The 227,601-nt window shown below is 60.7% G+C and carries 205 protein-coding genes and 3 pseudogenes (2 of these 208 only partly in view); 117 read left to right on the top strand and 91 right to left on the bottom strand.

Annotated elements, in window-relative coordinates; all coding sequences use genetic code 11:
* Both PFZ56_RS27140 and PFZ56_RS27135 read right to left on the bottom strand, forming a co-directional pair.
* Positions 1-160, bottom strand: the 5' end (the start) of a protein-coding gene (locus PFZ56_RS27140; RefSeq protein WP_102880502.1) for a hypothetical protein. The gene continues 161 nt to the left of window position 1, outside the view; only the first 160 of its 321 coding nucleotides appear in the window; it begins with the start codon at positions 158-160; its stop codon lies beyond the left edge, outside the window.
* A 129-nt stretch (positions 161-289) separates the two neighbouring features.
* Positions 290-880 carry a cysteine hydrolase family protein gene (locus PFZ56_RS27135; protein WP_016962781.1) on the bottom strand — a complete coding sequence of 197 codons (591 nt, stop codon included), beginning with the start codon at positions 878-880 and terminating at the stop codon, positions 290-292.
* Positions 881-1,120: 240 nt separating this feature from the next.
* Here PFZ56_RS27135 and prmB point away from each other — a divergent pair, with 240 nt between their 5' ends.
* Positions 1,121-2,029: a 50S ribosomal protein L3 N(5)-glutamine methyltransferase gene (gene prmB / locus PFZ56_RS27130; RefSeq protein ID WP_170001887.1), complete on the top strand. Its 909-nt coding sequence runs from the start codon at positions 1,121-1,123 to the stop codon at positions 2,027-2,029.
* A 52-nt stretch (positions 2,030-2,081) separates the two neighbouring features.
* On the opposite strand, the gene PFZ56_RS27125 is transcribed toward prmB, so the two are convergent.
* On the bottom strand, positions 2,082-2,873 hold the full coding sequence (locus PFZ56_RS27125) for a hypothetical protein (RefSeq protein ID WP_170001885.1): 792 nt from the start codon (positions 2,871-2,873) through the stop codon (positions 2,082-2,084).
* A gap of 98 nt (positions 2,874-2,971) precedes the next feature.
* On the bottom strand, positions 2,972-3,925 hold the full coding sequence (locus PFZ56_RS27120; protein WP_262379377.1) for an alpha/beta hydrolase: 954 nt from the start codon (positions 3,923-3,925) through the stop codon (positions 2,972-2,974).
* A gap of 142 nt (positions 3,926-4,067) precedes the next feature.
* Here PFZ56_RS27120 and aroC point away from each other — a divergent pair, with 142 nt between their 5' ends.
* From aroC to PFZ56_RS27105, 3 genes are read left to right on the top strand one after another with little or no spacing between them, the layout of a single operon-like run.
* Positions 4,068-5,159, top strand: a complete 1,092-nt coding sequence (aroC, locus tag PFZ56_RS27115; RefSeq protein ID WP_170001883.1) for a chorismate synthase — start codon at positions 4,068-4,070, stop codon at positions 5,157-5,159.
* Positions 5,160-5,187: 28 nt separating this feature from the next.
* A complete protein-coding gene (locus tag PFZ56_RS27110) occupies positions 5,188-6,345 on the top strand; it encodes an MFS transporter (RefSeq protein ID WP_162884078.1) in 1,158 nt (385 codons plus the stop codon).
* A complete protein-coding gene (locus tag PFZ56_RS27105; RefSeq protein WP_170001881.1) occupies positions 6,342-6,887 on the top strand; it encodes an acireductone dioxygenase in 546 nt (181 codons plus the stop codon). The genes PFZ56_RS27110 and PFZ56_RS27105 overlap by 4 nt, the downstream gene beginning before the upstream one ends.
* A 71-nt stretch (positions 6,888-6,958) precedes the next feature.
* Here PFZ56_RS27105 and PFZ56_RS27100 read toward each other — a convergent pair whose 3' ends face one another.
* On the bottom strand, positions 6,959-7,237 hold the full coding sequence (locus tag PFZ56_RS27100; protein ID WP_019093389.1) for a DUF3509 domain-containing protein: 279 nt from the start codon (positions 7,235-7,237) through the stop codon (positions 6,959-6,961).
* 678 nt (positions 7,238-7,915) lie between these two features.
* Here PFZ56_RS27100 and PFZ56_RS27095 point away from each other — a divergent pair.
* From PFZ56_RS27095 to PFZ56_RS27055, 9 genes are all read left to right on the top strand, one after another.
* A complete protein-coding gene (locus tag PFZ56_RS27095) occupies positions 7,916-9,754 on the top strand; it encodes a long-chain-acyl-CoA synthetase (RefSeq protein ID WP_170001879.1) in 1,839 nt (612 codons plus the stop codon).
* Between the two features lie 97 nt (positions 9,755-9,851).
* Positions 9,852-10,370, top strand: a complete 519-nt coding sequence (locus PFZ56_RS27090) for an ankyrin repeat domain-containing protein (RefSeq protein WP_102880496.1) — start codon at positions 9,852-9,854, stop codon at positions 10,368-10,370.
* Between the two features lie 115 nt (positions 10,371-10,485).
* Positions 10,486-11,016: a hypothetical protein gene (locus PFZ56_RS27085; protein ID WP_102860820.1), complete on the top strand. Its 531-nt coding sequence runs from the start codon at positions 10,486-10,488 to the stop codon at positions 11,014-11,016.
* Between the two features lie 84 nt (positions 11,017-11,100).
* The gene (locus PFZ56_RS27080) at positions 11,101-11,292 is read left to right on the top strand and encodes a PLDc N-terminal domain-containing protein (protein ID WP_102860821.1); all 192 of its coding nucleotides are present in this window, start codon (positions 11,101-11,103) and stop codon (positions 11,290-11,292) included.
* Between the two features lie 339 nt (positions 11,293-11,631).
* Positions 11,632-13,719, top strand: coding sequence for an LTA synthase family protein (locus PFZ56_RS27075; RefSeq protein WP_102880495.1), 2,088 nt, complete (start codon positions 11,632-11,634; stop codon positions 13,717-13,719).
* A 355-nt stretch (positions 13,720-14,074) separates the two neighbouring features.
* Positions 14,075-14,599, top strand: a complete 525-nt coding sequence (locus PFZ56_RS27070) for a fimbrial protein (RefSeq protein ID WP_170001877.1) — start codon at positions 14,075-14,077, stop codon at positions 14,597-14,599.
* 55 nt (positions 14,600-14,654) lie between these two features.
* Positions 14,655-15,392, top strand: a complete 738-nt coding sequence (locus PFZ56_RS27065) for a fimbria/pilus periplasmic chaperone (protein WP_170001875.1) — start codon at positions 14,655-14,657, stop codon at positions 15,390-15,392.
* 233 nt (positions 15,393-15,625) lie between these two features.
* Positions 15,626-18,118: a fimbria/pilus outer membrane usher protein gene (locus PFZ56_RS27060; RefSeq protein ID WP_262379375.1), complete on the top strand. Its 2,493-nt coding sequence runs from the start codon at positions 15,626-15,628 to the stop codon at positions 18,116-18,118.
* A gap of 7 nt (positions 18,119-18,125) precedes the next feature.
* On the top strand, positions 18,126-19,085 hold the full coding sequence (locus PFZ56_RS27055) for a fimbrial protein (protein ID WP_170001871.1): 960 nt from the start codon (positions 18,126-18,128) through the stop codon (positions 19,083-19,085).
* 86 nt (positions 19,086-19,171) lie between these two features.
* Here PFZ56_RS27055 and PFZ56_RS27050 read toward each other — a convergent pair whose 3' ends face one another.
* Positions 19,172-19,324, bottom strand: a complete 153-nt coding sequence (locus PFZ56_RS27050; RefSeq protein ID WP_007945780.1) for a DUF3309 family protein — start codon at positions 19,322-19,324, stop codon at positions 19,172-19,174.
* 307 nt (positions 19,325-19,631) lie between these two features.
* Here PFZ56_RS27050 and PFZ56_RS27045 point away from each other — a divergent pair, with 307 nt between their 5' ends.
* On the top strand, positions 19,632-20,447 hold the full coding sequence (locus PFZ56_RS27045) for an SDR family oxidoreductase (protein ID WP_016964116.1): 816 nt from the start codon (positions 19,632-19,634) through the stop codon (positions 20,445-20,447).
* A 64-nt stretch (positions 20,448-20,511) separates the two neighbouring features.
* Positions 20,512-20,844: a YnfA family protein gene (locus PFZ56_RS27040; RefSeq protein WP_016964115.1), complete on the top strand. Its 333-nt coding sequence runs from the start codon at positions 20,512-20,514 to the stop codon at positions 20,842-20,844.
* A 35-nt stretch (positions 20,845-20,879) separates the two neighbouring features.
* Here the strand turns inward: PFZ56_RS27040 and PFZ56_RS27035 are convergent, their stop codons facing one another.
* The 5 genes from PFZ56_RS27035 to mnmC all read right to left on the bottom strand — a co-directional run bounded on the left by PFZ56_RS27035 (position 20,880) and on the right by mnmC (position 28,203).
* Entirely contained in the window at positions 20,880-21,107 is a 228-nt protein-coding gene (locus PFZ56_RS27035; protein ID WP_025127101.1) for a YheU family protein, read from the bottom strand.
* 85 nt (positions 21,108-21,192) lie between these two features.
* The gene (locus PFZ56_RS27030; protein WP_102880490.1) at positions 21,193-22,377 is read right to left on the bottom strand and encodes an osmoprotectant NAGGN system M42 family peptidase; all 1,185 of its coding nucleotides are present in this window, start codon (positions 22,375-22,377) and stop codon (positions 21,193-21,195) included.
* A gap of 125 nt (positions 22,378-22,502) precedes the next feature.
* Positions 22,503-24,248: an N-acetylglutaminylglutamine synthetase gene (gene ngg, locus PFZ56_RS27025; RefSeq protein ID WP_110594624.1), complete on the bottom strand. Its 1,746-nt coding sequence runs from the start codon at positions 24,246-24,248 to the stop codon at positions 22,503-22,505.
* 3 nt (positions 24,249-24,251) lie between these two features.
* Positions 24,252-26,024, bottom strand: coding sequence for an N-acetylglutaminylglutamine amidotransferase (locus PFZ56_RS27020; RefSeq protein ID WP_170001867.1), 1,773 nt, complete (start codon positions 26,022-26,024; stop codon positions 24,252-24,254).
* A gap of 202 nt (positions 26,025-26,226) precedes the next feature.
* Positions 26,227-28,203 (bottom strand): bifunctional tRNA (5-methylaminomethyl-2-thiouridine)(34)-methyltransferase MnmD/FAD-dependent 5-carboxymethylaminomethyl-2-thiouridine(34) oxidoreductase MnmC, encoded by a 1,977-nt coding sequence (mnmC, locus tag PFZ56_RS27015; RefSeq protein ID WP_170001865.1) that lies wholly within the window; start codon positions 28,201-28,203, stop codon positions 26,227-26,229.
* Positions 28,204-28,351: 148 nt separating this feature from the next.
* Between mnmC and pap the strand changes: the two genes are divergently transcribed.
* The 3 genes from pap (at position 28,352) to PFZ56_RS27000 (ending at position 32,285) form a co-directional block, all read left to right on the top strand.
* On the top strand, positions 28,352-29,875 hold the full coding sequence (pap, locus tag PFZ56_RS27010; RefSeq protein WP_102880486.1) for a polyphosphate:AMP phosphotransferase: 1,524 nt from the start codon (positions 28,352-28,354) through the stop codon (positions 29,873-29,875).
* 103 nt (positions 29,876-29,978) lie between these two features.
* On the top strand, positions 29,979-31,163 hold the full coding sequence (locus PFZ56_RS27005) for a thiolase family protein (protein WP_110594616.1): 1,185 nt from the start codon (positions 29,979-29,981) through the stop codon (positions 31,161-31,163).
* A gap of 162 nt (positions 31,164-31,325) precedes the next feature.
* Positions 31,326-32,285, top strand: coding sequence for a DMT family transporter (locus tag PFZ56_RS27000; protein WP_300242911.1), 960 nt, complete (start codon positions 31,326-31,328; stop codon positions 32,283-32,285).
* Between the two features lie 72 nt (positions 32,286-32,357).
* On the opposite strand, the gene PFZ56_RS26995 is transcribed toward PFZ56_RS27000, so the two are convergent.
* A complete protein-coding gene (locus tag PFZ56_RS26995) occupies positions 32,358-33,752 on the bottom strand; it encodes a class II fumarate hydratase (protein ID WP_102860835.1) in 1,395 nt (464 codons plus the stop codon).
* 193 nt (positions 33,753-33,945) lie between these two features.
* Between PFZ56_RS26995 and PFZ56_RS26990 the strand changes: the two genes are divergently transcribed.
* The 7 genes from PFZ56_RS26990 to PFZ56_RS26960 all read left to right on the top strand — a co-directional run bounded on the left by PFZ56_RS26990 (position 33,946) and on the right by PFZ56_RS26960 (position 41,768).
* Positions 33,946-34,461, top strand: a complete 516-nt coding sequence (locus PFZ56_RS26990; protein ID WP_102860836.1) for a DUF2059 domain-containing protein — start codon at positions 33,946-33,948, stop codon at positions 34,459-34,461.
* A 12-nt stretch (positions 34,462-34,473) separates the two neighbouring features.
* On the top strand, positions 34,474-34,773 hold the full coding sequence (locus tag PFZ56_RS26985) for a BolA family transcriptional regulator (RefSeq protein ID WP_102860837.1): 300 nt from the start codon (positions 34,474-34,476) through the stop codon (positions 34,771-34,773).
* Positions 34,774-34,877: 104 nt separating this feature from the next.
* A complete protein-coding gene (locus PFZ56_RS26980; protein WP_102880484.1) occupies positions 34,878-35,819 on the top strand; it encodes a rhodanese-related sulfurtransferase in 942 nt (313 codons plus the stop codon).
* A 36-nt stretch (positions 35,820-35,855) separates the two neighbouring features.
* A complete protein-coding gene (locus tag PFZ56_RS26975; protein WP_170003873.1) occupies positions 35,856-36,458 on the top strand; it encodes a DsbA family protein in 603 nt (200 codons plus the stop codon).
* Positions 36,451-38,271 (top strand): ABC transporter ATP-binding protein, encoded by a 1,821-nt coding sequence (locus tag PFZ56_RS26970; protein WP_170003869.1) that lies wholly within the window; start codon positions 36,451-36,453, stop codon positions 38,269-38,271. The genes PFZ56_RS26975 and PFZ56_RS26970 overlap by 8 nt, the downstream gene beginning before the upstream one ends.
* Positions 38,272-38,478: 207 nt before the next feature.
* Positions 38,479-40,938, top strand: coding sequence for an EAL domain-containing protein (locus PFZ56_RS26965; RefSeq protein WP_102860841.1), 2,460 nt, complete (start codon positions 38,479-38,481; stop codon positions 40,936-40,938).
* A 77-nt stretch (positions 40,939-41,015) separates the two neighbouring features.
* Entirely contained in the window at positions 41,016-41,768 is a 753-nt protein-coding gene (locus PFZ56_RS26960; protein WP_222933806.1) for a TenA family transcriptional regulator, read from the top strand.
* A 100-nt stretch (positions 41,769-41,868) separates the two neighbouring features.
* Here the strand turns inward: PFZ56_RS26960 and PFZ56_RS26955 are convergent, their stop codons facing one another.
* The 5 genes from PFZ56_RS26955 to PFZ56_RS26935 form a co-directional block, all read right to left on the bottom strand.
* Positions 41,869-42,795 carry a GGDEF domain-containing protein gene (locus PFZ56_RS26955; protein ID WP_170003867.1) on the bottom strand — a complete coding sequence of 309 codons (927 nt, stop codon included), beginning with the start codon at positions 42,793-42,795 and terminating at the stop codon, positions 41,869-41,871.
* Between the two features lie 368 nt (positions 42,796-43,163).
* Positions 43,164-43,904: a YciK family oxidoreductase gene (locus tag PFZ56_RS26950; protein WP_102880480.1), complete on the bottom strand. Its 741-nt coding sequence runs from the start codon at positions 43,902-43,904 to the stop codon at positions 43,164-43,166.
* Between the two features lie 57 nt (positions 43,905-43,961).
* Positions 43,962-44,633 (bottom strand): N-acetylmuramic acid 6-phosphate phosphatase MupP, encoded by a 672-nt coding sequence (mupP, locus tag PFZ56_RS26945; protein WP_102880479.1) that lies wholly within the window; start codon positions 44,631-44,633, stop codon positions 43,962-43,964.
* Between the two features lie 3 nt (positions 44,634-44,636).
* Entirely contained in the window at positions 44,637-45,335 is a 699-nt protein-coding gene (ubiG, locus tag PFZ56_RS26940) for a bifunctional 2-polyprenyl-6-hydroxyphenol methylase/3-demethylubiquinol 3-O-methyltransferase UbiG (protein ID WP_016964097.1), read from the bottom strand.
* 62 nt (positions 45,336-45,397) lie between these two features.
* The gene (locus tag PFZ56_RS26935; RefSeq protein ID WP_170003865.1) at positions 45,398-46,729 is read right to left on the bottom strand and encodes a TRZ/ATZ family hydrolase; all 1,332 of its coding nucleotides are present in this window, start codon (positions 46,727-46,729) and stop codon (positions 45,398-45,400) included.
* Positions 46,730-46,837: 108 nt separating this feature from the next.
* Here PFZ56_RS26935 and mtnA point away from each other — a divergent pair, with 108 nt between their 5' ends.
* The 23 genes and pseudogenes from mtnA to PFZ56_RS26820 form a co-directional block, all read left to right on the top strand.
* Positions 46,838-47,914, top strand: coding sequence for an S-methyl-5-thioribose-1-phosphate isomerase (gene mtnA / locus PFZ56_RS26930; RefSeq protein WP_170003863.1), 1,077 nt, complete (start codon positions 46,838-46,840; stop codon positions 47,912-47,914).
* Positions 47,915-48,267: 353 nt separating this feature from the next.
* Positions 48,268-50,952, top strand: a complete 2,685-nt coding sequence (gene gyrA, locus PFZ56_RS26925; protein WP_170003861.1) for a DNA gyrase subunit A — start codon at positions 48,268-48,270, stop codon at positions 50,950-50,952.
* Between the two features lie 64 nt (positions 50,953-51,016).
* A complete protein-coding gene (gene serC / locus PFZ56_RS26920; protein WP_102880987.1) occupies positions 51,017-52,102 on the top strand; it encodes a 3-phosphoserine/phosphohydroxythreonine transaminase in 1,086 nt (361 codons plus the stop codon).
* Positions 52,102-53,196, top strand: a complete 1,095-nt coding sequence (pheA, locus tag PFZ56_RS26915; RefSeq protein WP_016964092.1) for a prephenate dehydratase — start codon at positions 52,102-52,104, stop codon at positions 53,194-53,196. Before serC ends, pheA begins: the two co-directional genes overlap by 1 nt.
* A gap of 10 nt (positions 53,197-53,206) precedes the next feature.
* A complete protein-coding gene (hisC, locus tag PFZ56_RS26910) occupies positions 53,207-54,319 on the top strand; it encodes a histidinol-phosphate transaminase (protein ID WP_110653110.1) in 1,113 nt (370 codons plus the stop codon).
* A gap of 28 nt (positions 54,320-54,347) precedes the next feature.
* Entirely contained in the window at positions 54,348-56,555 is a 2,208-nt protein-coding gene (locus PFZ56_RS26905) for a bifunctional prephenate dehydrogenase/3-phosphoshikimate 1-carboxyvinyltransferase (protein ID WP_170003871.1), read from the top strand.
* Positions 56,552-57,241, top strand: coding sequence for a (d)CMP kinase (gene cmk, locus PFZ56_RS26900; RefSeq protein ID WP_011062580.1), 690 nt, complete (start codon positions 56,552-56,554; stop codon positions 57,239-57,241). The genes PFZ56_RS26905 and cmk overlap by 4 nt, the downstream gene beginning before the upstream one ends.
* Positions 57,242-57,362: 121 nt before the next feature.
* Complete coding sequence (gene rpsA, locus PFZ56_RS26895) at positions 57,363-59,057, top strand: 30S ribosomal protein S1 (RefSeq protein ID WP_007931318.1); 1,695 nt, start codon at positions 57,363-57,365, stop codon at positions 59,055-59,057.
* Between the two features lie 198 nt (positions 59,058-59,255).
* Positions 59,256-59,537 (top strand): hypothetical protein, encoded by a 282-nt coding sequence (locus PFZ56_RS26890; protein ID WP_170003859.1) that lies wholly within the window; start codon positions 59,256-59,258, stop codon positions 59,535-59,537.
* 146 nt (positions 59,538-59,683) lie between these two features.
* Positions 59,684-59,974: an integration host factor subunit beta gene (ihfB, locus tag PFZ56_RS26885; protein WP_102860853.1), complete on the top strand. Its 291-nt coding sequence runs from the start codon at positions 59,684-59,686 to the stop codon at positions 59,972-59,974.
* Between the two features lie 591 nt (positions 59,975-60,565).
* A complete protein-coding gene (gene gmd, locus PFZ56_RS26880) occupies positions 60,566-61,690 on the top strand; it encodes a GDP-mannose 4,6-dehydratase (RefSeq protein WP_102860854.1) in 1,125 nt (374 codons plus the stop codon).
* A 1-nt stretch (position 61,691) separates the two neighbouring features.
* Positions 61,692-62,669, top strand: coding sequence for a GDP-L-fucose synthase (locus PFZ56_RS26875; RefSeq protein WP_102880473.1), 978 nt, complete (start codon positions 61,692-61,694; stop codon positions 62,667-62,669).
* A 130-nt stretch (positions 62,670-62,799) separates the two neighbouring features.
* Positions 62,800-63,291, top strand: coding sequence for a DapH/DapD/GlmU-related protein (locus tag PFZ56_RS26870; protein ID WP_102880472.1), 492 nt, complete (start codon positions 62,800-62,802; stop codon positions 63,289-63,291).
* Positions 63,288-64,478, top strand: coding sequence for a glycosyltransferase (locus tag PFZ56_RS26865; protein WP_170003857.1), 1,191 nt, complete (start codon positions 63,288-63,290; stop codon positions 64,476-64,478). Before PFZ56_RS26870 ends, PFZ56_RS26865 begins: the two co-directional genes overlap by 4 nt.
* Entirely contained in the window at positions 64,475-65,629 is a 1,155-nt protein-coding gene (locus tag PFZ56_RS26860; protein ID WP_170003855.1) for a glycosyltransferase family 4 protein, read from the top strand. The genes PFZ56_RS26865 and PFZ56_RS26860 overlap by 4 nt, the downstream gene beginning before the upstream one ends.
* 6 nt (positions 65,630-65,635) lie before the next feature.
* A complete protein-coding gene (locus PFZ56_RS26855) occupies positions 65,636-66,721 on the top strand; it encodes a glycosyltransferase (protein WP_170003853.1) in 1,086 nt (361 codons plus the stop codon).
* Positions 66,722-66,760: 39 nt separating this feature from the next.
* Positions 66,761-68,170, top strand: a complete 1,410-nt coding sequence (locus PFZ56_RS26850; RefSeq protein ID WP_102880468.1) for a mannose-1-phosphate guanylyltransferase/mannose-6-phosphate isomerase — start codon at positions 66,761-66,763, stop codon at positions 68,168-68,170.
* Between the two features lie 9 nt (positions 68,171-68,179).
* Positions 68,180-68,947, top strand: coding sequence for a glycosyltransferase family 2 protein (locus PFZ56_RS26845; protein ID WP_102880467.1), 768 nt, complete (start codon positions 68,180-68,182; stop codon positions 68,945-68,947).
* Positions 68,947-69,891, top strand: coding sequence for an SDR family oxidoreductase (locus PFZ56_RS26840; RefSeq protein ID WP_102880466.1), 945 nt, complete (start codon positions 68,947-68,949; stop codon positions 69,889-69,891). Before PFZ56_RS26845 ends, PFZ56_RS26840 begins: the two co-directional genes overlap by 1 nt.
* A 416-nt stretch (positions 69,892-70,307) precedes the next feature.
* Positions 70,308-71,324 (top strand): glycosyltransferase family 4 protein, encoded by a 1,017-nt coding sequence (locus tag PFZ56_RS26835; protein WP_102880465.1) that lies wholly within the window; start codon positions 70,308-70,310, stop codon positions 71,322-71,324.
* 84 nt (positions 71,325-71,408) lie between these two features.
* Complete coding sequence (locus PFZ56_RS26830) at positions 71,409-73,403, top strand: nucleoside-diphosphate sugar epimerase/dehydratase (RefSeq protein WP_170003851.1); 1,995 nt, start codon at positions 71,409-71,411, stop codon at positions 73,401-73,403.
* Positions 73,404-73,514: 111 nt separating this feature from the next.
* Positions 73,515-73,844 (top strand): helix-hairpin-helix domain-containing protein, encoded by a 330-nt coding sequence (locus PFZ56_RS26825; RefSeq protein WP_102860865.1) that lies wholly within the window; start codon positions 73,515-73,517, stop codon positions 73,842-73,844.
* 172 nt (positions 73,845-74,016) lie between these two features.
* Positions 74,017-74,457 (top strand): annotated as a pseudogene (locus tag PFZ56_RS26820) (SDR family NAD(P)-dependent oxidoreductase); the annotation flags it as partial.
* Positions 74,458-74,480: 23 nt separating this feature from the next.
* On the opposite strand, the gene PFZ56_RS26815 reads toward PFZ56_RS26820, so the two are convergent.
* A complete protein-coding gene (locus PFZ56_RS26815; protein WP_102880462.1) occupies positions 74,481-75,041 on the bottom strand; it encodes a TetR/AcrR family transcriptional regulator in 561 nt (186 codons plus the stop codon).
* A gap of 192 nt (positions 75,042-75,233) precedes the next feature.
* Between PFZ56_RS26815 and PFZ56_RS26810 the strand changes: the two genes are divergently transcribed.
* Positions 75,234-75,887, top strand: a complete 654-nt coding sequence (locus PFZ56_RS26810) for a GntR family transcriptional regulator (RefSeq protein WP_170003847.1) — start codon at positions 75,234-75,236, stop codon at positions 75,885-75,887.
* A gap of 15 nt (positions 75,888-75,902) precedes the next feature.
* Positions 75,903-76,754 carry a DUF1989 domain-containing protein gene (locus tag PFZ56_RS26805; RefSeq protein WP_102880460.1) on the top strand — a complete coding sequence of 284 codons (852 nt, stop codon included), beginning with the start codon at positions 75,903-75,905 and terminating at the stop codon, positions 76,752-76,754.
* Positions 76,755-76,799: 45 nt separating this feature from the next.
* Here PFZ56_RS26805 and PFZ56_RS26800 read toward each other — a convergent pair whose 3' ends face one another.
* Positions 76,800-76,967 (bottom strand): DUF2897 family protein, encoded by a 168-nt coding sequence (locus tag PFZ56_RS26800; RefSeq protein ID WP_020796133.1) that lies wholly within the window; start codon positions 76,965-76,967, stop codon positions 76,800-76,802.
* 132 nt (positions 76,968-77,099) lie between these two features.
* Complete coding sequence (gene eat, locus PFZ56_RS26795) at positions 77,100-78,464, bottom strand: ethanolamine permease (protein ID WP_170003845.1); 1,365 nt, start codon at positions 78,462-78,464, stop codon at positions 77,100-77,102.
* A gap of 343 nt (positions 78,465-78,807) precedes the next feature.
* Between eat and kdpF the strand changes: the two genes are divergently transcribed.
* The 6 genes from kdpF to PFZ56_RS26765 all read left to right on the top strand — a co-directional run bounded on the left by kdpF (position 78,808) and on the right by PFZ56_RS26765 (position 86,805).
* Positions 78,808-78,897, top strand: coding sequence for a K(+)-transporting ATPase subunit F (kdpF, locus tag PFZ56_RS26790; RefSeq protein WP_016964080.1), 90 nt, complete (start codon positions 78,808-78,810; stop codon positions 78,895-78,897).
* An 11-nt stretch (positions 78,898-78,908) separates the two neighbouring features.
* A complete protein-coding gene (gene kdpA / locus PFZ56_RS26785) occupies positions 78,909-80,603 on the top strand; it encodes a potassium-transporting ATPase subunit KdpA (RefSeq protein ID WP_110653119.1) in 1,695 nt (564 codons plus the stop codon).
* Between the two features lie 10 nt (positions 80,604-80,613).
* Positions 80,614-82,698 (top strand): potassium-transporting ATPase subunit KdpB, encoded by a 2,085-nt coding sequence (kdpB, locus tag PFZ56_RS26780; RefSeq protein ID WP_102880457.1) that lies wholly within the window; start codon positions 80,614-80,616, stop codon positions 82,696-82,698.
* Positions 82,699-82,734: 36 nt separating this feature from the next.
* Positions 82,735-83,280, top strand: a complete 546-nt coding sequence (kdpC, locus tag PFZ56_RS26775) for a potassium-transporting ATPase subunit KdpC (protein ID WP_102880456.1) — start codon at positions 82,735-82,737, stop codon at positions 83,278-83,280.
* Positions 83,281-83,354: 74 nt separating this feature from the next.
* On the top strand, positions 83,355-86,006 hold the full coding sequence (locus PFZ56_RS26770) for a sensor histidine kinase KdpD (protein WP_102880455.1): 2,652 nt from the start codon (positions 83,355-83,357) through the stop codon (positions 86,004-86,006).
* Positions 86,007-86,109: 103 nt separating this feature from the next.
* Positions 86,110-86,805, top strand: coding sequence for a response regulator (locus PFZ56_RS26765; RefSeq protein ID WP_102860873.1), 696 nt, complete (start codon positions 86,110-86,112; stop codon positions 86,803-86,805).
* A gap of 29 nt (positions 86,806-86,834) precedes the next feature.
* On the opposite strand, the gene PFZ56_RS26760 is transcribed toward PFZ56_RS26765, so the two are convergent.
* Positions 86,835-87,869, bottom strand: a complete 1,035-nt coding sequence (locus PFZ56_RS26760; protein WP_102880454.1) for a patatin-like phospholipase family protein — start codon at positions 87,867-87,869, stop codon at positions 86,835-86,837.
* Positions 87,870-88,090: 221 nt separating this feature from the next.
* On the opposite strand from PFZ56_RS26760, the gene PFZ56_RS26755 reads away from it, so the two are divergent.
* From PFZ56_RS26755 to PFZ56_RS26745, 3 genes are all read left to right on the top strand, one after another.
* Positions 88,091-88,369 carry a hypothetical protein gene (locus PFZ56_RS26755; RefSeq protein ID WP_110653121.1) on the top strand — a complete coding sequence of 93 codons (279 nt, stop codon included), beginning with the start codon at positions 88,091-88,093 and terminating at the stop codon, positions 88,367-88,369.
* A gap of 143 nt (positions 88,370-88,512) precedes the next feature.
* On the top strand, positions 88,513-89,280 hold the full coding sequence (locus tag PFZ56_RS26750) for a CHAD domain-containing protein (protein ID WP_170003841.1): 768 nt from the start codon (positions 88,513-88,515) through the stop codon (positions 89,278-89,280).
* A 110-nt stretch (positions 89,281-89,390) separates the two neighbouring features.
* Positions 89,391-90,188, top strand: coding sequence for an acyl-CoA thioesterase II (locus tag PFZ56_RS26745; RefSeq protein WP_170003839.1), 798 nt, complete (start codon positions 89,391-89,393; stop codon positions 90,186-90,188).
* 4 nt (positions 90,189-90,192) lie between these two features.
* Here PFZ56_RS26745 and PFZ56_RS26740 read toward each other — a convergent pair whose 3' ends face one another.
* The 3 genes from PFZ56_RS26740 to PFZ56_RS26730 all read right to left on the bottom strand — a co-directional run bounded on the left by PFZ56_RS26740 (position 90,193) and on the right by PFZ56_RS26730 (position 93,073).
* Complete coding sequence (locus PFZ56_RS26740) at positions 90,193-90,555, bottom strand: terminase (RefSeq protein WP_170003837.1); 363 nt, start codon at positions 90,553-90,555, stop codon at positions 90,193-90,195.
* 144 nt (positions 90,556-90,699) lie between these two features.
* Positions 90,700-92,181, bottom strand: a complete 1,482-nt coding sequence (locus tag PFZ56_RS26735) for a methyl-accepting chemotaxis protein (RefSeq protein WP_102880451.1) — start codon at positions 92,179-92,181, stop codon at positions 90,700-90,702.
* A gap of 85 nt (positions 92,182-92,266) precedes the next feature.
* Positions 92,267-93,073, bottom strand: a complete 807-nt coding sequence (locus tag PFZ56_RS26730) for a TatD family hydrolase (RefSeq protein ID WP_170002762.1) — start codon at positions 93,071-93,073, stop codon at positions 92,267-92,269.
* 235 nt (positions 93,074-93,308) lie between these two features.
* Here PFZ56_RS26730 and PFZ56_RS26725 point away from each other — a divergent pair, with 235 nt between their 5' ends.
* From PFZ56_RS26725 to PFZ56_RS26715, 3 genes are all read left to right on the top strand, one after another.
* The gene (locus PFZ56_RS26725) at positions 93,309-94,730 is read left to right on the top strand and encodes a transglycosylase SLT domain-containing protein (RefSeq protein WP_170002760.1); all 1,422 of its coding nucleotides are present in this window, start codon (positions 93,309-93,311) and stop codon (positions 94,728-94,730) included.
* Positions 94,731-94,832: 102 nt separating this feature from the next.
* The gene (locus PFZ56_RS26720; RefSeq protein ID WP_102860881.1) at positions 94,833-95,267 is read left to right on the top strand and encodes a DoxX family protein; all 435 of its coding nucleotides are present in this window, start codon (positions 94,833-94,835) and stop codon (positions 95,265-95,267) included.
* A gap of 298 nt (positions 95,268-95,565) precedes the next feature.
* On the top strand, positions 95,566-95,874 hold the full coding sequence (locus tag PFZ56_RS26715) for a hypothetical protein (protein WP_102860882.1): 309 nt from the start codon (positions 95,566-95,568) through the stop codon (positions 95,872-95,874).
* Positions 95,875-96,018: 144 nt separating this feature from the next.
* Here the strand turns inward: PFZ56_RS26715 and PFZ56_RS26710 are convergent, their stop codons facing one another.
* Positions 96,019-96,648 (bottom strand): response regulator transcription factor, encoded by a 630-nt coding sequence (locus PFZ56_RS26710; RefSeq protein ID WP_102860883.1) that lies wholly within the window; start codon positions 96,646-96,648, stop codon positions 96,019-96,021.
* A 301-nt stretch (positions 96,649-96,949) separates the two neighbouring features.
* On the opposite strand from PFZ56_RS26710, the gene greB reads away from it, so the two are divergent.
* On the top strand, positions 96,950-97,423 hold the full coding sequence (greB, locus tag PFZ56_RS26705; RefSeq protein WP_102860884.1) for a transcription elongation factor GreB: 474 nt from the start codon (positions 96,950-96,952) through the stop codon (positions 97,421-97,423).
* Between the two features lie 33 nt (positions 97,424-97,456).
* On the opposite strand, the gene PFZ56_RS26700 is transcribed toward greB, so the two are convergent.
* Entirely contained in the window at positions 97,457-99,961 is a 2,505-nt protein-coding gene (locus PFZ56_RS26700) for an ABC transporter permease (protein ID WP_170002758.1), read from the bottom strand.
* Positions 99,961-100,644 (bottom strand): ABC transporter ATP-binding protein, encoded by a 684-nt coding sequence (locus tag PFZ56_RS26695; protein WP_102860886.1) that lies wholly within the window; start codon positions 100,642-100,644, stop codon positions 99,961-99,963. Before PFZ56_RS26695 ends, PFZ56_RS26700 begins: the two co-directional genes overlap by 1 nt.
* A gap of 10 nt (positions 100,645-100,654) precedes the next feature.
* Here PFZ56_RS26695 and PFZ56_RS26690 point away from each other — a divergent pair, with 10 nt between their 5' ends.
* The 3 genes from PFZ56_RS26690 (at position 100,655) to PFZ56_RS26680 (ending at position 102,719) form a co-directional block, all read left to right on the top strand.
* Complete coding sequence (locus PFZ56_RS26690; protein ID WP_102860887.1) at positions 100,655-101,260, top strand: arylesterase; 606 nt, start codon at positions 100,655-100,657, stop codon at positions 101,258-101,260.
* 56 nt (positions 101,261-101,316) lie between these two features.
* The gene (locus tag PFZ56_RS26685) at positions 101,317-101,610 is read left to right on the top strand and encodes a hypothetical protein (RefSeq protein ID WP_007931378.1); all 294 of its coding nucleotides are present in this window, start codon (positions 101,317-101,319) and stop codon (positions 101,608-101,610) included.
* 134 nt (positions 101,611-101,744) lie between these two features.
* Positions 101,745-102,719, top strand: coding sequence for a L,D-transpeptidase family protein (locus PFZ56_RS26680; protein ID WP_110594578.1), 975 nt, complete (start codon positions 101,745-101,747; stop codon positions 102,717-102,719).
* A 127-nt stretch (positions 102,720-102,846) separates the two neighbouring features.
* Here the strand turns inward: PFZ56_RS26680 and oprI are convergent, their stop codons facing one another.
* A complete protein-coding gene (gene oprI, locus PFZ56_RS26675) occupies positions 102,847-103,098 on the bottom strand; it encodes an outer membrane lipoprotei OprI (RefSeq protein WP_003448337.1) in 252 nt (83 codons plus the stop codon).
* 634 nt (positions 103,099-103,732) lie between these two features.
* Between oprI and PFZ56_RS26670 the strand changes: the two genes are divergently transcribed.
* Complete coding sequence (locus PFZ56_RS26670; protein WP_011062548.1) at positions 103,733-104,014, top strand: GNAT family N-acetyltransferase; 282 nt, start codon at positions 103,733-103,735, stop codon at positions 104,012-104,014.
* A 59-nt stretch (positions 104,015-104,073) separates the two neighbouring features.
* Here PFZ56_RS26670 and PFZ56_RS26665 read toward each other — a convergent pair whose 3' ends face one another.
* Both PFZ56_RS26665 and PFZ56_RS26660 read right to left on the bottom strand, forming a co-directional pair.
* Positions 104,074-105,150 (bottom strand): 3-deoxy-7-phosphoheptulonate synthase, encoded by a 1,077-nt coding sequence (locus PFZ56_RS26665; protein ID WP_016967428.1) that lies wholly within the window; start codon positions 105,148-105,150, stop codon positions 104,074-104,076.
* Between the two features lie 140 nt (positions 105,151-105,290).
* A complete protein-coding gene (locus tag PFZ56_RS26660; RefSeq protein ID WP_102860889.1) occupies positions 105,291-105,725 on the bottom strand; it encodes a PilZ domain-containing protein in 435 nt (144 codons plus the stop codon).
* Between PFZ56_RS26660 and PFZ56_RS26655 the strand changes: the two genes are divergently transcribed.
* The 5 genes from PFZ56_RS26655 to cysB all read left to right on the top strand — a co-directional run bounded on the left by PFZ56_RS26655 (position 105,724) and on the right by cysB (position 109,679).
* Positions 105,724-106,110, top strand: a complete 387-nt coding sequence (locus PFZ56_RS26655) for a thioredoxin (protein ID WP_102880446.1) — start codon at positions 105,724-105,726, stop codon at positions 106,108-106,110. The two genes, PFZ56_RS26660 and PFZ56_RS26655, sit on opposite strands and share 2 nt — an antisense overlap.
* A complete protein-coding gene (locus tag PFZ56_RS26650; RefSeq protein WP_102880445.1) occupies positions 106,110-107,066 on the top strand; it encodes a putative 2-dehydropantoate 2-reductase in 957 nt (318 codons plus the stop codon). Before PFZ56_RS26655 ends, PFZ56_RS26650 begins: the two co-directional genes overlap by 1 nt.
* Positions 107,067-107,091: 25 nt before the next feature.
* Complete coding sequence (locus PFZ56_RS26645; protein ID WP_102860892.1) at positions 107,092-107,997, top strand: 5'-nucleotidase; 906 nt, start codon at positions 107,092-107,094, stop codon at positions 107,995-107,997.
* A 95-nt stretch (positions 107,998-108,092) separates the two neighbouring features.
* The gene (locus PFZ56_RS26640) at positions 108,093-108,593 is read left to right on the top strand and encodes a universal stress protein (RefSeq protein ID WP_102860893.1); all 501 of its coding nucleotides are present in this window, start codon (positions 108,093-108,095) and stop codon (positions 108,591-108,593) included.
* Positions 108,594-108,704: 111 nt separating this feature from the next.
* The gene (cysB, locus tag PFZ56_RS26635) at positions 108,705-109,679 is read left to right on the top strand and encodes an HTH-type transcriptional regulator CysB (RefSeq protein WP_102860894.1); all 975 of its coding nucleotides are present in this window, start codon (positions 108,705-108,707) and stop codon (positions 109,677-109,679) included.
* Between the two features lie 6 nt (positions 109,680-109,685).
* Here the strand turns inward: cysB and PFZ56_RS26630 are convergent, their stop codons facing one another.
* Complete coding sequence (locus PFZ56_RS26630; protein ID WP_170002756.1) at positions 109,686-110,168, bottom strand: GreA/GreB family elongation factor; 483 nt, start codon at positions 110,166-110,168, stop codon at positions 109,686-109,688.
* Between the two features lie 2 nt (positions 110,169-110,170).
* Positions 110,171-110,566 carry a hypothetical protein gene (locus PFZ56_RS26625; RefSeq protein WP_102880443.1) on the bottom strand — a complete coding sequence of 132 codons (396 nt, stop codon included), beginning with the start codon at positions 110,564-110,566 and terminating at the stop codon, positions 110,171-110,173.
* 124 nt (positions 110,567-110,690) lie between these two features.
* On the opposite strand from PFZ56_RS26625, the gene earP reads away from it, so the two are divergent.
* On the top strand, positions 110,691-111,824 hold the full coding sequence (gene earP / locus PFZ56_RS26620; RefSeq protein WP_170002754.1) for an elongation factor P maturation arginine rhamnosyltransferase EarP: 1,134 nt from the start codon (positions 110,691-110,693) through the stop codon (positions 111,822-111,824).
* Positions 111,825-111,872: 48 nt separating this feature from the next.
* Positions 111,873-112,445: an elongation factor P gene (locus PFZ56_RS26615; protein ID WP_007931398.1), complete on the top strand. Its 573-nt coding sequence runs from the start codon at positions 111,873-111,875 to the stop codon at positions 112,443-112,445.
* Between the two features lie 71 nt (positions 112,446-112,516).
* Here PFZ56_RS26615 and PFZ56_RS26610 read toward each other — a convergent pair whose 3' ends face one another.
* The 3 genes from PFZ56_RS26610 to PFZ56_RS26600 form a co-directional block, all read right to left on the bottom strand.
* Entirely contained in the window at positions 112,517-112,936 is a 420-nt protein-coding gene (locus PFZ56_RS26610; protein WP_102880441.1) for an organic hydroperoxide resistance protein, read from the bottom strand.
* Between the two features lie 219 nt (positions 112,937-113,155).
* Entirely contained in the window at positions 113,156-113,617 is a 462-nt protein-coding gene (locus tag PFZ56_RS26605) for a MarR family winged helix-turn-helix transcriptional regulator (RefSeq protein ID WP_102880440.1), read from the bottom strand.
* A gap of 75 nt (positions 113,618-113,692) precedes the next feature.
* Entirely contained in the window at positions 113,693-114,643 is a 951-nt protein-coding gene (locus PFZ56_RS26600) for a LysR family transcriptional regulator (RefSeq protein ID WP_102860900.1), read from the bottom strand.
* 105 nt (positions 114,644-114,748) lie between these two features.
* Between PFZ56_RS26600 and PFZ56_RS26595 the strand changes: the two genes are divergently transcribed.
* Positions 114,749-115,498 carry a sulfite exporter TauE/SafE family protein gene (locus tag PFZ56_RS26595; RefSeq protein WP_170002752.1) on the top strand — a complete coding sequence of 250 codons (750 nt, stop codon included), beginning with the start codon at positions 114,749-114,751 and terminating at the stop codon, positions 115,496-115,498.
* Here the strand turns inward: PFZ56_RS26595 and PFZ56_RS26590 are convergent.
* Positions 115,488-116,342 (bottom strand): LysR substrate-binding domain-containing protein, encoded by an 855-nt coding sequence (locus tag PFZ56_RS26590; RefSeq protein WP_102880437.1) that lies wholly within the window; start codon positions 116,340-116,342, stop codon positions 115,488-115,490. The genes PFZ56_RS26595 and PFZ56_RS26590 overlap by 11 nt on opposite strands.
* Positions 116,343-116,439: 97 nt before the next feature.
* Between PFZ56_RS26590 and PFZ56_RS26585 the strand changes: the two genes are divergently transcribed.
* Positions 116,440-116,661, top strand: a complete 222-nt coding sequence (locus PFZ56_RS26585) for a DUF1127 domain-containing protein (RefSeq protein ID WP_102861006.1) — start codon at positions 116,440-116,442, stop codon at positions 116,659-116,661.
* A 65-nt stretch (positions 116,662-116,726) separates the two neighbouring features.
* Entirely contained in the window at positions 116,727-117,941 is a 1,215-nt protein-coding gene (locus PFZ56_RS26580; RefSeq protein ID WP_170002750.1) for a winged helix-turn-helix domain-containing protein, read from the top strand.
* Positions 117,942-118,008: 67 nt separating this feature from the next.
* On the opposite strand, the gene PFZ56_RS26575 is transcribed toward PFZ56_RS26580, so the two are convergent.
* The gene (locus PFZ56_RS26575; RefSeq protein WP_102860904.1) at positions 118,009-119,355 is read right to left on the bottom strand and encodes a class II 3-deoxy-7-phosphoheptulonate synthase; all 1,347 of its coding nucleotides are present in this window, start codon (positions 119,353-119,355) and stop codon (positions 118,009-118,011) included.
* 160 nt (positions 119,356-119,515) lie between these two features.
* Here PFZ56_RS26575 and PFZ56_RS26570 point away from each other — a divergent pair, with 160 nt between their 5' ends.
* On the top strand, positions 119,516-120,271 hold the full coding sequence (locus tag PFZ56_RS26570; protein WP_102860905.1) for a spermidine synthase: 756 nt from the start codon (positions 119,516-119,518) through the stop codon (positions 120,269-120,271).
* 52 nt (positions 120,272-120,323) lie between these two features.
* On the opposite strand, the gene PFZ56_RS26565 is transcribed toward PFZ56_RS26570, so the two are convergent.
* Together PFZ56_RS26565 and PFZ56_RS26560 are read right to left on the bottom strand one after the other, a co-directional pair.
* On the bottom strand, positions 120,324-121,115 hold the full coding sequence (locus PFZ56_RS26565; RefSeq protein WP_102860906.1) for a crotonase/enoyl-CoA hydratase family protein: 792 nt from the start codon (positions 121,113-121,115) through the stop codon (positions 120,324-120,326).
* 96 nt (positions 121,116-121,211) lie between these two features.
* Entirely contained in the window at positions 121,212-121,427 is a 216-nt protein-coding gene (locus PFZ56_RS26560) for a hypothetical protein (RefSeq protein ID WP_162884077.1), read from the bottom strand.
* A 76-nt stretch (positions 121,428-121,503) separates the two neighbouring features.
* Between PFZ56_RS26560 and PFZ56_RS26555 the strand changes: the two are divergent.
* Positions 121,504-123,211 (top strand): annotated as a pseudogene (locus PFZ56_RS26555) (DEAD/DEAH box helicase).
* Positions 123,212-123,349: 138 nt separating this feature from the next.
* Here the strand turns inward: PFZ56_RS26555 and PFZ56_RS26550 are convergent.
* Positions 123,350-124,117, bottom strand: a complete 768-nt coding sequence (locus tag PFZ56_RS26550) for a class III extradiol ring-cleavage dioxygenase (protein ID WP_102880434.1) — start codon at positions 124,115-124,117, stop codon at positions 123,350-123,352.
* Between the two features lie 101 nt (positions 124,118-124,218).
* Between PFZ56_RS26550 and PFZ56_RS26545 the strand changes: the two genes are divergently transcribed.
* The gene (locus tag PFZ56_RS26545; RefSeq protein WP_170002748.1) at positions 124,219-124,884 is read left to right on the top strand and encodes a thiopurine S-methyltransferase; all 666 of its coding nucleotides are present in this window, start codon (positions 124,219-124,221) and stop codon (positions 124,882-124,884) included.
* Positions 124,885-124,952: 68 nt separating this feature from the next.
* Here PFZ56_RS26545 and htpX read toward each other — a convergent pair whose 3' ends face one another.
* Complete coding sequence (htpX, locus tag PFZ56_RS26540; protein ID WP_102880432.1) at positions 124,953-125,840, bottom strand: protease HtpX; 888 nt, start codon at positions 125,838-125,840, stop codon at positions 124,953-124,955.
* A gap of 304 nt (positions 125,841-126,144) precedes the next feature.
* Positions 126,145-127,356 (bottom strand): pyridoxal phosphate-dependent aminotransferase, encoded by a 1,212-nt coding sequence (locus tag PFZ56_RS26535; RefSeq protein ID WP_016965070.1) that lies wholly within the window; start codon positions 127,354-127,356, stop codon positions 126,145-126,147.
* Positions 127,357-127,579: 223 nt separating this feature from the next.
* Here PFZ56_RS26535 and msrB point away from each other — a divergent pair, with 223 nt between their 5' ends.
* The 3 genes from msrB (at position 127,580) to PFZ56_RS26520 (ending at position 129,019) form a co-directional block, all read left to right on the top strand.
* Positions 127,580-127,972, top strand: coding sequence for a peptide-methionine (R)-S-oxide reductase MsrB (gene msrB, locus PFZ56_RS26530; protein ID WP_102880431.1), 393 nt, complete (start codon positions 127,580-127,582; stop codon positions 127,970-127,972).
* A gap of 103 nt (positions 127,973-128,075) precedes the next feature.
* On the top strand, positions 128,076-128,561 hold the full coding sequence (locus tag PFZ56_RS26525) for a glutathione peroxidase (protein ID WP_110594560.1): 486 nt from the start codon (positions 128,076-128,078) through the stop codon (positions 128,559-128,561).
* The gene (locus PFZ56_RS26520) at positions 128,558-129,019 is read left to right on the top strand and encodes a MarR family winged helix-turn-helix transcriptional regulator (protein WP_102860911.1); all 462 of its coding nucleotides are present in this window, start codon (positions 128,558-128,560) and stop codon (positions 129,017-129,019) included. The genes PFZ56_RS26525 and PFZ56_RS26520 overlap by 4 nt, the downstream gene beginning before the upstream one ends.
* Here PFZ56_RS26520 and PFZ56_RS26515 read toward each other — a convergent pair.
* Entirely contained in the window at positions 129,003-131,324 is a 2,322-nt protein-coding gene (locus PFZ56_RS26515) for a response regulator (protein ID WP_170002746.1), read from the bottom strand. The genes PFZ56_RS26520 and PFZ56_RS26515 overlap by 17 nt on opposite strands.
* A 165-nt stretch (positions 131,325-131,489) precedes the next feature.
* Between PFZ56_RS26515 and PFZ56_RS26510 the strand changes: the two genes are divergently transcribed.
* Together PFZ56_RS26510 and PFZ56_RS26505 are read left to right on the top strand one after the other, a co-directional pair.
* Positions 131,490-132,380: an ATP-binding protein gene (locus PFZ56_RS26510; protein WP_110653134.1), complete on the top strand. Its 891-nt coding sequence runs from the start codon at positions 131,490-131,492 to the stop codon at positions 132,378-132,380.
* Complete coding sequence (locus PFZ56_RS26505) at positions 132,377-132,859, top strand: GAF domain-containing protein (RefSeq protein WP_016965076.1); 483 nt, start codon at positions 132,377-132,379, stop codon at positions 132,857-132,859. The genes PFZ56_RS26510 and PFZ56_RS26505 overlap by 4 nt, the downstream gene beginning before the upstream one ends.
* A gap of 6 nt (positions 132,860-132,865) precedes the next feature.
* Here PFZ56_RS26505 and PFZ56_RS26500 read toward each other — a convergent pair whose 3' ends face one another.
* From PFZ56_RS26500 to PFZ56_RS26455, 10 genes are all read right to left on the bottom strand, one after another.
* A complete protein-coding gene (locus PFZ56_RS26500; RefSeq protein ID WP_170002744.1) occupies positions 132,866-135,814 on the bottom strand; it encodes an HD domain-containing phosphohydrolase in 2,949 nt (982 codons plus the stop codon).
* A gap of 185 nt (positions 135,815-135,999) precedes the next feature.
* Positions 136,000-137,724 carry a response regulator gene (locus PFZ56_RS26495; RefSeq protein WP_170002742.1) on the bottom strand — a complete coding sequence of 575 codons (1,725 nt, stop codon included), beginning with the start codon at positions 137,722-137,724 and terminating at the stop codon, positions 136,000-136,002.
* A gap of 43 nt (positions 137,725-137,767) precedes the next feature.
* Positions 137,768-138,394 (bottom strand): response regulator transcription factor, encoded by a 627-nt coding sequence (locus tag PFZ56_RS26490; RefSeq protein WP_102860916.1) that lies wholly within the window; start codon positions 138,392-138,394, stop codon positions 137,768-137,770.
* Positions 138,395-138,644: 250 nt separating this feature from the next.
* On the bottom strand, positions 138,645-143,603 hold the full coding sequence (locus PFZ56_RS26485) for a hemagglutinin repeat-containing protein (protein ID WP_394304519.1): 4,959 nt from the start codon (positions 143,601-143,603) through the stop codon (positions 138,645-138,647).
* Positions 143,604-143,704: 101 nt separating this feature from the next.
* Positions 143,705-145,429 (bottom strand): ShlB/FhaC/HecB family hemolysin secretion/activation protein, encoded by a 1,725-nt coding sequence (locus PFZ56_RS26480; RefSeq protein ID WP_110653138.1) that lies wholly within the window; start codon positions 145,427-145,429, stop codon positions 143,705-143,707.
* Between the two features lie 765 nt (positions 145,430-146,194).
* On the bottom strand, positions 146,195-147,526 hold the full coding sequence (locus PFZ56_RS26475) for a deoxyguanosinetriphosphate triphosphohydrolase (protein ID WP_102860919.1): 1,332 nt from the start codon (positions 147,524-147,526) through the stop codon (positions 146,195-146,197).
* Positions 147,527-147,791: 265 nt separating this feature from the next.
* Positions 147,792-148,955, bottom strand: coding sequence for an EAL domain-containing protein (locus tag PFZ56_RS26470; RefSeq protein ID WP_102880423.1), 1,164 nt, complete (start codon positions 148,953-148,955; stop codon positions 147,792-147,794).
* Positions 148,956-149,166: 211 nt separating this feature from the next.
* The gene (locus PFZ56_RS26465) at positions 149,167-149,508 is read right to left on the bottom strand and encodes a hypothetical protein (protein WP_102860921.1); all 342 of its coding nucleotides are present in this window, start codon (positions 149,506-149,508) and stop codon (positions 149,167-149,169) included.
* Positions 149,505-149,894 (bottom strand): phage holin family protein, encoded by a 390-nt coding sequence (locus tag PFZ56_RS26460; RefSeq protein WP_102860922.1) that lies wholly within the window; start codon positions 149,892-149,894, stop codon positions 149,505-149,507. The genes PFZ56_RS26465 and PFZ56_RS26460 overlap by 4 nt, the downstream gene beginning before the upstream one ends.
* A 1-nt stretch (position 149,895) precedes the next feature.
* Positions 149,896-150,210, bottom strand: coding sequence for a YqjD family protein (locus tag PFZ56_RS26455; RefSeq protein ID WP_011062506.1), 315 nt, complete (start codon positions 150,208-150,210; stop codon positions 149,896-149,898).
* 332 nt (positions 150,211-150,542) lie between these two features.
* Between PFZ56_RS26455 and PFZ56_RS26450 the strand changes: the two genes are divergently transcribed.
* Positions 150,543-151,751, top strand: a complete 1,209-nt coding sequence (locus tag PFZ56_RS26450; protein WP_170002736.1) for an ammonium transporter — start codon at positions 150,543-150,545, stop codon at positions 151,749-151,751.
* Positions 151,752-151,801: 50 nt separating this feature from the next.
* Here PFZ56_RS26450 and PFZ56_RS26445 read toward each other — a convergent pair whose 3' ends face one another.
* A complete protein-coding gene (locus PFZ56_RS26445) occupies positions 151,802-153,757 on the bottom strand; it encodes a monovalent cation:proton antiporter family protein (protein WP_110653139.1) in 1,956 nt (651 codons plus the stop codon).
* 300 nt (positions 153,758-154,057) lie between these two features.
* Between PFZ56_RS26445 and PFZ56_RS26440 the strand changes: the two genes are divergently transcribed.
* From PFZ56_RS26440 to PFZ56_RS26425, 4 genes are all read left to right on the top strand, one after another.
* Positions 154,058-154,294, top strand: coding sequence for a glutaredoxin family protein (locus PFZ56_RS26440; RefSeq protein ID WP_102860924.1), 237 nt, complete (start codon positions 154,058-154,060; stop codon positions 154,292-154,294).
* A 111-nt stretch (positions 154,295-154,405) separates the two neighbouring features.
* Complete coding sequence (locus tag PFZ56_RS26435; protein ID WP_102860925.1) at positions 154,406-154,852, top strand: S24 family peptidase; 447 nt, start codon at positions 154,406-154,408, stop codon at positions 154,850-154,852.
* A 40-nt stretch (positions 154,853-154,892) separates the two neighbouring features.
* Positions 154,893-155,213, top strand: a complete 321-nt coding sequence (locus tag PFZ56_RS26430) for a transcriptional regulator (protein WP_102880421.1) — start codon at positions 154,893-154,895, stop codon at positions 155,211-155,213.
* Positions 155,214-155,291: 78 nt separating this feature from the next.
* Complete coding sequence (locus tag PFZ56_RS26425) at positions 155,292-156,182, top strand: pseudouridine synthase (protein WP_170002734.1); 891 nt, start codon at positions 155,292-155,294, stop codon at positions 156,180-156,182.
* A gap of 72 nt (positions 156,183-156,254) precedes the next feature.
* Here PFZ56_RS26425 and PFZ56_RS26420 read toward each other — a convergent pair whose 3' ends face one another.
* A complete protein-coding gene (locus PFZ56_RS26420) occupies positions 156,255-156,476 on the bottom strand; it encodes a YgdI/YgdR family lipoprotein (protein WP_102880419.1) in 222 nt (73 codons plus the stop codon).
* Positions 156,477-156,760: 284 nt separating this feature from the next.
* Here PFZ56_RS26420 and moaB point away from each other — a divergent pair, with 284 nt between their 5' ends.
* The gene (moaB, locus tag PFZ56_RS26415; RefSeq protein WP_170002732.1) at positions 156,761-157,300 is read left to right on the top strand and encodes a molybdenum cofactor biosynthesis protein B; all 540 of its coding nucleotides are present in this window, start codon (positions 156,761-156,763) and stop codon (positions 157,298-157,300) included.
* Positions 157,284-158,510 (top strand): gephyrin-like molybdotransferase Glp, encoded by a 1,227-nt coding sequence (gene glp, locus PFZ56_RS26410; RefSeq protein ID WP_170002730.1) that lies wholly within the window; start codon positions 157,284-157,286, stop codon positions 158,508-158,510. Before moaB ends, glp begins: the two co-directional genes overlap by 17 nt.
* A 54-nt stretch (positions 158,511-158,564) precedes the next feature.
* Here the strand turns inward: glp and PFZ56_RS26405 are convergent, their stop codons facing one another.
* The 3 genes and pseudogenes from PFZ56_RS26405 to PFZ56_RS26395 form a co-directional block, all read right to left on the bottom strand.
* Positions 158,565-158,819, bottom strand: coding sequence for a hypothetical protein (locus PFZ56_RS26405; protein ID WP_110594540.1), 255 nt, complete (start codon positions 158,817-158,819; stop codon positions 158,565-158,567).
* Between the two features lie 245 nt (positions 158,820-159,064).
* Positions 159,065-159,767, bottom strand: a pseudogene (locus tag PFZ56_RS26400) (cupin domain-containing protein); the annotation flags it as partial.
* Between the two features lie 115 nt (positions 159,768-159,882).
* Positions 159,883-160,068 (bottom strand): sugar transferase, encoded by a 186-nt coding sequence (locus PFZ56_RS26395; protein WP_170002728.1) that lies wholly within the window; start codon positions 160,066-160,068, stop codon positions 159,883-159,885.
* Between the two features lie 209 nt (positions 160,069-160,277).
* Here PFZ56_RS26395 and yegS point away from each other — a divergent pair, with 209 nt between their 5' ends.
* On the top strand, positions 160,278-161,177 hold the full coding sequence (yegS, locus tag PFZ56_RS26390; protein ID WP_123394204.1) for a lipid kinase YegS: 900 nt from the start codon (positions 160,278-160,280) through the stop codon (positions 161,175-161,177).
* 1 nt (position 161,178) lies between these two features.
* Here yegS and PFZ56_RS26385 read toward each other — a convergent pair whose 3' ends face one another.
* From PFZ56_RS26385 to PFZ56_RS26375, 3 genes are all read right to left on the bottom strand, one after another.
* The gene (locus PFZ56_RS26385) at positions 161,179-161,838 is read right to left on the bottom strand and encodes a response regulator transcription factor (protein WP_102880415.1); all 660 of its coding nucleotides are present in this window, start codon (positions 161,836-161,838) and stop codon (positions 161,179-161,181) included.
* Positions 161,835-162,728, bottom strand: coding sequence for a sensor histidine kinase (locus tag PFZ56_RS26380; protein WP_102880414.1), 894 nt, complete (start codon positions 162,726-162,728; stop codon positions 161,835-161,837). The genes PFZ56_RS26385 and PFZ56_RS26380 overlap by 4 nt, the downstream gene beginning before the upstream one ends.
* A 534-nt stretch (positions 162,729-163,262) precedes the next feature.
* The gene (locus PFZ56_RS26375; protein ID WP_102860936.1) at positions 163,263-163,700 is read right to left on the bottom strand and encodes a hypothetical protein; all 438 of its coding nucleotides are present in this window, start codon (positions 163,698-163,700) and stop codon (positions 163,263-163,265) included.
* 563 nt (positions 163,701-164,263) lie between these two features.
* On the opposite strand from PFZ56_RS26375, the gene PFZ56_RS26370 reads away from it, so the two are divergent.
* Both PFZ56_RS26370 and PFZ56_RS26365 read left to right on the top strand, forming a co-directional pair.
* A complete protein-coding gene (locus tag PFZ56_RS26370) occupies positions 164,264-165,199 on the top strand; it encodes a chemotaxis protein CheV (RefSeq protein ID WP_102860937.1) in 936 nt (311 codons plus the stop codon).
* 94 nt (positions 165,200-165,293) lie between these two features.
* Positions 165,294-166,097: an MOSC domain-containing protein gene (locus PFZ56_RS26365; RefSeq protein ID WP_102880413.1), complete on the top strand. Its 804-nt coding sequence runs from the start codon at positions 165,294-165,296 to the stop codon at positions 166,095-166,097.
* Between the two features lie 81 nt (positions 166,098-166,178).
* On the opposite strand, the gene PFZ56_RS26360 is transcribed toward PFZ56_RS26365, so the two are convergent.
* The 8 genes from PFZ56_RS26360 to PFZ56_RS26325 all read right to left on the bottom strand — a co-directional run bounded on the left by PFZ56_RS26360 (position 166,179) and on the right by PFZ56_RS26325 (position 175,466).
* The gene (locus tag PFZ56_RS26360; RefSeq protein WP_102860939.1) at positions 166,179-166,463 is read right to left on the bottom strand and encodes a pyrimidine/purine nucleoside phosphorylase; all 285 of its coding nucleotides are present in this window, start codon (positions 166,461-166,463) and stop codon (positions 166,179-166,181) included.
* 74 nt (positions 166,464-166,537) lie between these two features.
* Complete coding sequence (locus PFZ56_RS26355) at positions 166,538-167,077, bottom strand: exonuclease domain-containing protein (RefSeq protein ID WP_102860940.1); 540 nt, start codon at positions 167,075-167,077, stop codon at positions 166,538-166,540.
* 62 nt (positions 167,078-167,139) lie between these two features.
* Positions 167,140-169,125 carry an acetyl/propionyl/methylcrotonyl-CoA carboxylase subunit alpha gene (locus PFZ56_RS26350; protein ID WP_170002726.1) on the bottom strand — a complete coding sequence of 662 codons (1,986 nt, stop codon included), beginning with the start codon at positions 169,123-169,125 and terminating at the stop codon, positions 167,140-167,142.
* Positions 169,126-169,182: 57 nt separating this feature from the next.
* Positions 169,183-169,980 carry an enoyl-CoA hydratase/isomerase family protein gene (locus PFZ56_RS26345; RefSeq protein WP_170002724.1) on the bottom strand — a complete coding sequence of 266 codons (798 nt, stop codon included), beginning with the start codon at positions 169,978-169,980 and terminating at the stop codon, positions 169,183-169,185.
* Positions 169,977-171,134, bottom strand: a complete 1,158-nt coding sequence (atuD, locus tag PFZ56_RS26340) for a citronellyl-CoA dehydrogenase (protein ID WP_110594536.1) — start codon at positions 171,132-171,134, stop codon at positions 169,977-169,979. The genes PFZ56_RS26345 and atuD overlap by 4 nt, the downstream gene beginning before the upstream one ends.
* Before the next feature lie 41 nt (positions 171,135-171,175).
* Complete coding sequence (gene atuC, locus PFZ56_RS26335; RefSeq protein ID WP_170002722.1) at positions 171,176-172,792, bottom strand: geranyl-CoA carboxylase subunit beta; 1,617 nt, start codon at positions 172,790-172,792, stop codon at positions 171,176-171,178.
* Positions 172,793-172,795: 3 nt separating this feature from the next.
* Positions 172,796-173,665, bottom strand: a complete 870-nt coding sequence (locus PFZ56_RS26330; protein ID WP_102880407.1) for an SDR family oxidoreductase — start codon at positions 173,663-173,665, stop codon at positions 172,796-172,798.
* Between the two features lie 10 nt (positions 173,666-173,675).
* Entirely contained in the window at positions 173,676-175,466 is a 1,791-nt protein-coding gene (locus PFZ56_RS26325; protein WP_170002720.1) for an acyclic terpene utilization AtuA family protein, read from the bottom strand.
* 178 nt (positions 175,467-175,644) lie between these two features.
* Here PFZ56_RS26325 and PFZ56_RS26320 point away from each other — a divergent pair, with 178 nt between their 5' ends.
* The 3 genes from PFZ56_RS26320 (at position 175,645) to PFZ56_RS26310 (ending at position 177,608) form a co-directional block, all read left to right on the top strand.
* The gene (locus PFZ56_RS26320; protein WP_102880406.1) at positions 175,645-176,268 is read left to right on the top strand and encodes a TetR/AcrR family transcriptional regulator; all 624 of its coding nucleotides are present in this window, start codon (positions 175,645-175,647) and stop codon (positions 176,266-176,268) included.
* A 96-nt stretch (positions 176,269-176,364) separates the two neighbouring features.
* Positions 176,365-177,159, top strand: coding sequence for an ABC transporter substrate-binding protein (locus tag PFZ56_RS26315; protein WP_102880405.1), 795 nt, complete (start codon positions 176,365-176,367; stop codon positions 177,157-177,159).
* A 95-nt stretch (positions 177,160-177,254) separates the two neighbouring features.
* Positions 177,255-177,608, top strand: coding sequence for a pyoverdine biosynthesis protein (locus PFZ56_RS26310; RefSeq protein WP_110594528.1), 354 nt, complete (start codon positions 177,255-177,257; stop codon positions 177,606-177,608).
* Positions 177,609-177,648: 40 nt separating this feature from the next.
* Here PFZ56_RS26310 and PFZ56_RS26305 read toward each other — a convergent pair whose 3' ends face one another.
* A complete protein-coding gene (locus PFZ56_RS26305) occupies positions 177,649-178,197 on the bottom strand; it encodes an RNA polymerase factor sigma-70 (RefSeq protein WP_011062465.1) in 549 nt (182 codons plus the stop codon).
* A gap of 374 nt (positions 178,198-178,571) precedes the next feature.
* Here PFZ56_RS26305 and PFZ56_RS26300 point away from each other — a divergent pair, with 374 nt between their 5' ends.
* The 6 genes from PFZ56_RS26300 to PFZ56_RS26275 all read left to right on the top strand — a co-directional run bounded on the left by PFZ56_RS26300 (position 178,572) and on the right by PFZ56_RS26275 (position 196,283).
* Positions 178,572-191,588: a non-ribosomal peptide synthetase gene (locus PFZ56_RS26300; protein ID WP_170002719.1), complete on the top strand. Its 13,017-nt coding sequence runs from the start codon at positions 178,572-178,574 to the stop codon at positions 191,586-191,588.
* Positions 191,589-191,798: 210 nt separating this feature from the next.
* On the top strand, positions 191,799-192,137 hold the full coding sequence (locus PFZ56_RS26295) for a GRAM domain-containing protein (protein ID WP_102880402.1): 339 nt from the start codon (positions 191,799-191,801) through the stop codon (positions 192,135-192,137).
* A gap of 90 nt (positions 192,138-192,227) precedes the next feature.
* Entirely contained in the window at positions 192,228-193,265 is a 1,038-nt protein-coding gene (locus tag PFZ56_RS26290; RefSeq protein WP_170002717.1) for a hypothetical protein, read from the top strand.
* A gap of 119 nt (positions 193,266-193,384) precedes the next feature.
* Positions 193,385-194,434 carry a hypothetical protein gene (locus PFZ56_RS26285; protein ID WP_170002715.1) on the top strand — a complete coding sequence of 350 codons (1,050 nt, stop codon included), beginning with the start codon at positions 193,385-193,387 and terminating at the stop codon, positions 194,432-194,434.
* A gap of 571 nt (positions 194,435-195,005) precedes the next feature.
* Positions 195,006-195,362 (top strand): DUF6124 family protein, encoded by a 357-nt coding sequence (locus tag PFZ56_RS26280; RefSeq protein WP_110653154.1) that lies wholly within the window; start codon positions 195,006-195,008, stop codon positions 195,360-195,362.
* Positions 195,363-195,470: 108 nt separating this feature from the next.
* The gene (locus PFZ56_RS26275; RefSeq protein WP_110597214.1) at positions 195,471-196,283 is read left to right on the top strand and encodes an alpha/beta fold hydrolase; all 813 of its coding nucleotides are present in this window, start codon (positions 195,471-195,473) and stop codon (positions 196,281-196,283) included.
* Between the two features lie 208 nt (positions 196,284-196,491).
* On the opposite strand, the gene dsbG is transcribed toward PFZ56_RS26275, so the two are convergent.
* From dsbG to dsbD, 3 genes are read right to left on the bottom strand one after another with little or no spacing between them, the layout of a single operon-like run.
* On the bottom strand, positions 196,492-197,259 hold the full coding sequence (gene dsbG, locus PFZ56_RS26270) for a thiol:disulfide interchange protein DsbG (protein ID WP_102880396.1): 768 nt from the start codon (positions 197,257-197,259) through the stop codon (positions 196,492-196,494).
* Positions 197,235-198,098 (bottom strand): TlpA disulfide reductase family protein, encoded by an 864-nt coding sequence (locus PFZ56_RS26265; RefSeq protein WP_102880395.1) that lies wholly within the window; start codon positions 198,096-198,098, stop codon positions 197,235-197,237. Before PFZ56_RS26265 ends, dsbG begins: the two co-directional genes overlap by 25 nt.
* Entirely contained in the window at positions 198,098-199,846 is a 1,749-nt protein-coding gene (dsbD, locus tag PFZ56_RS26260) for a protein-disulfide reductase DsbD (RefSeq protein ID WP_123394231.1), read from the bottom strand. Before dsbD ends, PFZ56_RS26265 begins: the two co-directional genes overlap by 1 nt.
* 154 nt (positions 199,847-200,000) lie before the next feature.
* On the opposite strand from dsbD, the gene PFZ56_RS26255 reads away from it, so the two are divergent.
* From PFZ56_RS26255 to PFZ56_RS26240, 4 genes are all read left to right on the top strand, one after another.
* Positions 200,001-200,678: a response regulator gene (locus tag PFZ56_RS26255; protein WP_102880393.1), complete on the top strand. Its 678-nt coding sequence runs from the start codon at positions 200,001-200,003 to the stop codon at positions 200,676-200,678.
* Entirely contained in the window at positions 200,679-202,004 is a 1,326-nt protein-coding gene (locus PFZ56_RS26250; protein WP_102880392.1) for an ATP-binding protein, read from the top strand.
* Between the two features lie 328 nt (positions 202,005-202,332).
* Positions 202,333-203,745 carry an aspartate aminotransferase family protein gene (locus tag PFZ56_RS26245; RefSeq protein ID WP_102880391.1) on the top strand — a complete coding sequence of 471 codons (1,413 nt, stop codon included), beginning with the start codon at positions 202,333-202,335 and terminating at the stop codon, positions 203,743-203,745.
* Positions 203,746-203,827: 82 nt separating this feature from the next.
* On the top strand, positions 203,828-204,052 hold the full coding sequence (locus tag PFZ56_RS26240; protein ID WP_016965112.1) for an MbtH family protein: 225 nt from the start codon (positions 203,828-203,830) through the stop codon (positions 204,050-204,052).
* Between the two features lie 422 nt (positions 204,053-204,474).
* Here PFZ56_RS26240 and PFZ56_RS26235 read toward each other — a convergent pair whose 3' ends face one another.
* The 10 genes from PFZ56_RS26235 to PFZ56_RS26190 form a co-directional block, all read right to left on the bottom strand.
* Positions 204,475-205,302 (bottom strand): bifunctional 2-polyprenyl-6-hydroxyphenol methylase/3-demethylubiquinol 3-O-methyltransferase UbiG, encoded by an 828-nt coding sequence (locus PFZ56_RS26235; protein WP_170002713.1) that lies wholly within the window; start codon positions 205,300-205,302, stop codon positions 204,475-204,477.
* Positions 205,303-205,533: 231 nt separating this feature from the next.
* Positions 205,534-206,517 (bottom strand): metal ABC transporter solute-binding protein, Zn/Mn family, encoded by a 984-nt coding sequence (locus PFZ56_RS26230; RefSeq protein WP_170002711.1) that lies wholly within the window; start codon positions 206,515-206,517, stop codon positions 205,534-205,536.
* Positions 206,518-207,417, bottom strand: a complete 900-nt coding sequence (locus tag PFZ56_RS26225) for a metal ABC transporter permease (protein ID WP_011062450.1) — start codon at positions 207,415-207,417, stop codon at positions 206,518-206,520.
* Positions 207,417-208,160 (bottom strand): metal ABC transporter ATP-binding protein, encoded by a 744-nt coding sequence (locus tag PFZ56_RS26220; RefSeq protein WP_170002709.1) that lies wholly within the window; start codon positions 208,158-208,160, stop codon positions 207,417-207,419. The genes PFZ56_RS26225 and PFZ56_RS26220 overlap by 1 nt, the downstream gene beginning before the upstream one ends.
* The gene (locus tag PFZ56_RS26215; protein WP_102880387.1) at positions 208,157-209,086 is read right to left on the bottom strand and encodes a metal ABC transporter substrate-binding protein; all 930 of its coding nucleotides are present in this window, start codon (positions 209,084-209,086) and stop codon (positions 208,157-208,159) included. The genes PFZ56_RS26220 and PFZ56_RS26215 overlap by 4 nt, the downstream gene beginning before the upstream one ends.
* Before the next feature lie 35 nt (positions 209,087-209,121).
* On the bottom strand, positions 209,122-209,694 hold the full coding sequence (locus PFZ56_RS26210) for a DUF6162 family protein (RefSeq protein WP_102880386.1): 573 nt from the start codon (positions 209,692-209,694) through the stop codon (positions 209,122-209,124).
* Positions 209,691-210,029: a hypothetical protein gene (locus tag PFZ56_RS26205; protein WP_102880385.1), complete on the bottom strand. Its 339-nt coding sequence runs from the start codon at positions 210,027-210,029 to the stop codon at positions 209,691-209,693. Before PFZ56_RS26205 ends, PFZ56_RS26210 begins: the two co-directional genes overlap by 4 nt.
* Positions 210,029-210,568, bottom strand: coding sequence for a thiamine pyrophosphate-binding protein (locus PFZ56_RS26200; RefSeq protein ID WP_102880384.1), 540 nt, complete (start codon positions 210,566-210,568; stop codon positions 210,029-210,031). Before PFZ56_RS26200 ends, PFZ56_RS26205 begins: the two co-directional genes overlap by 1 nt.
* Positions 210,565-211,788 (bottom strand): PepSY domain-containing protein, encoded by a 1,224-nt coding sequence (locus tag PFZ56_RS26195; protein WP_102880383.1) that lies wholly within the window; start codon positions 211,786-211,788, stop codon positions 210,565-210,567. The genes PFZ56_RS26200 and PFZ56_RS26195 overlap by 4 nt, the downstream gene beginning before the upstream one ends.
* Before the next feature lie 298 nt (positions 211,789-212,086).
* Positions 212,087-212,554, bottom strand: a complete 468-nt coding sequence (locus tag PFZ56_RS26190) for a VOC family protein (RefSeq protein WP_110597223.1) — start codon at positions 212,552-212,554, stop codon at positions 212,087-212,089.
* Between the two features lie 282 nt (positions 212,555-212,836).
* Here PFZ56_RS26190 and PFZ56_RS26185 point away from each other — a divergent pair, with 282 nt between their 5' ends.
* The 3 genes from PFZ56_RS26185 (at position 212,837) to PFZ56_RS26175 (ending at position 215,589) form a co-directional block, all read left to right on the top strand.
* Positions 212,837-214,060 carry an SfnB family sulfur acquisition oxidoreductase gene (locus tag PFZ56_RS26185; RefSeq protein WP_170002707.1) on the top strand — a complete coding sequence of 408 codons (1,224 nt, stop codon included), beginning with the start codon at positions 212,837-212,839 and terminating at the stop codon, positions 214,058-214,060.
* A 4-nt stretch (positions 214,061-214,064) separates the two neighbouring features.
* Positions 214,065-214,730: a methionine ABC transporter permease gene (locus tag PFZ56_RS26180; RefSeq protein WP_110597225.1), complete on the top strand. Its 666-nt coding sequence runs from the start codon at positions 214,065-214,067 to the stop codon at positions 214,728-214,730.
* Positions 214,731-214,818: 88 nt separating this feature from the next.
* Positions 214,819-215,589: a MetQ/NlpA family ABC transporter substrate-binding protein gene (locus PFZ56_RS26175; protein ID WP_102880379.1), complete on the top strand. Its 771-nt coding sequence runs from the start codon at positions 214,819-214,821 to the stop codon at positions 215,587-215,589.
* 96 nt (positions 215,590-215,685) lie between these two features.
* On the opposite strand, the gene soxR is transcribed toward PFZ56_RS26175, so the two are convergent.
* A complete protein-coding gene (gene soxR, locus PFZ56_RS26170; RefSeq protein WP_123394240.1) occupies positions 215,686-216,153 on the bottom strand; it encodes a redox-sensitive transcriptional activator SoxR in 468 nt (155 codons plus the stop codon).
* A gap of 108 nt (positions 216,154-216,261) precedes the next feature.
* Here soxR and PFZ56_RS26165 point away from each other — a divergent pair, with 108 nt between their 5' ends.
* Positions 216,262-216,624 carry an antibiotic biosynthesis monooxygenase gene (locus tag PFZ56_RS26165; protein ID WP_102880376.1) on the top strand — a complete coding sequence of 121 codons (363 nt, stop codon included), beginning with the start codon at positions 216,262-216,264 and terminating at the stop codon, positions 216,622-216,624.
* On the opposite strand, the gene PFZ56_RS26160 is transcribed toward PFZ56_RS26165, so the two are convergent.
* The 4 genes from PFZ56_RS26160 to msuE all read right to left on the bottom strand — a co-directional run bounded on the left by PFZ56_RS26160 (position 216,621) and on the right by msuE (position 220,780).
* Positions 216,621-217,721: a sigma-54-dependent Fis family transcriptional regulator gene (locus PFZ56_RS26160; RefSeq protein WP_170002703.1), complete on the bottom strand. Its 1,101-nt coding sequence runs from the start codon at positions 217,719-217,721 to the stop codon at positions 216,621-216,623. The genes PFZ56_RS26165 and PFZ56_RS26160 overlap by 4 nt on opposite strands.
* Before the next feature lie 24 nt (positions 217,722-217,745).
* Positions 217,746-218,933, bottom strand: a complete 1,188-nt coding sequence (locus tag PFZ56_RS26155) for an acyl-CoA dehydrogenase family protein (protein WP_170002701.1) — start codon at positions 218,931-218,933, stop codon at positions 217,746-217,748.
* 134 nt (positions 218,934-219,067) lie between these two features.
* Entirely contained in the window at positions 219,068-220,207 is a 1,140-nt protein-coding gene (gene ssuD / locus PFZ56_RS26150; protein WP_102880373.1) for an FMNH2-dependent alkanesulfonate monooxygenase, read from the bottom strand.
* A gap of 9 nt (positions 220,208-220,216) precedes the next feature.
* Positions 220,217-220,780: an FMN reductase gene (gene msuE, locus PFZ56_RS26145; protein WP_102860977.1), complete on the bottom strand. Its 564-nt coding sequence runs from the start codon at positions 220,778-220,780 to the stop codon at positions 220,217-220,219.
* Between the two features lie 399 nt (positions 220,781-221,179).
* On the opposite strand from msuE, the gene PFZ56_RS26140 reads away from it, so the two are divergent.
* The 4 genes from PFZ56_RS26140 to PFZ56_RS26125 all read left to right on the top strand — a co-directional run bounded on the left by PFZ56_RS26140 (position 221,180) and on the right by PFZ56_RS26125 (position 225,402).
* Positions 221,180-221,440, top strand: coding sequence for a hypothetical protein (locus tag PFZ56_RS26140; RefSeq protein ID WP_102880371.1), 261 nt, complete (start codon positions 221,180-221,182; stop codon positions 221,438-221,440).
* Positions 221,441-221,543: 103 nt separating this feature from the next.
* A complete protein-coding gene (locus PFZ56_RS26135; protein ID WP_102860979.1) occupies positions 221,544-222,158 on the top strand; it encodes a LysE family translocator in 615 nt (204 codons plus the stop codon).
* Positions 222,159-222,368: 210 nt separating this feature from the next.
* Positions 222,369-223,538, top strand: a complete 1,170-nt coding sequence (locus tag PFZ56_RS26130; protein WP_170002699.1) for a cysteine desulfurase family protein — start codon at positions 222,369-222,371, stop codon at positions 223,536-223,538.
* Positions 223,539-223,593: 55 nt separating this feature from the next.
* The gene (locus tag PFZ56_RS26125) at positions 223,594-225,402 is read left to right on the top strand and encodes an aminopeptidase P family protein (protein ID WP_110597231.1); all 1,809 of its coding nucleotides are present in this window, start codon (positions 223,594-223,596) and stop codon (positions 225,400-225,402) included.
* 71 nt (positions 225,403-225,473) lie between these two features.
* On the opposite strand, the gene PFZ56_RS26120 is transcribed toward PFZ56_RS26125, so the two are convergent.
* Together PFZ56_RS26120 and PFZ56_RS26115 are read right to left on the bottom strand one after the other, a co-directional pair.
* A complete protein-coding gene (locus PFZ56_RS26120; RefSeq protein ID WP_170002697.1) occupies positions 225,474-226,067 on the bottom strand; it encodes a 2-hydroxychromene-2-carboxylate isomerase in 594 nt (197 codons plus the stop codon).
* Positions 226,068-226,102: 35 nt separating this feature from the next.
* Complete coding sequence (locus tag PFZ56_RS26115) at positions 226,103-226,843, bottom strand: SDR family oxidoreductase (protein ID WP_170002695.1); 741 nt, start codon at positions 226,841-226,843, stop codon at positions 226,103-226,105.
* Positions 226,844-226,935: 92 nt separating this feature from the next.
* Here PFZ56_RS26115 and PFZ56_RS26110 point away from each other — a divergent pair, with 92 nt between their 5' ends.
* Entirely contained in the window at positions 226,936-227,505 is a 570-nt protein-coding gene (locus tag PFZ56_RS26110; RefSeq protein WP_102880367.1) for a TetR/AcrR family transcriptional regulator, read from the top strand.
* 9 nt (positions 227,506-227,514) lie between these two features.
* On the opposite strand, the gene PFZ56_RS26105 is transcribed toward PFZ56_RS26110, so the two are convergent.
* Positions 227,515-227,601 carry the final stretch of a hypothetical protein gene (locus PFZ56_RS26105; RefSeq protein WP_102880366.1) on the bottom strand. 195 nt of this gene lie beyond the right edge of the window, so the window shows 87 of its 282 coding nt (coding positions 196-282); the start codon falls outside the window, past its right edge; its stop codon occupies positions 227,515-227,517.

Raw genomic sequence — 227,601 nt, 5'->3', positions numbered from 1 at the left:
GCGCCGGAGCGCGTCCCAGCAGGCTTGCGGTCCCGGCCAGGGCCAGCAGCACGCCGAAGGTCGCCAGCAATGCAGAGAATCCAGCCCCCAGGCGCAGGCGCCAGTTTCGCGGGCTTTTGGGCCGCAATCGGCGTGCGTCAAAACCATCGGATATCTTCATTCCGACCTTCCTCAATGGGTATCGGCCCTTCGACCGGGAGTTGACCGGGTGGTTCCTGAGGCTAAGGCAATTGCTGCAAATGCGAGGCGTTTATGGATGAGCGGCCCGCCAGCCGCTCACCAAGGCTGGTCAGATCAGGCTTGCGGTCTGGGCGAGAGTGGCAAAGTTGTCGGCCATGATCGCCATTTCAGTCTGCTGAACATGCTCGGCGCTGAGAATGCCGCCCTTGTAGGGCAGGTCACGGGTGGCACAGGCGTCCTCCACCAGGGTGCAACGGAATCCCAGGTTCTTCGCTGCTCGCACGGTGGTGCTGACGCTGGAGTGGCTCATGAAACCGGCGACGATCAGGTCCAGGGAGCCCAGATCCTGCAGGCGCTTTTCCAGTTCGGTGCCGTGGAAGGCACTGGGCAGCAGCTTGCCGATGATGGTCTCGTCGCCTTGGGGCTCAAGGCCGGGGATGAATTCGCCGCGCTCGCCCTGAGGGTCGAACAGGCCGCCGACAGTGCCAAGATGGCGCACATGCACAATGGGCCGGCCGGCAGCCCGGGCTGCGGCCAGCAGTTGGCCGATGTTGGCCACTGCCTTGTCCATGCCGGACAGGGCCAGGGGGCCGCTGAGGTACTCTTTCTGGGCGTCGATGATCACAAGGGTCGCGTGGCTCAAATTGGCCGCTGCATAACCACGACCGCTGAGTTGAAACATCGTCTTTGGAACGGACATTCTGGGGCTCCTGTGAGTGGGGCTTTTGCGACATTGTCCTCTGGCGGAGCGCTTCTGTGAATCGCTACTAACGTAAGGTGCGCCGTTGTTGGCCTGCAGCCTTGTCAAGAGGGGCAAGGTATTTGGCTTGCCGGGCAAAAAGCGGTCGGTCGGGCGATTGTACGGCGGTGGTTTTTCATTCGTCGTCGGCAGGCGCTTTGGCTGTTAGAATTGCCGGTCGTTTTTTCAGGAGTCTGTCCCGTGATCACTTCCCGCCTTCGCACCTTGCGTGACCATATCCGCTGGGCTGTCAGCCGCTTTCATGGGGAGGATCTGTTCTTCGGCCATGGTACCGACAACGCCTGGGACGAGGCCCGCCAATTGGTGCTCGGAGCCTTGCATCTGCCCTGGGAAATCGCCGACAGCTACCTGGACTGCGCGTTGGAAGACGACGAGTTGGTCCACCTTCAGCACCTGCTCAAGCGCCGAATCGAAGAACGCGTGCCCACAGCCTATCTGTTGGGCGAGGCCTGGTTCTGCGGCATGTCGTTCATCGTTGACGAGCGTGTGCTGATTCCCCGCTCGCCCATCGGCGAGTTGATCGAGAAACGCTTCGAACCCTGGCTGGGCACTGAGCCTGCGCGGATTCTCGATCTGTGCACCGGCTCCGGTTGCATCGGCATCGCCTGTGCCTATGAGTTCCGCGAGGCCGAAGTGGTGCTGGCCGACCTGTCCTTCGAAGCCCTGGAAGTGGCCAACCAGAACATTGAGCGCCACGGTGTCGATGAGCGGGTGTTCACCGTTCAGGGCGATGGTTTCGATGGCTTGCCGGGGCAGCGCTTCGACCTGATCGTTTCCAACCCGCCTTATGTCGATGCCGAAGATTTTGCCGACATGCCGGACGAGTACCAGCATGAGCCCGAGCTGGGCCTGGCCTGTGGCGATGATGGTCTGAATCTGGTGCGGCGCATGCTGGCCCAGGCCGCTGATCACCTGACCGAGAAAGGCTTGCTGATTGTCGAAGTGGGCAATAGCCAGGTGCACGTCGAGGCGCTGTACCCCGAAGTCGACTTCGCCTGGCTGGACTTCGAACACGGCGGTCACGGGGTGTTCATGCTCACTGCGGAGCAGTGCCGCGAGCATCAGGCGCTGTTCGCCGCCCGCACCTGAGCCATGTGCCGGCCCGCGCAAGGCGGGCCTTGATCCCTGAAGAGGTCGCGACTCAGCGGTGAGTCGCAATCCAGATCAGCAGCCCCGCCTGGAAGACCGCGAAGGCCACCAGGCAGGTGATGGTGAAGCGCAGACCGGTGTCTTCACGTTTGTACTTGGTGACTTTCTCTTCCTGCTTGCGCAGTTTGACTTCCAGCTCCTCCAGGTTCTGCTCGGCCTGCTGGAGCATCTGTGCGGCTTCCAGTATCTCCACGAACTGCAGTTTCTCGGTGTTCCACTGGCTTAGCAGCTCGCCCACTTGAACATCCTTGACGCTGCCCTTGAGATGCTGGGCATCGGCATACACCACGTCGAAGCCCTGGGTACGCAGCACATGATCGCGGCGCAGGCGAGTGTCCTCATTGAGGGCGTCCTTGTTAGCGAGCTCGAAGCCGTCGACCCGGTAGTGCGGCCACTTCTTCTGCGCCCACTGCGCGGCCTGGGCCAGCAGGAAGCGTCCGATGCCACGGTTCAGTGGTTCGATCTGCAGCCCGCCTTCGGGCTCGAAGTGCACCCGGTGGGTGTCGTGCTCGACCCAGACATCCAGGTGATTCTGTTCCTTGCGCACCCGCTGGCCGGGCAGGCTGATGGTCATGCGCAGCAGGCTGTGCTCTTTGTTGTTGCGTTCGGCATAACCGAACTCGACAAAACGCAAAGGGCGCCCGCCGGTGACGCGATCGGTCTGCAGGGGCGCCAGGCGCAGCATCTTGTGATGTTCAGCCTGGACGTCCGCCCACGGCAACGGCGCCGCTTCCGGTACGGCGGCTTCCTGCTCGGTGGCGGGTGAATTCGAGGTATCAGTCATAACGGCAAGTCCTGTCCAATCGCTGCGCGCCGACAGCAATCGAACGGCCGGCAAAGGCTTATCGGCCGTTTTTTTCAGGACTGGAGGGTAAAAACAGCCTAACGGGTGTGAAGTCCGTCAATAAAACTGATGATGGATCGGCCCAGTTCCGCCGCCAGGGGCAATTGCGGGTCCTTGTAGGACGCCAATTGGCGCTTGAGATCGTTGGGTACGATACGCAGCACATGGTTCATGCCGTCGATCAAGGTCAGTTGAGCATCCGGTTTTGCCGCCTTGAGCACCCGGGCGTCGTCGACGCTGACCTGGATATCGTTGCTGCCCTGAATGATCAGCGCCGGCATTTTCAGGCGGGCGAAAGCGGCGGCCGGGTCCTCGCGGAACAGGGTGATCAGATAGGGTTGCACGCTGGGGCGGAAGATCACTTGCAAGGCCGGTGGCACATCGTTGTCAACCTGACCAGCCCTGAGGCTGTCCAGCAGTTCATTGCTGCGCACCATCAGCGCCGGTGGCAGGCGATAACTCAGTTGCTGGCGCAGCACCTGATCCACGGGGCGGGCGGTGCCGGAGATGGAAATCACGCCGGCGGCGTCCAGTTGGGGGGCGGCGAGGCTGGCGATCAGCGCGCCCTCGCTATGGCCCAGCACGATCAGTTGGCCCAGGCGCGGGTCGGCCTTGAGCTGCTTGCCCCAGGCCACGGCGTCGGCCACATAGGCGTCGAGGGTCAGGTTGCGTTCATCCGGGGTCGCCGCGAGGCTGGCCGCCACACCGCGCTTGTCGTAGCGCACGCTGGCGATGTTGTGCTTGGCCAGCACCCAGGCCAGGCGCTTGAGGCTATCGTTGCGCCCGCCGTCGGGGTTGTTGCCGTCGCGGTCGGTGGGGCCGGAGCCTGAGATGATCAGCACCACCGGCACCGGCTGCGCAGATTTGGGCAGCAGCATCGAGCCATACAGCTCGCCGTGGCCGGTGTCCAGGCTTACGGGGCGTTGCAGGACGGCCGCGTTGACCAGGCCGGTGAACAGGGAAAGGCTCAAGAGAAGGACTCGCAGCATCATCACGCCATCATGGATAAGGTGCCGGTTGGACTCGGGCAGGGGCAGAAGGTTCGAGGATGAACTAGTTGGGTAGCCTGCGTATACTTGCGCCCTTCAGTAATCCTGATTGAGTTATTTCGGCTGATTTCACGGAGCTCCCCGCATGTCCGGCAATACCTACGGCAAGCTGTTCACTGTCACCACCGCGGGCGAAAGCCATGGTCCGGCGTTGGTCGCCATTGTCGACGGCTGCCCGCCGGGCCTCGAGCTGTCCCTGGAAGACCTGCAGCGTGACCTGGACCGGCGCAAGCCCGGCACCAGCCGTCACACCACCCAGCGCCAGGAACCCGATGAAGTCGAGATCCTTTCCGGGGTGTTCGAGGGCAAGACCACGGGCTGTTCCATTGGCCTGTTGATCCGCAATACCGACCAGAAGTCCAAGGACTACTCGGCGATCAAGGATCTGTTCCGTCCGGCTCACGCCGATTACACCTACCACCACAAGTACGGCATTCGTGATTACCGTGGCGGCGGTCGCAGCTCGGCGCGGGAAACCGCCATGCGCGTGGCGGCCGGGGCCATCGCCAAGAAATACCTGGCCAGCCAGGGCATCGTGGTGCGCGGTTACATGAGTCAGCTGGGCCCGATCGAGATTCCTTTCAAGACCTGGGATTCGGTGGAGGACAACGCATTCTTCAGCCCCGATCCGGATAAGGTTCCGGAGCTTGAAGCCTACATGGACCAATTGCGCCGGGATCAGGACTCCGTAGGAGCGAAGATCACCGTGGTCGCCGAAGGCGTGATGCCGGGCCTGGGCGAGCCGATCTTCGACCGGCTGGATGCCGAGCTGGCTCATGCGTTGATGAGCATCAATGCGGTCAAGGGCGTGGAAATCGGCGCCGGTTTCGCCAGCGTCGTCCAGCGCGGCACCGAACACCGTGACGAACTGACCCCGCAAGGTTTCCTCAGCAATAACGCTGGCGGAATTCTTGGCGGGATCTCCTCGGGGCAGCCGATCGTTGCCCACCTGGCCCTCAAACCGACGTCCAGCATCACCACGCCAGGTCGCTCCATCGACGTTGATGGCAATCCGCTGGACGTGATCACCAAGGGCCGTCACGACCCTTGCGTGGGCATTCGTGCTACTCCCATTGCCGAAGCCATGATGGCCATCGTGCTGCTGGATCACCTGCTGCGTCACCGCGGCCAGAATGCCGACGTGCGCGTCAGCACGCCGGTACTGGGCCAGCTGTAATGGCGGCTCTGCCAGTCGCTACGGTCTGATGACCGTGGCGGCGCTGCCGTACTGGCGGCTTTCCAGTTTCTACCTGTTCTATTTCGCCCTGCTGGGGTCGACGGCACCGTTTCTGGCGCTGTATTTCGATCACCTGGGGTTTTCCAGCGCGCGGATCGGCGAGCTGGTGGCCATTCCCATGCTCATGCGCTGCGTGGCGCCCAACCTTTGGGGCTGGCTGGGGGACTACACTGGCCGGCGCCTGGCGATCGTGCGTTGTGGCGCCATCTGCACCCTGATCTGTTTCTCGCTGATCTTCGTCAGCAAGAGCTACGCCTGGCTGGCGATGGTCATGGCCCTGCACGCATTTTTCTGGCACGCAGTCCTGCCGCAGTTTGAGGTGATCACCCTGGCGCACTTGCAGGGACAGACCTCACGCTACAGTCAGATCCGTCTTTGGGGTTCCATCGGTTTTATTCTTACCGTGGTGGCTTTGGGGCGCCTGTTCGAGTGGCTGAGCCTGGATATCTATCCGGCGGCACTGGTGGCGATCATGGGCGGCATTGTGCTCAGCAGCCTGTGGGTGCCCAACGCCCAGCCTGTGGTGCAGGGGCCGCGGTTGGCCGGGGAGGGCTTTATCAAGCAACTGCGCGGCCCCGGGGTGCTGGCCTTCTACCTGTGTGTGGCCCTGATGCAGATGAGCCACGGTCCTTACTACACCTTCCTGACTCTGCACCTGGAGCACCTGGGCTATACCCGTGGCCTGATCGGCATGCTCTGGGCTCTGGGTGTGGTGGCTGAGGTGCTGATGTTCCTGGCCATGAGCCGGATTCTGGCGCGATTTTCCGTGCGCCGGGTGTTGCTGGCGAGTTTTCTCTTGGCGGCTTTGCGCTGGGTGCTGCTGGGCAGCCTGGCGGAGCATCTCGGGGCACTGTTGTTGGCGCAGGTGCTGCATGCGGCAACCTTCGGCAGCTTTCACGCCGCGGCCATCCATTTTGTCCAACGCAGTTTTGGTGCTCGCCAGCAGGGCCAGGGCCAGGCGTTGTACGCCGCCCTGGCGGGAACCGGAGGTGCCTTGGGCGCCCTGTATTCCGGCTACAGCTGGAACGCCCTGGGCGCCACATTGACCTTTAGTATTGCTAGCGTCGCCGCCCTGGCCGCAGCCGTTATCATTGCCACCCGCATGCAAGAGGAGTTGCCGTCATGAGCAGCCTGTCCGTCTACCACGTATCCAGCCCGGACCTGCCGAACAAGGTTCTGACCCACTTTGACGATATCGCTGCGACCTTGGCCGAACAGGGGATTGGCTTTGAGCGTTGGCCAGCCTCGACGCGGATCGAGCCGGGGGCCAGCCAGGAAGAGGTGATTGCGGCCTATCAGGAGCAGATCGATCGGCTGACGACCGAGCAGGGTGATGTCAGCGTGGATGTGATCAGCCTCAACCGTGACCATCCACAAAGAGCCGAGCTGCGTGCCAGCTTTCTCGACGAGCATCGCCATGACGAGGATGAAGTGCGGTTATTCGTCGCCGGACGTGGACTGCTAAATCTGCACATCGACGACTACGTCTATGCCGTTCTTTGCGAAAGAAACGACCTGATTTCGCTGCCAGCGGGCACTGCCCATTGGTTCGATATGGGGGAGGAGCCGCACCTGGTAGCCATCCGCCTGTTCAGCAATCCCCAAGGCTGGTCGGCCAGCCTGACCGGCGACGCTATCGCCAGCCAGTTCCCACGCCTGGACGATTGAGCGGCAAGATCAACGTCAACGGGCCGGTCCCACGCAAGGTGGGCCGGCCCGAGCAGGAAACCGAAGGTGGCTTACGCGGAGTGGTAAGTCGGCAAGGCAAAGCGGTTCTGGCTTTGCAGCATGGAAATCTGCGGCAGCTCACTGGCCTGTTCGGCCAAGTCACGACGAATTGCACTGATGACCCAGGACAGCTGGTCGGCGGCATGCAGCTGCGCGTAGGAAATCGAACGCTTGAACTGTTTGCCTTCGCTGTTACGCAGGGTGAGCAGGATGCCACCGTCAGGACGGGGTTGAGTGGTCACTTCGAAGTTGGAGAACAGGGAAGAAAACTTTTCTTGGATCAGGCTCATGTCTATCAGCTCCGTTAGCTCTTGAAGGGCAAGCGTGGAGTGATAGGTGCAGCGATTGTGCCAGTATTGTTTTTTTATAAAATCCTTATAAATCAATAACTTATAATTTCTAGGAAATTTCAATCTCGTGCAAATTGCATGAATGGCCATCGTGCATCCTGCATTTTGCAGGTTGGCGGCGATTAGCCGTGGGCGTGGCTTCAGCGTTATGACCGCTGGCCCGGAGAGAAAATTCAATCGTTTATGGACGGGGCTGGAGGGCCCTGGAGATAACCGGCGGGGAGATACAAAAGTTTGCAAAAACTCCGTGTACAGGCCCGCGACGGCTGACGTATTTTCCAGCCTGTCACGCCGTTTCAATGCTGCCTCGGCGACCCGGCCGAACAGGTTTGAAAGGTGTTTCTGCGACATGGAATGTGTTGCGGCGCGATCCAGCGATCCTGCCCGACGAATAATAAGAAACAGGACGCCCTCCATGAACGGTCCCACTGCATTATTGCCGGTGCTGTCAGCAGCGCTGCACTTGCCCTGCCTTTATCCCTTTGCGGGTGATCCCCGCAGTCTTCGCTTGCCGGTTGCCGAACCCTGGGTCGCCAACCCCGGTTGAGCCTTGCGCTGGCTGTTGCCAACGCCCGGCCTGGCCCGGGCACAGACCTTTGCTGTCGAACCGGAGCAACCATGAACAAGTACAAGAGCGACATGATCACCTGGGGCATGATGCTGCGAAAGGTGCCGTCCATTGCCAAGGCGCTACCTCGGGTGGTGCGAGGCATGAGGGCAGGGAACATCGACAACCCTGACCAACCCTGTGGGCTGGGCTGGAGTTTCGAGCAGGCCACCCTGCGCAATCCCCAGGGGCCGGCCCTGTTGTATGGCGATCGGGTACTCAGTTACTCCCAGGTCAACCAATGGGCCAACCGCATCGCTGCTTACCTGCGGGAGCAGGGCATCGGCAAGGGCGATGTACTGGCGATTTTCATCGAGAATCGCCCTGAGCTGCTGGTCACGGTGCTGGCGGTGGCCAAGCTTGGCGGGATCTGCGCGATGCTCAATACCGCGCAGACCCAAAGCGTGCTGGCACACAGTCTGGAACTGGTGAAGCCGGTGGGCATCATGGTTGGTGGTGAGTTGCTGGCGGCTTTTTCCGCAGTGCGCGATCAAGTGGGTATCGATCCGGCTCGCACCTGGTTCGTGGCCGATCAGGACACCTTCGTCGACCCTGGACCGACTCCGGACGGCCTGGTCAACCTGATGGCCGAGAGCGCCGCTTATCCAGCGGACAATCTGCTGCAGACCCAGCGCATCTTCTTCAACGACCCTTGCTTCTACATCTATACGTCCGGCACCACGGGCCTGCCCAAGGCGGGGATTTTCAAGCATGGGCGCTGGATGCGCACCTCTGCCGGCTTCGGCACCATCGCCCTGGATATGCAGCCCGGCGACGTGGTGTATTGCACCTTGCCGCTGTACCACGCCACCGGGCTGTGCGTCTGCTGGGGCTCGGCCATCACCGGCGCCTCGGGGTTCGCCATTCGCCGCAAGTTCAGCGCCAGTCAGTTCTGGGACGATGCGCGTCGGTTCAAGGCGACGACCGTGGGCTATGTCGGTGAATTGTGTCGCTACCTGATCGATCAGCCCAGCACTGCCCGGGATACCGAGCATGGCGTGTTGAAGATGATCGGCAATGGCCTGCGTCCGGGAGTCTGGAGCGAGTTCAAGCAGCGTTTCGGCGTCGGTCATGTCTGTGAGCTGTACGCGGCCAGCGACGGCAATATCGGCTTCAGCAATATCCTCAACTTCGACAACACCGTGGGTTTTTCCCTGATCCCCTGGGCATTGGTGGAGTACGCCCACGACACCGGGGCGCCATTGCGCAACAGCCAGGGCTTCATGCAGAAGGTCGCCAAGGGCGGTCAGGGCCTGCTGTTGGCGAAGATCGACGACAAGGCGCCGCTGGATGGCTACACCGATCCGGAAAAGAACCTCAAGGTGATCCTCAAGGATGTGTTCGAGAAGGGCGATTGTTACTTCAACACCGGTGACTTGCTGCGCGACATCGGTTTTGGCCATGTGCAGTTCGTTGATCGGCTGGGGGACACCTATCGTTGGAAGGGCGAGAACGTCTCCACCACCGAGGTGGAGAACATTCTCCTGGGGCACCCGCAAGTGGCCGAGGTGGTGGCCTATGGCGTCGAAATCCACAACACCAACGGCCGTGCCGGGATGGTGGCCATTACCCCGGCGGAGTCGCTGGCGACCCTGGATTTCAGTGAGTTGCTGCAATATGCCAGACAGCAGCTTCCGGCTTACGCGGTGCCGCTGTTTCTGCGGATCAAGGTGAAAATGGACACCACTGGCACCTTCAAATATCAGAAGAGCCGACTCAAGGAGCAGGCGTTCGACCTCGAACGGGTCGGCGACGATCCGGTCTATGCCTGGCTTCCCGGGTCGGATACCTATGTGCAACTGACCCCGCAGATTTTTGCCGATATCCAGGGCGGGCGTCTGCGTTATTGATTCTGCCTATGGCGGCTCTTGGGAAAAAAGGGATGACAGGCTGCGGCCGGCTTGGGGAAACTAGCGCCTTTCCGATTTGCCGAACCTGGAGTTTCCGATGACCGACAAAAGCCGCCAGATGACTGAAGAAGAGGCCGCCCAGTTTGTCGAACAGGTATTCAACGTGGCCCGTCAGGGTGACGCACAGATGCTCGACAAGCTGGCGGCCAGTGGCCTGCCGGTCAACCTGCGCAACCACAAGGGTGACACCTTGCTGATGCTGGCCGCCTATCACGGGCATGTGGACGCCGTGCAAGTGCTGCTCAAGCACCAGGCCGATCCCGAGATCCGCAACGACAATGGCCAGAGCCCGATCGCCGGCGCCGCCTTCAAGGGCGACCTGGCGGTGGTCAAGGCCCTGGTGGAAGGCGGAGCTCAAGTGGAAGGTTCGTCCTTTGACGGGCGTACCGCGCTGATGATGGCAGCGATGTTCAACCGCACGGAAATCGTCACCTACCTGATCAGCCAGGGCGCCGATCCCAAGGCTCGCGACAGCAATGGTGTCAGTGCCCTGGAAGCCGCCAAGACCATGGGCGCGCAGGACACTGCCGCACAGCTGGAAAAACTCCTGGCCTGAGCCGTCAAGGTCCGAGGGGGCGAGGGCCCCAGGCCCGCGTCACAGGCGTAGGTCTGGGGGCGCACTTTAGGCTATCCTTCGCGCCCTCGAATTTCCTTGTCTTCAGGATGTCCCCATGAAAACCGCCCTTATCGAACTCATCAGCAAAATCAGCTCCGGGTGCATGGGCGATGCCGAGATCCAGCAGATCGCCGACGAAGCGGCCCAGGCCTACGCCGATCCCCAGGCGTTCCTGGCGGCCAATCCGGACATCAACTACGACGACAGCTTCCCCATTCCCCTGGGCGAGTGGGTGGTGGTCGGCAGCCTGCCGGAGACTGTGCTGTTTCAGGCCGACACTTATGTCGATCTGTTCGCACAGATCGTCGCGTCTTTCGGCAAGGACGTGCCTTTCAACATCAAGCCCAAGCAGTTGGCGAAGATCGAAGCCTTGACGGCCTTGAACCGCATCCAGATCCAGATGGGCAGCATGAACCCGGAAAACGGCGGCTATGTGCTGATGAATTTCAGCCAGTTGCTGGATGACGAACTGCAGATGGTGCTGGTCTACGGCAATGACCTGCCGCGAGTGCTGGAGCTGTGTGCCGAAGTCGGTATCGCCGCAGCGCCGGCCCTGGAAGCGCTGAAGATTGCCGTGCACGTCTGAATCCGCCATAGCGGTGGAATAAAACGGAACCCTGATTCAGCGCGACTATCCTAAAGAGGCACACCTTCATTTGGGAGCGACACCATGGGTTCCACCTTCAATGGCCTGGTTGGCCTGATCATTCTGGCCCTGGATATCTGGGCCATCATCAACGTGCTGAAAAGCAGCGCTGAAACCGGGATGAAGATTGTCTGGGTGTTGTTGATCATCTTCCTTCCCGTACTTGGGTTGATCATCTGGGCCATTGCCGGTCCCCGAGGTAATGTCAGGCTCTGAACCAGTACACGTGACGAACAGCCCCGGCATCATGGCCGGCGATGGAAAAAAAGGGCCGCCAGGCCCTTTTTTGTGTGACTAAACATGCGTTGAACGAAATTTTCACAAGGCCTCAAAGACAATTCGCCGGCGTTTTTCCCCTGGTGCGAAGCCCGGCAATCTGTTGTTCCAGAGCCGTAGGAGCTGGGCTTGTGGGGAGCGCCCACTAATCAATGGCAATGCCTTCAGTGATCGTGCAACATCTGCGCACCGCGTAATCCCCGTCGCCCTGGCGACAAAAAGAGGGCAGAACGCCACTTTTTCTCTGCAACTTAAACTTCCAATGGGTCCTAAAACCACATGGCAAACTCGGATGCCCTGAGTCAGCAGCGATCCTCGAATCGCCTGCTGCAACCGACCGTCAAATCCCATCTGGCCTACACGCTGCTGTGCGCGCTGGTCATGATGGTGATGTTTTCTTTGTTGCGCGTCGCGCTGTTGATCTACAACCGCGAGATGATTCTCGACACCCCGGCTTCGACCTTCCTCGAAGCGTTTGCCAATGGGCTGCGTTTTGACCTGCGGCTGGTGGTCTACCTCAGCGTACCGTTGGTGCTGGCCATGCTCAGTGCCCGGGCCATGGCGGCTCGCGGGCTGCTGCGCTTGTGGCTGACGGTGACCTCCAGCATTGCCTTGTTCCTTGGCCTGATGGAGATGGATTTCTACCGTGAGTTCCACCAGCGTCTCAACGGTCTGGTCTTCCAGTATGTGAAGGAGGACCCGAAAACCGTGATGAGCATGCTCTGGTACGGTTTCCCTGTGGTTCGCTACCTGCTGGCCTGGGTCGTGGGAGCCTGGATCCTCAGCCTGGCGTTCAAGTGGGCCGACCGTGCCACTCGGCCTCGCGGTCCGTTCAGCGGTGGCAATGTCGGCGCACGCCAGGTTGCGCCCTGGTATGCACGTATTGCGGTATTCGTGGTCTGCCTGCTGATCTGTGTGGTGGCGGCTCGTGGCACCCTGCGCCAGGGTCCGCCGATGCGTTGGGGGGATGTCTACACCACCGAATCGAACTTCGCCAACCAGCTGGGCCTCAACGGCACCCTGCAGTTGATGGCGGCAGCCAAGGATCGCTTCTCCGAAGACCGCACCAATATCTGGAAGGCGAGCTTGCCTCAGCCGTTGGCTCAACAGACCGTACGCGACATGCTGCTGGTGCCGAACGACAAACTGGTGGATGCGGACATCGCCGCCGTGCGCCGTAATTACACGCCGGATGCGGACAAGACCCTGCCGATCAAGAACGTCGTGGTGATCCTGATGGAAAGCTTCGCCGGGCATTCGGTGGGCGCGCTGGGACGTCCTGGGGAGATCACTCCCTACTTCGACAAACTGTCGAAACAAGGCCTGCTGTTCGACCGCTTCTTCTCCAATGGCACCCATACCCACCAGGGCATGTTCGCCACCATGGCCTGCTTCCCCAACCTGCCAGGCTTTGAATACCTGATGCAGACCCCGGAAGGCAGCCACAAACTGTCTGGCCTGCCGCAGTTGCTGAGCGCCCGCCAGTATGACGATGTGTATGTCTACAACGGTGATTTTGCCTGGGACAACCAGTCGGGGTTCTTCAGCAACCAGGGCATGACCAACTTCATTGGTCGCAATGACTTCGTCAATCCGGTGTTCTCCGACCCGACCTGGGGTGTGTCCGACCAGGACATGTTCAACCGTGGCCTGGAAGAGTTGAAGGCCCGTGAAGGCAAGGGGCCGTTCTACGCCCTGCTGCAGACCCTGTCCAACCACACCCCGTACGCATTGCCGACGCCATTGCCAGTGGAGAAGGTCACCGACCGCGGTAGCCTCAATGAGCACCTGACCGCCATGCGCTACTCCGACTGGGCGTTGGGCCAGTTCTTCGAGAAGGCGAGCAAGGAGCCGTACTTCAAGGAGACGCTGTTCGTCGTGGTCGGCGATCACGGTTTCGGCAACGAGCAACAGATCACCGAAATGGACCTGGGTCGTTTCAACGTGCCGATGCTGATGATTGCACCCGGTATCCAGGAGAAGTTCGGCCAGCGCGACCACACCGTGGGCACGCAGATCGATATCGTGCCCACCATCATGGGCCGCCTCGGTGGTGATGTGTTGCACCAGTGCTGGGGGCGTGACCTGCTCAACCTGCCCGAAGGCGACAAGGGTTTTGGCGTGGTCAAACCGTCGGGCAGCGATCAGACCGTGGCGCTGCTGACGGCGGATCGGGTGCTGGTGTTGCCCAAGGAAATGCCGCCCAGACTGTACAAGTACGAACTGGGTGCAACCCCTGGCGGCGAGCTGATTTCCGGAGCCGCCGATGAGGCGCAACTCAAACAGAAGCTGGAGTCGTTCCTGCAGACTGCGACCAAGAGTCTGATCGACAACACGGCCGGCGTGGTCAACGGCAAGCCGGATTGACAGCTGCACTTGCCGGCCCCTTGCAGAGGGCTGGCAGGATCTGAGTCATAAGGAAAACACCCCTGATGGGGTGTTTTTTTTTGCCTGTCGATAGGTCAATCCATTGCGCCTTCTTGAGGTATTTCCTGGTTTTCTTAGGAAAAGTTGCTTGGCGAATAGTCTGTTTCTTGCCTGGTAATGGGAGCTTTCTCGGGTTTTAGGATTCATCTGATGTTAGCCAATACAACAAACGGTGATGATCGCATCCGCTTCGGCCCGGACGGATACGTACAGCACTCCAGATCTGGCACGCAGCATTGATTATTAAATGATGTTATGGGTAGTACGCCATGATGATGGTTAAAGGGAGAGTTAAATGAAAAAGTTTCGTTTGGCGGCGGGTGTTGTATCAGCTCTATTCTTCGCGGCAAACAGTGCTTTTGCATATGATGTGCTGTTGAAGTTTGAGGGGAAGGTCGTACCCACAACATGTCAAGTGGACGGGCTTAATGAAGTTGCAATGAATCCCGTTAGTACCGAGGCTCTTAAAGAACCTGGTAGTTACGCAGGTGAAAAAGTTATTCTTATTAACGTGTCGGGGTGTGATGGCACTAAGTTGAAAGGAATGCTTAGTCCTGATTTTTCCCAAGTGCACCATATAACAGGCGCCCTTAAAAATAGTGTTCCCGGTGGTTCCACGGCTATGATTCAACTGCTTGATCATCAAAGTAATCCTATTGATCTATTGACCTGGCCTGCTACTAACCCCTCTTTTGAGCCTGTGTCTGTAAATGAAACTGCTGCGCAATTCGTATTAGCTGCTCGGTACTTGGCAGGTGATGTCCCGGTGACAGCAGGTGATGTTAAAGCCGAACTAACCTTTGACCTTGTTTACGAGTGAAATCAAAGCCTTGAAGCCCGAGCTTCAAGGCTTAATCCTGTGAGCGATAGAGCCCATGTTTTGTTGTTTCGTTTCACGTCTGATTACCGGTATCGCCATTTTGTTGTGCTCTCTATTCGTCCAGGCCAGCGTGGTGGTTGATGCCACGCGAATTGTTTATCCAGCCAAGGAGCGTGAGGTTTCTCTCAGGCTGAGCAATAAGGGGCAACAAGCAGCTTTGGTGCAGACCTGGATCGACGATGGCCGCGTCGATGCCAAACCGGATGAGGTCGATACACCTTTCATAGTAATGCCGCCGATGGTACGGATTGATCCCGATAAGGGGCAGTCGCTGCGGATTGCCTTCGTACCGTCAACTAATTTGCCCAAGGATCGTGAGTCGGTGTTCTGGCTCAATGTGTTGGATGTGCCACCACTGGCGAGTGCGCAGGTCGGCAATCACATGCAACTGGCGTTTCGTACGCGTCTGAAGCTGTTTTTCCGTCCTGCGAATCTTCCGGGAAGCGCCACTGAAAGCGCGGAGAAACTGCGCTGGAATTTATCCAGATCTGGTAAGAACACTGTCTTGCAGGTGCACAATGATGGAGCCTTTCATGTGTCTTTTAACTCGGTTGAGTTAAAGCTTAAAAATGGTCGTGTTCTAACAGTGAAAAGTCATATGGTTGCGCCAAAATCTTCTGCTGATTTTGTTTTTGAACAATCACCAAACACCTCGGATTTCGACGTGGGTGTGATGTACGAATGGATCAACGATTTTGGAGCAAATATGCGCGTTGAGGCCAAGCTGCAATAATAAAGTACTCCAGAAAAGTTCTTGGTTTTATCCCTTGCTTAATTTTCGTGCTGAGGCATTTGCCTCGGTATTTTCGTCATTGACCTATCGTACTGGCTGTTCGGGCAGGTTAGATGAGTGCTTTGTCAAAAGTTTTTTTGTTAGTTGTGATTTGCGTACTTGCTTGCTCTAGAAAGTGTTTGGTTGTGCGTGATGGTTTTATTCTGGGAAGCATGATGCTGATCGGATCATGGATGGTCATTGACATCAGCGCGGCTGACGAGCCTATTCGTTTCAATCCGGCATTTTTTGGCAACAGCCGTGGAGAAACGCTTGACCTGTCCATCTATGAACAAGGCAATCCGCTGACGCCTGGTACCTATCGCCTTGACCTGTATCTCAACCAGAACCGCGTTGGGACTGAAGAAATCCTCCTCAGGACCTCGGCCGATGGCTCTAAGGTCGAGCCTTGTCTGCCACCGGCTTTGCTGGAGCAGCTTGGCGTTGATTTCACCCGACTGCCCGAGGATCAGGCCGCCCTGGCTCGGGCGGCCGAGTGCCTGGGGCCCGATGAAATCGTGCCTCAGGGGCGTCTGGAAGTGGACATGGCCGACTTGCGTGCCGATCTTTCCATTCCTCAGTTGTACCTGAGCCGGACCAAGCGCGGTTATGTGTCTCCCAAAGAGTGGGATGCGGGGGTCAATGCAGGCTTTCTCGGCTATAGCAACAACCTGTCCGAGAACCGTAGCAACGGACAACGCAGTCGTCAGTTCTATAGCGGCCTGAACACGGGGCTGAACCTCGGCCAGTGGCGCCTGCGACACAATGGCTCCTATCGCTACGATGGCCAGGCAAGTTCCGGTCGGAGCAGTCAGTACAACGCCTTGAGTAGCTATGTGCAGCGCGATATCACTGCGGCCCAGGCCCAGTTGACCCTGGGGGAGTTCTATACCCCCGGCAATCTGTTCGACAGTTTTTCCTTTACCGGCATACAACTGAGCAGCGATGAGCGCATGTTGCCTGATTCGATGCGCGGGTTTGCGCCTGTGGTGCGTGGCGTCGCCGATACCACCGCCAAGGTCAGCGTGCGCCAGGGGCAGAATCTGTTGTATGAAACCACGGTGTCTCCCGGGCCATTTGCCATTGACGATCTGAACAGCGCCGGTTACGCCGGTGACCTCAATGTCACCATCACCGAGGCAGATGGGCGGACCAGAAGTTTTGTGGTGCCTTATGCCTCGATGGCCCAGCTGCTGCGTCCCGGCAGCTCGCGCTTCAGCTTGAGCGCCGGACGCTACCGCGATGACAGCCTTGATAGGCTGCCCGGTTTTGTCCAGGGAACCTATCAGCACGGCTTGTCCAACCTGTGGACCGCTTATGGCGGCAGTCTCCTGGCTCAGGACTATCAAGCCTGGCAGGGAGGGGCGGCCTTGAGCACTGCTTTGGGAGCGGTGGCGATGGACCTGACCCATTCCCAGGCTTCAGGCTTGAGCGATGCGCCTGCAGGTGGCCGCGCGCAACTGAGCGGCCGCAGCCTGCGCTTGTCCTACAACAAATTGATTGAAACCACCTCCACTAACTTCAGCGTGGCGGCCTACCGTTTTTCCAGTGAGGGCTATCTGAACTTCGACGATTACGCTCGCTTGCAGGACAGCCCGTCGCAAAACCTGTCGTTCAAGCAACGCAGTCGGCTGCAGTTGAGCCTGAGCCAGCCGATAGGCGAACGCCTGGGGCAACTGAACTTTTCCGGTTTGGCGCAAAACTACTGGAATCGCGATCAGGGACGGGATCTGAGCTATCAGGTGGGTTACTCCAACAGCTTCAACTGGGGGAGCTTCAGTTTCAGCGCCAGTCGCACCCGCAGCGGTGGCGGCAACATGGACAATCAGTATCTGCTGAGTATCAGCTTGCCCCTGGGGCGCAGCCGGTATTCACCCTATCTGAACTCGTCCATCAGTTACGACGGCAGGGGCAACCACGGCGTCAATACCTCCTTGAGTGGCAATCTCGGCGACAGCGGCCAGGTCGGTTACAGCCTCTACGGTTCACGTGACCGTTATGAGGGGCAGGGCACCAGCAACTATGGCGCAAACCTGCGTTATGACGCGGCCCATGCCAATTACAGCCTGGGCGCCAGCCGCGGAGAGAACTATCAGCAAGCCAACTTTGCCATGCAAGGCACTCTGGTCGCGCACCCGGGAGGTATTAACGCAACTTCGGGTCAGGGCGAAACCATGGCCGTGCTCGAAGCCGCCGGGGCCAAGGGGGCTCAGGTGCTCAGTAACGCGACTACTCGAATCGCTGATAACGGCTATGCGGTGGTGACGGGGTTGACGCCTTATCGACGCAACGACATGGCCCTGGACCCCAAAGGCACGTCCCGGGATGTCGAGCTGGAGATGACCTCGCAGCAGGTCGCTCCGCGCGCGGGCGCTGTGGTCATGTTGCGTTATCCGACCGTGGTGGGGCGGGCGATGCTGCTCAAACTGGTGCGCGACGATGGCGAGATGATCCCCCTGGGGGCGCAAGTCCTGGGGCCTGCGGGTGAAGTGTTGACTCAGGTCGGGCAGGGCGGCCGAGCCTTTGTCCGCGGGCTGGAAGGTCAGGGCCAGTTGTTGATTCAGTGGGGAGCAGGGCAGAGCTGCCTCGCGTCGTATCGCATGCCCAGCGATCCCTCCCAGAACGACGAGTACTACCAGCAATTGGAGTTGCCCTGCCATACGGGCAGCCGAATCTCAAACAGGTAGGTAATGGATGAACATCAACGTCCTGCTAAACAACCGATGGTCCTTGGTCGCGTGGTTTCTGTTGACGGCTCTGCACGGCAATCAGGTGTGGGCCAACACATGCACCGGAAATCCACTGTCGACACACTTCACCAGTGCCGACTTCGCCATGCTCAAGCCTCCTCGTGACATTCCGGTGGGCAGCACTATTCTGGTGAAGGAAATAAACCAGGGCATAACAACCATGACCTGTAGTGGCAATGGGCTTTGGTTTGACTATGGCTTTGTCGGGGGGGCGACCAAGACCGCCTACGAGCATGTCTATGAGACCGGAGTACCGGGTATTGGCATGCGGATTCTCTGGTACCACGAGGGTGATGTGTACATGGAGTGGCCCAGGTTTGAGCGTCGACTAAACCCCGGTACCTATTCACCACCGCACAAGTTCAAGTTGGAACTGGTAAAGACTGGCCCCATCAGCTCGGGGAAGTTCCTCGATCACAAGATCAGGAATTATTACCACAACCAATTGAGCAATGAGATTTTATTCAATGGCGTGACGTACAACGCTCAACGCAGTGGCTGTGCGGTCGCCCGCCCGGTGCAAACGGTCACTTTGCCTACCGTCCCGCTGAGTAAACTCTTGTCCATTCAAGGCCCGGTAGGCCAGACGACGTTCTCGATCGATCTCAAGTGTGACAAAGGCGTGAAGGTGGCCTATCGCATGGACGCCATCAGCATCGGGAGCATTCTGAGGAATAGCGAGGGGCCAGGCATGGCCAGGGGCGTGGGGGTGGTCCTTGCCCAAGGCGATGCGAGCAGCAAGCTCATACAAAAGCTCGCGACCCGGACAGAGTTCAAGACCACGCCAACCAGTGTTGATGATGAAGCCCTGAGCATCCCGTTCACCGCCTTTTATGTAAATTACGTTACGCCGACTGCTGGTTATGTAGCAATCAACGCCACGGTCACCTTCATGTATGAATAGATAGGCGCTTTCTATTTGCATGTGAACTGTGCAAGCGCCCTCTCAGGCAGGGCGCTGTTTGGCACACGATTTAACTCTTGGCTGATTCAAATCCTGCCCAGCAGCAGTAACACCAAGAGCACCACCAGCACGACACCGATGATTCCCGAAGGGCCATAACCCCAACTTCTGGAGTGGGGGAATACCGGCAGGCCGCCAATCAGCAGCAAAATCAGAATAACGATCAGAATGGTGCCCATGGTGGTTTCCTTAAATTGAAGAGTGTTGAACAACGCGGTTGTTCAAAGACAACTTGGCTTCATGAATAAAGCCAGGCGCTTAATAAATCCGACTCTGCGCCTATCGAGAAAATTCCAAACTTTTTAATGCAATGCGCTACTTGGGTTATTTCCTTTACGTCTGTCACGGGTTGCGCTGCGCTGGCGCGCCAGCGTTCACCCGGCCAGCGGTTTGCCCGGGGCATTCAGCACCCTGATGGTGCGTGGGTGGCGCAGGGGCCTTCGCTACACTGCGGCCCATCTTCCCCGGAACAACAAGGCAACTCTTATGCAAAATCGCATGATGATCACTGGCGCCGGCTCCGGCCTGGGTCGCGAAATCGCTTTGCGCTGGGCCCGCGATGGCTGGCGGCTGGCCTTGTCCGATGTCAGCGAGGCGGGCCTGCAGGAAACCCTGAAGCTGGTACGCGCCGCCGGTGGCGACGGTTTCGTGCAGCGTTGCGATGTGCGTGATTACAGCCAGTTGACCGCCTTCGCCCAGGCTTGCGAAGTGAAGTTCGGCGGCATCGACATCATCGTCAACAACGCTGGCGTGGCGTCCGGCGGGTTCTTCAGCGAGCTGTCCCTGGAGGATTGGGACTGGCAGATCGCGATCAACCTGATGGGCGTGGTCAAGGGCTGCAAGGCCTTTCTGCCGCTGCTGGAACAGAGCAAGGGCAAGATCATCAACATCGCCTCCATGGCCGCCTTGATGCAGGGCCCGGCCATGAGCAACTACAACGTGGCCAAGGCCGGAGTGGTGGCGCTGTCCGAGAGCCTGCTGGTCGAGCTGGCGCAGCAGGAAATCGGCGTGCACGTGGTCTGCCCGTCATTCTTTCAGACCAACCTGCTGGACTCCTTCCGTGGTCCGACCCCGGCGATGAAGGCCCAGGTGGGCAAATTGCTGGAAAGCTCGCCGATTACCGCCGCCCAGATTGCTGATTACATCCACACCCAGGTCAACGCCGGCCAGTTCATGATCCTGCCCCACGAGCAGGGGCGCATGGCCTGGGCCCTGAAGCAGAAAAACCCTCAGGCGCTGTACGACGAAATGACCCTGATGGCGGACAAGATGCGCGCCAAGGCCAAACAAGGGGCCCACTGAGCTTGCTCCACCGCCATGGCCTCGTTAGGGTTGCCGGCACCTGGCAATCCTGACGAGACCTTGCATGCTCAATTACCTGTGGTTCTTCCTCGCCGCGCTGTTTGAAATCGCCGGCTGCTATGCCTTCTGGATGTGGCTGCGCCAGGGCAAGAGCGCCTTGTGGGTGATTCCCGCCCTGATCAGCCTGACCCTGTTCGCCCTGTTGCTGACCAAAGTCGAAGCCACTTATGCCGGGCGCGCCTACGCCGCCTACGGTGGCATCTATATTGTTGCGTCCATTGGCTGGCTGGCGGTGGTGGAGCGGGTGCGGCCCCTGGGCTCGGACTGGCTGGGGCTGGCACTGTGTGTGATCGGGGCCAGTGTGATTCTGTTCGGCCCGCGCTTTTCCAACGGTTGAGCATCCCGGCCCAAAGGTTTGGGCCGGTCCAGGCATCAGTCGAACAGCTCTTTGGGCACGTCGTGCTTGAGCATCAACTGGCACTGTTCGCTGTCCGGATCGAAAACGATCACCGCCTGGCCCTTGCTCAGGGCCTGACGAACCCGCAGCACGCGGGTTTCCAGAGGCGTCTCATCGCCGTTGTCGGTGCCCTCGCGGGTGACGAAGTCTTCGATCAGACGGGTCAGGGTGTCGACTTCAAGTTGGTCGTGGGGAATCAGCATGGGGGCCTCCGAAAAACAATCCCGGATGCTACTGCGCCCGGGGGCGTGCCGCCAGTTGTAGCGCGCACAAACCCCGGGTCGCGGTTCAGGACTTGTTGCCCACCAAGCTGTCCACCGAGGGCACCCGAGTGTCGCTCTCCATCTGTGTGTCGTGTTCCAGCTGATGACTGAAGCGGTCCAGGGAGCCCTGGGCCGGCTGTGCATCGCTGGCGAACACCGGCGGGCTGAGGATATAGGCGCTGAGCAAGCGGCTGAGTGCCGCCAGACTGTCGATATGGGTGCGCTCGTAGCCGTGGGTGGCGTCGCAACCAAAGGCCAGCAAGGCGGTGCGGATGTCATGGCCGGCGGTGACTGCCGAGTGGGCGTCGCTGAAGTAGTAGCGGAACAGGTCGCGGCGCACCGGCAGTTCGTGCTCGGCGGCCAGACGCAGTAGGTGCCGGGACAGGTGATAGTCGTAAGGGCCGCCGGAGTCCTGCATGGCCACGCTCACCGCATGCTCGCTGGAGTGCTGGCCCGGTGCGACCGGAGCAATGTCGATGCCGACGAATTCACTGACATCCCAGGGCAGGGCCGCCGCCGCACCGCTGCCGGTTTCCTCGGTGATGGTGAACAGCGGGTGGCAGTCGATCATCAAGCTTTCACCGCTGTCGACAATGGCCTTGAGCGCCGCCAGCAAGGCGGCGACGCCGGCCTTGTCATCCAGGTGCCGGGCGCTGATGTGGCCGCTTTCGGTGAACTCCGGCAACGGGTCGAAGGCGACAAAGTCGCCCACGCCTATGCCTAAGGATTCGCAGTCGGCGCGGGTGGTGCAGTAGGCGTCCAGGCGCAGTTCGATGTGGTCCCAACTGATGGGCAACTCGTCCACCGCGGTGTTGAAGGCGTGGCCGGAGGCCATCAGCGGCAGCACGCTGCCGCGCAGCACGCCGTTGTCGGTGAACAGGCTGACCCGGCTGCCTTCGGCAAAGCGGCTGGACCAGCAGCCCACCGGGGCCAGGGTCAGGCGGCCGTTGTCCTTCACTGCACGGACGCTGGCGCCGATGGTGTCCAGGTGCGCCGAGACGGCCCGGTCGGGGCTGTTCTTCTGGCCCTTGAGGGTGGCGCGGATGGTGCCGCGCCGGGTCAGTTCGAAGGGGATGCCCAGTTCTTCCAGGCGTTCGGCGACGTAGCGCACGATGGTGTCGGTAAAGCCGGTGGGGCTGGGAATAGCGAGCATTTCCAGGAGGACTTTCTGCAGGTAGGCGAGGTCCGGTTGGGGAATCGGGCGGGTCATGGAAACTCCTGATGAAAAAAGGCCATCGATGGTTTCGATGAGGGCATGGATGGAGAGCCTGGGGGCGCCTTCGCTGGCGAGCCAGCTCCTACCAATGGGGCAGGAGTCGGCTGGCCGGCGAAGGATCAAGGCGCCGGTTGGCTGTGGGGAAACAGCAGATCGATAAAACGCTCGGCGGTGGGCTGCGGTTCGTGGTTGGCCAACCCGGCGCGTTCGTTGGCTTCGATGAACACGTAGTCCGGCTGGTCTGCTGCCGGCACCAACAGGTCCAGGCCGACCACCGGAATGTCCAGGGCCCGGGCCGCGCGGATGGCGGCGTCGGCCAGGGTCGGATGGAGAAGGCCGGTGACGTCTTCCAGGGTGCCGCCGGTGTGCAGGTTGGCGGTACGCCGGACGAACAGCCGCTCGCCGGCCGGCAGCACACTGTTGTAGTCGTAACCGGCGGCATGCAGGGTGCGTTGGGTTTCCGCGTCCAGGGGGATCTTGCTTTCGCCGCCGGTGGCCGCCTGGCGTCGGCGGCTGCGGGCCTCGATCAAGGCGCCAATGGAATGCCGACCGTCGCCGATGATCTCGGCGGGACGGCGGATGGCCGCGGCCACCACTTCAAAGCCGATCACCAGGATGCGCAGGTCCAGCCCTTCGTGGAAGCTTTCCAGCAACACTCGGCTGTCAAAGCGGCGGGCCTGGTCGATGGCGCACTGCACCTCTTCAATCGTGCTCAGGTCCACGGCCACGCCTTGTCCCTGTTCTCCGTCCAACGGCTTGACCACCACCCGCTGGTGCTCGTCGAGAAACTCCAGGTTGTCGTCGGCGTTGCCTGCCAATTGCTGGGCGGGCAGGTTCAGGCCGGCACCCTTGAGCACCTTGTGAGTCAGGCTCTTGTCCTGGCACAGGCTCATGCTGATGGCGCTGGTCAGGTCGCTCAGGGATTCCCGGCAACGCACCCGGCGGCCGCCGTGGCTCAGGGTGAACAGCCCGGCGTCGGCGTCGTCCACTTGCACATCGATGCCGCGGCGATGGGCCTCCTCGACGATGATCCGCGCATAAGGATTGAAGTCCGCCTGGGGGCCGGGGCCGAGGAACAGCGGCTGGTTGATGCCGTTCTTGCGCTTGATGGCGAAGGTCGACAGGGTGCGAAAGCCCAGCTTGGCGTAGAGGTTCTTGGCCTGGCGATTGTCGTGCAGCACCGACAGGTCGAGGTAGCTCAGGCCGCGGCTCATGAAGTGTTCGATCAGGTGCCGCACCAGCACTTCGCCCACACCCGGACGGCTGCAATCGGGGTCCACCGCCAGGCACCAGAGGCTGCTGCCGTGTTCCGGGTCCTGGTAGGCCTTGTGGTGGTTCAGGCCCATGACGCTACCGATCACCGCGCCGCTGTCTTCGTCCTCGGCCAGCCAGTACACCGGACCGCCCTGATGGCGCGGAGTCAGCAGCTTCGGATCAATGGGCAGCATCGCCCGGGCCTGATACAGCTGATTGATGGCCTGCCAGTCCGATTCGCTCTGGGCCCGACGGATACGGAAGCCGCGAAACACCCGGGTGGCCTGGCGATAGTCGCTGAACCACAGACGCAGGGTGTCGGAAGGGTCAAGGAACAGTTGCGCCGGTTCCAGCCCGAGCACCTGTTGCGGCGCCGCCACATACAGAGCGATGTCGCGCTCGCCGGGACGCTCGTTGAGCAACTCCTCGGCGAGGCGGGTGGGGTTGGGAAAGGTATGGCCGATCAGCAGTCGGCCCCAGCCGCAATGCACGGCGATGGGTTCATTGCCGGGTTCGCTGCCGTCTTCGGCAAAGCGCGCTTGCAGACGTTCATAGGACGGCGCCTGGCCGCGCAGCAGGCGTTGGCTGTAAGCCGTGGCGTGAGCTTTCATCGATCAGATTCCTTGTTCGCTGAGCCACAGGTTCAAGGCCGCCAGTTGCCACAGCTTGGAGCCGCGCAGGGGCGTCAGTTGGCCCTGGGGATCGGTCAGCAGGCGATCAAGCATGGCCGGGTTGAACAGGCCGCGATCCTGGCTCGGGTCCAGCAGCAGTTCACGCACCCAGTTCAGGGTGTCGCCCTGCAGATGCTTGAGGCCCGGCACCGGGAAGTAGCCTTTCTTGCGGTCGATCACCTCGCTGGGGATCACCCGCCGCGCCGCTTCCTTGAGCACCTGCTTGCCGCCGTCCGGCAGCTTGAAACGCGCCGGCACCCGGGCCGACAGCTCCACCAGGCGGTAGTCGAGGAACGGCGTCCGTGCCTCCAGGCCCCAGGCCATGGTCATGTTGTCCACCCGTTTGACCGGGTCATCCACCAGCATCACTGTGCTGTCCAGGCGCAGGGCCTTATCCACAGGCGCATCGGCGCCAGGCTGGGCGAAATGCTCACGGACGAATTCACCGGCGGCGTCGTGTGCGGTCAGCCATTGCGGCTGCACGGTGGCCGCGTAGTCGTCGTAGCTGCGGTCGAAGAAGGCCGCGCGGTAGGCGGCATAAGGGTCGCTGGCGCCGTCCACTTGTGGGTACCAGTGGTAGCCGGCGAACAGTTCGTCGGCGCCTTGGCCGCTTTGCACCACCTTGCAGTGCTTGGCCACTTCTCGGGACAACAAATAGAAGGCGATGCAATCGTGGCTGACCATCGGCTCGCTCATGGCGCGGAACGCCGCCGGCAACTGTTCGATGATCTCGCGCTCGTCGATGCGCAACTGGTGATGCCGGGTGCCGTAGTGGCGGGCAATCAGGTCCGAGTACTGGAACTCGTCGCCGCGTTCGCCGCCAGCATCCTCGAAGCCGATGGAGAAGGTCGACAGGTCGTCGACCCCGACTTCCCGCAGCAGGCCTACCAGCAGGCTGGAATCGACACCGCCGGACAGCAGCACGCCGACATCCACCGCCGCCCGTTGCCGGATGGCCACCGCCTCGCGGGTGCTCTCGAGCACTCGGTCAGTCCAGTCTTCCAGCGTCAGCTGGGCTTCGTCGGCACGGGGGCCGTAGGGCAGGGACCACCAGGTCTGCTGTTCGCTGCGGCCGTCGGCCTCGATGCGCATCCAGGTGGCCGGTGGCAGTTTTTCGATGCCCGCCAGCAAGGTGCGCGGCGCCGGGACCACAGCGTGGAAGTTCAGGTAGTGGTTGAGCGCCACCGGGTCGAGGATCGGCTTGATATCGCCGCCCTTGAGCAAGGCCGGCAGGGCCGAGGCGAAGCGCAGCCGCTGGCCGCTGCGCGACAGGTACAAAGGCTTGACCCCGAGGCGGTCGCGGGCGATGAACAGGCGCTGGGTATCGCGCTCCCAGATAGCGAAGGCGAACATGCCGTTGAGCTTGGGCAGCAGGTCGGCGCCCCAGGCGTGGTAGCCCTTGAGCAGCACTTCGGTGTCACCGCCGGAATGGAAGGCGTAGCCCTGGGCTTCCAGTTCGGCGCGCAATTCGGGGAAGTTGTAGATCGCGCCGTTGAAGGCCAGGGACAGCCCCAGCTGGTTGTCGATCATGGGCTGCGCCGAGCCGTCCGACAGGTCCATGATTTTCAGCCGCCGATGGCCGAGGGCGATCGGGCCCTGGCTGTGAAAGCCCCAGGCGTCGGGGCCACGAGGGGCCAGGTGATGAGTGATTCGTTCAACCGCTGCCAGGTCGGCAGGTTGATGATCAAAGCGTAATTCGCCAGCTAATCCGCACATAAGTCCTTACCGGTTTTTCCGTTGGGGAGAGTCAATCCGCAGTCGCCAAAAGGGCGGCTACCTGGAAACTGACCTGTGCATAACTCGGGAGTTTTAGATCGATCGGTTATAAGTCGACGGGTGGTAATGGGGGCGGGAGGTGATTTTGAGCGCTGTCCAATGGCCATTGGCGGCCTTCAGGAATGAAGACCGCCGCAGAGGATCAGGCCTTGCCGCGAATCAGGCGACGCAGGGCGAAGCGGTTTGGATGACAGGCCTCGGCCACGCTCCTGGGCAGTGGCAGCGGTTCGTTTTCCAGCCAGGCGGCCAGCAGTTCGCCGGACAGCGGCGCGGTGATCAGCCCGCGAGAACCATGACCGCTGTTGATGTACAGGCCGTCGAGCCAGGGGCAGGGCAGGTCCGGCACCTGACGTGCGTCCTTGCCCAAGGCGGCGTAGGTCTCGGTAAAGGCTGCCGGGTCCGCCAGAGGACCGACGATGGGCAGGTAGTCCGGGCTGGTACAGCGGAAGGCTGCGCGGCCTTGCAGGCGGTCCAGGGGCAACTGTTCGGCGTTCAGGCGTTGCAGCAGGTCGCTGGAAATTTCCCGCAGCATCGCAAGGTTACCGGCATGTTCGGCAGTGGTCGGCGTCAGGTCCTGGCTCTTGAAGTCGAAGCTGGCGCCCAGGGTGTGCTCGCCCAGTCGCGGCGGAGCGACGTAACCCTCGGCGCAGACCACGGTGGCCAGGCTCTGGCTTTGCGCGGTCTGTGGCAGGCGGGTGATCTGCCCGCGAATACGTTTGAGGGGCAATTCGGCGCTGGCCGGGAAGCGTTTGATTTCGGCGGCACCGGCAAGGATCACCACCGCTGCGCTGGCCAGCATCCGTTCGCCGTCCCAGGCTTGCCATTGCTGGTCGACCCGGCGTAACTCCAGCACGTCCTGATGAGTCAGGACTCGGATCTGCGGATGCTTGGCCTGCCACTGGCACAGGGCGGGCGGATGCACCCAGCCACCTTCGGGATAGAACAGGCCGCCGTGGTCCAGGCCGATGCCGGCCAGGGCCTGGGCCTCTGGCTGATCCAGCAGCCGCAGCAGGTCGGTGGGGAAGGCCGCGGCCAACTGCGCCTGGCGTTCGGCCTCCTTGGGATTGAACGCCAGTTGCAGCACCCCGCAGGCGTCCCAGTCCTGGCCGCGTTGCAGGTGTTCCAGTTGGCGTCGGGTGTAGCCGAAGCCACTGAGGATCATCTGCGACAGTGCCGTGCCATGGGCTGAAAGCTTGAGGTAAAGCACCCCTTGCGGATTGCCCGATGCTTCCTGGGCCAGCTGTTCATGGCGCTCCAGTAGTTGCACCTGCCAGCCGCGGGCAGCGAGGCTGGCGGCGCTGGCGCAACCGGCCAGCCCGCCGCCGATCACCAGCGCGGTTTTGGCCTGGACCGGCGGGCGGGCGAACCAAGGCTTGGCTCGGGCTGGCGGCGGCGTGTCTTCCGGCCAGCCGAGGAAGTCGCCGCGCAGCACTTCCCATTTGCGACCGATGCCCGGAGTGCGCTTCATCTTGAAGCCCGCCGCGTTCAATAGGCGACGTACCCAGCCGGTGCTGGTGAAGGTGCTGAGGGTGGAGCCCGGCGCCGCCAGGCGCGCCAGTTCGGCGAACAGTTCCGGGGTCCACATGTCGGGGTTCTTTGCCGGGGCGAAGCCGTCGAGAAACCAGGCGTCGATCTGCGCGTCCAGTTGCGGCAACTGCTCCAGGGCGTCGCCGATCAGCAGGGTCAGGGTGACCCGGCCATCGTCCAGCACGATGCGCTGGAAGCCAGCGTGCACGGCGACGTAGTGCTTGAGCAGCTGCTGGCTCAGGTCCGCCAGTTCCGGCCACAGGGCCAGGGCCCGTTGCAGGTCGGCCGGACTCAGGGGGTACTTTTCCACGCTGACGAAATGCAGCCGGGCAGTGGCCGGCGCCTGCTCCTGGAACAACTGCCAGGCGCAGAGAAAATTCAGCCCGGTGCCGAAGCCGGTTTCACCGATGACAAATTTTTCGCCTGCCTCGAGCGCGGCAAAGCGCTCCCGCAGACGGTTCTGTTCGATGAACACATGGCGGGTTTCATCCAGGCCCGAGTCGCTGGAGAAGTACACATCATCGAAGACCCGCGAGCGCGGGCGTCCTTGGTCGTCCCAGTCGAGCTGGGCGTGGGGCAGTTCAGGTGTCATGTTCGGCTCGTTTGGCGCAAGGCGGCCATTCTAGCCGATCACCGACCCGGTGCCTGATCCACGGCAAGCCGCGGCGGGTTCAGGGATTTGTTTTCCTTGGCGCAGGTCCATCCGCTAGTCTTGGACAATTCTTGGAAGGGAGCCACCCATGTTCGAATCCGCTGAAATCGGTCACGCCATCGACAAAGAAACCTACGATGCCGAGGTGCCGGCCCTGCGCGAGGCCTTGCTCGAAGCCCAGTTCGAGCTACGCCAGAAGGCCAAGTTTCCAGTGATAGTGCTGATCAATGGTGTCGAGGGCGCGGGCAAGGGCGAGACGGTCAAGCTGCTCAACGAATGGATGGACCCGCGGCTGATCGAGGTGCGCACCTTCGACCAGCAGACCGACGAGGAACTGTCCCGGCCACCGGCCTGGCGTTACTGGCGGATGCTTCCGGCCAAGGGGCGCATGGGGGTGTTTTTCGGCAACTGGTACAGCCAGATGCTCCAGGGGCGGGTGCATGGCGAGATCAAGGACCCGCGCCTGGACCAGGCAATCAATGGCGCCGAACGCCTGGAAAAGATGCTCTGCGATGAAGGCGCGCTGATCTTCAAGTTCTGGTTTCACCTGTCCAAGAAACAGATGAAGGACCGCCTCAAGTCCTTGCAGGATGACCCGCTGCACAGCTGGCGCATCAGCCCGCTGGACTGGCAGCAGTCGCAAACCTACGACAAGTTCGTCAAGTACGGCGAGCGGGTGTTGCGCCGCACCAGTCGTGACTACGCGCCCTGGCATGTGATCGAGGGCGTCGATCCGCATTACCGCAGCCTCACTGTGGGCCGGATTCTGTTGGAAGGATTGCAGAATGCCTTGAGCCGTCAGCCATTGAAGTCGACCCAGGTCAACGCCGCGCCGTTGCCGACAGCGGTGGATCAACTGAGTCTGCTGGACAGCCTGGACATGACCCAGCACCTGGACAAGGACGACTACGAGGAACAGTTGATTACCGAGCAGGCGCGTCTGGCCGGTTTGCTGCGGGACAAACGCATGCGCAAGCATGCCCTGGTGGCAGTGTTCGAAGGCAACGACGCGGCCGGCAAGGGCGGCGCCATTCGCCGCGTCGCGGCGGCGCTCGACCCGCGCCAGTACAGCATCGTGCCGATTGCCGCGCCCACTGAAGATGAGCGGGCGCAGCCTTACCTCTGGCGTTTCTGGCGGCATATTCCGGCGCGCGGCAAGTTCACCATCTTCGACCGTTCCTGGTACGGCCGGGTGCTGGTGGAGCGGGTCGAGGGCTTCTGTCAGCCCACTGACTGGCTGCGGGCCTACAGCGAGATCAACGACTTCGAAGAGCAGTTGGCCGATGCCCGGGTGATCGTGGTGAAGTTCTGGCTGGCCATCGACAAGGACACCCAACTGGAGCGCTTCCAGGCACGAGAGGCGATTCCCTTCAAGCGCTTCAAGATCACCGAGGACGATTGGCGCAACCGCGACAAGTGGGGTGACTATCGCGCCGCTGTCGGCGACATGGTGGACCGGACCAGCACCGAAGTGGCGCCCTGGACGCTGGTGGAGGCCAACGACAAGCGCTGGGCACGGGTCAAGGTCCTGCGCACCATCAACCGGGCCCTGGAGACCGCGTTCGAGCGTTCCGACAAGCACGACAAGAAACAGAAGAAGGACAAGAAGTAGACCGATGGTCGCGCATACGCCCAGTGAATGATTGTCGCGGTGGGCGAGGAGGGGGATCTATGCTCGATGCTCTTTCCTGCCGCCAACAACAGTGAGGTGCGTCATGCGTGAAGTGGTGATCGTCGACAGCGTACGGACTGGCCTGGCCAAGTCCTTTCGCGGCAAGTTCAACCAGACCCGTCCGGATGACATGGCCGCTCACTGCGTCAATGCGCTGCTCGCCCGCAACGGCATCGACCCGGCCAGTGTCGAGGACTGCATCGTCGGCGCCGGCTCCAATGAAGGCGCCCAGGGTTTCAATATCGGTCGCAACGTTGCCGTGCTCTCGGCTCTGGGCACTGGCACCGCGGGCATGACCCTCAACCGGTTCTGTTCTTCAGGCCTGCAGGCGATCGCCATCGCCGCCAACCAGATCGCCTCCGGCTGCAGCGACATCATCGTCGCCGGTGGCGTCGAGTCCATCAGCCTGACCATGAAGAGCGTCAATACCGACAACCTGATCAACCCGCTGCTCAAGGAGCAGGTGCCGGGCATCTACTTCCCCATGGGCCAGACCGCCGAAGTGGTCGCCCGGCGCTACAACGTCAGCCGCGAGGCCCAGGACCTCTACTCCCTGCAAAGCCAGCAACGTACCGCCCAGGCCCAGGCTGATGGCCTGTTCAGCGACGAGATCGTGCCGATGACGGTCAAGTACAAGGTCGAGGACAAGAACACCGGACAGGTGCAGATGGTTGACGGTGTGGTGGATCGTGACGACTGCAACCGCCCCGACACCACTCTGGAGAATCTCGCGGCGCTCAAGCCGGTGTTTGCCGAGGATGGTTCGGTCACCGCGGGCAACTCTTCGCAGCTGTCCGATGGTGCCTCGATGACCCTGGTGATGAGCCTGGAGCGGGCCCTGGCCCTGGGACTCAAGCCCAAGGCGTTCTTCCGCGGCTTTACCGTGGCCGGCTGCGAGCCTGATGAAATGGGTATCGGCCCGGTGTTCTCGGTGCCCAAGCTGCTCAAGGCCAAGGGGCTGACGGTGGATGACATCGACCTGTGGGAACTCAATGAGGCCTTTGCGTCTCAGTGCCTGTATGCCCGCGACCGGCTGGAGATCGATAACGCCAAGTACAACGTCAATGGTGGCTCGATTGCCATTGGCCATCCGTTTGGCATGACCGGTTCCCGTCAGGTGGGGCATCTGGTGCGTGAGTTGCAGCGGCGCAAGCTGCGGTATGGCATCGTCACCATGTGCGTGGGGGGCGGCATGGGCGCCACCGGGTTGTTTGAGGCAGTCCGTTAGCTTTGTAGTGCATCACCGACCAAGCCGGCCCCTATGGGGGACGGCTTGTGCTGTTTACGACCGGCACAATCGTGTTTGCGCTTTGCTGCCAACTGTCTCTGTGTCGGCCCCTGGCCCGGGCCTAGAATGTGGACCTTGCTCGTCAGGCTTTGTGGGGTTCGCATGCATGTCTCGTCCGGTCGTTGGGTTTATGGCTTGTTCCTCGCCTTATTGACCGCGTTGTTGTGGGGCATCCTGCCCATCAAGCTCAAGCAAGTGCTGCTGGTGATGGACCCGGTGACCGTGACCTGGTTTCGCCTGCTGGTGTCCGGCGGCTGTCTGTTTTTCTATCTGGCGGCGGTGGGGCGTTTGCCGCGCTGGCGCGCGCTCGGTCCCAAGGGTGTGTGGCTGGTGCCGATTTCGGTCTTGGGGCTGGTGGGCAACTATGTGTTGTACCTGATGGGCCTGAACCTGCTGAGCCCGGGCACGGCGCAACTGGTGGTGCAGATGGGCCCGATCCTGTTGCTGATCGCCAGTGTCTTTGTGTTCAAGGAGCGCTTCAGTCTGGGGCAGGGCCTGGGACTGCTGGTGCTGTTGCTCGGTTTCGGGCTGTTCTTCAATCAGCGCCTGACCGAGCTGCTGACCTCCCTGAGTGACTACACCGCTGGAGTTCTGACCATTCTCGCGGCTTCGGCGGTCTGGACTTTTTATGCCCTGGGCCAGAAGCAATTGTTGAGCGTGTGGAATTCCTTGCAGGTGATGATGGTGATCTACCTGTTCTGTGCCTTGCTTCTGACGCCTTGGGCGCATCCGCTGGAAGCCTTGGAACTGAGCCCGTTGCAGGGCTGGCTGTTGTTGGCCTGTTGCCTGAATACCCTGATCGCCTATGGCGCCTTTGCCGAAGCCCTGGCCCATTGGGAGGCGTCGCGGGTCAGTGCGACCCTGGCGATCACGCCCCTGGTGACCTTTGTCGCGGTGGCCTGGGCGGCCTGGCTCTGGCCAGAGTATGTGCACGCCGAACAGATCAATGGCCTGGGTTATGGCGGGGCGCTGCTGGTGGTACTGGGGTCGGCCTTGACGGCGTTGGGGCCGTCGCTGATGGCGGGGTTGCGCGCCCGACGGCAGCGGATCGCTGCGGGGTGAGTTTCGCTGGCAAGCCAGCTCCTACAGAAGGGTGGCGGTAGGAGCTGGCTTGCCAGCGAAAAAGACGCTGCGCTAACCCTGTTTTCCAGCCTCCAGCATGTTTTCCGGTCGCACCCAGGCATCGAACTGCTCATCCGTCAGGTACCCCAAGGCCAACGCCGCTTCCCTGAGGGTCAGGTTCTCGGCATAGGCCTTCTTGGCGATTTCGGCGGACTTGTCGTAGCCGATGTGGGGATTGAGCGCGGTCACCAGCATCAGGCCTCGTTCCAGGTGCTCGGCCATCTGCTGGGGATCGGGCTCCAGCCCGGCGATGCAGTGCTGCTGGAAGTTGCTGCAGCCATCGGCCAGCAGGCGGATCGATTGCAGCAGGTTGTGAATGATCACCGGCTTGAATACGTTCAGTTGCAGATGGCCCTGGCTGGCGGCAAAGCCGATTGCCACGTCGTTGCCCATCACCTGGCAAGCCAGCATCGATAGGGCTTCGCATTGGGTTGGGTTGACCTTGCCGGGCATGATCGAGCTACCCGGTTCGTTGGCCGGCAGCTTGACCTCCGCCAGTCCCGCCCGCGGGCCAGAGCCCAGCAGGCGCAGGTCGTTGGCGATTTTCATCAGGCACACGGCGAGGGTTTTCAGCGCGCCGGACAGTGTGGTCAGCGGCTCGTGGCCGGCCAGGGCGGCGAATTTGTTGGGGGCGGTGACGAAGGGCAGGCCGGAAAGGGCGGCCAGTTCGGCGGCGATGGCTTCACCAAAACCGTGGGGCGAGTTCAATCCGGTGCCCACGGCGGTACCGCCTTGGGCCAGCTCGCACACCGCAGGCAAGGCGCTGCGGATGGCTCGTTCGGCGTATCCGAGTTGGGCGATAAAGGCAGAGATTTCCTGGCCAAAGGTGATCGGGGTGGCATCCATCATGTGGGTGCGGCCGGTTTTCACCAGCTTCATGTGCCGGGCCGACAGCTCGGCCAGGCCACCGGACAGTTCGCTGATCGCTGGCAGCAACTGGAACTGCACGGCCTGGGCTGCTGCGATGTGCATGGCGGTCGGGAAGCAGTCGTTGGAGCTTTGCGAGCGGTTGACGTGATCGTTGGGGTGTACCGGGGACTTGCCGCCGCGCGGGTTGCCCGCCAGTTCGTTGGCCCGGCCGGCCAGCACCTCATTGACGTTCATGTTGCTCTGGGTGCCGCTGCCGGTCTGCCACACCACCAGGGGAAACTGGTCGTCATGCTCGCCGGCCAGCACTTCGTCGGCGGCCTGTTCGATCAGCCGGGCAATGTCGGCGGGCAGGTCGCCGTTGCGATTGTTGACTCGGGCGGCGGCTTTCTTGATCAGGGCCAGGGCATGCAGCACGGATAGAGGCATGCGCTCGTTGCCGATGGCGAAATTGACCAGCGAACGTTGGGTCTGTGCGCCCCAATAGGCTTGTTCCGGGACTTCAACCTGGCCCAGGCTGTCGGTTTCGATTCGATTCATCGTGGCATTCCTCCAAGTCTGACTGGCCAGTTTAGGCCCTGATCTGCGGCTCGGGTTCCGTGGAAGGGGTTTTCCGCCCGCCGCCCGGGCAAAACCAGGGGGCGCCAGGGGGTGGGGTTGAGGGACGCGGATTAATAGGCGCAGAATGGGCGCCCTTGGGGTTCTACCTCGCTTGCTAGATAAAGGAAACTCGATGACCCGTTTTCGTGCCATCTGTACCGCGGTTGTTCTGGTGTGTGCCAGCGGCCAGGTTCTTGCCGATACCGCCAGCCACAACGCCAGTGCCGAGGCCTTCCTGACCCTGGCCCATGCGGACAAGCTCGGTACGCCGGTGTACATGCAAGTCCAGCAAATGTTTGCCCAGCGTTTTGAGCAGACCAAAGCCCCGGAATCCAAACGCGCCCTGCTGGAAACCTACCAGGCCAAGGCCAACGCGGCCCTGGACCAGGCCATTGGCTGGAACAAGCTGAAGCCGGACATGGTCAAGCTCTACACCAGCAATTTCAGCGAGTCCGAGCTCAAGGAGCTGGTAGCGTTCTACCGGTCGCCACTGGGCAAGAAAGTCCTGGAAAAAATGCCTCAGCTGACTCAGCAATCGGCGCAGATGACCCAGGCCAAGCTGGAAAGCGCGGTACCGGTGGTGAACAAGCTGCTGGCCGACATGACCGCCGAGCTCGAGCCTAAGGCTGCTCCGGCGAAGAAGAAGTAAGCGGAGCCTGCAATGACCATGCAACAACGTATCGAAACGGCGCTCGGGGCCTTGCAGCCCGAGCACCTGCAAGTGCTGGATGAAAGCCACATGCACAGCCGTGGCCTGGAAACTCACTTCAAGGCGGTACTGGTCAGCGAGCAGTTCGCCGGCCTCAACAGCGTCAAGCGTCATCAGAAGGTCTACGCCACCCTGGGTGAGCTGATGGGCCAGTTCCATGCGTTGGCGCTGCACACTTACACACCCGAGGAATGGTCGAAGATCGGTGTGGCTCCGGCTTCGCCGACCTGCGCCGGAGGCAGTAAGCATTAATCGCGGTTTTTTTGATAGAATCCGCAACGCGCCGCTTATGCCGGCGCGTTTTTTTTTGCATCCGGTTCACCCTTTACGAGGGTAGCCACCTGGAGAGATTTCCCATGACACAACCCATTGTCGTGGCGGCACTGTACAAGTTCGTCACCCTCGAAGATTACGTCAGCCTGCGCGAGCCCCTGCTGCAGGCCATGCTCGACAACGGCATCAAGGGCACCCTGCTGATCGCCGAAGAAGGCATCAATGGCACGGTATCTGGCAGTCGTGAAGGCATCGACGGGCTGCTGGCCTGGCTGAAGAACGATCCACGCATGGTGGATATCGATCACAAAGAGTCGTATTGCGACGAGCAGCCGTTCTATCGCACCAAGGTCAAGCTCAAGAAAGAGATCGTCACCCTGGGTGTGCCCGGCGTGGACCCCAACAAGAAGGTCGGGACTTACGTCGAGCCTCAGGACTGGAACGCCCTGATCAGCGATCCCGAAGTGCTGCTGATCGACACCCGTAACGACTACGAAGTGTCCATCGGCACTTTCGAAGGCGCCATCGACCCCAAGACCACCAGCTTCCGCGAGTTTCCGGACTACATCAAAGCCCACTTCGACCCGAGCAAGCACAAGAAAGTGGCGATGTTCTGCACCGGTGGCATCCGTTGCGAGAAGGCGTCGAGCTACATGCTCAGTGAAGGCTTCGACGAGGTGTTCCACCTCAAGGGCGGGATCCTCAAGTACCTCGAAGAGGTACCGCAGCAAGAGAGCAAATGGCAGGGCGACTGTTTTGTATTCGATAACCGGGTCACTGTGCGCCACGACCTGAGCGAAGGCGACTACGATCAATGTCATGCCTGCCGTACTCCGGTGAGCGTCGAGGATCGGGCTTCCGAGCACTATGTGCCGGGCATCAGTTGCCCTCATTGCTGGGACAAGCTGAGCGAGAAGACTCGCCGCAGCGCCATCGATCGGCAGAAACAGATTGAGTTGGCCAAGGCCCGCAACCTGCCGCACCCGATTGGTTACAACTACAAGCAATCACCTTCCGAGGCTTGAGCCATGTCTGCCCGCCTGCTCTATGTGATGGACCCGATGTGTTCATGGTGCTGGGGCTTTGCGCCCGTGGCCCAGGCCCTGGCGGAGCAGGCCCAGGCCGCCGGAGTCGAGTTGCATCTGGTGGTGGGCGGCTTGCGCACCGGCAGCGGGGCGGCACTGGAGCCCAATACCCGGCGCTACATCCTTGAACACTGGCAGGCGGTGCATCAGGCCACCGGCCAGCCGTTCACCTTCGAGGGTGCCTTGCCCGATGGCTTTGTCTATGACACCGAGCCGGCTTGTCGCGCCATCGTCACTGCTCGCAGCCTGGCTCCGGACTGTGCCTGGAAACTGTTGGGGTTGATCCAGCGGGCGTTCTATGTCGAAGGCCGCGATGTCACCCTGGCCAGTGTGCTGGTGGAGTTGGCGGAGCAGGCCGGGGTTCCGCGGATCGAGTTCGCCGAAGCCTTCGATCGCGCCGAGCAGCATGCCGCCACGGCGGCGGATTTCACTTGGGTCCAGGACCTGGGGATTGCCGGATTTCCCACCTTGCTGGCGGAACGCAACGGCCAGTTGGCCTTGCTGACCAACGGCTATCAGCCGCTGAGCGAGTTGTCGCCGTTGCTGGGACGCTGGTTGGAGCGCGCCGCCTGTGCCTGATTCAGTCGATTCAAGCACCACCGGTAAAACCGTAGATCGTTTGAGCTGGGGGGAAATCCGTCGCCTGGCCCTGCAACATAGAAAGTCGCTGTGGATTGCCAATGGGGTGGCCGTGCTGGCGACCCTGTGCAGTGTGCCGATTCCGCTGTTGCTGCCGTTGCTGGTGGACGAGGTGCTGCTGGGCCATGGCGATGGCGCATTGCAAGTGATGAACCGCCTATTGCCCGATGGTTGGCAAACTGCGGCGGGCTATATCGGGTTGATGCTGTTGATCACCCTGATCCTGCGTTGCTCCGCCCTGGTGTTCAACGTGGTCCAGGCGCGGCTGTTTGCTGGTTTGGCCAAGGACATCGTCTATCGGATCCGTGTGCGCCTGATCGAACGGCTCAAGCGCATTTCCCTGGGGGAGTACGAAAGCCTGGGGGGAGGCACGGTCACTACGCACCTGGTCACCGACCTGGACACGGTGGACAAGTTTGTCGGTGAAACCCTGAGCCGATTCCTGGTGGCCATGCTGACCCTGGTGGGCACGGCCGGCATTCTGATGTGGATGCAGTGGAAGCTGGCGCTGCTGATTCTGCTGTTCAATCCGTTGGTGATTTTTGCCACGGTGCAACTGGGCAAGCGGGTCAAGCACCTGAAGAAGCTGGAAAATGACAGCACTTCGCGTTTCACCCAGGCCCTGACCGAGACCCTGGAGGCGATCCAGGAGATCCGCGCCAGCAACCGCCAGGGCTACTTTCTTGGACGCCTGGGCCAGCGTGCCGAGGAGGTTCGGGACTACGCCGTGGCCTCGCAGTGGAAAAGCGACGCCTCGGGCCGGGCCAGCGGTTTGCTGTTCCAGTTCGGTATCGACATTTTTCGTGCGGCGGCGATGCTCACAGTGCTGTTCTCCGACCTGTCCATCGGCCAGATGCTGGCGGTGTTCAGCTACCTGTGGTTCATGATCGGCCCGGTGGAGCAGTTGCTGAACCTGCAATACGCCTATTACGCCGCCGGCGGGGCCCTGACTCGGATCAACGAGTTGCTGGCGCGGGCCGATGAACCGCAGTACAGCGGTGGCGTGGATCCGTTCCAGGGGCGCGAAACCGTTGGCATCGAGGTCCGCGGCCTGAGCTTCGGCTACGGCGATGAGCGGGTGCTGGACAACATGAATCTGTCGATCGCGCCTGGTGAGAAGGTGGCCATTGTCGGTGCCAGTGGTGGGGGCAAGAGCACCCTGGTGCAGCTGTTGCTGGGGCTGTATACGCCGCAGACCGGGGTGATCCGCTTTGGCGGTGCCACTCAGCAGGAAATCGGCCTGGAAACGGTACGGGATCACGTCGCCGTGGTGCTGCAGCATCCTGCCTTGTTCAACGATACGATTCGCGCCAACCTGACCATGGGCCGTGAGCGCAGTGATAGCGCTTGCTGGCAGGCCCTGGAAATTGCACAGCTCGAACCCACCGTCAGGGCGCTGCCCCAGGGCCTGGACAGTGTGGTCGGGCGCTCAGGTGTGCGCCTTTCCGGTGGGCAACGCCAGCGCCTGGCTATTGCGCGGATGGTACTGGCCGAACCCAAGGTGGTGATTCTTGATGAAGCCACGTCCGCTCTGGACGCAGCCACCGAGTACAACCTGCATCAAGCCTTGACGCGTTTTCTGCGTGGGCGGACTACGCTGATCATTGCTCATCGCCTGTCGGCGGTTAAACAGGCTGACCGGGTTTTGGTGTTCGATGGCGGGCAGATCGCCGAAGATGGCGACCATCAGCAGCTGATTGCTGATGGCGGCCTTTATGCCAAGCTATACGGGCATTTGCAGCAGGTTCGATAGTCTTGAGTTTTGTCCGGGTTTCTGTGTTTAGTGCTTGAATTTCCTGGTGGAATAACCGCTTCGGCTTGAGAGAGCGGCCGTTTCCCCGTGAAGGTTCGCCCCGGACGCTGCCCAGCCTGCGTCGGAGCTATGGAAATTCGCCTAATCTGTGCTGTCTGAGTCGGGACTACTGGGTGTTCATTTGGCAGTGCGCAAGCAAGGACCCTCATGAAGCAAAAGCGGACTTTCGCAACGCCGCGGTTGTTGGGCATCGTCTGGCCCTTTATCGCCGTGGTGTTATTTCAAGCGCTGTTGGGCGGCCTCAGCCTGTATGTCCTGTCGGCAGTGCGTGGCTATGTTGCCGGTGAGAGCTTGTGGTCCAAAGGCCAGAAAGACGCCATCTACTACCTCAATCTGTACGCCGACAGCCGCGACGAAGGCACCTTCCTCAAGTACCAGAACGCCATAGCCGTACCCCAGGGCGGGCATGAGCTGCGGGTGGCCCTGGATAGCCAGCCGCCGGATCTTGAGGCGGCGCGCCTGGGGATTCTCAAGGGCGGCAATCACCCGGATGACGTTCCTAGCCTGATCTGGCTGTACCTCAACTTCCGCCATTTCAGCTATCTGGAAAAGGCCATCGATTTGTGGACCGTGGGCGACGGCTACCTGCTGCAGCTCGATACGGTAGCCCGAGAGATGCACAAGGGGATCGGCAGCAACAGTGCCAGCGAAGCCGACGTGCAACGTTGGAAGAGTCAGATCTTTGCCATCAACGATGGAGTCACGCCGGCGGCCAAGGCCTTCAGCGATGCCTTGGGGGAAGGCTCGCGGGTGATCCTGCGCCTCTTGCTGGTGACCAACCTGGCCACAGCGCTGATCCTGATTGCCCTGGCCTTGCTGCGTACCCACAAGCTGCTGGCCCAGCGGCATGCCTTTGCCGACGCGTTGCAACTGGAGAAGGAGCGCGCGCAGATCACCTTGCAGTCCATTGGTGACGGGGTGATCACCACGGATGTCGAGGGCGCTATTGCCTATATGAACCCGGCGGCGGAAGAACTGACTCGCTGGAAGGCCGAGCAAGCGGTGGGCTTGCCCCTGGCGGCGTTGTTCAATCTCTTGGACGAAAACGCCCAGGCCGACGGCTTCACTCTGATCGAACACATCCTCAGTGGCCAGCTCAGTGGCGGCAGCGAGCATTCCAAGCTGATCCAGCGCCTGGATGGCAGTACGGTGTCGGTGACCCTGGTGGGCGCGCCGATCCGCAATGCCGGGAAGGTCAGTGGCACGGTACTGGTGTTGCACGATATGACCCAGGAGCGGCAGTACATCGCCAATCTGTCCTGGCAGGCGACCCACGATGCCTTGACCGGCCTGGCCAATCGCCGGGAGTTCGAATTCCGCCTGGAGCAGGCGTTGCACGGCTTGATCCGCCAGCCCGCCAGGCATGCGCTGATGTTTCTGGACCTGGACCAGTTCAAGCTGGTCAACGACACCTGTGGCCATGCGGCTGGGGATGAGTTGCTGCGGCACATCTGCGCGTTGCTGCAGTCGGGGCTGCGCGAAGGTGACACCCTGGCGCGATTGGGCGGGGACGAGTTCGGGATTCTTCTGGAGAACTGCTCGCCGGAGGCGGCGGAGAAGATTGCCGAAGGGCTGCGTCAGACTGTGCAGAACTTGCATTTTGTCTGGAAGGGCCGGCCATTCGTGACCACCGTGAGCATTGGGCTGGTGCATATCGCCCAGACTCCCACCACGCTTGAGGCGTCGTTGCGGGCAGCGGATATGGCCTGTTACATGGCAAAGGAGAAAGGTCGCAATCGGGTGCAGGTCTATCATGCCGACGATTCAGAACTGTCCCTGCGATTTGGCGAGATGGCCTGGGTTCAGCGGCTGCACATGGCCCTCGAGGAAAACCGCTTCTGCCTCTATTCCCAGGAAATCACCGCCCTAGGTCGTACCGAGCATGATGGTGGGCACATCGAGATTCTTCTGCGCCTGCACGACGAGGCTGGCCGGATGATCCTGCCGGACAGCTTCATTCCGGCGGCGGAGCGTTACGGCCTGATGACCTCCCTGGACCGCTGGGTGGTACAGAACGTATTCAAGATCATCGCCCAGTGCATTGCCGAGGGCCGGGAAGGGCCAATGGCGATGTGTGCGATCAATCTGTCGGGTACCACCATTGGCGACGACGAGTTTCTCGACTTCCTGCGAGAGCAGTTCGTTGTCTATGGCGTACCGCCGAAGATGATCTGTTTTGAAATTACTGAAACCAGTGCAATTGCCAATTTGGGCAGTGCGATCCGTTTTATAAATGAACTCAAGGGTTTGGGCTGCCATTTTTCCCTAGATGACTTTTGTGCGGGAATGTCGTCGTTCGCTTATCTCAAACATTTGCCTGTAGACTTCCTCAAGATCGATGGAAGTTTCGTAAAGGATATGCTGGACGACCCGATTAACCGCGCCATGGTCGAGGTGATCAACCACATCGGGCATGTCATGGGTAAGCGCACGATTGCCGAGTTTGTTGAAACACCGCAGATCGAGCAGGCCCTGCTTGAGATCGGCGTGGATTATGCTCAAGGCTACATTGTTGAACGTCCGCAACTGTTCACCTGTGACAGCTTGCAGTGTCGACCCGTGCGGCCACAGCCGCTGTTGTTCAAGGCGCCCGGCACGTTCCGTTGAAACCTCTTTTGGATCCGCATATCACAATCAAAAGGAGCCCGACAGTGATCGACACATTCAACCGAACCGGCCCGCTCATGGAAGCTGCCAGCTACCCCGCCTGGACTCAGCAATTGATCCGGGACTGCAGCGAGAGCAAGCGCCGTGTGGTGGAGCATGAGCTGTATCAGCGCATGCGTGACAACAAACTCAGTGCCAAAGTCATGCGTCAGTACCTGATCGGCGGCTGGCCTGTGGTTGAACAGTTCGCCCTGTATATGGCGCAGAACCTGACCAAGACCCGTTTTGCCCGTCACCCTGGCGAAGACATGGCGCGTCGCTGGCTGATGCGCAACATTCGGGTCGAACTCAATCATGCCGATTACTGGGTGCATTGGAGTCGGGCCCATGGTGTGACCCTGGAGGATTTGCAAGCCCAGCAAGTGCCACCGGAGCTGCATGCCTTGAGTCACTGGTGCTGGCACACCAGTTCGGCGGATTCGCTGATCGTGGCGATCGCTGCAACCAATTACGCCATTGAAGGGGCGACGGGCGAATGGTCGGCCCTGGTCTGTTCCAGCGGCGTCTATGCCGCTGCGTTCCCGGAAGAAGACCGCAAGCGCGCCATGAAGTGGCTGAAGATGCATGCCCAGTACGATGATGCTCATCCCTGGGAAGCCCTGGAAATTATCGTCACGCTGGCGGGTTTGAATCCGAGCAAGGCCCTGCAAGTTGAGCTGCGCCAGGCCATCTGCAAGAGCTATGACTATATGTACCTGTTCCTGGAGCGCTGCATGCAGCAGGAAAAAACCACAGTGACTCGCGAGCGCCTAGCGCTGGCTGAAGGGTAAGTCGGGCGGGGGCTTTACGGGCAGGTCGATTGTCATGGGCAAGGGTTGCCTGAGGCAGTGGAGTTGCCCGTGATTGATATACAAGTGCGAGGCCTGCTACCTAGCCCGCCATTGCCAGCCGATTGCGTCCTTCCCGCTTGGCCACGTACAGCGCGCTATCGGCGCGGCGCAACAGGCTCTCTGCGGACTCACCCGGCAACAGGGTCGAGCAGCCCAGGCTGACGGTGAGTTCGATCAGTTTGCCTTCAGCCTGGTATTCCTGGGCTTGGGCGGCATTTCTCAGCCGTTCGCCCACCATCGCCGCTGCGTCGCGCCCGGTGTTGGAGAGCAGGATCAGGAATTCTTCCCCGCCAAAGCGAAAGACCATGTCCACATTGCGCAGTTGCCCCTTGATCGAGGCGGCAACGGCCTTGAGCACTTCGTCGCCAGTGCTGTGGCCGTAGCTGTCGTTGATGCGCTTGAAGTGGTCGATGTCCAGCATCAGCAGTGACAGTGGGAGTGAGTGGCGGCGAGCCATCTCGATTTCCCGTTGCAGGGTTTGGTCCATGGCAATCCGGTTGCCGGTATCGGTCAACGGATCGCGCAGGGCGCTGCGGGTTGCGGCGCGATACAGCAAAGCGTTGCGCATCGGGTACAGCAGGGTTGAGAGCAACGACTCCAGGTGACCCTGTTCGGTCTCGCTGAAGCGTTGGCTGCGGCGGAACACCAGCTCGCCCATGGACTCGCCTTCGTGGCTCAGGTTGTAGCTGATGGAGTGGTGACCGCGCTGGCCGAACTCCAGGCGCAGATCGCTGAGGGGGTGCTGGTAATGGAGGGCGTCGAGGGGGACCAGGCGTTGCACTTCGCGAAAGAACAGGCCGAGGATGCGTTGCGGCTCAAGGCTGGTTTGCAGTTGCAGTCCCAGTTGTTGGCGCAATTGTCCGAGGCTGACGGGCTGTTTGATCAGCGGTGTCTGTTGGCCAAAGCCCAGGCGTTGCAATTTGGCGCTATCGAAGTCAATTGCGTTGGTCTGGGTCGGTGTTTTCATTTGAGCTTGAGCCCCCTGAGCACTATTTACGGTGTTTCTGCCTAGGTGAGAGCGGCTCTGAGCTGCGCGTCATACTGTTCCTTCAGTCCCGTAGGACAATCGCGCATATTTTAGGCCGCTTCGCCTTTGGCTATAAAGCCCTCGGCACAAGCCGTTTCCCGCAGCGTCAATGCACCGTGGGTTGAGTGTTGTTAGAGCGAAACTCGTGCCATTCGGTTCATACGAATAAAACTTGTTTGAATTCAAATGCTTGGTGAGTGTGCGGGAGCACGACTTACCTTGGCCGACATTTGTTTGGCTTGAAACCCGTGGGGGATGGGGCTTGCCAAGGCGTCGCGACAGTATTCTGTCGCGACGAACGGAGAGGGTTACTGTGCGTTGAAAGCCTGGCCGTTGATTCCGGTGCTGTCCGGGCCCATCAGATACAGGTAGACCGGCATGATCTCTTCCGGTGTCGGGTTGTTGCTGGGGTTCTCGCCCGGATAAGCCTGGGCACGCATGCTGGTACGGGTGGCGCCCGGGTTGATGCTGTTGGCACGGACCGGCGCCACAGTGTCCAGCTCATCGGCCAGGGTTTGCATCAGGCCCTCAGTGGCGAACTTGGACACGCCGTAGGCGCCCCAATAGGCCCGACCCTTGCGGCCGACGCTGCTGGAGGTGAACACCACCGAAGCATCCTGGGACAGTTTGAGCAGGGGCAGCAGGGTGCTGGTCAGCATGAACATGGCGTTGACGTTGACTTGCATCACTCGCATGAAGTTTTCCCCCGAGAGCTGCTCCAGCGGCGTGCGAGGGCCAATGATCGAGGCATTGTGCAGCAGGCCGTCGAGGTGGCCGAACTCGGTCTCGATCATCGCTGCCAGTTCGTCGTACTGGTGCGGCAGGGCGGTTTCCAGGTTGAACGGAATCACTACTGGCTGGGGATGGCCAGCCGCTTCGATGGCGTCGTAGACCTCGGTCAGGTTGGCTTCGGTCTTGCCCAGCAAGAGTACAGTGGCGCCGTGGGCGGCAAAGGTCTTGGCGGCGGCGGCGCCGATGCCACGCCCGGCGCCGGTGACCAGAATGACCCGGTCCTTGAGCAGTTCAGGGCGAGCGGAATAATCAAACATAAAAGGCCTCAACAGAAATTCGATCGTCTCCGGCGCTTAGCCGGGAATTGCTGCCGCTTAGCAGCTGCACAATGCGTTATCCAGAACCTGGCGCAGCTCCAGCGGATGGTTGACCACCACGTCGGCGCCCCAGTGCCGGGGATTATCGTCCGGATGGATGTAGCCATAGGTCACGGCGGCGGTCTTGGTGCCGGCGTCGCGGCCGGATTCGATATCCCGCAGATCGTCGCCGACGAACAGTACGGTGGACGGGTCCAGCTCGAGCATCTTGCATGCCAGAATCAGCGGCTCGGGGTCGGGCTTGCTGTTCTTCACGTGGTCGGGACAGATCAGCAGTGCCGAGCGTTCGGCCAGCCCCAGCTGCTGCATGATCGGCTCGGCGAAGCGCAGTGGCTTGTTGGTTACCACCCCCCAGATCAGATTGGCTTTTTCGATATCGGCCAGTAGCTCCGCCATGCCGTCGAAGAGCTTGCTGTGCACGGCGCAATGCTTGAGGTAGCGCTCGAGGAATTCCAGGCGTAACGCCTCGAATCCCGGGGATTCCGGGTCCATGGAAAACGTCACGGCTACCATGGCCTTGGCGCCGCCCGAAACTTCGTCGCGGATATGTTGGTCGGCAATCGGCGGCAGGCCGCGATCACGGCGCATGCCCTGGCAGACTGCGATGAAGTCGGGCGCGGTGTCGAGCAGGGTGCCATCCATATCGAAAAGAACGGCTCTGATGGCCATGTCTCACTCCTCTCGCAGGGTTTGGATCATGTAGTTGACGTCAACGTCCGCTGCCAGTTTGTAGTGCTTGGTCAGGGGGTTGTAGGTCAGGCCGATGATGTCCTTGACGGTCAGGCCGGCAGAGCGGCTCCAGGCGCCGAGTTCCGAAGGACGGATGAACTTCTTGAAATCGTGGGTGCCGCGAGGCAGCAGTTTCATGATGTATTCCGCACCGATGATGGCGAACAGGTAAGCCTTGGGGTTGCGGTTGATGGTGGAGAAGAACACTTGGCCGCCGGGCTTGACCATGCGGAAGCAGGCGCGAATCACCGATGAAGGGTCAGGGACGTGCTCAAGCATTTCCAGGCAGGTAACCACGTCGAACTGCTCAGGCATCTCCTCGGCCAGGGCTTCAGCGGTGATCTGCCGGTATTCGACATTTACGCCGGATTCCAGCTGGTGCAACTGGGCGACCGCCAGAGGTGCCTCACCCATGTCGATCCCGGTCACGGTGGCGCCGCGCTGAGCCATGGCCTCGCTGAGGATGCCGCCGCCACAGCCGACGTCGAGTACCTTCTTGCCGGCCAGTCCGACCCGTTCGTCGATCCAGTTGACCCGAAGCGGGTTGATGTCGTGCAGGGGCTTGAATTCGCTTTCGCGGTCCCACCAGCGATGGGCCAGGGCTTCGAATTTGGCGATTTCAGCGTGGTCGACGTTGCTCATGGGTGATACTCCAAAGCTAAGAAATTCTCTGTTGGGCCTCGAGCGTCCGCTCAAGGTCCGGGTTATTGGGCGTGGCCGCTGATGCGCTGGCCCCAGCTGCGGGCGGTGGCGCTCAGCTGTTGTTCGTCCTGGCGAGTCAGGCGCCGGTCATCCAGCAGTTGCTTGCCGGCGACCCACAGGTGTTTCACGCAGTCCCGGCCAGTGGCGTAGATCAGTTGCGACACAGGGTCGTAAATCGGTTGCTGGGCCAGGCCGGACAGGTCGAAGGCCACCATGTCTGCGGCCTTGCCGATTTCCAGAGAGCCCACTTCGCTTTCCAGTCCCATGGCTCTGGCGCCATTAAGGGTGGCCATGCGCAGGGCGCGATGGGCATCCAGGGCGGTTGCCGAACCAGCCACGGCCTTGGCCAGTAGTGCGGCGGTACGAGTTTCCCCCAGCAGGTCCAGATCGTTGTTGCTGGCCGCACCGTCGGTGCCTACCGCGACGTTGACCCCGGCCTGCCACAGGCGCTCTACCGGGCAGAAGCCGCTGGCCAGTTTCAAGTTGGATTCCGGGCAATGAATGACACTGGTGTTGGTTTCTACCAGTAAAGCCAGGTCGTCATCGCTGATTTGGGTCATATGAACCGCCTGGAAGCGCGGCCCCAGGAGGCCCAGGCGAGCCAGGCGCGCCAGTGGGCGCTCGCCACGCTGCTCCAGGGATTGCTGCACTTCGAACGCGGTTTCATGCACATGCATGTGGATCGAGGCGTCGAGTTCTTCGGCGATCACCCGGATCTTTTCCAGATTCTCATCGCCTACGGTGTAGGGCGCATGGGGACCGAAGGTGATCTTGATCCTTGGGTGATGCTTGAGATCACCAAACAGTTCGACGCCCTGACGAATGGCTTCGTCGGCGTCGTGGGCGCCAGGAATGGGGAAGTCGAGGATCGGTATGGCGATCTGGGCACGTATGCCGCTGTTGTGAACGCGCTCGCTGGCAACCTTCGGAAAGAAGTACATGTCAGAGAAACAGGTGATACCGCCTTTGATCTGCTCGGCGATGGCCAGGTCGGTACCGTCACGGACGAAGGCTTCATCCACCCACTTGGCTTCGGCGGGCCAGATATGCTTTTCCAGCCAAGTCATCAGTGGCAAGTCGTCGGCCAGGCCGCGAAACAGCGTCATGGCTGCGTGCCCGTGGGCATTGACCAGTCCCGGGCTGAGCAGCATGCCGGGCAGTTCGCGAACTTCGGTGGCGCGAAACTTCAACGCCTCGGCTCGCGGGCCGATGAACAGAATACGTCCGTCGCGGATGCCCAGGCCGTGTTCCTTGAGGACGACGCCGGCTGGCTCCACTGGCACCAACCAGGTCGGTAACAGCAGCAGGTCGAGCGCAGTCTCACGGTTCGGCATCGAATATCGGTCCAGGGCTTCATATAAAGGATGGCGAAGTATACCCGAGCGTCTTGGCGGGGGGATCGCTATAATCCGCGGCTTTTGTTCATGAGTACGGGGTGAGGGATGCGCGATCGTCTGTTGGCTGCGGAGAAGGTCAAGGCCATTGATTGGCGGGATAACACTCTGTACCTGCTCGATCAGCGGAACCTGCCCTTCGAGGAGACCTGGGTTGCCTGCGACAGCGCGGCCAGGGTCGCCGAAGCGATTCGTTCAATGGTGGTGCGCGGCGCTCCAGCCATTGGCATCAGCGCAGCTTATGGTCTGGTCCTGGCGGCTCGTGCGCGCTTTGCCGCAGGCGGCGATTGGTTGGCCGCTCTGGAGGCGGATTTTGCCCTGCTGGCGGAGTCCCGCCCGACCGGTGGCAATCTGTTCTGGGCCTTGAATCGCATGCGCGAGCGCCTGGATCGGGTCAAGGACCTGGCTGAGCCGTTGACGGCACTGGAAGCCGAAGCCATGTCGATCCATGAGAGTGATCGTGAGGCCAACCTGACCATGGCTCAGCTGGGCGTGGATTTGATTCGTCGGCACCAAGGCAATCCCCAGGCCTTGTTGACTCATTGCAATACAGGCGCTCTTGCGACCGGCGGCTTCGGCACGGCTCTGGGGGTGATTCGTGCGGCTTGGCTGGAAGGCATGGTGGAGCGAGTTCATGTCGATGAAACCCGGCCCTGGCTCCAAGGGTCGCGCCTGACAGCCTGGGAGTTGGCCAGTGATGGCATTCCTGTGACCTTGAACGCCGACGCTGCCGCCGCCCACATCATGAAGACCAAAGGTGTGACCTGGGTCGTTGTCGGTGCTGACCGAATCGCCGCCAATGGCGATGTGGCGAACAAGATCGGCACCTATCAGCTGGCGGTCAATGCCATGCATCACGGAGTGCGCTTCATGGTGGTGGCCTCCAGTTCGACCATCGACATGAATCTGGCCAGTGGGGACGACATTCCCATCGAGGAGCGCGACGCCGCAGAGTTGCTGGAGCTCGCTGGCAAGCGGGTGGGGGCGGATGTGGAGGTCTTCAATCCGGTGTTCGATGTGACGCCCGCGGACCTGATCGACGCCATCGTCACCGAAAAGGGTGTCGTCGAACGTCCGGATGCAGCAAAGATGGCGCAATTGATGTGCCGTAAGCGCTTGCATTGATGTTCGGCCTCGAAGGTTGCTGTCCATGACTTCCGAGGTGGGCCGCCGAGTCGGAAAAAACACATAAATGTGTGCGAATTTGGCCTCTGAGCCTCTCTCGTCTCTTATCAGGCTGTCACCGGTCAACTAACTATGCTCCATGCGCGTCAGGGGGATAGGTGCGTGGCGGCGATTGTGATAACATCCGGCGGTTTCCAAGGCGGTCCGATGCGACTGCCTTCACTGCGCAAATCCATGGCATAACTTGTTGATTTGTCGTAAGTCGGTGCATGGCACTAGGCCTGCAGCGGCGAGCTTCGTTCGTCCCATATGGATGTGACGAAGTTTCACCAGAAAAAGGAATCAGGCTTCTCATGGGCGAACTGGCCAAAGAAATCCTCCCGGTCAATATCGAAGACGAGCTGAAACAGTCCTACCTCGACTACGCGATGAGCGTAATCGTCGGGCGGGCACTGCCTGATGCGCGCGATGGCTTGAAGCCCGTGCACCGGCGTGTGCTGTACGCGATGAGCGAGCTCGGTAACGACTGGAACAAGCCGTACAAGAAATCTGCCCGTGTTGTCGGTGACGTGATCGGTAAGTATCACCCGCACGGTGATACCGCGGTGTACGACACCATCGTTCGTATGGCCCAGCCATTCTCCCTGCGCTACCTGCTGGTAGACGGCCAGGGTAACTTCGGTTCGGTCGACGGCGACAACGCGGCGGCCATGCGATACACCGAAGTGCGCATGACCAAGCTGGCGCACGAGCTGCTGGCCGACCTGCACAAGGAAACCGTGGACTGGGTGCCGAACTACGACGGCACCGAGATGATCCCGGCGGTCATGCCGACCAAGATCCCCAACCTGCTGGTCAACGGTTCCAGCGGTATTGCCGTGGGCATGGCGACCAACATTCCGCCGCACAACCTCGGTGAAGTCATCGACGGTTGCCTGGCGCTGATCGACAATCCCGAGCTGACTGTCGACGAGCTGATGCAGTACATCCCCGGCCCGGACTTTCCGACCGCAGCGATCATCAACGGTCGTGAAGGCATCATCGAGGCCTATCGCACCGGCCGTGGCCGCATCTACATGCGTGCCCGCTCGATCATCGAAGACATCGACAAGGTGGGTGGCCGCCAGCAGATCGTCATCACCGAGCTGCCTTACCAGCTGAACAAGGCCCGCCTGATCGAGAAGATCGCCGAGCTGGTGAAAGAGAAGAAACTCGAAGGCATCACCGAACTGCGCGATGAGTCCGACAAGGACGGTATGCGCGTGGTCATCGAGCTGCGTCGCGGCGAAGTGCCCGAGGTGATCCTCAACAACCTCTACGCCCAGACCCAGTTGCAAGCCGTGTTCGGCATCAACATCGTGGCGCTGATCGACGGCCGTCCGCGGATCCTCAACCTCAAGGATCTGCTGGAAGCCTTCGTTCGTCACCGTCGCGAAGTGGTGACCCGTCGTACCGTGTTCGAACTGCGCAAGGCGCGTGAGCGTGGCCACATCCTTGAGGGCCAGGCTGTTGCCCTGTCCAACATCGACCCGGTCATTGCCCTGATCAAGGCCTCGCCAACACCGTCGGAAGCCAAGGAAGCGCTGATCAGCACTCCATGGGAATCCAGCGCGGTGATGACCATGGTCGAGCGTGCCGGCGCGGACTCCTGCCGTCCGGAAAACCTTGATCCGCAATACGGTCTGCGTGATGGCAAGTACTTCCTGTCCCCGGAGCAGGCGCAAGCCATTCTGGAGCTGCGTCTGCACCGCCTGACCGGTCTTGAGCACGAAAAACTACTGGCCGAGTACCAGGAGATCCTCAACCAGATCGGCGAGCTGATCCGCATCCTCAACAGCGCCACGCGCCTGATGGAAGTGATCCGCGAAGAGCTGGAGGTGATCCGTGCCGAATACGGCGATGTGCGTCGCACCGAGATCCTCGATGCACGTCTCGATCTGACCCTGGGCGACATGATTCCGGAAGAAGAGCGCGTGGTGACCATTTCCCACGGCGGCTATGCCAAGACCCAGCCCCTGGCTGCGTACCAGGCTCAGCGTCGTGGCGGTAAAGGTAAATCCGCTACTGGCGTCAAGGATGAGGACTACATTGCTCACCTGCTGGTAGCCAACAGTCACACCACGCTGCTGCTGTTCTCCAGCAAGGGCAAGGTGTACTGGCTCAAGACTTACGAAATTCCTGAAGCATCCCGCGCTGCTCGTGGCCGTCCGCTGGTGAACCTGCTGCCGCTGGACGATGGCGAGTACATCACCACCATGCTGCCGGTAGAGGAATACACCGAAGGTCACTACATCTTCATGGCCACCGCCAACGGCACCGTGAAGAAGACCCCGCTGGAATCCTTCAGCCGTCAGCGTAGCGTCGGTTTGATCGCCCTGGAGCTGGACGAAGGCGATGTGCTGATCAGCGCTGCGATTACCGATGGCGAGCGTGAAGTCATGCTGTTCTCCGATGGTGGCAAAGTGACTCGCTTCAAGGAGTCCGACGTGCGTGCCATGGGCCGTACCGCCCGTGGTGTACGCGGTATGCGTCTGGCCGAAGGCCAGAAGCTGATCTCCATGCTGATTCCGGAAGAGGGCAGCCAGATTCTCACCGCCTCCGAGCGTGGTTTCGGCAAGCGCACGGCCATCAGCGAGTTCCCAGAGTACAAGCGTGGCGGTCAGGGCGTTATCGCCATGGTCAGCAACGAGCGTAACGGTCGCCTGGTAGGCGCGGTCCAGGTGCTGGACGGAGAGGAGATCATGCTGATTTCCGATCAGGGCACCCTGGTTCGTACCCGTGTCGACGAAGTGTCGAGCCTGGGCCGTAACACTCAGGGCGTGACCCTGATCAAGCTGGCCAGCGATGAAACCCTGGTAGGCCTGGAGCGGGTGCAGGAGCCATCGGAGATCGAAGGCGAAGAGTACGAAGGTGAAGAGTACGAAGGTGAAGAGGGCGCTGAATTCGAGGGTACCGTGCTGGAAACGGTGGCCGAGCCGGATGATGCAACCGATGGCCAACAGGCAGACGCCGCAGGCGAAGAAGAGTCGAAAGACTAAATAAATCGTAGCAGGGCAGAGTGTTTGCTCTGTCCGCTACCGTGAATGCATAGCGAGAGTGGATGTGAGCAAACGAGCCTATAACTTCTGCGCAGGTCCCGCTGCGCTACCTGAAGCTGTCCTGTTGCGTGCCCAGGCCGAATTGTTGGATTGGCATGGCAAGGGCCTGTCGGTCATGGAGATGAGTCATCGCAGCGATGAGTTCGTCTCCATCGCCACCAAGGCCGAGCAGGATCTGCGTGATCTGCTGAATATCCCCTCGAACTATAAAGTGCTGTTCCTGCAAGGCGGCGCCAGCCAGCAATTTGCCCAGATTCCACTGAATCTGCTGCCTGAAGGCGGTAAGGCCGACTATATCGACACTGGTATCTGGTCGCAGAAAGCCATTGAAGAGGCCTCTCGTTATGGTCAGGTCAATGTCGCGGCCACTGCCAAGCCTTATGACTACTTTGCAATTCCCGGCCAGAACGAATGGCAGCTGTCGAAGGACGCGGCCTACGTGCATTACGCGCCGAACGAAACCATTGGTGGCCTGGAGTTCAGCTGGATTCCAGAAACCGGCGACGTTCCCCTGGTGGCCGACATGTCTTCCGACATCCTCTCGCGCCCCGTGGATATTTCCCGTTTCGGCATGATCTACGCCGGTGCGCAGAAGAACATTGGCCCCAGCGGCATCCTGGTGAACATCATTCGCGAGGATCTGCTGGGTCGTGCCCGTTCCCTGTGCCCGACCATGCTCGACTACAAGGTCGCGGCGGATAACGGCTCGATGTACAACACCCCGCCGACCCTGGCCTGGTACCTGTCCGGCCTGGTGTTCGAATGGCTCAAGGAACAGGGCGGGGTGGAAGCCATCGCCAAGCTCAACGAAGTCAAGCAGCGCACCCTGTATGGCTTCATCGATGCCAGCGGCCTGTACAGCAACCCGATCAACAAGTCCGACCGCTCTTGGATGAACGTGCCGTTCCGTCTGGCCGACGATCGCCTGGACAAGCCGTTCCTGGCTGGCGCCGAGGCTCGTGGCCTGCTCAACCTCAAGGGACACCGCTCGGTGGGCGGCATGCGCGCCTCCATCTATAACGCCGTGGACATCAACGCAGTCAATGCGCTGGTAGCCTACATGGCGGAGTTCGAGAAGGAACATGGCTGATGTCTGAGCAAGAACTCAAGGCCCTGCGCCTGCGCATTGATGCTCTGGACGAGAAGGTCCTGGAGTTGATCAGTGAGCGTGCGCGCTGTGCTCAGGAAGTTGCCCGGGTCAAGATGGCTTCCCTGGCAGAAGGCGAAGTGCCGGTGTTCTATCGTCCCGAGCGCGAGGCTCAGGTGCTCAAGCGGGTGATGGAGCGCAACCAGGGGCCGCTGGGCAATGAAGAGATGGCGCGTTTGTTCCGCGAAATCATGTCTTCGTGCCTGGCGCTGGAGCAGCCGCTGAAGGTGGCTTATCTCGGTCCCGAAGGCACTTTCACCCAGGCTGCGGCCATGAAGCATTTCGGTCATGCGGTGATCAGCAAGCCGATGGCGGCGATCGACGAAGTGTTCCGCGAAGTAGCGGCCGGTGCGGTTAATTTCGGCGTGGTGCCGGTGGAAAACTCCACCGAGGGCGCGGTCAACCATACCCTCGACAGCTTCCTCGAACACGATATGGTTATCTGCGGCGAAGTCGAGCTGCGTATCCACCACCATCTGCTGGTGGGCGAGAACACCAAGACCGACAGCATCAGCCGTATCTATTCCCATGCCCAGTCCCTGGCCCAGTGCCGCAAGTGGCTGGACGCCCATTATCCGAATGTCGAGCGCGTGGCGGTGTCCAGCAACGCTGAGGCGGCCAAACGGGTCAAGGGTGAATGGAATTCGGCGGCCATCGCTGGGGATATGGCAGCGGGTCTGTATGGCCTGACGCGACTGGCAGAGAAAATCGAGGATCGTCCGGACAACTCCACGCGCTTCTTGATGATCGGTAATCAGGAAGTGCCGCCGACTGGCGACGACAAGACCTCGATCATTGTCTCCATGAGCAACAAGCCCGGTGCGTTGCACGAGCTGCTGGTGCCGTTCCACGACAACGGCATCGACCTGACGCGCATCGAGACCCGACCCTCGCGCAGCGGCAAATGGACCTATGTGTTCTTCATCGACTTCGTTGGCCACCACCGTGATCCGTTGATCAAGGATGTGCTGGAGAAGATCAGTCAGGAAGCAGTGGCACTCAAGGTGCTGGGTTCCTACCCGAAAGCGGTTCTCTGAGGCTTTAACAATGAGTGGCGACTTCCTCGCACTGGCACAACCAGGCGTGCAACAACTTTCGCCTTACGTTCCGGGCAAGCCCGTGGACGAATTGGCTCGTGAGCTGGACATCGATCCGGCCACTATCGTCAAGCTGGCAAGCAATGAAAATCCGTTGGGCGCCAGCCCCAAGGCGCTAGCAGCTATTCGCGACGAGCTGGCGGAGCTGACCCGTTACCCTGATGGCAACGGCTTTGCTCTCAAGTCCCTGTTGGCCGAGCGCTGTGGTGTAGAGATCCAGCAGGTAACCCTGGGTAACGGCTCCAACGACATTCTGGAGTTGGTGGCTCGCGCCTATCTGGCGCCAGGCCTGAATGCCGTGTTCAGTGAACACGCGTTTGCCGTCTACCCCATCGTGACCCAGGCGGTCGGTGCCCAGGCAAAAGTAATTCCCGCCAACAACTGGGGGCACGATTTGCCGGCCATGCTCCAGGCGATCGATGAGCAGACCCGTGTGGTGTTCATCGCTAATCCGAACAACCCGACAGGGACCTGGTTCAGCGCCGAGGCGCTGGATGAGTTTCTTCAGGACGTGCCTGCCCATGTCTTGGTAGTGCTGGATGAGGCCTATATCGAGTATGCCGAAGGCAGCGACCTGCCGGACGGTCTGGACTTTCTGGCAGCCTACCCGAACCTGCTGGTGTCACGGACCTTTTCCAAGGCCTATGGTCTGGCGGCCTTGCGGGTTGGTTATGGTCTCTCGACCCCGGTGGTGGCGGATGTGCTGAATCGGGTGCGTCAGCCATTCAATGTCAACAGCCTGGCTTTGGCGGCGTCCTGTGCCGCCTTGCAGGACGAGGATTACCTGGCTGAGAGCCGTCGATTGAATGAGTCGGGCATGCAGCAGCTGGAGGCGGGTTTCCGCGATCTGGGGTTGAGCTGGATCCCTTCCAAGGGCAATTTCATCGCCGTGGATCTGGGGCGTGAAGCTGCGCCAGTGTTCCAGGGGTTGTTGCGTGAAGGTGTGATTGTGCGTCCGGTGGCTAACTACGGCATGCCGAACCATTTGCGCGTCACCATTGGCTTGCCTGCGGAAAACACTCGCTTCCTTGAGGCTTTGGCCAAGGTTCTGGCCCGTGGTTGATGTCATTCCAATGCAATCTGCTGTGCCTATGATCGGTCGCCTGGTGGTGATCGGCCTGGGGTTGATTGGTGGCTCCTTTGCCAAGGGGTTGCGCGAAAGTGGTGTATGTCGCGAAGTGGTCGGTGTCGATCTGGACCCGCAGTCCCGCCAGTTGGCGGTTGAGCTGGGGGTGGTGGATCGCTGTGAGGAGGACTTGGCTCTGGCTTGCCAGGGGGCCGATGTGATTCAGCTCGCGGTACCGATTCTGGCCATGGAAAAACTGCTGGCACTGTTGGCCGGCATGGATCTGGGGTCGGCGGTGCTGACCGATGTTGGCAGTGCCAAGGGTAATGTGGTGCGTGCGGCGCAGGCGGCCTTTGCGGGTATGCCAGCTCGGTTCGTCCCGGGGCATCCTATTGCCGGCTCCGAGCAGAGCGGCGTCGAAGCCTCTAATGCGCAGTTGTTCCGTCGTCACAAGGTGATCCTGACGCCTCTGGAGCAAACCGATCCTGCCGCGCTGGATCTGGTCGACAAGCTTTGGCGTGAGTTGGGGGCTGATGTCGAGCACATGCAGGTCGAGCGCCACGACGAAGTTCTGGCAGCGACCAGTCACCTGCCGCACTTACTGGCATTTGGTCTGGTCGACTCCCTGGCCAAGCGCAGTGAAAATCTCGACATCTTCCGTTACGCTGCGGGCGGGTTCCGCGATTTCACGAGAATCGCCGGCAGCGACCCGGTCATGTGGCACGACATCTTCCTCGCCAACCGCGAAGCAGTTCTGCGCACACTCGATACATTTCGCAACGATCTCGACGCCTTGCGCGACGCGGTCAATGCAGGGGACGGGCATCAGTTGTTGGGCGTATTCACTCGCGCCCGGGTTGCCCGCGAGCATTTCGGTAAAATCCTGGCCCGCCGGGCCTATGTGGACGCTATGAACTCCAACGATCTGATTTTCCTGGCAAATCCTGGTGGCCGCCTGTCTGGGCGGATTCGTGTACCGGGCGACAAATCGATTTCCCACCGTTCGATCATGCTTGGCTCCCTGGCTGAGGGCACCACCGAAGTCGAGGGGTTTCTCGAGGGTGAGGATGCTCTGGCGACGCTGCAGGCCTTCCGCGATATGGGGGTGGTCATCGAAGGTCCGCACCATGGGCGTGTGACTATTCATGGTGTTGGTCTGAATGGCTTGAAGCCAGCGCCGGGCCCGATCTATCTGGGTAACTCCGGCACTTCGATGCGCCTGCTCTCCGGTCTGCTGGCTGCGCAGAGCTTCGACAGCACCCTCACGGGGGACCCCTCGCTGTCCAAGCGTCCGATGAATCGCGTGGCCAACCCGCTGCGGGAAATGGGTGCGGTGATCGAGACAGCGGCCGAAGGTCGCCCGCCAATGGTGATTCGTGGTGGTCACAAGCTCAAAGGGCTGACCTACACCTTGCCAATGGCCAGTGCCCAGGTTAAGTCCTGTCTGCTGTTGGCTGGCTTGTATGCTGAGGGGAAGACCACAGTCACAGAGCCAGCACCGACCCGCGACCATACTGAACGTATGCTGCGTGGTTTTGGCTACCCGGTGAGTGTTGACGGTGCAACTGCATCGGTTGAGTCGGGCGGTAAGCTCAAGGCAACTCATATCGAAGTCCCTGCAGACATTTCTTCTGCGGCGTTCTTTCTGGTAGCTGCTTCCATCGCCGAAGGCTCTGAGTTGGTGCTGGAGCATGTGGGAATCAACCCGACCCGTACTGGCGTGATAGATATCCTGCGCCTCATGGGCGCTGATATTCGTCTGGAAAACCAGCGCGAAGTCGGCGGTGAGCCGGTTGCCGATTTGCATGTGCGTGCTGCCAAGCTCAAGGGGATCGAGATTCCTGAAGAGTTGGTTCCATTGGCGATCGACGAATTCCCTGTGCTATTCGTGGCTGCCGCCTGCGCCGAAGGGCGTACTGTGCTGCGTGGCGCGGAAGAGCTGCGGGTCAAGGAGTCCGATCGTATCCAGGTAATGGCTGATGGCTTGCTGACCTTGGGAGTCAAGTGTGAGCCGACTCCTGACGGCATCATTATTGAGGGTGGCCAGATTGGGGGCGGTGAAGTGCATGGTCATGGTGATCACCGTATCGCCATGGCATTCAGCGTTGCTTCGTTGCGTGCCAATGCGCCGATTCGTATCCACGACTGTGCGAACGTTGCTACCTCGTTCCCGAACTTTCTTGCGTTGTGCGCGCAGGTGGGGATTCGTGTCGCGCAAGAGGCTCAGTCGTGAATATCAAGGCGCCCGTGATCACCATTGATGGGCCAAGTGGTTCAGGTAAAGGCACCATTGCTGGCAAGCTGGCCAAGCATCTGGGTTGGTGCCTGCTGGACTCCGGGGCTCTTTACCGGCTGCTGGCTTTCGCCGCACGCAATCATGGCGTTGACCTGACTAACGAAGAGTCGCTGAAGTTGTTGGCGGCTCATCTGGATGTGCAGTTTCTCGGTGCCACTGAAAATCATCCACAGCGGATCATCCTCGAGGGCGATGATGTGACCGACGACCTGCGCAATGAGCAGGTTGGAGCCTGGGCGTCTCAAGTGGCAGCGCTGCCGGCTGTGCGTGATGCCTTGTTACAGCGTCAGCGTGCATTCCAAGAGCCGCCGGGCCTGGTTGCGGATGGTCGCGACATGGGCACCGTGGTGTTTCCTGATGCGCCATTGAAGATTTTCCTGACTGCCAGTGCCGAGGAGCGTGCTCGTCGGCGCTACTTGCAGTTGAAGGGAAAAGTCGATGGTGTTAGTCTGTCGAGTCTGCTAGATGAGATACGTGCGCGCGACGAGCGCGACACCCAGCGAGCGGTAGCCCCGCTCAAGCCGGCGGCCGACGCCATACAGCTGGATTCCACGGAGTTGTCCATCGATCAGGTGTTGCAACGCATCTTGAGTGAGATCGCCATCCGCGATATCGCCGGGTGAACAAGGAGGGTCGCGGGGGACCAGTCATAGTCCTGCGATCTTTCTTTTATATGAACGTAACCCACATTGTCTGGGATGTGGCAGATGGGCGTATTCTTCGCCCTTATCAACAGGAATTAAAATGAGCGAAAGCTTTGCGGAACTCTTTGAAGAAAGCCTAAAAACCCTGAACCTTCAGGCAGGCTCCATCATCACCGGTGTTATCGTCGACATCGACTACCAAGCGCGTTGGGTAACCGTTCACGCTGGTCTGAAGTCTGAGGCACTGATCCCGCTTGAGCAGTTCTACAACGATGCTGGCGAACTGTCCATCAATGTTGGTGATGAAGTTCACGTTGCTCTGGATTCGGTTGAAGACGGTTTCGGTGAAACCAAGCTCTCCCGTGAAAAAGCCAAGCGCGCTGAATGCTGGATCGTTCTGGAAGCAGCCTTCGCAGCCGAAGAAGTGGTCAAGGGCGTTATCAACGGTAAGGTTAAAGGCGGCTTCACAGTCGACGTTAACGGCATCCGTGCGTTCCTGCCAGGTTCTCTGGTTGACGTCCGTCCAGTGCGCGACACCACGCACCTGGAAGGCAAAGAGCTCGAGTTTAAAGTCATCAAACTCGACCAGAAACGCAACAACGTTGTCGTTTCCCGTCGTAGCGTCCTCGAAGCCGAGAACTCCGCTGAGCGTGAAGCTCTGTTGGAATCCCTGCAGGAAGGTCAGCAAGTCAAAGGTATCGTCAAGAACCTCACTGACTACGGCGCATTCGTTGATCTGGGCGGCGTCGATGGCCTGCTGCACATCACTGACATGGCTTGGAAGCGTATCAAGCATCCTTCCGAAATCGTCAACGTTGGCGACGAGATCGATGTCAAGGTTCTGAAGTACGATCGCGAACGCAATCGTGTTTCCCTGGGCCTGAAGCAACTGGGCGAAGATCCATGGGTTGCTATCAAGGCTCGTTACCCAGAAAGCACCCGCGTTACCGCTCGTGTAACCAACCTGACCGACTACGGCTGCTTCGCTGAGCTGGAAGAAGGCGTGGAAGGCCTGGTGCACGTTTCGGAAATGGACTGGACCAACAAGAACATCCATCCTTCGAAAGTCGTACAAGTCGGCGACGAAGTGGAAGTTATGGTTCTGGACATCGACGAAGAGCGTCGTCGTATCTCCCTCGGCATCAAGCAGTGCAAGTCCAACCCATGGGAAGACTTCTCTGGCCAGTTCAACAAGGGCGATAAGATCTCCGGCACCATCAAGTCGATCACCGATTTCGGTATCTTCATTGGTCTGGACGGCGGCATCGACGGTCTGGTTCACCTGTCCGACATCTCCTGGAACGAAGTGGGCGAAGAAGCCGTACGTCGCTTCAAGAAGGGCGACGAGCTGGACACCGTTATCCTGTCGGTTGACCCAGAGCGCGAGCGTATCTCCCTGGGTATCAAGCAACTGGAAAGCGATCCGTTCTCCGAGTACGTTCAAGAGAACGACAAAGGCGCAATCGTTAAGGGTGTTGTAAAAGAAGTTGACGCCAAAGGCGCCATCATCACCCTGGCTAACGATATCGAAGCTACTCTGAAAGCCTCCGAAATCAGCCGCGACCGCATCGAAGATGCGCGTAACGTTCTGAAAGAAGGCGAAGAAGTTGAAGCCAAGATCATCAGCGTTGACCGTAAGAGCCGTGTAATCCAGCTCTCGATCAAGTCGAAAGACGTTGAAGACGAGAAAGAAGCTATCCAGAGCCTGCGCGACAAGCCAGCTGCTTCGGATATCGCTGCTGGTCCTACCACTCTGGGTGACCTGCTGCGTGCACAGATGGAAAAGCAGAACTAAGTTCTGTCAGACCATAAAAAGGGCGACTTCGGTCGCTCTTTTTTTTGCTCCAAAATCGTTAGTTTGAGAGTTCTCCGCAAGGGAAACCAACACGTACCGTGAGCTGTCTCTTTCTTAGGTGGCCGGCTGCATATTCGGAGCTAGGCTTTGCCTTGGATGTGCATCATTCGAGCAGCAGGGGCTGCTATAAGGAAGAGCATGAGCAGGCTGGTTATGATTATTTTGGTTCTTTTGTTGGTTGGTTGTGCGACCAATGTAAAGACTCATGCTGTTCGTGGGGTCAGTGGTATTGAGATCGATTGTTCAGGTTTGGGAGCGGATTGGGGGCAGTGCTACAGGCGTGCTGCGAGCGAATGTAAGGCTGGTGGTTACAAAATCATCACTAAGTCGAGCGACGCCAAGGACGAGGAGGGGGATTATCCCTTCGGCTGGAACCCGGCGGGGTACCTCGCGCGTACGATGCTCGTGATGTGTCGATAGAAAGGCCTGAGTTTACATCTCTGCGTCTCTATCGCTGGCAAAAGGAGTTTGTGTTATCTACGCAGTTCTTGGGCTGTTCAAAACCTTCAGAGCATGCTAAAACCTTTTGAGCACTGACCTAGCTGCTTGAAAAAGAAGGGAAAAATATGACGAAGTCGGAGTTGATCGAACGAATTGTCACCCATCAAGGGCTGCTGTCATCCAAGGATGTCGAGTTGGCTATCAAGACTATGCTTGAGCAAATGTCTCAGTGTCTGGCTACTGGGGATCGAATAGAGATTCGAGGGTTTGGTAGTTTTTCCCTTCATTACCGTGCTCCGCGTGTTGGGCGTAATCCTAAAACAGGTCAATCTGTTAGTTTGGATGGGAAGTTTGTGCCTCACTTTAAGCCGGGTAAGGAATTAAGGGATAGAGTCAATGAGGATGATATTATCTAATGGTCTTCATTTTTTATTCGGGTGCCGTAAATGCATTATGGTGCTGATTTGAAATTGGAGTAGATAAGTATGCCAGAGTGAATTTCTTCTTCGTGAGAAATTTTATTTTGGGGGGATGTAATTTTTTGCCGAAGTATTCAGTGGTTTTTGCTAGATTGCCCACCCACATGCTTTATATTTTGAGTTTTCAGATCATCGCTAGTTGATTTGGTCAGCAGTAGCCTCTAATAGCATCCTTGTATGAAGGTTGCCCATCCTAGGTGCAAAATAACGCTGGAATTGTACGGCTCCTATTGCTAGGGTTCTGCTTGTTTTTTAGATGAGTATGCGCTCTTAGACGTTTCGATATTGCAAGAGTGTAAAACTGGCATCAAAATACAATGATGCTACATGGTATATACCCAAGCATTGTTAGTCGAAGAGATTCTGTTGGTGATGAAAATGTGTAGGCTCATCTTCGTATCTGTCAAGGGCTTTCAGTTGCGCCATTATGCCGTTCTTTGTTTTTTCGGATAATTATCTTCTGTTGACATTTTTTTTTGCTTGTGATTTTTTTTTGCAATATCAGAACTATAGATTTAGGAAGTGGAAATGACAGCTAAAAAAGCATTGATTACTGGTATTACGGGGCAGGACGGATCATACCTGGCAGAGTTTCTGCTGGAAAAGGGTTATGAGGTCCACGGTATCAAGCGTCGTGCTTCTTCCTTTAATACCCAAAGAGTAGATCATATTTATCAAGATCCACATGTTGATGATCAGCGTTTTATTTTGCATTATGGTGATTTAACTGATTCTTCAAATCTGACCCGGATTATTCAAGAAGTTAAACCTGATGAGGTCTACAACTTAGGGGCTCAGTCCCATGTTGCTGTAAGTTTTGAGTCTCCTGAATATACTGCGGATGTTGATGCAATGGGGACGCTGCGTATCTTAGAGGCAATCCGTTTATTGGGGCTGGAGAAAAAAACCCGTTTTTATCAAGCTTCAACCTCGGAGCTTTATGGGCTAGTTCAGGAGGTTCCGCAGCGTGAAACAACTCCATTTTATCCACGGTCCCCATATGCTGTTGCAAAACTATATGCTTACTGGATTGTTGTAAACTACAGAGAGGCATATGGAATGTATGCCTGTAACGGAATTCTTTTTAATCATGAATCGCCACGTCGCGGTGAAACCTTTGTTACTCGAAAAATTACTCGGGGATTAGCCAATATTGCTCAAGGTCTCGAGCAGTGTTTGTATATGGGGAATATGGATGCACTTCGTGACTGGGGGCATGCCAAAGATTACGTACGCATGCAATGGATGATGCTTCAGCAAGATAAGCCTGAAGATTTTGTAATAGCTACTGGTGTGCAATATTCTGTTCGTGATTTTATTTTATGGTCTGCCGCCGAGCTAGGAATAAAAATTCGTTTTGAGGGAAGTGGCCTAGAAGAAAAAGGCTTCATTGAGTCTATCGTGGGGGATAGCGCTCCGTCGTTGAAGCCGGGCGACGTGATTGTGCGTATCGATCCGCGCTACTTCCGTCCTGCCGAAGTGGAAACATTGTTAGGTGATCCTACTAAAGCTAAAGTGAAGTTAGGCTGGACTCCAGAAATTACAGCTCAAGAAATGTGTGCTGAGATGATCTGTGAAGATCTTAAGGTAGCCAAACGACATGCGCTGCTGAAGAAACATGGTTACGATCTGCCTGTTTCTTTGGAGAACTGATATGACTAATTATCAGGAAGACGGCATATTTATTGCTGGTCATAATGGGATGGTTGGCTCCGCCATAATGCGCCGGTTGCAAAGTCTGGGTTATAAAAATCTAATCACTCGAGATAGAAACGAATTAAATCTTCTTGATCAGCGTGCTGTTGAAGCTTTTTTTTCTAAAAATAAAATTAAACAAGTTTACATGGCTGCGGCGAAAGTAGGGGGTATTCATGCGAATAATACCTATCCCGCAGAATTCATTTATGAAAACTTGGTAATGCAGACTAATGTGATTAACTCTGCGCATATGAATGGTGTGCAGAAATTGCTCTTTTTGGGGTCCTCTTGCATTTATCCTGTAGCAGCTCCTCAGCCAATGGCTGAAAGTGATTTGTTGCAGGGGAAGTTGGAGCCAACAAATGAGCCCTATGCGATTGCGAAGATCGCTGGAATCAAGTTGTGTGAAAGTTATAACCGTCAATATGGTCGAGACTATAGAAGTGTAATGCCGACTAATTTGTATGGTCCTAATGATAATTATCATCCAGATAATTCTCATGTGATACCTGCGTTACTTCGTCGCTTTCACGAGGCTGTTTTGTATAATAAGGATGAAGTGGTTATTTGGGGGAGTGGCTCGCCGAAGCGTGAGTTTCTACATGTCGACGATATGGCCAGCGCGTCAGTCTATGTTATGGAGCTGTCGCGAGATGTTTATGAGCGTCACACACAGCCCATGCTCTCACACATTAATGTTGGAACTGGCGAAGACTGTACTATTCGAGAGTTGGCAGAGACAATTTCTCAGGTTACTGGATTTAAAGGTAGGGTGATATTTGATGCCACTAAACCTGATGGGGCTCCTCGAAAGCTAATGGATGTTTCACGTATTGAACTTTTAGGCTGGAAGTCAAGTATCAACTTGAGATCAGGGTTGCGTGAGGCGTATGAATGGTTTTCAGAAAATGGGCTTAAAGCTCGCTCAAGCTGATTAACAATCAGTCTGTTAGTTATGTGTAATTCGACCACCGCATATTCTTGCAGAGCGAGAGTAGGGGTGGTCAGTTTTTTGTTTCTTTGTATTATTATCCAAGGTGCTCATTTTAGATGAGTTGAGTATTATGCTGAGGCATTTAATAAATTTAGTTCTTTCTATATTACCTCCTTCTCGTTTTTTTGGCCTACGATACTTACTGTGGCGTATTGCCGGTGTGAATCTTGCGAGAGGAGTGAAATTTTGTGGCCGCGGCTGGATATATGGTCGAGGTTCTTTAAGTATTGCAGAGAGAACCTGGTTGAGTCCAGGTGTTGTTTTTCATACTAACATAGAAGCTGAAATAAGATTAGGTTCTGATTGTGATATTGGGCCAGGCGTAGAGTTTGTTTTAGGAAGCCATGCCATTGGTGGTGAAGCTCGACGAGCTGGTCAGGGTGTTGCTCGTCCAATATTAGTAGGCAATGGTTGTTGGATTGGGGCAAAAAGTTTGATTCTTGGTGGTGTGACAATTGGCGATGGGGCCATTATCGCTGCTGGTTCAGTTGTGGTTCGCGATGTTCCTAAAAATACATTAGTTGCGGGTGTCCCCTCCATTGTAAAGAGGCAATTGCAGTGAAAAAACCAGTTGTGCTCATAGTTTGTAATGCATTGGATGATGCAACTCGTACCGAAAGGGGCATTGGTAGCGACAGTCCTGCAGCATCTCGTAAAGTATTTATGCTGTGTCAGGCACTGCGTACCGCCGGAGCGAGGCCCTATGTTTTGAGCTTGGGTCGAGGTAGTACTAATGGGGCGCTTAAATATTACGGCCGTAAGGCTAAGAGAGTTAATGGTATATCCGTTATTTATTCTTCTTTCTCTCATGTCCGTTTTTTTTCTCAAGTGCTTTCTCTATTCTCATTGATTGGAATGTTGTTTCGTCTTTCAAAAAGCCCCTCAAGGTCAATTGTTTTTTATAATAGGATGAGTGCCTATCTGCCTCTTCTTTTTACTTCTGTTTTTACGGGTTATAGACGTTTCTTGGACTTAGAAGATGGTGAAAATTTCAATGCAAAGCAAGCTGTAATAAAAGTGCGATGGAATCGCTTCTTGGTGTGGGTTTATGATCGGTACTGTTCGAATGGGGCTCTTCTTGCTTGTAGCGCTTTGGCCAGTAGAACGGCTATTCGACCTATTCATTGCTACTATGGTTCTGTCTCAACTCCTAAAGTTAAGTATTATAATTCATGGTTGGAGCCTGAACGTCATATTTTGATGGGGGGGACTCTTAGCGCGGATACGGGCGTAAATTTACTAATTGATACTGTTCGTATGCTTCGTAGAAGTGAGGAGCTCTGGGTTAAAAAGCTGTCCTTTCAAGTTACCGGTAAAGGTGAAGGGTTAGATGCTCTTAAGCAGCTAGCGTTAGAAGACGGTTTTCCTAAAGTTACGGTTCATGGCCGTACAACTAATCTTGAATATATAGAAATCCTTGAGCGATGCTGTGCTGGTCTGGCATTGAAACCTATCGGCGGCGAGATGGCCGACACAACTTTTCCATCAAAGGTCATTGAGTTTGCGGAAGCTGGGCTATTGGTGATTAGTACGGATATCAGTGATGTCCGTAAAGTTTTGGGGGAGGGTGCCTTATACTTAGGATCAAATGATCCGAAAGAGCTAGCAGATATATTGAAGCTGGTTGTCGATGACACGGATTTAGGCCGAAGTTGTGCTGAGAAAGGTAGCTTGATTGTCCTTGAGCGTTGTTCACCTTTGTCGGCTGGTCAGGCGGTCCTTGATTTCATTACTGGGGAGATATCATGACTCAACCCCGTTCTTTCATCACTTGGCAACCAGTTTTGACTGATCATCAGGCTTATACTTATGAGGAGCTTTCCCAACAAGCAAAGTCTCCTTTGTTAGCTTATGTCTTGACACTTGAGGATAGTACTCGTCGTTCTCAAGGTTGGCTTGATACTCAAGTCGGGTCTATAGATAGAAGATTAATCCCACAAAAAAAATGGATGCAATATTGTTACAGGCATATGCGTGAGCATCAAAGGGATGTTCATATATTTGGAAGTGCCTTCCAAAGTATTAAGATGATTTACTGTTTGTTACTGGCAATTTGGTTCAAGGTCGAATTTTATCTCGTGTCCGAACCATACTCACCTATTTCTCTTGGCTATTTTTCTGAAGATAAGTTTGCTATTGCAAATATTAAAGCTAGAGCACGACCTTATATCTACAGGCTTTATGCTTTAGTGCTTAATCGTTGGGTTTCAGGGGTGTTTGCAATATCAAAAAAAGCAATTATTCAATACACTAAAGCCGGTATCTCTAGTGATAAAGTATTTCCATTTGGCTATTTTATACCTTCATTGAAGTCTGATTCTCCAGGGCCGTCAGAGGTATATTCAAAGAATGAAAAACTTCGAATTGTTTTTGTGGGAGCCTTGATTGCAAGGAAAGGGTTGGACTTGCTAATAGATGCTGTTAGCAGCTTAGGTGATCGTGTTGTGCTTGATGTCTATGGTTCAGGGGAGCCACGACTTTACAATATTGATGGTGTGACGGTTAGGTACTGTGGAGTAATTCCTTTTGGCTCCGCTCAAGAAGTGATTGCACGATATGATGTTTTGGTACTGCCGAGTAGGCACGATGGCTGGGGAGTTGTCGTGAATGAGGCTATATGCGCTGGCGTTCCTGTAATTTGTAGTGATCAGGTTGGAGCAAGTGTTATTTTAGAGCGTTTTACTGCTGGTATGATTTTTAATATTCAAGAACCTCATTCACTTAAAAAAACGCTTGAGGTTTTTTTACAGGACTCACAGCTCTCTCAAGAGCTAACCTCTGCTACAAATGTCGCGGCTATCGCAATTCAACCTGATGTTGCTGCAGGTTACATGCTGTCTATAATGCAGGTAAAGGGTTTAAAGCGAAAAGAAGTTTCTTCGCCCTGGTATTTGGAGTAGTTTTTTATGAGCGTAAAGAGCGTTCGTTTACATCTAACAAATATTGCGGGATTGGGGGCAGTGCAATTGCTCAAGTCGTTGCTACCAGCACTTGAGCAATGTGAGAGTATCAGACTTAAGGAACTCTATCTTCCAAGTGTTGGAGAACTTTCTGAGTATGTGTTCGATGATAACTCAATAAATAAATTCTACTATAGAAGGTATCTCCCGAATTCGATTTCTCGTTTTTTGGAATGTGTATTCTTCGGTAGACGCTTTGGTGGAGATACTCCTCTTTTGGTTATGGGGGATCTGCCTATTCGTTGTAGTGCAAAACAAACAGTTTTTGTGCAAAATTCGCACTTGTTAGTTCCTGATAAGATTAGTTGGAATAAATCAAGTCTAAAGTTTTTGGTTTTTCGGTGGATATTTTCTCTTAACATAAGATATGCACAAGCATTTATAGTCCAGACAGCGCAAATGCGTGATGCTCTTATTAAATCTTATCCTTCGTTACGAGCACGAGTACATGTTGTATCTCAACCTGTACCTAACTGGCTTCTTAACGCAGGAATAGTGCGTGGGGGACGAGTCGTGGCAACTGATGCTCCGTTACGTTTGTTTTATCCAGCTGCCGACTATCCACATAAAAATCATAAACTACTGGATAGTATACAAGCTAATAGTGCATCACAGTGGCCAGTCGAGAGCCTTGAGTTAACCATTGAGCAAGAGGCTCACCCTGCTAAGGATATTTCCTGGATTCATTGCTGTGGGCGGCTATCGTCGCAGAGAATGTTAGACTCTTATAATCTTGCTGATGCTCTTTTGTTTTTGTCTAAAGATGAAAGCTATGGTTTTCCGCTTGTTGAAGCGATGTTTATTGGCATTCCTATAGTTTGTCCCGATCTTGAATACGCCAGAGCCCTGTGTGGAGATCAGGCTATATATTTTGTGGTTGATGATGTCGAGTCTTTGAGATGTGCAGTTGATGAGTTACATAGAAAGCTATCTACTGGGTATTGGCCCGATTGGAGCGAGCAATTGAAGATGATTCCAAAAGATTGGGAGTCTGTTGGGCGAAGAATTCTAGAAATTGCTGTTGAAAAATAAATTACTGCTATGATTTTAATTTAGTTGAAGAGAAAATCTATGTTAGTTCCGATAATTATGGCAGGTGGTTCGGGCTCTCGTCTATGGCCGCTCTCCCGCCAGCTAAATCCTAAGCAGTTCCTGTGTTTGGCAGATGCTGAAATGTCCATGTTGCAAGCGACTATCGCTCGCTTGAGCGGTTTGGAAACGGCTTCGCCACGCGTGATTTGTAATGAAGATCACCGTTTTCTAGCAGCCGAACAGTTAAGGCAACAAGGTCTAGAAAAGTTTAATATTCTATTGGAACCCGCTGGTCGAAATACCGCACCTGCAGTTGCGTTAGTTGCAATTCAAGAATGTTTGAATGGTCAAGATCCTATATTGCTTGTTTTGGCGGCTGATCATTTAATTAATGATGTTGTAGCCTTTCAATCCTGTATTCATAAAGCACTGCCATTAGCTATTGATGGAAAGTTGGTTACCTTTGGCATTAACCCTACTCATCCTGAAACAGGCTATGGTTACATCCAGAAGGGTGCAGGCTTAGAAAGTGGTGGTTTTGAAGTGGCCCGATTTGTCGAGAAACCACCTCAGGAATTGGCTAACTCGTATTTGGAGAGTGGCTGTTATCTCTGGAATAGCGGCATGTTCATGTTTCGTGCCAGCCGTTATTTGTGTGAGCTAGAGCATTTCCGCCCTGACATCCTGAGCGCTTGTCGTGAAGCTTTGTGCAAGGGGGAGCAGGACATGAATTTCACTCGGGTGGGACGTGAGGAGTTTGAAAAATGTCCAGATGAGTCGATTGACTATGCGGTGATGGAAAAAACGAAAGATGCAGTCGTTGTGCCAATGGATGCTGGCTGGAGTGATATTGGTTCTTGGGCCGCATTATGGGATGTAGGAGATAAGGATTCTCAGGGAAATATTTGCCGTGGTGATGTAATAGTAGAAGGCTCTACTAATAACTATATCTATTCTGGAAGTCGTTTGGTTAGTACTGTTGGAGTCGATAATCTAATCGTTGTAGAGACCAAGGACGCGGTTCTGATTGCTCATAAAGAGCATGTTCAAGAAGTAAAGAAAATTGTTGAAAAGCTAAAGTCCTCTGGTCGTTCCGAATATAAGAATCATCGGGAAGTATATCGACCTTGGGGTGTCTATGATTCTATAGACAATGGTGCTCGCTATCAGGTCAAGCGTATTACGGTTAATCCCGGTGCTAAATTGTCATTGCAAATGCATCATCATCGAGCGGAGCATTGGGTTGTTGTTAGTGGTACAGCAAAAGTTACTAATGGTGATAAAGTTTATCTAGTTGCAGAAAATCAATCTACTTATATCCCTATAGGGCAAATGCATACTCTTGAAAATCCAGGTGTAATTCCATTAGAGCTGATTGAGGTACAGTCTGGTTCCTATCTTGGGGAGGATGATATTGTAAGGTTTGAAGATTTGTATGGCCGTGTCTAAGAGGTGTGCTTGAAAGTCTCTATTGTTACCGTTTGTTATAATAGTTCTTCTACTATTAAGGATACTATTGAGTCGGTTTTGTCTCAAGATTATGTCGATGTTGAATATATAGTTGTGGATGGTGGTTCTAATGATGGAACTATCGATATAGTCAAATCTTACGGAGATAAAATAAGTACTTTTGTAACAGAAAAAGATAACGGGATCTACGATGCGATGAACAAAGGTGTTGCTTTAGCTACTGGCGATATCGTAGGGATATTGAATTCAGACGATTTTTACGAAAGTGAAAGCATATTGTCTTATGTGGTTGGTGCATTTGATAAAAAACCAGAAGTTGATATTGTTTTTGGCGATGTTGTTTTTGTTGAACCGTCCGATCTAAAGAAAGTTACGCGGTTTTATCGTGCTAATAGATTTTCTGTATGGCGACTGCGTTTTGGCTGGATGCCTCCTCATCCTGCTACTTTTATTCGTAAGTCTGCATATGAAAAGGTTGGTGCTTATTCGCTTAAATACAAAATTGCTGCTGACTACGAAATGTTCGTTCGTCAGCTTTATGTACATGGTTTGAAGTATTTATATATTAATAAAGTCCTTGTGCGTATGCGCTCGGGCGGTGTTAGTACTTCTGGGTTTAAGAGTAGTTTGAGGCTTAATTTAGAGATAGTGACTGCTTGTAGGAATAATGGTTTGTATACGAATATATTTATGGTGCTTTTAAAGCTCCCCTTCAAACTTTATGAGTTGTTCCGTAAGCCTAGGAGTATGAAGTAATGATGCATGTGTTTCTAACTGGGGCAAGTGGTTTTGTCGGAGGGGCAGTTTTACAGCGCTTAGTTTCACTTAATGATATTAAAGTTACCGCCGCTGTTCGTAAATCTAGTTCTCCTTTGCAATGTGCTGTGCATGATGTCGTTAATTTAGAAACTGAAAACGTCTCGCTGCTTGGTGTTGACGTTGTCATCCATGCTGCTGCAAGGGTTCATGTAATTGATGAGTATTCGCCCAATGCTTTGTCCGAATACCGTAAGGTGAATACCGAGTGGACATTAAATTTGGCGCGGGAGGCATTGGCGAGTGGAGTTAAAAGATTTATTTTTTTAAGTTCAATCAAGGTTAATGGTGAAGTTACAAGCTCCGATCGACCATTTCGTGCCGATGACGAGCCTGCGCCTTCTGATTATTATGGAATCTCGAAGCTTGAGGCGGAACAGGGTTTACTGGAGATAGCCGCTGATTCAGAAATGGATGTTGTGATTATCAGGCCTGTTTTAGTTTATGGTGATGGAGTAAAAGCTAACTTTTATAATATGATCTCCTGGTTAGATCGCGGAGTTCCATTACCTTTTGGCAGGCTGGTGAATAAACGTAGTTTTGTTGCATTGGATAATTTGGTTGATTTGATTTTTACTTGTATGAATCACCCTGATGCATCTAATCAAGTATTTCTTGTCAGTGATGATGAAGATTTAACTGCGACTCAGCTTTTTCAACGTGTTGGAAGGGCTTTGGGGCGTAATACTTGGTTGCTGCCAGTTCCTACGTTTTTACTACGTGCGATTTTTCAGGTTCTTGGTAAAAAGTCTCAGGCTCAGCGTCTTCTTGGTTCTTTGCAAGTTGATGTCGAAAAAACTAGGAAGGTTCTTGGATGGCAACCGGTGATTGGGGTTGACGAGGCATTGAGAAAAACGGTTGATGGGTTCAAGCGTAGAAAATAATTAAATCAGTCGTAGAACTTGAATTAAGTGCTTTGCGTGGAGTTGCTTCTATCGCTACTAATGGATTTATGAGTTTTAATGGTGGGGTTTGTTTTTTTTATTTTTTAGTCATATTTTTGTTTTTTTTTTGAGGATGGTTGAAGATAGTCAATATCTGCTTTTTTTGGTTTTATACGAGTAAGATAACGCGTTACAGACGGTTTACTTGATCTTGAAGTTGGCTGTCTTAGGAGTATTAGTCGCTGAATATCGATTTTTTGTGAGTTGTTTTTTGAGGCTATAGTGCTCAAAACGTTTTTTAGCTCATTGGTCGCTGGTATAGGTTTCGCCATTTTTGTCTAGTCGTGTAAAATCAAAGACTACTCCTGGCCATCGATGTAGCTTTATCAGGTATTGGTAATGTTTCGGGGAAACTCATGATTGTTGTTTTTTTTGTGGCGGTTCTCGTCTGTTCGCTGCTTTTGACCGGATCTCTACGTAGATATGCTATTGCTCGCAGTTTGATCGACATACCTAATGAGCGAAGTTCTCATTTGTTGCCAACACCTCGCGGTGGTGGGGTGGCTATTGTCGTGAGTTATCTGGCAGCTCTGCCTCTACTAGCTTTGGAAGGCTTTGCGGCTTGGCCTAGCGTTATAAGTTTGGTAGGCGCCGGAACGCTGATTGCCATGGTTGGATTCCTTGATGATCATGGGCATATCGCTGCCAGATGGAGATTACTTGCCCATTTTTCTGGGGCGGGTTGGGCCTTGTGTTGGCTGCAGGTGGTCCCCTCCGTTGATGTATTTGGCGTTGTTCTTGATCTGGGGTGGGTAGGATATTTATTGGCTGCCGTCTATCTTGTCTGGTTGCTTAATCTTTATAACTTCATGGACGGAATTGACGGGATTGCCAGTGTTGAGGCAGTGAGTGTTTGTATTGGCGCTTGCTTGGTTTATTGGTTGAGTGGAGAAAACGAGCTCGTTTCGACTCCTTTATTGTTAATTGCTGCTGTATCAGGGTTTCTGTACTGGAACTTCCCTCCTGCACGTATTTTCATGGGGGATGCAGGCAGTGGTTTCTTGGGATTGATTCTTGGGATTCTGTCTCTTCAGGCAGCATTGGTATCCCCTCATCTAATATGGGTTTGGCTAATTCTGCTCGGCGTTTTTATTGTAGATGCGACGTTCACGCTGCTCCGCCGTTTTATTCGTGGAGATAAGATCTACGAAGCGCACCGTAGTCACGCTTATCAATATGCATCTCGTCATTTTAAAGGTCATTTACCCGTTACTCTTGCTATTGCTACTATAAATACTCTTTGGTTACTACCTATTGCCATATGCGTAGGTGTATTCGGGCTGGATGGAATATTGGGTCTTGTGATTGCTTATTTTCCTTTGGTTTTTCTTGCCGTAAAATTTAATGCGGGAGCTACAGAGAAATCCAGTTGACTTGATGTGTGCCTTCTAGATGGTTGATTTTTGTTGTGCATTATTCTTGGGCTGGTTTTTGAGGGAGTGAGGTGAAGTTAAGATATGGAAAAGATACGGTCATTTTTATTGAGTCGTTCTCGTAGAAAAAAACGTGTGCTCCAGGTGGTTGTTGACGTTTTTCTGGTGTGGGCTGCGTTGTGGATGGCTTTCGTTGTTAGGCTGGGGTTTGAAGAGTTAGATAACCTTTTTTTTCTTCATCTTTGGCTGTTCGTAAGTGCACCGATAATTGCTATTCCTCTATTTGTTCGGTTTGGAATGTATCGGGCCGTAATGCGTTACTTTGGTAATGATGCTCTTATTACGATTGTAAAGGCGGTAACTTTATCTGCTTTGATTCTTTCATTGGTTGTTTATCTTTATAGCAATCACCAGGTCGTGGTTCCACGTTCAATCGTGTTCAACTACTGGTGGTTGAGTCTAGTGATGATTGGTGGTTTAAGATTGGCTATGCGCCAATATTTTCTCGGTGATTGGTTCACGACCGCACAGCACGTACCATTCACCAACCGGGATGATGGTTTACCCAAGGTAGCTATCTATGGCGCTGGTTCGGCAGGTAATCAGCTAGTTGCAGCGCTACGATTGGGACGTTTCATGCGTCCAGTTGCATTTATCGATGATGACGACAGTATTGCTGATCGGATGATTGCTGGTTTGCAGGTATACAAGCCCAAGCACTTGCAACAGATGATAGACGAAACGGGAGCGGAAGAAATACTTCTAGCGATTCCCTCATCTACTCGTAGTCGTCGTAGAGAGATTCTTGGTTTTCTTGAGGACTTTCCCCTTCATGTTCGGAGTGTTCCTGGCTTTATGGATTTGGCCAGTGGGCGAGTGAAGGTTGATGATATTCAAGAAGTAGACATTGCGGACTTGCTTGGGCGTGACTCTGTACCTGCTCAAGGCGATTTATTGGCGCACTGTATAAAAGGGAAAACTATTCTGGTGACAGGTGCCGGCGGATCTATTGGATCTGAGCTTTGTCGACAGATTTTGTCCTTGGGCCCCACCGCTCTGATTCTGCTCGATCATAGCGAGTTCAATCTCTACAGTATTTTGTCTGAACTTGAACAGCGTGTGTCGCGGGAGGCTCGTATTGTAAAATTGCTCCCTATTCTAGGCTCCGTGCGTAATTACGAAAAGCTGTTGTCTGTCATGAAAACCTGGAGTGTCGAGACGGTTTATCATGCTGCTGCTTATAAGCATGTACCGATGGTAGAGCATAATATTGCTGAAGGTGTACTTAATAATGTGATGGGTACGCTCAACACGGCGCAGGCCGCTTTGCAATCCGGTGTGGCTAATTTTGTACTGATTTCTACTGATAAGGCTGTTCGCCCAACTAACGTAATGGGCAGTACCAAGCGTTTAGCGGAACTTACTCTGCAGGCGTTGAGCAAAGAAGTCGCGCCAGTGTTATTCAATGACTCTTCAAATATTTCAAGGGTAAATAAAACCCGTTTCACCATGGTGCGTTTCGGTAATGTATTGGGCTCTTCAGGCTCAGTCATTCCACTGTTTCGCAAACAGATCAAATCAGGTGGTCCGCTGACGGTCACTCATCCGAAGATTACGCGCTATTTCATGACTATTCCGGAAGCTGCTCAGCTGGTTATCCAGGCTGGATCGATGGGGCAGGGCGGTGATGTTTTTGTGCTGGATATGGGTGAGCCGGTGAAAATCGTCGAGTTGGCGGAAAAGATGATTCATCTCTCCGGGCTGAGCATCCGCTCGGAAAAAAATCCTCATGGCGATATCGCTATCGAGTTTACCGGCCTTCGTCCTGGTGAAAAGCTTTACGAAGAGTTGCTGATTGGCGACAACGTGGTGGCGACTCAACACCCAATGATCATGAGCGCCAATGAGGATCATCTGTCTTGGGATTTGCTTAAGGCCAAGCTCAGCGAACTCCTTGCAGCGCTTGAGTTAGATGATTATGCAAGAGTTCGACAACTGCTCCGTGAGACGGTGAGTGGTTATACCCCGGACGGCGAAATCGTCGACTGGGTTTATCAACAGCGGCGTCTCAAGCCTTGAATCTACACAACCGGTAACCCTCCTGCTTTTGACTTGCCTGCGGCATCACCTAGGTTTGGAAGGCAGCTTCGGAAAAGCTGTTTTCCTTACTCGATGTCATGGAGCGTCACTATGCGTAACTCTTATCTCTCCTCGCTGATCTTTGCCGTTCTAGCCAGCCTTTCGCTTGCAGCTCAAGCAGCGCCTGCTGTCAAGGCGCAGACTGTTGCTCCTGAGGCAGTGGAGCAGGCAACGCCTCAAGTCAGCAAAATCAACCTCAATACCGCCGATATGGCTGTCCTGCAGCGCGAGCTATTTGGAATTGGCGAGGCCAAGGCCAAGGCGATTGTCGCTTATCGTGAAGAGAATGGTCCCTTTGCTTCGGTGGATGAACTGCTTGAGGTCAAGGGTATCGGCAAGACTATCCTGGAGCGCAATCGAGACAAGCTCGTCGTCAACTGACTTGATCAAGTAGCAATCGAAGGTCGGTCAGTGACCGGCCTTCTGTATTTCGGGCGGATTTGGTGCCTAGCCATGAATCTCTATCAACGGGCAATTTTTTCATGGTGCTGCAAGAGTATTGTGTATGTAATATTTTTCGCTCTCCGGATGTTCCAATCGGAGGCGTCCATTACTTTCAAGATTGTCAGGAGCAGCCGCGACGAGTTTTTTCGCGGCCGGGCGCAGGGCGATCATCAAAATTGTCTCGGTGGTCGCGTTAATCCCGGAGCGTTTCAATGCGACTTACAGTGCCGCCAAGGCTTACGTGCTCAGCCTGACTCAGTCACAGCAGGCTGAGTTGAAAGGCAATGACGTTCAGGCTCAGGGGAGCTTGCCTAGCGTTACTTGTACCGAGATCTGGGGGCGTTCAGGCTTGGAGGCTAAGGCCATCCCCCTAGAGATGGTGACGGAGGCGACTGAGATTGTGGACGCGGCATTGAATGGTTTCGACCAGAGAGAGTTGATCACGCTGCCTTCGTTTCCCGCTCCGGCGGACTTGCAGGCACTGGTCGCCGCACGCCTGGCCTTGGGGGCCAATCTTTCCAGGAACAGTGCCGCCGCGCGTTCCAAGTAAGGCGGCCCATGGAGCGGGTTGTATTATTCCTGCTCCTGTTTCTTCAGGCCCTCACTGACGACTTCCAGTATCTGTACCGCCAGTTCAGGACTTTCCACGCTGCGCGAGAGCATCAACGCTCCCACCAGGGTCGACATGATCATCAGGCTGCGTTGCGCCTTATTTTCACCTTCCAGAGTCGCTTCCACTTGGGCAAGTCTGGCATTGAGCACTGCATCGGTGGTGGGGCTGGGTTGGCCGCGCTGGCCGAGTTCCGAACTCATTGTTGGTAGTGGGCAACCTTGATGGGGTGAGCTGCGATGCCACTCGGAAAGGTAGTTGTCGATAAATGCCTGCAAGGGCTGTTCTTGTGTGAACAGGGTTGCGCAGTGGGCATCCAGGTCTTGCGCAGCTGCGCAAAGGGCTTCTTCTACCAGCTCATCCTTGGACTTGAAGTGGGAGTAGAAACCGCCATGGGTCAGGCCCAGTGCCTTCATCAGTGGTTGTAATCCCGTTCCCCCTATTCCATCACGACGAAAACGTTCCGAAGCTTCTTTGATAATGCGTTGATGTGTCTGGGCTTTATGGTCTGCTGAATAACGCATTTGAGAAACCTCCACAACTAGAGCGTTATTTTAACCAAGGATCATCAGATCACGCCCCTACTTATCAGTGGGTGTTTTGCGTATTTACAGCGTTCCGACAGGTAGGGCGAGTGTTTGCTGGGCGCTCAGGAATTGGCACGATAAGTGATTAAAGTTTGATCATGAATTGTTGAACAATCTCGAGGTGTTGCCATGAGCAACGGTTTATCCCTTGCGGACCAGATTAGGGTGGAACTGCGTGCCGACATTATCGGTGGTCGCCTTTTGCCTGGCATGCCGTTGGTAGAGAGCGATCTGGTCAACACCTACAACGCTTCGCGCAACACCATACGTGAAGCGTTGCACGGCTTGGGCCAGGAGGGGTTGACCCACTATGTCTGTTATAAAGGCGTGGTGGTCAGACGCCTGAGCAGCGATGAGGTAAAGGATCTGTTCCGAGTACGTCGGACTCTGGAGTTGCAGGCGATCGCCAGTGCAAGGCCGCTGAGCGAGTGCCAGGCTGATCGTATGCTCGACGCCATCGAGGCGGCCCAATTGGCCCGAGATCGCGAGGACTGGCGTGCTGTCGGGACCCATGGTTTGCGCTTTCATCAGCAGGTGGTAAGGCTACTGGATTCCCCCTTGTTCGATGAATTTTTCACCAATGTAGTCGCGCAATTGCGTTTAGTGTTTTGCGCCGCGCCGGATGAAGCGTTGTTCCAGGCGCCCTGGCTGGTTCGTGACCGGCAGATTCACCAATGGCTGGTGGAGGGTGACAAAGCCCGCGCCGGCGAGGCAATGGAGGCATACCTGGACGACTCCGAGCGCCTGCTGCTGAACATGTTCAGCCAATCCTTGCGTCACTGAGTGAGGGCGATACCCATGTACAAAGACTATCCAGCGGCTTATCAGGTCAGCAAAGGCTCGGCGCTGCAGGTGGATACAACCTTTTATGAACGTATCCGTGATAACCGGGCACAACGTACGCTGATCGAGCAGTTCGAGGTGCCGATTCGTACGGGCCGGGCCTGGAAGGTGCCTGCCGGTCATGTGTTTCGAGTGACCACGCCGGTAGGCCCGCAAGTGGGGGACTTCAACGTCTGGAATGCCAATGACCCGCGAGAACGCCTATGGGCCGCACGTACCCGGCAGTTGCAGGGAGCCCATGTCAGCACCCATGACCGGCTCTGGTCGAACCTGCCTTTTTTGCGGCCGCTGGTCACGATCACCGATGACAGCCTGGCGAATTATGGTATCGATGAGCATGGCGGGCGCCTGCACGATTTATTGGGTACCCGTTGCGATCCCTATGTGAACCGAATGCTCACAGGCGAGGATTTTCATCATCACTGTCACTCCAATCTGACACGGGCGGTTCTGCCCCATGGCCTCACCGAATTCGACGTGCATGACGTATTGAATATCTTTCAGTGCACCGGCCTTAATCATGACGACATGTATTTCATGAAGGCCTGTCCGGCGCAAAAGGGCGACTATCTGGAGTTTTTTGCCGAAATCGACCTGCTGTGTGCACTGTCGACCTGCCCGGGGGGCGATCTGTCCTTGCCGATGTGGGGCCCCGAGGCTCAGGACCCCTTGAGTGTTTGCCGGCCACTGGGAGTGGAGATCTATCGTCTCGAAGAGTCACTGCTTGAAGGCTGGAGCCAGCCGGAGCGGGCGGCCTACAAAGGTCTGCACGGTTTGCACATCGCCAAGGCCGAATGGGAAAAGTAGGGCCTTGAGCAGTCCCTTCAATGCAGGACGAAGGGGCTGACGGGATTAACGATCCTGCGCTTCTTTGGCATCCATTTCCGCGTTGCGTTCGGCTACGCGTTTACGTTGCTCATCAGTCAGTTCCACCTTGTGGGCGGTGTCGCGCAGCATCATCAAGCCGCCGACGATCGAACCGATAGCAACCACCAGAATCAACCAGGCATACCAGGGCATAGGGCTCTCCTTGAACGGCAGTTTCCCGAGGACGAAGGTTCGCCCTCGGGACTGCCTGTAATGCTTTGAGTTAAAGCGTTTCGCACTGGTTCCATTGTATGCCTGATTGTTCTGGCCAGTAGTGCCCGATGCTTACAAACCGGTGAGCATGGCATCCGCCGGGGCATCGGCCCGCAGTTGTGCGGTGAGCTGAAAGTAAATGAAACCCAGCACCATGAAGCCGAGGAAGATCAGGCCAATCAGCGCGTTGAACCAGGCCATGGCCACCAGGCACACCAGCGCCAGTACCAGTGCGATGGCGGGTACCAGCGGGTAGCCCGGGGCGCGGAAGCTGCGTGGCAGGTCCGGTTCGGTCCGGCGCAGTTTGAACAGGCTGAGCATGCTCATGATGTACATCACGATGGCGCCGAATACCGCCATGGTGATCATTGCGGCGGTCAGGGTCATGCCGCCCAGGTTGATCAGGCCATCGCTGTAGATCGCGGCGATACCGATCAGGCCGCCGGCGATGATCGCCCGGTGTGGCGTCTGGAAACGTGACAGCCTGGCCAGGGATGCTGGCAGATAGCCGGCACGGGCGAGGGCAAAGAACTGCCGCGAATAGCCGAGGATGATCCCGTGGAAGCTGGCCACGAGGCCAAACAGGCCGATCCACACCAGCATGTGCAGCCAGCCGGAACTGTCGCCCACCACGGCTTTCATCGCCTGGGGCAACGGGTCGTTGATATTGGCCAGGGTGCGCCAGTCACCCACTCCGCCAGCGAAGAACATCACCCCCATGGCCAGCAGTACCAGGGTCAGAATGCCGCCGATGTAGGCCTTGGGAATGGTGCGTTTGGGGTCCTTGGCTTCTTCGGCGGCCATGGCCGCACCCTCGATGGCTAGGAAGAACCAGATGGCGAAGGGGATGGCGGCGAACATTCCGGCAATTGCCGGGGCACCGAAGGTGTCGGCTCCGGCCCAGCCATTGAGGGCGAAATTGCTGAAGCTGAAGGCCGGTGCTACCACGCCCATGAATACCAGTAGCTCTGCCACCGCCAGTACGCACACCACCAGTTCGAAGGTAGCCGCCAGTTTTACCCCGAGGATGTTCAGGCCCATGAAGACGAGGTAGGCCCCCACGGCGGCATGCTTGGGGTCCAACGCCGGAAACTGCACATTCAGGTAGGCGCCAATGGCCAGGGCAATCGCCGGTGGCGCAAAGACGAATTCGATCAAAGTGGCCAACCCGGCAATCAAGCCGCCTTTCTCACCAAAGGCGCGCCGGCTGTAGGCAAAGGGGCCTCCTGCATGGGGAATGGCCGTGGTCAGCTCGGTGAAACTGAATATAAAGCAGGTATACATGGTGGCGACCAGTAAAGAGGTCACGAGGAAACCAAGGGTTCCGGCCACGCCCCAGCCATAGCTCCAGCCGAAGTATTCCCCGGAAATCACCAGACCGACCGCGATACCCCATAAATGCAGCGTGCCCAGAGTGGGCTTGAGTTGTGTGTTCATCGGTTGCTCCCTGAACGGTTGGAAGTGCTCGGGACTGGCCCGTGCAGCGCCCATGCCAGTCTCGTGGCGACCGTCGTAAAGCCAGGAAAGCGGTCGTATCGAGGATGTTTTCCAGGTTTTTATCGTCGATCGATATCAGTCTGGTGCATCCCGGTGCCTTCGATTGGGGCAGGGGAGCATGGGGGCAGCCGCTGTCGTCTTCCAACTGCCCAGATAAACGCCGCATAAAGCCAGTCTTTACGCTTTCTTTATGGGCCTCCCACCCCGTCGATCTCGTTCCTTTACAGGCACCCTGCGGACAATGGCTGCATTCGCGGCAATCGCCGTACCTCGGAGACATTCCATGAACATTCTGGACGCGGTGTCATTGCTGCTGGCAGTGGGCCTGTTCGTTTATCTACTGGTTGCGCTGCTGCGCGCGGATCGGAACTAGGAGCTGCGGTTATGCACAGTTATGACTATTGGCTGCTCCTCGCCTTCTTTGCCCTGGTGCTGTTGCCCGCGCCCTGGCTGGGACGTTTCTACTACAAGGTCATGGAAGGCCAGCGCACTTGGCTGACCCCGTTGCTGGGGCCGGTGGAGCGTGCGTGCTACCGGATTTCCGGGGTCGATCCACAAGACGAGCAGAGTTGGCAGAAATACACCCTGGCCTTGCTGGCCTTCAACCTGGCGGGTTTTGTCCTGCTGTTTGCCATCCTGCTGTTCCAGGGGTATCTGCCACTCAACCCGCAGAATCTTCCGGGACAGGAATGGACCCAGGCGTTCAACACCGCCGTCAGTTTCATGACCAATACCAACTGGCAGTCCTACAGTGGTGAGGCCTCCCTGAGCTACCTCAGCCAGATGGTCGGCCTGACCGTGCAGAACTTCGTCAGCGCTGCTACCGGGCTGACGGTGCTGGTTGCCTTGTGCCGCGGCATTGGCCGGCGTTCGGTGCGCACCCTGGGCAACTTCTGGGTCGACATGACCCGCGCGACTCTCTATGGCTTGCTGCCGCTGAGTCTGTTGCTGGCGTTGTTCCTGGTCTGGCAGGGCGTGCCCCAGACCTTTGCCCACTACGTGGATGCCCTGACCCTGCAAGGTAACGACCAGGTGATTCCGCTGGGCCCGGCGGCGAGCCAGATCGCCATCAAACAGTTGGGCACCAATGGTGGTGGCTTCTTCGGTGTCAACTCGGCTCACCCGTTCGAGAATCCCAGTGCCTGGAGCAACCTGTTCGAGTTGGTGTCGATCATCCTGATTCCCGTGGCCCTGGTATTCACTTTCGGCCACTACGTCAAGGATCTGCGCCAGAGCCGCGCGATCATTGCCTGCATGTTTGCCCTGTTCCTGATTGGCGGCGCCACCTCGTTGTGGGCGGAGTACCAGCCCAATCCGGCGTTGCAGAATGCTGCGGTGGAGCAGGCGGCACCTCTGGAAGGCAAGGAAGCGCGCTTCGGCACCACTGCCACGGTGCTCTGGTCGGTGACCACCACGGCCGCGTCCAATGGCTCGGTGAACGGCATGCATGACAGCCTGAATCCTCTGAGCGGCATGGTGGCGCTGATCAACATGATGGTGGGGGAAGTGATCTTCGGCGGTGTCGGCGCGGGTCTCTACGGCATGCTGTTGAACGTACTGATCGCGGTATTTCTTGCCGGGTTGATGATCGGTCGCACCCCGGAATACCTGGGCAAGAAGCTTCAGGCCAAGGAAGTGCAATTGCTGGTAGTGACCCTGATGGTCATGCCCATTGGCGTCCTCGTCCTCGGTGCCCTGGCCGCCAGCCTGCCTGGCCCGGCCGGAGCCATCAGCAATCCAGGGCCTCACGGTTTCAGCCAGTTGCTGTATGCCTACACCTCAGCCAGCGCCAACAACGGCTCGGCCTTTGGTGGCTTCAGTGCCAACACCCCCTTCCATAACCTGATGCTGGGCCTGGGCATGCTGATTGGACGTTTCGGCTACATCCTGCCGGTGCTGGCTCTGGCTGGCAGCCTGGGGCTGAAGAAGCCCGCCCCCATCGGCCAGAACAGCTTTCCCACTCACGGCCCGTTGTTCGTGGCCTTGTTGACCGTGACCATTTTGCTGGTGGGCGGCCTGACCTTCCTGCCGACCCTGGCGTTGGGCCCAATCGCTGAACACTTGAGCATGGGCTTCTGAGGACCTGATGATGAATATGCATGTTCCTGCCTCGAACAAGGCTGTTGACTCGGCCGCCAAGGCCAAGCGTACCCAGGCCGAATCTTCGAGCACCGCGATCTCTGCTCTGTGGCGCCCGGCGCTGATTCAGGCCTTCGTCAAGCTCGACCCTCGCCAGTTGCAACGTTCGCCGGTGATGTTGGTGGTGGAGTTGACGGCAATCCTGACCACTGTGCTGTGTTTCGTGCCGGATACCTCGGTATCGACGTTCGTCGCGGCACAGATAGCCCTCTGGCTGTGGTTCACCGTACTTTTCGCCAACTTTGCCGAAGCCCTGGCAGAGGGCCGTGGCAAGGCCCGGGCCGACAGCCTCAAGGCCGGCAGCGAAGGCTTGAGTGCTCGCCGTCGCACCAGCGAGGGCACCTATCAGGTGGTGCCGGCGATCAACCTGCGCAAAGGCGATGTGGTGCGGGTTGAAGCCGGGGAAATGATCCCGGGGGACGGCGAGGTGATCGAGGGCATTGCCGCGGTCAACGAGGCGGCGATTACCGGTGAGTCGGCACCAGTGATCCGCGAGTCCGGTGGCGATCGCTCAGCGGTGACCGGCAACACCCGGCTGGTTTCCGACTGGCTGCTGGTGCGCATCACCAGCAATCCCGGCGAGTCGACCCTGGATCGCATGATCGCCCTGGTGGAAGGTGCCAAGCGGCAGAAGACGCCTAACGAAGTGGCCCTGGATATTCTGCTGATCGGCCTGACCCTGATCTTCCTGCTGGTGGTGGTGACCCTGCAGCCCTTCGCCCACTTTGCCAATGGCAGCCTGCCGCTGGTGTTCCTGGTGGCGTTATTGGTCACCCTGATTCCCACCACCATCGGCGGCCTGCTGTCGGCCATCGGCATTGCCGGGATGGATCGTCTGGTACGCCTCAATGTGATCGCCAAATCCGGGCGTGCGGTGGAGGCCGCGGGGGATGTGCATGTGTTGTTGCTGGACAAGACCGGCACCATCACCTTCGGTAACCGTCGTTGCAGCGCCATTCATCCGGCTCCCGGCGTGAACGCTCGTGAGCTGGCCGAAGCAGCATTGCTGGCTTCACTGGCGGATGACACTGCCGAAGGCAAATCCATCGTCGAGTACTTGCGGGAGCTTTATCCACAACCTGAACCGGCTCCTGAAGTCTTGACCGCCGTGCCATTCAGTGCGGAAACCCGCCTGTCCGGCGTCGATTACCAGGGCCGGATCTATCGCAAGGGTGCGGTGGATTCGGTGCTGAACTTTGTTGGCCTCAAACGCAGCGACCTGGCGCCGGCTCTGTCCCGGGAAATCGACAAGATCGCCCAGAGCGGTGGTACTCCACTGCTGGTGTGCGGCGAAGGCCGGATGCTTGGGGCCATTCACCTCAAGGATGTGGTCAAGCCGGGTATCCGCGAGCGTTTCGCCGAGTTGCGCAAGCTGGGGATTCGCACTGTCATGGTGACCGGCGACAACCCGCTGACCGCTGCCGCCATCGCCGCTGAAGCCGGGGTCGACGACGTACTGGCCGAAGCCACGCCGGAGAAGAAACTGGCGCGCATCCGTCACGAGCAGAACGACGGACGCCTGGTGGCGATGTGCGGCGACGGTGCCAACGACGCCCCGGCACTGGCCCAAGCCGATGTCGGCATGGCGATGAACGACGGCACCCAGGCGGCCCGCGAGGCGGCCAACATGGTCGACCTGGACAGTGATCCGACCAAGCTGCTGGACGTGGTGCAGATCGGCAAGGAGCTGCTGGTGACCCGGGGCGCCCTGACCACCTTTTCCATCGCCAACGATGTCGCCAAGTACTTCGCCATTCTGCCGGCGCTGTTCGCAGCGATTTATCCACAGCTGGGCGTGCTCAACATCATGCACCTGACCAGCCCGCAGAGCGCGATTCTCTCGGCGATCGTATTCAACGCCCTGATCATCGTGGTGCTGATCCCTCTGGCGTTGCGCGGGGTCAGGGTCCAGGCCGCCAGTGCCGCCCACCTGCTGCGGCGCAACTTGCTGATCTACGGTGTGGGTGGGATCGTGGTGCCCTTTGTCGGGATCAAGCTGATCGACATGCTGCTGACCGCCTTGCACCTGGTGTAACTCGCCTGCGGCATTGAATGAATCGAGGATTGAGAAATGACTAGCGTATTGCGTCCGGCCTTGAGCCTGATTGTGTTGATGAGTCTGATTACTGGCGTGGCCTATCCATTGGTGGTGACCGGTGTGGCCCAGGTGGCGTTCCCGGATCAGGCCAATGGCAGCCTGGTGCGTGATGCCCAGGGCAAGGTGCGTGGTTCGGCCCTGATTGCCCAGGATTTTGTCGGTGATGCCTGGTTTCATCCACGCCCATCGGCAGGAGCCTTTGCCACGGTGTCCAGTGGTGCCAGCAACTTGGCGCCGAGCAACCCGGCCCTGGCCACGCGGGTGATCGACGATGCCCAAAAGCTCCAGGTGCCAGGTCAAGGGCCGGTGCCGCTGGCCTTGCTCACCACCTCCGGCAGCGGCCTTGATCCGCACTTGCCACCCGAGGCGATTGACTATCAACTAGCGCGGGTCGCGGCGGCGCGCAATCTGCCGGCGGCTAAGCTACAGGCGCTGGTGCAGGCACATATCGAGCGGCCGCTGGTGGGGCCGCCGGTGGTCAATGTACTGGCCCTGAACCAAGCCCTGGAGAATCTGTAACCGCTGCCGTTCGTGCGGGTGACAGCGTCTAGAGTGCGGATTGAACCGATTGTTTTGTTGCAGAGAGATAATCCATGAGTGATTCCGGCCGCGCCGACGCGCTGCTTGCTGATCTGCCCCGGGATGGCCGCGGCCGGCTCAAGGTCTTTCTTGGCGCCGCTCCCGGCGTCGGCAAGACCTACGCCATGCTTCAGGCCGCCCACACGCAAATGCGCCAAGGGGTCAAGGTGCTCGCCGGGGTAGTGGAAACCCACGGTCGTGCCGAGACCGAAGCGCTGCTGAGCGGCTTGCCGCAGCAGCCCCTGGTGCGCTCGGAATACCGTGGGGTGGTGCTCGAAGAGATGGACCTGGATGGCCTGTTGAAGGCCCGGCCCAAGCTGGTGCTGGTGGACGAACTGGCCCACAGCAATGCGCCGGGCAGCCGGCATGCCAAGCGTTGGCAGGATATCCAGGAGCTGCTGGCGGCGGGTATCGACGTGTTCACCACGGTCAACGTCCAGCACCTGGAGAGCCTCAACGATCAGGTTCGCGGCATCACTGGGGTCCAGGTCCGCGAGACGCTGCCCGACTGGGTGCTGCAGGAGGCCTATGAATTGCTGCTGGTCGACCTGCCGCCGCGGGAGCTCCTGGAGCGACTGCGGGACGGCAAGGTCTATGTACCGGAGCAGGCGCGGGCGGCCATCGATGCCTTTTTCACCCAGACTAACCTCACCGCGCTGCGGGAGTTGGCGATGCAGACTGCTGCGGCCCAGGTGGATAACGACCTGGCCCTGGGCTATCGCCAGTTGGGGCAGGCGGCTCCGGCGGTGCGTGGGCGTTTGCTGGTGGGCATTGATGGCGATGCCCAGGCCGAGCGTCTGGTACGCCATGCCAGTCGTGTGGCCCAGCGTCGGCATTTGCCCTGGAGCCTGGTGCATGTGGACAACGGCCGGCTGCGGGACGAGCAGTCGCGCCTGCGCTTGCAGGCGGCGCAGCAATTGGCTGAGCGCCTGGGCGGGGAGGTGGTCCTGCTGCGGGCTGGCGAGGTGGCCAAGACCCTGATCCAGCACGCCAGCGAACGCCGCGCCAGTCTGTTGCTGGTGGGGCAATCCAGCCGCCGCTGGCGTCGGCGCTGGTTTGGTGGTGGCCTGGCGGCGCGCCTCCTGCGTAATGCCGACGGCCTGGAAATCAACGTCCTGGACAGCGAGCCACAACCCCATCAGCCGGGTTTGCGAGCCAAGCATTCGCTGTTGTGGTTCGACTATGCCCTGGCGCTGTTGGCGACCGTGTTGGCCAGTGCCCTGGCCTGGGGGGTGGCCAGTGTGCTGCCGTTGCCGAACATTTCCCTGGTGTTTCTTGCCGCAGTGTTGCTGGTGGCCGTGCGCAGCAGCCTGGGGCCGGCCCTGGCCTGCGCGGCGCTGTCGTTCTTGAGCTATGACTTTCTGTTTATCCCACCGAGTTTCTCTTTTGCCATCCAGCGTGAAGAGGATGTGCTGACTCTGCTGTTTTTCCTGCTCATGGCTGCACTCACCGGCAACCTGGCGGCGCGCCAGCGGCGGCAGTTGCAGGCCCTGCGCGAGACCCAGGAGGAAACCGGTGAACTGTTGGACCTGTCGCGCAAGCTCACCGCTGCCACAGACCGGCAAGCGGTGATCAGTGCCGCAGCCCAGCACCTGCATGGGCGTGATGAGTTGCGTATCTGCCTGCTCAATCGCGACGGGCAGGGGGGCTGGAAAGTCGAAACCGGTGGCTCGCCGCAGTTCTCCGAGGCTGAGCGTGCGGCGGCCGATTGGGCCTGGCAGCACGATCAGCCTGCGGGGCTGGGGACCGGGACCTTGCCCTTCGGGCGCTGGTGGTGGTGGCCATTGTCGGTGGATGACGGCCCCTTGGGTTTGTTGGGTGTCTGTCCCAGGGAAGGCGAAGAGTTCAGTGGCCAGCGTCGCCGCCTGCTCACCGCCCTCAGCCAGCCCCTGGCCCAGGCGCTGGCTCGGGCGCGTTTGGCGGAGGATTTGGAGGCGGCGCGACTGCGCGGTGAAACCGAACAGTTACGCAGTGCCTTGCTGGCCTCGGTGTCCCACGATCTGCGCACACCGCTGACTTCGATGCGCGGCAGCATCGACAGCCTGTTGGCGCTGGGGGAGGCGATTCCCCTGGAAGACCGGCGTGAACTCCTGGAAGGCACGCGGGATGAGGCCGAGCGCCTGGATCGCTACATCCAGAACCTCTTGGACATGACCCGGCTCGGCCATGGTGCGTTGAAACTGGCTCGCGACTGGGTCGCGCCGGGGGACATAGTCGGCAGCGCCCTGAACCGCCTGCGTGCGGTGCTGGCGCCGCTGCAGGTGAGCACCGAATTGCCAGCGGACCTGCCGTTGCTCCATGTGCATGCCGCCCTGATCGAGCAGGCACTGGTCAATGTCCTGGAGAACGCCGCACGCTTTTCGCCAAACCAGGGTCGCCTGCAACTCAAGGTCAGTGCCGATGAGCATGAATTGAGCTTTGCCGTCAGCGATGAGGGCCCGGGGATTCCCGAAGAGGAGCGGGCGAAGATCTTCGACATGTTCTATACCGCTGCCCGTGGCGATCGGGGAGGGCAGGGAACGGGGCTGGGCCTGGCGATTTGCCAGGGCATGGTTGGTGCCCACGGCGGGCATATCAGTGTCGCCGATGGCATTGACGGCCATGGCACCTGCATCACCTTGCACTTGCCATTGCAAACCCAGCCGGAGCTTGAGCAGGATCTGTGAATACCTGTAGAACGCAGTCATACCTCGCAACGCAAGCGCTACCGGGATTACCCGAGCAGCCTTGCGCTACTCTTTTGCCTCTTATTTGTCTTGAATTGAACCCATGAGCCAGACCGCGACCATCCTGGTCATCGACGACGAGCCGCAGATCCGCAAGTTCCTGCGCATCAGCTTGGCGTCCCAAGGATACAAAGTGATTGAAGCCGGTACCGGTACCGAGGGCCTAGCCCAGGCGGCACTGAACAAGCCGGATCTGCTGGTGCTCGACCTGGGGCTGCCGGACATGGATGGCCAGCAGGTACTGCGCGAGTTTCGCGAGTGGTCGACGGTGCCCGTGCTGGTGCTTTCGGTGCGTGCCAGCGAGGTGCAGAAGGTCGAAGCCCTGGACGGTGGCGCCAACGATTACGTGACCAAGCCTTTCGGCATCCAGGAGTTCCTGGCACGCATCCGCGCCCTGTTGCGCCAGGCGCCGGTGGGGGAGGTGCAGGAAGCGGCGTTGCAAGTTGGGCCGCTGACGGTGGACCTGGCCTACCGTCGGGTACTGCTCGATGGCCAGGAAGTGGCCCTGACGCGCAAGGAGTACGCTGTGCTGGCGCAACTGGCACGACACCCCGGTCGGGTGATCACCCAGCAGCAGCTGCTCAAGGACATCTGGGGGCCGACCCACACCGAGGACAGTCATTACCTGCGGATCGTGGTCGGGCATTTACGCCAGAAACTGGCGGATGATCCGACCCAACCACGGTTCATCGTCACCGAGGCGGGGGTTGGCTACCGTCTCTTGGGGAGCGAGCCCTGAGCCTTAGAGGGCTGGAATGTCGGGGCTTGCTATTGTTCCTGTTCGTAGCGGTCCAGGGTATCGCTGGCGATCTCACGACCCAGGGCGATCAGTTCCGGGGCCTTGTAGAACTCGAAGAACCGGCACACGCGCTTGGGCACGTTGATCAATATGTCCGGTGGATAGCCGGCGATCTTGTATTGGGCCAGGGACGTCTGCATGACCTCGAAGCTCTGGTTCACCAGGTCCAGTAGCGAGGCCGGACCGACGTTGTCGATGATGAACGAACCGCTGGCGGACTTGGGCGCGCCGTCGGTTTCTGGCGCAGCGGCCGGTTGCTGGGATTCCGGTTCGGCACCTTCGACCCAGGGATTGATCTCGGCGGCTTGGCTCTTGAAGGCCTCTTGTTCCAGCAGCAATAGTTGTTCGGCCTGTTTACGCCGGAACGGCAGGTGCGAGCCCAGGGAGTTGATCAGGCTGTCAAAGCGGCTTTTGAACGCAGGGGGGCGCTGGATCACCGGTAACTGATAATGGCGCTGGTTGGTGGAGTTGAGGTTGACCGCGATGATCAGGTCGCAATGGCTGGAGACTACTGGCACGATCGGCAGTGGGTTGAGCAGACCGCCGTCCACCAGCATGCGGTTACCCTGCATCACCGGGGTGAACAGGCTGGGGATGGCTGCGGAAGCGCGCATGGCTTGATGCAGGCAGCCTTCCTGGAACCAGATTTCCTGTTGATTGGTCAGGTCAGTGGCTACCGCGGTGTAGGGAATGCGCAGCTCTTCGATATTCACTTCACCGACGATCTTGCGGATCTGGCCGAAGACTTTCTCGCCGCGAATCGCCCCTAGGCGGAAACTCACGTCCACCAGGCGCAGTACATCAAGGTAATCCAGGCTTTCGATCCACTCCCGATACTCGGCGAGCTTGCCTGCGGCATAGATGCCGCCCACCACGGCGCCCATGGAGCAACCGGCGATGCAGGCGATGTCATACCCGCGTCTTTCGATCTCCTCGATGACCCCGATATGGGCGTACCCGCGAGCGCCTCCCGAGCCGAGTACCAATGCGACACGTTTGTTCATGATTCGTCCCTTCGCCAAACAGGTTGCAACAATGCACCCATAGCGGCCTGGGGTTCAATTGCTGATGTAAGGCCGGACCTGTCCGGTGTTTTTTCCTTGGGGGGCTCGGGCCGCGCGGCTATGCTCCTGCGGCTATATTTTCCAAGGGTTGCGTCAGGCACTTTTTTACGCTGCCATCGTCTTAACCTGTACGACTGTTTTCTTTTCTTGAGGTGTCATTGATGAAAGCCTGGATCTGCGTGCCCCTGATGGCATTGGTACTGACCGGTTGCGCAGGCAAGACCGCCTACCGCGACAGCTGTGGCACTCAGCTGGACGCCGCCTGGCGCGAGCTGGACCTGGCCAAGGCTGAAGGTTTCGCCGGCACTGTGAGTTATTCCAAGGCCTTGTCGTTGCTGACCGGGGCCAAGACTCAGCAGCAATTCGAAGCCTTTGAAGGGTGCACCAAGAAAGCCGAGAAGGCGCGCTTCTATATTCGTGAGTCCCGCGCCGGGCGCTGAGCCGCGCCAGCCGCTACGCTGAAGCGGTGAATCTCCACCCTGGACCCCAATGATATGGCGCAACGCCGTTCTTGGGCCTGGGGTGTCATTCTTGAGTCGGATAAGCCCATGTAGGGCTTGTGAGCCGTATTGGGGAAAGCCTGATGTCTGCCTTGGTTGATCGATTGGTGGTTCAGATCCTGAGCCTGGAAGTGAGCTTGCTGGCTTGTCAGGCGCGACTGGCTGCCGCCACTGATGCCGAGGCACTGCATGATTTGCGTATCACTGTGCGCCGCTTGCGCAGCTTGTTGCGTCCATTGCGCGGTTTGCCTGGTGTCGAGCAGTTGGAGGCTGCAGCCAGGGAGGTCGGACAGCTGACGACGCCGATTCGTGACCGCGAAGTGTTGGCCGCTTATCTGTATCAGCATGGCCTGCACGCTGCCGCCGAGCGTCGTACCGCTCAGTTGCAAGGGGAGTATTCGGCGATCGCCGCCGGGCCGCCGTTGGCGCAGTTGTTTCTGGTACTGGATGCGTTTCCGCGGTTTCTACGGGCCTCCGAGCGTCAGGGTCTGCTGCGTGGTTTACGAGGAAAGATTGAAAAACGCTTGTCCAAGCAGTGGAAAGCCCTGGGTGAGGCGTTGCGTGATCCCGCCCACGACCGGCATCGCCTGCGACTGTTGATCAAGCGTGTGCGCTACGCCGCCGATGCATACCCCGAACTGGATCGTTTGCCACCCCAAGCCATGAAACGCCTCAAGGCAGCCCAAGGGGCATTGGGGGATTGGCATGATTGCTGGCAATGGCTGGCCCAGGCCGAACAGCAGATGGACTTGCTGCCCTGTGTCGCCACCTGGCGTAAAACCATGCACAAGTCCCAGGCACATGCCGACCAAGTACTGGACAAGCTTCATGGCGATTGCTTCAGGAACTGACTACCGTTGTGCGGCTTATCTGTCCGCTGCTTTGGCCAGAATAGTGGCTGTGCGGCTCTGCGACGCTGGTTAAGATCCTCGAGTCTATTTTTTTGCCCCTTGAGGTTTTCATGCGTTTTTACGATTTGCTTGAGGCCGTACGCGGCCAGCCCCAGGCGTTGACCATTCCGGCCGAGTGGGCTCAGGGGCGTGCCAGCTTTGGTGGCCTGGTGGTTGCCTTGCAGTACGAAGCGATGCGGGCCAAGGTCCCGCTGGACCGACCGGTACGTTCCTTGGCGGTCACCTTTGTCGGCCCAGTGTCACCGGATGTGCCTGTCAGCTTTGAAGTGGATGTGCTGCGCGAAGGCAAGGCTGTCAGCCAGGTGCTGGGGCGCGTCATGCAGGACGGCCAAGTGGTGACCCTGGTGCAGGGCAGCTTTGGCGCTTCCCGCGAGTCTGTGGTCAGTGTCGGCGCCCTTCCGGCCCCTGAGATGAAGCATTGGGAGGAGTGCCAGGAACTGCCCTACATCAAGGGCGTGACGCCGGAATTCATGCGTCATTTGGCAATGCGTTGGAGCGTCGGCGGCATGCCCTTCACTGGCAACCGTTCCCGGGACATGGGGGGCTGGGTGCGCCTGCGGGGGGATGTCAAAGAGGAGCCTGTGACCGAGGCGCATATCCTGGCGCTGGTGGATGCCTGGCCGCCGGCCCTGTTGCCGCATTTGAACAAGCCTGCGGCGGGCAGCACCCTGACCTGGACCATCGAATTCGTCCAGCCGTTGTTGTCAATCAGCACCCTGGACTGGTGCAAGTACCGGGTGGAAATCGAGCATGCCCGCGATGGCTACGGGCACGCTGCCGCCGCGTTGTGGAGTCCTGAGGGGCAACTGATTGCCCTGAGTCGGCAGACGGTAACCATCTTCGCCTGATCCGTCAGTGACGGTGGCGTTGCCGCCAGGCACGCCACCAGGCACCGCTGAGGACAAAGCGTGGAAAGGTCACGAACTGCTCCATTAGCAGGCGTTGCACTGCATCTTTGTGATCGCTGAATGGTTCGCCGGCTTGTGCCTCCAGGCTATGGCCGTGACGCTGCAAACCGAGGGCAGCCAGCACTCCGAGCACGCCAATGGCCAGGCTCAGGAAACTCAGGGAGAACACTCCCGAAGCAATCAGCAGAAAACCGACAATGAACAGCGGGACGGCGATCAGGTGCAAAACCAGGTTGGTCGGATGCTGGTGGCTGTGCGGGTAGACGCGCCATTGCCAGGCGGGGAGGTTGGGGTGACGTTTGCCCATGATGATCATCCTTAGTGCTTGAAAACTCATGGACCAAGAATAGGGCGCAGTCGGTTTGGCGGCGAATCAAGGCTGGCTATCGGTTCGATAGCCAGTGGGGTGAGGGCAGGTGGTTGCTATGGGGCAGCGGCTCATGCTGGCGGATCAGAGCTTCAACTGGCCGATGGCCTTGCTCAATTCGCCGGCCAGGGTCGCCAGTTCACTGCTGGTCGTGGCGGAAGCAACGGTCTGCTGCACGGTGTTTTCGGTAACATCGCGAATGCTGACCACCGCTCTATTCATTTCTTCGGCCACCTGGCTCTGCTGTTCCGCGGCGACGGCGATCTGAGTGTTGCTTTCGCGCATCTGTGCCACTGCGCCGGTGATTTCCGCCAGTGCCGCCCCGGCTTCCTGTGCCTGTTGCACGCAGTCGTCGGCTTTGAACGAGCTTTCCTGCATGAAGTCCACCGCATCGCGGGTACCGGCTTGCAGGGCGGACACCATGCCGGTGATTTCGTCGGTCGAGGCCTGTACGCGTTTGGCCAGGTTGCGTACTTCATCTGCCACCACGGCAAAGCCGCGACCCATTTCGCCGGCCCGTGCGGCCTCAATGGCGGCGTTGAGCGCCAGCAGGTTAGTTTGCTCGGCGATGCTGTGGATGACGTTGACCACGCCGTTGATTTTCTGGCTGTCCTCGGCAAGTTTCTGAATCATCTCGGCAGTTTGTTGCACGCCACTGGACAGCCCAGCGATGGATTTCTGCACTCGGCCGACCACTTCATGGCCAGTGCCGGCCAGGGTGTCGGCAGTTTGCGACAGGTCACGAGTGGCACCTGCATGCTGGGCAATGTGGTAGACGGTGGCGGACATTTCGTTGATGGCGGTGGCGGCCTGATCGGTTTCGCTCTGCTGGCCGAGCATGCCGTGGCGTACATCATTCATGCTTGAAGCTAGGCGCGCGGCGCCCTGATCCAATTGGCGAGCGGTATTGGCCACGGTATTCACCACCCGTTGGTAGCCGGCCTGCATGGCGTTGAACGCGCTGGCCATCTGGCCCACCTCGTCCTTACAGGAGAGCGGTACGCGGGCAGAAAGATCGCCGGTCTTCTCAACATGCAGCATGACGTCCTTGAGGGTATTGAGTTGGCTGAGGAGAAAGCGAATCAGCAACTGCGAGGCGCAGAGCATGGCGAACATCAGGATGAATACGGCCGCCGCATAGTTGGTGAAGCGGTCACTGAAGACCTGGGCCAGGCTTGGAGCGTGGGCCAGGACTGCGACCTGCTGGCCGTCGGCGCGATGGACGACTTCGGCGCCCAGCAACGGGTTGGTACCGAACAGCGGCATGTGGTTGATCTCGATCCAGCCGTTGGCGCCGTTCAGCTCGGGCAACGCCTGGTCGTTGAAACTGGGCGTCTGTCCCTGGGAGAAAGTCAGTAGGTGTTCATCGGTGGGCAGGGGCTGTCCTGCAGGCCAGGCATTGAGCAGCAGGGCCTGGCTATGGGCGGCGGCCTGGGCGGTCTGGCTACGTGCCTGCTGCTCCAGTTGCACGGCGTACAGCACCAATAGCAAGGTGGTGACAAAGGCGACCGCATTGACCGCCCAGAATTTGTATTTCAACGAGATATTGCTAAGCCAGGCACCCATAGAAGGTTTTCTCTGATTGAGCGGAACAGTATTGGCAAGGTGCCATTATTGTGCCGTCATGATCTCGGAAAAATCTTGATATGAGTCAAGCAATCTCTGGCAAGCGGAAGAAAGCTCTGGAGCAGGCGGTGCTGTGGTTGGCCAGGTCTTTCGGGGTCTCTTCCCGGTGCAGTGCCACTTCCCTCAAGACCTCGGTCAGATAGGCCGGTTCGTTACGGCCGTTCTTCGGTTTTGGTCGCAGACTGCGCGGCAGCAGATAGGGAGCATCGCTTTCCAGCATCAGACGCCCGCGGGGAATGTTGCGTACCAGTGGGTGCAGGTGGGTGCCCCGGCGTTCGTCGCAGATCCAGCCGGTAATGCCGATGTGCAGGTCAAGATCAAGGTAACTGAACAGCGCCTGTTGTTCACCGGTGAAGCAATGCACCACGGCTGCTGGCAAACGGTCACGAAAGTCCCGCAGGATATCCAGCAGACGCTGATTGGCGTCGCGCTCGTGGAGGAACACCGGCAGTTGCAGCTCGGCCGCCAGGACCAAGTGTTCTTCCAGGACTTTTTCCTGTTGTGGGCGGGGGGAGAAGTCGCGATTGAAGTCCAGTCCGCATTCGCCCACTGCACGTACCCGTGGCTCGCTGAGCAGTGCACGCAGACGCCGCGAGCTGTCGGCATTCCAGTCACTGGCAGAGTGAGGGTGCAGGCCCGCGGTGGCGAACAGTCGCTGCCCGTTGCTGTCCAGTTGCTGGCACAGTTCCAGGGCCTGTTCGCTACCTTCGACGCTGGTTCCGGTCAGGACCAATTGGCAGATCCCAGCCTCATAAGCACGATCGAGAACGGCTTGGTGTTTTTCGGCAAAACAGGGATTGGTCAGGTTGACGCCGATATCGATGAGTTGCATGGTGCTATCTCCGCCTGCGGCCGGAAAGCATATCAGAGCTGTAGATTTATAAGAAAAACCAAGAACTACAACGAGTTAACGCTGTCTTTTGTTGCCGGAAGAACGTAGTGCTCAGACTTTTTACTGTCATTGCGTTTGTCTTTCGCACCTTGCCAGTGCTCATGGCGCTCTGTTTCTGTCGATCAATTCTTCAAAAAACGACGAAGGGTTGAACAGTATTCTTTACGGAGAACGGATGACCCGACCCTCGATATTGCTCGCGCTGTGCCTGACGTTGCTACTGCCATTGCCGGCCATGGCGCGCTTGGCGGGGCCGTCGGAAACCCAGGCTGCGGGAAAGGTCCGCGACCTGGCGGAGATCCGCAGCAGTCGGGTTCTGCGGGTACTGGTCAACCAGAGCCGCAATAGTTCCGGTGAAGTCCAGGGCCAGGCCATTGGCGTCGAGTATCATCGTTTGCGCTCGTTCGAGCAGTATCTCAACGGCCATGCCCGTGACGGTCAGGAAATCAGCCTCAAGATCATTCCCAAAGCCAAGGATCAACTGCTTGGCGCCTTGCAGCGAGGAGAAGGGGATCTGGTGGCTCCCGGTGAGTTGTTGGAGGCTCAGCCAGGGCATGCGGTCAGTTCCAGCGATCCGATCGTCAGCAATGTTCCCTTACTGCTGGTGGGGATCAAGGGCGAGCGTCGTTACACGCGTATCGAACAGCTGTCCGGCAAGACCCTGACCCTGACCACCGGTAGCGCCGCAGGGGATGCGGTGAGTCAGGTCAATCAGAAACTTGCGTTGCACAAGCTGGCGCCGATCAAGGTCGAGTGGGTGGACCCCAGTCTGGCGGTGGAAGATGTGCTGGAAATGGTCCAGGGCGGGATCTTCCACCTGACCATTGTCGAGCAGCCGATTGCCGAGCGTTGGAGCAAGATCCTGCCCAAGTTGCGTTTTGACAGGCAATTGAAGATCAGTGAGCCGGGAGAGGAGCACTGGTTTGTCCGGCGCGATGCCTCGATGTTGCGGGCAAGTATCGATCGTTTCCTCAAGACCTATAAGACTCCGGCGGACCAGGATGTAGCCTTCTTGCGCATCTATCGTCGCCAGTACCAGGTGCATTACCCCCTGGCTAGGGCCGATCGTCAGCGCCTGGAAAAACTGCGACCGGTGTTGCAGAAGCATGCGGGGGAGCAGGGTATGGACTGGCTGAATCTGGCGGCCCTGGCTTTCAAGGAGTCGGCCTTGCAGCCCAGCGCCAGGAGCGGCAGCGGTCCAACCGGGCTGATGCAGATCACGCCTTCGGCGGCGCAAAGGGTCGGGGTCAACAATATCCAGTCTCTGGACAGCAATGTTCAGGCCGGTGCCAAGTACCTGGCGATGATCCGCCGCAAGTTCTTCTCCAGCCCCAAGCTTAACGAACGCGAGCGCATGGCGTTCGTCCTGGCGGCCTACAACATGGGCCCGGAACGGGTACAAGGAATGCGCAGCGAGGCCCGGCGCCGTGGACTGAATCCCAATCAATGGTTTTTCCAGGTTGAGCGTATTGCCATGGAGCAGGTGGGCATGGGCGCGGTCAGCTATGTTAATAGCGTCAATAAATACTATCTGGCCTTTGACCGCGAGCGAGGCTCTCTTGAGCCTCAGGAGCGAAAAGTTGTGTCTCGCAAATAATCGAAAAAACTGATTTTTATCTTGGGTTTTTTGCGCTTTTAGCATGATAAAAATTGATTAATATGGCGACCAACTTCCCCACCATACACAGGACTACAGAGCATGAGCACATTGATCAAAAACCTACTGAGTACTCGCGCCGGTTACGGCTTGAGCGTTTTGCGGATCTTCGTCGGCATCATCTTTGCGGCCCACGGTTCGCAGAAACTCTTCGGCTGGTTCGGGGGAGGCGGTCTGGCGGGAACGGCTCAGTGGATGGAGAGCATTGGTCTGGCTCCTGGGTATCTGATGGCGTTGTTGGCAGGTGGTACCGAGTTCTTCGCTGGTTTGGCGCTGGTCATTGGCTTGCTGGCGCGTCCGGCAGCTCTGGGCTTGTCCTTTACCTTGTTGGTGGCGATCTTCTCGGTGCATATCGGCAATGGTTTGTTCATGGCCAATAACGGCTATGAGTTCGCCCTGGCTCTGCTGGGCGGTACTGTCGCGGTCCTGTTCGAAGGTGCTGGCAAGTTGTCTGTGGATGCAGCAATAACCAAGTGATTTGACGAGCTCGATTCATCCGTCAAGTTGGTCTTCGGCGGCTCTGGATCAACTGCCAGGAAAATTTCCAAGGCCTGCCAATGCAGGCCTTTTTCGTTGTTGGGAAATCTTGACACTGACCTGCTGGCTTCTCTAGGATGCTGCTCATGCGCCGATTTAAACAGCTACTTGCGGGGCGCCAAGTGAGTCGAAAGATCACTGTTAGAAGCTATATTCTGGCTTCGAAATACCGCTAAAGCGCTGGTTCGGTGTTGCCTCTCACCTGCCCGGCAGAAACTTGAGGCAGAGACACAATACGATGAATGCACCACGCCCCCTTGTACGTCTTGCGCCGATCACGGCGAGTCTTTCCCAGCGCAACCCGAAAATCCTTCTTGGCGGCAAACATCAACCCACCTTGTTGCGTTACCTCGACGGCTGGCCACGGCGTTCCCCGGGCCCGGCTGCCTTTTTGATTCAGTTTGTTGAAGAGGGCGAGTCTCTGGCACGTTTTGCCAGCGATAGCTTTGATCTGGCGGTCATTCCGGCCCCCAGTGCAGCGGATGCTGCTGAAGTCATCAAGCAACTGACCCGCGTCGCTCGCCAAGGCCTGATCATTCGCCGCTAGTTGCATAGAGGTTTCGGCGGCGCTGTACAGTTTGTTGCTGAACTGCGCCGTATTCAGATTGTGACCCCACCTAACAAGCACTGCTTGGGATAGTCCCGGTTGCAGTTACTGCTGGTCATGAGTCAAGCGATAACGGGTTAATGTTCAAACTACGGCGTTACGTTTTGCCAGATCGGCCAGCGCCACGAGGTTGGAAATGTTGAAGCGCTTGAGTAAGCGAACCTTGTAGGTACTGACGGTCTTGTGGCTGATCAACAGAGCGTCGGCAATCTGCTGGTTGTTGAGGCCGCTTGCCAGGAGCTTCAGCACCGTGATCTCGCGATCGGTCAGGCGCGAGATCAACACGCTTTCCTGACTGGCGGCATTGGTGTTTTGCTGCAGGATATTGATGGTGTCTTCCGGGAAGTAGCTGTACCCGGACAGAATGGCTTTAACCGCATTGGCCAGTTCGTGAAGGTTTTCAGTCTTGCACAGAAATCCCGCGGCTCCCGCTTGCAGGCATCGTAGAGCGAAGTTCTTCGAGTCACTGGAAGTCAGGACTAGGGTTTTTACAAGCAGGTCCGCAGACTTGATATGGGCGATGACCGAAAAACCGTCCAGGTTGGGAATACCCAGGTCGAGGATCAACAGGTCCGGCATGTGCTTTCGCACCAGTTGCACCGCGTCCGCACCGTTGTCGGCTTCGGCAACGATGGTGTGATGGTGGGGTTCCAGCACCGACCTGATGGCCAGTCGAATCAGAGGATGGTCATCGACGATAATGATGTTGCCCATTTAGTGCGTTCCCTTTGTTTTTAGAGGTGTTGGTCAGTATTGGCGGGTGCTTTGGATAAGTAGGTTTCAAGTTGTGCCTCAGGCTGGGTGCAAACACTGTTACTTAAGGTGTGTCTTGTGCCGTAAGCCTCAGCTGTTTGGCTCTATGATTGGCTGACCTCTCTGAAATCTAAATCGGACAAATCTGATAGTGCTGCCTGGCTGGGTGAGGGGGGGCAACAACCCTCTCATGACGGGCCGAGTGCATCAGCTCATTCAAATAACAGAACAGCATGTACAAGGCTGGAAGGTGACAAGCCAATTGAGTACTAAGCTCATCACACAGGATGGTTACGACGCTCTGAAGCAGGAGTTGGATTATCTGTGGCGGGAGAAGCGCCCGGATATTACCCAGAAGGTCACTTGGGCCGCGTCATTGGGTGACCGCAGTGAGAACGCGGACTATCAGTACAACAAAAAACTCTTGCGGGAAATTGATCGCCGGGTGCGTTACATACGCAAGCGTCTGGAAGACATGAAGGTGGTTTCCTACGCGCCAGAGCAGGAAGGGCGAGTGTTCTTTGGCGCCTGGGTAGAAGTGGAAAACGAGGCTGCCGAGATCAAGCGCTTTCGTATCGTTGGATACGACGAGATCTATCTGCGCAAGGACTACATTTCCATCGACTCGCCCATGGCCAGGGCGCTGCTGAAGAAGGAAGTGGGCGACGAGGCCATTGTTCATACGCCGGCTGGCGAAACCTGCTGGTGGATCAATCAGATCGACTATGAGAAGTAGGCTCGCCAGCCTGTGCTGGCGAGCTGTTGCTCTTCACCCTTCGCGCAGGACGCTCAACGGGCTGGCGTTCAATGCCCGGCGGGTGCCGAAAACCCCGGCCCCACCCACCAACAGGGCGCCTATCAGCGGCAGCAGCAACAGCCAGGGATGTGGGTGCCAGGGCAGGTCGAAGGCGAACCGGTAAAGCACCAGGCTGACCAGTTCGCTACCCAGGGCCGCCAGCAGGCCGCTGACGGCGCCGAGAAGACCGAACTCGATCCGCCGAGCCTTGACCAGCAACCGCCTCTCGGCACCGAGCGCGCGTAATAGGGCGCCTTGGCGAATGCGCTCGTCCAACGTGGCCTGCAGGCCGGAAAACAGCACTGCCATTCCGGCCGCCAGGACAAACAGCAATACATACTCCACTGCCAGAGTGACCTGGGCCAGGATGCTGCGCAGTTGCTCCAGCAAGGCCTCCACTTGAAGAATAGTCACCGCTGGAAAGGCCCTGGATAGCTCGATGACCTGCTGGTCGTGTCCCGGGCTCAGATAAAAGCTGGTCAGGTAGGTGGCAGGCAGATCTTTCAGGGTGCCTGGCTGGAAGATCATGAAGAAGTTCGGTTGGAAGTTGTCCCAGTTGATGCTGCGCAGGCTGGTAACCCGGGCTTCCCGATTAACGCCCGCGACCGTGAAGGTCAGTTGGTCGCCCAGTTTCAGTTTCAAGCTTTGTGCAACCTTGGCCTCCACCGATACGCCGGGCACAGCGTCGGCGGGCTGCGCTGACCACCAGTTGCCTTCGGTGATGCGGTTGCCGGCCGGCAGGTCGGCGGCCCAGGTCAGGCTCAGGTCGCGCTGTACCGCGCGGTCGCCACTGGAGTCCTTGCTGACTATCTCCCTTACAGGCTCGCCGTTGATGCTCACCAGGCGTCCGGGAACCACCGGATACAGCGGCGCCGAAGGGGCCGAAAGTTGTACCAGGCGTTCGCTAAAAGCCTGTTTTTCGGCGGGTAGGATATTCAGTGCAAAGTAATTGGGGGCATTTTTCGGCAACTGGTTCTGCCAGGTATCGAGCAGTTCGCCCCGCAGCAGGGCGATCAGTGCCATGGACAGCAGAATCAGACCAAAGGCCAGGGACTGTCCGGCTGCCGCCAGGGGATGCCGCAGCAACTGGCCCAGTCCCAGGCGCCAGGGCAGGGAGGAGCGGGCCAGCAGACGACGCAGGCTTTGCAGCACCAGAAGCAGTAACCCACCCAGTACCAGTGCAGCTATCAGTCCACCGCCGAGCAGTGCAAAGGTCAGGATCAGATCCAGACTCAGGCGCCACATGATCAGGCCCAGGGCAAACAGGGCCGCGCCGTAGATCATCCAGGTACTGGAAGGAATTGGCAGCAGGTCACGACGTAACACGCGAAGTGGCGGGACCCGCCCCAAGGCAGCCAGGGGCGGTAGGGCAAACCCTGCCAGGGCCACCAACCCGGTGCCAATACCGGCAATGGCCGGGAGCAGGCCACCAGGAGGCACATCGCTGGGCAGCAGGTCATGCAGCAGATAGAACAGGCCAAGTTGGGCCAACCACCCCAGCAGTGCGCCGCTGATGCTGGCCAGGAGCCCCAGAAGTCCCAATTGCACGCTGAACAGCAACATGGTTTCCCGTCGCGACAGACCGAGGCAGCGTAGCAAGGCGCTGGCATCGAAGCGCCGGGTTGCGAAACGATTGGCCGATAAGGCGACGGCGACCCCGGATAGCAACACGGCTACCAGACTGGCCATGTTCAGGTAACGCTCGGCCTTGCCCAGGGCGCCGCCAATCTGCTGGTTGCCATCGCGGGCATCCTGCAGTCGCTGGTTGGGCGCCAGCCCCGGCTTGATCAGTTGGCGATAGCTCTCTAGGGCCGGTGCCGGGCCGCGCCAGAGCTCCTTGTAGCTGACCCGGCTGCCCGGCTGGACGACGCCGGTGGCTTGCAGGTCGTCCAGGCTGATCAGCACTCGAGGCGTTAGGCTATAGAAGTTGCCGGCTCGGTCGGGCTCATAGGTCAGGACCCGAGCCAGCCGCAGGGGTTGCGTGCCGACATCGATGCTGTCGCCGATCTTCAGATTCAGCGCGGTCAGCAGGCGTGATTCGACCCAGGCTTCACCGGCCTTTGGACCGCCACCGGGCTCTTCAACGCCGTAGGGCGCTGCCGCGCTCTTGAGTTGGCCGCGTAGTGGGTAGGCATTGTCCACTGCCTTGATACTCGACAGCTGGATGCCAGTGTCGGTGGCGATAACGCTGGAGAATTCGACTATGCGCGCATGATCGAGTCCCAATGCCTGCCCGCTGTCGATCTGTTCCGGGCGTGCCGGTGAGCTGCCCTCCAGAAGCAGATCAGCCCCGAGAAACTCGGTGGCCCGCAGCAGCATGGCTCCGTTGAGTCGGGCGCCGAAATAACCAATGGCGGTGCTCGCCGCCACAGCCACCAGCAAGGCAAAGAACAGCACCCGTAACTCCCCGGCGCGGGCATCGCGCAACAGCTGGCGCAGGGCGAGGCTGAACAGACGCAACAGCGGCAGACGTGCCATCAAGGCTCCAGAGGGGCGACCAGCAAGCCCGCTTCAAGACGGATCAGGCGCCGGCAACGATGGGCCAGGCGTTCATCATGGGTCACCAGCACCAGAGTCGTGCCGCTCTCCTTGTTGAGTTCGAACAGCAGGTCGCTGATGCGTTCACCGGTGTGGCTGTCGAGGTTGCCGGTAGGTTCATCGGCAAACAGCACGTCGGGTTCGGCGGCAAAGGCCCGGGCGATGGCGACTCGTTGTTGCTCACCGCCGGAAAGCTGGCGAGGCGAGTGGCTCAGGCGCTGGCCGAGGCCGACCCGTCGCAGCAGCTCGGTGGCGCGCTCACGGGCGTCGCGGCGGCCATCCAGTTCCAGGGGCAGCATGACGTTTTCCAGGGCGTTGAGGCTGTCGAGCAATTGGAAGGATTGAAACACGAACCCAACGTGCTCGGCCCTGACCCGTGCTCGCTGATCTTCATCCAGGCGACTCAAGGCCTGGCCGGCGAGGGTGACCTCACCACTGCTGGGCAGGTCGAGTCCTGCCAGCAAACCGAGCAGTGTGGATTTTCCGGAACCCGAGGCGCCGACTATGGCCAGACTGTCGCCCTGGTTCAGCTCCAGGCTGAGTTCATGAAGGATGGTCAGTTCACCTTCCGCGCTGGGAACCACTTTGCTAAGGTTCCGCGCAGTGAGAATGCTTGCGCCCATGGAGAATCCGATGCGTGTATGGTTTTTGAGTGCCGGCCTGGCCTTGATGTGCATGGCCCAGAACGCAGCGGCGGGTACGGTCCTGATCGTGGGCGATAGTATCAGTGCGGCTTTCGGCCTGGATACCCGCGAGGGGTGGGTGGCTCTGTTGGAGAAGCGGCTCAAGGACCAGGGTTTCACCGACAAAGTGATCAACGCCTCGGTCAGTGGCGACACCAGTGCCGGTGGCCTGGCGCGGCTGCCGCCGCTGCTTGCAGAGCATAAGCCTGAGGTGGTGATCCTCGAGTTGGGCGGCAACGATGGCCTGCGCGGCCAGCCGCCTCAGCAATTGCAACAAAATCTTGCGTCGATGATCGACAGTGCCCAGGCCAGTGGTGCCAAGGTGCTGCTGTTGGGCATGCAGTTGCCGCCCAACTATGGTGTGCGCTACACCCAGGCGTTCGCTCAGGTTTATGGCCAGTTGGCCAGTGACAAAAAGGTGGCGCTGGTACCGTTTTTTCTTGATGGGGTCGGTGGTCATCCCGAACTGATGCAGGCAGACGGTCTGCACCCTGCAGCAGCGGCTCAGGACAAGTTGCTGGAAAATGTCTGGCCGACGCTAAAACCGCTGCTTTGACGCTTTTCTAGTGGCAGTGTTTCGGCTAATGTGGCGCCCCCGATTTGGAGCCCCCGATGCCGCGTCCCGCCTGGTCCCTGTTTGCCTATCAACTGATCGAGCCTGATGAACAGCTTGACCTGTTCGCCTGCCAGGAGGTTCGAGTGCATCTGGTGACGCGTCAGCTGGAGTTGGGTGGTTCTGCCGATCGGACCTTGTGTGGCACTTTGTTGCCCGCGCAGCCGCGCTGGTCGAGTGTGGATCGGACGATTTTCCAGGATCAACGACTCTGCCCCTTGTGCCGGGCAATCCTGGAGTCGCAAAAGCGCGGCACTCCGCCGATCTGGCCGGAGTTGCGCTTCGAGCTGTAGGCGGTCGATAGCGAACCGTTTCGACAGGGATTTCATGTGCCTGCGCTTGTGTCTCCCGCTTGGCTCCCGCAGCCAGGGGGCGGGGTGTACAATCGCGTTTCTATCACTCGTTTTTCATGCGAAGGATTATCCGGATGTTGCCGCGTCTCCCCGTCGTCACCCGCTGCCTGACACTTGCCGCATTGTGTGTGGCCGGTCCCGTTGCAGCATTGGAATTGCCTCTGCCGCCGCCCGGTGAAGATATTGTCGGTCAGGTGCAGGTGATCAAGGCCAAGTACGAAGACACCTTCGCCGACCTGGGCACTGCTCATGACCTGGGGTACCTGGAGATGGTGGCGGCCAATCCGGGAATCGACCCCTGGTTGCCGGGGGCGGGGACCGAGGTCATCTTGCCCACCCGTTTCATCCTGCCTCCCGGGCCCCGTGAGGGCATCGTGATTAACCTGGCGGAGTATCGTCTTTACTACTTCCCCAAGGGGCGGAATGTGGTTTACACCTTCCCGTTGGGCATTGGACGCGAGGGGTGGGGGTCGCCGATCGCTCATACCAGCATTACTGCGAAAACCCCGAATCCAACCTGGACTCCACCGGCGTCGATCCGGGCCGAACATGCTGCCGATGGTGATCCGCTGCCGAGCGTGGTGCCGGCAGGACCGAATAACCCGCTGGGGCCGTTCAAGTTCACCTTGGGCACGCCTGGTTACCTGATCCACGGTTCGAACAAAAAGTTCGGCATCGGCATGCGTACCAGTCATGGCTGTTTCCGTATGCTCAACAACAACGTGCTGGAAATGGCCGGGATGGTTCCGGTAGGAACTTCCGTGCGTATCATCAACGAGCCGTACAAGTTCGGTATCAGCGGTGGCAAAGTCTATCTGGAGGCGCATACACCTTTGGATGACAAGGGTAATCCTTCAGTGGTCGACAAGCACACTGCGGTGATCAATGCTTTGCTCAAGCGCGAAGATCTGGCCAACAACCTGCGCATGAACTGGGATGTGGTCAGGGATGTAGTGGCGGCCGAAGATGGCTTGCCAGTGGAGATCGCAATACCGACCACGGCGCCTGCAACATCGTTGTCCAGTGCTCCGTTCGATCTGCAGCAGTAAGGGTTAGAACAACAACCCGTCGAGACCTGCCGGTGTCGACGGGTTTTTTATTGTCAGTGGAAAATCCCAGGCAATAAAAAAGCCGATCCAAAAAATGGATCGGCTTGATAACAATCCCGAGGGACTATTACTTGCGGCTAGCTTTTTCCAGCATACGCAGAGCGCGCTCGTTAGCTTCGTCAGCAGTCTGTTGTGCTTTTTGAGCAGCAGCCAGAGCTTCATCAGCTTTACGATAGGCTTCGTCTGCACGAGCCTGAGCACGAGCTGCTGCATCTTCAGTAGCAGTCAGACGAGCTTCGGTTTCTTTGGATACGCTGCTGCAACCGGTAGCCAGAACTGCGGCCAGAGCCAGAGCAGAGAATTTCAGAACGTTGTTCATCGTGTTCCCCTTCAAGGACTTTCTATTAGTAGCTATCACCTCAGAGTGAGGAAATAGCCGGCGTACATACTACCCATTACTTGTAGTAAGTAAACTGACGTAGCGCAAGAAGCAAAAAAAATTCTAGGCGGTGATTCTTTTTCGAGCAACTTTTTAAGCGATTGTATAAAAAACATTCAGCGGCAAGGCTCTGTCAGAGGGTGCTGGTTGTTTGCCAGCATTCTCCAGGCGCTGTTTCAGAGTCTAGGCTAAAGTGGGCCTATATTCTGTCGATGGCACTTTTCTTCAGAATCTGGCCAGCCTTGGCCTATCTTTATCCATCTTGCCGGTGACTTTAAGAAACGGTGCTCGTCTTAAGTTTCAGCATCCGGCGATGTATAGCCTCAACGCATTTTTACACTGGGCCTGACGGTGCTTTCTGCAAGGCTTGCTGAGGGCGTTTTACGTTGATCTGTGACGAGTGTGGCTTGAGCATTTATGCCCAGGGCGCCTACTATTTTGTAACGTGCTCGCGATGTAAGGGGGATGCCTTCTACGGTGGTGTCCGACAGGCACGAGGTGGCGTAAGTTGTTCCTTCGCCGGAAAAACATCGGTAAGGTATGGGTCAGCATTCCAGACCCGCAAGGAGTAGTGATGAGCGAGGCGTTGTCCATCCACCATGACCAGGCTGGTCATCAGTTCGAGACCAATGTGGACGGTCATCGTGCCTACCTGACCTATATGGACCTGGGTAAGCAGACTCTGGATATCTACCGCACCTTCGTGCCCAACGCATTACGTGGGCGCGGCATTGCCGCGGCGTTGACCGAGCAGGCGCTGGAGTACGCCGAGCGTATGGGTTACACAGTGATTCCATCCTGTTCTTATGTAGAACGCTACATGGAACGCCATCAGCGTCACGCAGCAAAGCTCTGATCGGGGCGACCAAAAAAACGCCGGGCTTGGCCCGGCGTTTTTGTGTCTGGCGAAAAGGATCAGCTGCGATCGCGTTTCGGCAATACGTCCTTGAGCTTGGCGTGCATGCTGCGCAGGGTTTTCTCGGTGCTTTCCCAGTCGATGCAGGCGTCGGTAATCGATACGCCGTACTGCAGGTCTGACAGGTCCTTCGGAATCGCCTGGCAACCCCAGTTCAGGTGACTTTCCACCATCAGACCGATGATCGACTGGTTGCCTTCCAGGATTTGGTTGGCAACGTTTTCCATGACTAGAGGTTGCAGCGCCGGGTCCTTGTTGGAGTTGGCATGGCTGCAGTCGATCATGATGTTCGGCTTGATCTTGGCCTTGCTCAGGGCTTGTTCGCAGACAGCGACGCTCACCGAGTCGTAGTTCGGCTTACCGTTGCCGCCACGCAGCACCACGTGGCCGTAGGCGTTGCCTTTGGTGGTTACGATCGATACGCCCCCTTGTGGGTTGATCCCGAGGAAGCGATGCGGGCTGGATACCGATTGCAGCGCATTGATCGCCACGGTTAGGCCACCGTCGGTGCCATTCTTGAAGCCCACGGCCGACGACAGGCCGGAAGCCATTTCCCGATGGGTCTGGGATTCAGTGGTGCGTGCACCGATGGCCGACCAACTGATCAGGTCCTGCAGATATTGCGGGGAGATCGGGTCAAGGGCTTCAGTGGCGGTAGGCAGGCCCATTTCAGCCAGGTCCAGCAACAACTGCCGCCCGATATGCAAACCGTCCTGAATCTTGAACGAGTCATCCAGGTAAGGGTCGTTGATCAGGCCTTTCCAGCCAACGGTAGTACGGGGTTTCTCGAAGTACACCCGCATTACCAGATAGAGAGTGTCAGAGACTTCCGCCGCCAGTGCCTTGAGACGTTCAGCGTACTCGTGCGCTGCCTTGATGTCGTGGATCGAGCAGGGCCCAATGACGATAAACAGACGGTGATCAGTGCCGTCGAGGATGTTGCGGATCACTTCGCGACCCTTGGTCACGGTGCGCAAGGCGGTGTCGCTAAGGGGGATGTCTCGCTTGAGTTGATCAGGGGTGATCAGGGTCTCGTTGGAGGCGACGTTAAGGTCGTTGATCGGTAAATCAGCCATCGTGTTACTCGTCAGGTCACGGGTGCCGGCCGCCAGCGATCCCCGCGCGGCGGAGCACAGCGGATTTGAGCGCGTCGGGGAGCGGAACCTTAGCGCGTTACCCGGTGACTCTACAATGGGCAGGCGGCGGTTTTATTGGGCTAAGGCTGCACAAAAGCCTGGTGTACGCGGTCCTCGGAATAGTCCTCTGCGTGCTGCTCGACCCAATTCAGGGCCAGGGCCTCGATGCATTGTTGTTCGCTCTGAGGTTCATGCAGGCGGCAGTATCGGGCGATCTGGCACACCTGTTCGCCCATGCGGGCGCCGAACAGCGTTTGCTCATCGACGAAAGCGATCCCCACCAGGTAGCCGCGCTTGCGCTTCAGGCACCAGGCGACATAGCCGTTGTAGCGCGCATTTTCCCCCAGCGTCGGCATATACACCTCTAGTGCGGTGCCGTGGCGCCAGGCGCGGTGGTAATTGCACGCCATGCCACCGAGGCTGATAGTGTGCAACCGCTGACGCGAAATGCAGGCGTATTTACGCAGGGTCAGTTCAACCGGAACATCATCAGGATGAGGCAAAAAACGTCCCATGACCGCAGACTCCGAGTGTCGTCCATTTGACATTGTTTCCCCCAGTATAGTGGTCGAATTGGAACTGACAGACTTCGATATCGACCAGCAATTGCTGGGCCTGGATGGTGTTTCCCTGGTGGTTTTCACCAGCGTTGGCTGTTCCAGTTGCCGTTGGGCGCGGGCGCAACTGCCGGGGCTGGGCTTGCCGGTCGAGCGGTTGTGCTGGGTCGATGCCGCTGACAACGGAGGCGCCGTGGAGCGCTATCAGGTGTTTCACCTGCCGGCCCTGTTTGTGGTGAGCGACGGTGAGTTTTATGGGGCGTTGCAGTCGCGGCTGACGTACAAGGAGCTCACTGAGGGCTTGCGTCAGGCGCTCAATCGAATTCCAGAGGAGTTGCCTTGATGGATGCAGGTCGTAAACCGCGTGTGGGCATTATCGGGACCGGAGCGATCGGAGGTTTTTACGGGGTGATGCTGGCGCGCGCCGGTTTCGACGTGCACTTTCTATTGCGTAGCGAGTTCTCGACGGTGGTGGAGCAGGGGCTGCAGGTCAACAGCGCTCAGTACGGGGCGTTGAGCCTGAAACCGGTGCAGGCATACGCCAGCGCTGAGGAGATGCCGCTTTGTGACTGGCTGCTGGTGGGAGCCAAGACCACCAGCAACCTCCAGTTGGCGCCGGCGATCATTCAGGCGGCGGCGCCTGATGCCAAGGTTCTGTTGCTGCAGAACGGCCTGGACGTTGAAGATGGCCTGCGCGCCGTGCTTCCTGAGTCGCTGCACCTATTGGGTGGCTTGTGCTTTATCTGTGTCCATCGTGCGGGTCCCGGCCAGATCGAGCACCAGGCTCTTGGTGCAGTCAATCTGGGTTACCACAGCGGTCCGGCAAGCGCTGATCCGGTGTTGAGCCAGGCTATTGTCGAAGAAGGGGCGGCGTTGTTTCGTGAGGCCGGGCTTGATTCCAAGGTCATGGGCAACCTGCAGCAGGCGCGTTGGCAGAAGCTGGTGTGGAATGTGCCTTACAACGGTCTGTCGGTGCTGCTCAAGGCCAGCACCACGCCGTTGATGGCCGATCCGGACAGCCGCGAGTTGATTCAGAACCTCATGCAGGAGGTGCTTCTGGGGGCTGCGGCTTGTGGTCATGTCATTCCAGATGCCTACGCACAGCAACTGTTCAAGTCCACCGAGCACATGCCCGACTATTGGCCGAGCATGTACCATGATTTCCTGCATCAGCGTCCTCTGGAGTTGGCAGCCATCTATGCCGCACCTTTGGCGGCAGCCAGGGCCGCTGGCTGTGAGCTGCCGAAAATCCAGGCGCTTTACCAAGCCTTGAGTTTCATCGACCGGCATCACGCTTGAGCTGATTACCTGAAGGGGACGGAATATGGCAAATGGCCTGGATGGCAAGCTGGTGGTGGCGATTTCGTCGCGGGCTTTGTTCGATCTGAGCGACAGCCATAAGGTCTATCTGGCCCAGGGTGTCGAGGCTTATAGGCAGTATCAGATCGAACACGAAGAGGAGATCCTCGAACCGGGCGATGCCTTCCCATTGGTGAAGAAACTGCTCAGTCTCAATGCCAGCCTGGGACGTGCGCGGGTCGAGGTGGTGCTGGTTTCACGCAACAGTGCTGACACCGGCCTGCGGGTGTTCAACTCGATCCAGCATTACGGCCTGGGTATTTCCCGTGCGGCCTTCGTCGGCGGTCGCAGTCCCTATCCCTATTTGGCGGCCTTTGGCAGCGATCTGTTTCTCTCTACCCATGCCGACGATGTGCGCAGTGCTCTGGAGGCCGGGTTTGCCGCCGCGACCATCCTTTCCGGCGGCGCCCGGCGCGCCGCCAATGGCGAGTTGCGCATCGCCTTCGACGGGGACGCCGTGCTGTTTTCCGATGACTCGGAACGGGTCTATCAAACCGGTGGCCTGGAGGCCTTTCAGGCCAGTGAGCAGCAGTCGGCCCGGGAACCATTGCCGGGCGGACCGTTCAAGGGCTTTCTGGCGGCACTCAATCTGCTTCAGGGCGAGTTTCCCAACGATGCCTGCCCGATTCGCACGGCCTTGGTCACGGCCCGTTCGGCGCCGGCCCATGAACGGGTGATCCGCACCTTGCGCGAGTGGGACATTCGTCTGGACGAGTCCTTGTTTCTGGGCGGCCTGGAGAAAGCCGCCTTTCTTGAAGCCTTCGCCGCCGATGTTTTTTTTGATGATCAGGCCGGTCACTGCGAGTTGGCCCGCGAGGTGGTCGCCACCGGCCACGTGCCCCATGGCATCAGCAACGAAGCCAGGGATTGAGCCCTAAAATCCCAGGCTTGGCGTCGAACCTCCCACAGTTCCAGGCACTGCTAAGCTGAATCAATCTCCGCCATCTTGGCAGTTGAGGAGGTCATATGATTCGTTCGATGCTGTATGCCACCGACCTCGGTCTGTATGCGCCCTTTGTCATGCAGCATGCCTTGGAGCTGGCTCGAACGTTCAATGCCGACTTACATGTAGTGCACGCAGTGGAACCCATGGGGCTATTTGCCGAATCGGTGTTGCAGAGCTATCTGGATGAGCAATCCTTGAACGAGTTTCACCGCCAGGGCTTGAGCACGGTAATGGCCAATATCGAGCAGCGGGTGCTGGACAGTTTTCGCGAGGAGTTGGGGGAGGGCATGCAGGACCTGACCTTGATCCAGTCGGTGCGGGTGCTTCAAGGGGACCCATCCCAGGTGATTCTGGATCAGGCGGCGAAACTCTCGGTGGATTTGCTGATCGTAGGAAGTCACAGCCACGGGGGCGGTGCGCAAACCCCTTTGGGGCGTACGGCCGCACGGGTTTTACAGCTGGCCAAAGTGCCGGTTTATCTGGTGCCTCTGGTGCAGCGTCGGCGTCAGGGGGATGTCTGAGGGCGGAATGGAAAATTCTGAATAAAAGTTCTAGATTTATTCTCCTGACCATTAATATAGTTATATACCGTCGCTGATACCCGTGGCGTCTACCTGCTTTGAGGGATTGATATGAAGCTTCAACAATTGCGCTACATCTGGGAAGTGGCGCACCACGACCTCAACGTCTCCGCTACCGCCCAAAGCCTTTACACCTCACAACCGGGTATCAGCAAGCAGATCCGTCTGCTCGAAGACGAGCTTGGGGTCGAGGTCTTCGCTCGCAGCGGCAAGCATCTGACCCGTGTGACCCCGGCCGGTGAGCGGATCATCACTACCGCCGGCGAGATCCTGCGCAAGGTCGAAAGCATCAAGCAGATCGCCCAGGAGTTCTCCAACGAGAAGAAGGGCACCCTGTCCATCGCCACCACCCATACCCAGGCACGCTACGCCCTGCCACCGGTGATCAGTAGCTTCATCAAGCAGTACCCCGATGTGGCCCTGCACATGCACCAGGGCTCGCCGATGCAGATCGCTGAGATGGCCGCTGACGGCACTGTGGATTTCGCCATCGCCACCGAGGCGCTGGAGCTGTTCGGTGATCTGGTGATGATGCCGTGCTATCGCTGGAACCGTTGCGTGGTTGTGCCTCAGGGCCACCCGCTGACCAAGCTGCCGAAGCTGACCCTGGAAACCTTGGCCGAATACCCCATCGTTACCTACGTGTTTGGTTTCACTGGCCGTTCCAAGCTTGATGAAGCCTTCAGCCATCGTGGCCTGACGCCAAAGGTGGTGTTCACTGCGGCTGACGCCGACGTGATCAAGACCTATGTGCGCCTGGGGTTGGGAGTGGGTATCGTCGCCAAGATGGCGGTCGACACCAAGCTCGACAATGACCTGGTGGTACTGGACGCCAGCGAGCTGTTCGAGTCGAGCATCACCAAGATCGGTTTCCGTCGCGGTACATTCCTGCGCGGCTTCATGTGCGACTTCATCGAGAAGTTCGCCCCGCACCTGACGCGCGAAGTCATGGCCAAGGCGATTCAATGCCATAACAAGCAGGAACTGGAAGAACTGTTCGACGGCGTCGAACTGCCGGTTCACTGATTTCAGCTAGCGGACCTCGGTGACAGTGAACTGTTGCCGGGTCCCCGCCACCACGATCTCCACCTCGTCGTCCTCGAACTTGCCCATCAGGCTCTTGCCCAGCGGTGACCGCGGGGTGATGACGGTCACCAGTTGCCCCACCACATAAACCTTCAAGCCTGCCCCGTCGGGGCCAAGAAACAGCCATTGTTCGTGGCCGTTTTCATCCTCCAGCCCCAGCAACGCACCGACCTGGATCCCGGTCTGTGGGTCGTAGGATCGCAAACTCAGGTTCTGCCAGAGACTCAATGCCTGACGGATTTCCTCGACCCGCCGAGCCTGGCCGGCCGCCAGGTAGGAGGCTTCCAGCCCCAGAGTGTCGTACTTGTTCTCGGCGATATTCTCTTCGTGAGTGGCGGTTTCGTAGGCGGTTTGCGCTGCGCGCACCGCGATCTCCAGATCCTCTTGGAGCTGTTGCAGAATCAGTTGGCAGACAGACTGTTTATTCATGATCAATTACAGAACTGCAGAACGTTGGCGCGACTCTTTTCGCTGGGCGCTGTCTGGTCCTGTTGCAACCAGAACTGGCATTTGGGATTGGACAGGTTGCGCGGGTCGCTGCGAGCGTTATCCAGGGATTGCAACTCTTCGTTCTTGCGCAGGTTTTCCTGATACTGCTCGAACAGCCGATTGGGCGGTTCAGGCGCAACCACCGGCGGCTTCGCCAATTGCTGCACGGCTTGCGCTACAGGAGCCAGTTGCTGGCTGAAGAGAAAGTGCGAGGCTAGCCAGCAGGTCAGGGCAATCGCCAGAAAACCCAGCCACAGGCCCAGGGCAATGCTGCCGCTGAGCGCCAGGGCATTGAAGCTGATGCGCAAGGAGCGACGAGCGGGCGGGCGATAAGACATGGTTGCCTCCTGGCGGGCGATAGTGGGCGAGGGCTGATTGTCGCATGAAGATTAATCGAGGTTGGCTCTTCTGCGCAGGAGCATTTATGCGGACAATCGGCGCCTTTGCCAATCGGGGACTGGAATGAAAGCCTCCTGGGATATTTTTTGCAGCGTGGTCGACAACTACGGCGACATCGGCGTGACCTGGCGCCTGGCCCGACAGTTGGTGGCCGAGCATCAATGCACGGTGCGTTTGTGGGTCGATGATCTGCGGGCCTTTGAAAAGATCTGTCCAGAGATCGACTTTCAGCGACTCAGCCAGTATCAGGATGGGGTCGAGGTGCGCCACTGGCCGGCCCAGTGGCAACCTGAAGCTGCAGCCGATGTGGTGATCGCTGCGTTTGCCTGTCAATTGCCCCATGCCTATATGGAGGCCATGGCCGAGCGCCAGCGTGCACCCTTGTGGCTGAATCTGGATTACCTGAGCGCGGAGGATTGGGTCAGTGGCTGCCACGGCCTGCCATCAGTGAAGTTTCGTGGCGTACAGAAGTACTTTTTCTTCCCCGGATTCCAGGCTGGCACGGGCGGCTTGCTGCGCGAAGCCGGATTGCTCGAGCGCCGCCGGCAATTTCAGGCCGATCGCCAGGTCCAGCTGGATTTTCTTCAAGGACTGGGAGTCACTCCCGCCGCCGGTAGCCGCTTGATGTCACTGTTTGCCTATGAGAACGCCAGTCTTGGTGGTTGGCTGGATGCCTTGGCCCTCGATACGCAACAGACCCATTTGCTGGTGCCCGAAGGGCGCATCCTGGGAGATGTGCAGCGCTGGCTGGGAGACGCGTCGTTGAGTGTGGGCAGCCTGCAGATCCGGCAGTCCCTGACGGTCCAGGTCCTGCCTTTTGTTCGCCAGGAAGATTACGACCGTCTGTTGTGGTGCTGCGATTTCAACGCGGTGCGGGGAGAGGACTCCTTTGTTCGGGCGCAATGGGCCGGGCGGCCGATGCTCTGGCATATCTACCGTCAGGACGAAGACATTCACCTGGACAAGCTCGAGGCCTTTCTCGCCTTGTACACCCGGACTCTTTCACCTGACGCCCAAGCGGCGGTGCGGGCCCTGTGGCAGGCCTGGAATACCGAGGCGGCGATGACCGACGCCTGGAAAAACCTGCTGCAACACTGGCCCGAAGTCGCCGCGCACGCCGAACAATGGTGTCTGGAACAAGGCTTGCAAGCCGATCTTGCTGCGGCGCTGGTGCAGTTTTACCTAAATTGGATATGATACGCGGCCTAGATTTTTGTAAATCCCATCCAAATTCGGATATTCGCAATGAAAACTGGTAAAGAACTCAAACCCGGTACCGTGATCCGTATCGACAACGATCCTTGGCTGGTTCAGAAAGCTGAATTCACCAAGTCCGGTCGTAACAGCGCGATCATGAAGACCAAGCTGAAGAACCTGCTGACCGGTTACAAGACCGAAACCGTTTACGGTGCGGACGACAAACTGGACGACGTGATCCTGGATCGCAAAGAAGCGACCCTGTCGTTCATCAGCGGTGACACCTACACCTTCATGGACACCACTGACTACACCATGTACGAGCTGAACGCCGAAGACATCGAGGCCGTTCTGCCGTTCATCGAAGAAGGCATGACCGACGTTTGCGAAGCCGTGTTCTTCGAAGACCGTCTGGTTTCCGTTGACCTGCCGACCACCATCGTGCGTCAGGTTGACTACACCGAAGGTTCCGCTCGCGGCGACACTTCGGGCAAGGTGATGAAGCCTGCCAAACTGAAAAACGGTACCGAGCTGAGCGTTGCGGACTTCATCGAAATCGGCGACATGATCGAGATCGATACCCGCGAAGGCGGTTCCTACAAGGGCCGCGCCAAGGTTTAATCCTGGTTCGATCTTGTCGATGAAAAAGCCCGACCTTGAGTCGGGCTTTTTTATGCCTGGCGTTTACTGTTTCAGACGTTCACGTGCAGGCGTACATCAACATTGCCACGGGTGGCGTTGGAGTAGGGGCAGACCTGATGTGCGGCATCCACCAGGCTTTGCGCCTCTTCCTGAGCCAGGCCGGGCAGGCTCACATGCAGATCGATATCCAAGCCAAAGCCGCCAGGGATCTGACCGATACCGACATGGGCGGTGATCGAGGCGTTGTCCGGGATCTTGCGCTTGCTCTGGCTGGCAACGAACTTCAGGGCACCGATAAAGCAGGCCGAATAGCCGGCGGCGAACAGCTGCTCCGGGTTGGTCGCCTGCCCACCGGCCCCGCCGAGTTCCTTGGGGGTGGCCAGTTTGACGTCGAGGATGTTGTCACTGGAAACAGCGCGGCCATCACGGCCACCGGTGGCGGTTGCAACTGCGGTGTAGAGAGTTTGCATGGTGAAAGCCTCGTGCTGGGTTGTTTTTGCGCTAATTGTTTGCGCGCTAAGTAAGTGCGAAATAAATGTATCGCTCAAATATTTAGTGTGCAAGATAAATTTTATGCAAACTATTGCCCGAAGCCCTGTTTCTGGCTCAACTCATTGTTTTTTAAACATATATTTTTTCTCAAAACCAGCCCTAGCCCCAGCTCCAGGCGCTGGCTTGTCGGCGAAGCCTTAGAGACTGTCCTGCAAATGCCCCCGCAGCACCTGCAAATCTTCCTGCAGCTGCCGCAACTGCTCCACTGTCCGACCGCTGGCGCCGAGGATGCACTGTGGGATGTTCTGGGCTTGTTCGCGCATCGCTCGGCCCTGTTCCGTCAGCTCGACAATGACCACTCGCTCATCTTCCCGGCTGCGAGTGCGGCTCAGCAGACCCTCGGCTTCCAGGCGCTTGAGCAAGGGAGTCAGCGAGCCGGGGTCGGTCAGCAGGCGCTGGCTGATTTCGCCGACGGTCAGGCCATCCCGCTCCCAGAGCACCAGCATTGCCAGGTACTGCGGATAGGTCAGCCCCAGTTGCTGCAGCAACGGTTTATAGACCTTGGTCAGTAGCAGCGATGTGGAGTGCAGGGCGAAACACACTTGGTTGTCCAACAGCAGCTGTTCGCAGGTATCCGGGGTAGAGCGGTCGGTGGTCATGTCGGGGGCCTTGGTCGTTAATGGTCCTGAATCTAGCGGGCGAGTCTTTAATGCACCAGATAATTTTCTTCGACGTCAGTTCATTGCACTCTGCAGTGCCAGGTCCCATGGCGGAACCGGACTGAAGCGACTTTTCAGGTACTCCAGCAGCAGGCGGCTACGGGCATTGGGATGCTGCTCCATGCGCAAGGCATAGATACCGGCGGTTTCCGGCTTGGGCAGACCGTTATCACAGAACAACGGCACCAGTTCTCCGCGCAACAGGTACTCACTCACCAGCCAGGTGGGCAAGTGAGCAATTCCCAGCCCAGCCAAGGCTCCCGAAAGCAGGGCTTCGGCATTGTTGGCGCTGAGGCGGATGCGTTGTGGGCGATGACTGTGCAGCTGTCCGTCCCGTTCAAAGCGCCAGGCGAACAAGGGTGCCAGGCCATCCCAGTCGAGGCCGTCGTGCTGGCTGAGCTCAGCGGGTTGAGTCGGGGTGCCACGGCTCTTCAGGTAGGACGGACTGGCACAGGCAATGCGTACGATGCTGGCCAGGGAGGTGGCCACCATCCGGGTATCCACCTGTTGCCCGGCCCGCAGTACCAGGTCCACTTTGCCCAGGTGCGAGCCCTGCATGTCGACGAAGCTGTCGATCAGGTGCAGTTGTACATCCAGGCCGGGATAGAGCACCAGGAAGTCGGCGATCGCCGGTGCCAGATGACGGCGGCCGAAGGCGGCCGGGGCATCGATGCGGATCAGGCCTTCCGGCGCATGGCTTAGGGACACCGCCTCGGCCCGGGCCAGTTGCAGTTCAGCGACAATGCGCCGGGCCCGTTCGGCGAAGGCCAGGCCAGCGGCTGTGGCGACCACGGCATGGGTGGTGCGCATGAACAACGTGGTGCCCACGGCACTTTCCAGGCTGTCGATACGCCGGGCCACGGCGGAGGGCGTCAGTGGATGGCGGCGAGCCGCGGCGGAAAAACTGCCGGCTTCCAGCACATCGAGAAACAGCCCCAGTTGTTCGGTGAGAGTGTTGGGATTCATGGTCAGAGCGCTTATGCGAAAACGGCACAGCCATTGTGCGTTGCTGTGCGTTTCCGTGCCAGGGCCGACTGCGTAGCATGCAGCTCTCAGGTGAGGAGAGCGGCTGTGATCGAGTTAGTGATGTATCTGCTGTTGGGCGCGGCCCTGGGCACTGTGGGTGGTTTGTTCGGTATCGGCGGCGGCTTGATCGCGATTCCCGTGCTGGGGGTGTTGTTCGGCCTGGATCAGCAGATTGCCCAGGGCACTGCACTGGTGATGGTGGTGCCCAATGTGATGCTGGCGCTGTGGCGCTATCACCAGCGCAACCGGATTGAATTGCGCCATGCCTTGCCCCTGGCAGTGATGGGCTTTAGTTTCGCCTGGCTCGGCTCGATCTGGGCGGTGGGCATCGACGCGCAGAAGATGCGTATCGGCTTTGTCGTCTTTCTCCTGGTGCTGTCGGCCTATAACCTGCTGCGCATGTTCATGAGCAGCGCGCCGGCCAGCACGCGGATGCGTTATTCCTGGCCTTGGCTGGGGGTTCTGGGCGCCGCTTCCGGGGCCATGGGCGGGTTGTTCGGCGTAGGCGGAGCGGTAGTGGCCACGCCAGTATTGACCAGCGTCTTTGGTACCACCCAGGTGGTGGCACAAGGGCTGTCCCTGGCCCTGGCGTTGCCGAGCACCGGCGTGACCCTGGTGACCTACGGTGTCCATCATCAAGTGGACTGGATGATCGGTCTGCCGTTGGCGGTCGGCGGCCTGTTGAGCATCAGCTGGGGAGTGAAGGTGGCTCATGCTTTGCCCGAGCGCCTGCTGCGGGCGCTGTTCTGCGGTTTCCTGGTGGTGTGCGCGGTGATGCTGGCCTTCAAAGTTTGAAGCCTTCGACAATGTGCTCCGCCAGGCACTCGGTGATGGGCGAGGGCGTATTGAGGTTGCGCAGCAGCATGATGCTCGCCTCCGGCAATTGGGGCAGCCCCTCAGCCTCGCCGAGAATGCGCATGTCCGGTGTGATCAGGCTTTCCAGTTGCGCGGTGATTGCCAGCCCGGCACTGACCACGGCCATCAACGCCGCCAGGCTCGAGCTGTTGTAGGCAATCCGGTAGTCGAGTCCGGCGGCGTCCAGGGCGTTGCAGGCCCAGAGTCTGCAAAAGCAGTCGCTGTTGAACATCGCCAGGGGCAATGGCGATTGCTCGTGGGGATTGAAGCCCTGGGCCACGGCCCAGACGAAGCGCTCCTTGCGCAGCAGTTGGCCGATCTCGCTGCCCGGCTCGCGGGTGACGATGGACAGATCCAGATCCTGGCGTTGCAGCAACTGTTTGCTGGATTCGCAATGCACCTCGATCTGGATCAGCGGGTAGCTTTGGGCAAAGCGCGACAGGATTCCCGGTAGAAAGCGCATCACATAATCATCCGGAGTTCCGATGCGAACCAGGCCCACCATGTGCGGTTCGCGCAAGGTATTGAACACTTCACTGTGCAGTTTCAGGATGCGTCGGGCGTAGCCCAGCAGCACCTGGCCTTCGGCGGTGAGCTTGACCTGGCGCCCGTCGCGCTGGAACAACTGGCGTTGCAGCACATCTTCTTCCAGGCGTTTCATCTGCATGCTCACCGCCGACTGGGTGCGATTGACCCGTTCGCCGGCCCGGGTAAAACCGCCTTCATCGGCGATGGCGACAAAGGTGCGCAGGACTTCGGTGTCGATGCTGGGGAACTGGGACATTCCATCAAATCCTGAGATGAATGGCATAAGAAACATTCGTTGGATTGATCTTAATCCTAAGCAGAGACTGGCGTCATCCCCACTGGAGGGCAAGATGATGAAAGGTCAAAAGGGTTATGTGCTGGTCCACAAGCTGTCATTTCAGGCGCTGTCATTGAGCGGCTTATGGCGCAGGGTCATGCGCTGGTATGAGCTTGGCCGTGAGCGCCGGATGCTCGCCGGGCTGAGCGATGAGGCGTTGAAGGACCTGGGCCTGACGCGGGCCGATGTCGAGCATGAGCGGGTCCGCCCGTTCTGGGACGACCCGATGCATAAATAGCGGCAAGAGTGCTACACAAGCCACTTCCCGGTGCGCTAGCGTGCGGGCAGACAAGGAGAACTCCCATGCCCGCACAATGCTCTTTCTCTCTCAAGCAGGCTCGACGTCTGGCGCTGGCCGCCCAGGGTTTCGGCGGGCGCCAGCCGTCGGCAACGATCAAGGCCGCACGCCTCAATCAGCAGATAGAACGCCTGGGCCTGTTGCAGATCGATTCGGTCAACGCCTTGGTGCGGGCCCATTACCTGCCGCTGTTTTCCCGCCTGGGCAGTTATCCACAGGCGTTGCTCGATCAGGCCGCCTGGAGTCAGGGCCGGCAACGTACGTTGTTTGAATACTGGGGGCATGAGGCGTCGTTGCTACCCATGTCCATGTACCCGCTGATGCGCTGGCGGATGCAGCGGGCAAAACAAGGGCAGGGTATCTACTCCCAGTTGACGCGCTTTGGTCTGGAGCGCCAGGCCACTGTCCGTCGGGTAATGGCCGCAGTTGAAGAGCAGGGCGCGCTAGGCGCCGGCAGCCTGTCCACCCGTGAGGAGCGTGCCGGGCCCTGGTGGGATTGGAGCGAAGAAAAGCATGCGTTGGAATGGCTGTTCGCGGCCGGTGAGGTAACGGTGGCGGGGCGCCGCGGCTTCGAGCGCCTGTACGATTTGCCGGAGCGGGTGATCGCGCCGCAGATCCTTCGGCAACCGCTGCTGGATGAGGCTCAGGCCCAGCGTCGCCTGATGCTGCATGGCGCAACCGCTCTGGGTGTGGCCACGGAAAAGGACCTTCGGGATTATTTTCGTCTCGATCCAGGCGACAGCCGTGCACGACTCGCCGAGCTGGTGGAGTCCGGCGAGTTGCTGGCCTGCGAGGTTCAGGGTTGGCGTCAGCCGGCCTATTGCCTGCCGCAGGTCAAGGTGCCGCGCAAGGTCGAGGCCAGTGCGCTGTTGTCACCGTTCGACTCACTGATCTGGGAGCGCAGCCGCACTGAGCGACTGTTCGATTTCCGCTATCGGCTGGAGATCTATACGCCCCGGCACAAGCGGGTCTATGGCTATTACGTGCTGCCGTTCTTGCACAACGAGCGGATCGTCGCTCGGGTCGATTTGCGGGCGGAGCGAGCTCAGGGGCGTTTGGCGGTGCATGGGGTGCATGAAGAGCAGCCCGGTCTGGACGAAGAGGGCATCCGGGCATTGGCCGTGCAATTGCGCAAGATGGCCGATTGGCTGGGGTTGGAGCAGATTCAGCTCAATTGCCAGCGTGATGCTGCGCGACATCTGCGTGAGGTGCTGGAGTGAAGCGCTTCGCAGGCAAGCCCGTTCCTACAGTGGCCTTGCAGGAGCGGGTTTGTCCGCGACAGCGCTTTTAGCGTTTGACCTGCTTCAAAGTCTCGGCAATCAGGAAGGCCAGTTCCAGGGACTGGTCGGCGTTCATCCGCGGATCGCAATGGGTGTGATAGCGATCCGATAGGCCGTCTTCGGTAATGGGCCGTGCGCCGCCGATGCACTCGGTGACGTTCTGACCGGTCATCTCGATATGGATGCCGCCGGCATAGCTGCCTTCAGCCTGGTGCACCTGGAAGAACTCCTTGACCTCGGTGAGGATCTGCGCGAAATCCCGGGTCTTGTAGCCGCTGCTGGCCTTGATGGTGTTGCCGTGCATCGGGTCCGAACTCCAGAGCACCTGCTTGCCTTCGCTTTCTACCGCACGGATCAGTTGCGGCAGATGGTCGCCGACCTTGTGGGCGCCCATGCGCACGATCAGGTTGAGGCGCCCGGGATCGTTGTCCGGGTTGAGGATGTCGATCAAGCGGATCAGTTCCTCGGTGTTCATGCTCGGGCCGACCTTGACCCCGATCGGGTTGTTCACGCCCCGCAGGAACTCCACGTGGGCACCGTCGAGTTGGCGAGTGCGGTCGCCGATCCACAGCATGTGCGCCGAGCAATCGTAATAGTCGTTGGTCAGGCTGTCGCGGCGGACAAAGGCCTCTTCGTAATTGAGCAGCAGCGCTTCGTGGGCGGTGAAGAAGCTGGTCTCGCGCAGTTGCGGCGAGCTGTCCATGCCGCAGGCACGCATGAAGGCCAGGGTTTCATCGATGCGGTCCGCGAGCTGGCTGTATTTTTCGGCCAGAGCCGAGTTGGCGATGAAGTCCAGGTTCCACTTGTGCACCTGGTGCAGGTCGGCAAAGCCGCCCTGGGCGAAGGCCCGCAACAGGTTCAGGGTGGCCGTGGCCTGGTGGTAGGACTGCAGCAGGCGGTCCGGGTCCGGTATCCGGCTTTTTGCATCAAAGCCGATGCCGTTGACGATGTCGCCGCGATAGGCCGGCAAGGTCACGCCATTGATGGTTTCGTCGTTGGCCGAGCGCGGCTTGGCGAACTGGCCGGCCATGCGTCCGACCTTGACCACCGGGCAGCCGGCGGCAAAAGTCATGACAATGGCCATCTGCAGCAGCACCTTGAAGGTGTCGCGGATCTTCGCGGCGGAGAACTCAGCGAAGCTTTCGGCACAGTCGCCGCCCTGCAGCAGGAAGGCGCGGCCCTGGGTCACTTCGGCAAACTGGCGGCGCAACTCCCGGGCTTCACCGGCAAACACCAGCGGTGGATAACTGGCCAGGGTTTGCTCGACCTGCAGCAGATGCGCAGCGTCGGGGTACTGGGGTTGTTGCTGGATCGGCAAAGCGCGCCAGCTGTCGGGGCTCCAGGGTTGGCTCATCGCGGACTCGAGTGCGTTACGGTGGGAGGGGCATGTTAGCAGCAAATTAGTGCGTGACCTGCTCCTCTCGCTTGGCCGACAATCGCGCCTTTCCCGCTCGCTGCCGAGCGGTTGGTTTATCGCGCCGGCCCGATTGCGAGCCCCGCGACTAGGAGATGAAATGACTGAGGAGCGCGTCGAGCGTGTGCTCGCCGAGGTTCATGACCAGTTCGGCATGATTCGGGTATTGGAAGTGGCGGACTACCGCTTCCTCGAATTTGGCGACGCCATCGAGCAAAGCTGCGTGTTCACCGCCGACCCCAGCTGGCTGGAGTACGACTACACCCGGGCCATGCTGATCGGTGCCCTGTGTCATGAGGCGCCGGAGAGCGCACTGTTTCTCGGCCTGGGCGCCGGGACCCTGACCCAGGCCTGCCTGAAGTTCCTGCCCCTGGAAGACGTCGAAGCCATCGAACTGCGCCCGGATGTTCCACGCCTGGCCATCGAGTACCTGGGCCTGGACGATGATCCGCGTCTTTATATAAGAGTGGGTGACGCCCTGGAGTTGCTGGACAGTGCCGAATCCGCTGACCTGATCTTCGTCGATCTGTACACCGATGTCGGCCCGGGCGTCGGTCATCTGGCCTGGGGCTTCCTGGAAAACTGCCAGAAGCGCCTCAATCCCGGAGGTTGGCTGGTGATCAACCAGTGGGCTACCGATGACGGCAAACCTCTGGGCGCAGCCTTGTTGCGTGGCCTTTATCACCGCCACTACTGGGAGCTGCCGGTGAAGGAGGGCAATGTGATTCTGATCGTGCCATCCGACCTGGAGCAGGACCTGGATCTGCCGAGCCTGACCGCCCGGGCTGAAGCCCTGGCCCCGCGCCTGGGCTATTCCCTGCAGTCGCTGATCAAGGCCATTCGTCCCGCCACCTGATACTTGCGCAGGAGCCGGTTTGTCGGCGAGGACGATCTGCCGGCCTCCTGGATCAGCAACCCTTGAACACCCCCGGTCGCTTCTCGATCATCGCCCGCACGCCTTCCTTGGCGTCCTCACTGTTCATCAGTTTGTGTATCAGCGGTGGCAAGCCCTGAGCGGCCAGCGTCTCGCCTTCTAGCCTGGCCTGGCGCGCCGACATCAGCGTCGCCTGCACCCCCAGCGGCGCCTGTCGGGCAATCCGCTCGGCCAGTTCAATGGCCCGTGGCAGCAGGTCCTCACTGGCCATCACTTCCTGGACCAGCCCCAGGCGCAGGGCTTCATGGGCATCGAACTCGTCACCGGTCAGTAACCAGCGCATGGCATTGCCCCAGCCGGCCAGTTGATGCAGGCGCAGGGTTGCGCCGCCGAAGGGAAAGATGCCGCGCTGCACTTCCATCTGGGCAAAGCGCGTATTGCTGGCGCAGAGGTTGATGTCCGCCGCCAGCATCAGCTCGATGCCGATGGTCAGGCAGTAACCCTGTACGGCGACTATCACGGGCTTGCTTACCCGTGGTCCGGCGAACACGCCCCAGGGGTCGCAGCCGCCGGGCGGTGCCTGCCAGCCCTGAGCCAGGGCAGCGCCGACATTGGCCAGGTCCAGCCCTGCGGTAAAGTGTTCGCCGTGGCCGAACACCACGGCGATCCGCGCTTGGCTGCTGGCTTCGAACTCGCCATAGGCCAGGCTCAGCTGGTTGAGCAGCTCCAGATCGAAGGCATTGCGCTTGGCGACCCGGTCCAGGCCGATCAGGAATAGATGACCGCGCAGTTCGCGGCTGACACGGCTGGCACTGGGCTGATTCATGAGCGCGATCCTCAAGGGGGGGAAGAGGGAATGGGCAAGACGGCTTTCAAGCACCAGGGTGAATCGTTTTAGCGGTGGCGACCAACAACGGCGGGCTCAAGCAAAATAGCGCGCCCTTCGAGTCTGCGCAAAGCCCGTGACCATCGGGCGTTCAGCGGATTTTTCCGATAAAAAAAACTCCCTTTTTTGAGTAATTCCGGTATAGTGCGCGCCGGCCTTTAGCCGGGCCACGTTTAGGTAATGCAATTCCCCGAAGTCAGCTTCGGCTGCTTGTCCGCTGCGCGGACTATCCTTGACGATCCATTCATCCAATCGTTTTCGCAAATCCCCGCCGACAAAGCTGCCAGGGTGACTCTTGAGTCTTACACGGCATGCGCAGCTTTGGAGCATGGGTCTTTGCGGATGCACTTAGAGGCAGACCCATGACCCAGGAAATCGGCGGCTTCGCCGCTCTTGAACTTCATCCCAATATTGTCGCTGCAGTAGTCGCTACCGGCTATGAAGAGCCTTCGGCTATTCAGCAGCAGTCGATCCCGATCATCCTTGCCGGTCACGATATGATTGGCCAGGCGCAAACCGGTACCGGTAAAACCGCTGCCTTTGCCCTGCCTATCCTGCACCGCATTGATCCGTCCAAGCGCGAGCCGCAAGCTCTGATCCTGGCCCCAACCCGTGAGTTGGCGCTGCAAGTTGCAACCGCTTTCGAAACCTACGCCAAGCAAATGCCGGGCGTGACTGTTGTGGCCGTCTACGGCGGTGCGCCGATGGGCCCACAACTGAAAGCAATCCGTAATGGCGCACAGATCGTTGTCGCCACTCCGGGCCGTCTGTGCGACCACCTGCGTCGCGACGAAAAAGTGTTGGCCACCGTGAACCACCTGGTTCTCGACGAAGCCGACGAAATGCTCAAGCTGGGCTTCATGGATGACCTGGAAGTCATCTTCAAGGCCATGCCTGAGTCCCGCCAGACCGTACTGTTCTCGGCCACTCTGCCGCAGTCGATCCGGGCCATTGCCGAGCGTCACCTGAAGGACCCGAAGCACGTCAAGATCCAGAGCAAGACCCAGACCGTCACCGCGATCGAGCAGGCTCACCTGCTGGTTCACGCTGACCAGAAGACCTCTGCTGTTCTGAGCCTGCTGGAAGTTGAAGATTTCGACGCCCTGATCATGTTCGTGCGCACCAAGCAAGCGACCCTGGACCTGGCCAGTGCCCTGGAAGCCAAAGGCTACAAAGCCGCTGCGCTGAACGGTGACATCGCCCAGAACCAGCGTGAGCGCGTGATCGACTCCCTCAAGGATGGCCGTCTGGACATCGTTGTGGCCACCGACGTCGCCGCTCGTGGTCTGGACGTACCGCGTATCACCCACGTATTCAACGTGGATATGCCGTACGACCCGGAATCCTACGTGCACCGTATCGGCCGTACCGGCCGTGCCGGTCGCGAAGGTCGTGCGCTGCTGCTGGTGACTCCGCGTGAGCGCCGCATGCTGCAAGTGATCGAGCGTGTGACCGGGCAGAAGGTTGCCGAAGTTCGCCTGCCGGACGCCCAAGCTGTTCTTGATGCGCGCATCAAGAAGCTGACCAACAGCCTGTCGCCGCTGGTAGCTGATGCTGAAGCCACCCACGGTGAGCTGCTGGATCGCCTGACTGCCGATATCGGTTGCAGCCCGCGCGCCCTGGCCGCGGCCCTGCTGCGCAAGGCCACCAACGGTCAAGCGCTGAACCTGGCAGCCATCGAGAAAGAGCGTCCACTGGTGCCCAACAGCGCGCCACGTGGTGATCGTCCTGAGCGTTCCGGCGATCGTCCTGATCGTGGTGACCGTGAGCGTCGCGCGCCAATGCCTCTGGGCGAAGGCCGTGCTCGCTGCCGTACCGCGCTGGGTGCCCGTGACGGTATCGCTGCCAAGAACCTCTTGGGCGCGATCCTCAACGAAGGCGGCCTGGCCCGTGAAGCCATCGGTCGCATCCAGGTGCGTGACAGCTTCAGTCTGGTCGAGCTGCCGGAAGACGGTCTCGACCGTCTGCTGACCAAGCTCAAGGACACTCGCGTTGCCGGCAAGCAGCTGAAGCTGCGTCGCTACCGCGAAGATTGATCCGCTCTCGGGCTGATTGATCAGGCATAAAAAATCCCCGACTGGTTCGGGGATTTTTTTTGCCTGGAGTTTGGGTCGGGACTGTTCGCCGGCAAGCCGGTTCCTGCGGGGTTGTGTAGCAGTCTTGCCGTTGAGGCATCAGCCAAAGCGGTAGATGTCCATGCCCAGGGCGCCCAGGGTGAAGCCCTGGTGGGCCACGCTGAATTCGCCACCGGCACCCCGGGCGAAGTACAGCGGTAGCAGGTGTTCATCGCTGGGATGGCTGCGCACGGCATTCGGTGCTTGCTGCCGATAGTCATGCAGGGCTGCTTCGTCGTCGGCCGCCAGTTTTTCGATCATCCAGTCACGAAAGGCCTTGGCCCAGGGCTCGACGCTTTCCGGCCCGGCGTGCCAGTCCAGTTCCCGCAGGTTGTGGGTAATGCTGCCGGAGCCGATCAGCAGCACGCCTTGTTTCCTCAGGTTCGCCAAGGCATGACCGATGCGGGTCTGCAGGGCGGGGCCCTGGTGACTGGGCAGTGACAACTGGATCACCGGGATGTCTGCTTGTGGATACATCAGCGACAGTGGCACCCAGGCGCCGTGGTCGAAAGGCCGCTGGTTGTCCAACTGCGCCGGCAGGCCGTCGGCCTTGAGCAACTCCACCACTTGCGCTGCCAGTTCAGGATCGCCGGGAGCCGGGTATTGCACGGCAAACAGTGCGGCAGGAAAGCCGCCGAAGTCATGCCAGGTTTCCGGATGAGGGTGGGAGCTGACCCGCAGATCCTGGCTTTCCCAATGGGCTGAAACCACCAGGATCGCCTTGGGGCGTGGCAGCTGTGCCGCCAGGTTGGCCAGGGCAGGACCGCTGGCACCGGGCTCCAGGGCCAGCATGGGAGAACCGTGGGAGATAAACAGGCTGGGGAGCATGAGAAGGTCCTGAAGGTTAAGATGCGCCATCTTCAATCAGATCATTGATCTAAATCTAATATAAGTTTTAGGGCTATTTGATCGAATTTTAAGGACTTCTCATGCACGCGGACTTTTGGCAAAAACGCTGGGAGCAGGATCAGATCGGTTTTCACCTGGCAGAGGTCAACCCCTACCTGCAACGGTACTGGCCGGGTTTGGGCTTGCCCACGGACGCGCGGGTGCTAGTGCCTCTGTGCGGCAAGAGCCTGGACTTGATCTGGCTTGCCAACCAGGGTTTTCAGGTTCTGGGCATCGAGTTGGCGGAGAAGGCCGTTGAAGACTTCTTTCGCGAGCACAATCTAGAACCGCAGCTCAGCCAGCGAGGTGGCTTCAAGGTCTATGCCCATGGTCCGATCCAGCTCTGGTGCGGTGACTTCTTTGCCCTGACTGTCGAGGACGTTGCGGGTTGTACTGCACTGTACGACCGTGCCGCGATGATCGCCTTGCCCCCCGAAATGCGTCAGCGCTACGCCGCGCACCTCAATAGTCTGTTGCCCGCGGGCAGCAAGGGGCTGTTGATTGCCATGGATTACGATCAGTCTCAGCTGGACGGTCCGCCATTTGCGGTGCTCGACGATGAAGTCCGTGAGCGACTGGGGAGTGCCTGGCAGCTGGAGGTAGAGGTTGAGCGTGACATTCTGGGGGAGAGCTGGAAGTTTCTCCAGAATGGAGTCACGCGGCTGGTGGAGCGAGTCTATCGTCTGGAAAAGCAGGGCGGACGCTGACAGGTGTTTTCCCGCAGCATGCAAAAGGGCGACTTGCGTCGCCCTTTTGGGTGTTTCCGGTTGGCTGATCAGCCGCGACGACGCAGGGCGTCGATACGCTCTTCCAGCGGCGGGTGGCTCATGAACATGCGAGCCAGACCCTGTTTGATGCCGCCATTGATGCCGAAGGCGTTCAGGGTGTCGGGCATATGCACCGGCAGGCCCTGTTCCGAACGCAGGCGCTGCAGGGCACCGATCATGGCGTTGGTGCCGGCCAGGCGGGCACCGGCTTCGTCGGCACGGTATTCACGCTTGCGCGAGAACCACATGACGATGGCGCTGGCGAGAAAGCCCAGGACCAGCTCGGCGAAGATGGTCGCCACGTAGTAGGCAACGCCCTGGCCTTCTTCGTTCTTGAAGATCACCTTGTCGACGAAGTTGCCGATGATCCGCGCGAAGAACATCACGAAGGTGTTCACCACGCCCTGGATCAGCGCCAGGGTCACCATGTCGCCGTTGGCAACGTGACCGATCTCGTGGGCCAGTACGGCTTTCACTTCATCGGGCGAGAAGCGTTCCAGCAGGCCCTGGCTGACCGCCACCAGAGCGTCGTTCTTGTTCCAGCCGGTGGCGAAGGCGTTGGCCTCGTAGGCCGGGAAAATACCCACTTCGGGCATCTTGATCCCGGCTTCGCGGGACAGTTGCTCAACGGTTTGCAACAACCATTGCTCATGGCGGGTGCGCGGTTGAGTGATGATCTGCGTGCTGGTGCTCATCTTCGCCATCCACTTGGAGATGAACAGCGAGAACAGCGAACCGGCAAAACCAAAGACGGCACAGAAAATCAGCAGCTGATTGAGGTTGAGATCAACCCCATTGGCCGCCATGAACCCGTTGAAGCCGAAAAGGCTCAGGGTGATGCTGGCAATCAGCACGACCGCAAGGTTAGTGGCCAAAAACAGCAGGATTCGCATCATGGTTGTAGAAATCTCCTCAAGCTAAAGATGTAGCGTACTGCGGGGTATATAAGGTGCGGCAACGGCCTATTCAATACGGCTTCTATTTCAAACTGTGTCGTCTAGCCCCGGGGTTAGACGCTTGCATGGACGCGGCGCGGGCGATTGTCGGATGGGGCAATCAACCGGCTGCGGTGCAGGATTTGTGACAATGGGCCGGACGGAAAGTGCAAGCTTATAGAAGGGGCGTGGTGCAGGGCAGCGAAGATGTGTTGCTGAATTAATCGCAGTGCGACCGGGTAAGGATCGCACTGCGTGATTCGGATTACTGGCGGTAGGACTTGAGGAAACTTCCGATCCGCCCAATGGCCTGTTCCAGGTCATCGACCCGCGGCAGGGTGACCACGCGGAAGTGATCCGGCCAAGGCCAGTTGAAGGCGGTGCCCTGGACCACTAGGAGTTTTTCCGAAAGCAGCAGGTCGAGAACGAACTTCTCATCGTTATGGATCGGGCAGACTTTCGGGTCGATCCGGGGGAAGGCATACAGCGCGCCCATGGGTTTCACGCAGCTGACCCCGGGAATGTCGTTGAGCAGCTCCCAGGTACGGTTGCGCTGTTCCAGCAGGCGGCCGGGCGGCAGTACCAGGTCATTGATGCTCTGGTAGCCGCCCAGGGCGGTCTGGATCGCGTGCTGGCTGGGCACGTTGGCGCACAGGCGCATGTTGGCCAGCATGTCGATGCCTTCGATATAGCTCAGGGCATGCTGCTTGGGACCGGAAATGGCTACCCAGCCGGAACGGAAGCCCGCCACCCGATAGGACTTGGACAGGCCGTTGAAGGTCAGGCACAGCAGGTCTGGCGCCAGGGAAGCGGTGCAGATGTGCACGGCGTCATCGTAGAGGATCTTGTCGTAGATCTCGTCCGAGAACACCACCAGGTTGTGCTGGCGAGCCAGCTCCAGCATGCCCAGCAGCACCTCCTTGGGGTACACGGCGCCGGTGGGGTTGTTCGGGTTGATGATCACCAGTGCCTTGGTGTTCGGGGTGATCTTGGCCTTGATGTCGGCCAGGTCCGGCCACCAGTTGGCCTGCTCGTCGCACAGGTAGTGCACCGGGTTGCCGCCGGCCAGGCTCACCGCGGCGGTCCACAGCGGGTAGTCCGGCGCCGGTACCAGCACTTCGTCGCCATTGTTGAGCAGGGCCTGCATGGCCATCACGATCAGTTCGGAAACACCGTTGCCCAGGTAGATGTCTTCAATGCCGATGCCTTCCACCTGCTTCTGCTGGTAGTACTGCATCACCGCCTTGCGCGCACTGAACAGGCCCTTGGAATCGCTGTAGCCCTGGGCGGTGGGCAGGTTGCGGATCACGTCCTGGAGAATCTCGTCCGGCGCCTCGAAACCAAAGGGCGCCGGGTTGCCGATGTTCAGCTTGAGGATGCGATGGCCTTCCTCTTCCAGACGCTTGGCGTGCTTGAGCACTGGGCCGCGAATGTCATAACAGACGTTGGCGAGCTTGTTCGATTTGCTGACCTGCATGGCGATGTGTTCCCGAAAATGAACGATCCAGGCGGAGGATGAACTACCGTACTGGGAATCCTGCCGTGTCACACCGGCCTGTAGCCCGCACCGGCGCGGCAAAATCCGTTTGAATGGGTGTAACGCGGCTGCCAGACTGGCGTCTGACGAGGCGCAATCATACGTGCCGCCCGATCCGTGGAAAAGACACAGATCGGGCTTTTTCCGTTGCAGAGGAAGGACCATGGAAAAGCTGGAAAAAACCCTGGAAGAGTGGCGGGCGATGCTCGATCCGGAGCAGTACAACGTCTGCCGGCTCAAAGGCACCGAACGGCCCTTCTCGGGCAAGTACAACGGCACCAAGACCGATGGGGTCTATCATTGCATCTGCTGCAATGAGCCGTTGTTCGACTCCAAGGCCAAATTCGACTCTGGGTGTGGCTGGCCGAGTTTCTTTGAACCCATCGCCGACAGTGCCATGGTCGAGATTCGTGACGTGAGCCACGGCATGATCCGGACCGAAGTGGTTTGTGCCAAATGCGATGCCCACTTGGGCCATGTTTTCCCGGACGGTCCGCCGCCCACCGGCTTGCGTTATTGCATCAATTCGGTTTGCCTGGATCTGGTTCCGCGTTGAATAGCAGGGCGATTCTTCGGAGTCGCCTTTCGGTTAATTAAATTGCGTGCAATTTAATTGATCGCTATTTTTACTGCCTCTTATCTTGAATGGAATTGCTGCCATGACCGATTCGCTGCTGACTATTCCCTGCACCACCATCAAGGGTGAACAGAAGACCCTGGCGGACTTCTCCGGCAAGGCTGTGCTGGTGGTCAACACCGCCAGCAAATGTGGCTTCACGCCCCAGTACAAGGGACTGGAGGAGTTGTGGCAGACCTACAAGGACCAGGGCCTGGTGGTACTGGGGTTTCCGTGCAACCAGTTCGGCCAGCAGGAACCGGGTGACGAAGGGGCGATTTCCGAGTTCTGCGAGCTGAACTACGGTGTCAGCTTCCCCCTGTTCAAGAAGATCGAAGTCAATGGCGCCGCCGCTCACCCGCTGTTCGTCCAGTTGAAGAAGCGTGCGCCTGGGGTCCTGGGTTCCCAGGGCATCAAATGGAATTTCACCAAGTTCCTGATTGGCCAGGACGGCAAGCTGGTCAAGCGTTTCGCGCCGACGACCAAGCCCCAGGACCTCGGCCGCGAGATTGAAGCCCTGCTCAAATGAACGACCTGTCGGCGGATTCACTGAAACTCGATTCCCAGCTGTGTTTCAAGCTGTACGCTGCCTCGCGGGCGGTGGTTCGTGGCTACAAGCCGATGCTCGACCGCCTGGGCCTGACCTATCCGCAGTACCTGGTGATGCTGGTGCTGTGGGAGTGGCAGGCGGTGCCTGTGCCGCAGCCGACGGTGAAGGCGCTGGGGGAGCGTCTGTCCCTGGATTCCGGCACCCTGACCCCATTGCTCAAGCGTCTTGAACAACTGCAACTGGTGCAGCGCCAACGCTCAGGACGTGATGAGCGGGAAGTGCACCTGAGCTTGAGTGAAACGGGTCTGGCGCTGCGCGATCAGGTGCCGCCACTCAAGGCGGCGCTATTGTGCGAGAGCGGCGTTGACCTCAACAGCCTGGACCAGTTGCGCGACGGCCTCGATCACCTGCTGCAGCAGATCAGAGCCTTGTCGTAGTGGGCACCCACAGATCCAGCAGGGCGATCAGTTCCTCGCGGCGAAATGGCTTGGCCAGGTAGTCGCTCATGCCCGCCGCTCGGCAGCGTTCGCGCTCCTCGGGCATGGCGTTGGCGGTCAGGGCAATGATCGGCAAGTCCGGCCAGCGCCCACTGCGGCGGATCTGTCGGCTGGCTTCATAACCGTCCATGACCGGCATGTTGCAGTCCATCAGCACCAGGTCGAAGCGGTTGTGCTCCAACTGGTTGAGGGCCTCGGCGCCATGGACGGCCACGGTCACGGCACACCCGAGCTTGCTGAGCATGCCTTTGGCCACCAGTTGATTCACCGGGTTGTCTTCCACCAGCAGAATGTCTGCCCGGCGGATCTGCGCCGGCATTTCCAGCTGGGCGTCATTGAGGGTAATGGTTTCCGCCAGCAACGAGCGGCGCAGGGTCTGATACAAGGCATTGCGCGCCAAGGGGCGAGCCTGTTGCTGCAGCGGCGCCAGGGCGCTGGCCTCTTCGCTGGGCAGGAAGCTGCCATAGGCGGTCACCAGCAGGATCGGCGCGGTAATGGCCGGGCGCAGGCCGAACAGGCATTCCGGGCAATCCGTGATCAGCAGGTCGGGGTCACGCCCGGCCAGCGAGTCCTCGATGTCGTAACGCTGGTAGTCGAGCCCCCAGGTCGGCAGCAGGGAACCCAGCAGTTCAGCCAGGCCGCTGCCGGCGTCGGTGATGGCGATGATCTTGCCGGACAGCGCCGGCGGCGCAATGGCCGGGGTATGGCAGGGCAGCGGCAGATCGGCGCAGAACTGACTGCCGAAGCCCACTTCCGAGCTGATGCTCAAGCGCCCGTTCATGGCCTCGCAGAGGTTGTAGGTCAGGGCCAGGCCCAGCCCCGTGCCGCCGTATTGGCGGGTGATACCGGCGCCCGCCTGGGTGTAGGGCTGGAAGATCCGTACCTGGGCTTCCTGAGCGATGCCGATCCCGGTGTCGCAGATTTCGATACGCACCCCGTCGCCCTGGGTGCTCAGGCGCACATCGACGCGGCCGAAGCGGGTGAACTTGAGGGCATTGGACAGCAGGTTGCTGACGATCTGTCGTACCCGCATCGGGTCCCCCAGCACCAGGGCCGGAAAGTCCGGGGCGATCAGACAGGCCAGTTCCACGCTGGCTGCCGCGTTCTGCGATAACAGGTTGGCGGTGTCTTCCACCAGCACCCCGAGGTCGAAGGGGATGCGCTCCAACTCCAACTGCCCGGCGTCGAACTTGGACATGTCGAGAATATCGTTGAGCAGCTCCACCAGGACTTTGCCGGAGTCGTGGGCGATAGACAGTTGCTGGCGCTGTTCGGGGGTCAGCGGGCTGTCCAGGGACAGGGCGATCATCCCCAGCAGGCCGTTGAGCGGGGTGCGGATCTCGTGGCTCATGTTGGCCAGGAATGCAGCGCGGGCCTGGGCCATGTCCAGGGCAGTGCGCCGGGCGACCTCCAGCTCCTCGTTGGACTGGCTGAGCCGGGCGTTGCTGGCCTTGAGCTCGGTGGTGCGTGCCGAGACCATGTTTTCCAGCTGCCCGAGGTATTCGGTCAGGCGGTTCTCGGCATTGCGTCGTTGCTGGATCTCGGTGGCCATGATCTCGAATTGCTGGTTGGCCACCTTGACCAATACCCCGACTTCATCGTTCTCGTGGCCGTGGGGAAACTCCAGTTTGGTCTGTTGCGGGCTGCGCGGGTCACGGCTGCTGAGCTCGCGGATCACCCCTACCAAAGGCTTGGTCAGCATGACGTAGAACAGTGCCAGGAGAATCCCGGTGAGGATCAGGCTACGGGCGAAGCCGTTGATCAGGGTGACCTCGGCGCGGCGCAGGAAGCGGCTGCCGAAGGCATAGGTGTCGACGTCCAGATGCAGGGTGCCGAGGGACTCCTCGGGCAGGTGGCTGAGGTACAGGCGATTTTCGAACTGCCGGTCGGCACCGAACAGGAAGTCGCTGAGGGCCCGGTAGGGGCTCTGTTGCGCGGGCCGTTCGACGTTGGCCAGCAGGGTATTGTTGTTGTCGATGAGCTGCGCACGAATGATCGCCGGGGAACGCAGCAGGCCCAGGGTCAGTTCCTGGGCCAGTTCGGAGTCGATGTTGTAGGCAATGCGTGAGGCCGGGTTGTGACTGATTTCCAGCAGTGACTGAATTTCACGATTGATGGAGGCATCTTCGCTGGCATAATCGATGCCGATTTGCAGCAGACTGAGCGCGGTCCCCAGAATGAAACCCACCAGCACGGTGAGCCGGGCCTGTTTATAGGACAGGCGATTGGTGAACTTGATATCCATGGGGGGCTGAACCACTTTCGTTTCCCTTCGCTGCGCAAGCATAGCTGATCATCTTTGGTTGCCGGCCTGGCCTGGCAGCAGCTGATAAGGCAATAGACCCTTTGATCAGGACGGCGTTTGGTCTGTGTGACGCATCATTACCTTGAACGTGCCTGAGGAAAAGTCGTGGATGCCCGATTGAATGCATTTCTTGAACGTGCCGATGCCGTCCTGGCCCGAATCGAACCGCTGCTACCTGCCTTGCGTCAGAGCATCGACTGGAATCAGTGCCTGGCAGCCCGCTGGCAGCGTGAAGGCCGCAGTGGCTTCCTGCTGCCCCTGGAAGTCAGCCTGGATATGCGCCTGAGCGATCTGATCGGGGTCGACAAGCAGCGCGAGCAGTTGGCGCGCAATACCCAGCAGTTTCTTGACGGCCTGCCGGCCAACCATGCCTTGCTCTGGGGCTCGCGTGGCACCGGTAAATCCTCCCTGGTGCGAGCCTTGCTGGCCGAGCACGCCAAGGGCGGCCTGCGGTTGATCGAGATCGAACGTGATCACCTGGCGGACCTGCCACGGGTGGTGGAGCAACTGGTCAAGCTGCCCCAGCGTTTCGTGCTGTTCTGCGACGACCTGTCGTTCGAGGCCGGCGAGGGCGACTACCGGGTGCTCAAGAGCGTACTCGACGGTTCCCTGGAGCAGGCTCCGGAAAACGTGCTGTTGTACGCCACCTCGAACCGCCGGCACCTGGTGCCGGAAAAGGAAAGTGACAACGAGAACTGGAAGCGGGTTGACGGCGAACTGCACCCCAGCGAAGCGGTGGAAGACAAGATCGCCCTGTCGGACCGCTTTGGCCTGTGGCTCTCGTTCTATCCCTTCACTCAGGAACACTTTCTCAATGTGGTGGAACACTGGATCGGCGAACTGGCGCGCAAGGCCGGCTTGAGCTGGCAGCGCACTGAAGAGCTGGACATTCTGGCGGTACGCTGGGCCACGGGCCGGGGCAACCGCAACGGCCGATGTGCCTATCAATTTGCCCGCTATTGGGTGGGCTTGCAGTTGTTGGAGCAAAAAGCATGATCGATTTGCAAAGTGCCGGCCAAGGTCTGGATGGCTATGGGCTGCTGTGTGCCCAGCTGGAGTCGCTGCTGGCCGATGAGCGTGACTTCATCGCCAATGCCGCGCAGTTCTCGGCGTTCCTGTTCAGCCAGCTCGATGACCTGAACTGGGCCGGCTTCTACCTCAATCGCAACCAGGAATTGGTGCTCGGCCCGTTCCAGGGCCAGATCGCCTGCGTGCGGATACCCTTCGGTCGTGGCGTATGCGGCACTGCCGCGGCCACCCTGCAGACTCAACGGGTAGAGGATGTGCATGCCTTTGCCGGACACATCGCCTGTGACAGCGCGTCCAACAGCGAGCTGGTGGTGCCCCTGGTCAAGGACGGCCGGTTGATCGGCGTGCTCGACCTGGACAGTCCGAAACTGGCCCGCTTCAGCCCGGCGGACCAGGCCGGGATCGAACAACTGGCGGCGATCTTCCTGCGCCTGAGTGACTGCTGACCGCCATCAGGCGGTCAACCCTGCCTTTTTCAACAGAGCGTCACGATCCACGGCATCGATCTGCTGTGGCACCAGGAAGCGCTCGGCGTAGCGCTGATAGATCTGCTCCTGAAGAAACAGCTCGAACAATTCGGGATCGATGTGGGCGTCGCGGCACATCATGGCCATGATGTTCAGCGCTTCGCTGAGGGTCTTGCCCTTCTTGTAGGGGCGGTCTGCCGCGGTCAGTGCCTCGAAGATATCGGCAATCGCCATCATCCGCGCCGGCAGGCTCATCTGTTCACGCTTGAGCTGTTTGGGGTAGCCGCTGCCGTCCATTTTCTCGTGATGGCCGCCGGCGATCTCCGCCACGTTCTGCAAGTGGCTGGGAAAGGGCAGGTGGTTGAGCATGATGATGGTCTGCACGATGTGGTGATTGATCACATAGCGCTCCTCGGCGGTCAGCGTGCCTCGGGGGATGCTCAGGTTGTACAGCTCGCCACGGTTGTACTTGTGGGCTGGCACCTGGAGCTTGAAGCCCCAGGGATTGTCCGCGGTCATGATCTCCACGGCGCTGCGTTCCAGCAGGTGTTCCGGCTTGTCCGCCAGCAGATGCTCCTGTACCGGCAGGCTGGGCGCCGGGGTGCGGTTCTGACGCTGCAGCTCTTCCCAGGAAACCCCCAGGCGATCGTCCAGGGTCCGGCTCCAGGTGCGCTGGGCGATGATCTGCAGGCGCTGCTGGTCGGCCTCGGCCATGAACTCGGCCCCCAGATTGCAGTGCGCGACAAAAGCGAAATCCTCGTCCAGGGCCCGCAGGCGCTCGTCGCGCTCGGCGGCCTGGGCGGTGGCCTCGGCCCCTTCGGCCACGGCCCGCCAGTAGTCGATCCAGGCATCGCGCTTGAGCACTTCGAAGCGGGTGCGGATTTCATGAATCCGGTCATTCAGGGTTTCCAGCTTGGTGGCTTTGTCCACCACGTATTCCGGGGTCGTGACCTTACCGCAGTCATGCAGCCAGGCGGCGATATGCAAGGCTTCCCACTCGTCGTCGCTGGGTTGATAGGCGGCGAACTTCGGGTCCTGGCTGGCGGCAGCGGCTTCGGCCAGCATCAGGGTCAGGGCCGGCACGCGCTGGCAGTGGCCGCCGGTGTAGGGACTCTTGGCATCGATGGCCCCGGCCAGCAACTGGATAAAGGCGTCCAGCAGATGCTTTTGCTTGTTCTGCAGGCGCTGGCTCTCGATGCACAGCGCGGCAGTGGCGGACACCGCCTGGATAAAGGCGATACGGTCCGGGCTGAGTTTTTCCAGGTCTGCCTCGGTGCCGCTGTCCACCAGAAACAGTAGGAGCATGCCCACCGTTTCGTTGTGCCGATTGCGCAAGCGGATGCCCACCAGATGGGAACTGGGACTGTCCAGGGCCAGCAGCACGCTTTGCAGGCTGCCGGCCTGTTCGAAGCCCAGGGTAGTGACCACGTTGTCGTTGTCGGTCAATTGATGCAGCCAGTCCGGGAGCCTCGGGTCCGTCAGGTCTTTGGTGGCGATATCGAAGCGCTGCAGGTCCTGGAGTTGTCCATCGATGATCAGGCCATAGGGTTGCAGGCGCGAACCCTTGCTTTCCGTGAGGTAGATCAGCCCGGCCTGGGCCTGGGCGATCTTCACGGTCTCGAACAGCACCCGTTGCAGCAGGGGATCGAAGCGGGTTTCGGCGGACAGGCTGGCGTTGATCTCGAAAAAACTGGCCAGGGTATCTTTCATCCGGGCCATGGACAGGCTCAGTTGGTCCACCTCCAGCACAGGTGAGCGCCGCGACACCGGGTAGTCGAAATTGAAGCTGCGGATGGCGTCCGCTTCCTGCACCAGAGCGTGCAGTGGCCGCACCAGAATGCGCGAGATCAGCCAGCCCAGGGGCAGACACAGCAGCAGGGTGGTCAGCGTGATCAAGGCCCCTTGCCAGCGCAGGCGGTAGGCATCGACCAGCAGTTCGTCCTCGGGCACCAGCAATGCCAGTCGCAGTCCGCCGGGCCCGCCTTCGGCGATATGGCTGCTGGCGACTATCCAGTCGCGTCCCAGGGCCTGCAAGTGACCGTCAACGGTCTGCCCCTGCAACAGGGCATCGAGCATCGGGTTCAGGTCATTGCCCTTGATCAGGCGCGCGCTGCGCTGTTCCAGCAGCAGCTTGTGGCTGTCGGGGTAGGCCACGACGTTGCCCTGGTCATCCAGCAGCGCCACCTCGGTGGCCGGTGTGACCCGGTTCTTGGCCAGGGTCGATGACAGTTGTTCGAGGGTCAGATCGGCACCGATCACTGCCATTCTGCCGCTGCGCCGGGCCAGGGTGGTGCCGACGTTGAGGGTGGAATAAAACACATAGGGCCGGGTGGTGATCTGGTCGGCATCGCCCCGGGCGCTGGAGAACCAGTCACGGGTTCTCGGGTCGTAGCGCTCGTCGGCGTGGTGCCGACGGTCGATCAGGGACAACCCGGCGTCATAGAACAGCGACTGTGAGTGAACCTGGCCGCTGCTGGCATTGCGCTCGATGCTCCAGATTTCGTAGGCGCTGTCCGGCGGGGCATGGCGCTTGTCCTTGATTTCGGCGTTGCGCAGCGGACGCACCATGAAGAAGTCGCCATTGGCATATCCCAGGTACAGCGAGGCCAGGTTCGGGTTGTCCTGCAACGACTGGCTGAACGGCTTGAGCAGCGCCAGACGCTGTTCCAGGTTTGAAGCCTGGGCCGCCGGGTTGTCCGCCAGCAGGCTGAGCAGGTGGCGTATGGGGTCATAGGTGGATTTCAGGTCGCTGCGCACATCCTGTTCGATGCGCTGGAAGAGTTTTTCACTGCTGCCCAGGATGATGCGGGTGGTCTGTTGGTAGTTGTAGATGCCCAGCACCACGCCAGTCAGGAGCAGCAACAGGGTGAACATCACGCTGATATGGATATGGAGAGGAAAGCGGCGTTGTGTAGGTTGTGGCGTGCTCGGCATTCCAATTCTCTCCAAGGGCACATCAGGCATAGCTCAGGAACCAAGCATAGTTAAGGCCGGTATTCTCTGCCTTGGCTTTGTCTGGGGATTGAGGATGTCGGGAAGTCCATGGGCACGGACCCCATAGAGTTGGACTACTGCGCTGAAATACTGGCCTTTTGATATATGCCTGGCAAGAGGCTTGATCATCGGTGATCAGCAAGGTTCCAAGAAGCCTCCGGGGCCACGGCGGGGCAGGTGGCAGCCGGTGTCCGTTGCCGGTGCTGGTCCAGATGCTGCAGCAGGGATTGGGTAAAGCGCAGCAGGGCCCGGTCCAGGGCGTTGCTTGCGGCGCTACAGGCCTCGATCCCGGCATTGTCCTGGCAGACCCGCTCCAGGGCTTCGCAACAGGCCAGTAAAGAGGTAGCGCCGAGCATTTTCGCCGAGCCCTTGATCTTGTGTGCTAAGGCTGCCAACGCTTGGGAGTCGCCGGCCGGAATCAGTCCCAGGGCGAGGCGGTCCTCGCGACAGCACTGCAGGAGCGTCTTGAGCATGCGCAGGGCAAGCAGTGGCTGGTTGCGGGTCAGGGTGCGCAGGGTCGATATGCTGAAACTGTCCGCCCTGGGCAGCGCCTTGAGTGTCTCCAGTGTCTGGCTCAGCAGGTTCAGATCCAGGGGTTTGAGCAGGCAGTCGTGCATGCCGGCATTCATGCAGCGCTGGATCGTCTGGGTACCGTCGCTGGCGCTGCAACCGAGGAGTGTCACCGGCGGCCGTTGCTGCAGCGCTTCATGTCGGCGGATGGTCTCGGCCAGTTGATAGCCGTTCATCAAGGGCATGTTGCAATCGACGATCAGCAAGTCGAAATCGCCTTCTTGCCATTGCTCGTAGGCCTGCACTCCATCCCCCACGCAGGTGACCCGGTGCCCGAGGTACTCCAGTTGTTCCTGCAGCAGTGTCAGGCTGGCGTGGTGGTCGTCCGCCAGCAGGATGTCCAGAGGCAGGCGGTTGGCCTGGGGTACAGGGGCCGGACTGGCCCGGGCTGCCCCCTCCCGCCCGGCCAGTGGCAACTCCACCCGGACTTCGCTGCCGGGGCCGCGGCGCCCGTGCAGGCTCAGCTTGCCCCCCATCTGCTGGCACAGCTGATGGCTGATGGGCAGCCCGAGCCCGGTACTGTCCCGTGGCGACTGGCTGTGCGGGTCAACCTGGGCAAAGGGTTGCAGCAGCCGTTGCCGCTCCTCCCGGGGAATGCCTATGCCGGTGTCCAGCACCTGCAGTAGCAGCTTGTAGTGCCCCTCATGCATCGTAAGTTGCAGTTGCAATCTGACCAGGACCGCACCCTGGTGGGTGAACTTGATTGCATTGCTCAGCAGATTTGCCAGCACCTGCTTGAAACGTAGGGTGTCGATCAGCACCAGGGGCTCTGGCTCAGGGGCCTTGAACTCAAGGCTGAGGTCCAGGTTCTTCTGCCGGGCCAACGCCTGGAACACCCCCATCACCCCATCGACGCTGCCCCGCAGGCTGCTCCAAGTCGGGTTCAGTTGCAGGTGGCCGGATTCAAGCCGGCTGATGTCCAGCAGGTCTCCGAGCAACTCGCGCAAATCCCTGGCGGCGCCCAGGGCCAGTTCCAGGGAGGCGTGGTTTTGTGGATGGTCCCTGGTTCGTTGCAGGATCAGTTCCAGCAGGCCGATGAAGGCGTTCAGCGGAGTACGGATTTCATGGCTCATGCAGCCCAGGAACTGGATTTTGCACCGGTTGGCTTCTTCGGCTTGGCGCTTGCCGGTTTCCAGTGCCGCCACTGATTGTTCCAGTCTCCCGGATTGCTGCCGAAGACTGTGCCGTTGTCGGTAGAGTCGGGCCTGGTTCAGCCATGACGCCAGCAGCAGGACCAGCAGCGTGATAACGCCGGATGGCGAGAGCAGGACCTCGATCATCGCCGCGGCGCTCGACGGGGCCAGGGCAAGAGGAGCTGGCGCTTCATATCAGTTCATTGCGCTTGGCCATGTCCACCAGTTCATTCATGGAGGTGGTGGCGAGTTTTTGCATGATGCGCTTCTTGTAAGTACTGACAGTCTTGTTGCTGAGAAACATGCCCGTGGCAATTTCCTTATTGGTTTGGCCCATTGCAAAAAGCTTCAGAACCATTAACTCCCGATCATTCAGCGAGTTGAATTGCGCCAACTCCAAAGTTTCACCAAGAGCACTTCGATCAACTTGCAGCGCCTGGCTGGGAAAGTAGTTGTAGCCACTGCAGATGGCCTTGATGGCGCTGAGCAATTCACTCAGGTCTTCCTGTTTGCAGACATAGCCGCTGGCCCCGGCGCGCATGCAGCGATTGGCGAACAAGGCCGCCGACTGAGCGGTGAGGACCAGGATTCGCAAGGGCCTGGGCATGTTGCTCAAGCGTTCCAGCAGCTCCAGTCCGTCGAGTTTTGGGATGCAGATATCGAGTATGACCAGGTCCGGTTCGCCTTCACGAACCATTTGCAAGGCATCGACTCCATTATCGGTTTCCCCGAAGACTCTATAACCCTCGTGTTCCAGCAGAATACGAATGGCCATGCGTATGACAGGGTGATCATCAACGATAAGTACTGTGCCCATACTGGTCTCCTACCGATAAATGGAAGTTCGAACAGTAGCCCAGCTGATGGAATGGAAGTAGCTGTGAAAGTGTGGAAAAACCCAATCTAAGACGGGTCCTACAGCGAATAAGGGGAGGTATTACAGCCAGTTGGCACAGAAGGGAAGTTAAAGCGGGATTGACCTGCATCGGGCTGCCGGGTACGGCGGTAAAAAGTCGGCTGACGAATGCCATCGCAGGCCGCCCCCCGGGAGGAGGGCGGCCTGAGCCTCATGGTGTTTTCTTATCGATACCGGCTTGCAGCAGCTGGCTGTCACTGTGGGCGCCGACACGCAGCGGGCCGAGGTTGAACAACTGGTCCTTCTGGGTGGCGTCATCCTGTTTGCGGGTCAATTCGGCCACGCTGCCGGTGGCAATGTTGACCGGTGACTTGGACAGGTTGGCGCCGACGTCCACGCGCAGTTCCGAGCCGGCCAGGTCGGTTCTGTTGACCTTGGATCCACCCAGCTCGACGCGGCCCTCGCTGGCCCCGATGCGTGCACCGGTAAGATTGGTTTCACCGCCGACCCGCAGGTTGACGCCCTGCTGGGTACTGATCCCCGAGGCCTGTTCCACGCGGTTCTTGCTCTCGTGGCTGACGTTCAGGTTCAAGGTCGGGGTATAGGAGGTCTTACCGCTCTTGTCGCCAAACAGCACGCCTTCAGCGGTATTGGCCACTTTGCTGCCGGCGGTGTTCTTCTCGCTGACCGAATAGCTGTCGCTGGTTTTTGGCCAGAAGCGCTCTTTCAGGCTGGAGAGACGATTGCCCACGGCGTCGGCCTTGTCGGCCAGGTAGTTCTTGGCCTTGTCCACGCCGTTGCCAATGGCGCCGCGTGGTTCAGGGTTGACGTCGTAGCTGCCGCTGCGGCTGAGTTTCTCCCCCAGGCGTTCCTTGGCTTCGCTGGCCTTGGCGACCACGCTGTCCTTGGCCGAGCTGACCTTTTCCACCCCTTTGTCGACGGCGTTTTCCAGCTTCTCGCGGTGTTTGTCGAAACCTTTCTCGGCCTTGGCCTTCAGGTCGTCCTTGAGCGGACCGGCCGGCTTGGCCAGCTTGTCCACCAGCCCTGGCTGGTTCTTCGCCACTTCCAGCTTGGCGTCGATATTGACCTGGGTGTTACGCAGCCGGTCCTGACGGCTTTCGATGTTGAGGTCGCCACCTATGGCCCCGTCGAGCCGTTGCGCGTCGATGTTGGCGCCGGCCAGATGCACGTTACCGGCACTGTTGAGGGTCACCTGATCGGCCTTGATCAGGCTGTTGTGCTGAGTCGTGTTCTGGCGCTGATCGACGTCGATCTTGACCCGGGCATTGATCCCACGATCGACTTTCGGCGTGTCGTGCTCACTGGCGTCGGCCAGGGTGGTCTTGCCCATGCTGCCACCGGCGCCCAGGGTCAGGCCCCAGTTGTTGTGGGCCTGGGTGGATTGCGCCGACTCCTGGTAGATGCCGCCCTGGGCCGCATCCAGCACCACCTTGGCGGCGTCGATGCGCGTGCCCTGCAGGTGAATGGCGCTGTCGCCCTCGGCTGCGCTGCCCAGTCGCACCTGGCCCTGGCTGTAGAGCTGGGCGCCGCGCTGGCTCTGGTCGTTTTCATTGACCCGGCCGATGTTGAAGTTGGCGCTGAGGTTGACGCTCTTGCCGCTGCTTTGCTCGCTGCTGGTCTTGCTGCCACCGGCCGTGAGGCCGCCACCGAGGTTGCTGCCCTGGCTGTGGTGGGTGTCCACCGCGGCTTGCAGGTCGAGCTTGCCGCCGGCGTCCAGGGTGATGTCGCCGGCCGGCCGCGCGGCGTTGCCGATCTGTGTGCCTTGCAGCGTCAGGTCGCTTGCACTCTTGAGGTTGACCGGCCCCTGGCCCTGGATGCTGGCAACCCGCGCCTGGCTGTCCTGCTGCTCGAGGCTCTTGTGATCCAGTTGCAAGCCGGCGCCGACGTTGAGGTTGGTGCCGCTGCTACCCGGAGTGGTGCCCAGGGTCAGGGAGGCATCGCCGCGCAGGCTGGAGTTGCTGCTGCTCTGGCGGTCATTGGCCTGATTGAGTGCCAGCTTGCCGTCGGTCTTGATGTTGACGCCGCCCAGACCGCCATTGAACTGGCTGCCTTCGAAGCTGGCATCGCCACCGACCTTGATGTCCACGCCCTGGCTGCCGGCGTAGCTGCCGACCTGGGCCTTCTCGGAGCTGCTGGTGACGTTGCTGCTGCCACCGGCACCGCTGCCACGGATGTTCAGGTCTTCACCGGTGTTGGTGTAGACCCGTACGCCGGCCTTGGCGTCCACGGCCTGTTCGCTGCTGCTGTGGGTATCGCTGGCGGCACTGGCCACCAGGCTGCCGGCGCTGATCTGCACGGCGCCGTCGGTGGCGCGGTACTGGGTGCCCTGGTCCTTGAGTTGCCCATCGGCCTTGACCGCGACCTGGGCGCCGCTCAGCTGGCTGACCACGGCGGTGCTGGCGTTTTCGCTGCGTTGGCGGTTCTGGTGGCTGACATCCACATCGAGCCCGACATTGGGCTGTTCCAGGGCATCGAGTACCCCAGGCTGGTGGAACTTACGCTGGGCCACGCCCTGGATGGCTTTTTCGATGGGGCGGGTGACGCCCTTGTATTCGACGTTGGCGCCGACATCCACCGCCCAGTTGTTCTCCTTGTGGCTGCTGCTTTCGTGGTTGTGCGCGGCCTGGTTGTCGATCTCGGCTGCATTGACCTGCAATGCACCGCCGGCCTTGACCTGGGCGCCTTCGGTGGTGAGGCGGTTGCCGGCATTGATGGTCAGGTTGCCGCTGGCAGCGATGTTGCTGGTCTGGGCAGTGCTCTTGCTGCTGCTGTCCTGGCTGCTGGTGTGGGCCACTTCCAGGCCATTGCCGGCGCGGTCCAGGCCGCCGGTGTAGTAGAAGCCGCCACCGGTGGTGGTGCTGTCGCTGTGCTTCTCGGTTTTGTTGTCCGCAGCCAGCAACTGCACATTCTTGCCGCTCAGGCTGGCATCGCCGGCCGTGGCCGCAAGGTCGCTGCCTTGCACCTTGAGGTCCTCGCCGGCAGTGACCGCCAGGGTGCCGCCAGTGAGGCTGGAGGCCTGTTGCCGGGTGCTGTCGCTGCTGTCGTTGCGCTGCTCATCCTGATAACGCACCCCGGCCCGGTACTGGCCGGTGCCCGGGGCGTTTTCCTTGGCGTAGGCGTCGAAGCCGCGCTTCTGGGTGCTGCTGCTGTCGTGTTGGGTGTCTGCGGCGGCCGCGACCTTGATCGTGCCCTTGGCGCTGGCGTCCAGTGCTCCCGCAGCGGCCACCTGGGAACCGCTGATGGTCAGGTCCTCGGCACTTTGCAACTTGAGGTTGCTGTCCGAGCGCACCTGGCTGCTGACGGTGGTGCTGTCCTTGTGCTGCTGACGGCTCTCATCCTTGGTGATGCCGAAGAACTTGCTGTCCTTGCTGTGGCTGTTGCGGTGGGAGGTGTCCTGCACGCCGTCGATGGTCAATGAACCCTTGTCGCTGATAACGCTGGCCTGGGTGCCGCCCCGGGCCTGGCTGCCGCTGATGCGTACGCTGTCGGCGCGCACGATCAGCTTGCCGTCGGCGATGACCTTGCTGCCCTGGTTCTCGGTCTTGCCCTGGTCCCCGTCGGCGTTCTTGCCGAAGAAACCACCGCCCACCAGGTCACCGGAGTAATGCTGGTTGCTTTGGCTTTGCCGGCGGCTGGCGCTGTTGATGTCGACGTCCTTGGCGGCCAGTTGGATGTCGCCCTGGCTGTGCAGTTCGGCGCCCTCAAGGCGCAGATTCTGCTGGCTGTCGAGTTGCAGTTGCTTGCCGCTCTTGAGCTGGCTGGTGACGCTGCGTTGCTGGCTGCTGGCGTTGTCCCAGTTTTCCTTCCACAGGTGCTTGCGGTGCTTGCCCTGGTCGCGCTGGGTCTGGGTTTCGGTGGCGGCAGTCAGTTGTAGGTCGCCGCCGCTGCGGGCGCTGAGGTTATGACCGGCTTCGACGCTGCTGCCCTGGATCTGGGTATTGGCGCCGGATTTCAGCTCGGCGTCATGCTGGGCCAGCACCTTGTTACCGTGCTGGCGTGTTTCGCTATCGGTCTGGGTAGCGTCGTAGGTCTCCCAGGTGATGCCGATGGTGCTCTTGTCCCACTGTTGGCGTTTTTCCTGGAGCTTGCGGCTTTCGATACTGCTCAGGGTCAGGTTGCGCCCGGCATCGAGCTTGACGTTGCGGCCGCTGACGTCGGTGGCGGCCAGGGTCAGGTCCTTGGCACCGTGGAGTTCGATATCACCCTGGCTGCGAACACCGGCGCGCGTGGCGTCGAGGCTGTTGGCCACGGCCTCGCCGCGGATGTCCAGATCACCGGCGGAGCTCAGCTTGACCCCGTCGCGGCCATCCACCTGGACGGCGCCCACCCGGACTCCGGCACCTTCAGCGGTGCTGACGATGTTGATCCGCCCGGCCTGCATGGCGCCGAACAGGCTGGCATCGATGCGCTGGTCCTGGGTGTGGCTGGTCGGGTCGACCTTCAGCACCTTGCCGCTGGGGTAGTCGAGCTGATTGCGGCCCACGGTCACGTTCAACTGGTCCCGGGCGGCGAGGCTGCCTTTGCTGTCGATGCGTGGGGCGATCAGGTTGATCGAGCCTTCGGCATTGCGCAGACCGCCGCCGTGGATATCCAACTGGCCCCTAGCGTCCTGGGTGTTGAGCCCCTGCAGCTTGCCGTCCTGGAGTTCCGGGCGACCCACCACCAGGCTGGCATTGGGGGTGTTGATGAAGCTGCCGCCATTGACCGAGATGCCGTTGGGGTTGGCCAGCACGAAGTCGGCGGCGCGGCCGAAGATTTCCTGGGCGCCATTGAGTTGCGAGGCGTTGCGGCTGATCACCTCGTTGAGGATCACGCTGGCCGCCTGGCCCTGGAGTTGCGCGTTGGCCGCCAGTTGTCCGGCCAGTTGCGACTGCCCGGCCTGCAGGGCGTTGTTCAAGACCACGCCTTGTTGCCCGACGTTGTAGTCCAGGAACTGGTTGTGGGACAGGCCGCCGGCATTGGGCGCGACGATGTTGACGATGGGTACGCCGCCCTGGTTTTGCAGTTGCGGGGTGCCGCCGGGGCCTTCGACCACGGTGATTCCGCCGGCCAGGGCCAGGGGCAGATGGGACACCAGCAGCAGGCCGGCGATGGTCCAGCGCAATGTGCCTTGGGGTGAAAGGTTGAATCTATGAGTGTTGTCAGGCATGAGAACCTCGTGCTGAGTGGGTGAGCCGGGCGTTGCTTTCTTGGGTGCAACGGCGCGTTGTGCTCAGGTTCATCGGGTGTTTCAGGCTAATCGGCGGTTGATCAAATCTGCAGGCTGAACCTGGCCAGCCAGACTTCCGGTTCCGTGCGAAAGCCCTCTGGGTTGCTGAGGCTGCGTTGGTAATCCAAGTCGACCTGGAGGTTTTTCCAGGCCAGGTTGAGGCCCAGGCTGGCACCGCCGAGATGGCGGCTCTGGGCGCCGTGCTCGGCCTTGATCCAGCCGTTGTCCAGGCCCAGGCGTGGGGTGATCTTGACCGGCAGGTCGCTGTTGAGCGGCAGACGCAGCGTGTTGCGCCACACCGCGCCGATGGCGCCGGAGGCACTGTTGACGCGGTAGCCGCGCACGGCCGAGTCATCGGTGCCCAGCAGTTGTTCGATGGCCGGCAGCGGGTCCGGGCTGTATTGGGCCGAGAGTTGGCTCTGCCACTGCCAGCGCTGGTTGCCCCACTGGCCGTTGCGCCACTGGCTGAGGCCGGCGCGGTACTTGCGGAACTGCGCCTGGGGCAGGTTGCGTTGCACCTGCTGCGAGTCACGGTCGGCGCCGAACCAGGTCAGGCCCTGGGCGTAATTGACATCCAGGTTCCATACCGCGCTGTTGAGCCAGAACAGGTTGAGCCCGGCCTCGGCCACGGTCAGGGTCGGGCTCTGGATCTGCAGGTGGGCCTTTTGCAGGTAGCTGTCCACGTCCTTGTAGGCCAGTTGCAGGTTGGCGCTGAGCTGGTGGCTCTGGTCGCGCCACAGCACCCGGTCGGCGCGGCCGCTGACCATGTCGGTGCGGCCGCTGTTGTACAGGGTGGTGCGGGCCAGCTTCAGCGGGGCGCGGTATTCGGCGTGGCTGGCGAACAGGCTGTAGGTCCAGTAACCGTAGGGCACCGAGTAGAACAGGCTGCTGCTGCGGCTGTAGCGCGGGCCGTGGTTGAGGGTGTCGCTGTAGTTTAGGTTCAGCGCGTCGTTGATCTGCAACGGGCTGTCGAGATTGAGGTTGATCGACTGCCGGTCGCGGCCGGTGCCGGCGCTGCCGAGGTTATCCACACCCAGCCCGAGGCCCCAACGGGCGGCGCTGCTGCGCGAACGCAGGATGATTCGCGAGGCGCCGGGCTGGCTGCCCGGGGCGATGTCGGCGGTCAGGTCCAGGGAGCGCAGGCGGTTCAGTTGATCCAGGCCCTGCTCCAGGTCCCGCAGGTTCAGGGGCTTGCCGAGCATGCCCGGGAAAGCACCGCCCAAGGACACTGGCAGGCTCTGGTCGGCCAGTTCGATGGCTTCGACGTAGCCTTCTTCCACCAGGATATCCAGGCTGTGCCCGGCGGCCGGAGTGCTGGCCAGGTAGGGGCGGCTGGCGATGTAGCCGGCCTCGACGTAGAGACGGGTGATGGCGGCCAGCAGCTGGTTGATCTGGTTGACCCCCATGCACGGCGCCACGTACGGCTTGATGGCGTCATTGAGCCGGGTTTTGCTGAACAGGCTGACGCCGCCGATGCGGGTGCCGCTTAATGGCCAGCAGCGGCTGTCGCTGGCTGTCTGCTCCGGCAGGTTGGGCGTGGCCGGGGTGCTGCTGAAGCTGCCGCGCTGCATCTGCCGCTGGCGCTGCTCCAGTTGCAACTGTTGCAGGTCCCGTTGCTGTTGCTGCTGCAGGCGCAGGGCTTCCTGACCCGGTTGCAGATCGTCGGCCAAGGCCGGGGCCAGGCAACTCAGACCCAGTACCAGTCCCAGGCACCAGCTGCCGGAGTGGGCAAGAAGGGAGCGGTCGGTGCGTGATGAATAGGGCACTTGGCATCCTTACTGTAAAAAGACCAAGTGACGAACAACAGAAAAGCCGATCGTTGAGGCTCAACTAGTGACGTCGCTTTAAGTTCTGCACGATGAATATGAGGTGCCGTCGATTGCTATATCGGGGGCCTATGTTCAAGTGCTCGCGAGTGACAATTCCTGAGTGAGAGCCGGGTGCTTCAATCTAAAATCAGGTATGACAAAAGGGTTGAGTGAGTTGCAGTGCAAACGTTACAGCGCAGTGTGAAATTAATTTTTCCGAGGGCGGTCAGCGGGGAAATATCTTGTTGAAATCGAGACTATCCGAAACTAAAAACTCGATTTGTACGTAAATTGTAAATGCATAGAAGGCTAACAAAAATTCCTGGCGGCCTTGATTGGCAAGGGGTTCAGGGAATTCGTGAGAATCTGCAAAGGTAGGATGTTTGGTTGAATCAAGAACAGGTGTTCGAATTTGTGAAAGCAGCGCAATATCTGCGCCCCGCACACCAAGTGTTTACGGCTAGTTGCTCTTTCTACCTGAGTAGTTGCTCTAGTCGTGTTGTTCGTTAATTGAAGTCATGTTGGTCGGGGAATGCCTTAGAGTCGGACTCTTGAATGAAATGCCCGTAGCGCCGAGTGTTTTTCCCCTTGTACTGGCGTATATCCGGAGTTTGTCGGCTGCTGTTGCGGCGGCCTGGCTAGGGGAATCCCTTAGTTGTCGATTGGATGTTGCAGGTCATATCAAGTGCCTGGCGCAGCGGCCAGGCACTTGATGAGCGAGGGTCATTGCGGACTTGAGCGTCCGGTCATTTCCCGGGCCATTTCACTGGCGTAGCTGTCGGTCATGCCGGCGATGAAATCGATCATGCGCAGGAACGAGGTATGCAGCGGCCAGTTCGGGTCCGGCGCGTTATTGCCCAGCAGATCGAGAATCCGCCGGTTCTTGAACGACGGGGTCTTGCCGCCGTGCTGCTCCAATGCCGCGCCGCAAAACGAGTTCAGGAGAATTTCCAGGGTGGTGTAGGCGCCGATCTCGTGCAGGGTCTTGCGCTTGTCCTGGAAGATCTTGCGCCGCGCCACGTCCTTGGCATTGAGCACGCAACGCTTGGCCGGGCCATGCATGTGCTCCACCAGATCGCCGTGCAGGGTGCCGGCCAGCAGTGCGTCCTGCTGTTCGACAAAGGCCCGGGCGGCGGCGTTGGTCAGGTGCTCAATGGCCTTGCCCCGCAGGATCGCCAGGCGGCGCCGGCGCGAATCCCCCGGGCCCAGCTGGCGATAGGTTTCCGGCAGGTCGTCGCCCACCAGCCCCAACAGCAGGGACTCGACTTCGGCGTACTCCAAAAGGTCCATCTCCAGGCCGTCTTCCAGGTCGATCAGGGCGTAGCAGATGTCGTCCGCCGCTTCCATCAGATACACCAGCGGATGCCGGGCCCAGCGCTGTTCCTCCAACTGCGGCAGGCCCAGCTTGTGGGCGATCTGTTCCAGCAGCGGCAATTCGCTCTGGTAGCAGCCGAACTTGTGCTTCTTGTAGCCCAGGGAATCGGCGTGGCGCGCGGTCCAGGGGTACTTGAGGTAGGTGCCGAGGGTGGCGTAGGTCAGCCGGGTGCCGCCATCGAACTGGTGATATTCAAGCTGGGTCAGGACCCGGAAACCCTGGGCATTGCCTTCGAAATTGAGGAAGTCCTGGCGTTCGGCCTCGCTCATCGCGTCCAGCCAGCCACGCCCGGCGGCCTGCTGGAACCAGTGGCGGATGGCGTCTTCGCCAGAATGGCCGAAGGGCGGGTTGCCGATGTCGTGAGCCAGGCAGGCCGACTGCACGATCATCCCCAGGTCGCTGGGGTCGCACCAGTCGGGCAGGGCGCCGCGCAGGGTCTCGCCGACGCGCATGCCCAGGGAGCGACCGACGCAACTGACTTCCAGGGAGTGGGTCAGGCGAGTGTGGATATGGTCGTTGCTGGACACCGGGTGCACCTGGGTCTTGCGCCCCAGGCGGCGGAAGGCGCCGGAGAAGATGATGCGGTCATGGTCTTTATGGAAAGGGCTACGGCCGAGTTCTTCCGGGCTGTGCACTGGCTTTCCGAGGCGTTCGCGGTTGAGCAGGGTCTGCCAATCCAAGGCGGGGTCTCTCCGAAAAAAAACTGAAGGGCAGAGCTTCCGGGTTCCTGGGCGTGGCCGCAAGAGGCGCATGGTCTGCGCTGGTGCATCTATAGGGCCGACGCCTTCGCTGGCAAGCCAGCTCCTACGCGGAAATGGCGTGGCCTGCGCCCCACCTTTAAGAGCCGGCTTGCCGGCGAAAGGGCCCGCAGCCCGTGCACCCATCGTGTCGCCGCGCTCGCCGCGCTCGCCGCGCTCGCTGCGCTCGCCGGCAAACGGGACGGGGCTACAGGCCGGCGGCGTCGATATCGATCAGCAGCAGGCGCTGGCCGTTGTCGAAGAACTGGCCGGCAGTCAGGCAGTACTGGTTGCTGGTGGCGTCGCGGTAGGTGTTGGACAGGGTCAGGCGGCGCTCCTCCCAGCCTTCGGCCAGCAGGTGATAGAAGTACGGGCGCCAGGACCAGTTGTGGCCCACATAGCTGCTGTCGGCCTGCCAGCGGTTATGGCGCCATTCCAGGTTGGGCGTCAGTTGTGTGCCGTGGCGGTCGCACTGGTAGAAACGCAGCAGCCAGGGAAAGGCCTCCACGGCGGGCAGCTGGCTGATGGGAGCCTGAGCCTGGGCCCAGGCCTGCAACAGATTCATCAGCTCTGCCAGTTGCAGGCGCATGCGCATCAGGCGGTTGCGTTCGGCCAGCTTGTGCCGCACATAGCGCTCGCGCAGGCGGGCGAAGGGCTGGACGAAGGCATCGCTGGCGAACAGCTGTTCCTCGGCCCGGGCAAACAGGAAGCCCTGTACGTAACGCGAGCCGCACTCCAGGGCGAAATCCAGTTCGGCCTCGGTTTCCACCCCTTCGGCGATGATCCAGCAGCCGGTTTTTTCCGCCATTTGTGCCAGGGCCTTGACCACATCGCTGCTGGGCCCGCCCCGGGCTGCGGCCTGGAACAGGCGCATGTCGAGCTTGAGGATGTCCGGTTGCAGCGCCAGCACCCGGTCCAGTTGCGAGTAGCCGGCGCCGAAATCGTCGATGGCGATTCGCGCCCCCGCCTGGCGATAGCGCGCCACCACCTCGGTCAGGCGCTGGCTGTTGCCCCCCAGCTCGGTGATCTCGAAGACGATGCGCCGCGGATCGACCTCGTTTTGCTGCAACTGCTTGAGGCTGGGCAGCGGCTGTCCTGGCCGCAATCGACTGATCCAGCGTGGGGAAATGTTCAGGCTCAGGAACCAGTCCGCCGGGGCTTCGTGCAGGCGGCGCAAGGCATCGTCGCGGACCAGGCGATCAAGACGGCGCAAGGCGCTGGAAGGGGTGCGGGGATCGGCGAACAGCGGCCCCACCGACGCCAGTTGCCCATTGCCCTGGCGCAGGCGGCCCAGAGCTTCGACTCCGGCAATGCGCCCGGTAGCGGTATCGATGAATGGCTGGAAGCAGGCGAGCGGTTGCCCGTCGATCACAGGGCCTCCTTATAGAGTCTTGTTGGTAGGGGGGCTGTGGCTGTCGGGTAGACAGACAGGCGTCCAGGCTGGGTGAACATTGCCGCGTTCAGCAATACGGCGTTTTCACCCACCCTGGGTCGACCCCTTGGTAAAGGGGCCGATCCGGGTTGCTTAGCAAGAATGCAGCCAGATCAGCCGTTGCCTGTTGCAGGCGCTTGCCGATGCTCGCTCAGGGTTTGCGCGAGGCGCCTTGCAGCGCCAGTCTGATCAGTGGCAACAGGCTAGTGCCCAGGCGTATCAGGCGGGTGAGGCTGCTGGTGCCGCCGCTCTTGGCACCCTTGCCGGTGATGAACCCCAGCAGGGTCACCGCCGCCACGCCCCAGAGTGGGGCGTGCTTGATGCCAAAGCCTTCCTGCCAGCTTTGCCCAAGGCCGCGAACCCGTTGCAGGGGTTGCAGCAATTGCTGGGACTCGTGACGGATTTCCTGGCGGTGCATTTCCATGCGCAGGCGGATCAGTACCTTGCGCATTTCCCGGCGTGAGGTGTTCTGCGGAATGTCCGGCAACTTCATGGCAGCAGGCGCTCCCGATCATTGGCCAGCTCTTCGAGCGTGGCGTGGAAGGGCGAAGATTCATCAAAGATCGCCGACTTCAGGCGCAGGCCGCAGAACACTGCCGCCAGGGTATAGAACACGCACAGGCCGATGATCCCGGCCAGGCGATAGCTGTCCCACAGCAGGATCAGCACCAGCGCCGATAACCCCACCAGCAACAGCAGGGCAAACACCAGGGCCAGGCCGGCGAACAGCAGCAGGCTGACGGTGCGGGCTTTCTGTTCCTGTAACTCGATGCCGAACAATTCGACGTGGCTGTGCAACAGGCCCAGGACAGCGGCCCCCAGGCGCCGCGAGGACGCGCTTGGACCGCTGCCGGACGAAGTGGATTCGCCGATAGCCATATCAGCGCCGCGTCGCCAGCAGGCCGATGAGAAAGCCGACGCCGGCAGCAATCCCGACGGACTGCCAAGGGTTGCTCTGTACATAGTCTTCAGCAGCCGTGACTGCAGCCTGGCCACGCTGGCGCAGGGAGTCCTCGGTCAGTTGCAGGGTTTCCCGGGCCTTGAGCAGGCTGTCGTGGATCTGCTCGCGCAGTTCATCGGCCTGGTCGCCGGCCAGGGTCGCGGTGTGTTCCAGCAGACGCTCCGTGTCACTGACCAGTGCCTGAAAATCCGCCATCAGTACTTCTTGAGCCGTCTTCGCCGTTTTGCTGGCCATGGTTGTTTCTCCGTTGATTGCGTGTGTGAGCTATGAGTGTGAGCCCCGAGTGAAGGTTCACTGTAATTGTCTGGTACAGCTTTTGCTTTGTCCTGGTGCGCAAGGCGTGAGGCTTGCGCCGAAAACGAGCAAGGGTGGCGCTGCAGCCCGCGTAAACCCTGGCCAAAAAATCACAACCTCAGGTCAATCTCCTTCCCGTGGTTTCGCGTGCGGCCCCTGGCGCGCCAAAACGGTTCACCGATTACGCGTGATGGCGTGTCCCGGAGCCAATTTGGTGCAAGGCCGGCCGTGAAGCCGGGGAGATGATGGCCGATTTCGGATCTGCCTACTCCATGGAAAATCTGCAAAGCGCTGTGGACACCCTGGTCCACGGTTCCAACACCCTGTTCATTCTGATCGGGGCGGTCATGGTCCTGGCCATGCACGCCGGTTTTGCCTTCCTCGAAGTGGGCACGGTCCGGCAGAAGAACCAGGTCAATGCCCTGTCGAAAATCCTCAGCGACTTCGCCGTCTCGACCCTGGCCTATTTCTTTATAGGCTATTGGATCTCCTACGGCGTGAGCTTCCTGCAACCGGCGGCGGTGATCAGTGCCGACCACGGCTACGGTCTGGTGAAGTTCTTTTTCCTGCTGACCTTCGCCGCAGCGATTCCGGCGATTATCTCCGGCGGCATCGCCGAGCGTGCGCGTTTTGTACCGCAATTGTGCGCCACGGTGCTGATCGTGGCGTTCGTCTATCCATTCTTCGAGGGGCTGGTGTGGAACGGCAACTTCGGGGTGCAAGCCTGGTTGCAGCAGCGTTTTGGCGCCGGCTTCCATGATTTTGCCGGGTCGGTGGTGGTGCATGCCATGGGCGGCTGGCTGGCGCTGGCGGCGGTGCTGTTGCTGGGGCCGCGCAACGGCCGTTACCGCGACGGCAAGCTGGTGGCGTTCGCGCCGTCGAGCATTCCCTTCCTGGCGTTGGGCTCGTGGATCCTGATTGTCGGCTGGTTCGGCTTCAACGTGATGAGCGCCCAGACCCTGCAAGGGGTGAGCGGGCTGGTGGCGGTGAACTCGCTGATGGCCATGGTCGGCGGCACCGTGGCGGCGTTGATCGTCGGGCGCAACGACCCGGGCTTCCTGCACAACGGGCCGCTGGCCGGGTTGGTGGCGATCTGCGCCGGCTCCGACCTGATGCATCCGGTGGGCGCCTTGGTCACCGGAGCGATGGCCGGGGCCTTGTTCGTCTGGTGCTTCATGGCCGCCCAGAGCCGCTGGAAGATCGACGATGTGCTCGGAGTCTGGCCGCTGCATGGCCTGTGCGGTGTGTGGGGCGGGATTGCCTGCGGGATCTTCGGCCAGAGTGCATTGGGTGGGTTGGGCGGTGTCAGCCTGGCCAGCCAGTTGATTGGCACCGGCCTTGGGGTACTGGTGGCGCTGCTGGGCGGATTCGCCGTGTATGGCCTGATCAAGGCCGTCTGCGGGCTGCGCCTGACCCAGGAGCAGGAGTATTACGGCGCCGACCTGTCGCTGCACAAGATCGGTGCGGTGAGTCAGGACTGAGGGGCCACGGGCCCAGGCAGCGAACTGCTCAGGGCCGGGGCGGGACGGCCTCAACCGCCCTGCAGGCGTGCTTCGCAGGCCTCAATCGCGGCCTGCGAGCCGGACACCAGTATCCGGTCTCCGGCTCGCAGGCGCGGGGCCGGATTGAGCGGCAGTTCGCTGCCATTGCGTTGCACGCCTTGCACATCCACGCCCAGTGCTTCCAGTCCCAGCTCTTGCAGCAGTCGGTTGCAGGCGTGGGCGTCGGCGTCGAGGTTGACCGCGTGCATCTGCACTGCGGGTGGCTCGTGATTGTCCTGGGTGCTGCTTTGCGCCCCATGGTAGAAGCCGTGCAGCAGGCGGTAGCGGCTGTGACGCACCTCGTCCACGGTGCGTTGTACCCGTTGCTCCGGCAGGCCAAGCATGATCAGGGCGTGGGAAGCCAGCATCAGGCTCGACTCCAGCAGTTCGGGTACCACTTCGTTGGCACCGGCGGCCTTGAGTTCGGCCAGCTGGCTGTCGTCCCGGGTCCGCACCAGGATCGGCACGTTGCGATCCAGGCGCCGCGCGGCCTTGAGCACCGTCAGGGCAATGTCGGTCTTGTCCACGGCAATCACCAGCAGGCGGGCCCGCTCCAGGCCCACGGCGGCCAGCAGGTCGCCACGGCGGCAATCGCCGTAATGCACGCAGCTCTCTGCCGCCGAGGCCTCCTGGACCCGCACCGGATCATCGTCCAGGGCGATGAATCGCAGTTGCTCGTGACGCAGGAAGCGGCCGATGGACTGGCCGACCCGGCCATAGCCGCAGATCACCACATGGCCCTGCAGTTCGGCGTTCTGCGCGCTGATTTCCTCCAATTGCGCGGTTTGGTTGGGCTTGCGGTGCAGACGCGCGGTGATCACCGGCGCGGCGCGCAGCAACAGTGGGGTCAGCAGCATGGAGCTGAAGGTGGCGGCCAGCAGCAGGCCACTCAAGTGCGACGGGATCATCTGGGTCAGTTGCATCTGCGCCATCAGGGCGAAGCAGAACTCACCACCCTGGGCCAGGGCCAGGCCGCTGCGCCAGGCCGTCTCGCCGTCGCTGCCGCGCAGCTTGAGCAGGATCGCCACCACGCTGCCCTTGATCAGTAGCAGGGCCAGGGTCAGGCCGAGGATCAACAGGCTGTGGTCGATGAACAGTTGCAGGTCGATGAGCATGCCGATGCTGACGAAGAACAGCCCCAGGAGAATGTCGCGGAACGGACGGATATCGGCTTCGATCTGGTGCCGGTAGTGGCTTTCTCCCAGCAGCATGCCGGCAAGGAAGGCCCCCAGGGCCGGCGACAGGCCCAGCAAGTGGGTGAGCCAGGCGGTCAGCAGCACAATCACCAGGGCCAGCAATACGAACAGCTCGGCAGAGTGGGAGGCGGCGACTTCGTGGAACAGCCGGGGCAGCAGCCAGCGGCTGGCCAGCAGCAGGCCGAAGAACAGCACCAGGGTCTTGCCCAGGGTGACAGGCAGGGCCCAGTACCAGGCCTGGTCGCTGTGGCCGGCGAAGACCGGCACCAGGGTCAGCAACAGCACTGCCACCACGTCCTGGAACAGCAGCACGCCGATGGCATTCTGTCCGTGGCTGCTGAAGATCTCGCCGAGGCTGGTCAGCTCCTTGCTGACGATGGCGGTGGACGACAGGGCCAGGCCGGTGCCGAGCATCAGCGCCGAGGTCAGGGGCATACCGAACAAGGCCAGGAGCACGCCGAGGATCAGGCCACTGCACAGCACTTGCAGGCTGCCCAGGCCAAACACCACGCGGCGCAGGGCGAGCATCTTCGACAGGGAGAATTCCAGGCCCAGGGAAAACAGCAGGAAGACCACCCCCAGTTCCGCCAGGTCCGGCAGGTCCTCGCTGTCATTGACCCAGTCCAGGGCGGTGGGCCCGACCATCAGCCCCACCGACAGATAGCCCAGGACCGGTGGCAGGCTCAGGCGCCGGAACAGCGCAATGACCACCAGTGATGAAGCGAGAATGATCAGCAGATTGGCAAACAACGGGCATCTCCGGACAAGGGGGCGGGCAGGGCAAAGCCTAGAGGCAAAAAGGCCGCGAGGATCGCCCGGTTGGCGGTAAATAATTCTGACTCATGTCATTTTTTGTTGAGAATTTCGCATATTCGCGAGCCTTGGCCAGGCTCAGAAGGTGTCTATCGAGGTGCTGTACGCCTGTCGGAGCATTCTCTGCGCAGGGCCGCAGAGGGGCATGGGGCCTCGGCATATCTGGACAGAGGCGGGTCGACGGCTTTCGCGCTCGGGCCTAAAATAAGCACCCGTTCTTCACACGGTTGCCCTGTCATGCCCCCTGAATGCCAATTGTTCGGCACCCTTGGTTGCCACCTGTGCGAACTGGCCGAGGCCGAGTTGATGCCGCTAGTGGAGCACGGCCTGATGGTCGAGCTGGTGGACATCGCCGAGAGTCAGGAACTGTTCGAAAGCTATGGCCTGCGTATCCCGGTGTTGCGCCGGGTGGACAATGGCGCCGAGCTCGGCTGGCCCTTCGACGCCGAGCAGGTGGTGGCGTTCCTGCGCTGACACTTGGCTTGCAACATCGGAGCTTCCGCCTGTCGCCCATGGTCGGAATTCATTGGCGAGATCTGTCGATTGGTTTACTGTATGCATATACAGCTATCGAGGAGTCTCGCCATGTCTCTCACTTTCCTGACCGGTACCGAACGCTCACAGCCGTTGCCAACCTGTTTTCTGGAACTGGGTGACAGCGGCTGCGCTGCCGTTGCCAATGAGCCCACCGGTAGCGGCTTTTCCCTGGATCGGACCCTGGGTCTGGGGTCTCCCCAGATCCACGGCCTGTTGGTGGACGACGACAACCTGCTGGGGTTCGGCATCTACCCCGGGGACCGGCTGATCGTCGATCGCTCAGCCAATCCGGTGGTGGATCAGTACCTGGTGGTACGTCCCCAAGGCGCCCATGAATACTCGCTGCGCCTGCTGGCTCCCGATCCTCGTGGCGGTCTTTTGCTCAAGGCGGCGCGCCCTTCAATCCCTTCCCTGGTGCTGGATGACCTGGGCTCGATCGAGATCTGGGGCGTGGTGTTGTGGGTGGTCAGTTATGTGGGACGCAAGCAGCCCTGATGGATATGGCGGACGCTTCAAACGGTTAAAGGAATAAATGATGGTCAATGTCGAACAACTGAAAAACAGCGTGAACAGCATGTCCACCGATGTGCTCCGTGAGGCGGTGCTTGAGTTACGCCTGGATGGGTTGGTCACCGAGGGCAAGACACCCTTCAACAAGCTGCACTTCAATACCTGCTTTGCCGAGATCGAAGCCCTGTTCCAGCGAGCGGGTTACCACCGGCAGCTGGATGTGGTGGGTTATCAGGGGCTGCTCTATGCCCTCTATGATCCAGGTCGCTGGGAGGCTGTGGATGTGCTGCGCTGGCTCAAGGAGTTCACCGAGGCAGAGGCCCAGGCCAAGCACTCGTGTGCCTGAGGTCGGGCAAACTGCTTCTAGGTTCCTGAGGGGCGCTGTTGGATAATGCCGCCTTGCATTGATCTTTCGAGCTTTTGTATGTCCACCGCGAGCTTTTACGCTGCACAGCATCAGGCCAGTACCTTGTATCTGCCCCCTGGCTCCTGGCCGACGGTGCTGGATTGCCTGTGTGATCACTTCAAGGCCATCAGTCGTGAACAATGGCTGGATCGTATCGCCCGCGGCCGAGTGCTGGACGGGCAGGGCCAGCCCATCAGTTTGGACCTGGCCTATCGCGAAGGCTTGCGGATTCATTATTTTCGCGAGGTGCCGGATGAGAAGGTGATCCCGGTGCAGGAGACCATCCTCTATGCCGACGAGCATCTGGTGGTGGCGGACAAACCGCATTTTCTGCCGGTCACCCCTGCGGGCGAGTACGTCGAGCAGACTTTGCTGCGTCGCCTTATCCGCCGCCTGGACAACCCGAATCTGGTGCCCCTGCATCGCATTGACCGGCATACGGCAGGGCTGGTGCTGTTTTCTGCCCATCCCGGCAGTCGTTCGGCCTATCAGGCATTGTTCCCTACCCGGCAGATCGAGAAACGCTATGAAGCCATTGCCGGTGCCTTGCCACACCTGAATTTCCCCCTGGTGCACAAAAGCCGATTGGTGGACGGGGAGCCCTTCTTCCGCATGCAGGAAGGCGAGGGGGCGAGCAATACCGAAACCGCCATCGACGTCAGGGAAAGGCACTGCGATCTGTGGCGCTATGCCTTGTACCCGGTGACAGGCAAGAAGCATCAGTTGCGGGTACACATGAGTGCCCTTGGAGCGGCGATCTGCAATGACCCGTTCTACCCCGAGGTGCTCAAGGACGCCGAGGATGACTATGACAATCCACTGAAGCTGCTGGCTCAGGGCCTGCGCTTCATCGATCCGCTGACTGGGCAGGAGCGCGAGTTCGAAAGCCGTATCAGCCTGCAGTGGTGAAAAACCGTCTCGCAGAAACAATAAAACCCGCAACAGGCGGGTTTTATTACATCAGAGCAACCACCGCCGGGCTTACAGCTCCTTGACGGTACGAACCTGATCCTTGTTGATGCGAGTCTGTTTGCCGTCCAGCTGTTCAAACTCGTAGAAGCCGGAATCCTTGTCGTATTCAGGGGTATCGACGGCCTGGATTTCGCGACCGTCATTCAGGGTGATCACTGTCGGCGAAGCGCAACCGGCGAGAGTGGCCAGGCCCAGTGCGAGCATGAGAGTGGCGAGGGTCCGTTGAGTCATTGTGTGTCTCCGAAATGAGTACTTTTGAGTGCTGGTCTTCAGACGTATACAACGTCTGCAAGTTCCTTGGCCAGGGACATTCTGTCACGTTGCCGGGCGGATCGCAGGCGTTGGCGGCTGCAGCTTAGCTCACAGCGCCTGTTTGTCCGCGGTCTGGCTTTCTCGACGGCTGGACTGCGTGTGCTGGCAGTCCGGGGCAAGGTGAAGGTCGGCCCCGCAGCGGCGCCGGATCAAAGCGCTGTGATATAACACCGGGCTGTGTCTCCTACCTCTGGATCGAGCCTATGAAAGCCAAGGCTGATGTACCTTTTGCTCCCCTGAATATTGCGGTGCTGACCGTCAGTGACACCCGCACCCTGGAAACCGATACCTCCGGCCAGGTCTTCGTCGAGCGCCTGGGCGCCGCGGGCCATCGTCTGGCAGCGCGGGTGTTGCTCAAAGACGATCTGTACAAGATCCGCGCCCAGGTCGCTACCTGGATCGCCGATGACGTGGTGCAGGTGGTGTTGATCACCGGCGGCACCGGTTTTACTGGTCGCGACAGTACTCCGGAAGCTGTGGCCTGCCTGCTGGACAAGCAGGTCGATGGTTTTGGCGAGCTGTTCCGGCAGATATCGGTGGCGGATATAGGTACTTCCACTGTGCAGTCCCGTGCCTTGGCCGGGCTGGCCAATGGCACCCTGGTGTGCTGCCTGCCGGGTTCCACCAATGCGGTACGTACCGGCTGGGACGCAATACTGGCCGAGCAGTTGGATTCGCGGCATCGGCCGTGCAACTTCGTCCCTCACCTGAAACAGGCGGCACTTTGTGAATCCCGTGGGTAAGCCGGGCAAGCAGGGGGCCTTGATGCCGGTGGAGCAGGCATTGGCGCGCCTGTTGGCCATGGCCGAGGCAGCGCCCATTGTCGAGCGTGAACGGCTGCCATTGGCAGCCACTGAAGGCCGCGTCCTGGCTGAGGCGCTGGTATCCAGCCTGGATCTGCCGCCTTGGCCCAACAGCGCCATGGATGGATACGCCTTGCGCGTGGAGGACTGGAAGGGCGAGCCCTTGCCGGTCAGCCAGCGGATTTTCGCCGGGCAGTCCCCCGAGCCCTTGCAGCCGGGAACCTGTGCGCGGATCTTCACTGGCGCTCCGGTGCCGGCGGGTGCGGATTGCGTCGAGATGCAGGAAAACACCCAGGTTCAGGATGATCAGCGCGTACGTTTTACCGAGCCATTGAAGGTCGGCCAGAACATCCGTCCCCAGGGCCAGGAAACCACCATAGGCGAGCAGGTCTTGGCTGCCGGTACGCGCTTGGGGCCCATCGAGCAGGGCCTGGCAGCGTCCTTGGGATGTGCCGAGCTTGAGGTGCTGCGTCGAGTCCGTGTGGCGGTGTTGTCCACCGGCGACGAACTGGTGGAGCCTGGTCGGCCTCTTGGTCCGGGGCAGATCTACAACAGCAATCGAGTGCTGCTGTGCAGTTGGTTGAAGCGCCTGGGTTCTGAGGTGCTGGATGCGGGAATCCTTCCCGACGATCTTCCCGCGACCCGTCAGCGCCTGGCGGAGCTGGGGGATGTGGACCTGATTCTTTCCACCGGTGGTGTCTCGGTGGGGGAGGCGGACTTTCTCGGCATCGCCCTGCGGGAGGCCGGTGAACTGGCCCTGTGGAAACTGGCGATCAAGCCTGGCAAACCCCTGACCTTCGGACATTTTCGTGGGGTACCGGTGATTGGCCTGCCGGGCAATCCGGCATCGACCCTGGTGACTTTCGCCCTGCTGGCGCGGCCTTATCTACTGCGGCGCCAGGGCGTGCAGCAGGTGCAACCATTGAGCTTCCAGGTGCCGGCAGGCTTTGTCTGGCCCCGGCCCGGCAATCGTCGCGAATACTTGCGCGGCCGCCTGGAGAATGGGCGAGCGATCATCTATCGCAATCAGAGCTCTGGCGTACTGCGCAGCGCTGCCTGGGCGGAAGGTCTGGTAGAGGTGCTGGAAGGTCGGACCCTGGAGGAAGGTGACGTGGTCAATTTCATTCCTTTGAGTGAAGTGCTGGATTGAAGTGCTGGATTGATCGGCCACGGGCCCGGTTAGGCGCCGGGTCCGTGCCTTGCTTCAGCGCAGCAGCAATAACAGCAGCAGTCCGAAACGGCTGTGGAAACCCCAGGTCACCAGCCCTGCCATTACCGAGGCCGCAAATGTCAACCAGGCCAGGCGCTTGATTATCGATAGCGGCCTGGAATGAGGCGGATGTGCTTCTGACGAGAGTGGCAGATCGAACTCCCGAAGTGTAGGAGCCGCCAGCCAGGAGCTGTCGTTGATGCGATTGAGCGTTGAATGCCCTTGTGGATAAAACCCCTTGTCGTTCATGACGGTGCACTTCCTTGTATGAGGCGTCAGCGCCTGGCATGCACAGTCACTGATTGGCTCCGCAGGGTCAATTCAGGCAAATCTCATTCTTCGGTCAGAAAATTCACTTTGAGTCCTACGTCTCTTTTCAGGCGCCTGTACTGAGACTGCCCGACCCGTGGGCCTGGGTTTATTTATCGGGCGAGTTGCCTGACGAGCAGCGTCGTCACTTGCCGTTGTGGCAGATTCACGGGGCCAACGCTGTTTCAGGTGTTACCGGGGGTGGCGGGAGCTCGGCCATAAATGTCGTTGAAGCGCACGATGTCGTCTTCGCCCAAGTACTCCCCGCTTTGCACTTCGATTATTACCAGATCGATCACCCCGGGATTGCTCAGTCGATGAGGGCGACCGGGCTTGATAAAGGTCGACTCATTGGTGTCGAGCAGAAACTCGTCTTCTCCGTTGGTCACCCGGGCCATGCCGCTGACCACGATCCAGTGCTCACTGCGGTGGTGGTGCCTTTGCAGCGACAGCGAGGCGCCGGGTTTGACCTCGATACGCTTGATCTTGAAGCGCGGTCCTTCCTCAAGCACGGTATAGGTGCCCCAGGGGCGGTTCACGGTGCGGTGCAGGCGGTAGGCGTCGTGGCCCAGGCGCTTGAGCTCCTGGGCGATCAGTTTGACCTCCTGGCTGCGCTTGCCGTCGGCGATCAGCAGGGCGTCCGGGGTGTCGATGATGATCAGGTTGTCCAGGCCGATACCGCCCACCAGGCGCTGGCGTGAATCGATGTAGCAGTTGCGGACATCATGCAGCACGGTCTCGCCGTTGCATTGGTTGCCGTGTACGTCCGCCGGGCTCAGCTCGCGCACTGCCTGCCAGGAGCCGATATCGCTCCACGGCGACCTCCTTCGAGCGCTCCATCGAGATGTCCGGCGCCAGGGCGAAGCTGTCGCGGTCCAGCTCCACTTGTACTTCGCGTTGGCCTTGCCTGTGGTGGCTCTGTTCCAGGCAGCGCCTCACGGGACACCGGCCACAGGCGGGTGCCGGCGCCGCCAGCAATGATGCAGGGAATGAGCGGGCTCATTTAGAAGGCCTCGTGGATCATGATGACGGACGCAATGGTGCGGAGCAGGATGTGCAGTTCAAGCCAGGCTGACCAATTTTCGATGTATTCCAGGTCGAATTCGACACGTTTTTCGATTTTTTCCAGGGTATGAGGCTCGTCACGGTAGTTATTGACCGGCGCCAGCCCGGCAGCGGCAGATTGCACAGGATCAGTTGCAAGCGCAGCCGGTTGTCGAAGAGCGACTCGGCGTACTAGCTATGAAAGATTTTCCTCGTTGGCAGGCTAATCTGGGTCATGAGTGGTGAGGTACGAGCCAGGCTGGCTTGGGCAAAAAAATAATCGATGGGACAGACTTATTTCGCTGTGCCCGAGGTCAACATCCCTCAAGGAACCCATAACCGGAGTCATGGTTGATGAATGAGCGCAAGGCACTGTTGATACTGCACGGCAAGCAGGCCCTCAACGATGAGGTGCGCGCTGCGGTTGAGGCCAAGCGTGCTGCCGGCTGGGAGGTTTCGGTGCGTCTGACCTGGGAGGCGGGAGATGCCCAGCGTCTGGTGAGCGAGGCGCTGGACGCCGGGCATACCCGGCTGATCGCCGGAGGCGGCGACGGTACGCTGCGCGATATCGCCGAGGCCCTGGCCAAAGCGTCGACCCAGGCCAGTCTGGCGCTGCTGCCATTGGGCACGGCCAATGACTTTGCCCGGGCTGCCGGTGTTCCCCTTGACCCGGCGGCGGCCTTGGAGCTGCTGGACGTCCCGGCCCGGACGATCGACCTGGGGGAGGTTGGCGGGCAGATTTTCCTCAATATGGCCACCGGCGGCTTTGGTAGCCAGGTCACTGCCAACACCTCTGAAGACTTGAAGAAAGTCCTTGGCGGTGCCGCTTATCTGTTCACCGGGCTGTCGCGTTTTGCCGAGTTGAGTGCGGCTTATGGCGAATTGCAGGGGCCGGATTTCCATTGGCGTGGTGAATTGCTGGCCCTGGGCATCGGCAACGGCCGGCAGGCGGGAGGCGGGCACGAGCTTTGCCCGGGAGCCATGGCCGACGACGGCTTGCTGGATATCAGCATTCTGCCGGCGCCTCAGGAGCTGGTGGGCACTCTGAAGAGTCTGCTGGCCGGTGGCCTGGGGATCGACAATATGTTTGTCCGCGCGCGTCTGCCCTGGGTCGAGATCAAGGCCTCAAGAGGCCTGGACATCAATCTTGATGGCGAACCGCTGCAGGGCGACACTTTGCGGTTTACCGCACGTCCTGCGGCTTTACAGGTGCATTTGCCGGCGGATTCGCCGTTGCTCGGCGCCGCTCGCTGAGTCAGTCGTCGAGGCTGATGATGCGCTCGCGCACGGCGAACAGCACCAGCCCGGCGACGTCGAAGATCTGCAGGCGTTTCATGATCTGCGAGCGATGGGTTTCCACGGTCTTGATGCTCAAACCCAGGCCCAGAGCGATCTCCCGGGTGGACTTGCCCCGCACGATCAGCCGCAGTATTTCCAGCTGGCGAGCCGTCAGGTTGTGGTTTTCCGCAGGCTGGGGCTGGTGCTTCTGGGCTCGGGTCAGCGCCTGGTTGATCACGGTGTGAGCAATGGCCGGACTCAGGTAGCGTTCGTTGTTGCGCAAGGCTTCCAGGGCGTGTTCGAGTTCGGTGGCGGTGGTGTCCTTGAGCAAATAGCCGTGGGCGCCGGATTCCAGGGCCTGCATGATCAGGGAGGGATCGGTATGCATCGACAGAATCAGGACTTTGCTCTGGGGCCGCATTGCCTTGAGCCGGCGCAGGGCGTCCAGGCCGCCGATGCGTTTCATCGACAGGTCCAGCAGGACGATGTCCGGATGCAGTTTCTCGACCATTTCCAGCAGTTGCGCGCCGTCATCGGCTTCACCGATCACCGCGTATCCGGGAATGTCCATGACCAGGGCACGCACGCCAGCCCTGATAAGCGAGTGGTCATCCACCAAGAGTAAATTACAGGTCAATGTGAAACCTTATTCGTGCTGGCCCGCTCCAGGGTGCGAGGGGCCCAGGGAAAGAGTGCTTCGATCTGGGTGCCTTGGTCGAGCTCGCTGGTGACCTGCAACAGGCCACCCAACTGGCTGATTCGTTCCTGCATCCCGGCCATGCCGCGCTGGCCCAGGGCGCCGGGATCGCTGGCCGGGGCGAACCCCTGGCCATCATCGCTGATGAACAGCGAAAGACCTTCCGGCAGTCGCTGTATTCGTACCAACAGGTTTTTCGCCTGGGCGTGGCGCAGCATGTTGGTGACCGCTTCCTGGGTGATGCGGAACGCTGCGACGGCCATCTCTTCCGGGATTCCCGACAGGCGCTGGCGGCATTCCAGGCTCCAGTGCACCGAGGTGTTTTCCAGGGTCTTGAGCAGGTGGGCGCGCAGGCTGGCCTCCAGTCCCAGGCTGGCCAACTGCCGGGGATTGAGGATTGCGGACACGTCACGCACTTTGGCCAGGGTCTCTTCCAGAGTGGTGCCGAGCACCGCGCAGGAGTCCTGCAGGTCGTCCGGCAGGCGACGCTTGAGCCAATCGGTCTGCAGTTTTGCCGCTGTCAGCAACTGGCCGATGTCATCGTGCAGTTCACGGCTGAGGCGGTGTCGCTCATTTTCCTTGACCTCTAGCAGGCGTTCGGCGAGCTCCTGGGGCTGGAAACGGATGGACTTTCGCGAATAGCCGTATTGCACCCAGATACAGGTCAGGGCCGCGATATTGAGCAGCAGCAAGATCAGCGGCAAGGGCCGGTCCAGGCAATAGATCAGTGCGTTGCCCAAGGTCGAGCAGGAACACAGCAACAGGCTGAGCCAGCGCAGATGATCTAGAGAGAGGGGCCAAGAGAAGAGTGACTTGAGGCTGGCGTACATAGCGGATGGAGCCAATGAATGTTCGCTGCGAGAGCCTTGTCAGAAGTGGATGACGAGGCTTGTTTGAGAAACGGTGTTATTTGAATACTGGGTTTCAATCAACGTTGTCTGTTTGTCTTGTACAAGCCGAGTAGTGACTGCCGACATTGGAATCAAAGTGCCATTACTGTGTCCGTTTATGGGCGACATAATACCACCGAAGATACCGTTGGTCGCGTTTATACGCACAGTTATATATGTCCTGAAAGTCAGGAATATGGATCTGCTGCACGTTTGTTCCATTTCCTCCATGGACTTCGGGAGGGGTAATGAAAGCGCGGGATGTGGGCGATGTTGCGGGCCCATACAGGGCTCTGAACAGTAAGTCCCGGGGCTGGCGCTAGTTGGAGTTGTTGAATCGATAATGTCGCTCTTGGGTATGAAATACTCAATAACGACCAGATAGTTGACCCTGAGCCTGAAGTTCTACTGATATTTCGGGTTGGCTATTGTAACTGCGGGTTTTATCTGCCAGCCAGCGGCACAAGTGCAACTTCAATGGGTGCAGGATGGATAAGCGCAGGTACAGTTTTGCGCCACTTGATCGGTCAGTTCGTTGATCAGCAGGGCCTGTTCGCTGTCATCCAGATTGAGTTGGCCGTTGTGCGGGTCGATCAATTCCAGTTGCCAGGCCATCAGGGTCAGGCAGCTTTTCAAGGCGTCGAGGATCGGATCGTTGAGGTCCACTGGATGTGCTGTACGTTTCAACACGCCATGAATGTGCAAGGCGAATTCGGCCAGCGGGCTGATGGAATGGCGTGCTGCCGTCTGGGCCAGGCACAACAGGCTGGCGAGCAGGCAGTTGATCGCTTCTTCGTCATTCCTGATCAAGTGCAGATGGCTCAGGCAATCTTCCGATTTAGCCAGTAGAGCCTGAGCTTCAAGCAGGAACTCAGGCAGGGGGGGAGCGCACTCATGGCCGTCCTTTAGCATGCTTATCTCCATGACTTCGAGTCCGATGGCGGGATAGGGCCTTGGCTGAACGGTTTTAAGGTATGACGCGTTTTTTGCGTTTGTATATCAGATAAATCTGATTTTTTTTCAGGTGGCGCGAGCGGCTGTGAGAGTGGTTGTTCATCGCTTTTGCAAGCAACCCGAATGCCGGCCACAGCAATGCGGCGCACTTGCGCTGGGGCTTGATGGGCGTAGGTGCTGAGGCTTGAAAGGGTGCTGGGCCACCTTTCTGCGATCACAAACAAAAGCCTGACTCCGTTCATGCAATGAGAATGGCGTCACATTAATGGCTATTGGATATTGCGAATATCAGGATGGTCCTGATTGTTGCTAGGGGAAACCCTTAGGCGCGGGAACTTCACGCCGCGAAGAAGGTCGCGCCGTCGGAGAGTCGTGCTGATGAATTGACCGGCTCAGTAAAGCATGATGTTAATGTGACATCAATGGCTTTCATGTGGCAATTTGCATGCGGGTCAAGATCCGGCGGATCCCGCCGATATCTGTCTTTAGTGAATTCATCAGAACAAGCCCAGGAGTCATTAATGGCCGGCATTCTCGACACGGTAGATCAACGCACGCAGCTGGTGGGTGAGAATCGCCTGGAAATCCTCATGTTCCGCCTGGCCGGTCGGCAGCTGTTCGCGATCAACGTCTTCAAGGTCCAGGAAGTCCTGCAACTGCCCAAGCTGACCCTGATGCCGCAACGCCACCCGTTCGTTTGCGGTGTGGTCAACCTGCGTGGCCAGACCTTGCCGGTCATCGACTTGTCCCAGGCCATCGGCATGCGCCCGCTGGTTCCGGGGCCCAACAGCACCATCATCGTCACCGAGTACAACCGTTCGGTGCAGGCGTTCCTGGTGGGCGGCGTGGACCGCATCGTCAACATGAACTGGGAAGCCATCATGCCGCCGCCCACCAGCGCCGGGCGCCAGCATTACCTGACGGCCATCAGCAAGGTTGACGAGCAACTGGTGGAAATCATCGACGTCGAGAAGGTCCTGGCGGAAATCGTGCCCTACAACGCCAAGGTTTCCCGGGACAAGCTGGAAGATCCTGTGCTCGAACGTGCTCGCGGCCGTGAAGTGCTGCTGGTGGATGACTCCAACGTGGCGCTTTCACAACTGCGCGACACCCTCGGCCAGTTGGGGGTGAAGATGCACATCGCCAGCGATGGCCTCAAGGCTCTGAACATGCTCAAGGCCTGGGCCGACACCGGGGTCGACATGACCGACAAGTTGTTGATGGTATTCACCGATGCGGAAATGCCTGAGATGGACGGCTATCGCCTGACTACCGAGATCCGCAACGACCCGCGCCTGCGTGGGCTCTATGTGGTCCTGCACACATCCTTGTCCGGCAGTTTCAACGAATCGATGGTGAAGAAGGTCGGTTGCGACAACTTCCTCTCCAAGTTTCAGCCGGACAAACTGGTGGACGTGGTCCGTCAGCGTTTGATGCTGGATGAAGTCAGCGTCTGATTCATGAGGATGTCCGGCTGCTTTTCCCTTGCACCTTTGTTTCGTCGAAGCGCTGGTATAGGGTGAGGCTTTTTGCCCACACAGGGAGCTGGACATGCGTCTTAGCGCGCTTTATCGATACCCGTTGAAATCCGCAAAGGGCGAAACCCTGCAACAGATCGGCCTGGACAAGCTCGGCCTGGAGGGGGATCGCCGCTGGATGCTGGTGGACGAGGCCAGCGGGCGCTTCCTCACCCAGCGTGCCGTGGGCCGCATGAGTCAGCTCTCGGCGCTGTGCAATGACCAGGGTGGCCTGACCCTCAGCGCTCCCGGGTTTTCCACCCTTGATGTGCCCCTGCCAGCGGCCGATGCCGCACTGCGCGGCGTGACCATCTGGCATGACAGCCTGCGGGTGCCTGATGCCGGTGACGAAGCGGGCGCCTGGGTCAGTGAGTTCATCGGCAAGCCCACCCGCCTGGTGCAGGTACCCGCGGAACGGGCGCGAAGCACCGCCGCCGGTTATGGCAGGGACGATGATCAAGTGGCGTTCGCCGATGGTTTTCCACTCTTGTTGATTGGCCAGGCGTCCCTGGAGGACCTGGCCGGTCGCGTCGGGCGGCCTCTGGAGATGCTGCGTTTTCGACCCAACCTGGTGATCGAAGGCAGCGAGCCCTTTGCCGAGGACCAGTGGCGGCGCATACGGATTGGCGATGTCGAGTTTCGTGTGGTCAAGCCGTGCTCGCGCTGCATCCTGACCACCATTGACCCACAGACTGGCGAACGCAGCGCCGACCGCGAACCCCTGGCCACTTTGCAGAAATATCGCGCCCAGGCTGACGGGGCGATGTTCGGGCAGAATCTGGTCAACGACGGCAATGGTCGCTTGCAGGTGGGGATGCCAGTGACTGTCCTCGAATAGCGTTTCTTGGCCCCATGAAAAATGCCCGTCTCTTTAGGAGACGGGCATTTTTTTGTCAGCGCGACAGCCGTGACAGGTCAATCAACCGCGGTATTCGCACAGGTAGGCGGTTTCCACGGCGACTTTCAGTTGGAACTTGCTGTTGGCCGGTACGTTGAACTGGCTGCCGGCAGGAAAGGTTTCCCAGTCGGCGCTGTCGGGCAGGCGCACGGTCAGGGCGCCGGACACCACGTGCATGATTTCCCGTTGCGCCGTACCGAACTCGTATTCGCCCGGGGCCATGACGCCAATGGTGGCTGGACCTTCGGCCGTGCCGAAGGCAATCGACTTGACGGTGCCGTCGAAGTACTCGTTGACTTTAAACATGGGCGATTCCTCAAGAAAGGGTCAAAAAGGTCGGCCAGTATGCACAAGGCCTCAAAGGCCGTCACCTGCCGCCATCATGGAAGAATCAGCGGCAATAAGCGCGCTGTATTGCGTGCATCTTCCAGGGCTCGATGCTGCTGGCCGTTGAACTGCATGCCGGCCAGTTGCAAGGCTGCATTCAGGCCCAGGGGGCGCTCCAGACGCCGGGCCTTGGCAAAGCGCTGCTTGAGGTTCATGTGGGGGACGTCATTCAACAGGCTGTGCAGTTGCTGGTTGTGCCACTCCAGTTGCAGTTGCTTGCGGTCATAGTCGCCCCAGCTGGCCCAGCCCTCCAGGCGCGACTGATGCTGGCCCAGCCAGCGTTCGAACAGGGTCCAGACCTCGCCCAACGGTGCGGCGCTGTCGATATTGGCCTGGGTGATATGGGTCAGCTCGCGACAGAACGGCGTCAGCCTGGGACGTCGCAAGGGGCGGACGAAACGCTGGAAATGGTCCTGTTCCCGACCCTGGCGGTTGACCAGGGTGGCTCCGATTTCGATGATTTCCATCTCGCTTACCGGCCAGCCCCCTTCATCCGTCGTGGCTTCCAGATCTATTACCAGCCAGTGGGGCATCGCTAATTCCAGCCTTCAAGCTCCTGATGAGGCTTGAGCGTAGCCAAAGCTGAGGCATCCGCCTAGTGCTCCATTTCCGCGGCGGGGCCGGCTTGTTCCACCTCCAGCAGAATCTGCCGGTTCTTCACCTGGTCCCCGAGGTTGACCTGGACTCGGGTGATCACTCCGTCGATCCCGGCCTTGAGCGGGTGCTCCATCTTCATTGCCTCCAGCACCAGCAGCAGTTGGCCCTTGCTGACACTCATGCCCTCGCTGACCAGTACGTCGACTATGGCCCCGTCCATGGGCGCCTTGAGGGTGCCGGAATCGGTGCTCAGTTGACTCTGTACCGGCGCATGGGTGCGGTCCTGCAGATGCAGGCTGCCCTGGCGGCTGTTCAGCCAGAGTTCGCCGTCTTGCAACCGATAGGCGTAGTGCCGGCGAATGCCCGCGATCTCCAGCGTGGCCCGAAGGCCATCAGCGGCCATCACCTGAATTGCCCACACGTCATCCCCCTGCTGTACGTGCAACAGGCCTGATGTCGAAGGGCTCAGCTCCAGCGACCATTGACGGTCATCCAGACCGATGCGGTAGCCCAGGGGCACACTGGCGTTGTTGCGCCAGGCACTCAGGTTTGAGCGGTGTGCGCTGGCGCTGTGGTGATAGAAGAGCGCAGCGGCGATGGCCAGTTCCTCAAGGCTGGGGCACTGCGGTTGCAGGCTTAGGTCCTCGGCAAAATGTTCGGCGATGAACGCGGTGCTGAACCGACCGCTGGCAAATACCGGGTGCCTGAGCAGACCGGCCAGCAGCCGGCGATTGCTTTCAAGCCCCAGCAGCACACAGTCCTCGACCCCGCGCAACAGCTTGCGCCGGGCTTCCTCGCGGGTGGCACCGTGGGCGATCAGCTTGCCCAGCATCGGGTCGTAGAAGGGGCTGACCCATTGGCCTTCCTGCAAGCCGTGGTCGGTGCGTATCCCCGGCGCCGGCTGCCAACGCAGGACCTGGCCGGTCTGGGGCAGAAAGTTCTGCGCCGGGTCCTCGGCGTACAGGCGAACTTCGATGGCATGGCCGTTGAGCTGCACCTGCTCCTGGGTCAGGGGCAGGGGCTCGCCGGCAGCGACTTGCAACTGCAGGGCCACCAGATCCAGGCCGGTGACCAATTCCGTGACGGGATGCTCCACCTGCAGACGGGTGTTCATTTCCAGGAAGTAGAACTGACCGCGGGCGTCCAGCAGGAACTCCACAGTGCCGGCACCGACATAGTTCACCGCGCGCCCGGCCTTGAGCGCCGCTTCGCCCATGGCCCGACGCAGTTCCTCGGTCATTACCGGGCAGGGCGCTTCCTCGATGACCTTCTGATGGCGGCGCTGAATCGAGCAGTCCCGTTCACCCAGATAGATCAAGTGACCGTGCTGGTCGCCGAAGACCTGCATTTCCACGTGCCGCGGCTCGATCAGCGCCTGTTCCAGAATCAGCTCGTCGCTGCCGAAGGCATGCAGGGCTTCCGAGCGCGCGGTACGGATCTGCTCCAGCAGATCTTCGTGCTGCTGCACCAGGCGCATGCCGCGTCCGCCACCGCCGGCGCTGGCCTTGATCATCAGCGGATAGCCGATGCGCTGGGCCTCGCGCTGCAAGGTGGCGTCGTCCTGCTCCTCGCCCTGGTAACCCTGGATGCAAGGCACGCCGGCTTCGAGCATGGCGATCTTCGAGCGGCGCTTGCTACCCATCAGTTCGATGGCGGCGGCACTGGGGCCGATGAAGGTGATACCGGCGGCGGCACAGGCCGCGGCGAACTCGGGGTTTTCCGAGAGGAAGCCGTAGCCCGGATGAATGGCGTCGGCACCGCTGCGCCGGGCAGCGTCGAGGATCGCCTCGCTGTTGAGGTAGGACTGCTGCACCTGGGACGGGCCGATGTGGATGGCTTCGTCGGCCATGTGCACATGCAGGGCCTCGGCGTCGGCGTCGCTGAATACGGCCACGGTGCGATAGCCCAGGGCCTGGGCGGTGCGCTGGATGCGGCAGGCGATTTCGCCACGGTTGGCGATCAGGATCTTGTTGAAGGTGGGCATACAGGCTCCCGGGAATCGGTGGGGGGCGTTCGCCGGCAAGCCGGCTCCTACAAGGGCTCAGCTGGCCCAGGCCGGTTTGCGTTTCTGCACAAAGGCCAGGGTGCCTTCGAGGCCTTCCGCTCCGGTGACAGCCTGGGCGAAGTCTTCGGCGGCCTGATCCAGCAGGGGCCCCAGAGGCTGGTCGACGCTGGCCAGGAGCAGGGCCTTGGTCGCAGCGTTGGCCCCGGGCGCGCAGCGCAGGACTTGCGACAACTGCTGTTCAAGGCGTTCTTCCAGGGCCCGGGGATCAGCCTCGACAAAATGCACCAGGCCCAGGTGCAGGGCCTCGGCACCGTCGAAGCGGGCGGCGGTCAGGGTCAAGCGTCGGGCCTGGGTCAGGCCGATGCGCCGCACCACGAAAGGGGCGATCTGCGCCGGCAGCAGGCCGAGGCCGGTTTCCGGCATGCCGAACTGCGCACTGTGTTCGGCGATGGCGATATCGCTGACACACGCCAGGCCGAAGCCGCCGCCCAGCACCGCTCCTTGCAGCACGCAGACCAGCACCTGGGGCGTCTGCTGGGCTTCTTCCAGCAGCGCACCGAAGGCCCGGTTCAGTTCACGGTAGGCAGCGCTGCCTCGGGTGCGGGCGCCGGCCATGTCCTTGAGGTCGCCACCGGCACAGAAATGGCCACCGGCGCCCCGCAGGACCAAGGCGCGGATACTCCGCCGATCTCGCACGGCAGCGAGCACGCTGCGCAGTTCCGCCACCATCTGCAGGCTCATGGCGTTGCGGCTCTCGGGGCGGTTGAGGGTGATGAACAGCACACCATTGCGCGGTTCCAGCAGCAGGGTCTGGCAGGTCGGGAGCGGGCTCATTTCTTTTTCCCCGGCAGGATGCCCATAAGTTTGCAGATGATCCCCAGCATGATCTCGTCGGCGCCGCCGCCAATGGAAACCAGGCGCACATCGCGATAGGCGCGGGCCACCGGGTTGTCCCACATGAAGCCCATGCCGCCCCAGTACTGCAGGCAGCTGTCGCTGACTTCGCGACCCAGGCGCCCGGCCTTGAGCTTGGCCATGGAGGCCAGGCGAGTCACGTCCTGGCCGCGCACATACTGCTCGGTGGCCTGGTAGACCAGGGCCCGCAGGCACTCGATCTCGGTGGACAGTTCGGCCAGGCGGAAGTGGATCACCTGATTGTCGATCAGCGGGCTGCCGAAGGTGCGGCGCTCCTTGCAGTACTCGATGGTGCTGTCGACGCAGTACTCCAGGCCCTTGATCATGTTCGCCGCACCGAACAGCCGCTCTTCCTGGAACTGCAGCATCTGCATCATGAAACCGGCGCCTTCATGACCGATTCGATTGCGCTGGGGCACCCGCACATCGTCGAAGAACACCTGGGCGGTTTCCGAACTGCGCATGCCGAGCTTGTCCAGATGCGAACTGAGGCTGATGCCCGGGGTGTTCATCGGCACCATGATCAGCGACTTGTTGATGTGCGGCTTGTCGTCCGAGGTATTGGCCAGCAGACAGATGAAGTCGGCGCTGGGGGAGTTGGTGATCCACATCTTGCTGCCGTTGATCACGTAGTCGTCGCCGTCCTTGCGGGCGTGGGTCTTGAGCCCGGCCACATCGGAACCGGCGCCGACTTCGGAGACGCCGATGCAGCCCACCTGCTCGCCCGTGATGGCCGGGCGCAGAAACTCGTCGCGCAGCTCATCGGAACCGAAGCGCGCCAGGGCCGGGGTGCACATGTCGGTCTGTACGCCGATGGACATGGGAATGCCGCCGCAATGGATGGTGCCGAACTCTTCGGCGGCGACGATGGAATAGCTGTAGTCCAGGCCCATGCCGCCGAATTTTTCCGGTTTGGAGATGCCCAGCAGCCCCAGCTCGCCGGCCTTGCGGAAAATCTCGTGGATGGGAAAGCGCCCGGCTTTCTCCCATTCCTCCACATGGGGGTTGATTTCGCGGTCGACAAATTGGCGCACCGTGCGCCGTAGCTCTTCGTGTTCCTGGGTGAAGATCATTGTTGTTCTCCTCAAGTGGGGTCAGACCGCGAAATGCCCTATCAAAACCGTGCCACACCGAAACTGTTGGGCTGCAACACCCGGGCCTCGGCCTCATGGCAGATGTCCAGCAGGTAGCCCAGTAGCGTGCGGGTATCCCGGGGGTCGATCAGGCCGTCGTCCCACAGGTTGGCGCTGCCGTACAAGGCCGTGGACTGGCTGTCGAGCTTCTGCGCGGTGACCTGCTCCAGCATGTCGAGCATCTTCTGGTCGGCTTCCTGGCCGTTCTTCGCATGCTTGGCCTCGGTGACGATGCGCAGCACCTTGCCGGCCTGGGCGCCGCCCATCACCGCGGTACGGCTGTTGGGCCAGGCGAAGATGAAGCGCGGGTCCAGGCCACGGCCACACATCGCATAGTTGCCGGCGCCGTAGGAGCCGCCGACGACGATGGTCAGCTTCGGCACCCGGGCATTGGCCACCGCCTGGATCATCTTCGCCCCATGCTTGATCACCCCTTGCTGCTCAGATTCGGTGCCCACCATGAAGCCGGTGGTGTTATGGAAAAACAGCAGCGGCGTGCGGCTCTGATCGCAGAGCTGGATAAACTGCGCCGCCTTGCTCGCGCCCTGGGGCGTGATCGGGCCGTTGTTGCCGATAAAACCGCAGGGCCGGCCCTGGATCTGCAGGTGGCCGCACAGGGTCTGGGCATCGAACTCGCCCTTGAATTCCAGGAACTGCGAGCCGTCCGCCAGGCGGGCGATGATTTCCCGGGCGTCATAGGGCTTTTTCGGATCAAAGGGAATCAGTCCGAGCAGTTCGTCGATGGGATACAGCGGCTCGCTCCAGGTTCTGGCGTGCTGTACCGGCAGTTGAGCGTTCCACGGCAACAGGCTGACGATCTCGCGGACGATGCGGATGCCGTCGGCGTCGTTCTGCGCCAGGTACTCGGCGGTGCCGGCGACCTGGGCGTGCATCTCAGCGCCGCCCAGTTGTTCATCGGTGGCCACCTCGCCGGTGGCGGCCTTGAGCAGTGGTGGCCCGGCGAGAAACAGCTTGGCCTTGCCGCGTACCACCACCACGTAATCCGAGAGCCCGGGCTGGTAGGCGCCACCGGCGGTGGCCGAGCCGTGGACCACGGTGATCTGTGGCAGGCCCATGGCCGACATTCGCGCCTGATTGGCGAAACTGCGCGCGCCCTCGACGAAGATCTCCGCCGCGTAGTTGAGGTTGGCGCCTCCGCTTTCCGCCAGGGTCACCACGGGCAGTTTGTTCTCCATGGCGATCTGTTGCAGGCGCAGGGATTTCTTCAGGCCGCTGGGGGAAATGGTCCCGCCCTTGATCGCGCTGTTGTTGGCCACCACCAGCATGCGCACCCCGCACACATAGCCGATGCCGGCGATCAGGCCGCCGCCGGCCTGGCTGCCGTCCTTGTCATCGTGCAGCTTGTAGCCGGCGAGGCTGGCCAGTTCAAGAAAGGGCGCGCCGGGGTCCAGCAGCAGGTTGAGGCGTTCCCGGGGCAGCAGCTGGCCGCGCTGGTCGAATTTGGCCTTGGCCTCGGCCGCTTTGTTCAGCAGGTTTTGCTGCAGGGCCTGCAACTGTTGCAAGCCCGCCAGCATCGCCTCGCGGTTCTGCGCGAACTGCGGGCTGTGGGGATCGAGCTGGGATTGGATCACCGGCATGGCTCAGTCCTCGCCTTTGAGCACATCGGGCAGGTAGGCCCGATGAAAACCGTTGTACGACTCACTGTTGCGCGCCTTGGCCAACGGCCAGGCGCGGCTGCCGAGGCTGGCGGCGCCGTCGATGCGCAAGGTGCTGCCACTGACAAAGGCCGCACCGGGGCTGAGCAGAAAGACGATGGCCGCGCTGACTTCCGATTCCGTACCGATGCGTTTGAGCGGCACGTGCTCGCGCAGGGTGGGAATGATTGCCTTGAACGCGCCTTCGTAGGTGTCCATGCCACTGGAGGCGATCCAGCCCGGTGCCACGGCGTTGACCCGGACCCCGGCGTGGCCCCATTCGTAGGCAGCGGTCTTGGTGAAGTTGTCCATCCCCGAGCGGGCCGCGCCGGAGTGGCCCATGCCGGGCATGCCGCCCCACATGTCGGCGAGCATGTTGACGATGCTGCCGCCGTGGCGGCTCATGGATTGGTTGAACACTTCCCGGGCCATCAGGAAGCCGCCCACCAGATTGGTGCGCAGCACGGTTTCGAAACCTTTCTGGTTGATCGAAGCCAGGGGCGCCGGATATTGGCCGCCGGCATTGTTCACCAGGCCGTGGATCGGACCAAAGCGCTCGACCAACTGCCCTACCAGGGCCTTGACCGCTTCTTCGTCACGAATGTCGCAGGCCTGCCAGTGGGCCTGGCCGCCGTCCTCGGCAATCTCCCCGGCAACCTTCTGCAGTTTCTCCGCCTTGCGCCCCACCAGCAGCACCTGGGCACCCAGGGCCGCCAGCTCATGGGCCGTGCAACGACCAATGCCGCTGCCACCGCCGGTGACGATGATGGTCTGGCCGGCAAACAGTTGCGCTTTGAAAATCGAGTCGTACACCACGGCAGCTCCTTTAATTGACGGCATCGGCAATGCTCTGCGGCACCGGGATCTGGATTTCCAGCAACTGCTGGGCGAAGGCCTTGCCTTGCGGGTCGATGCGCAGGCTGGCGACACCGCCGCCGCCCAGGGCGTTTTCCAGCAGGAAGTTGAGGCCATGAATGCCCGGCAGGTACCAGCGCTGGACCCGGCCGTGGACCGGGTCCAGCACATGCCCCATCCAGTCCACCAGCACTTCGGGGGTCAGGGCTTCGGCGATCCATGGCAGGTAGTCGGGATGGCGCGCCAGCACACCGATGTTGCTGTGGTTGCCCTTGTCGCCCGAGCGCGCTACCGCCAACTTGACCAGGGGCACGCTGGCATCGGGACGGCCTTGGGGCTTGGGCAGTGAATGCGGGGCGGGCAGGGCGCTGGCGTCCAGGCGGTCGACTTCGGGCAGGGCGCAAGGATGACGCTGGCCGGCGAGGTCGATTTCCAGGTGGCAGGCGTCCTTGTCCAGCAGGAAAGAAAACAGCCGGATCACTGGATACACCGTGGGCCGTCCGCCGACGATGCCGGTCAGCCCTGGAGCCATGCCGGTGGCGGCTTGGGCAATTTCCCGGGAAAACAGCACCAGCGCTGCCTTTTGCGGATGGCGCACCGCCAGCTTGATCACCACTTCGCGGCTGTCCTGGCGACGGCCGTGGGGGCCGTAGGTGGCTTCGCTGCCCAGCAGTTCAATGTTGACCTCGCTGTAGTCCGGCCAGCCGCGCTGGCTGAACATTTCGCGGGTCTTGTCGATGATCGCCTGGCTGACCCGGCGTGCCTTGGCCACCGCGTCGATCCCGGCCATCAGGCAACTGGCGGTGCAACGGAAGCCGTCCGGGTAGGTGGCGCTGACCTTGTACTGGTGGCTCGGGGGCAGCCCCTTGGCGCCCTGGACCCGGACTTCATTCGGTGCCGACTGCTGCACCTGCACCAGGGAGAAATCGCACACCACATCGGGAAGCAGATAAGCCCGTGGATTGCCGATTTCGTACAGCAACTGCTCACCGACTGTCAGCGGACTGATGAGCCCACCGGTACCCGGAGCCTTGCTGACCACGAACCCGCCGTCGGCGTCGACCTCGACGATGGGAAAGCCGATGTGCTCGTAGTCCGGCACCTCGCGCCAATCGGTGAAGTTGCCGCCACTGCACTGGGCGCCACACTCGATGATGTGTCCGGCGAGGGCCGCCTGGGCCAGGCGATCGTAGTCCCGCCAGGACCAGGCGAATTCGTGGACCAGGGCGCCGCTGACCACCGCGCTGTCGACCCCGCGACCGGTGATCACGATATCCGCTCCCAGACGCAGGGCCTCGACGATGCCCGGGGCGCCTAGGTAGGCATTGGTGGAGACGCACATCGGTGGCAAGGGGGCGTCACTGAACATTTCCTTGATTCCGGCGCCGGCCAGTTGCTTGAACTGCGGTTGCAGGTCGTCCCCCAGCAGCACGGCGATCTTCAGTGGCACCTCGGCCTGCTCGCAGGCGCTGCGCAAGGCACTGGCGCAGGCGTGGGGATTGACCCCGCCGGCATTGCTGATCACGCGGATCTGCTGTTCGTGGATCGACGCCAGCAGCGGCTTGAGCACCTCGACAAAATCCGTGGCGTAACCCGTGTCCGGGTCTTTCATGCGGGCCCCGGCCATGATCGACAGGGTGATCTCCGCCAGGTAATCGAACACCAGGTAATCCAGGCGTCCACCTTCCACCAGTTGCGCGGCGGCGCTGCTGGTATCGCCCCAGAAGGCGCTGGCGCAGCCGATTCGTACGGTCTTGGTCATGGCAGGGCTCTCGAGAAAAGAACTGCGAGGAGGCTACCAAGCAAGCGCTTGGTTTGTAAATGGGCGAGTGGATTCTTCGACCCAAGCGCTTGCTTGGTAGCAGTGAGGGGCTTAAATTGCGCGCGCTACAGCCGGTTTCCGGCTGGGCTTTTGACGAAGTGACGGTAGGAGAACACCGGTGGATGAGCAAAAAGCCTTGCAGGTAGTACGCGAGCTGATCGCCAGCGGACAAGTGACCGATCCCGAGAGCGCCCGGGGCAAGCTGTTGCAGACTGCCGCGCACCTGTTTCGCAACAAGGGTTACGAACGCACCACGGTGCGCGATCTGGCCGGCGCGGTGGGTATTCAATCCGGCAGCATCTTCCACCACTTCAAGAGCAAGGACGACATCCTGCGCGCGGTGATGCAGGAAACCATCCACTACAACACCGCCTTGATGCGCGCCGAACTGGCCGAGGCCGGCAGCGTGCGCGAGCGAGTGCTGGCGCTGATCCGCTGCGAACTGCAATCGATCATGGGCGGCAGCGGCGAAGCCATGGCGGTGCTGGTCTATGAGTGGCGTTCGCTGTCCCCGGAAGGTCAGGCCGCGGTCCTGGCATTGCGGGACATCTACGAACAGATCTGGCTGCAGGTGCTGGGCGAGGCCAAGGACGCCGGATTCATCAAGGGCGATGTGTTCATTACCCGGCGCTTCCTCACCGGCGCCTTGTCCTGGACCACTACCTGGTTCCGCGCCCAGGGCAGCATGACGCTGGAGCAATTGGCCCAGGAAGCCTTGCTGTTGGTGCTCAAGGATCATTGAGGCGCTGATTTATTCTCTGCCGCGAGATTGTCGAAGCGTCTGAAAACGCCTAGCTTTACGGCATTCCTTTTCTTTTCTCCGAGGTGTGTTGCCTTGATGTCCTTGCCGCTGCGGTCAGCCTTGCGAATGCTCTTGCTGGCGCTGGCAACACTTTGGGTCTGTCCGGCCTTCTCGGCGCAGCTGGTGCGGGTCGCGGCGGCGCATTTTCCGCCCTATACCGTCCGTCCTGAAACCGGTGCCGATACCGGTTTGCTGCCGCAGTTGGTGGAAGCGCTCAACCAGTCCCAGAACGACTACCAGTTCGTCCTGGTTCCCACGTCGATTCCCCGGCGCTTCCGAGACTTCGAACAAGGTCGGGTGGACCTGGCGATCTTCGAGAATCCGGCCTGGGGCTGGGAGAAGATTGCCCATACCAGTGTCGACATGGGCCTGGAAGATGCGGAGATTTTCGTTGCGCAGCGTGAGCCCGGTCGCGGCCAGGAGTATTTTGCTGAGCTCAAGGGCAAGCGCCTGGCACTGTTCAGCGGCTATCACTACGCCTTCGCCCAGTTCAATGCCGACCCCAAGTACCTGGCCGACAGCTACAACGCCACGCTCACCTATTCCCATGACAGCAACCTGCTGATGGTGCTGCGGGGCAGGGCGGACATGGCCCTGGTGACCCGTTCCTACCTCAGCGACTTCCTGGCCCGCAACGCCCAGAGCAGCGGCCAATTGCTGGTGTCCCAGCGCATCGATCAGGTCTACCACCACTACACCCTGATCCGGCCCAAGGCGCCCATCAGCGCCGAAGACTTTGCCGGGTTCCTGCAAAAACTGCGGGACAACGGCCAGATGCGCAAAATCTTCGATCCCTACCGCATCGTCGTGATGCCCGTGCCCCACGCCTGAGGCCCGGTTTTTCCCGCTTCTGCGGGGAGCGCGGCTAAATTTCTCCCGGCGGCCCACGTCACTTGGTTGAATGCCCATTGACGGTGAGCCTTGCCATGTCCCTTGTGAATCCGCTGAGTGTCGAGGCTGTGTCCGCAGGCAGGGCGCCGGTGATCGACGAGGTTGCCGGCCGGCAGCGGCTGTTCGAATGGATCTGTGCCCGAGGGGCGGCGCCCACCGATGCCCAGTCCGTCGAAGCGGCCCGGCAGGACCGGCTGGCATTCTGGTTGTCGGCGCAGGTGCACGCGCTGTACCTGGACCCGCCGGGCACGCAAGCGCCCCCGGCATTCGCCCACGCCCCCGCCTGTGCCGGGCATAACCGTTGTCGGTACTGCCAGCAGGAGTTCGATCTGTTGCACAAACGTGCGGCATTGCTGGTGCTTGGCCAGAGTGGCCTGCTTGAGGTGTGAACACGGTTCAAGCCAGGTGCTGCAGGGTGCCGGTCGCAGGTCAGCGGCGGGCGAAGGTGTCGGGTCGGTTGCCCGAGACTTTGCGGCAATGCACCAGGGCATCGCGAATCATGAAGTTCACCAGGGTCGGCGAGACCCCCAGTTCCTTGGCGATGTCCTTTTGCGGAACGCCATGCAGGCGGTACATCTCGAAGGCGTAGCGCGTGCGGCTGGGCAGTTCGGTCAGGGCTTCGGCGATGTTTTCCAGGGTGGAAAAGTTCATGTGGGAGGTTTCAGGTGAAGCGCCATGAATGACCACATTCAAGCCTTCCTCTTCAGTGCCTGAATACTTCTGCTCCAAGGCCTGCTTGCGGTAGTGATCGATGGCCAGGTTGCGCACGATCTGGAACAGGTAGCTGAGCTGGGCCTTGAACGAGGAGGTGATTTGCGGCGCCGACTGCAGGCGGAAAAAGGCATCCTGGACCACATCTTCAGCCCGGGATCGGCAGCCGGTAATTCGGGCTGCGATCTTGACCAGGATCAGACGGTTGTCGACAAAAGCCTGGAGTAACGGTGAATCGCACCTGCTTGTGGATACTTGTTCCGTCATGGAAATCACCTTGTTGCAAAGAGGTAAGTGGGACGTCAGAAAAATCCGACCTGTCCTACACATCGAGCGACAAATTAGGCTGAATGATAATGATTGTCAATTGAGAAAAAGAACTAATGCTCTCTGCCGGTGAAGATTGAGAACGGCTGCTCGTTCATGGGGTGGATCAGGGCCTTGAAGGGCAGCATGCGGACTAATTATTTCAAGACGTCATCCGTTCTCATTGGAGAAAGATTCCGGGCAGCAAGCCCGGCCACGGCGCCTTCCGGATGCCCATGATTTACTTATAACTATTTGATTTATAGATAGTTTTTTAGGTTATGGCAGAGCAGGGCCCGATCTCCATTGCAAGCATAATCCTGGCAGGAAACCCCATGACGGACGCGTTCGAACTCCCCAGTACCCTGGCCCAAGCCCTTCAACGCCGGGCAGTCCTGGCACCTGATCAAGTGGCGTTGCGTTTCCTCGCCGAAGAGCAGGCGCAGAGCGTGGTCCTCAGTTATCGGGATCTGGACCTTCGCGCGCGGACCATTGCGGCCGCCCTGCAAGCCAATGCCCGGCAGGGAGATCGGGCGGTCCTGCTGTTCCCCAGTGGTCCGGACTACGTCGCGGCATTTTTCGGTTGCCTGTATGCCGGGGTGATCGCGGTGCCGGCCTACCCGCCGGAATCGACCCGTCGTCATCACCAGGAGCGCCTGATCTCGATCCTCGCCGACGCCGAGCCACGGCTGTTGCTGACCAGCGCCGGGCTGCGCGATGCGCTGTTGCAGATGGACGAACTCAAGGCCGCCGGCGCGCCGCAACTGCTCTGTGTGGACACCCTGGACGCCGGGCAGGCCGAAGACTGGCAGGCGGTTGAGCTTGAGGACCACGACATCGCCTTCCTGCAATACACCTCCGGTTCCACCGCGCTGCCCAAGGGCGTGCAGGTCAGCCACGGCAACCTGGTGGCCAACGAGCTGTTGATCCGCCGCGGCTTTGGTATCGATCTCAACCCGGACGACGTGATCGTCAGCTGGCTGCCGCTGTACCACGACATGGGCCTGATCGGTGGCCTGCTGCAACCGATTTTCAGTGGCGTGCCCTGTGTGCTGATGTCGCCGGCCTACTTCCTGGCCCGCCCCGTACGCTGGCTGGAAGCGATCAGCGAATACGGCGGCACCATCAGCGGCGGCCCGGATTTCGCCTACCGCCTGTGCAGCGAGCGAGTCAGTGAATCGGCCCTGGAGCGCCTCGACCTCAGCCGCTGGCGCGTGGCCTATTCCGGTTCCGAGCCGATCCGCCTCGACACCCTGGAAGGCTTTGCCGAGAAGTTCGGCGCCAGCGGTTTTTGTCGCGACAACTTCCTGGCTTCCTATGGCCTGGCCGAAGCCACCCTGTTCGTCGCCGGCGGCGTGCGCGGCCGCGGCATCCCGGCGTTGCGTCTGGACGACCAGGCCCTAGCGCAGAACCGTGCCGAGCCGGGGCAGGGCAGCGCCATGATGAGTTGCGGCTTCAGCCAGCCGGAGCACGCCGTGCTGGTGATGGACCCGCAACAGCTCAGCGAACTGCCTGACAACCGCATCGGCGAAGTCTGGGCCGCCGGGCCGAGCATTGCCCACGGCTACTGGCGCAATCCCGAAGCCAGCGCCAAGACCTTCGTCCAGCATGCCGGCCGCACTTGGCTGCGCACCGGCGACCTGGGTTTTATGCGTGACGGCGAGCTGTTCATCACCGGGCGCCTGAAAGACCTGCTGATCGTACGCGGGCACAACCTGTACCCCCAGGACATCGAAAAAACCATCGAGCGCGAAGTGGAAGTGGTGCGCAAGGGCCGGGTGGCGGCGTTTGCGGTCAGCGACCAGGGCCAGGAAGGCATCGGCATCGCTGCGGAAATCAGCCGCAGCGTGCAGAAGATCCTGCCCCCCGAAGCGCTGATCAAGGCCATCCGCCAGGCCGTGGCCGAAGCCTGTCAGGAAGCGCCCAGCGTGGTGGTCTTGCTCAACCCCGGGGCCCTGCCGAAAACCTCCAGCGGCAAGTTGCAGCGCTCCGCCTGCCGCACACGGTTGGCCGATGGCAGCCTGGATTACTACGCGCTGTTCCCGCAGGCCGGCAGCGAACCCGCCCGCGTCGGTGAAGGTTCTGAAGATGAACTGCAAAAACTGATCGGGCGAATCTGGCAGGAGCAACTGCAATGCGCGGCAGTGGCCGCCGACGATCACTTCTTCCTCTTGGGGGGCAACTCCATCGCGGCCACCCAGGTCATGGCCCGCCTGGGGCAGGAACTGGGCCTGGAGTTGAGCCTGCGCCTGTTGTTCGAAGCGCCGACCCTGGGTGAATTCAGTGCCGCCGTGGCGCGCCTGCAACAGGACGGCGGCGTGGCCCAGGGCAGCATTCAGGCCCTGTCGCGCCAGCAGCCGCTGCCCCAATCCCTGGCGCAGAACCGCCTGTGGATCACCTGGCAACTGGACCCGCACAGCAGCGCCTACAACATTCCCGGCGGCCTGCGCCTGCGTGGCGAACTGGACGAAGACGCCCTGCGCAGCAGCTTCCAGCACCTGCTCCAGCGTCACGAAGCGCTGCGCACGCGGTTCTTCGAGCGCGACGGCCAGGCCCTGCAACAGGTGGACGCCGCCGGTGAATTCAACCTGCAAGTGATTGATATCAGCGACCTGCCTGTGGCCGAACGCGAAGCCCGGGCGCAGCAGATTCGCGAAGACGAAGCCCGCACCCAGTTCGACCTGGAGCAAGGCCCGCTGTACTGGGCGACCCTGGTGCGCCTGGACGATGAAGAGCACCAGTTGCTGCTGACCCTGCACCACATCATCGCCGACGGCTGGTCGCTGAATGTGCTGATCGACGAGTTCTCCCGGCTCTACGCCGCGGCGGCCCAGGGCCAGAGCCTGGAGCTGGCGCCCCTGAGCTTGCAGTACGCCGACTACGGCAGCTGGCAGCGCCAATGGCTGGCCCAGGGCGAAGGCCAGCGTCAGCTGGACTACTGGAAGCAGCAACTGGCCGATGAGGCCCCGGTACTCAGCCTGGCCACCGACCACCCGCGTTCGGCCCAGGTCCGCCACAGCGCCGCGCGCCACAGCCAGCGCTTGAGCGTGACCCTCAGCGAGGCGATCCGCCAGACTGCCCAGGCCCAGCAAGTGACGCCGTTCATGCTGTTGCTGGCCACCTTCCAGACCCTGCTGCACCGCTACAGCGGGCAGACCGACATCCGCATCGGCGTGCCCAACGCCAACCGTCCACGCCTGGAAACCCAGGGCCTGCTGGGCTTCTTCATCAACACCCAGGTACTGCGCGGCCAGCTGGATGCGCGCCAGACCTTCGCCGAGCTGCTGCAACAGACCCGCCGCATCGCCCTTGAAGCCCAGGCGCATCAGGACCTGCCCTTCGAACAGTTGCTCGAAGCCTTCCCCGACGCCCGCGAGCAAGGCCTGTTCCAGGTCATGTTCAACCACCAGCAGCGCGACCTCAGTGCCTTGCGCCGCCTGCCGGGGTTGCTGGCCGAAGAGCTGCCGTGGCACAGCCGCGAGGCCAAGTTCGACCTGCAACTGCACACCGAGGAAGACCGCAACGGCCGCCTGAGCCTGGCCTTCGACTACGCCGACGAGCTGTTCGACGCGACGACCATCGAGCGTCTGGCCGGGCACTTCATCAGCCTGCTGGAGCATGCCTGCCAGCAGCCGGACAGCGCCCTGGGCGACTTGCCGTTGCTCGGCAAGGTCGAAGCGGCGCAACTGCAACAATGGAGCGTGGCGCCTTGCGCGAGCGCCGAACGCTGGCTGCCGGAACGCCTGCATGAACAACTGCAGCAGACTCCGGAGCGCACCGCGCTGATCTGGAACGGCGGCCAACTGAGCTTTGCCGAACTCCATGCCCAGGCCAACCGCCTGGCCCATTACCTGCGGGACAAGGGCGTCGGCCCGGACGTGTGCGTGGCCATCGCCTCCGAACGTTCGCCGCAACTGCTGATCGGCCTGTTGGCGATCATCAAGGCCGGTGGCGCCTACGTGCCCCTGGACCCGGACTACCCCGCCGAGCGCCTGGCCTACATGCTCGAAGACAGCGGCGTGCAATTACTGCTGACCCAAACCCATTTACTCGGCCAGATGCCCGAGGCCCCAGGCGTCAGCGCCATCGCCATGGACAGCCTCAAGCTCGACAGCTGGCCGAGCCAGGCTCCGGGCCTGCACTTGGACGGCGAGCACCTGGCCTATGTGATCTACACCTCCGGCTCCACCGGCCAGCCCAAGGGCGTGGGCAACACCCATCGCGCCTTGATGGAGCGCCTGCAATGGATGCAGGACAGCTATCAATTGCAGGCCGACGATGTGCTGATGCAGAAGGCTCCCATCAGCTTCGACGTGTCGGTGTGGGAGTGCTTCTGGCCGCTGATCAGCGGTTGCCGCCTGCTGCTCGCCGCCCCTGGCGAGCACCGCGACCCGCATCGCATCGCCCAGCTGGTTCAGGAGTACGGCGTGACCACGCTGCACTTCGTGCCGCCGCTGTTGCAGCTGTTCGTCGATGAACCGCTGAGCGCCGACTGCCACAGCCTGCGCCGGGTGTTCTCCGGTGGCGAAGCCTTGCCCGCTGAACTGCGCAACCGGCTGTTGGAGCAGTTGCCGAACGCGCAACTGCACAACCGTTACGGCCCCACCGAAACTGCGATCAACGTCACCCATTGGCAGTGTTCGGTCGATGACGGCGAGCGCTCGCCCATTGGCCGGCCGCTGGGCAATGTGCTGTGCCGGGTGCTGGATACCGAGCTCAACCTGCTGCCCGCCGGGGTGCCCGGCGAGCTGTGCATCAGCGGCCATGGCCTGGCCCGGGGTTACCTGGGACGCCCGGCGCTGACCGCCGAACGCTTTGTGGTCGACCCGCTGAGTGAGGAGGGCGCGCGCCTGTACCGCACCGGCGATCGGGTGCGCTGGTGCGCCGACGGCGTGCTGGAATACCTCGGCCGCCTCGACCAGCAGGTCAAGCTGCGGGGCTTTCGGGTCGAGCCGCAGGAAATCGAAGCGCGGCTGCTGGCCCAGGACGGCGTGGCCCAGGCCGCGGTGCTGGTGCGCGACACCATTGCCGGCCCGCAGTTGATCGGCTACTACACCGCCCCTGCCAGCGACGAAGATGAAACCGAGCAACGCGCTCGGCTGACCACCGCCCTGGCCGCCGAACTGCCGGAGTACATGGTGCCGGCGCAACTGCTGCGCCTGGAGGCCATGCCCCTGAGCCCCAGCGGCAAGCTCGATCGCCGGGCCCTGCCGGAACCGCAATGGCAGGTACGCGAACACGTTGAACCGAGCACCGATCTGGAACGGCAGATCGCCCAGATCTGGCGCGAAGTGCTGGGTCAGCCACGGATCGGCCTCAAGGACGACTTCTTCGCCCTGGGCGGGCATTCGCTGCTGGCCACCCAGATCATTTCCCGCACCCGCCAGGCCTGCGATGTCGAGCTGCCGCTGCGGGCGCTGTTCGAAGCCAGCGAGCTGGGAGACTTTGCCGAACAGGTGCTGCTGATCCAGCAGTCCGGCGCGCGCAACCAGCAGCCGCCGATTGCCCGGGTCGACCGCAGCCAGCCAGTGCCGCTGTCCTATTCCCAGCAGCGCATGTGGTTCCTCTGGCAGATGGAGCCCGACAGCCCGGCCTACAACGTCGGCGGCATGGCGCGGCTGTCCGGGGTGCTGGACGTGGGCCGCTTCGAGGCCGCGCTGCAAGCGTTGATCCTGCGCCACGAAACCCTGCGCACCACCTTCCCCAGCGTTAATGGCGTGGCCCACCAGCAGGTGCATGCCGACACCGGCCTGCGCATGGCCTGGAAGGACTTCTCGGCCCTGGCTCCGGATGCCCGGCAACAACGCCTGCAACAACTGGCGGACAGCGAAGCCCACCAGCCCTTCGACCTGGAGACCGGCCCGCTGCTGCGTGCCTGCCTGGTCAAGGCCGGCGAGCAGGAGCACTACTTCGTCCTGACCCTGCACCACATCGTCACCGAAGGCTGGGCCATGGACATCTTCGCCCGCGAGCTGGGCGCGCTGTACGAAGCCTTCCTCGACGACCGCGAATCGCCCCTGGAACCGCTGCCGGTGCAGTACCTGGACTACAGCGTGTGGCAGCGCCAGTGGCTGGAATCCGGCGAGCGCCAGCGCCAGCTGGACTACTGGACCGGGCAACTGGGCCGCGAACACCCGCTGCTGGAACTGCCCAGCGACCGGCCACGGCCCGCGGTGCAAAGCCACCAGGGCGAGCTCTACCGCTTCGATTTGAGCGACGAGCTGGCGGCCCGGGTGCGGGCCTTTAATGCTGAGCACGGCCTGACCCTGTTCATGACCATGACCGCCGCGTTGTCGCTGCTGCTCTATCGCTACAGCGGCCAGACCGACCTGCGCATCGGCGCGCCGGTGGCCAACCGCATCCGCCCGGAAAGCGAAGGGCTGATCGGCGCCTTCCTCAACACCCAGGTGCTGCGTTGCCAGCTCGACGGGCAGATGAGCGTCGGCCAGTTGCTGGAGCAGGTGCGCCACACCGTGATCGAGGGCCAGTCGCACCAGGACCTGCCCTTCGACCAGCTGGTGGAAGCCTTGCAACCGCCGCGCAGCACCGCCTACAACCCGCTGTTCCAGGTGATGTGCAACGTCCAGCGCTGGGAGTTCCAGCAAAGCCGGCAACTGGCGGGCATGACCGTGGACTACCTGGTCAACGATGCCCGGGCCACCAAGTTCGACCTCAACCTGGAAGTCACCGATCTGGATCAGCGTCTGGGTTGCTGCCTGACCTACAGCACCGACCTGTTCGATGAACCACGCATTGCGCGCATGGCCGCCCATTGGCGCAACCTGCTGCAGGCCCTGATTGACGATCCGCAACGACGCTTGTGCGAACTGCCGCTGCTGCACGCCGAGGAACAGCAGCAACTGCTGGACAGCCTGAGCGTCGAGCCCGGCGAGCACCGTCTGGACCAGTGCATCCACTACCTGTTCAGCGAACAGGCCCTGGCCCGTCGCGACGCCCCGGCCCTGACCTTCGCCGGGCAGACCCTGAGCTACAGCGAACTGGACAGCCGCGCCAACCGTCTGGCCTGGATGCTGCGCGAGCGTGGCGTAGGCCCGCAAGTGCGGGTCGGCCTGGCCCTGGAGCGTTCCCTGGAAATGGTCGTCGGCCTGCTGGCGATCCTCAAGGCCGGTGGCGCCTACGTGCCCCTGGACCCGGAATACCCCCTGGACCGCCTGCACTACATGATCGAAGACAGCGGCCTCGGCCTGCTGCTCAGCGATGCGCGGATGTTCGCTGCCCTGGGTGAGTTGCCGGCGAGTGTCGGTCGTTGGTGCCTGGAGGAGGACGGCGCGTTGCTGGCCAACTACCCGGCCAGCGAGCTGCCCTTGATCAGCCTGCCCCAGCATCAGGCGTACCTGATCTACACCTCCGGCTCCACCGGCCAGCCCAAGGGCGTGGTGGTGTCCCACGGGGAAATCGCCATGCACTGCCAGGCGGTGATCCGTCGTTTCGGCATGCGCGCGGACGATTGCGAGCTGCACTTCTATTCCATCAACTTCGACGCTGCCACCGAGCGCCTGCTGGTGCCGCTGCTCAGCGGCGCCCAGGTGGTACTGCGGGCCCAGGGCCAGTGGGACGCCGAGGAAATCTGCCAACTGATCCGTCAGCATCGCATCAGCATCCTCGGTTTCACCCCGAGCTACGGCAGCCAGTTGGCCCAGCATCTGGCCACCCAGCAGCAGACTCTACCGGTGCGCATGTGCATCACTGGCGGCGAGGCCCTGACCGGCGAACACCTGCAGCGCATTCGCGCGGCGTTCCAGCCGAGCCTGTTCTTCAACGCCTACGGCCCCACCGAAACCGTGGTCATGCCTTTGGCCAGCCTGGCGCCGCAGCACTTGGCCGAAGGCGTGGCCAGCGTGCCCATCGGCCGCATTGTCGGGGCGCGGGTGGCTTACATTCTCGATGCCGATCTGGCGCTGGTGCCACCCGGTGCCACCGGTGAGCTGTATGTCGGCGGCGCCGGGCTGGCCCAGGGTTATCACCGTCGTCCAGGGATGAGCGCCGAGCGTTTCGTGGCCGATCCGTTCTCCGGCGATGGCGGGCGCCTGTACCGCACCGGCGATCTGGTGCGCCAGTGCGCCGACGGCCAGTTGGAGTACATCGGCCGGGTTGACCATCAAGTGAAGATTCGCGGTTTCCGCATCGAGCTGGGAGAGATCGAAACCCGTCTGCTGGATCATCCGGCCGTGCGTGAAGCGGTGGTGCTGGCTCTCGACACCCCGGCTGGCAAACAGCTGGCCGGCTATTTGGTCAGCGAAGTTGCCGAGCACAACGAGGTGCAGCAGGCCAACCTGCGTGAAGCCCTCAAGCAGCAGCTGAAAACCCAGCTGCCGGACTACATGGTGCCGACCCACCTGATCCTGCTGGAGAGCATGCCCTTGACCGCTAACGGCAAGCTCGACCGCCGGGCCCTGCCGATGCCGGACCCAGAGCTCAATCGCCAGCAGTACGTGGCGCCGAGCAATGATCTGGAGCAGACCCTGGCCAAGGTCTGGGGCGAAGTGCTGAACGTGCAGCGCGTGGGCCTCAACGACAACTTCTTCGAACTGGGGGGCGACTCGATCCTGTCTATCCAGGTGGTCAGCCGTGCCCGCCAGTTGGGGATTCACTTCACCCCGCGGGACCTGTTCCAGCACCAGACCGTGCAGACCCTGGCCCGGGTCGCCAGCCACACTCAGCGCGTCAGCGCCGAGCAGGGTCAGCTCAGTGGCGAAGCGCCGCTGACGCCGATCCAGCACTGGTTCTTCGACAGCCGCATTCCCCAGCCGCAGCACTGGAACCAGGCGCTGCTGCTGGAGCCGCTGGGCGTGCTTGATGCTCAACGGCTGGAACAAGCGCTGCTGGCGGTGCTGGAGCAGCACGACGCCCTGCGCCTGCGTTTCTCTCAAGCGGACGGGCAGTGGCGCGCCGAGTACCTGCCGCTGTCCGACGCGCCTGTGCTGTGGCAAGTGCGGGTGCCGTCCATGGCCACCTGCGAGGCGCTGTTCGCCGACGCTCAACGCAGCCTCGACCTGGAACACGGACCGCTGTTGCGGGCGGTGTTGGTGGACGGGCCGGAAGGCGAGCAACGCCTGTTGCTGGCGATCCACCATTTGGTGGTGGATGGCGTGTCCTGGCGCGTGCTGCTGGAGGATCTGCAGAACGCCTATCGTCAGCTGGAAGCCGGGCAGGCTCTGAACCTGCCGGCCAAGACCAGTGCCCTGCGGGACTGGTCGAGCCGCCTGCAGGCCTATGCCGGCAGCGAATCCCTGCGTGAAGAACTCGGCTGGTGGCAGCAGCAACTGGCCGGCCCGGCCGCGCAATTGCCGGGCTTGAATGCCGCCGGCCGCCAGCAGCATCAGCAGGCCCGTAGCCACAGCGTGACCCTGGATGCCGAGCGCACCCGCCAGCTGCTGCAACAGGCCCCGGCGGCCTACCGCACCCAGGTCAACGACCTGCTGCTGACCGCCCTGGCCCGGGTGCTGTGCCGCTGGAGCGGGCAGCCTTCGGCCCTGGTGCAACTGGAAGGCCACGGCCGCGAGGCGCTGTTCGACGAGATCGACCTGACCCGCAGCGTCGGCTGGTTCACCAGCGCCTATCCGCTGCGCCTGACCCCGTTGCAAGTGGAAGAAGCGGCCGGGCAGGGCGCCTCGATCAAGGCCATCAAGGAACAACTGCGAGCGGTGCCGCATAAGGGCCTGGGTTATGGCGTGCTGCGCTACCTGGCCGATGACGCCTGCCGCGAGGCTTTGGCGGCGCTGCCGCTGGCGCCGGTGACCTTCAACTACCTGGGCCAGTTCGACCAGAGCTTCGGCGCCGACGCATTGCTGCGTCCGCTGGATGAATCCGTCGGTTCGACCCATGCACCTGAAGCACCGTTGCCCAACGAGCTGAGCATCGACAGCCAGGTCTATGGCGGCGAGCTGGTGCTGCGCTGGACTTACAGCGGCGAACGTTTCGACGCCGAGCTGATCGGCGAACTGGCGGACGCCTACCTGGGCGAGCTGCAGAGTCTGATTGCCCATTGCCTGCGCGACGATGCTGGTGGCCTGACGCCGTCGGACTTCCCCCTGGCGCGCCTGACCCAGGCCCAACTCGATGGCCTGCCGGTGCCGGCTGTGCAGATCGAAGACGTCTACCCGCTAACCCCGATGCAGGAAGGCATGCTGCTGCACACCCTGCTGGAGCCGGGCACCGGCTTGTATTACATGCAGGATCGCTACCGCATCAACAGCGAGCTGGACCCCGAGCGTTTCGCCCAGGCCTGGCAGGCGGTGGTGGCGCGCCACGAAGCCTTGCGCGCGTCTTTTTGCTGGAACGTCGGCGAAGACATGCTGCAGGTTATCCACAAGCCGGGCCGCACCCCGATCGAGTTCCTCGACTGGAGCGCGGTGCCCGAGGCCGAGCAGGAGCCCAAGCTGCAAGCCCTGCATAAACAGGAGCGCGAGGCCGGTTTCGATCTGCTCAATCAGGCGCCGTTCCACCTGCGGCTGATCCGCGTCGGTGCGGCCCGTTACTGGTTCATGATGAGCAACCACCACATCCTCATCGATGCCTGGTGCCGCTCGCTGCTGATGAACGACTTCTTCGAGATTTACACCGCTCTGGGCGAAGGCCGCGAGGCGCAGCTGGCGGTACCGCCGCGTTACCGCGACTACATCGGCTGGTTGCAACACCAGAGCCTGTCCGAGGCGCGGCAGTGGTGGCGGCAGAACCTTGAAGGCTTCGAACGCACCACGCCGATCCCCAGCGACCGGCCGTTCCTGCGGGAACACGCCGGTGACAGCGGCGGCATGATCGTCGGCGACTGCTACACCCGCCTGGATGCCCGGGACGGCGCGCGACTGCGCGAGCTGGCGCAGCAGCATCAGCTGACCGTCAACACCTTCGCCCAGGCGGCCTGGGCCCTGGTGCTGCGGCGCATGAGCGGCGATCGCGATGTATTGTTCGGCGTCACCGTGGCCGGGCGCCCGGTGGAAATGCCGGAGATGCAACGCACCGTCGGCCTGTTCATCAACAGCATCGCCCTGCGGGTCAAGCTGCCCGAGGAGGGGGAGCGCTGCAGCGTGCGCCAGTGGCTCAGCGGCTTGCTCGACCGCAACATGCAACTGCGCGAATACGAATACCTGCCGCTGGTAGCGATTCAGGAGTGCAGCGAGCTGCCCAAGGGCCAACCGCTGTTCGACAGCCTGTTCGTGTTCGAAAACGCCCCGGTGGAAGTCTCGGTGCTGGACCGTGCCCAGAGTTTGAACGCCAGTTCGGATTCCGGCCGTACCCACACCAACTTCCCGATCACCGCCGTGTGCTACCCGGGGGATGACCTGGGCCTGCACCTGTCCTACGACCAGCGCTACTTCGAACAGGCGACCATCGAGCGCCTGCTCGGCGAGTTCAAGCGCCTGCTGCTGGCCCTGATGCAGGGTTTCCACGGCGACATGACCGAACTGCCGCTGCTGGGTGAAGAGGAGCAGGACTTCCTGCTGGCCGGCTGCAACCAGAGCCAGCATGAGTACCCGCTGCAGCGCAGCTACGTGGAGCTGTTCGAGGCCCAGGTGGCGGCCCATCCGCAACGCATTGCCGCCAGTTGCCTGGACCAGCGCTACAGCTACGCCGAGTTGAACCGCTGCAGCAACCGCCTGGGCCATGCCTTGATTGCCAACGGCGTGGGCTTTGACCAACCGGTGGCCTTGCTGGCCGAGCGCGGCCTGGAACTCTTGGGCATGATCATCGGCAGCTTCAAGGCCGGGGCCGGCTACCTGCCCCTGGACCCGGGCCTGCCAAGCCAGCGCCTGGGGCGCATTATCGAGCTCAGCCGCACGCCGATCCTGGTCTGCAGCGCGGCCTGCCGCGAACAGGCCCAGGCCCTGCTGGACGAGTTCGCCTGTGCCGGGCGGCCACGGTTGCTGGTCTGGGAAGAGCTGCAAGGCGCCGGGCATGCCGAGCACAATCCGGGCCGCTACAGCGCGCCGGACAACCTGGCCTACGTGATCTACACCTCCGGTTCCACCGGCCTGCCCAAGGGCGTGATGGTGGAGCAGCGCGGCATGCTCAACAACCAGCTGAGCAAGGTGCCGTACCTGCACTTAAGCGAAGCCGACGTGATCGCCCAGACCGCGTCCCAGAGCTTCGACATTTCGGTCTGGCAGTTCCTTGCCGCACCGCTGTTCGGCGCCCGGGTCGACATCGTGCCCAACGCCATCGCCCACGATCCCCAGGGCCTGTTGGCTCACGTCCAGGAGCAGGGCATCACCGTGCTGGAGAGCGTGCCGTCGCTGATCCAGGGCATGCTCGCCCAGGACGCCATTGCCCTGGATGGCCTGCGCTGGATGCTGCCCACCGGCGAGGCCATGCCACCGGAGTTGGCGCACCAATGGCTGCTGCGTTATCCACAGATCGGTTTGGTCAACGCCTACGGTCCGGCGGAATGTTCCGATGACGTGGCCTTCTTCCGGGTGGACCTGGCTTCGACCCGGGGCGCCTACCTGCCCATCGGTACGCCCACCGACAACAACCGGCTGTACCTGATGGACGAAGCCCTGGAGCTGGTACCCCTGGGCGCCGTCGGCGAGCTGTGCGTAGCGGGCACCGGTGTCGGCCGTGGCTACGTCAGCGACCCGTTGCGTACCGCGCAGGCCTTCGTGCCCCATCCGTTCGGTGCGGCGGGCGAACGCCTGTACCGCACCGGCGATCTGGCACGCCGGCGCAGCGACGGCGTACTGGAATACGTCGGCCGGATCGACCATCAGGTGAAGATCCGTGGCTATCGCATTGAACTGGGGGAAATCGAAGCGCGCCTGCACGAACAGCCGGAACTGCGCGATGCCGCCGTGGGGGTGCAGGAAGGGGTCAACGGCAAGCATCTGGTGGGCTATCTGGTGGCCAGTGACTCAAGCCTGAGCCCGAGCGAATGCCTGGAGCGGATCAAACCGCGTCTGCGCGCCGAGCTGCCGGAATACATGGTGCCGCTGCACTGGCTGTGGCTGCAGCGCCTGCCGCTCAACGCCAACGGCAAGCTCGATCGCAAGGCCCTGCCGGCCCTGGAGATCGGCCAGTTGCAGAGCCAGGACTATCAAGCCCCGAGCAGTGAGCTGGAGCAAACCCTGGCCGATATCTGGGCCGAGGTGCTCAAGGTCGAACGGGTGGGCGTGCGCGACAACTTCTTCGAATTGGGCGGGCATTCCTTGCTGGCCACGCAGATTGCCTCGCGGGTACAGAAGACCCTGCAACGCAACGTACCGCTGCGGGCCATGTTCGAATGCAGCACAGTGCAGGAGCTGGCCGCGTACATCGACGGCTTGGCCGGGAGCGAGATCAGCGAGGAGAAGGTCGATCGCTTGAGCGACCTGATGGCCGAGTTGGAGGGCTTGTAAGCTTTTGCGGCGGGCGCAGCCACCCCAAAGGCTGCGCCTCAATCCTTCAGGAAGGTCGCGCATTCAGGCTTTACGGCCGCTGCATAACCGAGCGGTCTCTACAGGAAGCCTATTCAGGGGTGAAATAGAAAGGCAGTATTCAGCTAAGGGTTTTTGTTTGCCCTTATCGATTGAACTGAGCATGAAGAAAAAATAACAAGGATGCACCGAATGAAAGCAGAGTTGCGAGGCGGCGAAAAAATCATCAAAGAAGGGGCGGCAAACCTTCAAAGAAATATTGAGACGGTGGGCGGAAGGCTTTTTCTGACGAACCAGCGTCTACTATTTGTCGCGCATAAAATTAACTTCCAAAGCGCTCCTGACGAGATTGAAATCTCAAACATCCAGTCATTGCAACCGGCATGGACTAGATTTTTAGGTCTTATCCCCGTTTTCCCCAACTCTTTATCTGTTTTTACAAAGCAGGGTATAGAGTCTCGATTTGTACTATTTGGCCGTGACGCATGGGCTGCTGCCATTGCTGCAACCATGAATGGGGCCAATGGCTAAATAACCTTCAGTTTGAAATAGTTCGCCGCGCATTGCCCGACAGCAGTCCTGTCGGGCTTTGTCGTTTCAGACAGTTCAAGGACCGGAACCATGGCAGAACAGCTTTACTGGCACGACATCGACGACACCCTGGGCAACTGGAGTGGCCTCGGTGTCGAGGTCGAACCGGGCGCCACGGACAAACCGCCGCTGTACCTGCGCACCGGCGCCAATGCCCGGATCAAGTTGATGCACCACGACACGCCGTTGTTCTGGGCCACCCTGGCCCGCGACCACGGCGGCGTCTGGCTGGTGCGCAACCCGCTGGCGGACGGCGCCGAATGCCGGTTGCTGGCACCCATCGACTCACCCACGGTGGAGCAGCACGCGGCGCTGGCGCCCGAGCGGCGGATCAAGGCCTGGAGCCGCTATTTCGTCAGCCATCTCAGTGAAAGCGCCCGGCACTTCCTCACCCCCGGTTTCTGGCTGGCCCAGGGCCTGCTGCCGGAGCCTGAGAGCACCGCGCGCGGCCTGGACAACTGGCGCTTCAGCTCCCGCGAAGATGCCCTGACCCACGTGCCCAACTGGCGGCTGTACGGCGAGGATTTTCTCGACAACCTGCAACCCCAGACCCTGGAGTGGATCGACTGGTGGCACGGCGGCGGCAAGCTTATCGGCCTGCACCGTGTCGACCCCGAGGCTGGGCGCCTGAAGTGGTGGCGCAAGAAGGCCCGCGAAGGCAGCCTGCCGCCGATCCTGTTGTGGTACGTCGGCGGGTTGGCGTCCTACGTGGTGATCGACGGCCATTACCGTTTGCAGGCGGCCATCGCGGAAAACCTCGCGCCATCATTCATCGTCCTCAGCGCCACCCGCGAGCGCGGCTTCGCACCGAGCCTGGAGCATCAGCAACGGGTCATGGATTCACTGCGCAAGCGCGGCGACGCGGTGCCGCGCAACCCGGCCCTGAGCACCGACAACCTCAACCGGGTGCTGATCCAGGCGTTCGATGACCGGCCGCAGTACCGCAGCGCTACCCCGGCCTGGGCCGGCAATGAACCGGAGTCGCAGTGGTGTGACGAGGTGCGTCAGTGCCTGGGCGGGCAAGGGTTGGCAGACGAAGTGGACGCGGTCATTGCGCGCCATGGGTAAAGCGCCGGCCGCCTTCGCTGGCAAGCCAGCTCCTACAGGCGAATGCGCCCTCCAGCCCTCTGCTATAGTCGCGCCCGCCTGCCGCTGGGCCGGTCATTGATCAAGGATTAGGGACAATCGTGGAACAGATTTTCTGGCGTGACATCGAGGATTTGGCCGGCCACTGGAACGGCCTCGGCGTGGACGTCAAACGCCCGGCCAACGGCAAACCCAACCTGTGCCTGCTCAGTGGCAACAACTGCCGTATGCAGTTGGTGCTGGGCGACCAGACCCTGCTCTGGGGCACCATGTCCCGCTGCCTGTATGGCGTATGGCTGGTGCGCAATCACCTGCCGGAGCAACTGCCGCAAACCCTGGTGGGCCCCATCGACTCACCTCAGGTGGAACAACAGGCGCGCCTCGACCCGGCGCTGCGCCTCAAGGCTTGGAGCCGCTTCTTCGTCGAGCAACTGATGCAGCACCAGCCGGACTTCTTCTACCCCGGCTACTGGCTGGTGCGGGCCCTGCGCCCGGCATCGCAGAAGCCGCTGCGGCCGCTGCTCAGTGGCACCGAAGCCTGGTACTTCAAGGGCGGTGAAGATGCCCTGAGCCATATGCCGCAGTGGGCGATCTATGGCCGCAACATCCTCGACAACCAACAGGCCGGTACGGCGCGCTGGGTCGGGTTGGGGGAGTACGGTGGCGCAGTAGTCGGCCTGCATGCCGTGGACCCGCATTCCGGGCGCTTGAAGTGGTGGCGCAAAAAAGCCCGCGAAGGCAGCTTGCCGCCGATCCTGCTGTGGTACGTCACCGGTCTGAGCTGCTATCTGATTCTCGATGGCCATTACCGCCTGCAGGCGGCCATCGATGAAAACCTGCCGCCGGAGTTTCTGGTGCTCAGCTCGCCGCGGCTCTACCGCTATCGCCCCAACCCGCAAGAGCAGCAGAAGGTGCTGGGGGCGCTGCAAGTGCAAATCCAGCGCAAAAAACTGGACACCGGGCGCTTCAACCAGTTGCTGATCAGCACCTTCGACGACCGGCCGTATCACGGCTTCGGCAGCCAGTCCTGGGCGGGGATTGCCTCGGAGCAGACGTGGATCGACCAGGTCAGCGGCATTCTCAAGGAGCGCGGAGGCCTGAGTGATCTGGAGGAAATTCTCGAACGCGAGGCGCCGGAAGAATACCGCTGAGTCATGCTTGCGGCTGATGCCAATCGGTTTTTTGTAGCCGCTGCCGCAGGCTGCGAACGGCTGCGCAGCAGACGCGGCGATTTCAAGGCCGCCAGCGGTCTTTGACGGGAGATCGTCAAGCAAGGTCCTGCGGACCTTTTCGCAGCTTCGCCAAGGCTCAGCAGCGGCTACAGGTCCGCAGGGCCATAGGTCCACAGGCCAATGCCGATCGGGGCAAGGTGATTTCGGAAACGGGCTGGAAGGTCGCTGGAATGGCGTTTAGTCGCTTTCTTTTGTAAGGCAAATCCGAGAAACTGCGGGCCGCTTGAATGCGCCTGGTGGGCGGGCTAGGGTTCCGGAGCCATCGCCCAATCGATGGCTCGGATGTGCAAGTCCGACTGTTACCAGACGCATAAGCGCTCAGTCATGCCTGAGCGATTTCATGTTCGCCGTGTTATGGCGGCCGTGCGCGGGAGATCTTCGGATCTGCCGGGGTTCTGGTAACTCGGTCTTGCACACCCGCGTACGGCTGCCACCTTATTCGTGTGCAAGCGAACGGTGTCAGCTCCTTGTCATTACCAGGAGTTTGACCATGAAAAAGCTCGTCCCCGATCCCCCCACGTCCTATCGCGATCCCGCCCTCAAGGAAGCCAACGCCACCCTACGCGTGGCCCTGGCCCGGCAACCGCTGGACCCCGCGCTGTTCCAGCTCACGACCCAAGCCAACCCCGTTTCCCCCGACTCGCTGTTCAGCGTGCGCGAAGGCGTCAGCGCCGAAGAGGCCTTGGTGCATGTGGCGCTGCTGCTCAAATGCGCCGAAGAGGTCTGCGATGAAATCACCCAGCAGGGCAGCGGCCTGGAGCGCGGGCTGATCTGGTCCATGGTGCATTCGGTGGAGATGGCGCGGGCGGTGGTCGAAGCCTTGCTCGACGGCCAGCGCGGGCCTTGAATCCGGGCATTTCCTGATACGTTTTTGTCGCCCCGGTCCGATTGACTGAGCTTTTTTCACGGCACAGTCTGTCGGACCTTTTTCGTCATTTCCTGCAGGAGCTAGCCAATGCCTTTCGCGACCATCGATGGACAACCGTTGCACTACCTTGACCAGGGCCAGGGGCCGGTGGTGTTCCTGGCCGGCAGTTATTTGTGGGACACCGGCATGTGGGCGCCGCAGATCGAGGCGTTGTCGGCGCGGTACCGGGTGATTGCCGTGGACCTGTGGGGCCATGGCCAGTCCGGGCCGTTGCCGCAAGGCACCGCGTCGCTGGACGATGTGGCGCGGCAGATGCTGGCCTTGCTCGACCATTTGCAGATTGAGCGGGTGACGTTGGTGGGCTTGTCGGTGGGCGGCATGTGGGGCGCCCGTATGGCCCTGGCGGCGCCGCAGCGCATCGACGGTCTGGTGCTGATGGACACTTACCTGGGCGCCGAGCCTGAGCCGACCCGGCAGTACTATTTCTCGCTGTTCCAGCAGATCGAGGACAGCGGCCTGATCGCCGAGCCGCTGCTGGACATCGTGGTGCCGATCTTCTTCCGTCCGGGCATCGACCGGCAGTCGGCGCTGTTCCAGGACTTTCGCGCCAGCCTCGCGGCGCTGCCGGCCGAGCGCCTGCGCCAGAGCGTGATCCCCATGGGGCGCATTACCTTCAGCCGGGCGGATGTGCTGGATCAGCTGGAACGCCTGGATGGGCGCAATACCTTGCTGCTGTGTGGTGATCAGGACCAGCCGCGGCCGCCGGCGGAAACCGTCGAGATGGCCGAGCGCATTGGCTGCCCTTATCAGCTGGTGCCCGAGGCCGGGCATATCTCCAGCCGTGAGAACCCGGAGTTCGTGACCCGGGCCTTGCTGGCGTTTTTACAGCGCCACGGTTGAAGCCCGATTCTTCCGTTGCAGGAGCTGGCTTGCCAGCGAAGAGACCCGCAAGCCGGACGCCAGTCTGACGGACGCTTTCGCCGGCAAGCTGGCTTCTACGGGTGGGGATACGCGTTGTAGGAGCTGGCTTGCCAGCGAAGAGGCCCGCAAGCCGGGCGCCAGCCTGACAGACGCTTTCGCCGGCAAGCCGGCTCCTACGGGGGCGGGGTTATTTCGGGCCGAGAATCTGCGTCAGCTTGCCCGGGGCCGGGGCGCCTTGCTGTTGTTGCAGTTCGCCCTTGTCGTCGAGGTAGAAGATCGCCGGGGTCGCCGACAGCTCCAGTTCTTCCATCAGTTTCATGTTGGCGTCGAGCTTGGCCTGCACTGCCGCTGGAATGCTCGCCAGGGGTTTCAGGACGCTGGCCTTGCCGGCTTTCTCGTGGTCCTGCAGGGCCTGTTGCGGGTCCTTGGCGGCCAGCAGGGCGGCGGATTTGCCCGGGCTGTCTTCGCGGATGATGCCCACCATGATGTGCCGCAGTTGCACCTTGCCGGCGTTCACCCAGGGCCGCGCCTGTTGCCAGAACATGTTGCAGTAGGGGCAGTTGGGGTCGCTGAACAGGTAGACGATGCGCGGCGCATCGGCCTTGCCGTCGGCGATCCAGTTGCTCTTGTCCAGGTTGTTCCAGACTTCCTTGGCCATCGGTGCGTAGACCAGTTTCTGCAGCGGCTCGGCGCTGAGGTCCTTGCCGTCGGCGTCGTACAGGTTGCCGAGCAGCACGTGCTTGCCGTCCGGGGTCAGGTACAGGGCCATGCCTCGGTTCTGGTACTGCGCGGCGTAGCCCTTGAGGCCATCCGGGGCATCGAAGCTGCCGAGGATCTTGGCGCCTTTTTCTTCGATCTTGCGGATCGGTGCGGGCAGTTCTTCGGCGTGCAGCAGCGGCGCGCTGAGCAGGGCTGCGCCCAAGGACAGGCTCAGCAGGTGGCGGATGAAGGGCATGGCAGTTTCCTTGCAGGGGCGACCGGGGTCGGATGGGCGTCGTCGAAGTTTTCCAGGGCACGGGCCAGGCTGGCTTCCGAGAGTTCACCCAGGTGACTGCTCAGCAGACGGCCGTCGGCGCTGTAGAACAGTGTAGTGGGCAGGGCCATGGAGCCCACGGCCTGGCCCAGGCGGCCGCCGCTGTCGAACAGCACGTTGTTCAGGTTCAGTTCCTGGGTGGCGAGGAAGGTGGCCACGCTTTGCATGCTTTCGCCCTGGTTGACGAACAGGAAGGTCAGGTCCGGACGTTGCTGCTGGGCGCGCTCCAGGACCGGCATTTCTCGCCGGCACGGCGGGCACCAGGTGGCCCAGAGGTTGATCACCAGTGGCCCACCCTGGTAGTCGGTGAGCTGCACGGTGTCGCCGGTGGCATTGCGCAGGGGCATTTCCGGCAGGCGGGTGCCCTGGTCGTAGAGCGTCAGGGACAGGCTGGCCAGCAGCCAGAAGGCCAGGCCGCTGGCGATACCGGCGCCCAGTGGGCGGCGCAGCGGTGGGCGTTTCCAGCCCCAGGCCAGGGCTGCCAGAAGCATGATGATGACCCCCGGCCAGGCCAGGAAGCCGCCGTCGCGCAGGTCGATGATCAGCCACAGGTTGTGCTGGTAGTGCTTCCAGTAAGCGATGACAAAGCAGATCCGCGCCGCGAGCATGCCCAGCAGGAACAGCATGAACAGCACCGATTCCGGGTTGTCGCCGCCGCGCTTGGCCACCCGCCAGCCCACCAGGGTGGCCAGGGCCAGGGCACTGATCAGCAGCAGGTGGTTGAGGGCGATGGCGAAGGTGCCGATGGTAAAGGTCAGCATCAACGGGCTTCCCGGGTCTGAGTCCAGCGTTGCAGGAAGGCCGTGGCATCGACTTCACCGGTGATGCGCTGGCTGCGGCGTTCGCTGCCGTCCGGGCCGATCCACAGGAAGCTGGGTGGGCCGGGCACTTTGTAGCGGCTGAGCAGTTCGCGGCCGTCGGCGTTGTCATGGGTGACGTCCAGGCGCAGCAGGCGCACGTCCTTCAGGGCGTCGAGGACTTGGGGCTGGCCGAACACGGTTTTCTCCATGATCTTGCAGGACACGCACCAGTCGGCGTAGTAGTCCAGCAGCACCCATTGGCCCTGGGCCTGGGCGCTGTCCAGGGCACGTTGCAGTTCCGCAGGCGACTTGACGGTGGTGAAGGCATCGTGGGCCGTGGCGCTGCTGGCCACGCTGCCACCGCTGTAGACCTTCAGCGGTCGCCACAGGTCATCGCTGCCACCAGCGGCGCCCACCAGCAGCACGCTGCCCCACAGGCCAAACAGCACGGCTGCGGCGCCAAACAGGTGCAGCAGGCGCCCGGCGATGGCGCGTTGCTGCCAGGCGCAATAGGCCAGTACCAGGGCCAGGGCGCCCCACAGACCGATCCACAGGCTGGTGTCGAGCACCGGGCGCAACATATAGATAGCGGTGCCCAGGAACAGGAAGCCGAACACGCCCTTGAGCAGGTTCATCCACGGCCCCGGCTTGGGCAGGAAGCGGTTGCCCACGGTCACCAGCAACAGCAGTGGCAGGCCAATGCCCAGGCCCAGGGCGAATAGCGCCAGGCCGCCAAACAGGGCGTTGCCGGTTTGGGCGATGTACAGCAGGCCACCGGCCAGGGGCGCGGTCATGCACGGACCTACCAACAGCGCCGACAGGGCGCCGAGAGCGCCACAGCCGATCAGGCTGCCGCCCTGGCGCTGGCGGCTGGCGCCTTCCAGGCGGTCGCGCAGAAACGCGGGCATTTGCAATTCAAAGAAGCCGAACATCGGCAGCGCCAGCAGCACGAACAGCGCGGCAAAGCTGCCCAGCACCCAGGGCTGTTGCAACCAGGCCTGCAGGTTGCTGCCCAGCAGGGCGGCGATCACCCCCATGCCGGCATACACCAGGGCCATGCACAGCACGTAGCTGGAGGCCAGGGCCAAGCCCCGGCGCGGGCTGGCGCCGCTGCCGACAACGATCCCCGCGAGGATCGGCAGCATCGGCAGTGAGCAAGGGGCGAAGGCCAGCAGCAGGCCGAAACCGAAGAAGGCCAGCAGGCCCAGGCCCCAGGATTTTTGTTGCAGATCGTTGGCCAGCAGTTGGTCCTGGGCCGTGCCAGGGCCGGCGGCGACCGGGCTGCTGGCGGCGGCGGGCGCACCACCCAGGTCGAGTTCCAGGGTTTGCGGCGGGTAGCACAGGCCGGCGTCGGCGCAGCCCTGCCAGCCCAGCTTGACCTTGCCGCTGGCGGCGGGCGGCAGCTTCACTTCCAGGCCTTGGCGATACACGGTCTGCTCGCCGAAGAATTCGTCGCTGTGGTGTTCGCCGTCCGGCAGCGTCGGCTGATGCTCCTGGGCCAGGCCATCGAACTTCAGGCGTTTCTGGTACAGGTAGTAGCCGTCGGCAATCTGCCAGAACAGCTGGGTTTCTCCGGAAGGCAGGCGCTCGGAGGTGAAGGTGAAAGCCTTGTCCACCGGCAGGAAGTCGGGCTTGACCTCGAACGGATTGTTGCTGGCTTCTGCCAGGGTGGTGAACAGCATAAACAGCAAAATGAGCAATCGACGCATGGTCAAGCCTTAAACCGGTGCAAGTGGGATGCACAATGGCGGGTCCTGATTAACCGATGATTAACCATACTTGGGTTGTTGCACGGCGGTGGCGGGCATAATGTCCGCTTAATCCGCCGCCTGTCTAATCAACGCCTTTGTTACAGGACCGACCATGCACGTACTTGTCTGTGAAGATGATGAGCTGATTGCCAGCGGAATAGTCGCCGGCCTCACGGCCCAGGGCCTGACGGTCGAGCATGTGGCCTCCGCTTCGGCGGCGCGGGCCATGCTCGGCGTGGCCGATTTCGACGTGATGGTACTGGACTTGGGCCTGCCGGATGAAGATGGTTTGAAGTTGCTCAAGCAACAGCGCCAGCAGGGCCTGGAGATTCCGGTGCTGATCCTCACCGCCCGCGATTCGGTGACCGATCGGGTCGACGGCCTGCAGGCCGGGGCCGACGATTATTTGCTCAAGCCGTTCGACCTGCGGGAGTTGGCGGCGCGTCTGCATACCCTGTTGCGCCGGGTGGCGGGGCGCAGCGTCAACCTGATCGAGCACGGACGCCTGACCTACGACCCCAGCACCCGGGAAACCCGCCTGGGCGGCGAGCCGGTGGATCTGTCCCGGCGCGAGCAGGCGCTGCTTCAGGCCCTGCTGCACAACCGCGGCCGGGTGCTGTCCAGCGAACAGCTCAAGGACAGCGTCTACGGGTTCAACGACGAACTGGAAAGCAACGCCCTCAACGTGCACATCCACCACCTGCGGCGCAAACTGGGCAACGGCATCGTCGAGACGGTGCGCGGCCTGGGTTATCGCCTGGGGCCGGCCGATGGCCAGGAGCAGTCCTAAGTGAGGAGCCTGCGCCTGCGCCTGAGCGTGACCCTGGGCGCCGCCTTCATTCTGATCTGGACCCTGGCCGCGGCCTGGATGCTCAGCGATCTGCGCAATCAGATGATGTTTTCCCTGGATCAGCGGCTGGTGGCTTCGGCGCGCATGGTGGCCGGTCTGCTGGAACAGATGCCGGCGCTGCCCTCCGATACCCATGCCCATCCGATTGCCAGCGCGGCTTTGACCATTCCCGGGGGCATGGCCTGTCAGGTCAGCTCCCTGCGCGGGCAAGTCCTGGCCCGCAGCCACAGCACCCCGGAACACACCCTGGAAGCCGAGAAACTGGGCTTTCACGACCAGATGATCGACGGCGCGCCCTGGCGCACCTTCACCCTGGTGCGCGGTGATCTGCGCATCACCACCGCCGACCGCCAGGTGGAACGCGAGGCGCTGAACATGTCGGTGCTGCTGGCCGCTTCGGTGCCGGTGGGGGTGGCCTTGCTGGGCTGTCTGTGGCTGTTGTGGCTGGGCATCGGCCAGAGCCTGGCGCCGCTGAACCGGATTCGCGACGCGCTGATGCGCCGCAGCGCCGATTCCTTGGAACCGTTGCAGATCCGGCCCATGCCCAGCGAATTGCGGCCGCTGGTGGACACCCAGAACCAGCTGTTCCAGCGCATCGCCAAGACCATCGAGCGCGAACGCCGCCTGACTGGCGACGCCGCCCATGAACTGCGCAGCCCGCTGACCGCGATCAAGACTCACCTGCAGGTGGCGCGCATGACCGACGGCGCGGCCCGGGATCAATCCCTGGCCCGGGCGGAGGAGGGCGCCGACCGCCTGCACCGGACCCTGGAGCAACTGCTGTTGCTGGCTCGGGTCGAGGGCAGCCTGTCGTTCGATGACGGCGTGCACTGCAATGCCGAGCAAGTGGTTCGCCTGGCAATCCAGGATGCCGCCGTGGGCGCCCGGCAGCGGGTCAAGGTGCACCTGGGAGAGCACACCGCCGAGGCCCCGGTGGCCATGCCCTCGACCCTGGCGATTGCCGCCTTGCGCAACCTGCTGGACAACGCCCTGCGGCACACCCCGCAAGACTGCCCGGTGGAGTTGAACCTGGAGCTGGTGGCCGGTCGCCTGCGTTTCCAGGTGCGTGATCATGGCCCGGGGATTGCCCAGGAAGACCTGCAACACCTGACCCAGCGTTTCTGGCGCAACAGCCAGAGCACCGGGTGCGGCCTGGGCCTGGCGATTGTCCAGGCCATTGTCCAGCGTTGCGCTTGCGAGCTGCACTTCGACAGCCTTCCTGATGGCCTGCGGGTCGAGCTGACCCTGCCTGCCCACCGCGCCTGACCCATCACCGTCCCCTGTAGGCGCTGGCTTGCCAGCGAAGAGGCCCTTGAGGCCGGCTTCGCCAGCAAGCTGGCTCCTACAGTGCCTTGTACGTTCCCCCCTGCCCGCCGCAGAAGCTGGCTTGCCAGAGAAGAGGCCCCTGAGATCGCCTTCGCCAGCAAGCTGGCTCCTACGGGGCGGTATGTGCAATTTCCTCGTCCTGGGGTGTAAATCCCGACCGCGCTGATGCGTTTTTAGAACAGGAAAACCTGTCAGTGCGCACCCGCGCTTGGGCTGCGCATCCGGCCGGTGGTCGTTTTGCTCAAATTGCAGCGCGAGGGTTCGAGACATGTCAGCCGTTACCAGCCTTATGGACGATCAGCCGGTGGGCCTTGCTCCCGCCCCGGCCGAGGCGCTTTACCAGTTCGAGGAGTCGCCCCTGCTGGCCCGTCAGAGCCGTCAGGAATCCAATGCCCGCAGCTATCCGCGGCGCATTCCCCTGGCCCTGAAACGGGCCAGTGGCATTCATGTCGAGGATGTCGAAGGCCGGCGTTTCATCGATTGCCTGGCCGGGGCCGGGACCCTGGCCCTGGGCCACAACCACCCGGTGGTGATCGCCGCGATCCAGCAGGTGCTGGCCGATGAACTGCCGCTGTTGACCCTGGACCTGACCACCCCGGTCAAGGATCAGTTCGTCCAGGACCTGTTCGGCCTGTTGCCCGAGGCCCTGGCCGCCGAAGCCAAGATCCAGTTCTGCGGCCCCACCGGCACTGATGCCGTGGAAGCCGCGCTGAAGCTGGTGCGCACCGCCACTGGACGCAGCACCGTGCTGTCGTTCCAGGGCGGTTACCACGGCATGAGCCAGGGCGCGCTGAGCCTGATGGGCAGCCTGGGGCCCAAGCGTGCGTTGGCGGGACTCTTGAACAATGGTGTGCAGTTCCTGCCCTTTCCCTATGACTACCGCTGCCCGTTCGGGCTGGGGGGCGCCGAGGGGGTCAAGGTCAACCTGCATTACCTGGAAAACCTGCTGAGCGATCCTGAAGCGGGCGTGGCCCTGCCGGCGGCGGTCATCGTCGAGGCGGTGCAGGGCGAGGGCGGGGTGATTCCGGCGGACCTGGACTGGCTGCGAGGGTTGCGGCGCATCACCGAGCAGGCCGGGGTGGCGCTGATCGTCGATGAAATCCAGAGCGGCTTCGGTCGCACCGGCAAGATGTTCGCCTTCGAGCACGCCGGGATCATTCCCGATGTGGTGGTGATGTCCAAGGCCATCGGCGGCAGCCTGCCGCTGGCGGTGATGGTCTATCGCGACTGGCTCGACACCTGGCAGCCGGGGGCACACGCCGGGACCTTCCGTGGCAATCAAATGGCCATGGCCACCGGTTCCGCGGTGATGCGCTACCTCAAGCAGCACCGTCTGCCCGAGCACGCGGCGGCGATGGGCGAGCGCTTGCGCGAGCACCTGCTGATCCTGCAGCGGGACTTCCCGCAACTGGGGGATGTCCGTGGCCGTGGTCTGATGCTTGGCGTCGAGCTGGTGGACCCTGCCGGCGCCCCGGATGCCCAGGGCCATCCGCCGCAACATTTGCGCCTGGCGCCGCTGGTGCAGCGTGAATGCCTCAAGCGCGGCCTGATCCTCGAACTGGGCGGGCGCCATGGCAGCGTGGTGCGCTTCCTGCCGCCGCTGATCATCAGCGCGGCGCAGATCGATCAGGTGGCGGACATCTTCAGCAAGGCAGTGGCCGCCGCGGTGGCCAGCCTCTAATTTTTCGCGGCCCTGGTTCGTTCCTTCTACACAACTGCCACGCCTGGGGCGCGGCACACCTTATTAACGACGGAGACAAGCAATGACTTCAGTATTCGACCGTGAGGACATCCTGTTCCAGGTGGTGGTCAACCACGAAGAGCAATACTCGATCTGGCCCGACTACAAGGCCGTGCCCCAGGGCTGGCGCACTGTGGGCAAGAGCGGCTTCAAGAAAGAGTGCCTGGCCTACATCGAAGAAGTCTGGACCGACATGCGGCCCCTGAGCCTGCGCCAGAAGATGGACCAGCAGGCCGTGGCCGGCTGATCTGTAGCCGCTGCCGAGCCTGCGAGGCTGCGCAAAGGGCCGCAGGCCCTTCAGCGTTCTCAAGAGCAGCGCCTCCTGCGGAGCCGTTCGCAGCCTGCGGCAGCGGCTACAAAAAACCGGATCGAGATTGTTGCTGTAGCCGCTGCTGAGCCACGGCGAAGCTGCGCAAAGGGCCGCAGGCCCTTTTGCGATCTCAAGAGCAGCGTCTCCTACGGAGCCGTTCGCAGCCTGCGGCAGCGGCTACAAAAAACCGGATCGAGATTGTTGTGTAGCCGCTGCTGAGCCACGGCGAAGCTGCGCAAAGGGCCGCAGGACCTTCTGTGATCTCAAGAGCAGCGCCTCCTGCGCAGCTGTTCGCAGCCTGCGGCAGCGGCTACAAAGGCGCTGGCGTCTTGAGCTTGGCGGTTTTTCATGCCGGGCGATCAGGCCGTGCGCTTGACGGCCTGCAGGGTGTAGCTCAGCGGCAGGCGCCATGGCGCTTCCTTGAGTCGCCATTCGCCGCGTTCATCCACCACCATTTGCCCGGGCAGGGCCTCCCAGGGAATGCTCTGGTGTTCCACCAGTCCGGTGATTTCCAGGCCTTGGGCCAGCAAGGCGCTGATGATTTCCCCCAGGCCGTGATTCCACTCGTGGGTCACCGTGGCCTTGAGGCTGCTCTCGGTTTCCACGTAGGTGGTGTCCTCGTCCCAGACCAGCGGCTCGCTGCGTTCGAAGTAGGGAAACGCCACTTGCAGCGAATCGCGCTGTTCTTCATCCAGGGCCCAGAGCATTGGATGCCCCTCGCGGATAAACAGCCGGCCACCGGGCTTGAGCAGGGCGCCGACGGTCTGTGCCCAGCGCTCGATGCTCGGCAGCCAGCACAGCGCGCCGATGCCGGTGTAGACCAGATCGAATTCGCCGTGGGGCAGTACGTCGGTGGCCGCGAACACGTCCGACTCGTGGTAGTCGATAGGCGTATTGCAGCGTTGGGCCAGGGTCCGGGCTTCAGCCAGGGAGGCCGAGGAAAAATCCAACCCGCTCATCCGCGCGCCCAGGCGCGCCAGGGACAGGGTGTCGGTGCCGATATGGCATTGCAGATGCACGCCGCGCAGGTCCTGGATGTCGCCCAAGAGAGGACGGTCGAACTGCACCACGTCGGAGAGAAACTGCGGGTCGTCGACAAAGCGCTGCACCGCGTAATCCACCGAGGCCGCGTGCAAGGGCGCGCGTTCGTCCCAATTGGTCTTGTTGAGTGTCAGGTATTCGCTCATGGCCTGGTCTTCCTGTCTGGGCATTGTTGCGACGCGCAGACTAGCACCGGGAAATGACCGCGATCTTGAGCAAATATGTAAGCGGCCCCGGTCCCCTGACCCCGACTGTAGCCGCTGCTGAGCCATGGCGAAGCTGCGCAAAGGTCCGCAGGACCTTGCCTGGCGATTACTGTCGAGCGCCGCGTCTCTGCGCCGGAGTGCCGCCCAGGCCTTTGCAGCCTGCGGCAGCGGCTACAGGGTTAGGGCCTGGGTGACTTTCTGCAGGTTGCCTTCCAGTTCGCTGAGCGGGTCGGCGCCGTCGGTTTCAAGGACCAGCAACTGGCTGCCACCGGCGCTGATGGCGGCTTTCAGTGCCTCGGACGGCTGGCGGTGGTGCAGGACCAGGGCCACGTCGTTGTCCTTGAGCCGGGCTTGCAGCTTCTGCAGGGCTTCGGGCGTCCATTCGTTGTCGGCGCGGGCGTCGACTCCCACCAGTTCCAGGTTCAGGCCACTGACCAGATAGCCAAAGTGCTCGGAGAGGCTCAGCACGCTGAGGTTGTCGGCCTCGGCCAGGCGCGCTTCGCTGTCGGCGCTGAGTTTGAGCAGGCGTTGTTTGATTCCCGCCAGGTTGCGCTCGATCTGTGGCTTGGTTTCGGGGGCCAGGCGTCCCAGGTCGGCCGCGAGCACGTCGGCCATGCGTCCCAGGTTGTTGCTGGACAGCCAGGGCTGGGCATTGAGCCCGTCGCTCTGGCCCGGTTGCAGGGCCACCCCGGCCAGGGCGCCATCCACCGGGCGCGCGGCATCGATCTCGACGATACGAATATTGCTGCGCCGGGCATTGGGGTACAGCGGGTCGTCCGGCCAGATCGAGCGCAGGCCGATCACCGCGTCGGCATCCAGCGCCAGCTTGCTCAGGGCTGCAGCGCCGCGCCCGGTGAAATAGGCGGTCTGCCGCGAGCCGGGAAGATTGGCCGGGGCCGCCCGTTCCAGCTTGACGTGGGTGCCCTGCAGCAGGATCTGCCCCAGGCCGAAGGTCACCGGCAGCGAGGCCAGCACCGTCAGCGGTTTCTGCGAGGCGGCGCTGTGCAGCGCGGTATTGCCCATGCCGTGGCTGGCCACCACGCGCATCGGTTCGAAGTGGTCGCGCTCGGCCAGGGCCGGGCTGCTGATCAGGCCGCCGAGGATCAGGGCCAGGCTCAGTTGAGGCAATGACAAGTGACGCAGTGAACTGTGCATTTATCCGATATTCCCTTTCAGGCTGGGGACGGTGCCGCGGGCGATGGCGGCCAGGGCGAAGGCCACGCCGGCTACCAGGATGATGGCCGCGCCGGAAGGCACCGGCAGGTCGAAGACGATGGGCAGCAAGATGCCGCACAAGGTGCTGACGGTGGCGATGCTTACCGAGATCCAGAAAAAGCCCTTGAGCGACTGACTGAGCAGGCGGGCCGCTGCGGCCGGAATCACCAGCAGCGCGCCCACCAGGATCGCGCCGATGACCTTCACCGCGGCCACGGTGATCAGGGTCACCAGGATCACGAACAGGTAGTCCAGGGTCTTCACCGCCACTCCGCGTACGGCCGCCAGCTGCGGGTTGAAGCTGGCCAGCATGATGCGGTTGTACAGCGGCAGGCTCAGGCCCAGCACCAGGGCGCCGACGATCAACAGCACCAAGAGGTCGTTGCCGTTGACCGTGAGCACCGAGCCGAACAGCACGTTTTCCAGGATGTGCACGTTGATCTTGCCGGCCAGGATCAGCAGCAGGCTGGCGCCCAGGGCCAGAGATACCGAGAGGAACACCCCGATCAGGGTGTCTGGAGCCAGCCCGGTGCGGTTGCGCAGGTAGTTGAGGAGGATGCCGAACAGCAGGCAATAGCCGAACAGGCTGCCGTAGGGGCCGGTGTAGGGTTCGCCCAGCAGGATACCGATGGCCACACCGGTCAGCGCCGCATGGCCCACGGCTTCGGAGAAGAAGGCGAAGCGCTTGACTACGACAAGTGTGCCCAGGCCGCCGAGCACCGGGCCGATCAGCAGGCCGGCCAGCAGCGCATTGACCACAAAGCCGTAGGCCAGGGCTTCGGGCAGGTAGCCGGCCGAGGCCCAACCCTGGACCATCAGGCGAAATGCTTCATAGGTCATCAGGCAGCGCTCCCGGCGGTTCGTGGATGGGTGGAGAACAGACTGAGCAGGCGCTCCGGAGTCAGGGTTTGTTGCGCCGGACCGTCGAACAGCACTCGGCGGTTGAGGCCGGTGACCCGGTCCGCCAGGCGGCCCACCGCCTCAAGGTCGTGCTCGATCCACAGCAGGGTGATGCCGCTCTGGCGCCAATCGTGGAGCAGGCGTTCGAAGACCTGGATCCCGGCTTCGTCCAGGGCCGACATCGGTTCGTCCAGCACCAGCAGTTGCGGCGCCGGGATCAGGCCCTGGGCCAGCAGCACGCGCTGGCGTTCGCCCCCGGACAGGGCGCCCATGCGCCGTTTGCGCTTGTCTTGCATGCCGACCCGTTCCAGAGCTTCGCCAATCGCCTGGGCGTAATGCCGGCTCAGGCCAAGGAAGGCCGGGCGGCGCTGGCACATGGCAGCCATGAAATCGTCCACGGTCATCGGCAGGCCACGGTCGAACTCCAGGGCCTGGGGCACGTAGCCGATGGTGCCGGCCGCGCCGGGCCATTGCAGGCGCAGTTGGCCCTGGTGCGGCATCTGCCCTAGCAGGGTCTTGATCAGCGAACTCTTGCCGCCGCCGTTGGGCCCCACCAGTGCGTGCACGCTGCCGGGCTGCACCTGGAAGGTCACGCGGTCGAGGATGGTGGTGCGGCCCAGGGTCAGGCTGACCTGGTCGAACTCGATGGCCGGGCCCCGCAGCAGGGTCTCGATGGCGGTCATGCCCCGGCCTCCTGGATGGCCCGGACCACGGTGTCGAGGTTGCCTTTCATTTCCTTCTCGTATTTCTCGGCGCTGTAGTCGCCGTAGGAGATGTGCGACAGCGGGTAGAGCTTGACCCCGGATTCGCGCTGGATGGTCTCGACGTAGGTGGAGGGGAAGTCCATCTCCGAGAAGATCACCTTGACGTCCAGTTCTCGCAGTTGGTCGATGGTCTTCTTCAACTGGCTGGGGCTGGGCTCGATGCCGTGGGCCGGTTCCACCACCGCGGTGACTTGCAGGCCGAACTCGCGCAGCAGGTAGTCGTAGGCCGCGTGTACCGTGGCCACCCGCAGGTCGGCGTTGGGCGCCTGGGTCAGCTTGGCCAGGGCGTCGGCGCGCATCTGCCGCAGGCGCTTGCCGTAGGCCCGGGCGTTCTGGGTGTAGGTCTTGGCGTTGGTCGGGTCCATCTTGCCCAGCTCCCGGGCGATGTTGTTGACCTGGGCGATGGAGGCGCTGATGGACAGGAAGGTGTGCGGGTTGACCACTTTGCCGGCGCCCCGGGCGGCGACGCCGGTGGCGGCCAGCAGCGGCACGTTCTCGTTGGCTTCGATCACCGGGATGTCCGGGCGCTCGCTGGCGGCGATCATGCGGTCGGCGAAGTCATCGTGGCCCACGCCGTTGAGCACGATCACGTCCAGGCTGCCGATGCGCTTGATGTCTTCGGCCCGGGGCTCGTAGGCGTGGGGGTTGAAGCCGGCGGGAATCAGCGGCACCACCTCGGCCTTGTCGCCGACAATGTTCGCCACGTAGCTGTAATAAGGGTGCAGGGTGATACCGATGCGCAGGCGCTTGGCCGGGTCGGCGCTGACCAGGGGGCTGAGCACCAGGGCCAGCAGGCTGACCAGCAGCACCCGCAGGAATGGGCGGCGTTGCGATGAAATGGGCATGGCTAGCGTTCTTCTCTCGGGTGAATGCAAAAAGATCAGTGACGATGCTGGCGAGTCACCCCTGCATCGAATTGCGCGACCACCTGTTGCCAGCCGGCGGCGGCCAGCGTCGCGTCGCTGAGATCGACCGGCACGGCGACAGACGGGGCGCGGTTGAGCCAGATGTCCACCTTGGCCTGATCTTCGGTGTCCAGGCGCATCAGGAAGGAGCCGGCCACTTGCGGGTTCTGGCTCAGGCCCAGGTAGGCCTGATCCTGCAATTGCCAGGCATGGCCGCCGCGGCTCACCGAGCTGGCGTCCTGGGCAAAGGGAGCGAAGCCTTCCTCGGCCAGTTGCTCCGGGCTCGGCAGCGTCTGGCTTTCGGCCTGCAGCAGATGGATCTCGTCGAGGGTCACTCGCAGGTCGGCGTAAATGCCTTGTTCGCCGGCGCTCAGATCACGGCGGGCGTCGAGCTGGTGGCTGGCGACGCTGGCGGTTTCGACTGTTTCGCCGCGCCACAGCACCACGCTGCCGGCGACACACAGAATCAGCAGGCACAGCAACAGGACGTAGAGGGTTTCGTGACCGGCGCCGGCGGGGCGCACGACCTGGGTGGTGGCAGGAGTCATGGGGTCTCGATATCCGCTTGGTCGATCTCGACCACGTGACCGGGGCCGGCATCGAACAGCACGTAGAACTCGCTGGAGGGTTTCTTGAAGGTCAGGGTCGAATCGCTGCCGAGCTTGCCCGGTACGAGGATGGTTTCGTCGTAGCCGATCACGTCCAGGGTCACCCCCGGAGCGCCGCTGCCATCGGAAAAACCGCCGGTGCAGCGGATCTGCTCGGCGTCGATGGCCTTGCACTCGCACATCGGGTTGTGGGCCAGGGCGCTGTGGCTGAAGGCGGCACTCAGCAGCAACAGGGCAGCGGCGCCGAGGCGCCGGGTAGATACTGCGCGAATCATCATTTGCCTCCTTGTTTTTCGAGCCAGGCCACGGTGGCGGGGGACGCCTGGCTCAGGGGAATGGATGCCTGGTGCATGCTGCCGTCCCAGCCTTCCAGGGTGATCCACAGCTCAGCGTCGGCTTTGGTCTTTTGCGGAATCGGCAGGCTGGCCCCCATGCGGTACGGGCTACCGAAGAAGATCACCCCGGCGGCCCGCAGGCTGCGGGGTTTGCCGATGCGCAGGTAGGTCGCCTTGACCGGTTCGATGCAGGCCTGGCACAGGGCGGCGTTGAAGCTTTTCAGGTAGCCGGCGGGGCCATCGCTGCGGGGCGCTTCGTTGCGCATCTCGGCCAGGCGCAGGCTCCAGGGGCCGACCTGGATTTCACCGATCTCCCGTTCCCCCAGGCCGCTGTCGCCGCGAAACAACGAGGCATCGGCGAGGTACTTGGGCATGAAGCCCAGGGGGATCAGCAACAGCAGGATGTTCAGGTGAAAGCGCCATTTATGCCAAAGCCGGCTCAGCTGCGAAGGCGCGGTTGCGCTGTGGGTCTGGCTCACGAGTGGCTCTCCGAAGTTTCGATGCTCATGGCCGGGGTGGGCGTCGGCACGGGTTTGCTCGCGGGACGCGCCCGGGCGGCCTTCTCCTCACGCTTGAGGGCGTTGGCGGTGGCCAGGGCGGTGCGCTTGGTCCAGATCAACAGCCCGCTGAGGACCATCATGCTCAGCACCAGACCGAAGAAGAACCAGATCAGCTTGACCCAGATCCCACCAAAATCTCCGGTGTGCAGCGGGCGCATGGACTCGGTGACGAACTCCAGGGTGCTGCGGTCCCCCAGCAGGTGAGAGGTGTCCAGGGAGCCGGTGTAGGGGTTGATGTTGGCGGTCTGGTACATCAGCGGGTACCAGCCACGACCGCCTACGTACAGGTGGCTGTAGGCATTGCTTGGCAGGCTGACGAAGCTGATGTCGAAACCGGGGATCTTCTGGGTGGCGATGCCGATGGCCTGGTCCAGGCCGATCATCGGCGCGGGGCTGCCATCGGTGGTGGTCGGCACCTGCTCCCGGGCGATGACCGGAACAATGGGTTGGCTGGAAATGCTGATGTGGTTGTCGGCGAGCACGGCCTCGATCAGGAACCAGATGCCGGTGATCGAGATCACCGTGATAAACCAGATGGACCAGATGCCGCTCAGGCGGTGGAAGTCGCCCCAGAAGATCCGTGCCCCATGGCGCAGGCGCAGGGTCGGCTTGAGAAAGCCCTTCCAGAACTTCTTGTAGACCACCAGCCCGGTGATCAACGAAATCAGCAGCGGCAGGCCGAGGAACGACACCAGGTACCAACCCCAGCTGTAGCCGTTGGTGAAGGGCACCAGCCACCAGCCATGCAGGGCCCGGGTGAAGCCCTGGAAGTCGAACACTGGGCTGGTGCCCTGGATCGCCCCGGTGTAGGGGTTGACGTACAGCGTTGGGGAACGGCCGTCCGGGTAGCTGACGCTGACACTCAGGGCGAAATGGCTTTCGTCCGGGGTCACGATGGTATCGATGCGGGTGCTGGGGTCGGCCTGCTTGATGGCCGCCACGATCTGGTCGTAATTGAGCGGCTGGGCATCATCGCTGGGTTTACTGGCTCGGATATCCGGATTGGCCAGCCATACGATCTCCTGGCTGACCACCGCCAGGGTGCCGGTGACACAGACGATCAGCACGAAGAACCAGATGGGCAGGGCCAGCCAGCTGTGCACCAGAAACCAGATTTTTGAACGGGACTTCTTCGACATGGAGTGGGCGTCTTGATTCGAGGAATGGAGCGGCACTGGAACCCTGGGCCGAGCCCGGCGCAAAGGTGCCGGGCATAGCCTTGGCCAACGCGGCCTGCTGCATCTAATTAAGACGAATGAGAATCGTAAATCCTGAAAGGCGATATGAAAGTAAATGTTACGAAGCCAGGAAAGCCCCGTGAAACGGGGATTCCTGGTCGTTCGATTTGTGCATCAGGGGCGGCTGACCGGTGTAGGAGCTGGCTTGCCAGCGAAGGGGACCGTGAGATCGCCTTCGCCGGCTGGGCGTCAGGGCGGGTCAATGGGGTTGTTGCTGGAACATTTCCTGCGCCCGCCGGCTGATTTCCTCGGTACTCAGGTCTTCCTTGCGGCTGGCCAGGAACCACACATGGCCGAACGGGTCACGCAGGCTGCCGCTGCGGTCGCCGTAAAACTGGTCCTTGACTGCCGACACCTCGGTGCCGCCGACGGCCAATGCCCGGGCGAAGCTGCGATCGACATCCTCCACATACAGATGCAGCCCAACCGACGTCTTGTGGCTGTCCGGGCTTTCCATCGGGGTTTCCTCGCAGGGGCTGCCGAGCATGATGGCCGAGCCGCCGATGCGCAGTTCGGCATGGCCCACGCTGCCGTCGGGCATCTCCAGGCGCATGGTTTCCACCGCGCCGAAGGCCTGCTTGTAGAACTCGATGGCCTCGGCGGCGCGCTTGATGCCCAAGTAGGGAGTGACGCCGTTGAAGCCTTCGGGAATGGGTTTGACGCTCATCTGGGTTTCTCCTTGATGTTGTTGTTGGAAACGGGTCCGTCGCTGGATCGAGCAGCTTTCACTCTATACCCGGGAACCTTCGGTATCGGTGTGGGCTGACGAGGTGTCGTCCAGGCAACAGCGACTCACTGTTGGCCCAACAACAGCCCTCCAGCAATTTGTCTGGCGGCCCGCTGGGCAACCGCCAGGAACGGCCTGTAAACCCTTGATTTCACAGGGCTGATCTTTCGGCACAGAAGCTGCAATAGCGGGGTGGAACCTTCATTCGCCCGAGAGCGCTGTATGTCTTCATTGCCTGAATCTGCCTTTTATCCCCTGCATACCCCGGCCGCCCATGTGATCCGCGATGGCGTCGAAGCGTTGATCGTGGCCCGGCGCGTGGCTGCCGTCCTGCTGGAGCAGGACGCCGAGCGCGACCGCACTCGTGAGGTGCCGTCGCAGGTGGTCGACCTGTATTCCAACAGTGGCCTGTGGGGCATCAGCGTGCCCCGGGAATATGGCGGCGCGCAGGTGTCCTACGCGGTGCTGGCCGAGGTGATCGCCATCATTTCCGCCGCCGATCCGTCCCTGGGGCAGATCCCGCAGAATCACTACTGCCTGCTGGAAGACATCCGCCTGCAAGGCACCCCGGAGCAGCAGGCGCATTTTTTTGCCCTGGCCCTGCAAGGCCACCGTTTTGCCAATGCCCTGTCGGAAACCGGCGGCAAGAACGTTCAGGACATTCAGGCCAGCATCCGTCGCTCAGGTGACGGTTATGTGATCAATGGCCGCAAGGGTTACTGCACCGGTTCGCTGTATGCCCACTGGCTGGCGGTGCTGGCCCTGGACGAGCAGGGCCGCGGGCAACTGGCCTTTGTGCCCCGGGGCAGTGAGGGATTGGTAGTGATCGATGACTGGGACAGCATCGGCCAGCGCACCACGTCCAGCGGCACGGTGCTGGCGCAAAACCTGCTGGTGCCGGCCTTCAACCTGTTCCCCACCTATCGTTCCTATGAAAGCCCGACCCTGGCCGGGCCCTTCGCCCAGCTGACCACGGCGGCCATCGACGCCGGCATCGCCCGGGCGGCGCTACGGGACACCATCGCCTTTGTTCGTCAGCACGCCCGGCCGTGGATCGACGCCGGGGTGGAAAAGGCCAGTGAAGATCCACTGACCATCATCCAGGTGGGGGCCCTGGAGATCCGCCTGGAGGCCGCCGAAGCCCTGCTGGAGCGCGCCGGCCTGGCCCTGGATGCGGCGCGTTCGGCACCTGATGAAGACAGTGTCGCCCGGGCGTCCCTGGCGGTGGCCAAGGCCAAGGTGCTGACCACCGAGATCGCCATCGAGGCCAGCAACAAGCTGTTCGAGTTGGGCGGCACCCGCTCGACCCTCAAGCGCCACAACTTCGACCGCCACTGGCGCAATGCCCGGGTGCACACCCTGCACGACCCGGTGCGCTGGAAGTACCACGTGGTGGGCAACTGGCTGCTCAACGACATCAAGCCACCGCGCCACGATTGGTCCTGATGCCATGGCCGAGTGGTTCAAGAACATCTATTGGGCCGATATCGCCCAGGCCTGTCTCGACACCCTGAGCATGCTCGGTGCGGCCCTGGGCTTTACCGTGCTATTGGGGCTGCCGCTGGGGGTGCTGCTGTTTCTCACCGGCCAGCGCCAGTTGCATGAAGCCCAGGGCATCTATCGAGTGCTGTCGGTGCTGGTCAACGTGCTGCGTTCGTTGCCCTTCATCATCCTGCTGATCGTGCTGATTCCCCTGACCACGCTGCTGGTGGGCACCTCCCTCGGCGTGCCGGGCACCATCCCGCCGCTGGTGGTGGGCTGCACGCCGTTCTTTGCCCGGCTGGTGGAAACCGCCCTGAGGGAGGTGGACCGTGGAGTGGTGGAGGCGACCCAGGCCATGGGCGGCAGCACCTGGCAGATCATCCGCCACACGTTGTTGCCCGAAGCCCGAGGCGGCCTGCTGGCAGCGGTCACGGTGACCGCCATCGTGCTAGTGGACTACACCGCCATGGCCGGGGTGATCGGCGCTGGCGGGTTGGGGGACCTGGCCATTCGCTACGGCTACCAGCGTTTCCAGACCGACGTGATGCTGGTCACCGTGGTCCTGCTGCTGGTGCTGGTGCAGGCCCTGCAGATGACCGGCGACCGTCTGGTGGCGCGCTACAGCCGACGTTGAATCAAACCCGTGAATAACAAACACCCAAAACACACGGCCCACGTGCGCCTCACGACGGCTGTCAGTCATCTGCCTTAGGAGCAACTCCATGAAAAAGACCCTGGCCGTATTGGCCGCTGTGCTGTCCTTGAGCGTGCATGCCAACGAGAAACTGGTGGTGGGCGCCACCCCGGTTCCCCACGCCGAGATCCTCGAATTCGTCAAACCCGAGTTGGCCAGGGAGGGCGTGGACCTGGACATCAAGGTCTTCACCGACTTCATCCAGCCCAACCAGCAATTGGCGTTGAAGAACCTCGACGCCAACTACTACCAGTACCGGCCGTTCCTCGACGACTTCAACAAGACCCGGCACACCGACCTGGTGCCGGTGGTGGGGGTGCACATCGAGCCCTTCGGTGCCTATTCCACCAGGATCAAGCACATTGCCGAGCTCAAGGACGGCGCCACGGTGTCGATTCCCAACGACCCGGTGAACACCGGCCGTGCCCTGGTGCTGCTGCATGAGGCGGGGCTGATCAAGCTCAAGGACCCGAGCAACACCCTGGCCACCCCGCGTGACATTGTCGACAACCCCAAGCACCTGAAGATCCGTGAACTGGAAGGCGCCTTGCTGGCCCGTTCGGTGAGCCAGGTGGACCTGGCGTTCGTCTTCGCCAACTACGCCCTGGAGGCCGGGATCGACACCAACAGCGCCTTGATCGTAGAGAAGGGCAAGGACCTGTACATCGAGTTCCTGGTGGCCCGCCCGGACAACCGCAACGACCCGCGGATTCAGAAACTGGCCAAGGCGCTGAACTCCGACGCTGTGCGCCAATTCATCCTGACCCGCTACAAAGGCCAGATCGCCCCCGGCTTCTGACCATCGCCCCATCCCCGGCCGTAGGAGCTGGCTTGCCAGCGAAGGGGCCCGCGAGATCGCTTTCGCCGGCAAGCCGGCTCCTACGAGGGAAGCCGGCTACCGGGTGGTGGCGTCGGGCTCCAGCAGGCGAGCGCCCGGGCCGGCGTCTCCCAGGGCATCCCCATGGTTGCGCAACGGACACCCTTCCATGGACAGGCAGCCGCAACCAATGCACTGGTTCAGCCGCTCGCGCAGCAGGCTCAGTTGGCGGATGCGTTCGTCCAGTTCGCGGCTCCACTGTTCCGACAGGCGCTGCCAGTCCGCGGCAGTGGGCGCGCGGTCGGCGGGCAGGGTCGCCAGGGCCTGGCCAATCTCTGCCAGGGGAATGCCCAGGCGCTGGGCCACCTTGATCAGGGACACGCGACGCAGCACCGAACGCGGGTAGCGCCGCTGGTTGCCGGCGTTGCGGTTGCTCTTGATCAGTCCTTTGCTTTCGTAGAAGTGCAGCGCGGTCACGGCCACGCCGCTGCGGGCCGAGAGCTGGCCCACCGTCAGTTCTTTGTGGAGGGCGTCGGGTTCGATCATTAAAGGGCACCAGGATGAAAAACAGGCTTGACCTTGACTTAACTAGAGGTTTTACCCTGCAGCGCATTCAATCGCAAGATTCTGTCCGACCGCTGTAAGGAGCTGTTCATGACCGCATTTGAGAGAAACCGCAGTTTCACCCAGTTGATCGAGTTCGAGATCGAACCGCACCAGCAGGAGGCTCTGGTGTCGGCCTTGTCCGCGCAGACCGAGCGCCTGGCCCAGGGCTATGACGGCTTTCTCAGTGCCAGTGTGCAGGCCAGCGACGACGGTCGGCGGGTGCTCAATTACCTGCAATGGCAATCCCGGGAAGCCGGCGAGGCAGCCTTCGAGCGTTTCGAAAGCGGCGAGCAGGATTTCTGGCAGTTGATCCTGACCCATCAGGCCAAGACCGTGACCTTCGGTTCGTTCCAGGTGCTGAGCAGTATTGCCCGCAGCCAGGACAATGCCTTGCACTGCAACCTGCTCTAGATCGACAACTGCAGGGTGCGTTCGCTGTGGGCGTCCACCGGGCGCCGCTTGTTGACCGCCAGTTCGCCGATCTTGATCAGCCGGGTGCGGGTGACGTTGCGGCTCAGGCCCAACAGGTTGGCGGTGTGCACCTGGTTGTAGTGGCTGAAGTGATAGGCCGCGCGCAGCAGGGCGTCCTCGACCTTTTCATGCAAGGCGCCGGCCTGCTCGGCGAAGAGTTTCTGGAAGGCCCGGTCCAGCAGCGCTTCGGCGGAGTCGTCGTGGCTGGGATGGCTGTCATCGGCACGCTCGATGCGCATGTTCGACAGGCGCAGGTCATCGCGCTCGATCACGCCGTTGCGGCAGATCAACAGGGTGTGGTGGATGACGTTTTCCAGTTCGCGGATGTTGCCCGGCCAGCTGTAGCTCTTGAGTTTGTGTTCGGCCTCTTTGCTGATGCTGATGCTGCCGTAGCCCAGGCGCTGGCTGTAGGCCTCGATGAAATGCCGGGTCAGGGGCAGGATGTCGCCGGGGCGTTCGCGCAGCGGGCTCAGTTCCAGGCTGACCACGTCCAGGCGGTAATACAGGTCCTCGCGAAAGTGCCCGGCATTGATGGCCTTTTCCAGCTGGACGTTGGTGGCGGCCAGGACCCGCACGTCGATGGGGATGCTTTTGCGCGAGCCCAGGCGCACCACTTCCCGTTCTTGCAGCACCCGCAGCAGCTTGACCTGGATGGCCATGGGCAAATCGCCGATCTCGTCGAGGAACAGGGTGCCGCCGTCGGCCTCTTCGAACCAGCCGGCCTTGGCGCTAAGGGCGCCGGTGAAAGCGCCTTTTTCATGGCCGAAGAGTTCGGCTTCCACCAGGGATTCGGAGAAGGCGCCGCAGTTCACCGCCACGAACGGCCGGTTGCGCCGGGCGCTGAGGTTGTGGATATGGCGTGCCACCAGTTCCTTGCCGGTCCCGGTTTCACCGATGATCAGCACGCTGGCTTCACTGGGTGCCACCTGTTGCAGGTGCGCCAGCAGGGCCTGGGATTTCGGGTCCTCGAACACCTGGGCGGTGGCGCGGATCGAGGTCGCCAGGGCAGGCGAAGGGGGTAGGGTCAGCAGCTGCATCGGCACTCTCCGTGAACAAAAGGGCTAGGAGTAAAAAGTCGGGGTCGGCAGGGACTGGTTCAGTGCCCAGTCACCCAGTTCGTGGAGCTTGTAATCCAGCGGGTCGTGCAGGGTCTGGGTGCGCAGGTTGCGCCAATGGCGGTCCAGGCGCAGGGAGGCGTGGGTCGAGCGCGCACCGGTGACTTCGAACAGCCGGCTGCACAGGTCCAGGCCCTGGCGGCTGGCGGCAACTTTGGCGGTGGCGATGGCGGTGGCCAGGTGTCCGCGCTCCTCGGCGCTGAGGTTCGGGCCTTTGGCCCAGGCCTGGTCCAGCAGCGCGGCGGCCCGTTCCACCAGCAGGCGGATGCCTTCCAGGGCCACCCAGAATTCGCCGTAGTGGCTGAGGATGTAAGGGTCCTGGCGCACATCCTGGGCGCTGGACTTATGCCAGACCCGGGTTTCGCTCAGGGTGTATTGCCGGGCTTCCTCGAAGGCGCCTTCGGCAATGCCGAGGAACATGTGGGTAAAGGTCAGCTGGGCGATCAGCGGGCGCAGGCAGGCGAACGGGGTGCTCAGCGGGCCCGGGTCCAGCAGCAGTTCCGACTCTTCCACCCTGACCCGTTCAAAGGTGGCGCTGCCGCTGTCGGTCTGGCGCTGGCCCATGTTGTTCCAGTCGTTGTGCAGGGTGATGCCGCTGCGACCACTGGGAATGGCGGCGATCAGCAATTTGCCGCCGTTGCTCTCATCCACCGCCGAGGCGATGAGCATTTCCGAATCGCTGGCCCCGGAGCAGAAGCTCTTCTTGCCGGAGAACTCGCGCCAGCCGCCCAGGTTCTTGACCAGGGTGCGGGTGTCCAACGGGTTGAGGGCGTTGCCCCAGAACCAGTTCTTGCGCGCGGTCTGTTCGAACCAGGGTTGCCATTGTTCGGGCTTGGCGAACAGGCGCACGGTGGCCAGCATCAGGTGATGGAAGCCGAAGACGTGGGCGATGGAGCTGTCGACCCGAGCGAACTCGCGGACGATGTTCAGGGTTTCGCTCCAGGGCGCGCCGAGCCCGCCGAACTGGGTGGGGATGCTCAGGGCCAGCAGGCCACTGTGGCGCAGGGCATCACGCTCGGCTTTGGGGGTGCCGCCACGTTCATCGCGTTCGACGGCGGTGAGGGCAAACTCGGCGGCCAGTTGGCGGGCGGTCTGCAAGGGGGACAACAGGGCGCTTTGCGGTTTGGCAGTCACGCGGTGTTCCTCGTTCGTGGCCGTTGCGGCGGCCGGGAAAAGGTGCTGCGAGCTGTAGGCGCTGGCTTGCCAGCGAAGAGGGCCGGAAGATCGCCTTCGCCGGCAAGCCGGCTCCTACAACAGCTTTGGGGATTTCAGCGGCTGTTGGGCAACACGTCATTGGCGATCATTTCGCCGAACGGCCCGGTCAGGTTGGTCACACCGCGGCCGGCCAGGCTGGCATAGGGTTCCGGCAGCAGTGGGAACACCAGTTCGGCGAAGCGATAGGCCTCTTCCAGGTGCGGGTAGCCGGAGAAGATAAAGCTCTCGATCCCTAGGTCGGCGTATTCCTTGATGCGCTCGGCCACTTGTTGCGGGTTGCCCACCAGGGCGGTGCCGGCGCCACCACGCACCAGGCCGACCCCGGCCCAGAGGTTGGGAGCAATCTGCAGTTGATCGCGGCGACCGCCGTGCAAGGCGGCCATGCGCCGCTGACCTTCGGAGTCGAAGCGCGCGAAGGATTGCTGGGCGGCGGCGATGGTGTCGTCACTGATGTGTTCGATCAGTTTGTCCGCCGCTTTCCAGGCTTCGTCCTCGGTTTCGCGGACGATCACGTGCAGGCGAATGCCGAACTTCACCGTGCGGCCCTTGCGCGCGGCGCGTTCGCGCACGTCGGCCAGCTTTTGGGCCACCGCCGCCGGAGGCTCGCCCCAGGTCAGGTAGACATCCACCTGATCGGCAGCCAATTCGTGGGCGGCCTCGGAGGAGCCGCCGAAGTACAGCGGGGGGTAGGGTTTCTGCACCGGTGGATACAGGGCCTTGGCGTTCTGCACATGCAGGTGCTTGCCCTCGAAGTCCACGGCTTCGCCTTGCAGCACCCGGCGCCAGATCTGCAGGAATTCGTCAGTCACTTCGTAGCGTTCGCTGTGGCTGAGGAAGCTGCCGTCGCCACGGTTCTCGTCCGGGTCGCCACCGGTGACCACATTGATCAGCAGGCGGCCGTTGGACAGCCGGTCCAGGGTGGCGGCCATGCGCGCGGAAACAGTGGGGGAGATGATCCCCGGGCGAATCGCCACCAGATAGCGCAGGCGCTCGGTCAGCGGCACCAGGGCCGAGGCGATGACCCAGGAGTCTTCGCAGGAGCGTCCGGTGGGAATCAGCACGCCGTGATAGCCCAGGCTGTCCGCAGCCTGGGCGACTTGCTTGAGGTAGTTGAGAGTGACCGGGCGGGCGCCCTGGGCAGTGCCCAGGAAGTGGCCGTCGCCGTGGGTCGGAAGAAACCAGAACACATCCATGACAGGTCCTTAAGCGATTTTCAGCAGGTTTTTCGGGTGAGCGCCAAACAGCGGCGCGGCCCGTTCGGCGGCCAGCTGGATGCGGGCTTTCAACAGTTCGCTGGTGATCTGGTAGTGGCTGAAGTCGGCTTCGGTGGCGTACACGCCAATCGGCAGGGTCAGGGCCTGGAAGAAACTGAACAGCGGACGCAACTGGTGATCCAGCACCAGGGCGTGGCGCTCGCTGCCTCCGGTGGCGGCCAGCAGCACCGGGGTATCGATCAAGGCGTTCAGGTCGATGAGGTCGAACAGGTGCTTGAGCAGGCCAGGGTAGGAGCCGCGATAGACCGGGGCGGCAACGATCAACAGGTCGGCGTTTTCGATGGCCTGGAGCTCGGCCTCGACCTCGGCCGGCAGTTCCTGGCGCGACAGGGCTGCGCCTAGCGGACGGGCAATATCGCCCAGTTCGATGAGGTGGCTGTTGATCGGCAGGTGCCCGGACAGTTCGTCCAGCAGGGCCTGGGTCAGCACCAGGGTGCGGGACGGGCGCCAGGTTCCACCGGAGAGGGCAACGACGTTCAAGGGACGGGACATGATCGGTTCCTTTTTAAACAGTGGCTCTACGAGCAATGGCAGGTGTCCTGGATCGGGAGCAAGAGCTGTACCAACCCGTTAAAGCCTTGTATTACGGGGCTTTCCGGCGATCCGGTGCGGATTGGCTGCTGTTGCGCAGGCACTGTTTTGTTGATCGACTGTTGCCGGACGAACAGTTGCCAGGGCAACAGTTGGGCAACGCAATGCAGCTGTTATAAAGGCTTGCTGTTATTCCTCAAAAGAGCTTGTTTCCATATTTATAGGTCTTTATGGAATATAAGGAGCGACTGCCAAGGCCTTGGAACGGTCAATAGCGACTATCGAGCTGGATGATTTTTGTCAGTGCCGGTGCGCGAGTAGCCTTTGTTCATTGTTCGCAACCCGCTCCAGGTGCTCGCCATGAAGGCTTCCTCCGTTGTTCTGTCGATGTTGGTTTTTAGTGTGCTGGCCGGCTGTGCCAGCCCGGGCACTCCTGAGCTGCGTCCCTACACGGCCGAGGAAACCCGCGAACTGGCGCTGGAAGCCTTGAATCGCCGCGGCTTGTCATTCGATGAGTACCAGCAGAAAAAGGCCGAGTTGCTTGGCCGTCCTGCGGCGTTCGACCGCCAGGGCGAGATGAGCGCCCAGCGCAATATCAGTCGACACCATCCGGCCAGTTGAAGAGAACTGTACGGGTCGAAGTTTTGCGTAACTGTCCGTGGGTTTCAGGCAGGCCCTGAGTTAGGGTCGAGGCCTGATCGCCCTTGCCCAGGACCTTGCATTCATGACCCTTTCCGTTGACCTGCTGTTGGCGTTCGCCCTGTTTGCCCTGGTCACTTCCATCACGCCCGGCCCTAACAACACCATGTTGCTGGCCTCGGGGGTGAACTTCGGCTTCAACCGTTCCATTCCTCATATCCTGGGCATCAGCTGCGGTTTTTTCGTTCTGGTGCTGGCGGTTGGCCTGGGCCTGGGGGCGGTGTTCGAGGCTTATCCGTTGCTGTACAGCGTGCTGCGATATGTCGGAGCGGCGTACCTGCTGTACCTGGCATGGAAGATCGCCCGTTCCGGGCCCATGTCCGAGGAGCAACAGGGCCAGGGGCAACCTTTGGGGTATTGGGGGGCTGCGGCGTTTCAGTGGGTCAATCCCAAGGCCTGGGTGATGGCGGTGGGGGCCATCAGCACTTACACCCCGCTACAGGGTTATTTCACCAATGTGCTGGTGATCGCGGCGGTGTTCGCTTTGATCAACGCCCCTACGGTCAGCCTCTGGGCCGCGTGCGGCAGCCTGTTGCGCAATGTGCTGCGCAACCCTCGCTGGCTGCGCCTGTTCAATCTGGGAATGGCCGGATTGCTGGTGATTTCCCTGGCGCCCTTGCTGCTGGAGAACATCAGTTAAGCGGCGCTTCAACGCGTTGCCCCGAGCCTGTTAAGCTGCGTCCCAGGAGCGTTCCTACGCACTTTTAAACGAAGGTGTTCTTCTTTAACTGCATCCGATCGCGTATTGCTCAGTGCCCGCTGTTGACGCGCCGTTCTTGTACGGCGCGCTTGTGCATCATCTTCTCTGAGCCAATGCCGATCCTGGAACAAGCTCTGCGGGTCTTCAGTCATGAACAAACGTCCTCTTTATTTCGACTACGCCGCCACCACGCCGGTGGATGAGCGGGTCATCCAGGTCATGCTGGAATGTCTGGGTTTCAACGCCAATTTCGGCAACCCGGCGTCCAGTTCCCATGCTTTTGGCCAGGAGGCGCGGCGCAGTGTCGAGCGCGCCCGGCAGCAAGTCGCACAGTTGGTGGGCGCGCAGCCTGAGCAGATCGTCTGGACTTCCGGCGCCACCGAATCCAACAACCTGGCGCTCAAGGGCGTGATGCAGGCTCGGGGCCTGAGCGGTGGGCACATCATCACCAGCCAGATCGAACACAAGGCGGTGCTCGACACCGCCCGCCAGTTGCAGGAAGCCGGCGTGGCGGTGACCTATCTGGTGCCCGACGCCGACGGGTTGATCACCGCCCAGGCGGTCAGTGAAGCCTTGCGCGACGACACTTTTCTGGTGTCGTTGATGCTGGTCAACAACGAACTGGGCACCCTCAACGACATCCCGGCGATTGGCCAGGTGGTGCGTGAGCGAGGTGCGCTGCTGCATGTGGATGCGGCCCAGGGGGCCGGCAAGGTGGCGATTGATCTTGGGCACTGGCCGGTGGACCTGATGTCGTTCTCCGCGCACAAGGTGTATGGCCCCAAGGGCATCGGCGCGCTGTATGTCGGGCCGGGGGCGCAGCAGCGGCTGCTGGCGCAGATTCATGGTGGCGGTCATGAAGGCGGATTGCGTTCCGGGACCCTGGCCACCCATCAGATCGCCGCCATGGGCGCGGCCTTTGCCCTGGCGGGTGAGTTGTTCGAGGAAGAAACCGCGGCCATCGTCCGCTTGCGCCAGCGACTGCTGGAGCAACTGGCGGGCATTGCCGGCCTGCGCTTGAATGGCAGTGTCAGCCAGCGCATTCCCCATACCTTGAGCCTGACTTTCAGCGAGGGGGGCTTCGATTCGGCAGCTCTGAGTGCGTCCCTGGCGTTTTCCGCGACCTCGGCCTGCAATTCGGCGAGCAATGCGCCTTCCCATGTGCTGCTGGCCCTGGGGCACGATGCATTGCAGGCCAGTCGCACCATTCGCTTGAGCCTCGGGCGTTTTACCACCGAGGAGGATGTGGATCGCGCCGCACAATTGATCAAGGCGTCATGCGCCACTGCTCCGGCGTTCTGGGCCGGAGCCCAGTCTTGAGGGTCGAGTGATCTCGATCTTCCATAACAATGAATAAGCCGGTTAAGGAGACACAATGAGTACCCAGCCTTCGACCCAGGGAGTGGTCCCCCAGCGCTTGGCGCACGTCCGTCAGTTGATGAGCCGCGAAGGCATTCATGCCTTGTTGGTGCCGTCGGCCGACCCGCATCTGTCGGAGTACCTGCCGGGTTACTGGCAGGGGCGCCAGTGGCTGTCGGGCTTCCATGGCTCGGTGGGCACGCTGATCGTGACCGCGGATTTTGCCGGAGTCTGGGCTGACAGCCGTTACTGGGAACAGGCCAGCAAGGAGCTCAAGGGCAGTGGTATCGAACTGGTGAAGTTGCAGCCGGGCCAGCCTGGCCCCCTGGACTGGCTGGCGGAGCAGACTCCGCAAGGCGCGGTGGTGGCGGTGGATGGCGCGGTGATGGCCGTGGCCTCGGCCCGCACCCTGAGCGCCAAGTTGCAGGAGCGCGGAGCCCGTCTGCGGACCGACATCGATCTGCTCCAGGAAGTGTGGAGTGATCGTCCCGCGTTGCCGGATCAGCCGGTCTATCAACACTTGCCGCCACAGGCGACGCAGAGCCGGGTGGAGAAGCTCGGCAAGCTGCGGGAAACCCTCAAGGAGCGTGGCGCGGATTGGCATTTCATCGCCACCCTCGACGATATCGCCTGGCTGTTCAACCTGCGGGGGGCGGACGTTTCGTTCAACCCGGTGTTTGTGTCCTTTGCCTTGATCAGCCAGCAGCAGGCCACTTTGTTCGTGGCCTTGAGCAAGGTCGATGACCACCTGCGTGGGGTGCTGGAGGCGGATGGCGTGAGCCTGCGGGACTATTCGGAAGTGGCGGCGGCGCTGCGCGCAGTGCCTGAAGACGCGACCTTGCAGATTGATCCGGCACGGGTCACCAGCGGCCTGCTGGACAATCTGCTTCCCGGGGTGAAGCTGCTGGAAGGGCTCAATCCCACTACCTTGGCCAAGTCGCGCAAGAGCCTGGCGGACGCCGAGCACATTCGCCAGGCCATGGAGCAAGACGGCGCGGCCCTCTGTGAATTCTTCGCCTGGTTGGAGAGTGCCCTGGGGCGTGAACGAGTCACCGAGCTGACCATTGATGAACACCTGACCGCCGCCCGTGAGCGGCGTCCGGGTTATGTCTCCCTGAGCTTCAATACCATTGCCGCATTCAATGCCAATGGGGCGATGCCTCATTACCACGCCACACCTGAAGAACACGCGGTGATCGAGGGCGATGGCCTGTTGCTGATCGACTCCGGCGGCCAGTACCTGGGCGGCACCACCGATATCACCCGCATGGTGCCGATCGGTAAACCGAGTGCCGAGCAGAAGCGCGATTGCACCCGAGTGCTCAAGGGCGTTATCGCCTTGTCCCGGGCGCAGTTCCCTCGGGGCATTCTTTCGCCGCTGCTGGATGCCATCGCCCGTGCGCCGATCTGGGCCGAAGGCGTGGATTACGGACATGGCACCGGGCATGGTGTCGGCTACTTCCTGAATGTGCATGAGGGGCCGCAGGTGATTGCCTATCAGGCCGCACCGGCGCCGCAAACCGCGATGCAGCCGGGGATGATTACCTCCATCGAACCGGGGACCTATCGTCCCGGGCGTTGGGGGGTGCGGATCGAGAATCTGGTGTTGAACCGTGAGGCAGGTACGACCGAGTTTGGTGAGTTCCTGAAGTTTGAAACCCTGACGTTGTGCCCGATCGACAGCCGTTGCCTGGAGCCGTCGTTGCTGACTCAGGATGAGCGCGAGTGGCTCAACGCTTATCACGGTGATGTTCGCCGGCGTCTCAGTCCACTGTTGGAAGGGGCGGCGCTGGAGTGGTTGCAGGCGCGTACTGCGGCGATCTGATGCAAGGCCTCACCCGCGTAACGCGGGTGAGGTGACTGCGGCGACTCAAGCGACGCCGCAGATGCCGGTGGTCACTTGCTCAAGGCTTCCCGGACGAAGTCGAGCCGATCCTGACCGAAAAACAATTCCTCACCCACGAACATGCTGGGAGCACCGAATACTCCCCGCTGCAACGCCTGTTCGGTGTTGTTCCTGAGAGCGGTCTTGACGTCCTCGGCATTGCTCAGGTCGAGGATCTGCTGTGGGTCGAAACCGCCTTGTTCCAGGACCTGGGCGACGCTGGCGGCGTCGTTGAGGTTGCGTTTGTCGACCCAGAGTGCGCGGAACAGGCAGTCGATGAAATCGATGAAGCGTTCCGGCAAATGCATCTGCACTCCGGTCGTGGCGCGCATCAGCAGCAGGGTGTTGATGGGGAAGTGCGGGTTGAAATTGAGCTCCACCTGGTAGCGCTGGGCGAAGCGCGCCAAGTCCTGCAGCATGTAGCGGCCTTTGGCGGGGACGCTGATGGGGGACGCGTTGCCGGTGGTCTTGAAGACGCCGCCCAGCAGCATGGGTTGGTAGACCAGTTGACTGCCGGTCTGGACACAGATCTTCGGCAGTTGGGTGTAGGCCAGGTATGAAGTCGGGCTGCCCAGGTCGAAGAAGAACTCCACCTTTTTATTCATGATGCAGATTCCCTGATTGTTGTTATGGAAGGGGATTACCAGCGTTCGTTCCAGGGGCGCAGGTCCAGTTCGAAGGTCCAGGCATCACGGGGCTGGCTGTGCAGGTACCAGTAGTTCTCGGCGATATGCTCGGGGTTGAGGATGCCGTCCTGATCCTTGAGGGCATATTTCTCGGGAAAGCTGGTGCGGATGAAGTCGGTGTCGATGGCGCCGTCGACGATGATGTGGCCGACATGGATGTTCAAGGGCCCCAGCTCCCGGGCCATGCTCTGGGCCAGGGCGCGGATACCGTGCTTGGCGCCGGCAAAGGCGGCAAAGCCCGCAGCGCCGCGGACCCCGGCGGTAGCGCCGGTGAACAGGATGGTGCCGCGCTTGCGGGTAACCATGCGCTTGGCCACCTCGCGGGCATTGAGGAAGCCCGAAAAACAGGCCATCTCCCAGATCTTGAAGTATTTGCGTGCGGTTTCCTCAAGGATGCTGCAGGGCACGTTGGCGCCGATGTTGAAGACGAAGGCTTCGATCGGACCGATCTGGGTTTCGATCTGTTCGATCAGTGCAACCACGTCTTCTTCTTTGCGCGCATCGCAGGCAAAACCATGGGCTTGGCTACCGGTTTGCTGGATGGCCTCCACCAGCGGCTGCAGTTTGTCCGCGCTGCGTCGGGTCATGCAGGCAGTAAAGCCTTCTGCGGCGAAACGCTTGGCAATGGCACCACCGGTGGCATCACCGGCACCGACCACCAGTACGACTTTGTTCTTGTTCGAGGCTGTAGTCATGGGAGGCTCGCTATTGGGTAAACGATCGTTAACTAAACGAACGTTATGCTATGATTTTTCTGTCGTCAAGCGAGCAGGGGAGTCCATCAGGAATGCGTTATTCAGTCGGCCATAAGCAGGAAACCCGTGAACGCCTGCTGCAGAGCAGTGCCACCCAGGCCAAGAACAACGGTTTTTCTACTGTCGGTGTGGATGCGTTGATGAAGGCCATCGGCCTCAGTGGCGGGGCTTTTTATACGCACTTCACGTCCAAGGACGAGTTGTTCGGTTCCATTGTCGAGCGCGAGTTGAGCCAGAGCCTGGAGCGCCTGGGCGGGGAGGGGCGGCAGAATCAGGCAAAGCTGCGGCGCTGTCTGAAGCAGTATTTGAGTGTGGCGCATCTGCAGCAGCCGGGAGCGGGCTGTGCGTTGCCAGCGTTGGGTGCGGAGATTGCTCGGGGCAGTGTCGAAGTCCGACAGGAGGCGCAAGACTGGATCTGCCGTTTGCATCAGGCTTGGGCGCAGACTTTAGGTAGCGAAAGCCTGGCCTGGTCGATTCTGTCGCAGTGTGTCGGCGCGTTGGTGGTGGCGCGAATGCTGGTGAGCCCGAGTATCCAGCAGCAGGTGCTGGCGTCGAGCCATGAACAGATCATTGGGCAGCTGGAAGGGCTGCCCGAAGATTGAACGGTGCCACTATTTGCAGATGATGATCATGCTGCGGCTGGTGTAACCGGCTGGGTTCAGGCCGAAGGGGTAATCCCCCGGGTCCTCCACGGCATC

The organism is Pseudomonas danubii (genome assembly GCF_042980055.1).
GTDB lineage: Bacteria > Pseudomonadota > Gammaproteobacteria > Pseudomonadales > Pseudomonadaceae > Aquipseudomonas > Aquipseudomonas danubii.
This window is presented reverse-complemented; position numbering and strand designations above follow the sequence as displayed.

Coding starts and splice junctions, on each gene's coding strand:
- PFZ56_RS27135 (WP_016962781.1), bottom strand. CDS start 880: ATGTCCGTTCCAAAGACGATGTTTCAACTCAGCGGTCGTGGTTATGCA.
- PFZ56_RS27125 (WP_170001885.1), bottom strand. CDS start 2,873: ATGACTGATACCTCGAATTCACCCGCCACCGAGCAGGAAGCCGCCGTA.
- PFZ56_RS27120 (WP_262379377.1), bottom strand. CDS start 3,925: ATGATGCTGCGAGTCCTTCTCTTGAGCCTTTCCCTGTTCACCGGCCTG.
- aroC (WP_170001883.1), top strand. CDS start 4,068: ATGTCCGGCAATACCTACGGCAAGCTGTTCACTGTCACCACCGCGGGC.
- PFZ56_RS27110 (WP_162884078.1), top strand. CDS start 5,188: ATGACCGTGGCGGCGCTGCCGTACTGGCGGCTTTCCAGTTTCTACCTG.
- PFZ56_RS27105 (WP_170001881.1), top strand. CDS start 6,342: ATGAGCAGCCTGTCCGTCTACCACGTATCCAGCCCGGACCTGCCGAAC.
- PFZ56_RS27100 (WP_019093389.1), bottom strand. CDS start 7,237: ATGAGCCTGATCCAAGAAAAGTTTTCTTCCCTGTTCTCCAACTTCGAA.
- PFZ56_RS27095 (WP_170001879.1), top strand. CDS start 7,916: ATGAACAAGTACAAGAGCGACATGATCACCTGGGGCATGATGCTGCGA.
- PFZ56_RS27090 (WP_102880496.1), top strand. CDS start 9,852: ATGACCGACAAAAGCCGCCAGATGACTGAAGAAGAGGCCGCCCAGTTT.
- PFZ56_RS27085 (WP_102860820.1), top strand. CDS start 10,486: ATGAAAACCGCCCTTATCGAACTCATCAGCAAAATCAGCTCCGGGTGC.
- PFZ56_RS27080 (WP_102860821.1), top strand. CDS start 11,101: ATGGGTTCCACCTTCAATGGCCTGGTTGGCCTGATCATTCTGGCCCTG.
- PFZ56_RS27075 (WP_102880495.1), top strand. CDS start 11,632: ATGGCAAACTCGGATGCCCTGAGTCAGCAGCGATCCTCGAATCGCCTG.
- PFZ56_RS27070 (WP_170001877.1), top strand. CDS start 14,075: ATGAAAAAGTTTCGTTTGGCGGCGGGTGTTGTATCAGCTCTATTCTTC.
- PFZ56_RS27065 (WP_170001875.1), top strand. CDS start 14,655: ATGTTTTGTTGTTTCGTTTCACGTCTGATTACCGGTATCGCCATTTTG.
- PFZ56_RS27060 (WP_262379375.1), top strand. CDS start 15,626: ATGGTCATTGACATCAGCGCGGCTGACGAGCCTATTCGTTTCAATCCG.
- PFZ56_RS27055 (WP_170001871.1), top strand. CDS start 18,126: ATGAACATCAACGTCCTGCTAAACAACCGATGGTCCTTGGTCGCGTGG.
- PFZ56_RS27050 (WP_007945780.1), bottom strand. CDS start 19,324: ATGGGCACCATTCTGATCGTTATTCTGATTTTGCTGCTGATTGGCGGC.
- PFZ56_RS27045 (WP_016964116.1), top strand. CDS start 19,632: ATGCAAAATCGCATGATGATCACTGGCGCCGGCTCCGGCCTGGGTCGC.
- PFZ56_RS27040 (WP_016964115.1), top strand. CDS start 20,512: ATGCTCAATTACCTGTGGTTCTTCCTCGCCGCGCTGTTTGAAATCGCC.
- PFZ56_RS27035 (WP_025127101.1), bottom strand. CDS start 21,107: ATGCTGATTCCCCACGACCAACTTGAAGTCGACACCCTGACCCGTCTG.
- PFZ56_RS27030 (WP_102880490.1), bottom strand. CDS start 22,377: ATGACCCGCCCGATTCCCCAACCGGACCTCGCCTACCTGCAGAAAGTC.
- ngg (WP_110594624.1), bottom strand. CDS start 24,248: ATGAAAGCTCACGCCACGGCTTACAGCCAACGCCTGCTGCGCGGCCAG.
- PFZ56_RS27020 (WP_170001867.1), bottom strand. CDS start 26,024: ATGTGCGGATTAGCTGGCGAATTACGCTTTGATCATCAACCTGCCGAC.
- mnmC (WP_170001865.1), bottom strand. CDS start 28,203: ATGACACCTGAACTGCCCCACGCCCAGCTCGACTGGGACGACCAAGGA.
- pap (WP_102880486.1), top strand. CDS start 28,352: ATGTTCGAATCCGCTGAAATCGGTCACGCCATCGACAAAGAAACCTAC.
- PFZ56_RS27005 (WP_110594616.1), top strand. CDS start 29,979: ATGCGTGAAGTGGTGATCGTCGACAGCGTACGGACTGGCCTGGCCAAG.
- PFZ56_RS27000 (WP_300242911.1), top strand. CDS start 31,326: ATGCATGTCTCGTCCGGTCGTTGGGTTTATGGCTTGTTCCTCGCCTTA.
- PFZ56_RS26995 (WP_102860835.1), bottom strand. CDS start 33,752: ATGAATCGAATCGAAACCGACAGCCTGGGCCAGGTTGAAGTCCCGGAA.
- PFZ56_RS26990 (WP_102860836.1), top strand. CDS start 33,946: ATGACCCGTTTTCGTGCCATCTGTACCGCGGTTGTTCTGGTGTGTGCC.
- PFZ56_RS26985 (WP_102860837.1), top strand. CDS start 34,474: ATGACCATGCAACAACGTATCGAAACGGCGCTCGGGGCCTTGCAGCCC.
- PFZ56_RS26980 (WP_102880484.1), top strand. CDS start 34,878: ATGACACAACCCATTGTCGTGGCGGCACTGTACAAGTTCGTCACCCTC.
- PFZ56_RS26975 (WP_170003873.1), top strand. CDS start 35,856: ATGTGTTCATGGTGCTGGGGCTTTGCGCCCGTGGCCCAGGCCCTGGCG.
- PFZ56_RS26965 (WP_102860841.1), top strand. CDS start 38,479: ATGAAGCAAAAGCGGACTTTCGCAACGCCGCGGTTGTTGGGCATCGTC.
- PFZ56_RS26960 (WP_222933806.1), top strand. CDS start 41,016: ATGGAAGCTGCCAGCTACCCCGCCTGGACTCAGCAATTGATCCGGGAC.
- PFZ56_RS26955 (WP_170003867.1), bottom strand. CDS start 42,795: ATGAAAACACCGACCCAGACCAACGCAATTGACTTCGATAGCGCCAAA.
- PFZ56_RS26950 (WP_102880480.1), bottom strand. CDS start 43,904: ATGTTTGATTATTCCGCTCGCCCTGAACTGCTCAAGGACCGGGTCATT.
- mupP (WP_102880479.1), bottom strand. CDS start 44,633: ATGGCCATCAGAGCCGTTCTTTTCGATATGGATGGCACCCTGCTCGAC.
- ubiG (WP_016964097.1), bottom strand. CDS start 45,335: ATGAGCAACGTCGACCACGCTGAAATCGCCAAATTCGAAGCCCTGGCC.
- PFZ56_RS26935 (WP_170003865.1), bottom strand. CDS start 46,729: ATGCCGAACCGTGAGACTGCGCTCGACCTGCTGCTGTTACCGACCTGG.
- mtnA (WP_170003863.1), top strand. CDS start 46,838: ATGCGCGATCGTCTGTTGGCTGCGGAGAAGGTCAAGGCCATTGATTGG.
- gyrA (WP_170003861.1), top strand. CDS start 48,268: ATGGGCGAACTGGCCAAAGAAATCCTCCCGGTCAATATCGAAGACGAG.
- pheA (WP_016964092.1), top strand. CDS start 52,102: ATGTCTGAGCAAGAACTCAAGGCCCTGCGCCTGCGCATTGATGCTCTG.
- hisC (WP_110653110.1), top strand. CDS start 53,207: ATGAGTGGCGACTTCCTCGCACTGGCACAACCAGGCGTGCAACAACTT.
- PFZ56_RS26905 (WP_170003871.1), top strand. CDS start 54,348: ATGATCGGTCGCCTGGTGGTGATCGGCCTGGGGTTGATTGGTGGCTCC.
- rpsA (WP_007931318.1), top strand. CDS start 57,363: ATGAGCGAAAGCTTTGCGGAACTCTTTGAAGAAAGCCTAAAAACCCTG.
- PFZ56_RS26890 (WP_170003859.1), top strand. CDS start 59,256: ATGAGCAGGCTGGTTATGATTATTTTGGTTCTTTTGTTGGTTGGTTGT.
- ihfB (WP_102860853.1), top strand. CDS start 59,684: ATGACGAAGTCGGAGTTGATCGAACGAATTGTCACCCATCAAGGGCTG.
- gmd (WP_102860854.1), top strand. CDS start 60,566: ATGACAGCTAAAAAAGCATTGATTACTGGTATTACGGGGCAGGACGGA.
- PFZ56_RS26875 (WP_102880473.1), top strand. CDS start 61,692: ATGACTAATTATCAGGAAGACGGCATATTTATTGCTGGTCATAATGGG.
- PFZ56_RS26870 (WP_102880472.1), top strand. CDS start 62,800: ATGCTGAGGCATTTAATAAATTTAGTTCTTTCTATATTACCTCCTTCT.
- PFZ56_RS26860 (WP_170003855.1), top strand. CDS start 64,475: ATGACTCAACCCCGTTCTTTCATCACTTGGCAACCAGTTTTGACTGAT.
- PFZ56_RS26855 (WP_170003853.1), top strand. CDS start 65,636: ATGAGCGTAAAGAGCGTTCGTTTACATCTAACAAATATTGCGGGATTG.
- PFZ56_RS26850 (WP_102880468.1), top strand. CDS start 66,761: ATGTTAGTTCCGATAATTATGGCAGGTGGTTCGGGCTCTCGTCTATGG.
- PFZ56_RS26840 (WP_102880466.1), top strand. CDS start 68,947: ATGATGCATGTGTTTCTAACTGGGGCAAGTGGTTTTGTCGGAGGGGCA.
- PFZ56_RS26835 (WP_102880465.1), top strand. CDS start 70,308: ATGATTGTTGTTTTTTTTGTGGCGGTTCTCGTCTGTTCGCTGCTTTTG.
- PFZ56_RS26830 (WP_170003851.1), top strand. CDS start 71,409: ATGGAAAAGATACGGTCATTTTTATTGAGTCGTTCTCGTAGAAAAAAA.
- PFZ56_RS26825 (WP_102860865.1), top strand. CDS start 73,515: ATGCGTAACTCTTATCTCTCCTCGCTGATCTTTGCCGTTCTAGCCAGC.
- PFZ56_RS26815 (WP_102880462.1), bottom strand. CDS start 75,041: ATGCGTTATTCAGCAGACCATAAAGCCCAGACACATCAACGCATTATC.
- PFZ56_RS26810 (WP_170003847.1), top strand. CDS start 75,234: ATGAGCAACGGTTTATCCCTTGCGGACCAGATTAGGGTGGAACTGCGT.
- PFZ56_RS26805 (WP_102880460.1), top strand. CDS start 75,903: ATGTACAAAGACTATCCAGCGGCTTATCAGGTCAGCAAAGGCTCGGCG.
- PFZ56_RS26800 (WP_020796133.1), bottom strand. CDS start 76,967: ATGCCCTGGTATGCCTGGTTGATTCTGGTGGTTGCTATCGGTTCGATC.
- eat (WP_170003845.1), bottom strand. CDS start 78,464: ATGAACACACAACTCAAGCCCACTCTGGGCACGCTGCATTTATGGGGT.
- kdpF (WP_016964080.1), top strand. CDS start 78,808: ATGAACATTCTGGACGCGGTGTCATTGCTGCTGGCAGTGGGCCTGTTC.
- kdpA (WP_110653119.1), top strand. CDS start 78,909: ATGCACAGTTATGACTATTGGCTGCTCCTCGCCTTCTTTGCCCTGGTG.
- kdpB (WP_102880457.1), top strand. CDS start 80,614: ATGAATATGCATGTTCCTGCCTCGAACAAGGCTGTTGACTCGGCCGCC.
- kdpC (WP_102880456.1), top strand. CDS start 82,735: ATGACTAGCGTATTGCGTCCGGCCTTGAGCCTGATTGTGTTGATGAGT.
- PFZ56_RS26770 (WP_102880455.1), top strand. CDS start 83,355: ATGAGTGATTCCGGCCGCGCCGACGCGCTGCTTGCTGATCTGCCCCGG.
- PFZ56_RS26765 (WP_102860873.1), top strand. CDS start 86,110: ATGAGCCAGACCGCGACCATCCTGGTCATCGACGACGAGCCGCAGATC.
- PFZ56_RS26760 (WP_102880454.1), bottom strand. CDS start 87,869: ATGAACAAACGTGTCGCATTGGTACTCGGCTCGGGAGGCGCTCGCGGG.
- PFZ56_RS26755 (WP_110653121.1), top strand. CDS start 88,091: ATGAAAGCCTGGATCTGCGTGCCCCTGATGGCATTGGTACTGACCGGT.
- PFZ56_RS26750 (WP_170003841.1), top strand. CDS start 88,513: ATGTCTGCCTTGGTTGATCGATTGGTGGTTCAGATCCTGAGCCTGGAA.
- PFZ56_RS26745 (WP_170003839.1), top strand. CDS start 89,391: ATGCGTTTTTACGATTTGCTTGAGGCCGTACGCGGCCAGCCCCAGGCG.
- PFZ56_RS26740 (WP_170003837.1), bottom strand. CDS start 90,555: ATGGGCAAACGTCACCCCAACCTCCCCGCCTGGCAATGGCGCGTCTAC.
- PFZ56_RS26735 (WP_102880451.1), bottom strand. CDS start 92,181: ATGGGTGCCTGGCTTAGCAATATCTCGTTGAAATACAAATTCTGGGCG.
- PFZ56_RS26730 (WP_170002762.1), bottom strand. CDS start 93,073: ATGCAACTCATCGATATCGGCGTCAACCTGACCAATCCCTGTTTTGCC.
- PFZ56_RS26725 (WP_170002760.1), top strand. CDS start 93,309: ATGACCCGACCCTCGATATTGCTCGCGCTGTGCCTGACGTTGCTACTG.
- PFZ56_RS26720 (WP_102860881.1), top strand. CDS start 94,833: ATGAGCACATTGATCAAAAACCTACTGAGTACTCGCGCCGGTTACGGC.
- PFZ56_RS26715 (WP_102860882.1), top strand. CDS start 95,566: ATGAATGCACCACGCCCCCTTGTACGTCTTGCGCCGATCACGGCGAGT.
- PFZ56_RS26710 (WP_102860883.1), bottom strand. CDS start 96,648: ATGGGCAACATCATTATCGTCGATGACCATCCTCTGATTCGACTGGCC.
- PFZ56_RS26700 (WP_170002758.1), bottom strand. CDS start 99,961: ATGGCACGTCTGCCGCTGTTGCGTCTGTTCAGCCTCGCCCTGCGCCAG.
- PFZ56_RS26695 (WP_102860886.1), bottom strand. CDS start 100,644: ATGGGCGCAAGCATTCTCACTGCGCGGAACCTTAGCAAAGTGGTTCCC.
- PFZ56_RS26690 (WP_102860887.1), top strand. CDS start 100,655: ATGCGTGTATGGTTTTTGAGTGCCGGCCTGGCCTTGATGTGCATGGCC.
- PFZ56_RS26685 (WP_007931378.1), top strand. CDS start 101,317: ATGCCGCGTCCCGCCTGGTCCCTGTTTGCCTATCAACTGATCGAGCCT.
- PFZ56_RS26680 (WP_110594578.1), top strand. CDS start 101,745: ATGTTGCCGCGTCTCCCCGTCGTCACCCGCTGCCTGACACTTGCCGCA.
- oprI (WP_003448337.1), bottom strand. CDS start 103,098: ATGAACAACGTTCTGAAATTCTCTGCTCTGGCTCTGGCCGCAGTTCTG.
- PFZ56_RS26670 (WP_011062548.1), top strand. CDS start 103,733: ATGAGCGAGGCGTTGTCCATCCACCATGACCAGGCTGGTCATCAGTTC.
- PFZ56_RS26665 (WP_016967428.1), bottom strand. CDS start 105,150: ATGGCTGATTTACCGATCAACGACCTTAACGTCGCCTCCAACGAGACC.
- PFZ56_RS26655 (WP_102880446.1), top strand. CDS start 105,724: ATGACCGCAGACTCCGAGTGTCGTCCATTTGACATTGTTTCCCCCAGT.
- PFZ56_RS26660 (WP_102860889.1), bottom strand. CDS start 105,725: ATGGGACGTTTTTTGCCTCATCCTGATGATGTTCCGGTTGAACTGACC.
- PFZ56_RS26650 (WP_102880445.1), top strand. CDS start 106,110: ATGGATGCAGGTCGTAAACCGCGTGTGGGCATTATCGGGACCGGAGCG.
- PFZ56_RS26645 (WP_102860892.1), top strand. CDS start 107,092: ATGGCAAATGGCCTGGATGGCAAGCTGGTGGTGGCGATTTCGTCGCGG.
- PFZ56_RS26640 (WP_102860893.1), top strand. CDS start 108,093: ATGATTCGTTCGATGCTGTATGCCACCGACCTCGGTCTGTATGCGCCC.
- cysB (WP_102860894.1), top strand. CDS start 108,705: ATGAAGCTTCAACAATTGCGCTACATCTGGGAAGTGGCGCACCACGAC.
- PFZ56_RS26630 (WP_170002756.1), bottom strand. CDS start 110,168: ATGAATAAACAGTCTGTCTGCCAACTGATTCTGCAACAGCTCCAAGAG.
- PFZ56_RS26625 (WP_102880443.1), bottom strand. CDS start 110,566: ATGTCTTATCGCCCGCCCGCTCGTCGCTCCTTGCGCATCAGCTTCAAT.
- earP (WP_170002754.1), top strand. CDS start 110,691: ATGAAAGCCTCCTGGGATATTTTTTGCAGCGTGGTCGACAACTACGGC.
- PFZ56_RS26615 (WP_007931398.1), top strand. CDS start 111,873: ATGAAAACTGGTAAAGAACTCAAACCCGGTACCGTGATCCGTATCGAC.
- PFZ56_RS26610 (WP_102880441.1), bottom strand. CDS start 112,936: ATGCAAACTCTCTACACCGCAGTTGCAACCGCCACCGGTGGCCGTGAT.
- PFZ56_RS26605 (WP_102880440.1), bottom strand. CDS start 113,617: ATGACCACCGACCGCTCTACCCCGGATACCTGCGAACAGCTGCTGTTG.
- PFZ56_RS26600 (WP_102860900.1), bottom strand. CDS start 114,643: ATGAATCCCAACACTCTCACCGAACAACTGGGGCTGTTTCTCGATGTG.
- PFZ56_RS26590 (WP_102880437.1), bottom strand. CDS start 116,342: ATGTCCCAGTTCCCCAGCATCGACACCGAAGTCCTGCGCACCTTTGTC.
- PFZ56_RS26585 (WP_102861006.1), top strand. CDS start 116,440: ATGAAAGGTCAAAAGGGTTATGTGCTGGTCCACAAGCTGTCATTTCAG.
- PFZ56_RS26580 (WP_170002750.1), top strand. CDS start 116,727: ATGCCCGCACAATGCTCTTTCTCTCTCAAGCAGGCTCGACGTCTGGCG.
- PFZ56_RS26575 (WP_102860904.1), bottom strand. CDS start 119,355: ATGAGCCAACCCTGGAGCCCCGACAGCTGGCGCGCTTTGCCGATCCAG.
- PFZ56_RS26570 (WP_102860905.1), top strand. CDS start 119,516: ATGACTGAGGAGCGCGTCGAGCGTGTGCTCGCCGAGGTTCATGACCAG.
- PFZ56_RS26565 (WP_102860906.1), bottom strand. CDS start 121,115: ATGAATCAGCCCAGTGCCAGCCGTGTCAGCCGCGAACTGCGCGGTCAT.
- PFZ56_RS26550 (WP_102880434.1), bottom strand. CDS start 124,117: ATGCTCCCCAGCCTGTTTATCTCCCACGGTTCTCCCATGCTGGCCCTG.
- PFZ56_RS26545 (WP_170002748.1), top strand. CDS start 124,219: ATGCACGCGGACTTTTGGCAAAAACGCTGGGAGCAGGATCAGATCGGT.
- htpX (WP_102880432.1), bottom strand. CDS start 125,840: ATGATGCGAATCCTGCTGTTTTTGGCCACTAACCTTGCGGTCGTGCTG.
- PFZ56_RS26535 (WP_016965070.1), bottom strand. CDS start 127,356: ATGCAGGTCAGCAAATCGAACAAGCTCGCCAACGTCTGTTATGACATT.
- msrB (WP_102880431.1), top strand. CDS start 127,580: ATGGAAAAGCTGGAAAAAACCCTGGAAGAGTGGCGGGCGATGCTCGAT.
- PFZ56_RS26525 (WP_110594560.1), top strand. CDS start 128,076: ATGACCGATTCGCTGCTGACTATTCCCTGCACCACCATCAAGGGTGAA.
- PFZ56_RS26520 (WP_102860911.1), top strand. CDS start 128,558: ATGAACGACCTGTCGGCGGATTCACTGAAACTCGATTCCCAGCTGTGT.
- PFZ56_RS26515 (WP_170002746.1), bottom strand. CDS start 131,324: ATGGATATCAAGTTCACCAATCGCCTGTCCTATAAACAGGCCCGGCTC.
- PFZ56_RS26505 (WP_016965076.1), top strand. CDS start 132,377: ATGATCGATTTGCAAAGTGCCGGCCAAGGTCTGGATGGCTATGGGCTG.
- PFZ56_RS26500 (WP_170002744.1), bottom strand. CDS start 135,814: ATGCCGAGCACGCCACAACCTACACAACGCCGCTTTCCTCTCCATATC.
- PFZ56_RS26495 (WP_170002742.1), bottom strand. CDS start 137,724: ATGATCGAGGTCCTGCTCTCGCCATCCGGCGTTATCACGCTGCTGGTC.
- PFZ56_RS26490 (WP_102860916.1), bottom strand. CDS start 138,394: ATGGGCACAGTACTTATCGTTGATGATCACCCTGTCATACGCATGGCC.
- PFZ56_RS26485 (WP_394304519.1), bottom strand. CDS start 143,603: ATGCCTGACAACACTCATAGATTCAACCTTTCACCCCAAGGCACATTG.
- PFZ56_RS26465 (WP_102860921.1), bottom strand. CDS start 149,508: ATGAAGTTGCCGGACATTCCGCAGAACACCTCACGCCGGGAAATGCGC.
- PFZ56_RS26460 (WP_102860922.1), bottom strand. CDS start 149,894: ATGGCTATCGGCGAATCCACTTCGTCCGGCAGCGGTCCAAGCGCGTCC.
- PFZ56_RS26455 (WP_011062506.1), bottom strand. CDS start 150,210: ATGGCCAGCAAAACGGCGAAGACGGCTCAAGAAGTACTGATGGCGGAT.
- PFZ56_RS26450 (WP_170002736.1), top strand. CDS start 150,543: ATGGAAAATCTGCAAAGCGCTGTGGACACCCTGGTCCACGGTTCCAAC.
- PFZ56_RS26440 (WP_102860924.1), top strand. CDS start 154,058: ATGCCCCCTGAATGCCAATTGTTCGGCACCCTTGGTTGCCACCTGTGC.
- PFZ56_RS26435 (WP_102860925.1), top strand. CDS start 154,406: ATGTCTCTCACTTTCCTGACCGGTACCGAACGCTCACAGCCGTTGCCA.
- PFZ56_RS26430 (WP_102880421.1), top strand. CDS start 154,893: ATGGTCAATGTCGAACAACTGAAAAACAGCGTGAACAGCATGTCCACC.
- PFZ56_RS26425 (WP_170002734.1), top strand. CDS start 155,292: ATGTCCACCGCGAGCTTTTACGCTGCACAGCATCAGGCCAGTACCTTG.
- PFZ56_RS26420 (WP_102880419.1), bottom strand. CDS start 156,476: ATGACTCAACGGACCCTCGCCACTCTCATGCTCGCACTGGGCCTGGCC.
- moaB (WP_170002732.1), top strand. CDS start 156,761: ATGAAAGCCAAGGCTGATGTACCTTTTGCTCCCCTGAATATTGCGGTG.
- PFZ56_RS26405 (WP_110594540.1), bottom strand. CDS start 158,819: ATGAACGACAAGGGGTTTTATCCACAAGGGCATTCAACGCTCAATCGC.
- yegS (WP_123394204.1), top strand. CDS start 160,278: ATGAATGAGCGCAAGGCACTGTTGATACTGCACGGCAAGCAGGCCCTC.
- PFZ56_RS26380 (WP_102880414.1), bottom strand. CDS start 162,728: ATGTACGCCAGCCTCAAGTCACTCTTCTCTTGGCCCCTCTCTCTAGAT.
- PFZ56_RS26375 (WP_102860936.1), bottom strand. CDS start 163,700: ATGCTAAAGGACGGCCATGAGTGCGCTCCCCCCCTGCCTGAGTTCCTG.
- PFZ56_RS26370 (WP_102860937.1), top strand. CDS start 164,264: ATGGCCGGCATTCTCGACACGGTAGATCAACGCACGCAGCTGGTGGGT.
- PFZ56_RS26365 (WP_102880413.1), top strand. CDS start 165,294: ATGCGTCTTAGCGCGCTTTATCGATACCCGTTGAAATCCGCAAAGGGC.
- PFZ56_RS26360 (WP_102860939.1), bottom strand. CDS start 166,463: ATGTTTAAAGTCAACGAGTACTTCGACGGCACCGTCAAGTCGATTGCC.
- PFZ56_RS26355 (WP_102860940.1), bottom strand. CDS start 167,077: ATGCCCCACTGGCTGGTAATAGATCTGGAAGCCACGACGGATGAAGGG.
- PFZ56_RS26350 (WP_170002726.1), bottom strand. CDS start 169,125: ATGCCCACCTTCAACAAGATCCTGATCGCCAACCGTGGCGAAATCGCC.
- PFZ56_RS26345 (WP_170002724.1), bottom strand. CDS start 169,980: ATGAGCCCGCTCCCGACCTGCCAGACCCTGCTGCTGGAACCGCGCAAT.
- atuD (WP_110594536.1), bottom strand. CDS start 171,134: ATGATCTTCACCCAGGAACACGAAGAGCTACGGCGCACGGTGCGCCAA.
- atuC (WP_170002722.1), bottom strand. CDS start 172,792: ATGCCGGTGATCCAATCCCAGCTCGATCCCCACAGCCCGCAGTTCGCG.
- PFZ56_RS26325 (WP_170002720.1), bottom strand. CDS start 175,466: ATGACCAAGACCGTACGAATCGGCTGCGCCAGCGCCTTCTGGGGCGAT.
- PFZ56_RS26315 (WP_102880405.1), top strand. CDS start 176,365: ATGTCCTTGCCGCTGCGGTCAGCCTTGCGAATGCTCTTGCTGGCGCTG.
- PFZ56_RS26310 (WP_110594528.1), top strand. CDS start 177,255: ATGTCCCTTGTGAATCCGCTGAGTGTCGAGGCTGTGTCCGCAGGCAGG.
- PFZ56_RS26305 (WP_011062465.1), bottom strand. CDS start 178,197: ATGACGGAACAAGTATCCACAAGCAGGTGCGATTCACCGTTACTCCAG.
- PFZ56_RS26300 (WP_170002719.1), top strand. CDS start 178,572: ATGACGGACGCGTTCGAACTCCCCAGTACCCTGGCCCAAGCCCTTCAA.
- PFZ56_RS26295 (WP_102880402.1), top strand. CDS start 191,799: ATGAAAGCAGAGTTGCGAGGCGGCGAAAAAATCATCAAAGAAGGGGCG.
- PFZ56_RS26290 (WP_170002717.1), top strand. CDS start 192,228: ATGGCAGAACAGCTTTACTGGCACGACATCGACGACACCCTGGGCAAC.
- PFZ56_RS26280 (WP_110653154.1), top strand. CDS start 195,006: ATGAAAAAGCTCGTCCCCGATCCCCCCACGTCCTATCGCGATCCCGCC.
- PFZ56_RS26275 (WP_110597214.1), top strand. CDS start 195,471: ATGCCTTTCGCGACCATCGATGGACAACCGTTGCACTACCTTGACCAG.
- dsbG (WP_102880396.1), bottom strand. CDS start 197,259: ATGCCCTTCATCCGCCACCTGCTGAGCCTGTCCTTGGGCGCAGCCCTG.
- PFZ56_RS26265 (WP_102880395.1), bottom strand. CDS start 198,098: ATGCTGACCTTTACCATCGGCACCTTCGCCATCGCCCTCAACCACCTG.
- dsbD (WP_123394231.1), bottom strand. CDS start 199,846: ATGCGTCGATTGCTCATTTTGCTGTTTATGCTGTTCACCACCCTGGCA.
- PFZ56_RS26255 (WP_102880393.1), top strand. CDS start 200,001: ATGCACGTACTTGTCTGTGAAGATGATGAGCTGATTGCCAGCGGAATA.
- PFZ56_RS26245 (WP_102880391.1), top strand. CDS start 202,333: ATGTCAGCCGTTACCAGCCTTATGGACGATCAGCCGGTGGGCCTTGCT.
- PFZ56_RS26240 (WP_016965112.1), top strand. CDS start 203,828: ATGACTTCAGTATTCGACCGTGAGGACATCCTGTTCCAGGTGGTGGTC.
- PFZ56_RS26235 (WP_170002713.1), bottom strand. CDS start 205,302: ATGAGCGAATACCTGACACTCAACAAGACCAATTGGGACGAACGCGCG.
- PFZ56_RS26230 (WP_170002711.1), bottom strand. CDS start 206,517: ATGCACAGTTCACTGCGTCACTTGTCATTGCCTCAACTGAGCCTGGCC.
- PFZ56_RS26225 (WP_011062450.1), bottom strand. CDS start 207,417: ATGACCTATGAAGCATTTCGCCTGATGGTCCAGGGTTGGGCCTCGGCC.
- PFZ56_RS26220 (WP_170002709.1), bottom strand. CDS start 208,160: ATGACCGCCATCGAGACCCTGCTGCGGGGCCCGGCCATCGAGTTCGAC.
- PFZ56_RS26215 (WP_102880387.1), bottom strand. CDS start 209,086: ATGCCCATTTCATCGCAACGCCGCCCATTCCTGCGGGTGCTGCTGGTC.
- PFZ56_RS26210 (WP_102880386.1), bottom strand. CDS start 209,694: ATGACTCCTGCCACCACCCAGGTCGTGCGCCCCGCCGGCGCCGGTCAC.
- PFZ56_RS26205 (WP_102880385.1), bottom strand. CDS start 210,029: ATGATTCGCGCAGTATCTACCCGGCGCCTCGGCGCCGCTGCCCTGTTG.
- PFZ56_RS26195 (WP_102880383.1), bottom strand. CDS start 211,788: ATGTCGAAGAAGTCCCGTTCAAAAATCTGGTTTCTGGTGCACAGCTGG.
- PFZ56_RS26190 (WP_110597223.1), bottom strand. CDS start 212,554: ATGAGCGTCAAACCCATTCCCGAAGGCTTCAACGGCGTCACTCCCTAC.
- PFZ56_RS26185 (WP_170002707.1), top strand. CDS start 212,837: ATGTCTTCATTGCCTGAATCTGCCTTTTATCCCCTGCATACCCCGGCC.
- PFZ56_RS26180 (WP_110597225.1), top strand. CDS start 214,065: ATGGCCGAGTGGTTCAAGAACATCTATTGGGCCGATATCGCCCAGGCC.
- PFZ56_RS26175 (WP_102880379.1), top strand. CDS start 214,819: ATGAAAAAGACCCTGGCCGTATTGGCCGCTGTGCTGTCCTTGAGCGTG.
- soxR (WP_123394240.1), bottom strand. CDS start 216,153: ATGATCGAACCCGACGCCCTCCACAAAGAACTGACGGTGGGCCAGCTC.
- PFZ56_RS26165 (WP_102880376.1), top strand. CDS start 216,262: ATGACCGCATTTGAGAGAAACCGCAGTTTCACCCAGTTGATCGAGTTC.
- PFZ56_RS26160 (WP_170002703.1), bottom strand. CDS start 217,721: ATGCAGCTGCTGACCCTACCCCCTTCGCCTGCCCTGGCGACCTCGATC.
- ssuD (WP_102880373.1), bottom strand. CDS start 220,207: ATGGATGTGTTCTGGTTTCTTCCGACCCACGGCGACGGCCACTTCCTG.
- msuE (WP_102860977.1), bottom strand. CDS start 220,780: ATGTCCCGTCCCTTGAACGTCGTTGCCCTCTCCGGTGGAACCTGGCGC.
- PFZ56_RS26140 (WP_102880371.1), top strand. CDS start 221,180: ATGAAGGCTTCCTCCGTTGTTCTGTCGATGTTGGTTTTTAGTGTGCTG.
- PFZ56_RS26135 (WP_102860979.1), top strand. CDS start 221,544: ATGACCCTTTCCGTTGACCTGCTGTTGGCGTTCGCCCTGTTTGCCCTG.
- PFZ56_RS26130 (WP_170002699.1), top strand. CDS start 222,369: ATGAACAAACGTCCTCTTTATTTCGACTACGCCGCCACCACGCCGGTG.
- PFZ56_RS26125 (WP_110597231.1), top strand. CDS start 223,594: ATGAGTACCCAGCCTTCGACCCAGGGAGTGGTCCCCCAGCGCTTGGCG.
- PFZ56_RS26120 (WP_170002697.1), bottom strand. CDS start 226,067: ATGAATAAAAAGGTGGAGTTCTTCTTCGACCTGGGCAGCCCGACTTCA.
- PFZ56_RS26115 (WP_170002695.1), bottom strand. CDS start 226,843: ATGACTACAGCCTCGAACAAGAACAAAGTCGTACTGGTGGTCGGTGCC.
- PFZ56_RS26110 (WP_102880367.1), top strand. CDS start 226,936: ATGCGTTATTCAGTCGGCCATAAGCAGGAAACCCGTGAACGCCTGCTG.